The organism is Chitinophaga caseinilytica, from assembly GCF_038396765.1.
Classification (GTDB): domain Bacteria; phylum Bacteroidota; class Bacteroidia; order Chitinophagales; family Chitinophagaceae; genus Chitinophaga; species Chitinophaga caseinilytica.
In genome coordinates, this window is the sequence record NZ_CP150096.1 from 5412861 (window position 1) to 5643546 (window position 230686).

The 230686-nt window shown below is 54.2% G+C and carries 218 protein-coding genes, 4 tRNA genes and 1 pseudogene (2 of these 223 only partly in view); 101 read left to right on the forward strand and 122 right to left on the reverse strand.

Features of this window, described 5'->3' with window-relative positions; genetic code table 11:
- The 4 genes in view from WJU22_RS22250 to WJU22_RS22265 are tightly spaced (at most 30 nt apart) and all read right to left on the reverse strand, a layout consistent with a single transcriptional unit that may run on beyond the window.
- Positions 1-779, reverse strand: partial view of an SMP-30/gluconolactonase/LRE family protein gene (locus tag WJU22_RS22250; protein WP_341840377.1) — the 5' portion only. The gene continues 46 nt to the left of window position 1, outside the view; the window shows 779 of its 825 coding nt (coding positions 1-779); it begins with the start codon at positions 777-779; its stop codon lies off the left edge, out of view.
- Positions 776-2275 (reverse strand): M81 family metallopeptidase, encoded by a 1500-nt coding sequence (locus tag WJU22_RS22255; RefSeq protein WP_341840378.1) that lies wholly within the window; start codon positions 2273-2275, stop codon positions 776-778. Before WJU22_RS22255 ends, WJU22_RS22250 begins: the two co-directional genes overlap by 4 nt.
- A gap of 13 nt (positions 2276-2288) precedes the next feature.
- Positions 2289-3836, reverse strand: a complete 1548-nt coding sequence (locus tag WJU22_RS22260; RefSeq protein WP_341840379.1) for a RagB/SusD family nutrient uptake outer membrane protein — start codon at positions 3834-3836, stop codon at positions 2289-2291.
- 30 nt (positions 3837-3866) lie between these two features.
- Positions 3867-6971, reverse strand: coding sequence for a TonB-dependent receptor (locus WJU22_RS22265; RefSeq protein WP_341840380.1), 3105 nt, complete (start codon positions 6969-6971; stop codon positions 3867-3869).
- A 499-nt stretch (positions 6972-7470) separates the two neighbouring features.
- Here WJU22_RS22265 and WJU22_RS22270 point away from each other — a divergent pair, with 499 nt between their 5' ends.
- From WJU22_RS22270 to WJU22_RS22330, 13 genes are all read left to right on the forward strand, one after another.
- Positions 7471-8313, forward strand: coding sequence for a chromate resistance protein ChrB domain-containing protein (locus WJU22_RS22270; RefSeq protein WP_341840381.1), 843 nt, complete (start codon positions 7471-7473; stop codon positions 8311-8313).
- Between the two features lie 79 nt (positions 8314-8392).
- Positions 8393-8845, forward strand: coding sequence for a chromate resistance protein ChrB domain-containing protein (locus WJU22_RS22275; protein WP_341840382.1), 453 nt, complete (start codon positions 8393-8395; stop codon positions 8843-8845).
- Complete coding sequence (locus WJU22_RS22280; protein ID WP_341840383.1) at positions 8827-10020, forward strand: chromate transporter; 1194 nt, start codon at positions 8827-8829, stop codon at positions 10018-10020. The genes WJU22_RS22275 and WJU22_RS22280 overlap by 19 nt, the downstream gene beginning before the upstream one ends.
- Positions 10021-10031: 11 nt before the next feature.
- Entirely contained in the window at positions 10032-10751 is a 720-nt protein-coding gene (locus tag WJU22_RS22285; RefSeq protein ID WP_341840384.1) for a superoxide dismutase, read from the forward strand.
- 13 nt (positions 10752-10764) lie between these two features.
- On the forward strand, positions 10765-11136 hold the full coding sequence (locus WJU22_RS22290) for a hypothetical protein (RefSeq protein ID WP_341840385.1): 372 nt from the start codon (positions 10765-10767) through the stop codon (positions 11134-11136).
- A gap of 239 nt (positions 11137-11375) precedes the next feature.
- On the forward strand, positions 11376-11837 hold the full coding sequence (locus WJU22_RS22295; protein ID WP_341840386.1) for an ester cyclase: 462 nt from the start codon (positions 11376-11378) through the stop codon (positions 11835-11837).
- A 209-nt stretch (positions 11838-12046) separates the two neighbouring features.
- Positions 12047-12397: an alpha/beta hydrolase gene (locus WJU22_RS22300; protein ID WP_341840387.1), complete on the forward strand. Its 351-nt coding sequence runs from the start codon at positions 12047-12049 to the stop codon at positions 12395-12397.
- 19 nt (positions 12398-12416) lie between these two features.
- A complete protein-coding gene (locus WJU22_RS22305; protein WP_341840388.1) occupies positions 12417-13457 on the forward strand; it encodes an alpha/beta hydrolase in 1041 nt (346 codons plus the stop codon).
- Between the two features lie 228 nt (positions 13458-13685).
- Positions 13686-14015, forward strand: coding sequence for a metalloregulator ArsR/SmtB family transcription factor (locus WJU22_RS22310; protein ID WP_341839752.1), 330 nt, complete (start codon positions 13686-13688; stop codon positions 14013-14015).
- A gap of 55 nt (positions 14016-14070) precedes the next feature.
- Positions 14071-14913, forward strand: coding sequence for an arsenite methyltransferase (locus WJU22_RS22315; RefSeq protein ID WP_341840389.1), 843 nt, complete (start codon positions 14071-14073; stop codon positions 14911-14913).
- A 35-nt stretch (positions 14914-14948) separates the two neighbouring features.
- Complete coding sequence (arsB, locus tag WJU22_RS22320; RefSeq protein ID WP_341840390.1) at positions 14949-16037, forward strand: ACR3 family arsenite efflux transporter; 1089 nt, start codon at positions 14949-14951, stop codon at positions 16035-16037.
- A 21-nt stretch (positions 16038-16058) separates the two neighbouring features.
- Complete coding sequence (locus tag WJU22_RS22325) at positions 16059-16487, forward strand: arsenate reductase ArsC (protein WP_341840391.1); 429 nt, start codon at positions 16059-16061, stop codon at positions 16485-16487.
- Positions 16488-16541: 54 nt separating this feature from the next.
- A complete protein-coding gene (locus tag WJU22_RS22330) occupies positions 16542-16799 on the forward strand; it encodes a metallophosphoesterase family protein (protein ID WP_341840392.1) in 258 nt (85 codons plus the stop codon).
- 105 nt (positions 16800-16904) lie between these two features.
- Here the strand turns inward: WJU22_RS22330 and WJU22_RS22335 are convergent, their stop codons facing one another.
- Positions 16905-21779 carry an FG-GAP-like repeat-containing protein gene (locus WJU22_RS22335; protein WP_341840393.1) on the reverse strand — a complete coding sequence of 1625 codons (4875 nt, stop codon included), beginning with the start codon at positions 21777-21779 and terminating at the stop codon, positions 16905-16907.
- A 144-nt stretch (positions 21780-21923) separates the two neighbouring features.
- On the opposite strand from WJU22_RS22335, the gene WJU22_RS22340 reads away from it, so the two are divergent.
- The 3 genes from WJU22_RS22340 (at position 21924) to WJU22_RS22350 (ending at position 23942) form a co-directional block, all read left to right on the forward strand.
- Positions 21924-22100 carry a hypothetical protein gene (locus WJU22_RS22340; RefSeq protein WP_341840394.1) on the forward strand — a complete coding sequence of 59 codons (177 nt, stop codon included), beginning with the start codon at positions 21924-21926 and terminating at the stop codon, positions 22098-22100.
- Between the two features lie 314 nt (positions 22101-22414).
- Positions 22415-23170, forward strand: a complete 756-nt coding sequence (locus WJU22_RS22345; RefSeq protein WP_341840395.1) for an ABC transporter ATP-binding protein — start codon at positions 22415-22417, stop codon at positions 23168-23170.
- A gap of 4 nt (positions 23171-23174) precedes the next feature.
- Positions 23175-23942: an ABC transporter permease gene (locus tag WJU22_RS22350; RefSeq protein WP_341840396.1), complete on the forward strand. Its 768-nt coding sequence runs from the start codon at positions 23175-23177 to the stop codon at positions 23940-23942.
- Between the two features lie 406 nt (positions 23943-24348).
- Here WJU22_RS22350 and WJU22_RS22355 read toward each other — a convergent pair whose 3' ends face one another.
- Both WJU22_RS22355 and WJU22_RS22360 read right to left on the reverse strand, forming a co-directional pair.
- The gene (locus WJU22_RS22355; protein ID WP_341840397.1) at positions 24349-24786 is read right to left on the reverse strand and encodes an antitoxin Xre/MbcA/ParS toxin-binding domain-containing protein; all 438 of its coding nucleotides are present in this window, start codon (positions 24784-24786) and stop codon (positions 24349-24351) included.
- Between the two features lie 36 nt (positions 24787-24822).
- Positions 24823-25086, reverse strand: a complete 264-nt coding sequence (locus tag WJU22_RS22360) for a hypothetical protein (RefSeq protein ID WP_341840398.1) — start codon at positions 25084-25086, stop codon at positions 24823-24825.
- 135 nt (positions 25087-25221) lie between these two features.
- On the opposite strand from WJU22_RS22360, the gene WJU22_RS22365 reads away from it, so the two are divergent.
- Complete coding sequence (locus WJU22_RS22365) at positions 25222-25545, forward strand: helix-turn-helix transcriptional regulator (protein WP_341840399.1); 324 nt, start codon at positions 25222-25224, stop codon at positions 25543-25545.
- Between the two features lie 128 nt (positions 25546-25673).
- On the opposite strand, the gene WJU22_RS22370 is transcribed toward WJU22_RS22365, so the two are convergent.
- On the reverse strand, positions 25674-25883 hold the full coding sequence (locus tag WJU22_RS22370; RefSeq protein WP_341840400.1) for a hypothetical protein: 210 nt from the start codon (positions 25881-25883) through the stop codon (positions 25674-25676).
- 186 nt (positions 25884-26069) lie between these two features.
- Between WJU22_RS22370 and WJU22_RS22375 the strand changes: the two genes are divergently transcribed.
- Together WJU22_RS22375 and WJU22_RS22380 are read left to right on the forward strand one after the other, a co-directional pair.
- Positions 26070-26828, forward strand: a complete 759-nt coding sequence (locus WJU22_RS22375; RefSeq protein ID WP_341840401.1) for a hypothetical protein — start codon at positions 26070-26072, stop codon at positions 26826-26828.
- A gap of 38 nt (positions 26829-26866) precedes the next feature.
- Positions 26867-27079: a hypothetical protein gene (locus tag WJU22_RS22380; protein WP_341840402.1), complete on the forward strand. Its 213-nt coding sequence runs from the start codon at positions 26867-26869 to the stop codon at positions 27077-27079.
- A 52-nt stretch (positions 27080-27131) separates the two neighbouring features.
- Here the strand turns inward: WJU22_RS22380 and WJU22_RS22385 are convergent, their stop codons facing one another.
- From WJU22_RS22385 to WJU22_RS22395, 3 genes are all read right to left on the reverse strand, one after another.
- Complete coding sequence (locus WJU22_RS22385) at positions 27132-27752, reverse strand: hypothetical protein (RefSeq protein WP_341840403.1); 621 nt, start codon at positions 27750-27752, stop codon at positions 27132-27134.
- On the reverse strand, positions 27736-28275 hold the full coding sequence (locus WJU22_RS22390; RefSeq protein WP_341840404.1) for a hypothetical protein: 540 nt from the start codon (positions 28273-28275) through the stop codon (positions 27736-27738). The genes WJU22_RS22385 and WJU22_RS22390 overlap by 17 nt, the downstream gene beginning before the upstream one ends.
- Before the next feature lie 247 nt (positions 28276-28522).
- Complete coding sequence (locus WJU22_RS22395; protein WP_341840405.1) at positions 28523-29167, reverse strand: Crp/Fnr family transcriptional regulator; 645 nt, start codon at positions 29165-29167, stop codon at positions 28523-28525.
- Positions 29168-29644: 477 nt separating this feature from the next.
- On the opposite strand from WJU22_RS22395, the gene WJU22_RS27315 reads away from it, so the two are divergent.
- From WJU22_RS27315 to WJU22_RS22405, 3 genes are all read left to right on the forward strand, one after another.
- Complete coding sequence (locus WJU22_RS27315; protein ID WP_425165375.1) at positions 29645-29959, forward strand: DUF3892 domain-containing protein; 315 nt, start codon at positions 29645-29647, stop codon at positions 29957-29959.
- Positions 29960-30102: 143 nt separating this feature from the next.
- On the forward strand, positions 30103-31653 hold the full coding sequence (locus WJU22_RS22400; RefSeq protein WP_341840406.1) for an HNH endonuclease family protein: 1551 nt from the start codon (positions 30103-30105) through the stop codon (positions 31651-31653).
- Positions 31654-31778: 125 nt separating this feature from the next.
- Positions 31779-33482 carry a GmrSD restriction endonuclease domain-containing protein gene (locus WJU22_RS22405; RefSeq protein ID WP_341840407.1) on the forward strand — a complete coding sequence of 568 codons (1704 nt, stop codon included), beginning with the start codon at positions 31779-31781 and terminating at the stop codon, positions 33480-33482.
- Positions 33483-33533: 51 nt separating this feature from the next.
- Here the strand turns inward: WJU22_RS22405 and WJU22_RS22410 are convergent, their stop codons facing one another.
- The 5 genes from WJU22_RS22410 to WJU22_RS22430 form a co-directional block, all read right to left on the reverse strand.
- Complete coding sequence (locus tag WJU22_RS22410; RefSeq protein WP_341840408.1) at positions 33534-34328, reverse strand: Fic family protein; 795 nt, start codon at positions 34326-34328, stop codon at positions 33534-33536.
- Between the two features lie 79 nt (positions 34329-34407).
- Positions 34408-34480, reverse strand: a tRNA-Lys gene (locus WJU22_RS22415).
- Between the two features lie 99 nt (positions 34481-34579).
- Positions 34580-36994 carry a penicillin acylase family protein gene (locus tag WJU22_RS22420; protein WP_341840409.1) on the reverse strand — a complete coding sequence of 805 codons (2415 nt, stop codon included), beginning with the start codon at positions 36992-36994 and terminating at the stop codon, positions 34580-34582.
- A gap of 5 nt (positions 36995-36999) precedes the next feature.
- The gene (locus WJU22_RS22425) at positions 37000-37485 is read right to left on the reverse strand and encodes a hypothetical protein (RefSeq protein WP_341840410.1); all 486 of its coding nucleotides are present in this window, start codon (positions 37483-37485) and stop codon (positions 37000-37002) included.
- 47 nt (positions 37486-37532) lie between these two features.
- Complete coding sequence (locus WJU22_RS22430; RefSeq protein WP_341840411.1) at positions 37533-38636, reverse strand: 8-amino-7-oxononanoate synthase; 1104 nt, start codon at positions 38634-38636, stop codon at positions 37533-37535.
- A 55-nt stretch (positions 38637-38691) separates the two neighbouring features.
- On the opposite strand from WJU22_RS22430, the gene WJU22_RS22435 reads away from it, so the two are divergent.
- Positions 38692-39291 (forward strand): tRNA-(ms[2]io[6]A)-hydroxylase, encoded by a 600-nt coding sequence (locus WJU22_RS22435; RefSeq protein WP_126246109.1) that lies wholly within the window; start codon positions 38692-38694, stop codon positions 39289-39291.
- A gap of 62 nt (positions 39292-39353) precedes the next feature.
- Here WJU22_RS22435 and WJU22_RS22440 read toward each other — a convergent pair whose 3' ends face one another.
- The 3 genes from WJU22_RS22440 to WJU22_RS22450 all read right to left on the reverse strand — a co-directional run bounded on the left by WJU22_RS22440 (position 39354) and on the right by WJU22_RS22450 (position 42848).
- Positions 39354-39827, reverse strand: a complete 474-nt coding sequence (locus WJU22_RS22440; protein WP_341840412.1) for a hypothetical protein — start codon at positions 39825-39827, stop codon at positions 39354-39356.
- Between the two features lie 31 nt (positions 39828-39858).
- Positions 39859-40212, reverse strand: a complete 354-nt coding sequence (locus WJU22_RS22445; protein ID WP_341840413.1) for a hypothetical protein — start codon at positions 40210-40212, stop codon at positions 39859-39861.
- A gap of 413 nt (positions 40213-40625) precedes the next feature.
- Positions 40626-42848 carry a patatin-like phospholipase family protein gene (locus WJU22_RS22450; protein ID WP_341840414.1) on the reverse strand — a complete coding sequence of 741 codons (2223 nt, stop codon included), beginning with the start codon at positions 42846-42848 and terminating at the stop codon, positions 40626-40628.
- A gap of 113 nt (positions 42849-42961) precedes the next feature.
- Here WJU22_RS22450 and WJU22_RS22455 point away from each other — a divergent pair.
- Positions 42962-44457, forward strand: a pseudogene (locus WJU22_RS22455) (MFS transporter).
- A 134-nt stretch (positions 44458-44591) separates the two neighbouring features.
- Here the strand turns inward: WJU22_RS22455 and WJU22_RS22460 are convergent.
- From WJU22_RS22460 to WJU22_RS22515, 12 genes are all read right to left on the reverse strand, one after another.
- The gene (locus tag WJU22_RS22460; protein WP_341840415.1) at positions 44592-44930 is read right to left on the reverse strand and encodes a hypothetical protein; all 339 of its coding nucleotides are present in this window, start codon (positions 44928-44930) and stop codon (positions 44592-44594) included.
- Positions 44931-44985: 55 nt separating this feature from the next.
- A complete protein-coding gene (locus tag WJU22_RS22465; protein ID WP_341840416.1) occupies positions 44986-45456 on the reverse strand; it encodes a hypothetical protein in 471 nt (156 codons plus the stop codon).
- A 145-nt stretch (positions 45457-45601) separates the two neighbouring features.
- Positions 45602-46576 (reverse strand): GSCFA domain-containing protein, encoded by a 975-nt coding sequence (locus WJU22_RS22470; RefSeq protein ID WP_341840417.1) that lies wholly within the window; start codon positions 46574-46576, stop codon positions 45602-45604.
- 25 nt (positions 46577-46601) lie between these two features.
- Positions 46602-47447, reverse strand: coding sequence for a hydroxymethylglutaryl-CoA lyase (locus tag WJU22_RS22475; protein WP_341840418.1), 846 nt, complete (start codon positions 47445-47447; stop codon positions 46602-46604).
- 32 nt (positions 47448-47479) lie between these two features.
- Entirely contained in the window at positions 47480-48253 is a 774-nt protein-coding gene (gene rlmB, locus WJU22_RS22480; RefSeq protein WP_341840419.1) for a 23S rRNA (guanosine(2251)-2'-O)-methyltransferase RlmB, read from the reverse strand.
- Between the two features lie 19 nt (positions 48254-48272).
- Positions 48273-48830 (reverse strand): NUDIX hydrolase, encoded by a 558-nt coding sequence (locus tag WJU22_RS22485; RefSeq protein ID WP_341840420.1) that lies wholly within the window; start codon positions 48828-48830, stop codon positions 48273-48275.
- A gap of 87 nt (positions 48831-48917) precedes the next feature.
- Positions 48918-49358, reverse strand: a complete 441-nt coding sequence (locus WJU22_RS22490) for a GNAT family N-acetyltransferase (RefSeq protein WP_341840421.1) — start codon at positions 49356-49358, stop codon at positions 48918-48920.
- Positions 49345-50280, reverse strand: coding sequence for a GNAT family N-acetyltransferase (locus WJU22_RS22495; protein ID WP_341840422.1), 936 nt, complete (start codon positions 50278-50280; stop codon positions 49345-49347). Before WJU22_RS22495 ends, WJU22_RS22490 begins: the two co-directional genes overlap by 14 nt.
- Positions 50264-51178 (reverse strand): EamA family transporter, encoded by a 915-nt coding sequence (locus WJU22_RS22500; RefSeq protein ID WP_341840423.1) that lies wholly within the window; start codon positions 51176-51178, stop codon positions 50264-50266. Before WJU22_RS22500 ends, WJU22_RS22495 begins: the two co-directional genes overlap by 17 nt.
- An 82-nt stretch (positions 51179-51260) precedes the next feature.
- Positions 51261-52688, reverse strand: a complete 1428-nt coding sequence (locus tag WJU22_RS22505; RefSeq protein WP_341840424.1) for a pyridoxal phosphate-dependent decarboxylase family protein — start codon at positions 52686-52688, stop codon at positions 51261-51263.
- Positions 52689-52872: 184 nt separating this feature from the next.
- Positions 52873-53400 carry a methylated-DNA--[protein]-cysteine S-methyltransferase gene (locus WJU22_RS22510; RefSeq protein WP_341840425.1) on the reverse strand — a complete coding sequence of 176 codons (528 nt, stop codon included), beginning with the start codon at positions 53398-53400 and terminating at the stop codon, positions 52873-52875.
- Entirely contained in the window at positions 53397-53867 is a 471-nt protein-coding gene (locus WJU22_RS22515) for a DinB family protein (protein ID WP_341840426.1), read from the reverse strand. The genes WJU22_RS22510 and WJU22_RS22515 overlap by 4 nt, the downstream gene beginning before the upstream one ends.
- Before the next feature lie 90 nt (positions 53868-53957).
- Between WJU22_RS22515 and WJU22_RS22520 the strand changes: the two genes are divergently transcribed.
- Positions 53958-55370 carry a PLP-dependent aminotransferase family protein gene (locus tag WJU22_RS22520; protein WP_341840427.1) on the forward strand — a complete coding sequence of 471 codons (1413 nt, stop codon included), beginning with the start codon at positions 53958-53960 and terminating at the stop codon, positions 55368-55370.
- 100 nt (positions 55371-55470) lie between these two features.
- Here WJU22_RS22520 and WJU22_RS22525 read toward each other — a convergent pair whose 3' ends face one another.
- The 19 genes from WJU22_RS22525 to WJU22_RS22615 form a co-directional block, all read right to left on the reverse strand.
- Positions 55471-57849 (reverse strand): ABC transporter permease, encoded by a 2379-nt coding sequence (locus WJU22_RS22525; RefSeq protein ID WP_341840428.1) that lies wholly within the window; start codon positions 57847-57849, stop codon positions 55471-55473.
- 221 nt (positions 57850-58070) lie between these two features.
- Positions 58071-59186 (reverse strand): ABC transporter permease, encoded by a 1116-nt coding sequence (locus WJU22_RS22530; RefSeq protein WP_341840429.1) that lies wholly within the window; start codon positions 59184-59186, stop codon positions 58071-58073.
- Entirely contained in the window at positions 59186-60292 is a 1107-nt protein-coding gene (locus WJU22_RS22535; protein ID WP_341840430.1) for an ABC transporter permease, read from the reverse strand. The genes WJU22_RS22530 and WJU22_RS22535 overlap by 1 nt, the downstream gene beginning before the upstream one ends.
- Before the next feature lie 3 nt (positions 60293-60295).
- Positions 60296-61027 (reverse strand): ABC transporter ATP-binding protein, encoded by a 732-nt coding sequence (locus WJU22_RS22540; RefSeq protein WP_341840431.1) that lies wholly within the window; start codon positions 61025-61027, stop codon positions 60296-60298.
- Positions 61024-61938: an ABC transporter ATP-binding protein gene (locus tag WJU22_RS22545; RefSeq protein ID WP_341840432.1), complete on the reverse strand. Its 915-nt coding sequence runs from the start codon at positions 61936-61938 to the stop codon at positions 61024-61026. Before WJU22_RS22545 ends, WJU22_RS22540 begins: the two co-directional genes overlap by 4 nt.
- Positions 61939-61943: 5 nt before the next feature.
- Positions 61944-62840, reverse strand: coding sequence for an HlyD family secretion protein (locus tag WJU22_RS22550; protein WP_341840433.1), 897 nt, complete (start codon positions 62838-62840; stop codon positions 61944-61946).
- 1 nt (position 62841) lies between these two features.
- Entirely contained in the window at positions 62842-64095 is a 1254-nt protein-coding gene (locus tag WJU22_RS22555; RefSeq protein ID WP_341840434.1) for a TolC family protein, read from the reverse strand.
- A gap of 77 nt (positions 64096-64172) precedes the next feature.
- Complete coding sequence (locus tag WJU22_RS22560; protein WP_341840435.1) at positions 64173-64781, reverse strand: TetR/AcrR family transcriptional regulator; 609 nt, start codon at positions 64779-64781, stop codon at positions 64173-64175.
- A gap of 172 nt (positions 64782-64953) precedes the next feature.
- Positions 64954-65439, reverse strand: coding sequence for an acyl-CoA thioesterase (locus tag WJU22_RS22565; RefSeq protein ID WP_341840436.1), 486 nt, complete (start codon positions 65437-65439; stop codon positions 64954-64956).
- 134 nt (positions 65440-65573) lie between these two features.
- On the reverse strand, positions 65574-66332 hold the full coding sequence (locus tag WJU22_RS22570; RefSeq protein WP_341840437.1) for a glucose 1-dehydrogenase: 759 nt from the start codon (positions 66330-66332) through the stop codon (positions 65574-65576).
- A 74-nt stretch (positions 66333-66406) separates the two neighbouring features.
- Positions 66407-66676 (reverse strand): metalloregulator ArsR/SmtB family transcription factor, encoded by a 270-nt coding sequence (locus WJU22_RS22575; RefSeq protein WP_341840438.1) that lies wholly within the window; start codon positions 66674-66676, stop codon positions 66407-66409.
- A 61-nt stretch (positions 66677-66737) separates the two neighbouring features.
- The gene (gene cls, locus WJU22_RS22580) at positions 66738-68210 is read right to left on the reverse strand and encodes a cardiolipin synthase (RefSeq protein WP_341840439.1); all 1473 of its coding nucleotides are present in this window, start codon (positions 68208-68210) and stop codon (positions 66738-66740) included.
- 123 nt (positions 68211-68333) lie between these two features.
- Positions 68334-68729 (reverse strand): hypothetical protein, encoded by a 396-nt coding sequence (locus WJU22_RS22585; RefSeq protein WP_341840440.1) that lies wholly within the window; start codon positions 68727-68729, stop codon positions 68334-68336.
- Positions 68730-68755: 26 nt separating this feature from the next.
- Complete coding sequence (locus tag WJU22_RS22590; RefSeq protein WP_341840441.1) at positions 68756-69283, reverse strand: Spy/CpxP family protein refolding chaperone; 528 nt, start codon at positions 69281-69283, stop codon at positions 68756-68758.
- Positions 69280-69624 carry a hypothetical protein gene (locus WJU22_RS22595; RefSeq protein ID WP_341840442.1) on the reverse strand — a complete coding sequence of 115 codons (345 nt, stop codon included), beginning with the start codon at positions 69622-69624 and terminating at the stop codon, positions 69280-69282. The genes WJU22_RS22590 and WJU22_RS22595 overlap by 4 nt, the downstream gene beginning before the upstream one ends.
- A gap of 46 nt (positions 69625-69670) precedes the next feature.
- A complete protein-coding gene (locus WJU22_RS22600) occupies positions 69671-70216 on the reverse strand; it encodes an RNA polymerase sigma factor (RefSeq protein WP_341840443.1) in 546 nt (181 codons plus the stop codon).
- Positions 70217-70287: 71 nt separating this feature from the next.
- Positions 70288-73200 carry an outer membrane beta-barrel protein gene (locus WJU22_RS22605; RefSeq protein WP_341840444.1) on the reverse strand — a complete coding sequence of 971 codons (2913 nt, stop codon included), beginning with the start codon at positions 73198-73200 and terminating at the stop codon, positions 70288-70290.
- 120 nt (positions 73201-73320) lie between these two features.
- Positions 73321-75723 (reverse strand): S9 family peptidase, encoded by a 2403-nt coding sequence (locus tag WJU22_RS22610; protein ID WP_341840445.1) that lies wholly within the window; start codon positions 75721-75723, stop codon positions 73321-73323.
- Between the two features lie 50 nt (positions 75724-75773).
- Positions 75774-76160, reverse strand: a complete 387-nt coding sequence (locus WJU22_RS22615) for a helix-turn-helix domain-containing protein (RefSeq protein ID WP_341840446.1) — start codon at positions 76158-76160, stop codon at positions 75774-75776.
- Positions 76161-76267: 107 nt separating this feature from the next.
- On the opposite strand from WJU22_RS22615, the gene WJU22_RS22620 reads away from it, so the two are divergent.
- Positions 76268-77218 carry a zinc-binding alcohol dehydrogenase family protein gene (locus WJU22_RS22620; RefSeq protein WP_341840447.1) on the forward strand — a complete coding sequence of 317 codons (951 nt, stop codon included), beginning with the start codon at positions 76268-76270 and terminating at the stop codon, positions 77216-77218.
- A 152-nt stretch (positions 77219-77370) separates the two neighbouring features.
- On the opposite strand, the gene WJU22_RS22625 is transcribed toward WJU22_RS22620, so the two are convergent.
- The 4 genes from WJU22_RS22625 to WJU22_RS22640 are packed head-to-tail and all read right to left on the reverse strand — an operon-like array spanning position 77371 to position 80077.
- The gene (locus WJU22_RS22625) at positions 77371-78039 is read right to left on the reverse strand and encodes a response regulator transcription factor (protein ID WP_341840448.1); all 669 of its coding nucleotides are present in this window, start codon (positions 78037-78039) and stop codon (positions 77371-77373) included.
- Between the two features lie 59 nt (positions 78040-78098).
- Positions 78099-78839: a sensor histidine kinase gene (locus tag WJU22_RS22630; RefSeq protein WP_341840449.1), complete on the reverse strand. Its 741-nt coding sequence runs from the start codon at positions 78837-78839 to the stop codon at positions 78099-78101.
- Between the two features lie 10 nt (positions 78840-78849).
- The gene (locus tag WJU22_RS22635; protein ID WP_341840450.1) at positions 78850-79515 is read right to left on the reverse strand and encodes a hypothetical protein; all 666 of its coding nucleotides are present in this window, start codon (positions 79513-79515) and stop codon (positions 78850-78852) included.
- Positions 79516-79540: 25 nt separating this feature from the next.
- The gene (locus WJU22_RS22640; protein WP_341840451.1) at positions 79541-80077 is read right to left on the reverse strand and encodes a hypothetical protein; all 537 of its coding nucleotides are present in this window, start codon (positions 80075-80077) and stop codon (positions 79541-79543) included.
- Between the two features lie 171 nt (positions 80078-80248).
- Between WJU22_RS22640 and WJU22_RS22645 the strand changes: the two genes are divergently transcribed.
- Positions 80249-80851 carry a YdeI/OmpD-associated family protein gene (locus tag WJU22_RS22645; RefSeq protein WP_341840452.1) on the forward strand — a complete coding sequence of 201 codons (603 nt, stop codon included), beginning with the start codon at positions 80249-80251 and terminating at the stop codon, positions 80849-80851.
- A gap of 66 nt (positions 80852-80917) precedes the next feature.
- On the opposite strand, the gene folE is transcribed toward WJU22_RS22645, so the two are convergent.
- Both folE and WJU22_RS22655 read right to left on the reverse strand, forming a co-directional pair.
- Entirely contained in the window at positions 80918-81538 is a 621-nt protein-coding gene (folE, locus tag WJU22_RS22650; protein WP_341840453.1) for a GTP cyclohydrolase I FolE, read from the reverse strand.
- Between the two features lie 2 nt (positions 81539-81540).
- Positions 81541-81915 (reverse strand): hypothetical protein, encoded by a 375-nt coding sequence (locus tag WJU22_RS22655; RefSeq protein WP_341840454.1) that lies wholly within the window; start codon positions 81913-81915, stop codon positions 81541-81543.
- A 123-nt stretch (positions 81916-82038) separates the two neighbouring features.
- Between WJU22_RS22655 and WJU22_RS22660 the strand changes: the two genes are divergently transcribed.
- A complete protein-coding gene (locus tag WJU22_RS22660; RefSeq protein WP_341840455.1) occupies positions 82039-82686 on the forward strand; it encodes a sigma-70 family RNA polymerase sigma factor in 648 nt (215 codons plus the stop codon).
- Between the two features lie 2 nt (positions 82687-82688).
- On the opposite strand, the gene WJU22_RS22665 is transcribed toward WJU22_RS22660, so the two are convergent.
- A complete protein-coding gene (locus tag WJU22_RS22665) occupies positions 82689-85154 on the reverse strand; it encodes a phosphocholine-specific phospholipase C (RefSeq protein WP_341840456.1) in 2466 nt (821 codons plus the stop codon).
- Between the two features lie 183 nt (positions 85155-85337).
- Here WJU22_RS22665 and WJU22_RS22670 point away from each other — a divergent pair, with 183 nt between their 5' ends.
- The 3 genes from WJU22_RS22670 to WJU22_RS22680 all read left to right on the forward strand — a co-directional run bounded on the left by WJU22_RS22670 (position 85338) and on the right by WJU22_RS22680 (position 87529).
- Positions 85338-85817: a hypothetical protein gene (locus tag WJU22_RS22670; RefSeq protein WP_341840457.1), complete on the forward strand. Its 480-nt coding sequence runs from the start codon at positions 85338-85340 to the stop codon at positions 85815-85817.
- A 248-nt stretch (positions 85818-86065) separates the two neighbouring features.
- The gene (locus tag WJU22_RS22675; RefSeq protein WP_341840458.1) at positions 86066-86500 is read left to right on the forward strand and encodes an FKBP-type peptidyl-prolyl cis-trans isomerase; all 435 of its coding nucleotides are present in this window, start codon (positions 86066-86068) and stop codon (positions 86498-86500) included.
- Positions 86501-86569: 69 nt separating this feature from the next.
- The gene (locus WJU22_RS22680; protein ID WP_341840459.1) at positions 86570-87529 is read left to right on the forward strand and encodes a hypothetical protein; all 960 of its coding nucleotides are present in this window, start codon (positions 86570-86572) and stop codon (positions 87527-87529) included.
- Here WJU22_RS22680 and WJU22_RS22685 read toward each other — a convergent pair.
- On the reverse strand, positions 87526-87993 hold the full coding sequence (locus WJU22_RS22685) for a GNAT family N-acetyltransferase (protein ID WP_341840460.1): 468 nt from the start codon (positions 87991-87993) through the stop codon (positions 87526-87528). The two genes, WJU22_RS22680 and WJU22_RS22685, sit on opposite strands and share 4 nt — an antisense overlap.
- 68 nt (positions 87994-88061) lie before the next feature.
- Here WJU22_RS22685 and WJU22_RS22690 point away from each other — a divergent pair, with 68 nt between their 5' ends.
- On the forward strand, positions 88062-88769 hold the full coding sequence (locus WJU22_RS22690) for a DNA alkylation repair protein (protein ID WP_341840461.1): 708 nt from the start codon (positions 88062-88064) through the stop codon (positions 88767-88769).
- On the opposite strand, the gene WJU22_RS22695 is transcribed toward WJU22_RS22690, so the two are convergent.
- The gene (locus WJU22_RS22695; RefSeq protein ID WP_341840462.1) at positions 88770-89240 is read right to left on the reverse strand and encodes a GNAT family N-acetyltransferase; all 471 of its coding nucleotides are present in this window, start codon (positions 89238-89240) and stop codon (positions 88770-88772) included.
- A 136-nt stretch (positions 89241-89376) separates the two neighbouring features.
- Between WJU22_RS22695 and WJU22_RS22700 the strand changes: the two genes are divergently transcribed.
- From WJU22_RS22700 to WJU22_RS22730, 7 genes are all read left to right on the forward strand, one after another.
- On the forward strand, positions 89377-89706 hold the full coding sequence (locus WJU22_RS22700) for a DMT family transporter (RefSeq protein WP_341840463.1): 330 nt from the start codon (positions 89377-89379) through the stop codon (positions 89704-89706).
- A 99-nt stretch (positions 89707-89805) separates the two neighbouring features.
- The gene (locus tag WJU22_RS22705; protein ID WP_341840464.1) at positions 89806-90894 is read left to right on the forward strand and encodes a sensor histidine kinase; all 1089 of its coding nucleotides are present in this window, start codon (positions 89806-89808) and stop codon (positions 90892-90894) included.
- Positions 90881-91639: a response regulator transcription factor gene (locus WJU22_RS22710; RefSeq protein WP_341840465.1), complete on the forward strand. Its 759-nt coding sequence runs from the start codon at positions 90881-90883 to the stop codon at positions 91637-91639. Before WJU22_RS22705 ends, WJU22_RS22710 begins: the two co-directional genes overlap by 14 nt.
- A gap of 129 nt (positions 91640-91768) precedes the next feature.
- A complete protein-coding gene (locus WJU22_RS22715; protein WP_341840466.1) occupies positions 91769-92233 on the forward strand; it encodes a cupin domain-containing protein in 465 nt (154 codons plus the stop codon).
- A 17-nt stretch (positions 92234-92250) separates the two neighbouring features.
- Positions 92251-92856, forward strand: coding sequence for a YceI family protein (locus WJU22_RS22720; RefSeq protein ID WP_341840467.1), 606 nt, complete (start codon positions 92251-92253; stop codon positions 92854-92856).
- 177 nt (positions 92857-93033) lie between these two features.
- Complete coding sequence (locus WJU22_RS22725) at positions 93034-93252, forward strand: hypothetical protein (RefSeq protein ID WP_341840468.1); 219 nt, start codon at positions 93034-93036, stop codon at positions 93250-93252.
- Between the two features lie 15 nt (positions 93253-93267).
- A complete protein-coding gene (locus WJU22_RS22730; protein ID WP_341840469.1) occupies positions 93268-93570 on the forward strand; it encodes an antibiotic biosynthesis monooxygenase in 303 nt (100 codons plus the stop codon).
- Between the two features lie 56 nt (positions 93571-93626).
- On the opposite strand, the gene WJU22_RS22735 is transcribed toward WJU22_RS22730, so the two are convergent.
- From WJU22_RS22735 to WJU22_RS22750, 4 genes are all read right to left on the reverse strand, one after another.
- Positions 93627-94166, reverse strand: a complete 540-nt coding sequence (locus tag WJU22_RS22735; RefSeq protein WP_341840470.1) for a cupin domain-containing protein — start codon at positions 94164-94166, stop codon at positions 93627-93629.
- 12 nt (positions 94167-94178) lie between these two features.
- Entirely contained in the window at positions 94179-95450 is a 1272-nt protein-coding gene (locus WJU22_RS22740; protein ID WP_341840471.1) for a hypothetical protein, read from the reverse strand.
- Positions 95451-95697: 247 nt separating this feature from the next.
- Positions 95698-96207 (reverse strand): GNAT family N-acetyltransferase, encoded by a 510-nt coding sequence (locus WJU22_RS22745; RefSeq protein WP_341840472.1) that lies wholly within the window; start codon positions 96205-96207, stop codon positions 95698-95700.
- A gap of 90 nt (positions 96208-96297) precedes the next feature.
- Positions 96298-97758 (reverse strand): alpha/beta hydrolase-fold protein, encoded by a 1461-nt coding sequence (locus tag WJU22_RS22750; protein ID WP_341840473.1) that lies wholly within the window; start codon positions 97756-97758, stop codon positions 96298-96300.
- 257 nt (positions 97759-98015) lie between these two features.
- Between WJU22_RS22750 and WJU22_RS22755 the strand changes: the two genes are divergently transcribed.
- The 7 genes from WJU22_RS22755 to WJU22_RS22785 all read left to right on the forward strand — a co-directional run bounded on the left by WJU22_RS22755 (position 98016) and on the right by WJU22_RS22785 (position 105601).
- On the forward strand, positions 98016-98444 hold the full coding sequence (locus WJU22_RS22755; protein ID WP_341840474.1) for a hypothetical protein: 429 nt from the start codon (positions 98016-98018) through the stop codon (positions 98442-98444).
- Between the two features lie 85 nt (positions 98445-98529).
- The gene (locus WJU22_RS22760) at positions 98530-99912 is read left to right on the forward strand and encodes a TolC family protein (protein WP_341840475.1); all 1383 of its coding nucleotides are present in this window, start codon (positions 98530-98532) and stop codon (positions 99910-99912) included.
- A 12-nt stretch (positions 99913-99924) separates the two neighbouring features.
- Positions 99925-102939, forward strand: coding sequence for an efflux RND transporter permease subunit (locus tag WJU22_RS22765; protein WP_341840476.1), 3015 nt, complete (start codon positions 99925-99927; stop codon positions 102937-102939).
- Positions 102940-103077: 138 nt separating this feature from the next.
- Entirely contained in the window at positions 103078-104193 is a 1116-nt protein-coding gene (locus WJU22_RS22770; RefSeq protein ID WP_341840477.1) for an efflux RND transporter periplasmic adaptor subunit, read from the forward strand.
- 260 nt (positions 104194-104453) lie between these two features.
- A tRNA-Ser gene (locus WJU22_RS22775) sits at positions 104454-104538 on the forward strand.
- Positions 104539-104670: 132 nt separating this feature from the next.
- The gene (locus tag WJU22_RS22780) at positions 104671-105399 is read left to right on the forward strand and encodes a hypothetical protein (RefSeq protein WP_341840478.1); all 729 of its coding nucleotides are present in this window, start codon (positions 104671-104673) and stop codon (positions 105397-105399) included.
- 114 nt (positions 105400-105513) lie between these two features.
- Positions 105514-105601, forward strand: a tRNA-Ser gene (locus WJU22_RS22785).
- Between the two features lie 55 nt (positions 105602-105656).
- On the opposite strand, the gene WJU22_RS22790 is transcribed toward WJU22_RS22785, so the two are convergent.
- Positions 105657-106169, reverse strand: a complete 513-nt coding sequence (locus WJU22_RS22790) for a helix-turn-helix domain-containing protein (protein ID WP_341840479.1) — start codon at positions 106167-106169, stop codon at positions 105657-105659.
- Positions 106170-106273: 104 nt separating this feature from the next.
- On the opposite strand from WJU22_RS22790, the gene WJU22_RS22795 reads away from it, so the two are divergent.
- Positions 106274-107773, forward strand: a complete 1500-nt coding sequence (locus tag WJU22_RS22795; protein ID WP_341840480.1) for a serine hydrolase domain-containing protein — start codon at positions 106274-106276, stop codon at positions 107771-107773.
- A 63-nt stretch (positions 107774-107836) separates the two neighbouring features.
- Here WJU22_RS22795 and WJU22_RS22800 read toward each other — a convergent pair whose 3' ends face one another.
- The 3 genes from WJU22_RS22800 to WJU22_RS22810 form a co-directional block, all read right to left on the reverse strand.
- Entirely contained in the window at positions 107837-110278 is a 2442-nt protein-coding gene (locus WJU22_RS22800) for an alpha/beta hydrolase-fold protein (RefSeq protein ID WP_341840481.1), read from the reverse strand.
- An 84-nt stretch (positions 110279-110362) separates the two neighbouring features.
- Complete coding sequence (locus WJU22_RS22805) at positions 110363-111730, reverse strand: HAMP domain-containing sensor histidine kinase (protein WP_341840482.1); 1368 nt, start codon at positions 111728-111730, stop codon at positions 110363-110365.
- On the reverse strand, positions 111717-112424 hold the full coding sequence (locus WJU22_RS22810; protein ID WP_341840483.1) for a response regulator transcription factor: 708 nt from the start codon (positions 112422-112424) through the stop codon (positions 111717-111719). The genes WJU22_RS22805 and WJU22_RS22810 overlap by 14 nt, the downstream gene beginning before the upstream one ends.
- A gap of 185 nt (positions 112425-112609) precedes the next feature.
- Here WJU22_RS22810 and WJU22_RS22815 point away from each other — a divergent pair, with 185 nt between their 5' ends.
- Both WJU22_RS22815 and WJU22_RS22820 read left to right on the forward strand, forming a co-directional pair.
- Positions 112610-113092: a hypothetical protein gene (locus WJU22_RS22815; RefSeq protein WP_341840484.1), complete on the forward strand. Its 483-nt coding sequence runs from the start codon at positions 112610-112612 to the stop codon at positions 113090-113092.
- 20 nt (positions 113093-113112) lie between these two features.
- Complete coding sequence (locus WJU22_RS22820; RefSeq protein ID WP_341840485.1) at positions 113113-114036, forward strand: bestrophin family protein; 924 nt, start codon at positions 113113-113115, stop codon at positions 114034-114036.
- Between the two features lie 635 nt (positions 114037-114671).
- Here the strand turns inward: WJU22_RS22820 and WJU22_RS22825 are convergent.
- The 5 genes from WJU22_RS22825 to WJU22_RS22845 form a co-directional block, all read right to left on the reverse strand.
- Positions 114672-116078, reverse strand: coding sequence for an efflux transporter outer membrane subunit (locus WJU22_RS22825; RefSeq protein ID WP_341840486.1), 1407 nt, complete (start codon positions 116076-116078; stop codon positions 114672-114674).
- A gap of 17 nt (positions 116079-116095) precedes the next feature.
- The gene (locus tag WJU22_RS22830) at positions 116096-119269 is read right to left on the reverse strand and encodes an efflux RND transporter permease subunit (RefSeq protein WP_341840487.1); all 3174 of its coding nucleotides are present in this window, start codon (positions 119267-119269) and stop codon (positions 116096-116098) included.
- Between the two features lie 77 nt (positions 119270-119346).
- Complete coding sequence (locus tag WJU22_RS22835) at positions 119347-120528, reverse strand: efflux RND transporter periplasmic adaptor subunit (protein ID WP_341840488.1); 1182 nt, start codon at positions 120526-120528, stop codon at positions 119347-119349.
- 455 nt (positions 120529-120983) lie between these two features.
- A complete protein-coding gene (locus WJU22_RS22840) occupies positions 120984-121871 on the reverse strand; it encodes a helix-turn-helix domain-containing protein (RefSeq protein ID WP_341840489.1) in 888 nt (295 codons plus the stop codon).
- 76 nt (positions 121872-121947) lie between these two features.
- Complete coding sequence (locus WJU22_RS22845) at positions 121948-124053, reverse strand: endonuclease MutS2 (RefSeq protein ID WP_341840490.1); 2106 nt, start codon at positions 124051-124053, stop codon at positions 121948-121950.
- Between the two features lie 329 nt (positions 124054-124382).
- Between WJU22_RS22845 and msrA the strand changes: the two genes are divergently transcribed.
- Entirely contained in the window at positions 124383-124937 is a 555-nt protein-coding gene (msrA, locus tag WJU22_RS22850; RefSeq protein ID WP_341840491.1) for a peptide-methionine (S)-S-oxide reductase MsrA, read from the forward strand.
- 25 nt (positions 124938-124962) lie between these two features.
- Here msrA and WJU22_RS22855 read toward each other — a convergent pair whose 3' ends face one another.
- The 3 genes from WJU22_RS22855 to WJU22_RS22865 all read right to left on the reverse strand — a co-directional run bounded on the left by WJU22_RS22855 (position 124963) and on the right by WJU22_RS22865 (position 130161).
- Positions 124963-125163, reverse strand: a complete 201-nt coding sequence (locus WJU22_RS22855) for a hypothetical protein (protein WP_341840492.1) — start codon at positions 125161-125163, stop codon at positions 124963-124965.
- Positions 125164-125391: 228 nt separating this feature from the next.
- Positions 125392-128799: a DUF1080 domain-containing protein gene (locus WJU22_RS22860; RefSeq protein WP_341840493.1), complete on the reverse strand. Its 3408-nt coding sequence runs from the start codon at positions 128797-128799 to the stop codon at positions 125392-125394.
- Positions 128800-128826: 27 nt separating this feature from the next.
- A complete protein-coding gene (locus tag WJU22_RS22865; protein ID WP_341840494.1) occupies positions 128827-130161 on the reverse strand; it encodes a Gfo/Idh/MocA family oxidoreductase in 1335 nt (444 codons plus the stop codon).
- 104 nt (positions 130162-130265) lie between these two features.
- On the opposite strand from WJU22_RS22865, the gene WJU22_RS22870 reads away from it, so the two are divergent.
- The gene (locus WJU22_RS22870; RefSeq protein WP_341840495.1) at positions 130266-131060 is read left to right on the forward strand and encodes a helix-turn-helix domain-containing protein; all 795 of its coding nucleotides are present in this window, start codon (positions 130266-130268) and stop codon (positions 131058-131060) included.
- 64 nt (positions 131061-131124) lie between these two features.
- The gene (locus tag WJU22_RS22875) at positions 131125-131505 is read left to right on the forward strand and encodes a VOC family protein (RefSeq protein WP_341840496.1); all 381 of its coding nucleotides are present in this window, start codon (positions 131125-131127) and stop codon (positions 131503-131505) included.
- Here the strand turns inward: WJU22_RS22875 and WJU22_RS22880 are convergent.
- The gene (locus WJU22_RS22880) at positions 131496-132239 is read right to left on the reverse strand and encodes a lysophospholipid acyltransferase family protein (RefSeq protein ID WP_341840497.1); all 744 of its coding nucleotides are present in this window, start codon (positions 132237-132239) and stop codon (positions 131496-131498) included. The two genes, WJU22_RS22875 and WJU22_RS22880, sit on opposite strands and share 10 nt — an antisense overlap.
- A 26-nt stretch (positions 132240-132265) precedes the next feature.
- Positions 132266-132937, reverse strand: coding sequence for a uracil-DNA glycosylase (gene ung, locus WJU22_RS22885; RefSeq protein ID WP_341840498.1), 672 nt, complete (start codon positions 132935-132937; stop codon positions 132266-132268).
- A gap of 90 nt (positions 132938-133027) precedes the next feature.
- Between ung and WJU22_RS22890 the strand changes: the two genes are divergently transcribed.
- Positions 133028-133101, forward strand: a tRNA-Arg gene (locus WJU22_RS22890).
- Between the two features lie 160 nt (positions 133102-133261).
- A complete protein-coding gene (locus WJU22_RS22895; RefSeq protein WP_341840499.1) occupies positions 133262-133900 on the forward strand; it encodes a hypothetical protein in 639 nt (212 codons plus the stop codon).
- A 10-nt stretch (positions 133901-133910) separates the two neighbouring features.
- On the opposite strand, the gene WJU22_RS22900 is transcribed toward WJU22_RS22895, so the two are convergent.
- Entirely contained in the window at positions 133911-134924 is a 1014-nt protein-coding gene (locus tag WJU22_RS22900; RefSeq protein WP_341840500.1) for a hypothetical protein, read from the reverse strand.
- Positions 134925-134941: 17 nt separating this feature from the next.
- Positions 134942-135901, reverse strand: coding sequence for a hypothetical protein (locus tag WJU22_RS22905; RefSeq protein WP_341840501.1), 960 nt, complete (start codon positions 135899-135901; stop codon positions 134942-134944).
- Positions 135902-136053: 152 nt separating this feature from the next.
- On the opposite strand from WJU22_RS22905, the gene WJU22_RS22910 reads away from it, so the two are divergent.
- The gene (locus WJU22_RS22910; protein ID WP_341840502.1) at positions 136054-136794 is read left to right on the forward strand and encodes a glycosyltransferase family 2 protein; all 741 of its coding nucleotides are present in this window, start codon (positions 136054-136056) and stop codon (positions 136792-136794) included.
- Between the two features lie 17 nt (positions 136795-136811).
- On the opposite strand, the gene WJU22_RS22915 is transcribed toward WJU22_RS22910, so the two are convergent.
- Positions 136812-137090: a helix-turn-helix transcriptional regulator gene (locus WJU22_RS22915; RefSeq protein ID WP_341840503.1), complete on the reverse strand. Its 279-nt coding sequence runs from the start codon at positions 137088-137090 to the stop codon at positions 136812-136814.
- A 105-nt stretch (positions 137091-137195) separates the two neighbouring features.
- On the opposite strand from WJU22_RS22915, the gene WJU22_RS22920 reads away from it, so the two are divergent.
- Both WJU22_RS22920 and WJU22_RS22925 read left to right on the forward strand, forming a co-directional pair.
- Complete coding sequence (locus WJU22_RS22920) at positions 137196-137429, forward strand: hypothetical protein (protein WP_341840504.1); 234 nt, start codon at positions 137196-137198, stop codon at positions 137427-137429.
- Positions 137430-137577: 148 nt separating this feature from the next.
- Positions 137578-138162, forward strand: coding sequence for a hypothetical protein (locus WJU22_RS22925; protein WP_341840505.1), 585 nt, complete (start codon positions 137578-137580; stop codon positions 138160-138162).
- 81 nt (positions 138163-138243) lie between these two features.
- On the opposite strand, the gene WJU22_RS22930 is transcribed toward WJU22_RS22925, so the two are convergent.
- Complete coding sequence (locus WJU22_RS22930) at positions 138244-140937, reverse strand: putative LPS assembly protein LptD (RefSeq protein WP_341840506.1); 2694 nt, start codon at positions 140935-140937, stop codon at positions 138244-138246.
- 323 nt (positions 140938-141260) lie between these two features.
- On the opposite strand from WJU22_RS22930, the gene WJU22_RS22935 reads away from it, so the two are divergent.
- The 14 genes from WJU22_RS22935 to WJU22_RS23000 all read left to right on the forward strand — a co-directional run bounded on the left by WJU22_RS22935 (position 141261) and on the right by WJU22_RS23000 (position 156056).
- Complete coding sequence (locus WJU22_RS22935) at positions 141261-142448, forward strand: N-acetylmuramoyl-L-alanine amidase (RefSeq protein WP_341840507.1); 1188 nt, start codon at positions 141261-141263, stop codon at positions 142446-142448.
- A gap of 107 nt (positions 142449-142555) precedes the next feature.
- Positions 142556-143551 (forward strand): MlaD family protein, encoded by a 996-nt coding sequence (locus tag WJU22_RS22940; RefSeq protein ID WP_341840508.1) that lies wholly within the window; start codon positions 142556-142558, stop codon positions 143549-143551.
- Positions 143548-145194, forward strand: a complete 1647-nt coding sequence (locus tag WJU22_RS22945; RefSeq protein ID WP_341840509.1) for an OstA-like protein — start codon at positions 143548-143550, stop codon at positions 145192-145194. Before WJU22_RS22940 ends, WJU22_RS22945 begins: the two co-directional genes overlap by 4 nt.
- Before the next feature lie 21 nt (positions 145195-145215).
- Complete coding sequence (nhaA, locus tag WJU22_RS22950; protein ID WP_341840510.1) at positions 145216-146403, forward strand: Na+/H+ antiporter NhaA; 1188 nt, start codon at positions 145216-145218, stop codon at positions 146401-146403.
- 86 nt (positions 146404-146489) lie between these two features.
- Positions 146490-146960: a hypothetical protein gene (locus tag WJU22_RS22955; protein WP_341840511.1), complete on the forward strand. Its 471-nt coding sequence runs from the start codon at positions 146490-146492 to the stop codon at positions 146958-146960.
- Positions 146961-146997: 37 nt separating this feature from the next.
- A complete protein-coding gene (locus WJU22_RS22960) occupies positions 146998-147534 on the forward strand; it encodes a hypothetical protein (protein ID WP_341840512.1) in 537 nt (178 codons plus the stop codon).
- A 74-nt stretch (positions 147535-147608) separates the two neighbouring features.
- Complete coding sequence (locus WJU22_RS22965) at positions 147609-149120, forward strand: NAD(P)H-hydrate dehydratase (protein WP_341840513.1); 1512 nt, start codon at positions 147609-147611, stop codon at positions 149118-149120.
- 123 nt (positions 149121-149243) lie between these two features.
- Complete coding sequence (locus WJU22_RS22970) at positions 149244-151469, forward strand: sodium-translocating pyrophosphatase (RefSeq protein WP_341840514.1); 2226 nt, start codon at positions 149244-149246, stop codon at positions 151467-151469.
- Positions 151470-151670: 201 nt separating this feature from the next.
- Entirely contained in the window at positions 151671-152657 is a 987-nt protein-coding gene (locus tag WJU22_RS22975; RefSeq protein ID WP_341840515.1) for a hypothetical protein, read from the forward strand.
- 75 nt (positions 152658-152732) lie between these two features.
- A complete protein-coding gene (locus WJU22_RS22980) occupies positions 152733-153947 on the forward strand; it encodes a glycosyltransferase family 4 protein (protein ID WP_341840516.1) in 1215 nt (404 codons plus the stop codon).
- Positions 153931-154080: a hypothetical protein gene (locus WJU22_RS22985; RefSeq protein ID WP_341840517.1), complete on the forward strand. Its 150-nt coding sequence runs from the start codon at positions 153931-153933 to the stop codon at positions 154078-154080. The genes WJU22_RS22980 and WJU22_RS22985 overlap by 17 nt, the downstream gene beginning before the upstream one ends.
- Positions 154077-154616, forward strand: coding sequence for an adenylyl-sulfate kinase (locus WJU22_RS22990; RefSeq protein ID WP_341840518.1), 540 nt, complete (start codon positions 154077-154079; stop codon positions 154614-154616). Before WJU22_RS22985 ends, WJU22_RS22990 begins: the two co-directional genes overlap by 4 nt.
- 115 nt (positions 154617-154731) lie before the next feature.
- On the forward strand, positions 154732-155142 hold the full coding sequence (locus tag WJU22_RS22995; RefSeq protein ID WP_341840519.1) for an Rrf2 family transcriptional regulator: 411 nt from the start codon (positions 154732-154734) through the stop codon (positions 155140-155142).
- Positions 155143-155195: 53 nt separating this feature from the next.
- Positions 155196-156056: an NmrA family NAD(P)-binding protein gene (locus WJU22_RS23000; RefSeq protein WP_341840520.1), complete on the forward strand. Its 861-nt coding sequence runs from the start codon at positions 155196-155198 to the stop codon at positions 156054-156056.
- Positions 156057-156125: 69 nt separating this feature from the next.
- Here the strand turns inward: WJU22_RS23000 and WJU22_RS23005 are convergent, their stop codons facing one another.
- Positions 156126-157118, reverse strand: coding sequence for an AraC family transcriptional regulator (locus WJU22_RS23005; protein WP_341840521.1), 993 nt, complete (start codon positions 157116-157118; stop codon positions 156126-156128).
- 95 nt (positions 157119-157213) lie between these two features.
- Here WJU22_RS23005 and WJU22_RS23010 point away from each other — a divergent pair, with 95 nt between their 5' ends.
- From WJU22_RS23010 to WJU22_RS23080, 15 genes are all read left to right on the forward strand, one after another.
- On the forward strand, positions 157214-157423 hold the full coding sequence (locus WJU22_RS23010) for a hypothetical protein (RefSeq protein ID WP_341840522.1): 210 nt from the start codon (positions 157214-157216) through the stop codon (positions 157421-157423).
- Positions 157424-157732: 309 nt separating this feature from the next.
- Entirely contained in the window at positions 157733-160105 is a 2373-nt protein-coding gene (locus tag WJU22_RS23015; RefSeq protein ID WP_341840523.1) for a TonB-dependent receptor, read from the forward strand.
- Between the two features lie 18 nt (positions 160106-160123).
- The gene (locus tag WJU22_RS23020) at positions 160124-160996 is read left to right on the forward strand and encodes a DUF4249 domain-containing protein (RefSeq protein ID WP_341840524.1); all 873 of its coding nucleotides are present in this window, start codon (positions 160124-160126) and stop codon (positions 160994-160996) included.
- A 40-nt stretch (positions 160997-161036) separates the two neighbouring features.
- Positions 161037-161651 (forward strand): hypothetical protein, encoded by a 615-nt coding sequence (locus WJU22_RS23025; RefSeq protein ID WP_341840525.1) that lies wholly within the window; start codon positions 161037-161039, stop codon positions 161649-161651.
- Between the two features lie 123 nt (positions 161652-161774).
- Positions 161775-162677 carry a sterol desaturase family protein gene (locus tag WJU22_RS23030; RefSeq protein WP_341840526.1) on the forward strand — a complete coding sequence of 301 codons (903 nt, stop codon included), beginning with the start codon at positions 161775-161777 and terminating at the stop codon, positions 162675-162677.
- A gap of 73 nt (positions 162678-162750) precedes the next feature.
- Positions 162751-163152, forward strand: a complete 402-nt coding sequence (locus WJU22_RS23035; RefSeq protein ID WP_126248973.1) for a BlaI/MecI/CopY family transcriptional regulator — start codon at positions 162751-162753, stop codon at positions 163150-163152.
- Positions 163153-163159: 7 nt separating this feature from the next.
- Complete coding sequence (locus tag WJU22_RS23040; RefSeq protein WP_341840527.1) at positions 163160-165562, forward strand: M56 family metallopeptidase; 2403 nt, start codon at positions 163160-163162, stop codon at positions 165560-165562.
- A gap of 132 nt (positions 165563-165694) precedes the next feature.
- A complete protein-coding gene (locus tag WJU22_RS23045) occupies positions 165695-166186 on the forward strand; it encodes a YajQ family cyclic di-GMP-binding protein (RefSeq protein ID WP_341840528.1) in 492 nt (163 codons plus the stop codon).
- A 64-nt stretch (positions 166187-166250) separates the two neighbouring features.
- Positions 166251-166505, forward strand: a complete 255-nt coding sequence (locus tag WJU22_RS23050) for a type B 50S ribosomal protein L31 (protein WP_126248846.1) — start codon at positions 166251-166253, stop codon at positions 166503-166505.
- A 70-nt stretch (positions 166506-166575) separates the two neighbouring features.
- Positions 166576-167742, forward strand: a complete 1167-nt coding sequence (locus WJU22_RS23055) for a putative sugar nucleotidyl transferase (protein ID WP_341840529.1) — start codon at positions 166576-166578, stop codon at positions 167740-167742.
- Between the two features lie 42 nt (positions 167743-167784).
- Positions 167785-168543 (forward strand): triose-phosphate isomerase, encoded by a 759-nt coding sequence (gene tpiA, locus WJU22_RS23060; protein ID WP_341840530.1) that lies wholly within the window; start codon positions 167785-167787, stop codon positions 168541-168543.
- Positions 168544-168729: 186 nt separating this feature from the next.
- Complete coding sequence (locus WJU22_RS23065; protein ID WP_341840531.1) at positions 168730-169317, forward strand: 2'-5' RNA ligase family protein; 588 nt, start codon at positions 168730-168732, stop codon at positions 169315-169317.
- A gap of 957 nt (positions 169318-170274) precedes the next feature.
- Positions 170275-170571 carry a hypothetical protein gene (locus tag WJU22_RS23070; protein ID WP_341840532.1) on the forward strand — a complete coding sequence of 99 codons (297 nt, stop codon included), beginning with the start codon at positions 170275-170277 and terminating at the stop codon, positions 170569-170571.
- Positions 170572-170619: 48 nt separating this feature from the next.
- Positions 170620-170889 carry an acylphosphatase gene (locus WJU22_RS23075; protein ID WP_126248856.1) on the forward strand — a complete coding sequence of 90 codons (270 nt, stop codon included), beginning with the start codon at positions 170620-170622 and terminating at the stop codon, positions 170887-170889.
- Positions 170890-171045: 156 nt separating this feature from the next.
- Positions 171046-171276: a helix-turn-helix transcriptional regulator gene (locus WJU22_RS23080; protein ID WP_341840533.1), complete on the forward strand. Its 231-nt coding sequence runs from the start codon at positions 171046-171048 to the stop codon at positions 171274-171276.
- A gap of 55 nt (positions 171277-171331) precedes the next feature.
- On the opposite strand, the gene WJU22_RS23085 is transcribed toward WJU22_RS23080, so the two are convergent.
- The 10 genes from WJU22_RS23085 to WJU22_RS23130 all read right to left on the reverse strand — a co-directional run bounded on the left by WJU22_RS23085 (position 171332) and on the right by WJU22_RS23130 (position 181691).
- Positions 171332-172480, reverse strand: a complete 1149-nt coding sequence (locus WJU22_RS23085) for a C1 family peptidase (protein ID WP_341840534.1) — start codon at positions 172478-172480, stop codon at positions 171332-171334.
- 40 nt (positions 172481-172520) lie between these two features.
- Positions 172521-173243 carry a head GIN domain-containing protein gene (locus WJU22_RS23090; RefSeq protein WP_341840535.1) on the reverse strand — a complete coding sequence of 241 codons (723 nt, stop codon included), beginning with the start codon at positions 173241-173243 and terminating at the stop codon, positions 172521-172523.
- 35 nt (positions 173244-173278) lie between these two features.
- Positions 173279-174346: a hypothetical protein gene (locus tag WJU22_RS23095; protein WP_341840536.1), complete on the reverse strand. Its 1068-nt coding sequence runs from the start codon at positions 174344-174346 to the stop codon at positions 173279-173281.
- A complete protein-coding gene (locus WJU22_RS23100; RefSeq protein WP_341840537.1) occupies positions 174336-174878 on the reverse strand; it encodes a hypothetical protein in 543 nt (180 codons plus the stop codon). The genes WJU22_RS23095 and WJU22_RS23100 overlap by 11 nt, the downstream gene beginning before the upstream one ends.
- Positions 174875-175411 carry an RNA polymerase sigma factor gene (locus WJU22_RS23105; RefSeq protein WP_341840538.1) on the reverse strand — a complete coding sequence of 179 codons (537 nt, stop codon included), beginning with the start codon at positions 175409-175411 and terminating at the stop codon, positions 174875-174877. Before WJU22_RS23105 ends, WJU22_RS23100 begins: the two co-directional genes overlap by 4 nt.
- A 187-nt stretch (positions 175412-175598) precedes the next feature.
- Entirely contained in the window at positions 175599-178064 is a 2466-nt protein-coding gene (locus tag WJU22_RS23110) for a TonB-dependent receptor domain-containing protein (RefSeq protein ID WP_341840539.1), read from the reverse strand.
- Between the two features lie 314 nt (positions 178065-178378).
- A complete protein-coding gene (locus WJU22_RS23115) occupies positions 178379-179377 on the reverse strand; it encodes a DUF2167 domain-containing protein (protein WP_341840540.1) in 999 nt (332 codons plus the stop codon).
- Between the two features lie 31 nt (positions 179378-179408).
- Complete coding sequence (locus WJU22_RS23120) at positions 179409-179849, reverse strand: hemerythrin domain-containing protein (RefSeq protein ID WP_341840541.1); 441 nt, start codon at positions 179847-179849, stop codon at positions 179409-179411.
- Positions 179849-181135, reverse strand: coding sequence for a prolipoprotein diacylglyceryl transferase (locus WJU22_RS23125; RefSeq protein WP_341840542.1), 1287 nt, complete (start codon positions 181133-181135; stop codon positions 179849-179851). The genes WJU22_RS23120 and WJU22_RS23125 overlap by 1 nt, the downstream gene beginning before the upstream one ends.
- A 142-nt stretch (positions 181136-181277) precedes the next feature.
- Positions 181278-181691 carry a BrxA/BrxB family bacilliredoxin gene (locus tag WJU22_RS23130; RefSeq protein WP_126248878.1) on the reverse strand — a complete coding sequence of 138 codons (414 nt, stop codon included), beginning with the start codon at positions 181689-181691 and terminating at the stop codon, positions 181278-181280.
- Between the two features lie 221 nt (positions 181692-181912).
- Here WJU22_RS23130 and WJU22_RS23135 point away from each other — a divergent pair, with 221 nt between their 5' ends.
- Both WJU22_RS23135 and WJU22_RS23140 read left to right on the forward strand, forming a co-directional pair.
- Positions 181913-182353, forward strand: a complete 441-nt coding sequence (locus WJU22_RS23135) for an Hsp20/alpha crystallin family protein (RefSeq protein WP_341840543.1) — start codon at positions 181913-181915, stop codon at positions 182351-182353.
- 187 nt (positions 182354-182540) lie between these two features.
- Positions 182541-183374 carry a hypothetical protein gene (locus WJU22_RS23140; RefSeq protein WP_341840544.1) on the forward strand — a complete coding sequence of 278 codons (834 nt, stop codon included), beginning with the start codon at positions 182541-182543 and terminating at the stop codon, positions 183372-183374.
- On the opposite strand, the gene WJU22_RS23145 is transcribed toward WJU22_RS23140, so the two are convergent.
- The 3 genes from WJU22_RS23145 to WJU22_RS23155 all read right to left on the reverse strand — a co-directional run bounded on the left by WJU22_RS23145 (position 183375) and on the right by WJU22_RS23155 (position 186671).
- A complete protein-coding gene (locus tag WJU22_RS23145) occupies positions 183375-183863 on the reverse strand; it encodes a nuclear transport factor 2 family protein (RefSeq protein WP_341840545.1) in 489 nt (162 codons plus the stop codon).
- A 461-nt stretch (positions 183864-184324) separates the two neighbouring features.
- Positions 184325-185725 carry an arginine decarboxylase gene (locus tag WJU22_RS23150; RefSeq protein ID WP_341840546.1) on the reverse strand — a complete coding sequence of 467 codons (1401 nt, stop codon included), beginning with the start codon at positions 185723-185725 and terminating at the stop codon, positions 184325-184327.
- Between the two features lie 316 nt (positions 185726-186041).
- Entirely contained in the window at positions 186042-186671 is a 630-nt protein-coding gene (locus WJU22_RS23155) for a WbqC family protein (RefSeq protein ID WP_341840547.1), read from the reverse strand.
- A 329-nt stretch (positions 186672-187000) separates the two neighbouring features.
- Between WJU22_RS23155 and WJU22_RS23160 the strand changes: the two genes are divergently transcribed.
- The gene (locus WJU22_RS23160; RefSeq protein ID WP_341840548.1) at positions 187001-187456 is read left to right on the forward strand and encodes an LEA type 2 family protein; all 456 of its coding nucleotides are present in this window, start codon (positions 187001-187003) and stop codon (positions 187454-187456) included.
- Positions 187457-188392: 936 nt separating this feature from the next.
- On the opposite strand, the gene WJU22_RS23165 is transcribed toward WJU22_RS23160, so the two are convergent.
- Both WJU22_RS23165 and pyrE read right to left on the reverse strand, forming a co-directional pair.
- On the reverse strand, positions 188393-188767 hold the full coding sequence (locus WJU22_RS23165; protein ID WP_341840549.1) for a heavy-metal-associated domain-containing protein: 375 nt from the start codon (positions 188765-188767) through the stop codon (positions 188393-188395).
- A 54-nt stretch (positions 188768-188821) separates the two neighbouring features.
- Entirely contained in the window at positions 188822-189457 is a 636-nt protein-coding gene (pyrE, locus tag WJU22_RS23170) for an orotate phosphoribosyltransferase (protein ID WP_341840550.1), read from the reverse strand.
- A 47-nt stretch (positions 189458-189504) separates the two neighbouring features.
- Between pyrE and WJU22_RS23175 the strand changes: the two genes are divergently transcribed.
- Together WJU22_RS23175 and WJU22_RS23180 are read left to right on the forward strand one after the other, a co-directional pair.
- Positions 189505-190140 carry an NUDIX hydrolase gene (locus WJU22_RS23175; protein ID WP_341840551.1) on the forward strand — a complete coding sequence of 212 codons (636 nt, stop codon included), beginning with the start codon at positions 189505-189507 and terminating at the stop codon, positions 190138-190140.
- Positions 190137-190856, forward strand: a complete 720-nt coding sequence (locus tag WJU22_RS23180) for a class I SAM-dependent methyltransferase (protein WP_341840552.1) — start codon at positions 190137-190139, stop codon at positions 190854-190856. The genes WJU22_RS23175 and WJU22_RS23180 overlap by 4 nt, the downstream gene beginning before the upstream one ends.
- A 1-nt stretch (position 190857) precedes the next feature.
- Here the strand turns inward: WJU22_RS23180 and WJU22_RS23185 are convergent, their stop codons facing one another.
- Genes WJU22_RS23185 through WJU22_RS23200 form a run of 4 tightly spaced genes read right to left on the reverse strand, consistent with a single transcriptional unit; the run spans position 190858 to position 193255 of the window.
- Positions 190858-191298: a hotdog fold thioesterase gene (locus WJU22_RS23185; protein WP_341840553.1), complete on the reverse strand. Its 441-nt coding sequence runs from the start codon at positions 191296-191298 to the stop codon at positions 190858-190860.
- Positions 191299-191311: 13 nt separating this feature from the next.
- Positions 191312-191794 (reverse strand): pantetheine-phosphate adenylyltransferase, encoded by a 483-nt coding sequence (coaD, locus tag WJU22_RS23190; RefSeq protein ID WP_341840554.1) that lies wholly within the window; start codon positions 191792-191794, stop codon positions 191312-191314.
- Between the two features lie 10 nt (positions 191795-191804).
- On the reverse strand, positions 191805-192368 hold the full coding sequence (locus WJU22_RS23195) for an RsmD family RNA methyltransferase (protein WP_341840555.1): 564 nt from the start codon (positions 192366-192368) through the stop codon (positions 191805-191807).
- On the reverse strand, positions 192359-193255 hold the full coding sequence (locus WJU22_RS23200) for a DUF3822 family protein (protein ID WP_341840556.1): 897 nt from the start codon (positions 193253-193255) through the stop codon (positions 192359-192361). Before WJU22_RS23200 ends, WJU22_RS23195 begins: the two co-directional genes overlap by 10 nt.
- A 145-nt stretch (positions 193256-193400) precedes the next feature.
- Here WJU22_RS23200 and WJU22_RS23205 point away from each other — a divergent pair, with 145 nt between their 5' ends.
- Positions 193401-194735: an MATE family efflux transporter gene (locus WJU22_RS23205; protein ID WP_341840557.1), complete on the forward strand. Its 1335-nt coding sequence runs from the start codon at positions 193401-193403 to the stop codon at positions 194733-194735.
- A 5-nt stretch (positions 194736-194740) separates the two neighbouring features.
- On the opposite strand, the gene WJU22_RS23210 is transcribed toward WJU22_RS23205, so the two are convergent.
- The 5 genes from WJU22_RS23210 to WJU22_RS23230 form a co-directional block, all read right to left on the reverse strand.
- Positions 194741-195496 (reverse strand): hypothetical protein, encoded by a 756-nt coding sequence (locus tag WJU22_RS23210; RefSeq protein WP_341840558.1) that lies wholly within the window; start codon positions 195494-195496, stop codon positions 194741-194743.
- A 108-nt stretch (positions 195497-195604) separates the two neighbouring features.
- Positions 195605-195955 carry a dihydroneopterin aldolase gene (gene folB / locus WJU22_RS23215; RefSeq protein ID WP_341840559.1) on the reverse strand — a complete coding sequence of 117 codons (351 nt, stop codon included), beginning with the start codon at positions 195953-195955 and terminating at the stop codon, positions 195605-195607.
- Positions 195956-196011: 56 nt separating this feature from the next.
- Positions 196012-196959 carry a thioredoxin-disulfide reductase gene (gene trxB / locus WJU22_RS23220; RefSeq protein WP_341840560.1) on the reverse strand — a complete coding sequence of 316 codons (948 nt, stop codon included), beginning with the start codon at positions 196957-196959 and terminating at the stop codon, positions 196012-196014.
- 73 nt (positions 196960-197032) lie between these two features.
- The gene (locus WJU22_RS23225; protein ID WP_341840561.1) at positions 197033-197836 is read right to left on the reverse strand and encodes a hypothetical protein; all 804 of its coding nucleotides are present in this window, start codon (positions 197834-197836) and stop codon (positions 197033-197035) included.
- 162 nt (positions 197837-197998) lie between these two features.
- Positions 197999-198856, reverse strand: coding sequence for a sigma-70 family RNA polymerase sigma factor (locus WJU22_RS23230; RefSeq protein WP_109698810.1), 858 nt, complete (start codon positions 198854-198856; stop codon positions 197999-198001).
- Positions 198857-199248: 392 nt separating this feature from the next.
- On the opposite strand from WJU22_RS23230, the gene WJU22_RS23235 reads away from it, so the two are divergent.
- Entirely contained in the window at positions 199249-200265 is a 1017-nt protein-coding gene (locus WJU22_RS23235) for a GntG family PLP-dependent aldolase (protein ID WP_341840562.1), read from the forward strand.
- A 71-nt stretch (positions 200266-200336) separates the two neighbouring features.
- Here the strand turns inward: WJU22_RS23235 and WJU22_RS23240 are convergent, their stop codons facing one another.
- Complete coding sequence (locus WJU22_RS23240) at positions 200337-200873, reverse strand: hypothetical protein (RefSeq protein WP_341840563.1); 537 nt, start codon at positions 200871-200873, stop codon at positions 200337-200339.
- Here WJU22_RS23240 and WJU22_RS23245 point away from each other — a divergent pair.
- Positions 200872-201102, forward strand: a complete 231-nt coding sequence (locus WJU22_RS23245) for a hypothetical protein (protein ID WP_341840564.1) — start codon at positions 200872-200874, stop codon at positions 201100-201102. The two genes, WJU22_RS23240 and WJU22_RS23245, sit on opposite strands and share 2 nt — an antisense overlap.
- A gap of 2 nt (positions 201103-201104) precedes the next feature.
- On the opposite strand, the gene WJU22_RS23250 is transcribed toward WJU22_RS23245, so the two are convergent.
- From WJU22_RS23250 to WJU22_RS23280, 7 genes are all read right to left on the reverse strand, one after another.
- The gene (locus WJU22_RS23250) at positions 201105-202466 is read right to left on the reverse strand and encodes a TlpA disulfide reductase family protein (RefSeq protein ID WP_341840565.1); all 1362 of its coding nucleotides are present in this window, start codon (positions 202464-202466) and stop codon (positions 201105-201107) included.
- An 80-nt stretch (positions 202467-202546) separates the two neighbouring features.
- On the reverse strand, positions 202547-204061 hold the full coding sequence (locus WJU22_RS23255) for a PKD-like family lipoprotein (RefSeq protein WP_341840566.1): 1515 nt from the start codon (positions 204059-204061) through the stop codon (positions 202547-202549).
- A gap of 9 nt (positions 204062-204070) precedes the next feature.
- Positions 204071-204835 carry a DUF4843 domain-containing protein gene (locus WJU22_RS23260; RefSeq protein WP_341840567.1) on the reverse strand — a complete coding sequence of 255 codons (765 nt, stop codon included), beginning with the start codon at positions 204833-204835 and terminating at the stop codon, positions 204071-204073.
- A 19-nt stretch (positions 204836-204854) separates the two neighbouring features.
- Positions 204855-206348, reverse strand: a complete 1494-nt coding sequence (locus tag WJU22_RS23265) for a RagB/SusD family nutrient uptake outer membrane protein (RefSeq protein ID WP_341840568.1) — start codon at positions 206346-206348, stop codon at positions 204855-204857.
- Positions 206349-206369: 21 nt separating this feature from the next.
- Positions 206370-209678, reverse strand: a complete 3309-nt coding sequence (locus tag WJU22_RS23270) for a SusC/RagA family TonB-linked outer membrane protein (RefSeq protein WP_341840569.1) — start codon at positions 209676-209678, stop codon at positions 206370-206372.
- A gap of 238 nt (positions 209679-209916) precedes the next feature.
- On the reverse strand, positions 209917-211050 hold the full coding sequence (locus WJU22_RS23275; RefSeq protein ID WP_341840570.1) for a FecR family protein: 1134 nt from the start codon (positions 211048-211050) through the stop codon (positions 209917-209919).
- Positions 211051-211109: 59 nt separating this feature from the next.
- A complete protein-coding gene (locus WJU22_RS23280; RefSeq protein ID WP_341840571.1) occupies positions 211110-211688 on the reverse strand; it encodes an RNA polymerase sigma-70 factor in 579 nt (192 codons plus the stop codon).
- A gap of 213 nt (positions 211689-211901) precedes the next feature.
- On the opposite strand from WJU22_RS23280, the gene WJU22_RS23285 reads away from it, so the two are divergent.
- Positions 211902-214517 (forward strand): valine--tRNA ligase, encoded by a 2616-nt coding sequence (locus tag WJU22_RS23285; protein ID WP_341840572.1) that lies wholly within the window; start codon positions 211902-211904, stop codon positions 214515-214517.
- Between the two features lie 51 nt (positions 214518-214568).
- Entirely contained in the window at positions 214569-215066 is a 498-nt protein-coding gene (locus tag WJU22_RS23290; protein WP_341840573.1) for a hypothetical protein, read from the forward strand.
- Here the strand turns inward: WJU22_RS23290 and WJU22_RS23295 are convergent.
- Positions 215063-216115: an AI-2E family transporter gene (locus WJU22_RS23295; RefSeq protein WP_341840574.1), complete on the reverse strand. Its 1053-nt coding sequence runs from the start codon at positions 216113-216115 to the stop codon at positions 215063-215065. The genes WJU22_RS23290 and WJU22_RS23295 overlap by 4 nt on opposite strands.
- 10 nt (positions 216116-216125) lie before the next feature.
- Positions 216126-218951 carry a hypothetical protein gene (locus WJU22_RS23300; RefSeq protein WP_341840575.1) on the reverse strand — a complete coding sequence of 942 codons (2826 nt, stop codon included), beginning with the start codon at positions 218949-218951 and terminating at the stop codon, positions 216126-216128.
- Between the two features lie 132 nt (positions 218952-219083).
- On the opposite strand from WJU22_RS23300, the gene WJU22_RS23305 reads away from it, so the two are divergent.
- Positions 219084-219428: a HesB/IscA family protein gene (locus tag WJU22_RS23305; protein WP_126248927.1), complete on the forward strand. Its 345-nt coding sequence runs from the start codon at positions 219084-219086 to the stop codon at positions 219426-219428.
- Positions 219429-219879: 451 nt separating this feature from the next.
- Here WJU22_RS23305 and secDF read toward each other — a convergent pair whose 3' ends face one another.
- Positions 219880-222972, reverse strand: a complete 3093-nt coding sequence (gene secDF, locus WJU22_RS23310; RefSeq protein WP_341840576.1) for a protein translocase subunit SecDF — start codon at positions 222970-222972, stop codon at positions 219880-219882.
- A gap of 278 nt (positions 222973-223250) precedes the next feature.
- On the opposite strand from secDF, the gene WJU22_RS23315 reads away from it, so the two are divergent.
- The 3 genes from WJU22_RS23315 to WJU22_RS23325 all read left to right on the forward strand — a co-directional run bounded on the left by WJU22_RS23315 (position 223251) and on the right by WJU22_RS23325 (position 226517).
- The gene (locus WJU22_RS23315) at positions 223251-224465 is read left to right on the forward strand and encodes a serine hydrolase (RefSeq protein WP_341840577.1); all 1215 of its coding nucleotides are present in this window, start codon (positions 223251-223253) and stop codon (positions 224463-224465) included.
- Positions 224466-224472: 7 nt separating this feature from the next.
- The gene (locus WJU22_RS23320) at positions 224473-225204 is read left to right on the forward strand and encodes a DUF4397 domain-containing protein (RefSeq protein ID WP_341840578.1); all 732 of its coding nucleotides are present in this window, start codon (positions 224473-224475) and stop codon (positions 225202-225204) included.
- A gap of 122 nt (positions 225205-225326) precedes the next feature.
- Positions 225327-226517, forward strand: a complete 1191-nt coding sequence (locus WJU22_RS23325; protein ID WP_341840579.1) for a pyridoxal phosphate-dependent aminotransferase — start codon at positions 225327-225329, stop codon at positions 226515-226517.
- A 163-nt stretch (positions 226518-226680) separates the two neighbouring features.
- On the opposite strand, the gene WJU22_RS23330 is transcribed toward WJU22_RS23325, so the two are convergent.
- Complete coding sequence (locus WJU22_RS23330) at positions 226681-227346, reverse strand: LytTR family DNA-binding domain-containing protein (RefSeq protein WP_341840580.1); 666 nt, start codon at positions 227344-227346, stop codon at positions 226681-226683.
- Positions 227347-227393: 47 nt separating this feature from the next.
- A complete protein-coding gene (locus tag WJU22_RS23335) occupies positions 227394-228416 on the reverse strand; it encodes a sensor histidine kinase (RefSeq protein WP_341840581.1) in 1023 nt (340 codons plus the stop codon).
- Positions 228417-228615: 199 nt separating this feature from the next.
- Between WJU22_RS23335 and WJU22_RS23340 the strand changes: the two genes are divergently transcribed.
- Positions 228616-229080, forward strand: coding sequence for a hypothetical protein (locus tag WJU22_RS23340; RefSeq protein WP_341840582.1), 465 nt, complete (start codon positions 228616-228618; stop codon positions 229078-229080).
- Positions 229081-229121: 41 nt separating this feature from the next.
- Here the strand turns inward: WJU22_RS23340 and WJU22_RS23345 are convergent, their stop codons facing one another.
- From WJU22_RS23345 to yajC, 3 genes are all read right to left on the reverse strand, one after another.
- On the reverse strand, positions 229122-229784 hold the full coding sequence (locus WJU22_RS23345; protein WP_341840583.1) for a hypothetical protein: 663 nt from the start codon (positions 229782-229784) through the stop codon (positions 229122-229124).
- 24 nt (positions 229785-229808) lie between these two features.
- Complete coding sequence (gene coaE, locus WJU22_RS23350) at positions 229809-230396, reverse strand: dephospho-CoA kinase (protein ID WP_341840584.1); 588 nt, start codon at positions 230394-230396, stop codon at positions 229809-229811.
- Positions 230397-230467: 71 nt separating this feature from the next.
- A protein-coding gene (gene yajC / locus WJU22_RS23355; protein WP_341840585.1) for a preprotein translocase subunit YajC crosses the window boundary here: on the reverse strand, positions 230468-230686 show its 3' portion. The gene runs 75 nt beyond the window's last position; the window shows 219 of its 294 coding nt (coding positions 76-294); its start codon lies off the right edge, out of view; its stop codon occupies positions 230468-230470.

Sequence of the window (230686 nt, forward strand, 5' to 3'; positions counted from 1 at the left end):
CCGCCCGTCACGATCATCTCTCCTTCCAGCAGGCAGAGGTTGCTGGTGAGCGGGTACCCCGTCCGCACCGTATCCACCAACATCCCATCTTCATCCAACATCTGCACCGCCTGCATGCCGTAATGCGCTACGTACAACAAGCCATCCTTTCCCATACGGACGCCATCCGGCAGGTTCTGGACGATGTCTCCCGACGGGTGTTCCGGTAGCCGCGCCCACTCTTCCCACTTCCCGTCGGGCAGTCCCGGTCCGCGAAGGGCGCAAGTCAGGATCCGGTTGCGGTAGCTTTCGGCTACGAACAAGCGTTTGCCATCCGCGCTCAGTGCAATGCCGTTGGGAAAATCGAAACCCTTGCCCACGATGCGCTGCGATCCGTCTGTTCCGAAATAGCACACCATCCCCGATTCCCGCACGGAATCGGTAAAGTACATCCCGCCATCCGCGTCGGCCGTCAAGTCGTTGGGCGCACGCAGCGTCTGGCCGTCGCAGGTGTCTTTGATGGCATAGCCTTTACGCTCGCCGTCTGGCCCGAAGCGGGCAATGCCCGCCTGCCCGCTGTCGCAGATGAGGTGGTCGCCATTGGGGTGGATGTACTGGCCGTTGGGACATTTCGCGTAGGCCCAGTGCGACAACTTTCCTTCCGTGTCCATTTTGAAAATGATGCCACCGGTCAATGTGGTAAAAAACAGGTTACCCTGTGCATCCATGGCCGGGCCTTCCGTGTACCACGGCAGCTCCGCCAGCCGTTCAACGATGGTGACCGATATCATCTTGTTCATTTTATATCCTGTTCAAATGGAAACAATGGTTGGCGGCGATGGCGGTAAGTGAACCGCGTCATATCGGCCTGTGTAACGCCGGGCGTGTTCACCTGTACGATCGTGGGGCACACCGGACCGTACGCCGCGATCGGCGCATTCACGCCTTTGGCCACTACCGCGTTGAATTGTTGCGGATGAATGCCGAAAGCCGTCAGTTGCCGCAGGCTGAAAGGCGGCACGCGCAAGGATGTGAGCATGATCACGTTCCCGCCGCCGGTTTGCACGATGGCGATTTTCCCCATATCGAAATTTACTTGTCCGCCGTGCCGGGGACTATCTTCCGAAAACTTCCCGTCTGCTTCCATGAGGAGGCGCACGGGAATGGTGAATGCCGTTTCTCCCTGCATATATCCCCCCTCCGCATTGCCGGGCGAAAGGGAAAAGGTTTCGCCGGGCTGGTGTTTCAACGCTTCGGCGACGGATGCAGGATCGTAGATGCAGATAAAGCAACCAGACATCTTGTACGCTTCCGCTGCGGCGAGCAGAAAGGCGCTGTTGCCCGGGGAGCCGCCGCCCACATTATCGCCCATATCCAGCAGCAATACCGGTTTGGCCCACTCCTGCATCTTTGGCAGCAGCGTGGCGATATCGTGTTTCACTGCCACGAAATCAGCACGGCGATCGATCAGTCTGTCTTTCAATTCCATCCCAATGCGATCGCATAATTGCGGTTTGTTATCGGTGACAACAATGAATGCGCTCCCCATTTCCGGCACATCGGCATATGGAAAACCGAGCAAGATGCTGATGGAAAGAACGCCCGGTTGCCCGGCCGCTTCCCGCGCCTGGTCATATAATCCTTTGCAGGGCTCCGCTGCAGTAAATTGCTGCTCGATGCTGATGGCGACCGGCGTTTGTACGAGTTGCTGTACGGGCCGTATGTTGCCTTTCAGCGTTTCCACCATCAGCGTGGCCGCCTTTTTACCGGTTTCACGCTGGTCGATGTGGGGATTGGTGCTGTAGGCGATCAATGCGTTAGTGGCTGCGGTCATCGCCGGGCTCACATTGGCGTGGGGGTCCAGCGTTCCGATGATGGGCATATCGGGGCCCAGGCGCTGCCGGAGCAGGGTCAGCCAATGGCCGTCCATATCCGGATGCTTTTCGGAAACTCCCGCCCCATGCGGTACCACGAGGCAGCCGTCGATGGGCAATACTGCATCCAGCCCGCGCATCATTTCTTCCAGCAGCGTTTCGTAGGTTCCGGCGCTGACCGTTCCGCCGGGCGTGGCTTCGGCGTACATGACGGGTACTGCCGTGATCGTATTTTCTTCCAGCACTTCCAGCATCCCACCGATTTCGTGGAAGGCATGGCGGTACTCCCGCGCAATGGCGTCTCCCTTCAGCCAGTGGCTGTTTTGGAAATCGTCGAGCGTAGTGGGCTTGTTGATGAAGGTGTTGGATTCGTGGTAAATACCCAGAATGGCTATGCGCAGCCGTTTGCCGTCAAAACTCATGTCTGTATCGTTTTTATTGAGGGTAGCCGGGATTTTGCGGCTTGAGGTTCGGGTTGTTCTGCATTTCCAGCCTCGGGAGCGGGAAGAGCAGATGCCTGGCCTGCAAAGGCTGGTTGGAATTCAGGTTCACGTGCCCTACGAAATCATCGAACCCTTTGTTGGTTTCGTTGTAGACTTTCCGCAACCGGACCATATCGAACCAGGTGATGCCTTCGTAGCAGAGCTCATGCCAGCGCTCGCGCCATACCGCTTCGCGGAACGACTGCTGCGTGAAAGTGCCCATGCCCGCGGTGGTCAGCTCTGCCCTGTCGCGGATTTTTTTCAGGGCATTATATGCCGCGGGGTTGATGCCGCCACTTTCATTCTGGGCTTCCGCGTACATCAGCAGCACCTCCGCGTAGCGGATCTGCATCAGGTTGAGATCATCCTGCCCCGTGCCAGTTTTGCCGGCCGTTCCGAAAGCTATCGTGTTGAAGAATTTGAAGATGTACGGCGCGCCCAGCTGAAAGAGGGCGCCGCTGCCGTTCGTGTAATAGCTGGTATAGAAGAAGCCTTCGCGGTCTTTCGCGCGGAGGTCCCCGGTTTCATACGTCGCGTAGAATGAGCGGGTGGGCACGGTGGTGCCGGTCCAGCCGCCGAAAACCGTCACCGGTTTGTTGTTGGGCAGCATGTGCAACATGGGGTTGGCTTCCACGTCGGCCAGGTATTGGATACTGAAAAGCAATTCCAGCTTATTTTCTTCCGCTACGCTGTGCAGCGCGCCGTAATTCGGGAAAAGATCGATCTGCGCGGGATTCGCATCTGCATAGTCGATGATTTCCTTCGACTTATCGGCCGCCAGTTTGTAATAAGCCGCCCCCTTGTTCAGCGGTTGCCCCGCCATGGTCAGGTATACCCTCGCCAGCTGGGCCTTCACCGCGGCGAGCGACACCCGGCCGGAAGCATCCATCCAGGGCAGTCCGGCCGCTTCGGCCGCCAGCAGATCTTCCACGACCAGGTCGTACACCTTTTCCTGCCCTGTTCTCACCGGCATGAAATCTTCCGACGATGCCGTCTGGGGTTTGGTGATGAGGGGAACATCTCCCCACAGCCTCACCGCATAAAAATAAGCCCATGCCCGCAGGAAGCGCGCTTCTCCCAGGATGCGCTGCTTCTGCGCATCGTTCATAGGGTTAATGCCCGGTACTTTATCGATCACCTGGTTGGCCTGCGCGATCACGCGGTAGAGGCCGTTCCACCATTGCGCCACGTGGAGATTATTGCCGTCGTACGAAAGTGCGTACAGGTTATTGAGGTTCGTATTCTCAGTGGCTTCCGCCGTGGATGTTCCCGTAACCGCTTCCAGCATCTGCCAGTTGCCGGAAAAGATGGCGGCGGCATTGCCGATGAACCGTGTTTCCGCGTACACCGCCGCAATGGCGGCTTCCGCATGTTCGGGGATCGTATAAAAACTTTCGGATGTAAGGCTGGAAGGATTGTTTTCCTCCAGGAACTTGCTGCAGCCTGTACCCAGCATCAACACGCCTGCCAGCAACCATTTACCTGCTATATTCGTCTTCATCGGAAAAAGCTTTTGAATTGAAGAATGTGATTACAGGGCGGCCTGAATGCCCAGCATGAAAGTGGTGGATTTGGGATAGGCGTGATACATCATCCCCTGCGAAAACACTTTCGTATTTTCCCCGCCGATCAGCCCGATCGTTTCCGGGTCCCCGTTCACTTCCCTGCTGGTCAGCAAAAAGAAATTCTGCACCGACCCAAACACCCGCAGCCTGCTGAAACGAATGCGCTTCAACGTTTCGGGCGATAAACTGTACCCCAGCAGCAGGTTCCTGCCGCGGAGGAACGATCCATCTTTCAGCCAGTGCGTATCTTCGTTGATCACATATCCCGCGCGGGTATCGCGGATCTCGGGGATCATGGTGTTCTGGTTATCGGGCCGCCAGGCGTTCAATACCGACTTGTAACTGTTCGCCAGCGCCACCCTGTCTTCACTGGAGCCCGTACTCAATTCGAACACATCGTTGCCGTAAGAATATTGCAGCTCCAGCGACAGGTCGAACCGGCGGTAGCGGAACGTATTCGTAAACGCGCCCCAGGCTTTGGGACTGCCGTTACCGATGATCATCCGGTCGGCATCGTTGATGGTATAATCGCCGTTAACGTCTTTATATTTAATATCCCCGGGCAAAATGGGCAATCCGCCGCGGTAGCTGACGAACTTTGCGGCCTCCGTCCTTTCCGATTCGCTCCAGATACCCTCCCGCACCAGGCCGTAAAACGCGCCTACGGGCTCGCCGATCCGGATGATGTTGGTAGGACTGATGAATACCAGTCCTCCCACGCCATAAATATCCGAAGGCGTTGCCAGCGACAGCACCTTGTTGCGGTTCATGGAAACGTTGAACATGCTGTTCCAGGAGAAATCCCGCCGTTCGATGTTGACGGTGTTGAGAGAAATCTCCAGTCCTTTGTTTTCCATCGAGCCTACGTTTTTGCGGATGATCGCGTATCCGCTCGTTTGCGGCACCGGGGCATCCAGCAGCATGTCGGTCGTTTTGCGGTAGTACACATCGGCTTCCAGGGAAATGCGCCCTTTGAACAGGCCGATCTCAATACCCGCGTCCGTTTGCGCTGTTTTTTCCCACCGCAGGTCGGGGTTCGAGAGCAACCCGAGACCGGTGCCGCCAACGCGCTGGTTATTGATAATAGCCGCGTAACCGGAGCTCAGGAGCGGCAGCGAAGTATAGGGCGGGATCTCGGAGTTTCCCGTAACGCCGTAGCTGGTGCGCAGTTTAAGGTTCGAGATCACGGGATGATCTTTCAGGAAATCTTCGCCGGATACGCGCCAGGCCAGTGCCGCGGAAGGGAAAAACGCGAACTTGTTGTTCTCCCCGAATTTGGAGGAACCGTCGATACGGCCCGTTACGGTCAGCAGGTATTTATCGAGATACCCGTAATTGACCCTTCCGAAATACGAATTGAACGCAAAGCGCGAGCGGTTGGTGCCGTAGCCGGGATTGGTGCTGCCCGCGCCCAGGTTATTGAACTGGAAGAAATCACTGGAAAAATTCTGGATGCTGGCATACAAACCGAAAGCATTGGTTTCCTGCCAGGCCACGCCCAGCATGCCGGTAAAGGCGTGTTTGTCGGCGATGCGCTTGTTGTAAGTGAGGTAATTCTCCAGCGACCAGAAATTCTCCCGCCCGTTGCTGGACGAGGCGATGCCTTTCTGGCTGATCGACAGCGTGCGGCCGGTATAGGTGTTGGTGCCTTGGGAAAGGATGTTCACACCCAGCACGGTCCGCATTTCCAGCCCTTTCGCGAGGCTGAGGTTGGTGTAGAAGCTGCCGATGGTGGTTTGTGTGTTCAGTATGTATTTCCGGTCGTATAAATAATGGAGGGGGCTGAACGACTGTTCGGCATTGGGATAATGGCGGTTATCTGCCCAGGTGCCGTCGGCGTACTTCACCGGCAGGAAGGGCAATGCTTCAGCGATCATGCGCATGGGCAGGTAGTCGAAATCCACGAGGTTTTCTTCCTGGTTGTTGTAGCTGAGGGTGCCGCCTACTTTGAGCCAGGGTTTTACCTGGTCGTCGAACGTAAAGCGGGCGGAATATCTTTTGAGGTAAGATGTTTTGATGAGGCCCTGATCGTTGCGGTACCCGAGCGAAGCGGCATAGCTGCTTTTCTCGTTACCGTTGGAGAAACCCAGCTGGTGGTTCTGGGAGATACGGTGCTGGGTGGCTTCCTTCAGCCAGTCGGTATCGTACAGCGGGTTGCCGTTGCCGTCGAATATCCGGGGATCGGTACGTGCCAGCGCGGGGTTGCGGCCGGTGTATTTTCCGGCCGCCCAACCGGCGGGGTCGTATTTCTCCATGTTTTTATAGGCAAGGTCTTCCACAGCCAGGAATTCCTTTGCGTTGAGGAACTTCGGGAAGTTGGGCCCAACGGTAGGCACGCTGTAATCGCCGTTGTACGTTACTTCTCCCCCGCCTGCTTTGCCTCTTTTGGTGGTGATGAGCACTACGCCGTTGGCGCCGCGCGCACCGTAGATCGCGGTGGCCGAGGCGTCTTTCAGTATCTCTACCGATACCACATCGTTCGGATTGATATAATCGATCGGCTGGCTGCCCACGGCCTGGGTGGAAATGGGCATCATCACGCCGTCTATTACGTACAGCGGGTTGTTGGATGAGTTGATGGAGCTGAAACCCCGGATGCGCATTTCGGTTTTGCCGCCGGGCCTGCCGGAGTTGGCGTTCACCTGAACGCCGGCCACTTTCCCCGCCAGCGCCTGGTTCAGGGACGATGCCGGGCGTTCCTGCAGGCGTGCGGCCTGAACGGAGCCTACGGCGCCGGTGAGGTCCGATTTACGTTGGGTGCCATACCCGATCACCACTACTTCGTTGAGTGATTCCTTGCTGGTTTGCAGGATGATGTTCAGGGTGGTCTGGCTGCCTACGGATACCTCCTGCGTTTCCATGCCGGAATAGCTGAACACGAGCACCGAAGCCGCGCCGGGGACTGCAATGCGGAAGGTCCCGTCTGCCCCCGTAACCGCGCCTTTATTGGTGCCTTTGATGCGGATGGTGACGCCCGGCAGGGCTTCGCCTTTCTCATCTTTTACGGTGCCGGAAACTACCACCTCGTCTACCACCGTGGTACGGTGCGCGGAGGGAAGCGCGTTCCCCATGGCAGGAAGGCCGGATAATAACAGTATAACACCGCAGGTGTGGAACCACGGCCGGCATAACAGCCGGGTAGCGTGCCTAACAATTGCCCCATTCATGTTGGATAAGTTGAAACGGTTCAATGATAATGGTTGCGGAAGCTTCCCGCAGGCTCACAGGCTGGCGGAGCGGCTTCCTTATGCCACCAAAGTAGAGCGAATTACTTAACCAAAATGTTCTGTACTTACCCCGATTTGTAACATGTTTAACCTATCACATTATGGATATACACCATTTCAACTATCCTTTCAACAGCCGTGCAAACTTGCCATCTTCGGCTATCCACGATGCAGGGGTATATTGCCGGTTTTCCGGAGATCGGGATACACGCATCTTACGTGCCGCCGTTTGTTTGCCTGTTTTGCATTTTGGGATATGCCATCTGGCATCAACGTAAACAGGTAATGGTATCAGGTTTACCGTAGGCAAACCCAACCATCAAATTATCTATCTTGCATAAATATGAAATGGATCACCCGCGAACGCCCTAAAATCGACCGCCTCGCCTGCCCCTGGCTCATCCGCCGGTTCATAGACCCGGAGGCGGAGATCATTTACGTGCCCTTCGACCAGGTGATCCCCCAGGCCGAGGCCCTCGGTGCCATCCCCTTCGACCTTCCCGGCGTGGAATACACGCACCATGAGGATAAATGCACCTTCGACTACCTCATCGAAAAACACAACGTTACCGATCCGGCGGTGCACGTCATGGCGCCCATCGTACGCGGCGCCGATACCGACCGCCACGACCTGGCTACTCAAGCTTCCGGCCTTTGGGCGATCTCCGCCGGCCTCGCCTACAACGAGCCCGACGATCAGCGCCTGCTGGAAAAAGGAATGCTCCTGTACGATGCGCTCTACAGCTGGGCCAAACACCTCCAGCACGTCAGCCACACACAGCAGCCTTTTGAAAACCTCCTGCTGGAAGTGTTCAAAAAATTCCTCAGCCAGCAAAAAGCCGAAGGCAAAAAGGTGCCGGAATGGGCAAAGGAGCTGCGCGACCTCATCCAGGACCAGATCGACACCAACCTCAGCCTGAGCCTCAAAGGCCTTTCCGAAACGCTCCAGGTGCATCCCTCCTACCTTTCCCGGGAGTTCTCCAAATACTTCGACAACCTCACTTTCGGCGACTACATCCGTAAGCTACGCATCGAAAAAGCCATCCAGCTGCTGGCATCCAGCCATAGCCTGACGGAGATCGCCTACCTCACCGGGTTCTCCGACCAAAGCCATTTTACCCGGATTTTCAAGAAGCACACCGGCAAAAGCCCCTCCGATTTCCGGAAAAATCTTCCGAAAAAGTAAAATCCGTACCAACCCGGTTATTTCCGTTCTATTTTTTGGCTGCGGGCCTGGCGAACTTGCAGGTATAAAACCGCTGACCATGAAGTGGATCACCCGTGAGCGGCCCAAAATCGACCGCATCGCCTGTCCCTGGCTGATCGCCCGGTTCATCGACCCGGACGCGGAGATCATCTACGTGCCCGCCCCGGAAGTGATCGCGCGCGCCGCGGAGCTGCAAGCCGTTCCCTTCGACGTGCCGGACGTGGAATATACCCACTACGGCGACGAATGCACCTTTGATTACTTCCTCCGCAAGCACCGGCTGAACGACCCCGCGCTGCGGCAACTGGCCCTGATCGTCCGCGCAGCCGATACCCACCGCTTCGGTCTGGTTCCACAGGCGGCGGGCCTCTGGGCTATCTCCGCCGGGCTTTCCCATAACCACGCCAACGACTACGAAATGCTGGAGATCGGTAAAAAGGTGTACGACGCGCTGTATAGCTGGGCCCGTTTCCGGCAGGAAGAGAAACACACATGGCAGCACAAACAATGACCGACATGGATAAAACCACACCCGGATACTCGCTCCGGGACATCGTTCTCTACTTTTTGAAGCTCGGCACCTGGGGCTTCGGCGGCCCCGTGGCGCTGGCGGGCTACATGCACCGCGACCTGGTGGAGCGCAAAGGCTGGATCAGCGAGGAAGACTACAAGGAAGGGCTGGCCCTCGCCCAACTGGCTCCCGGTCCGCTGGCCGCTCAGCTGGGCATCTACATCGGCTATGTCCATTACAAAATCCCCGGCGCTACACTGACCGGACTGGCCTTCGTGTTGCCGTCGTTCCTTATGGTACTGGCGCTGGGCTTCATATACACCCTATACGAAGGCATCCCCTGGATGCAGGCGGTATTTTATGGCGTGGGCGCCGCGGTAATCGGTATTATCGCCATGAGCGCGTATAAACTCACGAAGAAATCCATCGGGACGGATAAATGGCTGATCGGCATCTACCTGCTGTCTGCCGTGTTTACGGTGGTGTATGAAACGGAGAACGTATGGCTGTTCCTGGGCGCGGGTGTTTTGTACTGGCTCATAAAATCGCCCCCGAAACGATTATGGCTCCCGGGGCGAGACGCGGCGCCGTCGCTGCTGGCGGTTCCCTTGTTCCAGGCGGCGGGTTCGGCAACATCCGGCGGAACGCTCTGGAAGATCGCGCTGTATTTCACCAAGGCCGGGGCGTTCGTGTTCGGAAGCGGCCTGGCGATCGTACCGTTCCTGTATGGCGGCGTGGTAAAGGAATACGCATGGCTGAACGAACAGCAGTTCATGGATGCGGTGGCCGTAGCGATGATCACGCCCGGCCCGGTGGTGATCACCGTGGGATTTATCGGGTACCTGGTATCAGGGTTCCCCGGCGCTTGTGTGGCCGCCTTCGCAACTTTCTTCCCCTGCTACCTGTTTACGATTTTACCCGCTCCCTACTTCCGGAAATACGGAAAGCACCCCGGCATCAAAGCCTTCGTGGACGGCGTAACGGCCGCAGCCATCGGGGCCATCTCCGGCGCGGTGATCGTACTGGGCAAACGTTCCCTCACCGACGCCTGGACCATCGGACTGGCCGCTGTCACTATTTTGGTGCTCTACCGCTTCAAGAAGATCCCCGAGCCCCTGATCATCCTGCTGGCCGCAATCGCCGGCATCCTGTTAAAAACGATCGTTACACCATAAACCACCACATCATGAACCGGAAAGAATTTCTGAAAGGCGGATTACTCCTCGGCGGCGCGGGCCTCATCCGGCCCGACGAAGCATTCGCTGCCAGTACCGACGGCGCACTACCCGACAAGCTCGTGGACGCCAACGGACAATTCGCCCTGAACCCGCTTCCGTACAACGAAACATTCCTGGAGCCGTACATGGATGCCGAAACGCTGCACCTCCATCACCAGTTCCACCACGGTGGCGCCGCAAAAGCCGCCAACAAAGACATCCAGCAAATTCAAAAGGCCGTAGCCGAAGGGAACTTTGAAACGGTCGATTACTGGACGAAAAAGCTATCCTACCATTTCAGCAGCCACCTGCTGCACACCATCTTCTGGACGAACCTCACCAATAAAAAAAGCGAGCCCACGGGTGAACTATTGAAAAAGATCGGGCAGCAGTTCGGCAGCTACGACAAACTGAAGGGCTACATCGCCGCCACCGCCAAGAACATCGACGGCAACGGCTGGGGCGTGCTGGCTTATCAGCCATATGCCGACACCCTCACCGTGATCCAGTGCGAGAACCACGAAAAGCTCCAGCAATGGGGCGCCATACCGATCCTGGTGATCGACGTTTGGGAGCACGCGTATTATCTGAAATACAAAAACAAACGGCAGGATTTCGTCGATACCCTGTTCAACATCATCAATTGGGATAACGTGGCCGACCGGCTGAACATCGCCAGGAAGAAATAACCAACCATCACATATGAAACATCTCACATCTCTTATTCCCGTCCTGCTGACGGGCCAGATTCTTTTTGCCCAAACTTCCGACACCACCCGCCACCGCCGCCCCCTTTCCGTAGGTCTGGAAGGCATGGCCGGCGTTTCCTTCGGCGACAAGACCGTAGCGTTCAATGTCGGCGGCCCTCATCTCAAACTGAAGCTCGGGTCTTCCTGGAGCGTAGCCCTTGCGGCGTTCCCTTCATTACTGATCGTGGACCGCAAGGCGGAGCCCCGACTGGGCATCGGCCCCCGGCTGGATTACCGCAACCTGGTGCTGATCGTGCCTGCGTTTTTTCATAACAAGACAGACAGATGGATTTGGACCGCTGGTATCGGGTACAAGTTTCACTGAAGTTGAATTACACAGGTTGGAAAGCATGATTTCCAACAAATCATAGTAAAAAAGTATTTCCCCACCTTAAACCGGAACAGCCGATTTCAATTAAAAACAGACAATCCGAATCTTGCTTTTATTTGAAAATCTGAAAGAAAATCAACTACGCAAGAAACGGATTGAACACGATAAACCACCGCCCTACTTTTGATTTATCAAACAGGTAAAATTCTTCACTCATTCTAAAATTTCAAACCATGGAAAATCAAAAAACAAAAGAAGAGCTGAACAAAGAAGTAGTGGTACGCTGGTTTACGCATTTCTGGGGAGAAACGGTTGATCTCTCCATCGTAGATGAAATCGCATCGCCCGGCATGCTGCTGAAATACTCGCTGCATGAGCCCCGCAACGGCCGTGAAGATATCAAGGCATTCATGATGGATTTCCGCGCGGCATTCCCGGACTTGAATTTCTGGGGCACGGCAGATCTGATCGCGGAAGGCGATTATGTAGTAGGCCAATGGGAAGGCGGCGGCACGCACACGGGCGGCGCTTTCAGTGACTTCCTGGCAGGCTCACTGCCTGCATCCACCGGAAAGAAAATGCATTTCACCGGCACCACCGTGCTGAAAGTAGTGGATGGAAAAATCGTTGAGGAAATCGGGCTCGATGATGGTGTTACGGCTTTAACGCAACTGGGTTTATTGAAAACCATTTAACGTGGAAGTTAAATGCTAATTGAGCGAAAGCCGCGCGGGCCAATTGAGCCGCGCGGCTTTTCATTTTGGGTAAATGGTGAAGTAAAGCCTTTTATGAAATCGCGCTTTCCCATTTCCTCCTGCCCTTCGCGCATCCGGATGGCCGCGTCTGCATCGTAGGCAACCCCAACACCTGGCCGGAAGACGATATCGCCGCCACCAGGAGGTTATTGCAGCCGCAGGGCCCCGTTATTCTCGTTGGGCATTCCTATGGCGGTGCAATTATTTCTGTTGACGGAAACGCAGGAAATGTTGCCGGCCTCATGTACATAGGCGCATTCCCACCGGAAAAAGGTGAATCTTTGGGAGGCTTGCTGAGCAAATATCCGCTCGAAATCTGGGGATCCTGTCGCCCACCGAAGACCACTCGTTGCCCACGGCAACGCTTCTTCGCGAAACGGGCCAACAGGAAAGCCACCGGGCGCAAAGGCAGCCACGCTATTTTCATCTCGCAGCCCAAAGCCGTGGCAGATGTGATAGAGGCCGCGGCAAAGGGTTCCGCGAAAAAATCGCAACGTTGATAAACTAAACTGCTGCATAATGGCAACAACAAGAAGATACAGTCGCCGCAATTTCCTGTTGAGCGCTTCGGAACTGGCGATGTTCAGCCTGGCGAGCTCCGCATTCGCCCTACCCTTGCCGGACAATTCGCCGGTAACACTTCCGGCACCGGGTGCTTCGTTCGGCCCCATCAAGCAAATCAATGCCGGTGTGTTGAACATCGGCTACGCCGAATCCGGGCCGGGAAACGGCCGCGTGGTAATCCTGATCCATGGCTGGCCCTACGACATTCATACCTACGCAGCCGTTGCGCCTATATTGGCTGCCAAAGGCTACCGGGTGATTGTGCCCTATCTGCGGGGATACGGATCTACGCGCTTCCTTTCCGCAGATACCCCGCGCAATGGCCAGCAATCGGCCATCGCGGCGGATATCATCGCGCTGATGGATGCGCTCGGGATCAAAAAGGCGATCGTCGGCGGTTGCGACTGGGGCGCCAGAACGGCCAATATCCTCGCGGCGTTGTGGCCGGAGCGGGTGAAAGCCATGGTTTCGGTGAGCGGCTACCTGATCGGCAACCAGAAAGCCGGCCAGGTGCCGCTGGAACCTGCCGCGGAATTACAATGGTGGTATCAATATTACTTTTCGACGGAACGTGGCAGGGCCGGGTATGAAAAATACACCGCAGCGTTCGCCAAACTCATCTGGCAGATCGCTTCGCCGCAATGGAAATTCTCCGACGCCACTTTCCAGCAAAGCGCGACATCGTTCGATAATCCGGACCATGTCAGCATCGTGATCCACAACTATCGCTGGCGGCTGGGACTGGCCGAAGGAGAGCCGCAATTCGACGAACTGGAGAAGAAGCTGGCGGAAGCCCCTCCCATCACCGTTCCCAGCATTACGATGGAAGGCGATGCCAACGGCGCGCCCCATCCGCCGGAAAAAGCATATGCGAATAAATTCACGGGCAAATACCGGCACATCGCGCTGACCGGCGGGATCGGGCACAACCTGCCGCAGGAAGCGCCGCAGGCTTTCGCCGACGCGATCATCGAGGTAGACGCCTATCCGGCCTGATTTCCTCCGGTTGAGGTTATTCCAATTCCAGGGCTTCTATCTTTTTTTATAGATACTGAAATTGGGATTTGTCGCTACATCAACAGTTAAGCTATTGATATTCTGTAACTAATGAATATATAATTATCATACCAAAATTAGCATTCCCGCAAAGGGACTATTCGATTTCAAAAAATAATGCTAAAAATGTTTGCCGGCAATTCAAATCCATCGTAATATTGCAATATTATGGGAGCTACCAAGACCGATCTATTCACCAAACAGCAAAACGACATCGCCAACATGGCAAAAGCACTGGCGCACCCCGCCCGCATCGCCATTTTGCAGCATCTCGTGAAGATCAACGCCTGCATCGGCGGCGATCTGGTAGAAGAGCTCGGCCTCGCACAGGCAACGATCTCCCAGCACCTCAAAGAGCTGAAAGCCGTAGGGCTGATCCAGGGCACCGTGGAAGGTACCTCCATCTGCTACTGCATCAACCCGAAAACCTGGATGCAATACCGTAACCTTTTCGACAAATTCTTCGATAGCAGCATTTCCGAGGGCAGTTGCTGCTAATATTTTTTTGCCCTTATATATCGCAATATTGCAATTATACGAACAACTTATTACAATGCCTACAGATCAAGAACTGAAAGACCTCGTCCGCGAGAAATACGGCAACATTGCCCTGCAGGATAAAGATACCAACGCCTCCTCCTGCTGCGGCGCTTCCTGCTGCTCCGACGAAATATATAACATCATGAGCGAAGACTACACCCAGCTCGAAGGCTATAACGCAGACGCCGACCTCGGCCTCGGTTGTGGCCTCCCCACGCAATTCGCAAAGATCCAACCCGGCAACGTGGTGATCGACCTGGGCTCCGGCGCCGGCAACGACGCTTTCATCGCCCGCGCAGAAACCGGCGAAACCGGCAAGGTGATCGGGATCGACTTCACCGACGCCATGATCGCCAAAGCCCGCCATAATGCGGAAGTCCGCGGCTTCCACAACGTCGAGTTCCGCCAGGGCGACATCGAGCAGATGCCCGTGAGCGACAACGTGGCCGACGTCATCGTGAGCAACTGCGTGCTGAACCTGGTGCCCAACAAAAACGGCGTCTTCTCTGAAATCTTCCGCGTCCTGAAGCCCGGCGGCCACTTCAGCATCTCCGACGTGGTGCTCACCGGCAACCTCCCCGCTTCCCTGAAAGAAGCCGCTGAAATGTACGCAGGCTGCGTATCCGGCGCCAGCCCGAAAGAAGTATACCTCGAGCTGATCGCGCAGAACGGCTTCCAGCACATCACCATCCAGAAGGAAAAAGCCATCATCATCCCTGACGATATTCTCGAAAAATACCTCACTCCGGAAGAACTGGCCGGTTTCAAGTCACAACAGGCAGGCATATTCAGCATTACCGTTTACGCGGAAAAACCGGCGGAGAGCTGCTGCACACCTGGTTCCGGATGTTGCTAATTCACCCATTCATCAACGACAAGTATTAGATCCATATGTCTGCAAATGATTGCACGCCGGCAGCTGGCCGCAAACGCCTGGGGTTCCTCGACCGTTACCTCACCCTTTGGATTTTCCTCGCTATGGCGGCAGGCGTCGGCATCGGGTATTTCATCCCGTCCAGCGCCGGCTTCATCAATTCCTTCTCGACCGGTACCACCAACATCCCGCTGGCGATCGGCCTCATCCTCATGATGTACCCGCCGCTGGCAAAGGTGAACTACGGTAAAATGGGCGAAGTGTTCCGCAATACGAAGATCCTCGGCGCATCGCTGCTGCTCAACTGGGTGATCGGCCCTGTGCTGATGTTCGGCCTGGCGGTGCTCTTCCTGCACGGCTATCCGGAATACATGATCGGGCTGATCCTCATCGGGCTGGCCCGCTGCATCGCCATGGTGATCGTGTGGAACGAGCTGGCGGAAGGCAACCGCGAATACGCCGCCGGGCTCGTGGCCCTGAACAGCGTGTTCCAGGTGCTGCTGTACAGCGTATACGCGTGGTTCTTCATTACCGTGTTACCACCGGTATTCGGCATGAAAGGGCTGGAAGTAAATATCACCATCGGCCAGATTGCGGAAAGCGTAGCCATTTACCTGGGTATTCCGTTCGCCGCCGGCATCATTAGCCGCTTCGCGCTGATCCGCTGGAAAGGGGAAAAATGGTTCCAGGAGAAGTTCGTACCCGTGATTTCCCCGATCACCCTCATCGCGCTGCTGTTCACCATCGTGGTGATGTTCAGCCTGAAGGGCGAACTGATCGTACAGATCCCGATGGACGTGGTACGCATCGCCATCCCGCTTGCCATTTACTTCGTCATCATGTTCCTCGTGAGCATGTTCATAGGTAAATCCCTCGGCGCTGACTACTCGAAAAACGCCTCCATCGCCTTTACGGCGGCGGGTAACAACTTCGAGTTGGCGATCGCCGTAGCCATCGGTGTGTTCGGCATCAACAGCGGACAGGCATTTGCCGGCGTGATCGGCCCGTTGGTGGAAGTCCCAGCTCTGATTGCCCTGGTGAACGTGGCGTTCTGGCTGCGGAAACGCTGGTACGGCAATCCGGAAGAAAAAGCATTGCAAGTATAAACTCAAAACCTACTATTCCAAATGAAGAAGATCCTGGTCCTTTGCACCGGCAACAGCTGCCGCAGCCAGATAGCAGAAGGCTATCTCCGCCACTTCGCGGGCGACGCAGCAGAAGTATATAGCGCAGGCGTGGAAACGCACGGCGTCAATCCCCGCGCCATCGCCACCATGGCGGAAGACGGCATCGATATCTCCGGCCACACATCCAACAATATCTCTGAATACACCGGCATCGATTTCGACTATGTGGTGACCGTTTGCGACCATGCGAAGGAACGCTGCCCTGTATTCCCTTCGCGCGCGCAGCAATTCCATGAGAATTTCCCCGACCCGGCGAAAGCCACGGGCACGGAAGAAGAAGTTACGGAGCAGTTCCGCGAGGTACGGCAGATCATCCGCAACTATTTTGAACAATTCGTCAATAAGTACGTCAAAACTGGAACTGCCTAAACCGCAACCGATGAAAATTGCGCTATTCTTGAATATTCACGCGAACCTGAAGCCTTGTTTGCCGACCTGGACAAGCGCAAACCCCACGCCGTTTACTGCCTCGGCGACCTGGTGGGCTACAATATCTGGCTTTACGAAGTGATCCGGGCGATCTGCAAGCTCAGTATCCCGACCATCGCCGGTAACAATGACCAGGGCATCGGCCCGATGAGCCATGAATGCTGCGGCGCCTCCATCTGGAGGCGCCGCAGCGACGCGTCAAACGCCTTGAAAACACCGAATCCAAGGAAATCCCAACGGAACCCGCCATGAAATCGAAAATATCTTAATCAAAAAGCATTACGAGGATACCCCAACTTTCGACGGTATCTATTCCTGTTTTGAATTTCAATTTTCATGTATTGATGTAAACGATGCTTACCGCAATTTCAATATCTTAAAAGACCTCGTTTTGCCCGACTTTCTTTTCGTTTCTACAACATATGCACCACCAGGCAGGGCCGACACATCGATTTGGATCTTTTCCTGTCTGCCGGTATTATTGATCACCAATAACCTGTTGCCTGAATGGCTATAGACAATAATCGTCCAAACCGGGTCCGCCCTGTCTTCGTCCTGAACGTATAACGTTGAGCTCACCGGATTGGGATACCAATTGTAACCCGCATCAACTGCCGCAACATCGGGCGTAGCGGTAATTACACTATTCCTGATGTCGATTGCATTGCTTGTTGCCGTGCAACCTGCAGAAGAGCTGCACACACACCTTATCTTATTGCGGGTTGCCGTTGGCGTATAAATTATGTTATCGCTGACTGCTCCATTGATGTTCTGCCAGGAGTGGAAATTAGTGCTATCCTGCCATTGATATTGCAGGTCCGTGCCTGAATAAGTAACGGTAGCAGTGTACAAACCTTTAGCGCCAGGTTCAACTACTATATCGCCGGAAATTCTGATGTCAGGTACCGGCTTTGCCGTAATGACGACAGGCGTGCTCTCGCGGCTAATGGGGTTGGCGCAAGCAGCGCTACTCAGAAGCAAAACGGAGACAGTTGTGTTGTCCGTAAGTCCATTGATGGTATAGTCAGGAGAATTACTTCCTGTTATTACACCGTTGCTTTTCCATTGATAAAAGGGCGCATCGCCCGGGTTTATAGCAATTGCTGAAATAACAACCGTACCTCCTATGCATATGGCAGTATCACGGATCGACAGCGACACGGAAGGAACGATGTTACTTTTAACACTCATGGTAATGATGCCGCTGTTTGCCTGAGTCTGAAGGCGACAGGCAGAAGGGCTGGTAAGCATACACTGAACCTTGTCATTATCTTGCAGCGTTGAGGTGTTGAATGTGTTTGCGTTTGTACCTGCTGCAACACCGTTCACCGTCCACTGATAACTTGATTCCAAACCGGCATTCCGTGGAAATGCTGTAAACATCACATTCGCTCCGGTACATACAGTAGTAGTTGCCGTTGTAATGCTGACAGACAGTGCACCGGTATCTAAAACCGCCATTGTAAGCACATTACTCTGGGAAGGGTTGGGATATGCACAGGTGGCAGCGCTTTTCATAAATACCTGAACCATGTCATTCTTTTTGAGGGCTGAACTGGTAAATACCGGTTTGTTGATACCCTGCGACACATCATTTACCCTCCAGTCATATTCAGGCAGGTTACCTGGATTAGTTGGCGTTGCCGTAAATGTAACAGGAGTTCCCATACAGGCCGCGAGGTTTGAAGCACTTATTTGCACAGCAGCAGTAGCGCCGTTTACATGCACGGTTATAGCATCACTGGTATCTCTGCGCTCAACGTTACAGATATCGTTATAGATGAGAATTACCCGCACCTGATCAAGATCCTGCAGCGTATTTATTGAAAGCGAACTGGTGTAGTAACCAACATCCTTTCCATTAACCTGCCATTGAGTTGCATAATAGTTCTTGTTGCCGCTGGAGTCGGTGGCAGTAAAAGTTACATCCTTACCAAGACAGAAAGTAGTGTCAGAGGCTGAAATGAATATACCGGGACTGGGCGTATAATTTAGTTGCAATACAAAAGTGCTGCTATAACGTCCATCCACAATGCACCGATATTTATAACCATTCCACGATACAGGCATATTGATGAAATGAAGTGCATTCGTAGTTGCGCCAGACACGATGGTATTGTTAACAACATTGGTAAAACCGCCCCCGGTATCCTGTTGCCATTGATACGTTTTACCGCTTATATCAGACTCCATTTTGTAACCATACGGATTACTTGTACACATCGGCGTAATTACCGGAACATTGACCGAATTTTTATACACTATTATAATTCTGTCATCATAACCGGTTGACGCAGCAATATCAGTTTTACCATCCCCATCGAAATCCGCCCCTGCTACTGCCTGGGGAAAGATGCGGGTGGAGCTGGCGCCGGGCCCGTAAATCAGGCTGTCCAGCTTGGGAGTGCCGGGCAGGGAACTATTCTTTTCTAACCTGATTTGGCGAGTTGTTCCGGAATGGGCCCAAACTACATCAGGTCTTATAGTGCCGCTGAAGTTGGATACAGATCCTCCCCTGCCACTTACATAATTACTGAAATGCAGCCGCATAACAACAGGTGGCAAAAAGGAAAAGTTCCCTACCGTACTGTTGCTTCGCAATACACAAATAGCCTGGTCATTACAAATAACAATATCAGTTTGGCCATCCATATCGAAGTCGACAATCGAAACATAATTGCCTGAAAAACTAATGCCAGGTACGCTTATTCTAACAAATGGGGCGAGAGAAATATTTCCCCGGGTGCTCGTATTCCGAAACAAAAAAATACTGCCTTCGCTGGTATTGGAGGTTGAAGGGTAGGCGATAACGTCTTTTAATCCGTCGCCGTCAAGATCGCCAGCGGCGATGCCCACAAGCGGCTCTAATCTCGGAGTATTGAAGTCTTGCGTGGCGCCAAAAGACAGGGAGCCCGGCACACTGGTATTCCTCATCACACATACACGATAATCTGAAAATGAACTAATCGCAATATCATTTTTCCCGTCATTGTCCAGGTCCGTAATAACCACTCCCTGAGTGCCTTCCCCGGCGGGGAGCAGGTATTCCTTTTCGAACGAAACAATGCCCGGACTGCTTGTATTCCGGAACGCCTTCACCACCCCCCGATTGGTTGATAACGCCAGGTCGGGGCGACCGTCGCCGTCGAGGTCGTTTATTGCAAAAAAGCCTCTTGCGGCAGAGTGATTATTGCCGACATTTACTTTCGGTGCAAAGGAAAGCCGTCCCCCTGTTGTTGTATTTCGGAGTACCGCAATCGAATCGCCCGGATATCCGTAAATAATTGAAATGATGTCAGGTTTTCCATCGCCGTCAATGTCTTTTCCCTGCAATTCACCTGGAATTCCCATGCCTTTGTTTACGATAAGGCCATCAGTAAAGGAATTTGGGGTAAAATTCATAGTGCTGTCAGCAAACGGTACATGAAAAGGTGATGGGGATTCGCCCAAAAGGCCATTGTCTTTATTAAGCACCTGGATAGTACCCAGGCTTGCGCCCACAGGTACAGTACATACCAACTGCCCCGAAGAAGCCGATTGCAGCTTCGCCGGAACGGTTCCAAAATAAACACTGTTCTGTGAAGGTGTGTTACTAAATCCATTGCCGGTGATCGTTACTGTAGCACCCACTATACCCGCAGCGGGGCTAACGGCCTGGATTACCGGAGGCTGCGCAGTTGGTGGTGGATTATAGGTGAATGCACCAACCGGAACGGTGCCATAGAACTGTTTTAAAGTAATGCTGCCTGTAGTGCCGCCGGCAACAACAGCCGTGAGCACCGTATCTGACAATACCGTAAAGGAAGCCGCGGGCATACCACCAAACGAAACACCCGATACGTTGGTGAATCTTGAACCGGTTATGGTTACGAATGTGCCTGTACTGCCCGATTTTGGGTAATAAGAGTGGGCTTCTGCAATGCCGCCTGCGTAAAACTGTGGGTATTTTGTGAGGGTATCCGAAATTCCGCCGGCAGTAACGACCAACTGTATTGTATCTGTGCTTCTGACGATCTCATGTGTATAGGTGGCGTTATAACTTGTGCTTACTAATGACCCATTCACCAGCCATTGGTACTGGTATCCTGTTTTTGAAAAATTCACCAACTTAACGGTGCCGGCCATATACATTCCCGTGGTATCTGTTTTAAAATAAGCCGCCGGTATGGGAGCTCCGCCGTTTGATGTCATTTCCAGGAATCCATGATCGCCGCCTGCCCATAGCTGGGTTGCGGATAAACACTGCAGGTCATTGTGCGTATAACCCAGGTAGGTGAAATCAGTTTCCCTTGCGAGCGGTTCCCAGGTTACGCCGCTGTTTGTTGTTTTATACACCCGGTAAGGAGCTACCAGGGCATAACCGGTATTAACGTCGCTGAACCACATTTTGTCACAATTGAAGGGAGTGGCATCACGGTCGTTCATAAGGGTCCATTGCTGGCCACCGTTCGTTGTTTTATAAAAGTACTCGTAGGGTGAATCGTACATACATAACCACCCAATATTGCCGGTCAGGAAATATGCATTGGTGGGGGTTCCCGTTTTCGGCAATGTCATATTCAGCCACGTCGCCCCGCCATCGGCGGTCTTTAATATGCTGGCTGTATTAATACCGGAAGCCGTCGCAAATGCGTAATTGTCGTCAACCGCATCTATATGGTCAAAAAAATAGCCGGGCCTTATTGCCTGCACATCCCAGGTGAGCCCTTTGTTCGTAGTCTTCAGAATACGGTCTGCATCAACTGCATAACCAATATTACTATTTTGGAGAAAATCGATGTCTTTTATCCCGGTACTCAGTTGCATAGAATTATACTGAGAATGGTATACCAGCTTAAATGAATTTCCACCGTCTGTTGAATACAAAATAGCAGGCACCAGTCCATAATCTCCATAAACGATAAGTATATTTTTATCGAAGGCCTTCACTCCCTCGATACCAAACCCAAAGGTTAGATTGATGTTCGTATAGCTGCCGTAATTGACGTTACTGAGGGTGATGTATTTCTTTGTAAAGGTCCTGCCGCTGTCAGTGGTATAGCCGATCCATTTGCTAAAAGCAACATAACCCTCGCTTGGCGAATAAAAACTCATTTTATAGATATGGTTGTCAGGATCAGTATCCTTGTACATCTGACGCATTTGCGCCATTGCAGGCGAAAGGGAAAAAATATAAACAGTTAGTAGGGATAAGCATCCTTTAAAGGCTGTTTTCAGGCAGGAAAGGGACATGTAGGAAATTTAGGGCAATTTAGGATAATTTTAATCGCCATCAGGCGCGATTTTTGAGCGTATAAATCTGGCGCCCGGAGGGTTGCAGGCCCCTGTGGAACCTTCAGTTACCGGCCGACCTAACCACCTAAATACCAGCCTGATATGACAAATATGGAAATAGGGATCATTATCATTGCCGCGCTGGCAGGGCTGGCGCTGATAATATTCCTCATCAAACGCAACCGCGACGACCGGAAGAAACTCCTTCCCCCGGAAGCTACAGACGACATAGTCGAACAAAACCGGACAGACCAGCTAAGACACGAAGATCAGCTCTAAAGCAACGCTATTCGGGTCTCACTTTACCTTGATCCCACATCCGGAAAAATCACCTTAAAACCACTCCTTTTTTTCCAATACAACTAAATGTTGTCGGGAAAACAACGGTTCGATGTTGCATCACAACTAAAAGGAACACGCTTTATAGCGATTGAACGAGAATCCCGGAATACATTTGCAATATCCCGACGTCAGGATTCAATGTTCAAAGAAGAAGGAACTCCATCGCTCTGAAAAGATGAAACCTGACGGTCACGGCACTCAACGGCAGCGGCGCACATCATCTTATGGCGTTCGCTTTTAAAAGTAAAATTATGCAACATTCAATTTCAGTAACTGGGCTCAAAAAGTCCTACAGGCAACTCCATGTCCTGAAAGGAGTAGATTTTGAAGTGGAAAAAGGCAGCATTTTCGCCCTGCTGGGCTCCAACGGTTCCGGCAAAACGACGATCATCAAAATCCTCACCACATTGTTGAAACAGGACGGCGGCCGTGCCTCCATCAATGGATTCGACGTGACCGCGCAACCCGGCAATGTGCGGGCCTCCATCAGCCTTACCGGTCAATTCGCCGCCCTGGACGACATTCTCACCGGCCGGGAAAACCTGGTGATGATTGCGAAGCTGCGGCATGTAAAGCATCCGCGCCAAGTGGCCAACGATCTCCTGGAACGGTTCGGTTTAACGGAAGCGGCAGACCGCAAGGCGGCCACTTACTCCGGCGGCATGCGGCGGCGGCTAGACATCGCGATGAGCCTTGTCGGCGATTCGCCGCTGATCTTCCTCGACGAGCCCACGACCGGCCTGGACCCCGAAGCCCGCATCGAAGTCTGGAAAATCGTGAAAGCGCTTGCCGGCAATGGCACGACCGTATTCCTCACCACGCAGTACCTGGAGGAAGCGGAGCAACTGGCGGATAAAATCGCCATCCTCCACGGCGGCCAGATCATCGTAAGCGGTACGTTGGCGGAGCTGAAACAGCTGTTCCCTCCCGCTACAGTAGAATACATTGAAAAACAGCCGACGCTGGAGGAAATCTTCCTGTCGATCATCGGTAAAACAAACGGATAACCTTATGGAAACGTTAAAGAACCATTACTTCTCGGATATGCGCGTCATGCTCGGCCGTAGCTTGCGCCATGTTTTCCGCAGCCTCGACACCATTATTACCGTCACCATCATGCCCATTGCGATGATGCTGCTGTTTGTCTACGTGTTAGGCGGCGCTATCAAGACCGGCGCAGATAACTATGTCGATTACCTGCTGCCCGGCATCTTGCTGATCGCGGTGGCGAACAGCATCGGGTACGTGTCGTACCGTTTGTTCCTCGACAAACAACGGGGCATCTTCGAACGGTTCAATTCCATGCCCATCGCGCGATCGGCTGCGCTGTGGGGGCATGTATTAACTTCCCTGGTATCGAACTTCCTTTCGCTGAGCGTTATCGTGATCGTGGCGCTGATAATGGGTTTCCGTTCTTCCGCGGGCGTTCTATCATGGTTGGCGGTTGTCGGAATTATTGCGCTGTTTACGCTGGCGCTGACATGGGTGGCCGCCATTGCAGGTTTATCGGCAAAATCTGTGGATGGCGCAGGTGTGATCGCTTATCCGATCCATTTCCTTCCATTAATCAGTTCGGCTTTCGTGCCCACAGCAACTATGCCTGGCCCCGTCCGGGCTTTTGCGGAAAATCAGCCTGTGACCCCGATCGCAGAAGCGATCCGGGCCTTGCTTGCGGGCCAGCCTGTAGGCAATGGGATATGGGTGGCCCTGGCCTGGTGTGTCGGGATCATGATCGTTGCGTGTATCATTGCGAGCAGGGTATTCAGGAATCGGGGGTAACCGCCTTCCCGCGCAGGCGCCGGGGATTCAGGGTTTCAGGTTTTAACATCGATACAGGTGGCGATTGTGTCCAATCATCCCAAAAACAATGTACGGGTACGGGCTCGACCTGGAATCAGGGAGCTTCAAGGTCCATGCGTTCCGGCAGCCCATCAACTCTCTCCTTCCTGCAACCGGCGGGATTTATACAAGATGGTGCTGGTTTCGGTGGATTTGAGTGAGATAATGCTTGAGTGATGATGTGTGAACAAACCCGGGGCGCTCCCTTATGTGGGGACCGTTACGCGGTGTTTGTAGTATCTGAACGATTAAAGCCGTGCAGATCGAATGATCGGCCCGGCTTTAATCGTTCCTACTGGTCCTGCGCAATTACAACGCAAGATTCCCTGATTTTTTCCCGTTGAAGTTATTGCAATTCCAGGGTTTCCATCCTTTTTAAAGCTTGTAACAGTTCACGGAGACCAAACTCATCACTGATCAACGCCATGGGTGGAATCATACCGAGGCGCATGCTGGGCTCCTGCATCCAGCTGTTGAATTTTTTCCTTCGGCCAAACTGGCTATATCCATATGCGTAAATCTCCACCAGCTGCATAATGATATTGCTGATCGGCTTTGGGAATACGCCTCTGTCCCGCCAGGCTCTGAACCCGCTGCCGGTAGCGTTGAGGGCGAAGCATAGATCGGAGACGCTGAGGTCTGTTACATCCATAAATCCTTCTACTATTTCAAAAGGCAACCCATCCCCTACAATGGCCGCAGCCTCTTCTTCGGTAAGCGGATGCAGCAAACGGAGCAGTTCGAAAGATTGCAGATTGTGTGCGGAAATTGAATCTAATTTCATGCTAACTAATTAAAAAATGAATGATAGAATTCGTTGTTAATTATGTTGCACACTTTCATCATGGGGATGTATTTGGGGCGGACGGGATGCGAGGTAGCGGATCTGCGCTGCGATGATTTTGTTGATCTTTTGCCGGGATGCAGCCGGGATGCGATCGCTATGCGTAAAATAATAACGGTAAGTATCGTCATCCCATCCGCATTCCATGCAAATGCGGGCGTAAACGGCATCGCTCAGGAGGTTGAGGACGGAAATGACTTGCGGAAGCTGGGCGTAAACAATGGATTCGTTTGATTTCATGGTGGTTTGGTTTAGATTTTTCGATGCTTCTATCGTTTTACAAAGATAAGGGAAATATATTTTTAACGCATAATTATAGGTCATTTTTATAGCGATTTTCTTCCAACTTTCAGGGTTTGAACAAATCGCCGACAGATGAAGCCATTGGAACTGGAAGAAAAGACGGAAATAAAATTGCGATATGCAACTGCCTTGCACAAGGCATTTAAAGCGAGCGGACTCAAAAGCTTTCGAAAAATTGCCAGTCTTGCTGGTATGGAGCCCTCCCACATCCAAAGGATCGCTACCGGTAAAAATGATGTGACGTTGACAACGAATGTTGCCATTTCAAAGGCATTGGGAATTTCTTACGGTGAATTTGCCCAGTACTACGATGAAGTTACTCCCGGCGATATTAAAGAATTCGTCGAATACCTGGAAGCACAAAAGAAAGGTACTTCGAAGGCAAAAAAGGCCTAACCTATCTCCCACTTCATAATTTGTTATCAAATTCATTTACTACGGTTACAGTACGGTATCAGTACTGTATCCCTACTATATCCCTACTGTATCTATACTGTAAACCTATTTTAGGACGTGACCGCCCCTCAATCCCTCCCGATAAAAATCCTCACCTGCTCCTCGGTTAACCCGCTTGCCGCGCAAAACTCTTCCACGGAAATAAACTGTCCCCGCTCCTTCTGGAAGATCTTCCGCAGCCGGCTCATGTACTTCCTGGCCGACCGGGCGCTTTTGCCCAGTATGTTTTCGATGTCTTGCGTGTAAATAATCAGCCTGTCCGGCACCTTTTTTACCATGATGAAAGTTTACGTGATAAGACCCAAAACGGCCAAAATGTACCGTTTTGCCACCCCTGGCTTTTTTGCCCTTTTGCCCGCATTTACCTTCGCCATGTAATTACACCCCACGCTGATCACGTGAAGAGCCCAACCGGGCATGGCTACGGAAATGCCCCATTCTTTTACCTTTTAAAGCTTTTAATCATGGCTAAACAAGATGGTTTATTACAGTTTAATGGTGCCATCGGCAACCTCTCTTTTTACAAAACCCGGAATGGTGGCTTCGCCGTTCGCCAGAAAACGGGGGTTAGCCCCCAGCGGATCGCTACCGATCCCAAATTCGCAATGCTCCGGGCCAACGGCATCGAGTTCGGCCAGGCCGGGCGTGCCGGCAAGCTCATCCGCGCGGCGTTCGGGGTGGCAATGAAGAACATCGCAGACAGGGGCGTCAGCAACCGGCTTACTGCCCTCTGCAAGTCCATCATCAAATCCGATGCGCTGAACGAGGCCGGGAAGCGCCAGCTGCTCGAAGGAGAAATGGCCAAACTGGAAAAGTTCGAGTTCAATGCACAAAGCCCGCTCGATACCTCGTTCCTCGCGCAGTTCACGCATACGTTCGACCGGGTGGCCGGGTCCGCAGGGATCACTATCCCGGTATTTAACCCGGCGGAAATGGTGATCCCGCCCGGTAATGCCACCCATTTCAGGATGCGGGCTTCTGCTGCAGCGCTGAACTTCGGCGAGTTCAAATTCGTTTCCGGACAGATCGCCACGGAACCGCTCCCGCTGGACGGGAACACCGCGCCTATCGACCTTTCCGTACCGCTGCCTCCTAACTCGGCCGATGTGCTGATGCTGGCCATCAGCATCGAGTTTATCAAGGAAGACGGTACCCACCAGGCCGATGTGCTGAACAGCGCGTACAACGCTATGCGGCTGGTTGCGGTGAACATGGCGCCTTAAGGGAACATTCATTTTCTAACATTTAAAATCCTTTAAATATGGAATTGCTCAACCGTTTAACCGCTCCCACGCCTCCTTTCTTTCAGAAGGTGCGTAACCTGGGCTTGTTGCTGACCGCTGTTGCTTCGGCGGTGATAGGCCTTCCGCTGGAGCTGGAGCTACCCCTTACGGTGCTCGAGATCGCAGGCGGGTTGGCTGTTGCCGGCTCCATGATGGCTGGCTTGGGACAAGCGGCCGTTAAAAGCGAGTAAGCTCGCGCATCGATTCTTGTTGTATCGCCCCGGCGCTTCGCCGGGGCTTTTTTCATACACGTTTGTCTGCACTGTTCGCACTGAAAGCCACCAGGTTAAACATCTCCCGCATCCGGCTCCGTACCTGTTTACCGTACCGCTTTTCCAATGATGCGGCGTCGAGGCTGGTGATCACATGGGTGAGCATATTATGCGGGCGGGCCAGGTCTCCCCGCGATAGCAGGATCTCTCCCATCACGTTGCAGGTTTGTCCGTAGTACTGCATGTCGCTTTCCGCACCGAGGCCATCGAAGCAATAGACGACGGGCAGATGGGTTTCTTTATCGAACGCCAGATCGCTGTATTTGCGGATCACTTCATGCCCCAGCCTGCCGTATTCCATGGCCACCTGTCGGGTACTTACAATCCTCGGAACGAAGGCGCCTCCGCTCATGGCGGTAAATATCTGCATCAGGGCTGTTTTCCCGCATCCTACCGGGCCGCTGAGCATTAACCCCTTTCCGAGAAAAATCCGCTCCTCTTTCGCCCTGGCCTGGTCTTGCAGGAAGTAAGCGATCATTCGTTGAATACAGGGTTGATCTACGGTGTGGATGCTGTAGCGGCGGCCGTATAGCGCCTGCCCCTTCTCCTCAACCATTCGCTGATAATCGGCGTAGTTATAGTGGGGCTCCATAGTCCTGGGGGTTATCCAGTTCATTCTTCCTTTGCCAGCCGCGACGCTTTGCTGTGTGTTTATCCAGCATCCACTTGCTGGCCTTTGCCTTCCAGTTCACGATGGGCGTATGCCCGCCCTGCATCCAGCCCGTGGATTCGTAGTAGTTGAAGAACTTCCGGGCTTCCCTTTCCGCATGGCCTCCGGCTTCGAAGCAGGCCAACACTTCATCGAATTGCGGGGGAGTATTTTCTTTTCTGTTTATTGTTTGTATTGTTTTATTAATGTGTCCCGGTTTCGGGACCGGTTTCGGCTCATTTTCCGGCTCAACATCTGCCAAATTGCAGTCCGCATCCACCGGCAAGGATAGCTGCTGCTCGATCAGGGTGAGGTTCTTCATCGATACCTTGGCCTGGTCGCGCGGGTGCTCGGCCGGATGGTATTCCAGGAAGCCCCAGGCGTGGAGCTCTTTCAGCGTGCGGTGGTAACAGTCTTTGGAGCCGATCTTGCTGACCAGCATCAGCTGCAGCCTGCTAACGGTCATGGTTACGCAAAATTTCAGGGAGTTCCACTGCCGGAACAGTGCCAGATACAAACTTACATGCGAAGGGCGCATGCGGCTATGCCTTTCCAGGCGGAAGAAAAAACAGGATAACTGGTGAATGTAATTGATGTGCATACTCAACTAGATTGGTTTTACAGAATGTGGTTAAAAACGTTGCATGGTAATTGGTGGCCAACAATACTTCAAAACTAGGGCATACCCATCTATCAAAAATGTGACATATGTCTCATCCTGCAATTTCTTCTCTCAATATTCTGTTCAGATGCTCGCGGGATACGCCCAGGAACGAGGCGAGCGCCACTCGGGTTACCCGTTGGATCAGTGTTGGGTAGTGGGCTTTCAGCATCTGGTACTTCCCTCTGGCATCTTTACGCAGCCATTTCGTGCGGTTAAAGGTTTGCTGGTAGTAGTACCTGGTCAGCATCAACTCGAGGAAAGCGAAGGATGGGTGTTTCTCGCGCAGCATGTTCAAGTCATCCACGTGGAGTGCGATGCACTCCGTGTTGGCGAGCGTCACCAATCGCTCTCTGCTCCGGTGCTGCATGAAGAAGCTGTCAATAGCAATGATCACATCGCCGTCGGACATGAACCAGCAGTTGAATTCCTTTCCGTCTTCCTTTTCGAGAGATGTCACCAGGCCATTGATGGCGAAATAGACGTATTCGCAGATCTCGCCGTAATCCAGGATAATTTCATTGGGCTTGAATAGCACGTGGATGCAGTGGGTGGCGATGTCGCTCATGACAGCTTCCGTGAGCTCGGGGTTGAATTTCTGAAGGCCGGCGAAAAGGGTCTCGAATGCTGAGGCAGACGTGGTGTCTGTAAAGGGGTAATCGAATGGGAGGATCTTGCCACGGGTGGATTTTCGCATACAGGTTTGTTTTGGTTGATAGGTTAACCTGGGGCAAAGGGGTTTGTGGTATTGGGAGGGGACGTGCGAATATATGCAAAAATTCCATACGATAAACTAGGCAAAATTTTAAGCTCAAATTACTTTAACCAACGATTAACCTAAAAGTGGTAAGACAATATGTACATTTAACAACCTTTGCAGAATATATTCAACATATTTGATTTCCTGATTAAATAAATTTTCAACCTGCTCCAAGCGAAATCTGCATTTTTTAGCTAAAATAGGGTGACCCGGAAAAAGGAATTCGAACTCCCTCCAAATAAAACTGAAATTTGTCGGGAGTCCATCCAAATAATCTTCTTTGGCCGTTATTGCTTGACGAAGAACCTTTGAAATAATGTGGAATAGCCATCCGATCCATCGAAATTTTTTACACCAGGTAAATAAGTTATTAATTAAACTAAAGTATTTTTCACCATCGACATCTTTAAATACATGCCTATATACTATATATCTGGAATTTGGAAGAATAGCAACGAAGTAATTACTCACTATGCTTTACACATAGCGAATACCAATTCGATTAATAGAGCAGAAAAAGTAACAAAGGCACAAGCGATTATTATCGTCAGTAATCCCGCAAATAAGGTCATTACGTGGATATGGAATTATAAACATTCTTTCTGGGAATCGGGGGAATCTGTACATATTGTAAATGGTTCATCAGGCAAATATTTGAGATCAGACCCAGATAGCAAACTGACTGACAATTTAGCCCACTTGATTGATTACGACTGGATCTTTTCATAAAAAAACCCCCAGTAAGTTAAATCTATTGATAAATATCTTTCAAAATAAAAGCTATACACATTATCCATCCGTGAGGCTTAATTATATAAATCACTACGTAGATAGTGGTTTCTCCTTCCCATTTAAAACTAAGAGTCCAAAAAATGGCAAAGATTAATCTTGATGCATTAATTCAAAGAGAAGACTTTGAGGTACAAGACACCATTAACCCAGGAAAAAAGAAAGAAACGATTTCCATTGAAGATTTAAAACCGGATTCTTTCTTCTTTTCAAATATTAGAAAGCCAGATTTCCAACGTGAAACAAATGAGTGGGATGGTAAAAAGATTGCCGATTTTATTGAGAGTTTTCTAGATGGCGATCTAATACCAGCATTAATTTTATGGCGAAGCCCTTCAGGATATGTTTTCGTAATTGACGGATCACATCGGCTAAGTTCATTATATGCATGGATTAATGATGATTTCGGCGATGGATCCATCTCTAAAATGTTTTATGAGGGAATAATTCCGGAAGATCAAATTCATTTAGCTGACGAAGCTAAAAAATTAATTAGGAAGCGAATTGGATCATACGATGACTTTAAACTGGCCTTAAAAAATCCTGAGAAAGTTAATCCAAAAATTATCAAAAGAGCGAAAAACTTAAGTGCACTTGCCATACAGCTACAGTGGGTTGAAGGCGACGCAAATAAAGCCGAAAGTTCCTTTTTTAAGATAAATCAACAAGCAGCACCCATCAACAAAACTGAACTAGTTCTACTTGAATCAAGAAAAAAACCGAACTGTATAGCAGCTAGAGCGATTATCAGAAGCGGGAAAGGACACAAATACTGGTCTTGTTTCACTGAAGAAAATCAAACGCAAGTACAAGACCTAGCAAAAGAAATAAACCAAATTCTATTTACCCCTCCACTGCAAACACCAATTAAAACACTTGACTTACCCATTGGTGGAAAAGTGTATTCTACCCAAACACTCCCCTTGATTTTAGATTTCGTTAACATTGTTAACAATATTGGGGCCGATTTCAAAAAAAATCTTCCTAATGATTTAACAGGTGATGTAACTATACTGTATTTAAAAAGTTGTAGAAAAATTGCGTATAGAATAAACAGCAATCACCCTTCCTCATTAGGTCTACATCCGATAATATATTTCTTCTCACAGGACGGAAGGCACAAGGTCGCTTCATTTTTTGCAACAGTTTCTTTTATAATGGAACTAGAAAGAAAAAATTCATATTCAGAATTTGTCCTGGTCCGCAAAATATTTGAAGAATTCATTTTAAAATATGACTATATAATACAGCAAATTGTTCGCAAGTACAGGAGTGCTTTAGCGAGCTACCCACATATTACCGATTTTTATTTCTCCGTTATTGAAGAATTAAAAAAGGGAAACAATTTGGAAACGACAGCGGAAGCCCTACTCAAAACAGACAAATACAACTATCTGTCATTGCTTTCAGAACTAACTCCAGTTACTTCTAAGGAATTTAAAGATGAAAGAAAATCCGCTATTTATATTAAAGAAACAATTAACTCGGCTCCTAAATGTAATATTTGCCATGGATATATTCATCGAAACTCTATAACTATTGATCACACAACTAGGAAACAAGACGGAGGATTGGGTACAATTGATAACGGACAAATCTCACATCCATACTGCAATACCACGCATAAGAACTAATAATATATGGAAACCTAATAGAAAATTGGAAGAGATACAGTAAAATAATCCCCAAATTAAAAAAATCATAAATTAGTGGTTTGTCCTTTGCTAGCACTCAAATTTTAACAACCCAAAAAATAGTTATGGCAGTTTGGAAAGCATACCGAATAACGGAAATACTCAATGACATCGAAGACGGGAAATATGTATTACCAGTTATACAAAGAAGACTTGTATGGGAAGAAGACAAAATGATTCAATTATTCGACACTCTTCTGAAAGGAGATTCATTTGGAGGAATTATGGTAATACAGGAAGAAAAAGGGAAATCTCCATTATTCAATTTTCGACCTTTCACCAAGGATGGATCACGCATAGACTCTAGGGAGATAAAAACCCTTAATCAAACTCAGTATTTTGTCATAGATGGACAGCAAAGGCTTCAATCCTTTTACATCGGCCTTAAGGGCACTTTGAATGGAAAGGTTCTATATTTCGACCTGTTCAGCAATTATAAAAAGCAATTTGAATTTTGTTTTGAAGTTGACAGTAAAAAATTGGCAATACAACCCAAAGACACTAGTGAAAGAACTATCTCTGAGCACAATTGGCATTTAGTTGAAACCCTTTTGACCAGACTGAAAGACACCAATGACGAGGACGAAGTAGCTGCCGAAATTATCGAAGACCAAAGTATCACAGATGAATACCACAAAGAACATATAAAAAGAAATGTAAAAGCCTTCTATAAAAATGTGGTGACATCTGAGGCGATAGGTATATCAAAGGTATCCCTTAATAAGGAATTAGATAATAAAGGAAACAAACAACGGATTGTAGAATTGTTTAGAAGACTTAATGATGGCGGAACTCGACTTTCAGCTTTTGACTTGGTTGCTTCAATACTAAAAGGATTTAACTGGAAAATGGAAGAATTCTTGGAAAGCACCTTAGAGGATTATAAAGACCTCGGCTTAACACAGGACAACCTTATAAAACTCATTTTCCTTTTGCGAGATAATCCAGTCAAAGAAATGACTGATATTGAGGAAGATGATGCAACATTTGCTATTGACAATCATGAAAGAATTACTTCTGTATTAGTTGCGACTAGGAAATTCCTTATTGAATCCGGGCTTCATAACTACTACAAAGATGGCAATCGTTCATTTATACCATTATACTTTATTGCTTACCATCTATACCATAAATCAATTGATAATGCCGCATTGCAGAATTACTTTAACAATCACGATGCAAGTAATACGGATTTCCCACTGATGAAAAAGTGGATGTATTACTCATTACTCAATGGCGTTTTTAGAAGTCGCGGTGCAGGGTGGATCGCATACAGTACCGGCGTAAAGAAGATATTGAATGTAATAAAATCACATAAAGGCCAGGTATTTCCTCTGCAAGTACTATTCTCTGTTTATTACAACCATGGTATTACGTTTACAGAAGATATTGAAGTTTCAAAAATCGAATCATTCGAAAGCCAGTTTCTTTATTACCTAATGTATGATAGAAGACAGGTTATTCGAATTCAAGACACGGACCACATCATGCCGAAAAATATCCTAGAGGGAAAATATGAATGGAATGAAATTAATAGTATCGCAAACTTTCAGTTGATTGATTATGGAACTAATAGAGGGGAAAAGAATGGAAAGCCATTTCAGGAGTGGATTCAAAATTTCGTACAGGACAAAGCGAACTACATTACAAAACACCTAATTCCAGTAGATGAATCCACTTGGAAAGAGTCCCAATTTGAAATATTCTCTAAAGAAAGAGCGAATTTAATTTTTGAAAAAATTGAAAAATATGTAATAAAGAATAATTGATTGAAAATTTTCGCATTCTAAAATCTTGTTCAAACCGCAAACAAAAGTCGCTTAGGATTTAAAGCCGTTAGCTATCACCGCCGAAGCCAACATACCAATAAAGGGCAAAGCCCTCGAATAATCCAATTCCTCATATTCAAGCCCTAATACCCGGATGTTATCATAATATTCCTTATGATGTTCATAGTAGTACTTCTCCGACTGAACGAACCAGGCTTTTTTACCCAGCTTCACAGCCAGGAACCATTTTTCAAGCAACCGCGCACTTCTCCCATTTCCATCCGCCCATGGGTGGATTTTAACAAACACAAGGTGAATCAGGCTGGCAAAGAAGAATACTTCGGAGATAGTCAGCGGAGCATCCTGTAAAATGGATATATCTGCATACAGCTTTTCCATTTCCGAGGTTACCAGGTAAGGAGATGCCGCCACATATTCAATGCGGCCGTCGGGAGTGGTAACATACATGTTCTTTTTCCGGAAGGTACCCTGTGAATCTACAGGCAGAATGTGATGGGTTAGCAGCTTATGCGCTTCAGCAAATGTTTTGCGATCAAACGGGGCGTCTTTCACGAATTGATAGGTCGCGTATAGATCATCGACCTTCCGCGTGTAATCCGGCTGAAATTGAATGCCGAAACGCTTATGCTTGATGTAGGAATCCAGCTCAATGTCGACCCCTTCGATTTTGCTGGAATAAACAGATGCAACAGAGGTATAAAAACTGAATCTGTCAGTAGAAAGTTCCGCATCTACCAAAGCGGCAAAGGCGACCGACAAGTTATCTTCGCTTATTGCTGTCTTGAAAGCGGCAAGCAAATCCGTGGGTATGATTTGGAGTTTCACTGTCTAAATTTAAACAAACGAAACTACACTGAATAAAAATTAAAAAACCTCACATTCCTGTGAGGTTTTTTCTCTTCTGTGATCCCGCTGGGACTCGAACCCAGGGCCCATACATTAAAAGTGTATTGCTCTACCAACTGAGCTACGGAATCATCCCGTTTCGTTTGGGATTGCAAAGATAGGAATTAAATATTTCCTGCCAAATATTTCATGAATTAATTTCATCATGTCGCCCGAAACCAGCCACCACCCTACTTCCCGGGAACAAAAAATATTTTCCGCACGTTTGCGCCCGCCGATTTGCGTTCGTCATATACGTGCAACGAATAATATTTTCCGGCCACCCAATCATCTACCATGTTATCATAAAATTTGCTGCCGGGGTTGCCGCTTTGCCCGCCGGGATATATCCCCCACCCCTTCGTTTCCTTCCCTAATTCTACCACCATCCGCCACGACGGGCCATGCGTTTTCTTCGTCGCATTCACGATATGCGCACCACCGCCTGTATGCAAGCCCATCCGGCTGAATGCAGGGATGCTCCTGCTCAGGTGACGGATATCCGTACCACGGTCGTTCCCGATCGCCAGATCGCCGCGGGAAGAAATCGCTGCCGCCGTATCCGCCGCTTCCTGTAAAGCTCCGGTAACCAGCTCCGTAAGCGTTTCGCGGACCGGCGTGCGGATGTTGTCTACGAAGTGCATCGCGCTGTCGCGCATCAGCCAATACAGCGTGGCTTCCGCATTGGGAACGTGCCAGGCAAGACTATCTTTCACCGGCATCTCATCGCGCCAGAGCCGGGAATTCAGGTTCTCCCACCAGAGATTGAACAGCGTCGCGGCTTTGCTGTCCGGCGACGCCACACCATCCCACCCGAACAGCATTTCCCAATACGGGCGTTGTGCGGCGGTGAGGGCGGCCGGCGCCACAAAATCCGCCAGGAAAGGCATGGCGCTCACGGCCAGGCGGTTCGTGTTATCGTTTTGCAGGCGCATCAGGTCTTCCGGCGTGATGTTTTGCATCGCGGTCAGGCGCTCCTGTATCTGCAACCCGCGATAGATCGAATAATAACCGAACATGCGGTACGGGAAAGCACTATCCGTAGGGTGCTGGTTGGCCGACTGCACGAATCCCTGCGCAGGATTCTGCACATGCGGGTTCTCGCTCATCGGGATGTATCCCTGCCATGCAAACGTGCTGTCTGCACCCGGCATCACGAATTTCCCCTGGTCTTTCCAGCGGAGGGGATGCTTCCCATTGTTCCAGATGGCAATGCCATCCTCTTTGCTGGCGAAAATAAAGTTCTGCGCGGGGCAGCTCCAGATCTGCAGCGCATTCGTATAATCGACGTAATTCTTCGCGCGGTTGAGGCGGTATAGGCTCAGCAGCTCGTTGGAGGGGTCGTGGGCCGTCCAGCGCATGGCCAAGTACCCATTGCCGAAACCATCGCCGCCAAATGTCGGGTCGTAGATCACAGGGCCCCAAACGGTATAAGCCACCGTGTCGCGGAAGGGCTCGCGGCCTTTGATGCGGATCTCTTCCACCCGCATATCCGCTTTCCGCCACTGGCCGTTGAAGCGATATTCGCTCTTCCCGTTCCGGAAATCCATCGTATAATAATCCAGCACGTCCATATACCCGTTCGTCAGCCCCCAGCCGATATGATCGTTGAAACCGATGATAACGCCGGGCGCGCCGGGAATGGAAACCCCATACACGTTCACTTCGGGCGTATGGATCTGCATTTCATAAAATATCGAGGGAAGGGATAACGTAAGATGCGGATCGTTGGCCAGGATGGGCGCGCCGTTCTTCGTTTTGGACGCCGCCACGGCCCAGTTGTTGGAACCGTTGTCAGGATCGGGGCGCGATCCGGGATCGAAAGCGCCGATCCCTGCCGTTACGATACTGTCTGGCGGCGCCACGGCTTTTTTCGTTGCCGCAGCGAAAGGCGTACCCACCGGAACGATGGGCGCAATCACATCCGGCCAGTCGGGATACAACTGGTTGAAAATATCCTTCCCGTAACGTTTGCGGGCGTTGGAATAGGCGATATCGTCGCCGGTAGACGCCAGGTCGAACGCCATGTATTTGATGAGGAGGGCGGATTTGAGTTTGGTCCAGGGTTCCGGCGCGTAGCCCAGCAGCTTGTATTCCAGCGGGTAATCGCGTTCGCGGAGGGTTTGGATGTATGCGTTCACACCGTCTGTATAGGCGTCTGTGATCAGTTTGGAGACCGGATCGGCGTCCATGGCCTTCACAGCCTGTTCAGCGCCGTATGCGAGCCCTTCCCGGCGTTTCTGGCGGTCGTATTGCAGGAGCCCTTCGCCCAGTATCTCGCAGAGGCGGCCGGCGGCGGCATGGGTCTGCAATTCCATTTGCCAGAGGCGGTTGGTGGCGTGCAGGTAACCCTGGATGTAATAGGCGTCGTAATCGTTCCGCGCGAAAACGTGCGCAACCATGCGCTCGTCGAACCACACGCTGGCAGAGTCTTTCAGGGCCGGCAGCGAGATGTGGGAATCGGACGAAGCGGGGCCCGCAGGCTCTGCATGCACCCAGAATCCATGCTGTGGACTAAACAGCATCCCGAAGGCAGGCTTATTGGCAAAACGATGATTGAGCGCCCAGACGAGGGCGATGGTGAGCAGTAAAGGAAGGATTCTCATAGCGATTACATGGTAGCCGGTTCGGCGAGGAAGATATCGATTACTTTGTTCCCAATGTCTTCGTACATGCCGAAGATCTGTTTCAGCGCTGCGTACAGCTCCTTGTAGTTGGTGAAAACCGGCATCGGGATGGCAGGCCCTTCATAACCCACCTGTGCGGGAATCAGGGAGAACTTGCCCCCCACACGGGTGTCGTGGTCCAGGTCGAACGCCACATCCACTTCGATTTTGCCTTCTTTCAGGGAAATACTCAGGCCGGAGCCGAGGCCTTTGACAGACCGTGTATCGTCCACACCTTCTACCATGTAGAGGGAATTTGCGGGATCATAGACGGTTTTGCGGAACCCAAATTCCATGATCATATCCTGTGCTTCGGTAACGCTGTGGTCGGTAAAGGGAGGCGTGGTTTGGAATTGCGCAGCGAAAGCATGGTACCAGGATACAAATTCGACCTCTTCTAATACTTTTTTCCAGACGGGATGCATCTCCATAAAATAGTTTTAGAAGGTTAGGAAATCTACAGTTAATATACGCCTTTTCAGGAATATGACAAGACAGTGGCCGCCAGGTTTTCCACTTCCTCCGGTGTATTAAAGCTATGCAACACCACCCGCAGCCGCTCCTGCCCTTTCGGGACGGTCGGGTGTAGAATGGCCCGCACGTCCATGCCCTTGCCCTGCAAATGCTGCGCCAATCCGCGCGCCTGCTCGTTTCCCGGGGCCATCACCACCTGGATGGGCGTTTCGCTGGCCCCGCCCAGGCGCGATTTGAACAGCCGTATGAGCCCCATCAGGTGCTGCCGTTCTTCGTTCAGGTCCGGGAAAATATCGTACGCGGCCAGGATTACGGCCACGGCCTGCGGCGGCAAAGCAGTGGTATAGATGAAAGCCCGGCAGAAATTGATGAGGTAATCACGGAGGATGGGCGATCCGAGCACGATGGCCCCGTGGCAGCCCACGGCCTTCCCGAATGTATGGATTCTCGCGAAACAGCGGTTTTGCAGGCCCAGCGTCTGCACCAGCCCCTCGCCTTTCTCGCCGACTACGCCCGTGGCGTGGGCTTCGTCTACCACCAAGAGCGCATGGTGCCGGCCGCAAAGGGCGGCGATTTCAACGAGGGGCGCAATGTCGCCGTCCATGCTGTACACGGACTCCACGGCCACAAATACGCGTCCGTCGGCGTTAGCGAGCTTCTTCTCGAGGTCGTTCAGATCGTTGTGGAGGAAAGAAAACGTCTGCGCCGCCGAGAGCCGCATGCCGTCGCGGATAGAGGCGTGGATGAGCTGGTCGTAAATAATGACGTCTCCCTTTTGCGGAACGCTGGCAAAAAAGCCCAGGTTGGCGTCGTACCCGGAGTTGAAGATGAGCCCGGTGGGGGCATCATGAAAAGTTGCGATCAGTTTTTCGGCTTCTTCCACCAGTTCGTAATTCCCGGCCAGCAACCGGCTTCCGCCGCTGCCATGCACTTGCGGGAGCTGCCGGCTGATCTGGTGCGCCGCTTCCTGGACGCGCTCGCTGCGCGCGAGGCCGAGGTAGTCGTTGGAACAGAAGTCCACCAGCTGGCCGCTGGTCCGCAGTTGGCGGAAGGCGTGCTGCTCGCGGCGTTTATCGAGGGCGGTGCGGAGAAAGTCTTCGTGTTGCATGCTTCAAAACTAATTATCTTATCTGTAACTTTGCTGCTTCAATTAACAACAGCGTATGAGCAGTAAAGTTTCGATCCTTGGCCTGAAATTACCTACAGACCCGCGCTGGGTAGACCTGGCGGCTATTTCTCTCGAAGAAATCCTCACAGACCATGCTTTCTGCGAGCAAAAGGCGGCCACGTCGGCCATCTCGCTCATACAACGATATCCAGACCGGGCGCGGCTGGTAGATGAATTGGCGCCCATCGTGACGGAGGAATGGGGGCACTTCCGCCAGGTGCTCGCTGAAATGAAGAAGCGTGGTTTTGCGCTGGGAAAGCAACGGAAAGACCTATATGTGAATGAACTGATGAATTTCCAGCAGAAAGGCGGCGCGCCGGATGTGGTGCTGCTCGACCGGCTGTTGCAGTTCGCACTCATCGAGGCGCGGAGCGCGGAGCGGTTCAGGTTATTGAGCGAGGGGCTGGAAGATGCCTACCTCCGTGAGTTCTACCGCAAGTTCATGATCTCCGAAGCCGGGCATTACCGCCTGTTCATCGATCTGGCGAACGAATATATTCCGGAAGAGAAAGTCCGCCGCCGGTGGACGGAATGGCTGGCCTTTGAGGCGGATATGATAGCGAAGCTCCCGGTAAGAGGGGACCGGATGCATTGATATCGCCTTCTGCATAACAACAAGCAGGAATAGGACGCACTACAGCAAAATGTGACATCCACTCATCGCATATCGAAGAATTGCTGCCGGCGCTCGTTGTACCCGCGCACTTCATCGTCTGTCTTCCCGACCATCGCTGCCGCTTTAGACACCCAATCTTTCGGGAAATGCTGCTTGCAGTAATAAAGAATGATGTCGTACGTCCCGGGATGCTCGAAATCCTCCTCCTTAAATCCCAAATCCAGATCAGCCATCCCTGTATACATCTTCCGCCATTTATTGTACATGTATAAATAGTGGACGACAATCGAGATGGATATGCGCTGCAAATCGCCTTCGACCAGTTTTTGCTGCGCCGCATTCCGGTAATACTGCGTTACCATTTCGAAATTCCGGGTGAGGATGTCCGTCACTTCTTCCACCGACTGATGTTCCAGCAGCGCATTATTCTCTTCACAAAGCAACCTGATAGCCGTCCCCTTCGTTTGAAGCGTAACCTTCAATTCCCCGAGCAATATTTCTTGCTGATTGTTCATTGACTTGAAATATTCAAAATTTCATTTCCAATTAATCATTGAATATATCGTGTAAAAACTCGTTATCACCGTCGTTTAGCAAAACTGATTTGCCGTTATGATCATTTTTGTACCAAAGTTCCAGTCTACCCTTCTCTGTTCCATCTTCAATGGCTCTCACCCCGTCCAGCACGCAGAAGAAACCAAACAACGTACTATGCACCGCTTCTTGTACGATGTCTTTTACGAACGCTTTTTCATTTTCCCCAAGCCCATTGTAAAATACCGCAGCTTTTTCCATATCAGGATTGTGCTTACTGATGTAATCCAATTCACTCGTGGATTCTATAGCCGCCGGCCTGCCAACCACCATTTTCACAATGGCTACAAATTGTTCTGCGTTCATGATTTATCATAGATTAAAATAAGAAAACTTAATTAGCTATTTCCATCGCTTAAAGCGATGCAGCTTGCCATTCACAGTATACCTGTACGATAAATTCTGCTTCGTCAGCCCCGTGATCTCATAACAGCTCCCATCGTTCAACCGAATGAACTCCAATGTCCGGTCGGGCCCTTTGTAGTAGCTCGTATCGCAGGATTGATGGCTCCAGGTGTATGTTCCCGAGGCTACCGTATCCTTATTATAGAACCAGCAATACGACGTTTCCCGGAACTCGATTTTGAAATGACTGTCATCCAGATTAACCCATTTGCCCCGCAGTAATGCTTTTTGCTGAATATGATTTCCCAACTGAAAAATCAATACCAAATGGAACAAAATGGTATACATAGGTTCGGATTTTTGTCGGTCTCAAGCTAAAAATGGAACCCTAAATTCACATAAGCCTTCAGAATCTGCGCCTGGTCGCTGTACATGAGCGTGGCTTCCATGGGGCCCAGTTTGGTGCTGTAGGCCAGCGTAAGGCCATAGCCGGTCACATATCGGTACTTGGGCTCCACGTTGCCGATGAAGTCATACACCGCGCTCGATACCCGAGGGATGGCGAACACATTGCGGAGGGCTTCGTATTGCCAGCCCAGCTGCAACGCACCTACGCTGGCGGTATTCACCTCCCCGTCGTACAACCCCACGAAAGGGATCTGGTTCCGGCTGAAATCCGTCACCCCTCCGATCCGGAAATCGTTGATGAGCAACTGGTTGTAATTGAAATTGAAGCCTGCATAGGCCCCCATCAGCAGCGACGATTTCCGGCCCATGGGCACGTAATAATTCGATTTGAAAGAAACGCGGGTATAGTTGTTAAACCTGAAATCGATGCTATCGAGGGGTAGATCGTGCCCGTTTTGCCGCACATACATATCCGGGTTCTGGCTGTGCACCGCCCCTGCTTCAAAGTTGATGGTGGCGCCGCGGGTCGGGTATTGTTGGCGGTTGAGGGTGTTCAACCCGAAGAAAACGAAAGAATTCAGTTGATTGGTATTGCCGTCGATCTGGATGGAAGGCGAGATTTTAGGCTTCACCCGAATGTACTCCCAGCGCGAGCCGATGCCCACCGCCATCACGCGGTTCAGCATGAATTGCAAAGAACCGCTCACATTGGCGTATTTGGTGCGGTACTCCAGGAATTTCCGGAAATCCAGGTAATAACTCAGCGGGTTGTTCTCGTAATAGGCGCCCAATCCAAAGCCCACGTTCCGCTTGCGGCCGAGGTACTTGAAAAATTCTGCCCGGAGGCGCGGGTTTTCGCTGATGGCCGCCGATACCAGGGCACGGCTGTTCGGCACGATGAAATTGCGCTGCGTGATGTTCACGATGGCGCTCACGCTCGTGTAGGTATTGTAATGCAGGGCGAATTTGACGTAGGTGAGCGGGGTCTCCTCCGCCTGGATCTCCAGCTCGCTGCGGCCATACCCCAGCGGACGAAGATGATAGGTAATCTGCTTGTAAAACCGCGTGCCGTAGATGTTCAGGATCGCTTCGCGGATCATGTCGGGCGTATAGCAGCCCCCGGCTTCGAGGCCCAGCCTTCCCCGGAAGAACTTCTCGTCGGAATGGACGAGCCCCGCCACCGATATCTTCGTGATCTCGATATCGGGCACCACCGGCAGCCGGGTCTTCGGCTGCGCTGCCAGGGGATGGATCGCGTTCAGGGAATCGGCCATGCGTTTGAAAATGGGGTACATTTCCCGCCCTGCCCGCTTGCCGATCTCGATGATGGAATCCACACTGCCGAAGCTCGCGGCGGAATAACCTTTCAGTTCCGGCTCGATGTACACGTCTGCCAGCTTCCGGGCCTCCACGAAATCTGCCGCGTCTTTATAAAAACCAAGCTGGTAAAGGATATCAATAGGTGTATTCAGCTCTTCGGCAGTACGGAGCCCCCCGCTCACATTGCTGCCGATGATGATGTCGGCGCCCATTTCTTTGGCGGTCACCGTCGGGAAATTCCTCACCACGCCCCCGTCTACCAGCTTGCGCCCGTCGATCTTCACGGTCGTAAACACGGAAGGGATGGCCATGCTCGCCCGGATCGATTCTACGATCTCGCCTTTGTCGAGCGTCACAACGTCGCCGGTGGCCACATCGGTGGCGATACATTTGAAGGGGATGTTGAATTTCGAGAAATCCTTCACATCGCGGACCGGCCAGCACATTTTCGCCAGCTCCAGCCACAGCTGTTCCCCGGAAATCACGCCCGAGTTCAGCTTGGGTTTCCCGTATTCGAACGGGATCTCGATCATGTACCGGTTATATTCGTTCCTTTCTTCGTAACTGATGTCCGACATAACGGGCTGGTTGGAAAAGAGCCCGCTCCAGTCGAGCTTCCGGGCCATCACCTCGATGGAGTCGCCCGAATACCCGATGGCGTAGAGGGAGCCTACGATGCTGCCCATGCTCGTGCCCGTGAGCACGTCTACCCGGAGCCCTGCGCTGTCGATCGCCTGGAGGATGCCGATGTGCGCCAGCCCTTTGGCGCCGCCCCCGCTCAGCGTAAGACCTACTTTGGGCCGCTGGGCCGAAAGCGAAATAGGATATAGTCCCCCAAGAATCAGTAAAAAAACGAGAATCCGCAGCATTAGGTATTTCCGAAGGTAGTTTCTTAAAGTTAACGGTAAAAACAATGCAAACATCCGGAAGGTTGGAAACATTCAGCTAATTTTCTATCTTTTCCGGATAACAATTTCACTTTATGAATGCATCGAACCCGAAGCAGAATATCTGGCAGGTCATATTCGCTTCTTCCGCGGGAACCCTTATCGAATGGTACGACTTTTACATTTTCGGTAGCCTCTCCCTCATCCTGGCAGAAAAATTCTTCCCGGACACCAATCCTACCCTCGCCTATATCGCCACCCTCGCCACTTTTGCCATTGGTTTCGTGGTGCGGCCCTTCGGCGCCATCGTATTCGGCCGCCTGGGCGATATGGTAGGCCGTAAATACACATTTCTCCTCACGCTCCTCATCATGGGCGGCAGCACCTTCGCCATCGGCCTCATTCCCAGTTATGCCACCATTGGCGTTTTCGCGCCCATTCTCGTGCTCATCCTCCGGCTGGCCCAGGGCCTGGCGCTCGGCGGCGAATACGGCGGCGCGGCCACGTACGTAGCGGAACACTCCCCGCCAACCGACGCGGATACTTCACCAGCTTCATCCAAACCACCGCCACGCTGGGGCTTTTCGTTTCCCTCGGCGTGATCCTCGCCACCAGGCTCCTCATGACCCCGGAATCGTTCAACGACTGGGGCTGGCGTATCCCCTTCTGGCTGAGCATCTTTTTGGTGATGATGAGCTACTATATCCGCATCAAACTCCATGAATCCCCCCTGTTTACCAAGCTGAAAGCCGAAGGTAAAACCTCCACCAACCCGCTGAAGGAAAGCTTCGGCAAGAAGGAAAACCTGAAACTCGTGCTCCTCGCCCTCTTCGGCGCCACCATGGGCCAGGGCGTGGTTTGGTATACCGGCCAGTTCTATGCCCTCTCCTTCCTGCAAAACACCATGAAGATCGAGTTCATACAGTCCAACATCATCATCGCCACGGCACTGCTTTTCGGCACGCCGCTCTTTATCTTATTCGGGCACCTGTCCGACAAGATCGGGCGCAAGAAGATCATGATGGTGGGCATGTTGATCGCCGCTATCAGCTACTTCCCTATCTATCATGCCATGGATACCACGGTAGACCTGTCCCGCAAACAAGAGGTCACGGAGCGCTACCGCATCGAAAGCACCCTCACGCCGCATAACGGCACCCTCGTGGAAACCACGCGCAAAACCCGCGAGTTTACCGACGGCACCCTTGTCACGGAAATCACCAGCCCCGACAAGAAAGCCGCCGTGAAAGAAGTGAAGCTTGGCCAGTCGCAAACCATCTGGATCATTTTCCTGGTATTTGTGCAGGTCGTGTTCGTTACCATGGTATACGGCCCCATCGCCGCATTCCTGGTGGAGCTTTTCCCCACGCGCATCCGGTACACGTCCATGTCGCTGCCCTATCACATCGGCAACGGCGTGTTCGGCGGGATGCTCCCGGCTATCGCTACCTTGCTCGTACAGAAATACAATAACCACCTGGCAGGGCTCATTTACCCGGTAGCCATTGCTATCGTATGTATGGTGATCGGCGTCGTGTTCATCAAAGAAAGAAAGACTGCAGACGGGTTCGAGGAAGACGCGGAAGTGTAAGAAAGGGTTATCTCAAAATGATATAAAAACAGTCTGCAGGGTTGCGATCCGACAGACTGTTTTGTTTTTGTGGTCTGCCATCGATGTTTTTGGGGAGGAACAAAACTTGACCTCACAATCTTAGAAATGGCCTTCTAATTCGTTGAAACAGGTTTCTGGCTACCATCTTGCCGGTTTAACAATCTGAGAATTTGGGCAACATGCTGTTCGATCTGAAATAATCGACTTTTAATCTCCTGATGCTGGCTCTCATGCCTGAAGTCATTCATCTCAATACCAAACAAACGGTTGTTAGTCAACTGTACGCTTTGTTCAATCCTACTCGTACGTTCACTCGCATTTTTTACACGAATCTCATTCAACTCCAAACGATTGTCGATAACTCTATGAAGATTGCCTAGTTCTGCCTTCATCTGCGAAAGCATGCCGTTATTATTCTCGCTAGTTCCGATCACTTTGTTTTCATGTACCATGTTGTAACGCTTGTTTTGTTGCCTGCTATTTCGGCAATTTTTTAACGATAATTGATTACTTAACAACTCGAAGTTCAGCAATAGATATATGCTGCTCCTTTACTGTTTCCCCCAACACTTCCAATCGGCGATTGGTTTCAGCTTGCGCAGATTCCAGGTTATTCAAACGATTGTTAACTTCTGCCTGATTGCATTCCAAATTATCAATCCGACAAAGTATGCGCTCAAAATAAGCTTTGAATTCTTGATACGCGACACCCTGCTTGTACTGGTGCATATTAAAATTTGTCAGCAGGGCCACGAAATTCTCCTCCAAGGCTATCATTCGGCCGCTAAGACTTCCGAATTCTGACTCAATTCGATCAAAGTGTTCTTTCATTTCGAGCTTTACGGTCTCTAGTCCCGTTCTTACATGTTGAAGTTCGCTCTTTACTTCTCCATTGGATGCTGTCAATTCCGATTGGAACTGAACAGACAAATCTTTAATTTTCTCAAAAATTGTGATCAATAATTCCTGGTTTTCCATAAATGGTAATTTATTTTTCACAAAGTTAGAAGGCCAAACAATTCCAGCCAAAATATGCATCTCCGAAAATCGGATATTGAAAGTGATAAAAACAAAAGCCGCCCTTAAAAAAGGCGGCTTCGATATCTTACAATACGCTACAGTACTACGTTTCAAAATAGCGCAACAAATCTCCGAAATCCAGAGAAGGATTTTGTTCCTGCAACGCGCGCGCCTTCTTCGCCATCGCCTGCAGAAACTGTTTGTGCGCAGGGCTTTCAGGATTGAATGGCTTATGGCCTTTCGCACGCAGCAACTCCACCACCTGTCGCGCCACCTCCTGCGACGAAGGCTGCACGCAAGCCTTCAAAAAATGCTCCCACACATACTGCAACGCCTGCTCGTTCGGATGCACCATGTCTTCCTTGAAGAAACGGTAATCCCGCAGATCATCCATCACCAACTCATATGCCGGGAAATAAAACAGCCGGTCGAATTTATGCACCAAATGATGCACCGCCTGCAACAATACCGCCTTGCTCAGATTATTTTCCACCACCCCGTCGCGCACATACCGCACAGGACTCACCGTAAACAGGATGTTCACCTTCCGGTTCACGAAAAACAGCCGGTGCATCATGTTGTCCAGCGCCGAGATGATCTCATCCAGCGGCACCAGCTTTTTCGTGAACGATGCATCCGGCACTTTGTGGCAATTGCCCACCAGGCGGCCGTCTTCCTTCAGGTACCAGGCGTGCGCCGTGCCCAGCGTGATCACCAGCCAGTCTGCCTCCTTCAATCGCGCCGCGGCAGCCGCCTGCGAATCGTTGATGCGCTGCAACACCGCGTTGCGGTCGGTCCCGGAGAAACGGGAATGATGGTCCCAGCTATGCCAGATATCTTCGTGTAAAAACAGCTCATCGGCCGTATAGCGCTTATCGTCCAGGTAGGAAGTCATGCTCCGGGCGATGCTCAGCGGGTTGAACAGGATGCCGTTGGGATTGAGCAACACGTCGAACCTGTGCTGCTCCAGCCGTGAACCGATCTCTTCAGCGAAACAGGAGCCCGACAGCAGTACTTTGTCGGAATGGTGTATGGAAGGCCCCAGCGGCTCCACCGGGAAAGTGAGGCGAAAATTCATGCTGCAAAAGTATCAAAATTTCGGGCTAATGACCGAACACGCTATCGGCTTGTACCATCGCTTCCGCAAAAGCCTTTGCATCCAGCCCGGTATCGATCCCCCGCTGCTGGCAGAACCACAGCAGGTTTTCCGTGGCAATATTCCCCACCAGATCATCCTGCGCCATGGGGCAACCACCGATGCCGCGGATCGCACTATCGAACCGCCGGCACCCGTTATCCCATGCCGCCGCGATCTTCTCCTCCCAGGCCTGCGGCGTGGAATGGAAATGCGCCCCGAACTCCACCTCCGGGTAAGCCGGCACCAGCTTCGAGAACAGTGCCGAAATACCCTCCGGCTTCGCCACGCCTACCGTATCTGCGAGGGAAATGATGGGAATGTGCAGGGCCGCGAACCGGTCTGCCCATTCCAGGGCTACTTCCGGACTGTACGGATCGCCGTACGGATTACCGAAGCCCATGGAAATATAGATCACCAGCTGCTTTTCGTTCTTGATGCAAAGCTCCTGGATGGTTTGCACCTGCTCCAGCGACTCGGCGATCGTTTTGTTGGCGTTCCGCAGCTGGAACGTCTCTGAAATGGAAAAAGGGAACCCCAGGTAATGGACCCGCTCATGCCCCACCGCATCTTCCGCCCCGCGGACGTTCGCCACGATCGCCAGCAGCTTCGTGGCCGATTCGTCCAGCCCCGCCAGCACCTCCGCCGTGTCCGCCATCTGGGGAATGGCTTTGGGAGACACGAAGCTGCCGAAGTCCAGCGTATCGAAACCTACGCGCAGCAAGGCGTTGAGGTAGGCGGTCTTCTCCTGGGCAGGGATCTGGCGCGGCCAGCCCTGCATGGCGTCTCGCGGGCATTCGATGATTTTGAGCATACGCTAAAATAACGAATTCCCCCGTTCATCCATCAGGCGTCCAACCGCTGTTTCATGGCTTCGTAGAGGATGATCCCCGCGGCAACGGACACGTTGAACGATTCGAAATTATTCTGCATGGGGATGTGGAACTGCTCGTCGGCCGCTTTCAACAGCGCCGGGTACACGCCCTTGTCTTCCGAGCCCATGATCACCGCCACCGGCTCGCGCCAGGGCAGGTCCTGCAGCTTCGATTTGGCCTCCATCTCGCTGGCCACCACTTTGATGCCGTTGAGATGCAGCTCGTCGATGGCTTTTAGCAGGCTGTTCACCCGGCAGATCGCGATGCGTTCCAGCGCGCCGGCGGAAGATTTGAGGGCTTCCTCGTTCAGCGCGGCGATGCCCCGGTCGGGGATGATGATGGCCTGCGCCCCGCAGCAGACCGCGCTCCGGGCGATGGCGCCGATATTGCGGACGTCGGTAATGCCGTCGAGGATGAGGAAAAGGGGCGTTTCGCCTTTTTCGACCGTATGGGAGATCACGTCCTGGAGGTCGAGATAGGCCACGGAAGCCGCCAGGGCTACCACGCCCTGGTGGTTGGCCTGGGTGAGGCTATTGAGTTTTTCCACCGGTACGTAGTTGATGGGGATACGCAGTTCGGTGGCCTGGTTGCGGATTTGCGGTATAATATCGCCGGAGGCGGTTTTGAGCATGTAGATGCGCTCGATGGCCTTTCCGTTCTTCATGGCTTCCAGCAGGGGCTGGCGGCCGATGATGAGGGAAGACTGTTTGGGCTTGGGAGCCTGTGGTTTGAAACGGTGGTTCATCGGCGCAAAGATACGGGATTCAAAGCTCCCCTTCCAGCATCATGAGCCTTATCTTTTGGATCGCGGCCACGGAAAGGGAGTCCGTGATCCCGAAATCCTTCACCATCTGGTAGGCTTCCTCGAAGGGAACGCGGCGAACGGCCAGCTGTTCCGTCTCCTCCGGCTCCGCCTCCCCCATCTCCAGCCCCTGCGCCAGGAACACGATCCCGGACTCGTCGGATACCGAGTTGGAAAGGTGCATCTTCACGACCGGCCGCCAATGCCGTGCCCGGAGCCCTGTTTCCTCCAGCAGCTCGCGCTGCGCGGCGATGAGCGGGTCTTCGCCATGGGGCCCGCCGCCCTCGGGGATTTCCCAGCTCCAGGCCTCCAGCGGCACGCGGTATTGCCCCACCAGCCAGATGTGCTGCTCCTCGTCCATCGCCACCACACCGATGGCCACGTTCTTGAAATGGACGGTCCCGTAAATGCCCGGATTGCCGGCCGGGTTCAGGCCGCGGCGCTCCGTGACCCTGATCCAGGGGTTTTCGTAAGGAATACTGGCAGACTCGAAGCGCCAGGGGTTTTGATGCTGTTCCATCCGGCAAATAAACGCAATTCGCCCCGAAACGAAAAAAAGCGGGCCGACGCCCGCTTCGTACATAGGTTCTTGTAACTGTATTTCTGTCTATAAGGAGAGGTAGTAATACGCGAATTCTTCGTCCAGCTTCCAGCCCGTACTTTCATACAGCGCCCGCGCCTTTTCATTGTCGAAATGGGTCTGGAGCATCAGGTAACGGCTGCCCGTTTCCTGCCCCAGCTCCCGGGCTTTGGCCAGCAGCTCCCGCGCCGCGCCTTTCCGGCGGGCGGCCGGGGCCACGAACAGATCGTTCAAAATCCAGGCTTTCTTCATGCCGATCGAGGAAAAAACGGGATACAGCTGCGTAAAGCCGATTACTTCGTTTTCGTCGACGGCGAGGTAAATGACGCTGTCCTGCTGCCGGAGGCGCTCGCGCAGGAACGCCTCGGCGCCTGCAACGTCAGGTGCCTGTTCATAATGTTGCCGGTAGGCGTCGAACAACGCGGCGAGGGCGTTCAGCCGGTCTTCCGTGGCTTTAATAATTTGCATGTACGGGGAATATTTGATGGAGGTGATGTTGTAAGTGACGAAGGTAATCGTTGGCCCAGAATTCCAGTGTAGCCGGCGGGTTCTGGCCGATCACGAGCACGTTCCCCAACGCTTCGGCCGGAATGAGCGGCAGCAGGCGAACGATGTGCAGGTTCACGCTTTTCCATATCTGCACCAGCTCGCGCCAGTCTTCCCGCATATATTGCCGCGCTTCCACCCAGAAATCCTGGTCGTAGCCGGGCGCTTCCAGTAAAGCGGTCTGCTGCGCGCGGATGAAGCGCGGGTAATTGTTGAGGGCCGAATCGGTGAGATGGCCGAGGATCTCCTTTTTGCTCCATTTTTCGGGGGAAGGACGGGCAGATGCCTCTTCATCGGTGAACTGCAAAAGCCGGAGCTCCGTTTGCAGCACTTCTTCCTTCAATGCCCTCGACAGTGCCGCCAGCGGCGGTTCCCGGAGGGATATTTCCATCTTGATGTCGCATCTTTCGTATACCCCGTTTTCCACTTCCACTTCTTCGAACCCCAGTTTATGGTACATGGTGATGGCCGGGGTGAGCTGGCGGCTGGAGTACAATACCATCTTCGCGAAGCCTTTTTCCGCCGCTCTTTCGATGATGGCCTTGCCCAGCGCCCAGCCGAGCTTGCGGCCCTGGAAGCTTTCGTCCACGGCCATTTTCGTCATTTCCACCGTATCGTCCGACTTCAGCCGGTAAGCCACCGTGCCCACCACCTGGTTGCCGATGGATACGAAGATGATGTCGCCGCCCGGGGCGATGATATGTTCGTGCGGATGTTCCAGCACGGCGATGTCTACCGGTTCGAGCCGGAAGAATTTGCTGATCCAGGCCTTGTTCAGCCTTTCGAAATGCGGCTGGTAGTCTGGGTGCCAGCTCAGGATGCGGATATCATTTGCTGCGTTCATAACTTTTTTGCTTGTTGAATGCCTTGTTGACGAGGTACACGCCCAGGAGGGTCACCATGCACGAGAGCCCCATGAGCCAGTTCAGTTTTTCCTGGAGGATGAGCCACCCGAGGATCACGGCAACGATGGGATTGATGTAGGCATATATGGATACCAGCGAAGGCGGTAAATTGTTCAGGGCGAAAACGTAAGCGGAGTAACTTAACAATGATCCGATAAAAACGAGGTACAGTAAGCTGCCCCATAATTCTCCGGTGAACGATGAAAAATGCAGGTGCTGCCCCATGAACCCCGCGATAACGAGCATCACTACCCCGCTGAACAGCATCTGGAACCCGGCGCCATACAGGTAATTGACGCCCAGCGCCCACTTGGCCGTGAGCACCGACCCCAGCGCCCAGAACACGCAGGCCAGGGTGATCAGCATCACCCCGAAACGGTATTCCTCATTCATCAGCTGGGCCAGGTTGTCGTAAAAGATGCCCCCGATCCCCAACAGCCCGATCAGCATCCCGACCACCAACTGCACGGTAATTTTCGTTTTCTGCACGAGGAAATAACTGAAGATCGTGATCCAGATGGGAACGGTGGCCGCAATGATGGCGCCCAGCCCGCTGGGGATGTACTGCATGGCCCAGGTCATGAGCCCGTTGCTGCCGCAAAGCATGATGGTGCCGATCACGAATAATTTGGATAGCACGGGAAACTGCGGCAGTTTATACCCCTTCATGAGGAAAAACGCCACGAGGATAACGCCGGCGCTCGTTTGCCGGAGGCCCGCCAGCATCATGCCGTGCATGTGCTGCACGCCGATCCGGGCCGCCAGGTAGGTGGTCCCCCAAAAGATACTTACGATGACAAGCGCCACGTAAGCGTTGGTATGGTTCCGCTGTTGCATATTCATCAGGTTAAATCGGGGAGGATGTTAGCAAGCGATGGGTAGAAACCCATCGCCAATAATACTAATATCAACCTCTAAATCAATTATTTTCAAGAATGGCCGACACGCCCTGGATGGCCGCTGCCACTGCTTCCAGCTCCTGCACCGCCAGTTCGATGTCTTTATCCGTCGTGCGCCAGTTCACCAGCGCCGCCCGCATCGCCGGAAGGCCGGCGTATTGCGTGGGGGTCACGTACACTACGCCCCGCTTGTTGAGCGCCTGTAAAAAGACGCGGATATGTTCGGCCAGTTTTCTGTCTTCCATATTGAACGTAAAGCAGGCCACGCACATCTTCACGGGCGCCAGCAGGCGGAAGTGCCCGCTTTTCTCCAGCATTTCACCGAAACGCTGGGCCTGGTTTACGTTTTGCTCCACGATGTCGCGGTACCCTTCCGCACCATAGGCGCGAAGGGAGAACCAGGCAGGCAAAGCCCGCAGCCGGCGCGAGTTTTCGGGAGCGTAGTTAATGTAGTTGAAGTTTTGCGCCGGGTCGCCCAGGTACGCCGCGCCCGCATTCTGGAACACTTCCAGTTGCAGCCCCGGGTGGCGGCTGAACAGCATCGCGCAGTCGTAGGGCACGTTCAGCCATTTATGCGCATCGATGGTAATACTGTCTGCCTGGTCCCAGCCATTAAGAAAGTGCCGGAAACGGGGGCTGACGGCCGCGAACCCTCCGAAGGCCGCGTCTATATGCAGCCAGAACGGATGTTTATGTTTGAGCGCCGCGATGGCGGCGATATCGTCGAAATCCACGGTATTCACGGTGCCGGCGGAAGCCACGTAAATGAAAGGCGTATCCGGGTTATAGGCGATCCATTGCTCCAGGGCCCGCACGTCTACCGCTTCGCGCCCCGGAAGGGTGGACAGCGTCACCAGGCTGTTGCGGCCCAGGCCGAGCATCGACAAAGCCTTTACCACGCTGGAATGCGGCGTGGCGGCCAGTACTTTTATATCGGGAAGCGCGCCCACGCCCTGCGCGGCCACGTTCACCCCGTATTGCTCGCCCAGCCATTGCCGCGCGGCCGCCAGTCCCGTAAAGTTGGACATGGTAGCGCCCGTCACGAAAACACCTTCATAAGCTTCCGGCAGGGAAAACAACTGGCGGAGCAACTGCAACGTTTCTTTCTCCAGGGTAAATGCGAGCGAAGATTTGTCGGCCGCGTTCATATCCACCGCGCTGGCCAGCCAGTCGCCCGAAAGCGCCGCCGGCGTAACGCCGCCCGTCACGAAGCCGAAATACCTGGGGCCCGCGCAGGCGGTGAGGTAGGCGCCGAACCGGTTGTCGAACAGCTCCAAAGCCCCCTGGCCGCCGATCCCTTTTTCAGGCAAACCGGGCACCGGGATGGCGGGCATTTCCATACTCACCGGCAGTTCGTTGATGCAGCCGAGGAAATCGCCGGCGTAATCTGCGGTCTGTTGCAAAAGTTCATCGAATCGGGAAAGGTCCTCGCGGAAAATTGCATTCATATGGTGGCGTATTAACGTTGAAATGACGCTCCAAAATTCCAGCTATTCCCGCATAAAAAACAGATTCAGTTTTGAGTTTTTTGACCAGATCAGATGACAGTATGAACCATAAAAGTCCATGACGAACGCCATTCGTCAACCGTACGGACCGAAATATGTAAGTACTTACAGAGCGGAAAGGAAATCAGAAGAGCAGGCCGCCCTTTTCGAGGTCGAGGAGGAACTGTTTGCGCCAGATGCCGCCGGCATAGCCGGTGAGGGCGCCGCCGGAGCCGATAACGCGGTGGCAGGGCACGATGATGGCGATGTTGTTCCGGCCGTTGGCGGTACCGGCCGCGCGGATGCTTTTCACATTGCCGAGGCGCTTGGCGAGGGCGAGATAGGTTATGGTTTCGCCGAAGGGAATGGTCAGCAGGTTTTGCCAGACGAGTTGCTGGAACGGGGAGCCTTCCTGCCGGAGCGGAAGGTCGAACGCGCGGAGGTCTTTCCGGAAATATGCGTCCAGCTGGGCGGCGCATTCGCGGAGCAGCGGCGTGGGCGTTTCATCGGGAAAGGCTTGCTGGATGGCGGATTCGTGGTGCAAGGGTATAGCCGCTTCCGTAGGGATCGAGGGCGCGGGTTCTTTATCTATGAAAGAAACCTTCGAAATATATCCCTCCGTTTCCGCGATCATGATGCGCCCCAGCGGGGAATCCATGTACAACACGCTCATTTCCCGAAATTAAGGAGTTTGAAGATGGTGAACAGGTGATGCGATTCGTGGAGGACGAACATCTCGATGAGCTGCGCCGCGGAAACGGTGCCATACGCCTGGTGGCGGCCCTGCCGCCGGAAATCCCCGGCCTTCAGCCCCTCCACGAAACGGACGAACGCCTCCCGGTCGTGCCGGTATTGGACCAGCAGCTCGCGGTTCGACAATTTCCTGTATTCCGCGAACAGCGCATCTTCCTGCCAGACATACGGCTCGAAAAGCGGCGTTTCCTCGTCGGCCACGCGCTGCAGCCGCCGCTGGAATATGGGATGGAACACGGCCAGGTGGGCGATGTTATCGATGGCCGACCATTTACCGGGGTGAACTTCCTGCCGGAGCACATCGTCGGCCACGCCGCCGGTCATTTCCCCGATCGAAAGATGCTGCGTGCGCAGGCGTAAATCCACACTGAAAGGCAGGTGTTGCATGGCAAATCCGTTTTATCATGGAAAGATATGTTTTTTTAATTGGAACAGATTCCATTTTCGTACTTTTGACCATATCAGATTTGCAAAACCATGGAACATCTGTATCTCCAGGTGGCCGACCGCATCCAGGCCATGATCGAAAAGGAAGTGATCCGCATCGGCGACAAGCTGCCGTCTGTCCGCTCGCTCAGCAAGGAGCAGGGCATCAGCATGAGCACCGTCTTCCAGGCGTATTACCACCTGGAAAGCAAGGGCTTCATCGAACCACGGCCCAAATCGGGCTACTACGTGCGGTTCTCGCCCCGGCGGCTGCCGGAGCTCCCCAGCGCCACGCGCCCCGTCAAACGGGCGACAGACGTGAACGTCAGCGAAATGATCACGGAAGTGTTTTCCCACCACGGGCCAGATCTGTTGCGGTTTTCCACCGCTTCTCCGTCTGAACCGCTCCTCCCCTCCGCCAAACTCGCCAAAAGCATGATCGCGGCGCTGCGGGAGAACAATGGCGGCCTCATTTACGAGAACCTCCAGGGCAACCTGCCCCTCCGCCGCCAGATCGCGCGGATGAGCATCCAGTGGGGCGGCAGCATTACGGAACACGATGTGGTCACTACTACCGGCTGTATGGACGCCCTCACCCTCTGCCTGTCGGCCACCACCCAGCCCGGCGACGTCATCGCCCTGGAAAGCCCCGCCTACAGCGGCACCTTCCAGCTCGCGGAAAGCCTCGGCCTCAAGGTGCTGGAAGTGCCCACCAACCCCATTTGCGGGCCAGACCTGGAGTACCTCGACAAAGCCATCCCCAAATTCAAGATCAAGGCCTGCGTTTTCGTGACCAACTTCTCCAACCCCATCGGCTCCTGCATGCCCGATAAAAACAAGCGGGAACTGGTGCGGCTCATGAACAAATACGACATCCCCCTTATCGAAGACGATATCTACGCCGATCTCTATTTCGGTAAACTCCGGCCCAGCAGCTGCAAGCAATACGACCGCAACGGCAATGTGCTCCTCTGCAATTCCTTCAGCAAATCCCTCGCGCCGGGGTACCGTGTGGGCTGGACCGTTCCCGGAAAGTACAAGGAACGCGTGCTCCGCCTCAAACTGAACCATACCATTTCCAGCGCCACGCTGCCGCAGGCCGCTATCGGGCATTTCCTCGAAAACGGCCGCTACGAGCACCATATGCGCAACCTCCGCAAAATGCTCCACACCCAATGCCTGCGCTACCAGCAGGCCGTGGCCGACTATTTCCCGGAAGATACCTGCGTAACCCGCCCGCAAGGCGGCTATGTGCTATGGCTGGAGCTGAACGAGAACATCAATACCATCGAACTGTACGAACAGGCCCTGCGGCGCAAGATCTCCTTTGCACCGGGGCGCATTTTCACGCTGCAAGACCGCTATACGAACTGCATGCGCATCAGCTATTCCAACCCCTGGAGCAAAGCGGTGGACGACGGGCTCAAAACCCTCGGCAAACTGGCGCACCAGCTCATGAAATAAAAAACCGGGGCAGGAATGCCCCGGCATAAATACGAATGAACAATTGAAAAAATCCGGTCCCGCGGAGTTGCGGATTGCGGGCCGGTATAAGTTGAATAATTTACTCCACTTTCAGATTACGGACAGGGTTGGCCAGCGCCGCCTTAACGGATTGGAAACTCACCGTCAGCAAAGCGATCAGCACAGACACGCAACCTGCCAGCGCGAACGACTGCCAGCCGACAGACACGCGGTAGGAAAAGTCCATCAACCATTGCGAAACGCCCCAGTACGCCAACGGCGCCGCCAACACGAAGGCAATGGCCACCAATGCCACAAAATCCCTGGACAGCAACACCGTGATATTCAATACCGATGCGCCCAGCACTTTCCTGATCCCGATCTCCCTGATCCTCGTTTCGGCCATATACATGGCCAGGCCCAGCAGCCCCAGGCAGGATATGAAGATCGTAAGCCCGGCAAACAGGGCGGAAAGGGTGCCCAAACGCTGTACGCTGTCGAATTTCCGGGCGTATTCCTCGTCTACGAACTTGTATTCGAAAGGGAATTCGGGATTGTATTTATGGAAGATAGTTTCCGCTTTTTGAAGATTGACGGCTACGTCGTTTTTATCGTTCAGCTTGATCTGCATGACGTTCAACCCGAGGAAACTGCTTTTGGCGCCGCAGATGAGGATCGGGCGGGCGGATTCGTAAGGGTTCTTCAGCACCACGTCTTTTATCACGCCGATCACATGCCAATCCGTCCCCAGATCGCTCACGATCTGACCGATCGGTTGTTTGAAGTGCATCACTTTCAGCGCCGCTTCGTTGATGATGAGCCCCAGCGAATCGGTAGGGAATTTCTGCAGGTCGAAATCGCGGCCCTCGATGAATTGCAGGCCGGCAGTAACACCGAGGCCTTCATCGGTAGCGTACCGGTCGAAAGAAGTGTTATCGTTAGGATCTTTCCCCTGCCAGTTCTGCCCCCATCCACCGCTCCACCTTTCCGTGAGCGGCGCGTTCGTTTTGGCGACCGACGTGGCAACGCCCGACTGGATCAGCTCATTTTTGATGAGCGCATAGTTCCTGGAAATATCGTCTGTCAGAAAGTGATAAATGAGGTGATCCCGCTCGTAGCCTACTTCCCTGGCCTGTACATGGTTGATCTGCCGCTTTACGATGATAGTGCAGATGATGAGGAAAATAGCGATGGTAAACTGGAATATTACCAATACTTTCCGGGGCGTCACCAGCGCGTTGCTCCGTTTGAACGTGCCTTTCAGTACGCTCAGGGGCTTGTAGGCCGACAGGAAAAACGCGGGATAACTCCCCGCCAGTAAGCCCGTGAACAGCACGAACCCGCCGAGGGCGAGCCATGTATAGACATTGGTAAAGTCCAGGAACAGGTCTTTTTCCGTCAATTGGTTGAAAGCAGGCATGCACCCCATTACGATCACAACAGCCATGATCCCCGCCAGCAGCGCCGTACAAACCGATTCTCCCACAAACTGGAAAACAAGCGCGCTTTTCCTGGCGCCCGACACTTTGCGGATACCTACTTCCTTCGCCCGCTTTTCGCTGCGGGCGGTGGTCATGTTCATAAAATTGATGCAGGCGATCAGGAGAATGAAACCGGCGATGACAGCAAACAGCCGGATCAGCGCAATGCGCCCGCCACCGTCTTCCACCCCATTGGTGAAGCTCGAATACATGCGCCAGCGCGCCATCGGGTAAGCGAAGAACTCCCATTTGAGGGTTTTGGCTTCGCCATCGTACCGCTGCTTGAGGTCCTTTAACTTCCCCGACATCACGGCGAAATCGGCGTTTTCTTTCAACAGTAGAAAGGTGTTGGTGCCATTGTCGTTCCAGCCAAACTCGCTGCCATTCGGGTTCTCCTGGGCAGCCCAGGGCACGAGGTAATCGAAACTGAAATACGAATTTCGCGGGGGATCTTTAACGATTCCGGTTACCGTGAAAAGTTCACCATTGTCGATTTTCACTAATTTCCCCAGTGCGTTCCCGTCTCCGAAAAAGGTCTTGGCGGATTTCTCGGTCAGCACCACGGAATGTTTGTCGCGGAGCGCCGTGGCAAGGTTCCCCGTCAGCATGGGAAAAGTGAACATTTGCAGAAAACCTTCGTCCACCAACAACCCGGATTGATTCACTTTCTTTTCTCCCACTGTAAAAAGCAGGCTGCCGTTTGCTTTCACGCGAACGGCCTTTTCCACTTCCGGCAGATCGTTTTCGAGAACGGGGCCTGTGAGCGCCGATACGCCGCTCCAACTGGAAAGCTTCCCTTCCGACGCCACGCGGTTCCAGACTTCGTAAATCCTGTCTTTCTTCTCATGAAAATTGTCGTAACTCCTTTCGTCCTGGATCCACAACAAGATCAGGATGGCCGATGCCATACCGATGGCCAGCCCGGCGATATTGATAAAGGAAAAACCTTTGCTGTTCAGCATGTGCCGCCCGGCGATTTTCAGGAAGTTTCTAACCATACAGGAATGCTTTGAAGTTGATGGATCGGTTGCGGCAGGGTCGTCCAATAAAATGCCAATATCCTATCCAATTGATTTACAATAATATATAAACCTTTCATGTGATGAAATTGGGCTATTTTGATACAGCTACTGTCCGATTCCGGACATTGTACGAAAAAAAACCGGGGCATGAATGCCCCGGTGTCCGTTACCTACAACTGTTACACTGTTAAAAAAATTTATACGGTTTTCCGGTAATTCCAGATCGCCACCGCGTTCAGGCCCACGGCAAATACCACCATGATGCCCAGGTCCATACGAATATCTTCCCACCCACTCCCCTTCAGCATCACCATCCGCATCACCTTCACGAAATACGCGACAGGATTGAACTGCGTGATACGCTGCGCCCATCCCGGCATGCTTTCTATGGGCGTGAACAGCCCGCTCATGAGGATGCAGATGATGAGGAAAAACCAGGTCACGAACATCGACTGCTGCTGCGTTTCCGTGAACGTGGAAATCAACAGCCCCAACCCCAGCATCACCACCAGGTAAACGGCCGCGAAGAGGAACACCCAGCCGATGCTCCCCTCGAAAGGCAGGCTGAACACGAGCTTGCCGACCAATAACCCGAATGCCAGCTCGAACAGCGCGATGATCCAGAACGGGAGCAGCTTCCCGATGATGAAATGATGCTTGCGGATAGGCGTTACGTTGAGCTGCTCGATCGTCCCGATCTCCTTTTCCTTTACGATGTTCATGCCCGATAAAAACGCGCCAATCAGCGTCACCAGCACCACCAAAATCCCCGGCACCATGAAGTGCTTGTAATTCAGACGGGGATTGAACCAGTAACGGAAACTCATGTCGAAATGCGACGGCGCATCGTCTTCGTCGAGCGCGAGCCAGTCCAGCCGGATGCGGCGGTTGAAATCCCCGATGATGCTTTGGGCGTACCCCGCCGCCAGGCCGGCTTTGCTGCCGTTGATGGCGTTCACGAGCAATTGCACTTTGGCGTCCCCGTCGCGGACAAGGTCCCGCTCGAAATGCCGGGGAATGGTGAGGATGAGGTCGGCCTTGTTGGTCTCCAGGTCGTCGAACGCGGCCTCATCGCCCGTTTGGGCGTGGAGTTGGAAATAGCCCGAGGAAAGGAGTTTTCCTTTCAGCTGCTGGCTCCAGTTGCCACCGTCGTGGTCTACGATATCGATGGAAAGATTGCGGATTTCGTAGTTGGCGGCGAAGGCGAGCACGAGCAGCTGTACCACCGGCACCACGAAGATGATGGGCAGCATCGATTTATTGCGGAAAATCTGCAAAAACTCCTTCTGCAATATGAAAAATATGGTACGCATCAGCTTAAACGGATATTGAATTTGCGAAGGCTCACCACGAGGAAAAACAGCGTCATCCCGCTCAGAACGCCCATCGGCAGGGCAATCTGGCGTAGTCCGCTACCTTTCAGCATTATATCTTTCAGAATGATGATGAACCATTTTGCGGGAATGATATTGCTCAGTACGCGCAGGGGCAGCGGCATGCTTTCGATGGGGAACACGAAGCCGCTGAGCAGGATCGTGGGCAGCAACAGCCCCATCATCGACATCATCATGGCCGTTTGCTGCGAATTCGTTACGCTGGAAATGAGGATCCCCAGCGAAAGGGCCGTGAGGCAAAACAACCCGCAGGCCAGCAGCAGCAAAGCGAGGCTCCCTTTCAACGGCATCCCGAAAATGCCCGCACCGAGCGCCAGGATGATGTTGGCGATCACGAAAGACAACAAAATATACGGCACCACTTTCCCCGCGATGATCATCAGCGGCCGCAACGGCGATACCAGGAGGATTTCCATCGTTCCCAGCTCCTTTTCCCGCGTGATGGTGATCGACGTCATCATCGCGCAAACCAGCATGAGGATGAGGGTCATCACGCCCGGCACGAACAGGAAAACGCTTTTCAGGGTGGGATTATATACCATCCGCACCTCGGGTTGGATCGTGAGCGGCAGGTGCTTCAAGCCCGTTTCCTCCTGCTGGTACTGCATGAGGATGGCGTTGGCGTAATTGATGAGCGTAGTGGCGGTATTGGGGTCAGACGCGTCGGTGAGCAACTGCACGGCCGCTTTCCGCTCCCGGATGAAATTGCGCTGAAAACCGCCGGGGATCACGATCACCATCCGGATATCGCCCTTTTTGAAAGCCGGCATGATGTCTTTCTCGCTGCGGAGGTTTTCGGCCAGGTCGAAGTACGTGGAAGCCGTGATCTTGCGGACGAGCCCATGGCTCAGGGGATCCTGCGACTGGTCCAGCACCGCGATGCGCGCGTGGCGGATCTCGTTGGTGATGGCGAACCCGAACAGCACGATCAGCACCACCGGCATCCCGAACAGGATCAGGAGGGTGCGCCGGTCGCGGAAAATATGGAAGCATTCTTTTTTGACGAACTCGAAAAACTGTTTCATGATTCAGGATTTGGCCCTTGCGAGCTGCAGGAAAACATCGTTCATCGTGGCGGCGCCGAACTGTTGCTTGAGCGCCGAAGGCGTGTCCAGCGCACGGATCTTCCCGTCTACCATGATAGAAATGCGGTTGCAATATTCCGCTTCGTCCATATAGTGCGTGGTCACGAATATGGTGACGCCCTTGTCGGCCGATTCGTAGATCAAATCCCAGAACTGCCGGCGGGTGATGGGGTCTACCCCGCCCGTGGGCTCGTCTAGGAACACGATAGACGGGTCGTGGATGACGGCAATGGAGAACGACAGCTTCTGTTTCCAGCCCAGCGGCAGGGCGCTCACGAGCATGTTGGCTTCTTTTTCCATCTCCAGTTTCCCGAGCAGGGCGGCCGTTTTCTCTTTGATCTCGCGGCGGCTGAGCCCGTAAATACCGCCATAGAAGCGGATATTCTCTTTCACGGTGAGGTCTTCGTAGAGCGAGAATTTCTGGCTCATGTACCCGATCCGTTGTTTGATCTTTTCCGTTTGGGTGTAGATATCGAACCCCGCCACGCGGGCTTCTCCGCTGCTGGGTTTCAGGAGCCCGCAAAGCATGCGCATGGCGGTGGTTTTGCCGGCCCCGTTGGCGCCGAGGAACCCGAATATCTCGCCCTGCGCCACTTCAAACGTGATGGCGTTGGTGGCGATGAAATCGCCGAAACGCTTGGTGAGCGCGTTGGTGATGATGGCCGGTTGGGTCATGGTACTTCGGTTTGCGCCCGCATGAGGGCCATGAAAACATCTTCGATACCGGCATTCGCGGGCTGGTACACCACGTCTGTATGCCCCGCCGCCAGCAAATCCTGCTTCACCTTTTCCGGACCGGCGTTCATCACCACATGCAGGAACTCCCCGAACGCGAAGCACGACTCCACGCCCGGGTACGCCCGCAGGTCGCGGATGAGGCGCCAGGTATCGGAAGCGCGGAAAGCCCAGACTTTCGTCGTGAACTGCTCCACGATGGCCGTGGGCGTGTCTATCCGCATCAGCGCGCCGTTCTGGATGAGGGCTACCCGGTCGCAAAGCGTGGCCTCGTCCATGTAAGGCGTGGATACGAGGATGGGAATCCCGCGCTGGCGGAGCCTTTGCAGCATCTCCCAAAACTCCTTGCGGGAAACGGGGTCTACGCCGGTGGTGGGCTCATCGAGGAACAGGACGGATGGCCGGTGCACGAGCGCGCAACTCAATGCCAGCTTCTGCTTCATACCGCCAGATAATTTGCCTGCCGGGCGGTCTTTAAACGGCGCGATCTGTTCGTAGATGTCGCGGATCATGTCGTAATTGGCGGCTACCGTCGTATTGAAAATGGTGGCGAAGAACCGGAGGTTCTCTTCCACCGTCAAATCCTGGTACAGCGAAAAGCGGCCCGGCATGTAGCCAACTTCGCGGCGGATGGCGCGGTAATCCTTCACCACGTCTTTCCCGTTCACGAACGCCTGCCCCTTATCCGCCAGCACGAGCGTGGCCAGGATGCGGAACAGCGTGCTTTTGCCGGCGCCGTCCGGGCCGATGAGGCCGAACAGCTCGCCCGGCTCCACGGTGAAGCTGACGTCGCGCAGGGCGCTCACCTTGCCGTACGATTTGCTGATATGTTGAACAACGATGGGTTGCATGTCGCTTATTTGGTGATCCGCATTTCTCCCGGCATCCCGATTTTCAGGCTGCCGTCGTTTTGCACGCGCACTTTCAGCGCATATACCTGCCGCACGCGCTCATCGCGCGTTTGCACCGTTTTCGGCGTGAATTCCGCTTCCGGCGATATCCAGCTGATCTCGCCCTTGAGCTGCTTGACGGAGCCATCCGGCTGATCGATGCCTACGTTCACCTGTTGCCCCGTTTTCACGGCAGATAGTTGGTCGCCGCCGATGTATGCGCGCAGGTACATGGTGCGGAGGTCGGCGAGTTTGTAGAGCGGTTTGCCGTAGTTCACCACTTCGCCCGTTTCCACGTATTTCACCAGCACCGTACCGTTCACGGGATTGAGGACGCGCGTTTGCGCGAGCTGGTCTTTCACCTGCTCCACCTGGAACTCCAGCGGCTGGGTTTCCGTGCTGAGGCCGGTTACTTGTGTGTTAAGCGTCGAAGCGGTGGACGAATACTGCTTTTCGAGCAGGGCGATGGCGCCGTTGATATCGTCCAGCTGCTTGGGCGTGGCGGCGTTGGCTTTGAGGAGGTTTTCGATGCGGGCTTTTTCCTTCTGCTGGGTGGCGATCTGTTGGCGGATCACGGCCAATTGCGGATTAACTTCCGGCACGCGGCTTTTCACCGCTTTGATATTGGCGCCCAGCTGGGCTTTGCGGAGATGCAGCTGCGTGGAGTCGATCCCTCCCACAACGGTATTTTCTGCCAGCACCTGCCCTTCTTCGACGTCGAACCGGAGGAGGCGGCCGGTCGCTTCCGCGGAAACGATCACTTCGGTGGATTCGAAATTGCCGTATGCGTCTGCCCCGTTTTCTTTCGAAGAACAGGCGGCGAGGAAAGCGAGGCTCAAAACGGCTGCGATGGTTGTTTTCATGTCAATAACCTTTTATAACCTGGTACTGGATGGTGGCGTAAACGAACTGGATCTCGCGGGTTTTTCCGGCGATGATGGCCGAAGTTTCCGCGTAAAGATCGGAGAGGTAATCATGGACGGTCATCACGCCGTTATCGAGCTGCGCGGCGGATACGGCTTTCACTTTCCCGCGGAGGCTCACGATCTCACGGTCTTTTGCCATGGCGGATTGCAGTGTATTGATCTCCGCCTGTTGCTGGACGAGCCTGGCGCGGGTCTGGAGGTCGAACGCGTCTGCCTGCGCCTGGATGCCCGTTTCCTGTTCGCGGAGCGCGGCGCGCTCGGTGTGTTGGTAGCGCCAGTTCCAGAGGGTCCATTGCAGGCGGAGGCCGCCCATGTAATAGAAATCGAATTTATCGGACAGCATGTTCAGCCCGGGGCGGCCGTAGCCTCCCTGCACGAATGCGCTGAGCTTAGGGCGTGTGGCCGTTTCCGTGAGTTTGGCCTGCGATCCCAGCACGTCTTGCTGGAAGCGGAACAGCGCCAGTTCGGGGCGTTGGATGGGCGCGTTGCCCGTGGATGCGGGTTGGGGCAGCTCGAGGGGTTCCATGTCGGCCGGAGACTTCCCGGTGAGCAGGGCCAAAGTGGCCAGGGCGGCCTGTTTCCCGTTGACGGCCTCTTCCAGCTGCTGTTCGGCTTTGAGGGCTTCGGCCTGGAGCATGTCTACCTGGCTGGCGAGCACGGTGCCGTTGTCTACCCCTGCCTGGAGCCTTTCGCGGCGCTGTTTCACTTCGGCGATCATCTCTTTGCGGGCGGCGATGTGCGCGTCCCAGATGAGGGCGTTGAAATATACCTGCGATACCTGCTGGCGGAGCTGGTGCAAATCCACTTCCACGCGCTGGCGCTCGGTTTGCGCGCGGGCGAGGGCCAGATCGCGCTGGCCGCCGGTGGCGCCGCCGTCGTAAATGAGCTGGCGCACGTCGAGGGTAAGGTTGTACTGGTCTTTGGGGATGGACGGAATGCTGACGTTGGGCAGCTTGATGGGGATGGCCACCACGTCTGACTGGTACGTCGCTTTCCCGTTGATTTCCGCCTGCGGGAGGTATCCGGTGCGGATATTGCGGAGCTGGAGGGCCGTGGCGCGGTCGGTGGCTTCCTGCTGCCGGAGCAGCGGGTAATGCCTGCGGGCGGCGGCCCAGGCAGAATCCAGGGGGAAGCCCTGTGCCAGGGCGCTCCCGGAAAGCAGCAGCAGCGCCGGCATGAGGAATCTGAACATCGTTAACTCTTTTATTTAACTAACTGGTTAATTGCTGGACAAAAAAATAGCCGGGTCCAAACCGCCCGAGATGGCGGCTACGGCCTTAACGCATTGAGAACAAACTCCGTCACAAAAACCTTTCTTTCCTCCATGAACCCGAGAAACGCCGGGTCGTCGATCGTAAACACGGCCTGCAGCAGCGGTTTGGCCAAAAACGGGAAAATGCACATGGAAATGATGCTAATCATCAACTGCACGGGGTCCACTTTTCTCAACGTTCCTTTTTCCATTCCTTCCAGCAATTGCTGCGCGAAACCGCGAATGTTGGGAAAATTCGGTGCAGACAGGAACCGCTCCGCGATCCGGTGCGGGTTCTGATTGATTTCGTTGAGCACAAACAACGGCAGGAAAGGGTTTTCGCTGATACCGGTGATGTAGTTGTCTACCGCCGAGCGAATCTTCTCCGGCAGCTCCAGATCGCCCGAAAAAACGGCGTTCAACCGGCTCAGCATCTGGTCTACCGCTTCGGTCAGCACAATGTCGAACAACTTGTCTTTGCTCCGGTAATAATAATGCAGCATCGCCTTGTTGATCCCCGCCTCGTCGGCGATATCCTGCATCCTGGCGCCGGTTAAGCCCCTGTGCATGAATATCTTGCGCGCCGCTTCGATGATCTGTTGTTCGGTAGTATTGGTCGTCTGCATGTGTTCAACTGAAGTGTTTAACCATTTGGTTAACGACATAAAGGTAGGGATATTTCCGATTCCTCCAAATAAAAAATCCCAAATATGAGCTGGCATGAAAAAGCCGGGGCAGGAATGCCCCGGCGGCTGTTACCTACAACTGTTTACTAATCGCTAAGTTAGGTTTGGGGTGTCACAGCTGGATGGAAGGCGCCTGCAGCCTCGCGGCCAGACGCTGTTCAAAAGTTTCGTCGGGGTTATGGTCTACACGGATGTTGGTCAGCAATTGCACGAGCCCCTCATCATGATCGGCCCGCTTGCCGGTCTTGAGGTCTACATGCGCGAAGCGGGTCATGAGGAAGGCTTTCACCTTATGCTGCTGCTCGTCGGTCATCCACATTTCCACCGAAATATGCTGGTGCGAGAAATCGGTGACGCGGGTGAAGATGTATACTTTTTCTGCTACCACAGCGGGTTTCAGGTAGGCGACCCGGTGCTCGGCCACCACCCATCCCCTGCCCCTGGCGGCAAAATCCTTCAGGCGCAACTGGTAATGTTCTGCAAGATGGTCTTCGCGGGCGTTCATGAAATAATTGAGATACGCCGCGTTGTTGAGATGCCCGAACGGGTCGCAATCGTTAAACCGGATGATATACATGCTGCCTGGTTCCTTGGTCATAATAGTCAGGTTTTACCGCTAAGTTCCGTAAAAAGCCGGAGCGGTGCGAAACCGCCCCGGCATTAATATGTCAATTTGAAGTACGCATCAGGGTTTTCAAACGATTATGCAAGTTTGCAGTCTTACTATCTTTCTTATCCCACCAACTTGTGGACGGTCAGTCCACCGTCGATGTTATATTCCGCACCGGTGATAAAAGAAGCGTCGCTGGAGGCGAGGAACGCCACGAGCTTGGCCACTTCTGCGGATTCACCGGCGCGATTGAGCGGTATCCGCTCCGCGAATTTTTGACGGAAAGCAGTGATGCTGTTATCGTCCAGGCCGGCCTTGGCCAGGATGGGGGTAATGATCGGCCCGGGGTTCACCGTGTTCACCCGAATGCCCCGCGTAGCCAGTTCTGCGCTCAAAGTGCGGCCCAACGCATTCAAGGCAGCTTTGCTGGCGGAGTATACGCTCGATCCCGGCATGCCGGTAAAGGCGTTCACGGAAGACAGCAGGATGATCGACCCGCCGTCGTTCAGCACGGGTAAAAACTTCTGTACGGTGAAATATGCCCCTTTGAAGTTCGTGTTCATAATGGCATCGAAGTCAGCTTCGGTGACATCGGCCACGGGTGCGAAGGCACCGATACCGGCGTTGACGAACAGCACGTCAATCTTCCCGTAACGTTCCTTTACTTCCGCCACCAATTTGTCTGCATCCGCGAGGCTCGACTGGTCGGCGGTCACGCCCAGTGTACCGCTGCCCAGTTTTTCCGCCGCGGCGTTCACCGCATAGGCATTTCTGCCCGTGATGACAACTTTTGCGCCCCTGGCCACGAATTCTTCGGCCGTCGCGAGCCCGATGCCGCTGTTACCTCCGGTAACGACGGCTACTTTATTCTGCAAGCTCATATCGTAGTGTGTGTATGTGTGTTATATCGATTTATTTAAAAATATCGATACATTGGGTGAAAAAAATCAGCTTTTTAACTCAGCTGAAGAAAGAACATTGACAGGTGTTTCATCATCTCCTTATTGATGGTAAGCGTTACATTCCGGCCCTCCTTCATGCTGATGAGCACGCCGCTATCCACCAAAATCTTGATGTGATGGGATACAGTAGGTTGAGAAAGGCAAATCATGTCCTGGATTTCGCCACAGCAACAGTTCTCCTGCCTGGCCAACTTCAACAGTATAGCCATCCGGTTTTTATCCGCCAGAGCATTTGCCGCCTTCTCGATCATCGCTGCGTCCATGATGCAAATATAGGTACTTTTTTGAAATATCGAAATTCATCGATAGATTTTTTTGACAGGGTCACAGCAGCGGACTGAACAGCCGTACCACCGCCTCGCACAACCGTATCCACCGGCCCCTCGCCCGCCAGTCGCCCAGCTCCAGCTGCTCGGTATACAGGCAATCCTGCAGGAACGCTTCGGAAAGCTTCCAGTTCATCTCCCGGCTGTAGACGAAAGCATTCACCTCGAAATTGAAATCGAAGCTCCGGATATCCATGTTGGCCGTGCCCACCACGCTCAGGTTATCATCCACCACCATCGTTTTCGCATGCACGAACCCTTTCTGGTAACGGAAGATCTTCACGCCGCAGGCCAGCAAATCCTCGTAAAACGATTCCGCCGCCAGGTTCACGAGCCGGCTGTCGCTCACGCCGGGCACCAGCAGCCGCACGTCTACCCCCGACAATGCCGCCTGTTGCAGCGCGTTGTAAATGGCTTCGTTGGGGATGAAATACGGGGTGGTAATATATACGGAACGCTCGGCCTGGTTGATGGCTGCGAGATACGACAGCATGATGGAAGAGCGCTCCGAATCCGGCCCGCTCGCCGCGATCTGCACCAGATCTTTCCCCGCAACGGGGATATCGGGGAAGAATTCGTGGGTGATGGGCAGGTCCGTTTCCGCGCAGAAGTTCCAGTCGCCCATAAAGAGGAACTGCAGCGTATGCACGCCCTGGCCTTTGATGCAGAGGTGCGTATCGCGCCAGTACGGCCAGTTCTTATGCTTGATGCGATACTTCGGGTCGTTGATGTACCGGTCTGCCACATTGATCCCGCCGATGAAGCCCGTATGCCCGTCGATCACGACGATCTTGCGGTGGTTGCGATAGTTCAGGCGGTTGGCGAGGAGGCGCACCCGGTAAAAGGGGAACACTTCCACCCCGGCTTTCCGCATTTCGCGGAGGAAGCGGCGGTTGATATCGCTGCTGCCGAAATCATCGTAAATGAAGCGCACTTCCACGCCTTCGGCCGCTTTGGCTTTGAGCACATCCATCACTTCGCGGCCGATGCCGGTGTCTTCGAAGATGTAATATTCGAGATGGATGTGGTGCTTTGCGGAACGGAGGGCATCGAGCATGGCGGGGAATTTCTCTTCCCCGTTCAGCAGGAGCACGGTTTGGTTATCGGGCGTGAGGGGCGACAAAGAATCGCGGAAGAGCAGCCGGGCGATGCCGGTTTTATTGGTAACGAGGTCTGAATGTTCGAGGAGGGTTTGGCGGTTCTCGCGCTGGAGGTAATCCTGGAGGCGCTCGCTGAGGCGGACGTTGCTCATCCATTTGCGGCTGTATATGCGGTTGATGCGGCGGTTCACGCCGATGGCGAGGTACACGAGCACACCGATACCCGGGAGGAAGAAAAGGAGGAGCAGGTAGGCCAGTGTTTTTCCGGTAGACCGGGTTTCCAGCAGCGCCTTGATGGCTACCAGGAAAGTGATGCCGTAGAGGATAACGATCCCGATAGACTGCCAGTGATCTTTGAGGAAATTCAGCATGGACGGATTATCTGCCGCAATAATACGACAAATCCGCAAGGGCATGAAAAAGCCGTACCTCCCAGCGTGCATTCTTCATGGTTATACGCTGCGTGGTACGGCCCGGGCTCATGACATCAGATGCTAGCGCTGGCCGCCGCCTCCGCGGGGTCCGCCCCCACGCTGGCGCATGGCTTCCTGCTGCTCTTTGTACTTTTTGAATTGCTCTTCGGAAAGAATGGCCTTCACTTTTTCGTCGCGGTCATTGTTCAGCTTCATGAATGCGTCGCGGTCGGGGCGGTTGCCAGAAGCTTGCGCGTCTTCGCGCATTTTCTGCATTTCCTTGTAGCTGCGGGTGAACACGGTGTCGAGTTTAACGACCTGGTCTTGCGAGAGTTTCAGTTCGGTGGTGAGTCTTTCGAGGGTGGCTTTCACGCGTTCTTCAACGGTGCGGCGCTGGCCTCCGCCGCCTTGCTGGGCGTAGGCTCCCAGGCCCATCGTGAGTACGAGGGCCACTGTCAACAGAAATCTTTGTTTCATGTGGTGCGTATTTGAGGGTTTCGTGTTTAGCGGTCGGGCGCGGGCTGCCGGCGGGCGCTATCGTCTTTCGGGGGGCCTTTGCGCCAGGGGCCGTTCATCTTCTTCAGCACCAGCTGCACAACGGAATCGAACCGTGGCTGCTGCTCGGGCGTGCAAAGGGCGCGCACCTGCTGGAAGTGCCGGAATGTCTGGAGATCTATCTGTTTTTGCCGCGCCGCGATCGTATCCGCCATCGCATTCACGACGGAGTCGGGTACGGACGACAGGCTCAGCAGTTTATAAAATTCGTCTTTGGCGTTCCGCATGCCGGTGAACGAGGGCTTCATCCGGTCCCAATGCTGCTCTTTTAGCTGGCGGTACGATTCGAGCTGATCCTTGCTGAACCCTACTTCCTTTTCCAGTAGCTGCATGACCTCGCCGCGGGAAGGATGGTTCCCCCTGCCGGGAGGTTCGGGTTTCTTCAGTACGATGAAAAACACCAGGAACAGGTTCGTCAGCAGCAACAGGATCACCAGTACGCTTAAAACTTTATGCTTAGCGAAGGTTTCCCTCATTGCGGATCATTTTTTTCAATATCATAAAAAGTGTTGATTCCCAAGGCATATTCGTCTGCAAACGCCTGCTGCAGCGAGGCCTGCTCCGTGCGTTCGGCAGGCTTCCATTGCATGAAGGCCAGCGTCCCGTTCAGCCCCAAAATCAGCGCGATGGCGGTAATCGCGATGGCCGGGCGGGAAATGACGGCGATAATACGCTCCCAGGCGTCTGCCGGCTGTACACGCTGCATTCTTGCCCTGAGACGGGTAAAAAAGAACTGATCCGGCTGCGCGCGCTCCGTACCGTCGAGGCTGGAGAGCGTCCGTTCAATTTCCTGTTCTATGTCTCTTCGCTTGTTCATGATCGCTTATTTTAGTTAGACGACGTTTCTTTAAAAACCTTTCATGTTATTCCCCTTCCCGGTAATATTTTTCCAATTGTTGCCGCAAATTCTGCCGCGCCCGGTGCAGGAGCCCTTCCACGGCCGACACGCTCGCGTCCATCACACCGGCTATCTCCTTGCTGCTCAGGCCTTCCAGCTTGTGGAGCACGAAAGCCGCCTTCTGACTGTCGGGCAGCCGGCCGATGGCTTTAAAAAGGAGCTGCGAGCGTTCCTTATTGGCCAGTTCCACGCCGGGATGGTGAAAATCGGGCGGATCTACCAGCAATTCCTGGTTCTCCCCGAAAATGCTCATCACTTTCCCCCACCGCTTCTTCCGCGTTTTTTTGCGGAGGAAGTCCAGGCACTTGGTGACCGTGATCCGGTACAGCCAGGTGGATATTTTTGCTTCGCCCTTGAACGAACCGATAGACTCATACGCCTGCATGAACACCTCCTGCGATACGTCTTCCGCGTCGGCCGTGTTTTGCAGCATGCCGAGCGCGGTGTTGTACACCATGCCCTGCCACTGCTCCACCAGCTCCTTGAAAGCCACTTCGCTCCCCTGCTTCAAATTTGCGATGTTGTCCGTCAATTGGCGGTATTATAGTTTGGTTAAATCGGAACTACGGAATATGGAATAGGTTAAAAGTCGCCGCCGGGCCTGCCTCTCATGCCTCCGCCGCCGGGAGGACCGTATTCGCCGGGCCCGCGCTCGAACCTGCGGCGCTCTCCGCCTTCAGGCTGCTTCGCCTTACCGAAATTCCGCAGCCGGTAAGTAAATGTAAGCATAAAATATTGGGTGAGCACCTGGTTCTGGGAGTCGATCGTCTCTAAACCATTGATACTGCGGTTGATGCTCCGGTTCTGTTTCAGCAGGTCGAACACCGAAGCCCGCAGTTCCCCGCGCTGGTTTTTGAGGAATTTCTTGCCTACGCTGGCGTTCCAGAGCCAGAAACGCTGATCGAACCCTTCGCCCAGGCCTTTCGTAAAGGTGTGGTTGATCTCGTTCTGCAACACCCATCCGGATTTGCTGAGCAGGTTCACGGACGCGCGTGCGTTGTGGGTGGAATAGTTCGCATTGGCCGTAGGTTCAATGGTATTCTTGATGACGTTGAACACCGCGTCGTAAGACACCGTGAAATCAATGTACTCGCTGATATTGCTGCTCACCACGGCGCCCAGGTTGTAGTTGTAATTGTGCGTAAAGCCTTTCACCTGGTTCGTGATGCCGGGGGTTTTCGTATAACCGCCACCCACGTTCATGTTGAAGTTGGATTTGATGAACTTCAGGGGAACGCCGTAAGTAAAGAACGAATTCGCGCTGAAATACCCGTCCATATTCTCGGCTTTAGACAGGCGGCCGCCACGCTTCAGTGTATCCGTCGGCGTGAGGAGCGAATCCGCCCGCGTTGCCGTATAGATCGCATTGGCGATGTAATCCTGGCGGGTATTTACGAACACGTTGGCGAAGAAGTTGTTCCCGTTTTTCGTATTGGTATAGTTGTACCGGCCGGCCAGCTGGTGCCCGTACATCTGCTTGAGGTCCGGGTTACCGATAGACACGTTCGTGAGGCCGGAATAGATGTATACGTCCTGCAGCTGGTCGATATTCGGCTGTTGGGTAGACGAGCGGTAGAACAGCCTGATCCGCCCGTATTCGCCCGCTTTGGCCTGCAACATGAGGTTGGGCAATACGTTGGCGAAATGCTGTTTCACGGCTGCCGTTGTGGGATAGGTGCGCTCGCTTTGCATTTCGGCGTACTGGTAATTGGCGCCCACGCTCAGCATGCGGTCGCGGTTACCGATGCGGTAACTGAGGCCGGCGGATTGGGTGTTGTACTGGTTGTTGAACATGTTCGACTGTGTGGGGTCGAGGATGGTGTAGTCCTTACCCGTATAATCGAACTGGTATGCCCTGCGGTCGGCGTCGTTGTGCGACCAGCTGGGGTTGTAGCTCAGCTGCAACTGTCCCATTTTACCTACAGGCTCGGTGTAGGACACGTTCATGTTGAGCGATTTACCGCTGGAAAGCGGGCGTACGCGCTGGCGCAGGGAGTCGTTGTTCGAGGGGTCCTGCGGGTAGTCGAGATCGCTGTTCGTGAAGTTGGTGCCGCGGCGGTTGTTGGTACTGCCGCCTATGCCGAAACTGATGGTCCTGCCGCGTTTCGCGAAAGCATGGCGGTAGGTCAGGTTGCCGTTGAAGTTATATCCGGAGTTGGTATTGTCGGTATTGCGGAGGTTGGTGCTCAGCAGTTTCTCCTGGAATTTCGTGAGGCCGAAGTTGTTGGACCAGGAATCGTTGTTCTGGAAACTCACGCTGGGCGTGAAGATGATGGAGTTGTTGGAGTCGATGTTATACTCCAGCCGCATATTTACCCGGTGGTTATAGTTGCGGCTCCCTGTGTACGCGGTGTCATTTTCTTCCTGTATGCCTTCGGGCAGCTGGGTGCGCGAGCGGGTGATTTCCAGGTTGCTGCTATTGCTGTTATTGAAGAAGTAGCTGGCGTTGAAATTGACTTTCTTGCCCCATTGGTCGTTGTAGTTGATCCCGATGGAGTTGGTCTTGTTCAGGCCGTTTTGTCCGCCCACGAGGAAATTGCTTCCCCCGCCGCCGAAACCTCCGCCACCACGGCCGCCGCCGCCACCGCGACCGCCCCTTCCTCCTCCGCCGCCACGGCCGCCGCCGGCGTTCTGCACGCCCAGGAGGTCTTGCGAGGAGAAGTTCTGCTGGTTCACGTTATTGGTCATCCCGATGATGGAGATGCGTTTGTTTTCCTTGAAAAGGTTCACGTTGCCGCCGGCGGAATACCGGCCTTCGGTGCCGTATCCGGCGAAAAGCTTACCGAACTGGCCCTGGCGCATTTCGGCGCGGGTCACGATGTTGATGGCTTTGGAGGTGTTGCCGTCGTCGAACCCGGTGAACCGGGCCTGGTCGCTCATCCGGTCGAACACTTCTATTTTGGAGATGACTTCCGCGGGGAGGTTCCGGAGCGCCAGGGTGGCGTCTTCCCCGAAAAATTCCTTCCCGTCTACCGTCACTTTTTTCACTTCTTCGCCGCCGGCTTTCACGGTACCGTTTTCCACGGTGATGCCGGGCATTTTGCGGATGAGGTCTTCACCGCTTGCGTCGGGGTTTACTTTATAGGCATCGGCATTATACTGGAGTGTGTCTCCCTTCATTTGCGAAGGGGGTACCTGGCCTTTGATGACTACTTCCTGCAGTTCGCGGGAAGATTTGGGGAGGAAGATGGTCCCAAGGTCCTGCGTTTCCGCCTGCAGCAGGATAGCCCGTTGCAGTTCGCCGTAGCCTACGTACGAGATGGTCAGCAGGTAAGGCTTTTGCGAAAGGCCGGTGATTTCGAAGGCGCCCGTGGGGCCGGTCAGCGCCTGTTTGCGGAAGTTCGCGTCTTCCGGGCTGCTCACCCTTATGGTGGCGTTTTTCAGCACGGTACTATCGCTCTTATCTTTCAACACACCTTTCAGTACCAGGGTCTGCGCTTTTGTTAACTGTGCGCAGGTCAGCATTATTAATGTAAAGATCAGTGCATGCCGCATAATTCGGTGGTTATTCTGCAATGTTGGACGCCAATCCGGCCCAAAACATCTGCCGCTCATCACAAAAAAACGGGGCGCCAACCTGTTGGCGCCCCGTTCCGGGTAATATCATATCAGTCATTATTTCGCGTCGCGGACGTATCGATCGAGCCATTGCGTTTGTTCCCAAAGCATATGCAGGATGTTTTCGCGGGCGGAATAGCCGTGGCTTTCGTAAGGCAGTTGCACAAAGCGCACCGTTCCCCCGTGCCCTTTCACCGCGTTGTACAGCCGTTCGCTCTGGATGGGGAAAGTACCGGGATTATTGTCCATTTCGCCATGAATGAGCAGCAGCGGCGTTTTGATCGAGCTGGCGAAGCTGAAGGGGCTCATATTGTAATACACTTCCGGCGCCTCCCAGTACGTGCGCTCCTCCGCCTGGAAGCCGAACGGCGTCAGCGTACGGTTGTAGGCCCCGCTCCGCGCGATCCCCGCCTTGAACAACTTCGTGTGCGCGAGGAGGTTAGCTGTCATGAATGCGCCGTAGCTATGCCCGCCCACGGCCACACGGTTGCTATCTCCCACCCCCATTTTCGACAGCGCCTGGATCGCCGCGTGGGCATTGAGGTACAGCTGCGGGATGAAATTATCGTTGGGCTCCCTGTTGCCTTCGCCTACGATGGGCATTTCGGCATTGTCGAGGATGGCGTAGCCCTGGGTGACCCAAAAGAGCGGGCCGCCATAGCCTACACGGGTGAAGGTATACTTCGAGCCCCGCACCTGTGCTGCATCTGCGGCAGATTTGTACTCCCGCGGGTATGCCCAGATGAACACGGGCAGCCGGCCGTCTTTCCCCGGATCGTAACCTTTGGGCAGGTAAAGATCGCCGGTGAGCTGGATGCCGTCGGCACGTTTATAGGTGATCTTTTGTTTGGAGACGCCTTCCATGGCTTTGTAGGGATTCTCGAAGCTGGTCACTTTCGTGCCAACGAGCGAGCGTTTGCGGAGGTCACGGATGTAATAATTGGGCACTTCGGTATTGCTTTCGCGGGAAGTGAGCACCACCAGTTTCTCCGGATCGATCACTTCCACCACGCTTTCGAAGAACGGGGCCTGGCAGCGCCAGAGGATGTTCTTTTTGCCGGTTTTCAGGTCGAGGGTTTGTACCAACGGCATATCGCCCTCCGGCGAGGAGCCCTGCGAGCGGAACGTCAATTCGTTTTTCCGGCCGGTAAAAAGTACGGGGCGGTTGAATGCGTTGCGGGTGGTGAAAGGCGTGCCCAGATCGCTGTAAGCATCGTTGCTGCTGCGTTCGTAGAGCGAATCGAGGCGGCCGGCCTGCTGATTGAGGATGCTGATGCGCTCCTTCCGGTCGGCGAACATGGATTCGTAGACGAGCGCCAATTCCTGCGTTCCCCAGATCACGTCTTCGAAACGGCGGCGGGTGCGGAACAGTTCTTTGGGCGCGTCGGCCGACGTTACGTCCTGCACATACAGCGCATCGCGGAATTCGGCTTTCTGTTTACCGAGGCCGCCGTCGAGGGCTTTTACGAACGTGACGGTATGCGCTTCATCGTCTTTCCAGCCGAAATCGCGCGGGGTGGTCACAACATCGTCGAACCCGATGGGCGCGCCTTCGGAGGAGGGGTTCTTTACCAGTGTCTTCACCAGTTTGCCGGTTTTGCCATACACTTCCCAAACATGCGGGAATCCGTAAGCGGGCACCAGGTAGCTGAAAGGCTTTTCGATGCGGCGGGTGAGCAGGAACTGCTTATCGGGCGATACGTTCACCGAGGCGTAAATCCCCGGCTCGCCGACCGGCGTTTCCTTTTTACCGGTAACCAATACGATCTGTGAAGTGGCCATGTATGCGAAAAGCGCTTCGTCGTAGGGCGTTTTGATGAGGTCCTGATAAGTGCGGGACGCGGCGCTGCGGCCCTTGCTTTCCTGCACTACCGGGCCGGTTGGCGCTGCGGGCGCTTTCGGCAGGGCGCCCCGGCCCGCGGGAACCGCCCGGTACACGAGCGTTTCATTGCCCAACCAGGCGTAAGGATTGCCCATGGTGGCGTTCAGGGGTTGCTGATTGACCTGCACGGCCTGCTTTGCGTCTATGTCGAAAACATACAGGTCGATGCGCTCCGCGCCCGATTGCAGGAAAGCCACCTGCCGGCCATCGGGGCTCCAGGATACACCGGAGATGCGCGCCGGCTCGGGGATGCCTTTAATATCGAATTCGGTATTGCTTTTCAGGTGCTTCAACCGGAGGCTGGCATTGCTCACCCCACGGCTCTGGCCGAAGTTGCGCGGATTAAGCCGCAGGCCTGCGATGCGCAGTTCCGGTTCGGCCAGCTCTTCCACAGACGGGAACGGGTTGCGCTGGGCCAGGAGCATCCATTCGCCGGTTTTGGAAATAGATACGGTGGGCGTAGGCTTGGCCAGCAGCAATTCCTCGATCACGGCAGGCGGGCGCTGATAGGTGCCGTTATCCTGCGCGAAAGCGGTGCTTCCGGCCAGGAGGGCCACCAGGAATATGGATTTTCTCATAGCGGTTCAGATGATAAGTTGGGAACAATATAGGGAAAGCGCTCAAACCGTCATAGGGGTATTACATGGGCGTTATCAGCTTTCATCCCCGCTTTTACGGAGCGCCGGTGCTCGAGCCCGAAGCCGACGAGCGCGTCCACGAGCGGCCAGAGGTGCCGTGCGTGCGGGGTGAGGGAATAGGTGACGGTGACCGGCCGGGTGGGGTTTACCTGGCGGTTTACGAGGAGATGCGCTTCGAGGGATTTCAGATCGCTGGCGAGCACTTTCGGCCAGATGCCGGGCAGCCGGGTTTCGAGATCGGAGAAGCGGAGATCTCCGTTTTGCAAGGCGCATAAGATGAAAATGCGCCATTTGCCGCCCAGCGCCTGGATGGTGTCTTGCAGCGCCAGCCTGCGTTCGCGGCAATTGCGCTCCGCTGTTCCTGTGATCGTTGACATATCCTAAATATACGCATTACCGCGATGGAACGAACTTCCCTGCAGGTAACCCACAGCCGGCGTACCTCCATCCCACCCCATCTTTGCCAGACAAAATATCCAATGCTATGAAAGCTATCGTTCAAACGGGTACCGGCGGACCGGAAGTGCTCTCCCTCCGCGACATGCCCCTACCGCAGCCCAAATCCGGCGAATTGCTCGTGAAAGTTTCCGCCATTGCCGTCAACCACGCCAACAAGCTCCTGCGCAACGGCGTCTTCCCCGCTCCCTCGCCGTTCCCGCATGTCATGCTTGGCGAAGTGGAAGGATACATTGTGGCGGTGGGCCCCGACGTAGAAACGTTCCGCCCCGGCCAGCGCGTAACGGGCGTTTCGATGGAGGGCTTCGCGGAATATGCCGTGGTACATGCATCCCAGGCATACCTGCTGCCGGAAGGGCTTGCTGTGGCGGAGGGGCTGTTGTCCGGCGGGTTCACTGCGCACCATTTGCTGGACCAGGCGCCGGAGCCTATTCATTCCGTACTGATCACCGGTGCCGCGGGCGTTATCGGTTCATTCGCCGTACAGCTGGCGCAACTGCGGGGCGTTCCGGTTATCGGGGCGGTGGCCGGCGGAGCGGAAAAACTGGATTATCTGCGGGACATGGGCGCCACCGTGGCCGTATCCCACCAAACCGAAAATTGGCTGCAAACGCTGCAAAGCGCCGCCCCGGAAGGCTATTCCCTCCTGCTCGAGGCCGGCGGCGGCCCCATTGCCACGCAGTTGCTGCCGTTACTGGCGCCTGGCGGCACGGCGGTTTTATACGGCAACATGTCTGCCCAACCGGTGGAAACCGACGGCAACCTGCTGGCATTCCGATCGCTGAAGATCTTTGGCGCATCGGTGTTCGCGGCCGCAGCGGCCGACAAGCAGCGCTGGCACGAAGAAATGGTGGAAGCAGTGATAAACGGCAAATTGTGCATCCCATCCACCGGGTATGAATTCGAAGATTACGCCGCCGCTTTCGCCGCGCTGGAAAGCAGGCAGGTACCGGGAAGGATCGTTTTGCGGATGGAATAACTGGATCGTACAAAGTCTGTTATGTGCCGTAATGCAGGATGGCAGCGGGGAGGATCCTTTTGCGGATGAGCATCGAAGAAGCGGCACGGATTACAATTGAAAACAGGGCTACCCGTAACGTTCGATCCGCTAAAATGCAGCAAGAATACGGGTTACACCAGGTCTTCTTCCCGGATAAGATTATGCTTCAGCGCATACATCACCACGCCCGCCGTATTGCGGACGTTCATCTTTTCGAGGATGCGGGTGCGGTACCCTTCTACCGTGCGCTTGCTGAGGAAAATGCGGTCGCCGATCTGCTGGGCCGTTTGTTGCAGACAGATAAGTTTGATGATCTCCTGCTCGCGGTCGGTGAAGGTGACCGCTTCCTTTTGCCGGTAGGGATTGAATTTGCTCCGGGCGATCATCCCGGCGAGTTTCGCGGAAGTACTTTTGCAATAGTAAGTATGGTCTTCATACACATGCTCGATGGCTTCGAGGATTTCCTGTTTGTCGGCGTTCTTCAACAGGTACCCTTTCGCGCCCGCCTCCAGCATTTCCACGATCAAACCTTCTTCATCGAACATCGACAGGGCGATCACCCTGATGCCGGGCAATTCCTGCACCAGCTGGCGCGTGGCGGCGATCCCGTCCATTTTCGGCATTTTGATATCCGTCATCACCACATCCGGCTTTTCGCGGTGCACCAGATCGAGCAGCTCGCGCCCGTCGGCCGCGCGGCCCACGAGGGTGATGTGCTCCTGGCGCGACAGCATCAGGGCCAGCCCGTCCAGGAAAATTTCATGATCGTCGGCAACGGCGAGGCGGATATCGTACTTCATTGAAATTGAGGTTACACGCCGCAGGTTGATACGGCATGTCTCAAATATACCCAAATAAATCAAGTACGGGGGATGCGGATGTAGTAGCGGGTACCTTCGCCCACGGCGGAACGGATGTGGATGGAGCCTTTCAGGATGTCGGTCCGCGTTTCGAGGCTCTTGAGGCCCAGGCCGCGCGAGTGTTCCCGCGCTTTTTCCACGCTGAAGCCTTGCCCGTTGTCTTGCACGAGCAGCAGCAATTCGTTTGCCTCCTGCCGGAAGCCGATATCGAGCCGGGAGGCGTTGGCGTGCTTCAGCGTATTGTGGATGATTTCCTGGAGGATGCGGTACAGGTGGATATCTTGCTCGGGATGCGGATTTACATCATTCATCGTGTACACGCTTACTTCCAGCTGCTCTTCGCGCCCGAGGTGCCGCACGAAGTCGCGGACGGCTTCTATGAGCCCTTTGCGCTCCAGGGCGATGGGCAGCAGGTCGTACGAAATCTGCCGCATGCTGGAGATGATCTCATCGATATGTTTGGCGGACTGCTGGATGACTTTCCGGTCTTCCGCATCGGGCACTTCCACGCTGCTGATCTTGAGTTTTACGGAGCTGAGGAGCGGCCCCAGGCTGTCGTGCAGATCGCCGGCAATGCGTTTCCTTTCGTTTTCCAGCAACCTCACTTCCGCCGTGATCCTTTCGCGCTGCATACGCACATAGCGGCGGTGATAGCGGATGATGGACGTGATGAAAAACGCGATGATCACCCCCAGCAATGAGGAAAGAAATACGGTAATGTAAAAAATCCTTTCTTCCATAAGCGGCCGGTCAGGCTTTGAATCTGCGGGAAAAATAGTAATCGTCCCTGACGGGAATGAAGTACACGGCGATCGCGTAAATGAGGTTCACGAAGGCGTTGGTAAATGAAAAGATATTGAAAATCCGCCATTCCACGACCGCATTTTTCGGATCGATGAGCATCGTGCCTTCGGTGATGAGGCTGTAAATGCTGATGATCATCAGCCCCAGGCAAATGAGGAACTGCGCGTTACGGAACAGGTGGCCGCTGAATGATGCGATGAGGGCGTTGATCTCGTTGATGCAGAGGAATACCACGATGAGGCTGTTGAGGAATACCGTGGCGGAACAGAAATTGGTTTCCAGCCGTCCGTAAGCGATGTTTTCGATCACCCAGGCAATGAAACTGACCGCTGCCAGCATGATGAGCAGGGCCTTCCGCCGGCGGAGGAATCCCCAGGCATGGAACTGCCACAGGATCACGCCGAATTCCAGCAAGGTGTAAATGTTGCTGATGGCGGTGTTTTCGCGGGTGAGGCGCAGGCTGATCTCGCTGGCCACCTCCGTGGTAAACGCCAGCAATAACAGCACCATGAAGGGAAAGTAGCTGGTACGGACCTTATGGATCCGTACCAGCGCCACCACCAGCGGGATGGCAATCGTAAAGCTTAAGAGCGCCGAAGCGAGGTAGGTCATGTATTACAGGATGAAATTTTCAGGCTCAGGGGTACAGGTCGCTTCCGGAGGGGCAAATCGAAGGGCAGCGGTGCCCTTTCTCGGCGGCCTCATCTTCTACCGGCGGCAGCGCGTAGGCAGCGGAAATACCGGGGATCCAGGCGGTGGCGGGCTTTTCGTTAACGATGCGGCCCCGCATGTCGTTGCCTTTTTCGTCAACCGGTACCATCACGAAACAAACTTCCTTCTTTTCATTCAGCCCCAGGTAGATACGGATACCTTCGGCACCCTTGGCGTCGAGCAGGGCGGCGAAGATGTCGCGGTTGAACATTTCAGCAGCGGGCAGGTTGAAATTGCGGTCGAGATACCCGGAGTCCTGCAACTGGCGCTGGAGCTCCGCTTTGGCCCCGCGGTACGATTTAACATACTCGATGGCCGAGGTAAAAGGGATCACATGCTCCTTTGCGGCCTCGCGGTTGTAAGGGATTTCATCGACCGGGCCATGACGGAAGAACCATGCCCAGATCAGCAGGACCAGCAGGACCAGAACAAGGAACCATGGCAAAAAGGATGTTCTTTTCATAACAATTGTTGGTTTGATGTGATAGGATGCAAATTAATACAGGGGCGGAACGGCTGGCACCGTACATCTTCCCGAAATAGTCGCGTATAAATACGGTAGGTAATTACCGGAATGAACATGGGGCGGGGTAAAAGTGTTTAACAAGATAGCTTTTTTCCATAATATTATACGATGGACAAGTTAGACGCCTATATCGCCCAATCGGCCCCTTTCGCCCAACCCATTCTCCGGCATATCCGGGAAATGGTGCATGAGGCCTGTCCGCACGTGGAAGAAACCCTCAAATGGGGCATGCCCTATTTCATGACCCATGGAGATAACCTCTGCCACATGGCCGCCTTCCGGCAGCATTGCGCCCTGGGGTTCTGGAAAGCCGCCGTCATGCAGGATCCGAAAGGCATTCTCACGCTCATGGAGAAAGCCGCCATGGGGCATCTGGGGAAGATCGCGTCGCTCAAAGACCTCCCGGCCGACAAAACCCTCATCGCATACATCCGCGAAGCCGACCGCCTGAACCGCGAGGGCATCAAACTGCCCGCCAGGCCCGTTTCGGAGAAAACCGAACTGGAAGTGCCCGCCGCACTGGCCGCCGCGCTGAAAAAGAACAAACCGGCCGAAAAGCAATTCCAGGCCTTCAGCTATTCCCACCGGAAAGAATACATCGAATGGATCAACGAAGCGAAAACCGACCCCACGCGCGATAAACGCATCGCACAGGCCGTGGAATGGATGGCCGAAGGGAAAGGCCGCAACTGGAAATACGCGAAAAAATAAGCCGCCGTAAAATAAAAAAGCCGGGGACCCGCCGCAACAGGTCCCCGGCTTTTTCATTATCCTACTTCAGACCGCCAGCAGCGCATGGAGCTCCCGGCTACGGGGCTCGGTCAGGAACTGGCCGTGGTAACTGCTTGTGACCGTGGCACAACCGGTATGGTTCACCCCGCGCGACGCCACGCACAAATGCTCCGCCTTGATGATCACCGCCACATCGGCTATGCCCATCACCTTTTTCAGGTATTCCGCGATCTGAATCGTCAGCCTTTCCTGCACCTGCGGCCGTTTCGCAAAGTAATGCGTGATCCTGTTCAGTTTCGACAGCCCGATCACTTTCCCCTGCGAAACATACGCCACATGCACCTTTCCGATGATGGGCACAAAATGGTGCTCGCAATAGGAATACAGCGGGATGTCCCTTTCCAGCACGATCTCGTTGTACCGGAAATTGTTTTCGAACAGAGTGACGGCCGGCTCGCTGGCAGGGTCGAGCCCTGAAAACGCTTCGTTCACAAACATTTTTGCAACCCGTGCGGGCGTGTCTTTCAGGCTGTCGTCTTCCAGATCGAGCCCCAGCGCCAGCATGATTTCGCGGAAATGGTGCCGTATCGTTTCGATCTTTTCCGCTTTGGTTAGTTCTTTCCTGCCGCGCGCCAGCACGGAAGCGATGGATTCCTCTGTCTGCATGCTTATTGCGCGTTTGAAGGTTGCATTTTTGACAATTGCGCCAACGTCCAGGCGCCGATGGCCATCACGATATCGCGCACGGCCACATCGAAGTAATGCCCGCTCACCACGAGCTGCGCGGCGATGCAAAGCAGCCAGGCCATCACGACGTATGCGCCTGCGCGCGGTTTCGCCAGCACCAGGATGCCCGCGATGATCTCGATGATCCCCACCGCTTTCATGAACATCGCGGGGTCGAAAGGGATCAGCCGCGCGTTGGTGCCGAGATAATCGGACCATTGCGCGAGGAGATTGGTAAATTTGTCGAGCCCCGCTACGATGGGTACAAGACCGTAAGTAAGGCGTAAAGTAGCCTGGAGTTGCCGGATCGTGGCCATGTTGTTAAGATTTTGATATAACCGTTAGATCGGTGAGCCCGGGAAAGGTTACAGAAATTTAGGGAATTTTGTAACCTCATCCCCCAAAATCCATCCAATAGTCAAACAGTTCCATCTTTTGTCATGACAGTTACCACTTCCATCCTACCCGCACCCATAGAAGACGCCCCGATCATTGAACGGATCTTAGCGGGGGAAAAGCGGCTTTTCGAACTGCTGGTCCGCAAATACAACCAGCGGCTGTACCGGATCGGCATGTCGGTGCTCGACGATGAAGCCGAAGCGCAGGACGCGATGCAGACGGCTTACATCAAGGCATACGAGCACCTTTCCGGCTTCGAAAACCGGTCGCAATTCAGCACCTGGCTCACGCGCATCATGCTGAACCAATGCCTGGAACAAAAACGGAAAGCCGGTTACCGGCTCACGGGAATGGAACACCCCCTCAATCCAATACACATGAAAACGCCAGCGAACGAATTGGCTAACAAGGAATTGAACGCGATACTGGAAAGGGCCATCGCACAGCTCCCGGAAAAGTACCGGCTGGTGTTTATGCTGCGCGAAATTGAAGACCTGTCTGTCCGGGAAACGGCCGAAACGCTGACCATCGGGGAAACGAACGTGAAAGTGCGGCTCAACCGGGCGAAAACGATGCTCCGCCGCAGCCTGGAGGGATATATGAAAGACCACGTGTACACCTTTCATTTGTCGAAATGCGATACCGTGGTCTTTCATGTAATGCAACAACTGGGTATTGCGAATAGCTGAATTTACATCAGTCCACCCATGATCGGGTCGCTGATGGTGGATTTACCGGTCTCGAGGTGCCCGGCGAAGCGGTATTCCGCCGCCGTACCGTTTACCGACACGGTTACATCGTACCAGCCCTGGGCTTTGAGCAAGGGCATTACCAATGTAGTGCGGCTGCCGGGTTTCACGGTGATCACTTTTTTATCTGCCTGTCCGTAGGCGTCTTTCATCTGCAGTTTCACGTCTTTCTTACCGGCATTGTGCCAGCTGAAAAACAGCTCGTTTCCTTTAGACGGTTGCTGTTCGAAAGTGAACCCATGCGGCAGTTTGCCCGCCTGCCCGCGGAATCCGCGCAGGAAACCGTTGGGGCCGTACACGGTAATATCGATATCGCCGCCGGGGAACAGGTCTCCTTTCCAGACGTCTTCCACTTTACCGCCCGGCGTTACGGCATAAGAGCGGTTGTACATATCTTTTCCGTAAACATTGAACGCGCCGCCGGCCGATTTTTTACCGAACCTTTTGTTGCCGGCTTCGAGCGCGAGTTGAACGGAACCGTCGGCCGAAGGGACCAGTTTCGCATATAGCTCGTACGGGATCGCGCAGGCGGGGCGTGTCCCTTTTTCCTGCAGCGGCAAATGTTTCTGCGGATCTTTCACCTCACCCTTCAACACTGTAAAATTAGCCGGCGCGGCTTTGAATTTCGCGTTGTGGATGGTTTCGACGAAAGCTTCCCGCTCGATGGATTTTGGTGCGGGGATTTTTTCGCCGTTGTAAGGACGGAACACGGAAGTGAGGTCCCCACACACCGCGCGCCGCCAGTTGGTAATGTTTTCGCAGGTCATAGGCTTTTTATGCCGGTGCTCCAGCCACTTTTCGAGGAACTGGATGTTGGAGGTATGGTCGAACACCTGTGAATTCACGAATCCGCCTCTCGACCAGGGCGAAGCGATCACGAGCGGAACGCGGTATCCCAGGCCGATGGAGCATTCGCGGATATCGTCGGGCCAGTTGCGCTGTGCGGCGCGGCTCACCCATTCGTGCGAGGTATCAATACCCGCCGAGGTTTTCCCGGTTTCCGGCCGCGAAGGATCGGGCGCCGTGAAGGGAGGAACGTGGTCGAAATAACCGTCGTTTTCGTCGTACGTCAGCACGAAAATGGTTTTCTTCCAGACTTCGGGATTGCTGGTGAGGATGTCCATCACTTCAGACAGGTACCAGGCGCCATACCAGGGCGCGCCGGGGTGGTCGGAGAAGTTTTCCGGCGCAACTATCCACGATACGGCGGGCAGCTGGCCGCTCTTCACGTCTTGCCGGAACTGGTGGAGCACATCACCTTTGGGCAACTGCATTTTCCGTTCCGTTTCCCCGTCTTTGTACTGCAAATCGGACAGCTGGTGGTAATCCGGATCGCCGACGTTGGTGGTGAATGCTTTTTTATGCAGTTGCTGCTCCCTTTCCGGCAATGCGCTGAAAGGCGTGGCGGCTACTTTATCGAGGATGGTTTTTATTTTTTCCTGTTGGTTGCGGGCGCTTTTGATGCGTTTCTCGAGGTTCGCGCGGTCTTTGGAATCGGCGGCCAGTGCTGCCAGCTGTTTTTCCATATCGGAAATTTTGCCGGGCAGTTCGTCCGCTACTTTTCGGATATAGCGCAGGTGCGGTTCATGGTAATGCACATGGTATTGGCTGAACCATTCGATGGGATTGTCGGTGAAATTGGAGAGCCAGGCATCGCCTTCGCCTTCCAGGCCTACGCCTACGCTGATTTCGTTCTGGTATATTTTCCAGGGAATGCCGTTTTCTTCCAGCACTTCGGGGTAAGTTTTCCAGTGGGCTTCTTCGCCGTAGTCGACGTCGGAGTTCCAGACGTTGGCTTTGGCGTCTCCGCTCATTTTTTCGCGGATGGTGCCGGTCCAGAGGTAGAGGCGGTTGGGCGTGGTGCCGGTGAGGGAGGAGCAGAAATGCTGGTCGCACACGGTGAAAGCGTCTGCCAGGGCGTAATAGAAGGGAATGTCTTCGCGGTTATAGTAGCCCATTGTCATGGGGACTTTCCCGTATTCCCTGTTGCCGGAGCGTTTTACGGGTACCCAGCGGTCGTATTTGCCGCCGTTGCGGGCGTCTACCTGGTCGCTCCAGCCGTGCGGCAGGGCGCTCATCCAGGTGGCTTTGGTGTCTTTAATGTCCATCCGGAACGGGGGCACGAGGTTTCCGTCTTTATCCGGCTGGAAGAGGACGTTGGTGCCGTTGGGGGTTTTCACGGCCCGGGGGTCGTTGAAACCGCGAACGCCTTTGAGGGTGCCGAAGCAGTGATCGAAGGAGCGGTTTTCCTGCATGAGGAAAACGACGTGCTCTGCGTCCAGGAAAGTGCTGCCGGGTGCGGGATCGATGGCCATTGCCCGCTGGATGGTTTCGGGAAGGATGTTGGCCAACCCGCCCGCTCCGCTGAGCAGTGCGGCCTTCCTGAGAAATTCTCTTCTTGAGTCCATAAGGATTGTTCTAAGGTTTAATGCCGATGCGCCAAAATAGGAATATTTCCCGTCCGGCAAAGTCAAATTAATATGAATGGCGATGCACAGGAAGGACACAGGAATTGCCATTTCCCCCCAAAAAACGTATTTCTTTCACCCCCTTTCGTGAAAAAGTGATCTAATCAGCACAGCATCGTACGCATGGAAGCAAAACCCAATCCCATACAAATCGGCAGCGTCACCTTCGAGCACCACTTTGTTCGTTGGGGAAACTATTCGCTCGACAGTAACGGTATCCTGTATGTCAGCGTGCGCACGTTTCCGTTCGGCAAAATTTTCGGGGCGATCGGATATGCCACCACTTACATCCATTATGATATCGGGTTAACCTGGGTGCCGGGCGCTACCCCGATGGAAAATACCATCATCAGCCTCTGCGTATGCTGCAAAACGATGATATGCTTTTTTATAGGCAAATATGTGAAACGGTGGATCACCCATGTGGTGATCGTTACGGTTGCCGGAAACCGGATCAGGCTGCCGACCGAAACACGGAAAACCAGCATGGAGATCTATGACAGGGTCCGCAACATCATCGCAGACAATAAAAAACGGGCCGGGGCCGATCGCCGGATATACATCAACAGCCAGCATATCGAATCCTGCAACATTTCTCATTAAAACCCCATATCGCACATGGACCGGATGTATGTACACAGCACCCATTACGAAAACAACATCATAGTGACTCACCATGCCCCCGCAACGCCGCCTCCTGCACGGCCAGGGGCTGCCTTCTGGGATATCGTCCTGAAAATATTATCGGCCCTCAATCCGTTGCAGTTGCTGAAGATGTTCTTCATCCCTTAAATCCGACGGGCATCCTCCGTTTTATCGTACCTTTGCCCGACATCAAAAAATATCCGGATATGGGCATAGCAGACAAACTCTTCAACATGAAAAACGAAAAATCAGCCGCCAACCTGAAGGCCGGGCAGGACTTTCTTGCCGCCAACAAGGAAAAGCCCGGTATCACGGCGCTTCCCAGCGGTTTACAATACGAAATCCTTACGGAAGGCTCCGGCCCCAAACCTTCGGCTACCAGCAAAGTGACCTGCCATTACCACGGCACCCTCATCGACGGTACCGTGTTCGACAGCTCGGTACAACGCGGCCAGCCGGCCACGTTCCCCCTAAACATGGTGATCAAAGGCTGGACGGAAGGCCTCCAGCTCATGCCCCAGGGCAGCAAATGGCGCTTCTTCATCCCGGCAGACCTCGCTTACGGCGACCGCCAGGTGAGCGCGCAGATCGGTGCCAACAGCACGCTGATCTTCGATGTGGAGCTGCTCGGTATCAGCTAAGCCATTCGAAAATCCGCCTGGCATGCCCAGGCGGATTTCTTTATTCATTCCATACCAACTCCCTCCCCTATGAACCGCAACACGCTTTCGTTCCTGCTCTCCCTTTTTGCGCCCGTCGTTTTCGGCACCCTCATGCTTTACATTTTCGAAGCATTCGACGGTTGGCACCTGTCGGATGTGATGAGCATCGCATTCCTGTTTTTCGTTCCTTTTGCCATGGGCGTGCTCAACACCTGGCTGGCCAGCTACGCGCAATCGCAGCGGCGCGATGTTTCCATCTGTCTCCCCTGGGCTTCCATGGCCCTTTTCCTCTTGATTTCCATGGGGCTGGGAATGGAAGGATGGGCTTGCTGGGTGATGATTTTTCCACTGTTCATGGTGGCCGGTACGCTGGGCGGCCTCACGGGCCGCTGGATGCGCCGCCGGCAAAAGCACGGCAAAACATACGTTTCCGTCCTGCTGCTCCTCCCCTTGTTCATCAGCCCCGTCGAGCAATGGATGGGTAAAATTCCCGGCCGGTACAAAGCCTATACGTATATCGACATCCAGGCGCCTAAAAACCGCATCTGGCCCCTGGTGACGCGCGTTTCCAACATCAGCGCCGAAGAGAACAGGGCCGGCATCACGCGCTGGCTGCTATTCCCGCAACCGGTAAGGGCAGAACTGGATAAAGAAGGGACGGGCGGTTTCCGGAAGGCGATTTTTACGGGAGGACTGGTGTTCGACGAAACCGTGGAGGCTTACCGGCACGAGGAATTCATGCGGTTCACGATAAAAGCCAACCCGTACGACATTCCCTCCACTACCATGGACGAGCACATCGTCATCGGCGGCCAATTCTTCGACGTGCTCAACGGCACCTACGAACTGGAGCAATTGAACGAATCCACCTGCCGGCTACATTTATACAGCCACTTCAAACTGTCGACCACGTTTAACTGGTACGCCAGCATTTGGGCAGGCTGGATCATGGAAGACATTCAGGACAACATCCTCCAGGTGATCCGCCGGAGGGCGGAAGGGCGTTAGGGTTTCGTCATGGCGAAGTTGGGGATCACGATGCCGTTGCGGACGGGAAACCGCGCTTCCGTGACCGAGAATCCGTGTTTTTCGAAGAATGGCCGGGCCGTCCGGCTGACATGGGCGGTTACCGGGCCGGTGGTTTGGGACAGCAGCCGGTGCAGCAACCTGGCGGCAACGCCCATCCCCTGAAAATCTTTCCCTGCATACATCATTTCAATATGCGAAGGCCGCTCCAGCGCCGCGAACCCGGCCAGCCGGCCATCGCCCGCCACGGCAACGATCAGTTCCGTGGTGTCCAGCAGCTTTTGCCAACGTGCGGGATCATCGGCGCTGGAAGCCCATGCCTGCAACTGGCTGGCGTCGTAGTCGCCGGCGCAAACCTGCATGACCGTCGACCTGAAAAGCGACCTTATTCCAGGAAGATCCGCATCCACGGCGGGCCGCAACATAATATCCGGGGTATTTCCCATACTGCGCGAAGATACGTCAACCGGCAAACATCCTCCCACGCAGACCGATGGAACGTTTATATTTGCGCATGACCCCGCTCATCCTACAATTAAGGCAGGAACTCCAGGCGGCCGGCACCCCGGCCGGGCAGGACTCCGCGCGCAGGTTTTTCAAGGAAGACATTCAAACGCACGGCGTGAAATCCGCTACGGTAAAGGCGATCGCCAGGCCGTACATGAAGGCGCTCCGGTCCGAAACGAAGGAAACGGTATTTTCGATTTGCGAAGATTTGTGGAAAGACGGGATGATGGAGGAAACCCTCATCGCCTGCGACCTTTCCTGGTCGCGGCGGAAGGAATTTGTGCCGGCCGACCTCCAACTGTTCGAAAAATGGCTGCACACCTACGTGACCAACTGGGCCGCCTGCGATACGTTCTGCAACCATACGGTGGGGGAATTCCTCATCCGGTATCCGGACCGGTTGCCGGTGCTGGAAAAATGGGCGAAATCGAAAAACCGGTGGGTGCGCCGGGGAGCGGCCGTATCGCTGATCGTTCCGGCCAGGAAGGGATGGATGCTGGAGGAATCGCTTCGCATCGCCACCCTGCTGCTGCACGATGAAGACGACATGGTGCGCAAAGGATACGGATGGCTGCTGAAATCGGCCGCGGAAAAGCATGAGGACGCGGTTTTCCGGTTCGTGATGCGCCACAAAACCGACATGCCCCGCACGGCGCTGCGATACGCCATCGAGAAAATGCCCGCCGACCGGAAAGCCCGGGCGATGGAGAAATGATCAGGCGCCAAAGAGCATATCGTACCGGTGCATCCCTTCCCCATAGCCGTTCTCCGTATATTTCACCACGGCGAAGCCATATTTTTCGAAGAAAGGGCGCGAATGCTGCGTGGTATCCAGTTTGATGCTGCAGGTGGTGCAATTGCGGCGGATGTAATCGATCCGGTAGAGGAGGAACTTCCGGCCGATGCCCTGCCGGTGCAGCCGGTTATCGACCATCCCCCACACCATGCCGGCGATATTGTTCCCCAATTCCATGAAAACGCCGCCACAGGCCACCAGCAGGTCGTCTTCCTCCACTACGAAATACGCCTCCACGCCATCCGGTTTGAAGGGAATCCCTTTTTCGTAGTTCTTCAGCCAACTGGAATAATCGTCCAGCTCTTCGGGCAGGAAAAACTTCGGCATATTGCTTTTGAAGGCGGCGATGCAGGCATCGAAATCGGAGGGCTCGTAGGGGCGGATGGTCATGTCTTTCAGCTTTGTTAAAAAACGAATGTCCTTAAAAAACGCGACATTCCCATGGCGGGCAAGCCTGTTTCCCGGCGGGATAAAAAATTTTTATTTCCGGTTGGCAGCGATATTTTTACCCTATCAAACAAGGTCTATGAAATATGTCCTGCTGGCCGTCGCCATCGTTTCCGAAGTGATCGCTACTTCCGCGCTGAAAGCGTCTGAAGGCTTTTCCAGAACCGGGCCTTCGCTGATCGTCATCGCGGGGTACGGCATTGCGTTCTATTGCCTGAGCCTGACGCTGAAGTCCATCCCCGTGGGCATCGCCTATGCGATCTGGTCGGGCCTGGGCATCGTACTGGTATCTGCCGCAGGCTGGATTTTGTATAAGCAGAAGCTGGATGCGGGCGCTATTATCGGGATGCTGCTGATCGTGGCCGGGGTGATCGTCGTGAACGTATTTTCGAAGAGCACGGAGCATTAAAGCCACCGTTCGTCGATAATTCGGGTTGTCCGTCGATCCGGAAGCCGTATATTGGGTACCGTGCGCCGCGGCTGTTATCAAGTGCGCTAAGTTTGTACCATGAAATCAGCATCTTCCTACCTGAAAAACGGGCGGTTTTTAACGCATCTCCTCTTCTGGGCTTTCGCGTTTTTGCTGCTTACCTATATCTACAGCACTGCTTTCGGCAGTTACCGGCTGGGCACGGTAGTGGTGCTTATGCTGCTGCCCGTTCATATGCTTTACTATTACCTCCTCATCCACCAGGTGCTTCCCAGCTTTTTCAAGGGGCGGTATCTGCGGACGGTTATTGCCGGCCTGGCGGTGATGGTTTTGATGGCCGTTTTGTACCGGCTGGCGGAGATTTTTGTCACCGATCCCTACATCTACGATTTTTACATCCGGGACGATCCGGATTTTACCTGGGGCAAGCTGGCCAAATCGCGGTGGCAGCAGTTCGTCAGCCCCGGGGATTTCGTGAACGCCGTGGAAAGAAGCAACGTGGTGGTCTGGATCGGCCTCACGTCGAAGCTGTTCATGATGTGGCACGAACGGAAAAACGCCATCCTGCAGGCGGAGCTCAGTTCCCTGAAAGGGCAGCTCCATCCCCATTTCCTGTTCAATTCCCTCAACAATATTTACGCCCTTTCGCTGGACAATGCGCCGCAAACGCCGGGCGTGGTGCTGGGGCTGTCGAACATCCTCCGGTATGTGATTTATGAATGCGCGGCCGACCGGGTTTCGCTGGAGCGCGACATCGAGATCATGAACGACTATATCCGGCTGGAGCAGTTGCGGTACGAAGACCGGCTGGACCTGAACGTGCGCATCGAAGGCGAGCCGCCCGGCCGGTACCGGATCGCACCGCTGCTGATGCTCCCCTTGCTGGAAAACGCTTTCAAACACGGTGTCGGCGAAACGGTCGAAGGCGCCTGGATCAATATGGAACTGCTGGTGCGCGACGGCGCCCTGCACCTGAAGATCAGCAACAGCAAGCCCGAACAGCCCGTGCCGGGCAGAACGGAGCAAAGCGGCGGGATCGGCCTGTCGAACGTAAAAAACCGCCTGCGGCTGCTGTACCCGGAAGCGCATTCGCTGGCCTGGTACGACGAAGAAGAATGCTTCATCATCGAATTAATGGTTAAATTATCCGCCCATGACGCAGCCTGATACGCAAATACGGACCCTGATCGTGGACGACGAGCCCCACGCCCTGCAGATCATCCGGAAATACGCCGCGAACGTCCCGGAACTGGAAGTGATCGGCACCTGCAGCAACGCCATGCAGGCAGCGCAGGTACTGCGGCAGCAGGCGGTAGACCTGCTTTTCATCGATATCAAAATGCCCGGCCTGCTGGGCACCGACCTCGTCAGAAGCCTGAAAAACCCGCCCAAGATCGTGTTCACCACCGCTTACCATGAGTACGCGGTAGAAGGGTTCAACCTCGATGCGGTAGATTATCTCGTAAAACCCATCCCGCTGAACCGGTTCCTGCGGGCGGTAGACAAAGTGATGCACGCCCTCCGGGGAGACCGTGCCCCCGCCGTATACGCCCAGCCCCGGGAAACGCCCGTTCAGCCGGCCGCGCGGCATTACCTGTACCTGCGGATCGACCGGCAATCGATCAAAGTCGATACCGCAGACATCCACTGGATCGAAAGCGTGCGGGATTACATCCGGGTGGTGACGAAAGATAAAACCTACATGACCAAACAGAAGATCAGCGTAGCCGAAAAACTCCTGCCCATGGGGCGCTTCCTGCGCGTACACCGGTCTTTCATCATCCCGGTAGACAGTGTGGAAGGATACAATCCCAATTACGTGATCGTTGCCGGCAAGAAGGTACCCATCGGCCGCAACTACAAACAGGCCTGCCAGGAGCAGTTCGGCCCCGGCGGGGAAACTGCGGAATAAAGGCATCCATTCGTCGAACATCCATCTACCAACCCCTCCTTCCGGCGACCAAACCCCGCGCCGGTCGATCTTAGTTGCACCCGCCCCGGATATGTCCGAACCTTGCATTCCCAAAAACAGGAATTCAATATGGAATTAACAGCTACGTCCGGCTTCCGGCGCTACCAGGGAGGCTTTTACAGGACGCTCATCCACCCCGAACAAACGAACGGCGACATCGCGCTGCTGGAATTTACCTTGCCCGCCGGCGGTGAGCCGCCATTACACGTGCATTATGAGGAAGACGAAAGCTTCGTTGTCCTGGAAGGCCGCATCCGCCTGCAGGTCGGCGATGTGATCACCGAGCTTGGCCCCGGGGATGCCGCTTTCGCCCCGAGAAAAACCCCTCACGCGTTCAACATCCTCACGCCTGCGGCTAAACTCCTCAATCTGATCACGCCCGGCAAGCTGAGCGGGTTCTTCGAGGAATTCAGCACGCCACTGGAAGGCGAGCCTGCCATCGCACCGCCACAGGCGCCCGACATGGAAGCCATCGGGAAGATGCTGCAGACCATCACCCAACGATACAACGTACATTTTCTGGAAACCAAATAAAAAAAATCATTCGCGCAATGAAACGCCATCACTATCTCTTCTCCGCCATGCTTCTCGTATTGGCGGCCTGTTCCAACAAAGACAAAGGCATCGCTCCCAGCTTCAAGGTAGATGAAAATGCTTCGGTGATCACTTGGATCGGCAAAGCCCCTACCCATTTCCATAAAGGCAGCTTCAAGGTGACTGGCAGCCTGCTCACCAATGGAAACGACCGGGTTACGGGCGGCGATTTTACCATCCCCATCGCCAGTATCGACAACGAAGACCTGTCCGGTCCGCCGAAACTGCAACTGCTCAACCATTTGAAAAGCGATACTTTTTTCAACGTTCCCATGTATCCCGAAGCAAAGTTCCACGTCACGAAAGTGGAAGACTTCAAGGAAGCCTCCGTACCTGGCATCAATGCAAAAATCTCCGGTGAATTCACGATGATCGGGCAAACGCACCCGCTCAGCTTCCCTGCCGCCATCCAGGTTACGAAAGACAAGATCTCCGCGACCGGCAGCCTCAAACTGCCCCGGCTCGACTGGGGGATGAACGCCTACAGCGATCCCACGGGGCCGTTGTACATCCTGCCCGAAATCGAGATTACGATCGATATCAAGGGAACGCCGGCAAAATAACTCCATCTATCCCCAAGAAAGGGAAAACAGGACGTCTCAGCACAACGAGGCGTCCTTTTTCCGTTAGAGGCCACAGTGCCGGCGGCATGCTTCTGTCCCTGAAAAAAATCCTGCCCGTTTGTCCAATCCTGCTTTATCTGCGCATTATTATTTCAAACAGACCAATACATACAAACTATGGCAAACGATCAAACACACAACAAACACCTGGCGCCGGTCCTGATCTGGCTGGCGATATATCCCCTGATCACTTTATTACTGTTCGTTCTGGGCGGGCATATCGAACATTTCCTCCTGCCGCTGAAAACCGGCATTCTTACCATCATAGCCGTGCAGATCGTCTATTACGTCATCCTGCCGTTCTATTACCATGTCATCAATCGTTTCAAAAAATAAATAAAATCAACAATCATGATAACCGTAAAAGTTACTTACACCGTTCAACCGGCATTCGCGCAGCAAAACCTGGAAAACATCCGCCGTTTCATGAAAGATTTCAGGGAGATGGAAGGCTTTCAGTACGCCGTATACACTTCCGCCGACGGCAATACTTTCACTCATATTTCCCATCACAACGATGCGGCGGTCCAGCAGCGGGTACTGGCGGTCCCTTCCTTCCTGGCGTTCCAGCAACAGCGCGACGCCAGCGGACTGACCGGCGAGCCGCAGATCGAAGTGCTGCACCTGGCGGATGTTGTCCGGCCGATCATCTGAACGAAAAAGCGGCGGCCCCGACATTGGGACCGCCGCTTTTTTTGCCTGCAAACGAACTATTGGCAATACTTGCTCAACAGGCGTTTTTCCGTGCCGCTGATGCGGGAGATGAGCCCCAGCAGCTTGAAAACCGGCAGGAACAGCATGGCGGCGCCGGCCGGGTGCATATCGCTCATATCCGAGATAGCGGCTAAGATCAGCGGGTTGCGGGGCATTCCCTTGTTATCGGTGATGCCGTCTTCCGCGAGGCCGTACAGGATGCGCAGGGCGTTCTCGAACCCCGTGGAGCCGGGCTCCACGATGGTGGTGAAGAGCACGGGCTCGTTGGTTTCGTTCGAAAAGCGGTGCGATACGCCTTTTTCAACGGTGAAATGCCCGCCGGGCGCCAGGCGCACGAAGCGGTCGTTCATGGTGACGGTCAGCACGCCTTCACTTACCACGAAGGTTTCCGAGAAATTGCGGTGGTAATGCATGGGTGTTCCGCCGCCCGGCATGAGCGTCACTTCCAGCCGGGAAATGCGCCCGCCGGTGGATGCGGAGGTTTCGGTGAAGGTGACCTGGTCTTTGATGATGGGGTTGACGATGGTTGCTTTCATGATGGGGGAAGATTAAAGCTTTCTGATGATCCTGAATTTACCGGTCACTTTTTTAGACCTGAGATTACAGCCGGAGCCCGGCACATACACGGTGGCGGTCACAGTTCCCGTGATTGCTTCGCCGATTCTGCCGAATTTTTCGATATTCATCGAACCGGCACCGTACATTACTTTGCCGTTACAGTTAAAAATCGTGGATTGGTAAATGGTATAGGTGCCTTGCGGAAAACCCAACTGCACATGGATTTTTTTGTCTTCCTGGAGGCTCCCCGTCACATATTTCCCTTCCCCTTTCTCAGCGTTCGCCGTGATGTTCAACCCTCCCAGAAGACCGGTGCCAATAAGCGTAATATTGTTACCTACCCTTGTTCCATCCGTTGAATTTGCGAAATACATCGTCCCATCCACTTCCCAAACGAAATATTCGGCGGGCAACAGGGTTATCGGCACCTGTACGATCACCAGTCCTGTATTGCCCGGCCTGTCCGGATTGCGCCGGTTCACGAGGTTCCGGATGCGTACGCCAACAGCGATCTCCTCGGTTTTAGGGATACTGGCGGGGGCCTTGTAGTTAACTTTATGATGTTTTGTATTGTCGAACGTGCCCGGGCCCGTCGCGAACCACGTTTCAATGTTCTTGTCGGGCACCCAAACACCCTGAATGATCTGATTCGTTCCTTTTTTCACGTCCTGATATTGCACCAATAACATCGCCTGCTCATTGGCTTCGAGGACACGATCGCTGCTGGCGATCTCGACGCGGAACACCCGCTCGATGGTCCAGTCGCTAAAATGGCGCGTTTGGGCCGTGAGTTTTTTGTTCGCTTTGTCGATGCCGGTCATGATCTCGCGGTTCCAGTAACCTTGTGCGTCCTGGTATGCCAGATAAAGATCGTCTTCATTGGTACCGATGAGGTTGGAATCCGTATACCGCAATGTAATTTTCACATCTTTCTGGAACTGGACATTTTCGGGCAACAGGCGATAAGACGGGCCGGTGGCGGCTTCAAGCGTCGGGGTCACGGTCTGGATGGAGAAATTGGTGGCGGCGGAAACGGCGCCGGCGGGGATGTCGACAGCGATATTTCCATCGGCCGACTGGATGCTACCGCCAGCAGGGCCGATAGATTTAACGACCGGCGTGCCTTGCGGGGTACCGTGTTCTTCCACTTTTGGTTCAGGGAGTTTTTGGGGGATGCCTTCGTCGCCGTTGTTCTTTTTGCAAGATACAACTGCAGCGAGCAGGAGCACGAAGAAAAAGCTCCGCTTCATTTTTCTGATCATAGCATGATTTTTTAAATTCAGGTTTCTTATGAACGGCAAAATTGGTGCACGCGCGCGGGAGGATAAAATAAAGTCGACGGATACACGAAATCATAGATAGAAACCGCTCCGGGCCGGTATTTTGATGCACATCCGGAAAAAGCGAAAGCGCCGCAGCTCTTTCGAACCGCAACGCTTTCTTCGTTCTCGCCAGAACTTGTCCGTTAACTATTTACCGTTTGCTTTTTCCCATAAGCATGCGCAACCATTATCTGATATCGTGTTGAACCGGCCGCTCCTGCGGTTTTCCGGCTAACGCGAGGTGCATCACCGCGAGGTTCCTTCCACCGGTTTCCAATCGTTCCATCACATCCCACCCGAGCCGGGTATACAACCGTTCTGCCGAGTCGGTAAAAAGGTATAGGGCCCCGATCCCTTTCTCCTTGCTCAAATCCTGCAGGTAACGGCACAAATGCGCGCCATATCCCTTTTTCCTGAACATGGGAACGGTATACACCATCGCCAGCCAGTGGCGGTACTGCTGGAAACGGGGCACCCGGTCGCACAGCCCTACATGATGGTAAACGCCACCCGTGGCCACGGGCCGGCCGCCTACGGTCAGCACCGCCTGGAATTGGGATTCACCGGAGCAAACAGACAGCAGGTTCTCGCGGGTTTTCTGCAGTGGCAGGTTCCATTCTTCGTTGTACCATTCAGCCACGAGGCCGATCATTTCGGTATCGCCGGGCCCGAGGGCCCGCAACCTTATATTTTCCATGGGGTTCATTGCTTGTTCAAAATTAACGGATCGGGATGGATGTAAAACATCCGATCGACCGAAGCGGCGTCTGGTCGATATAAAACCGGGTCAATCCCCGATGAGCGCATCGATTTCCGCCTGCAGGGCCTTCGCCCAGGCTTCGTTCCGCAGCGTGAAATGATCTGCCCCCGGCACCAGCACCACCCGGATGTCTGCCCCTGCCGCTTCCGCTTTCCGGCCGAAAGCCGCCACAGATTCGTTCAGCAGGAAATTATCTTCCGTTCCCGCATACACCGTGATCTTCCCGACGCCGGCTTTTTTGATCTTTTGCCAGTTGTTTTGTACGTAAAGGGCGAGGTCGTAGGGTTTCCATTCCTGCACTACCGATTTGCGGATGTCGCCGGTTTGGGGATCGAAGAGCTCTTTCGGGCGACCGTCTTTTCCCGCCACCCCGAATTCCGCTTCGAAGGATTGCTGCTGCCCGCCGTCGCCGGCAAACAGTTCGGCCATCCTGGCATCGCGCTGGGATTGCTGGAAAGCCCCGTTCATGCGGAGGAAGCCCCGTTCCTTACCGGCTTCGTCGCGGTAATAATTTTTGGCCGAATAGAGGTCTACGCCCGTGAAGGAAGAAAAATCCAGCGGGTCGGGCGCGGTGGCCCAGCAGCCGGCGAAACTGGCGGGGTAATGAAGGGCGAGCCAAACGGCGCCGTATCCGCCGGAGCTTTGGCCGGTGATGAAGATCTGTTTGGGATCTTTCCTGATCCGGAACCGTTGTTGAAGATAAGGCAGCAGTTCGGTCACGAGGGCTTTGCCCCAGGGGCCGTTCACCCGCGAATCCACGAAGGCATGGAGGCCCCAGGGGGTTTGGGTTTCGGGGTTGAGGTAGACGTAGATCTTGTCTTTCCCCTGCCCCATCCCAAACACGCGCTGGTTACCGGGAATGGCGCCATGGTAATGCGTTCCGCCCCATCCGGGGATGATGAGCACTACCGGGTATTGCCGCGACGTGTCTTTCGCATACGATTCCGGCAATATGACGGCGGCTTTGATGAAAATGTCTTCTTTCCTGAAATCGCTCAGCAGGGCCGATCGCATTTTTACTTCCTTCGCCAGCTCCGTTTCCCGGAAAGGGCGTTCGGGGAAGGCCATATTGAGGGTAACGGCGCCTTCGCCCCTGCCTTTTTCAGCGATATGCAGCAGGCCTTCCTGCCGGCTGAAGAGGTTCCCCGGGGCGGTGTTGCCTCTTTCCTTCGTATTGGTGTCGAGGATGGCGACGATCTTGTAAACCCCGGGATCGAGGGTTTCGAGGGCGTTGTGCGAGGGGCGGCTTCCTTTTTCGAAGCTGATGCTTTCACCCGGCTGCCAATTGGCGACGGGCAGGTAGAAGGCCGGTTCTTCGGCCATGGTGCGGTCGGTGAACCGGGCGGCGGTGTCTTTAAGGGTGTATACGAAAAGGCGGCCGGTATAGGGGCCTTTCAGCGACGCGTCCAGCTGCACGTTCAATTTGACCTGCGCGATGGCGCCGAGGCTGCAGAGGGAAAATAACAGGGGTAATACGATTCGTTTCATGTTGTAGATGGATGTTTCTGATAGGGAGACGATCCGTACATCCAAAAGTTGCGGAAAAACCGGGCAATGGGGCGATTTATCGACGAACGGCGGGGTATGTCGACGAACGTTGGAAAATGCGGATAAAAGCGGATGGCGGCAAGCAGGCAGCGCGTGGCGGATTTGCGATGCTTCTCCGTTTATCCGCCGGATGTAACGCTTTACCAAAACTATGTAAACATGGTAACGGGGTATTTCTCTACCTTTGCCCGCAACAGATGAAGAAAATATTCGTCATATTCCTTTCCGTGCTGTACGTGGTGCTGGCTTCCGGCTTCACCCGGTACGCGCACGTATGCAAAAGGATGGCGATACAAACCTTCAGCCTGACGGATTCCGGGCAGCAGGATACCGACAGGCCCTGCCCCATCTGCGCCAGCAAGGAAAAAGATCTCATAAAGAAAAAGAAAGGATGTTGCCAGCACGAAGCCAAGCTGGTGAAGGTGGACGAGGGCATTAAAAAATATGCCGGCTCTGATCTTTCCGTAAAATTCTGGGGAGGCGCCGTTCCCAATAAAACGCTGGGGACCGTATTCGATCTTACTTCCGTCACCGGAACATCCCAATCATCTTTCCCCCACCCCTTATCTCAATTCCCCGCCCGGGGCAATCCCCTTTACATACTGCACTGCACTTACAGGATTTGATGTAGCCTGTTGTATTGAAACGGGTAGTCCGGCCATTCCGGTACTTCCCTGATCCCACATGTCTATACATCAAATTTTACTTGCAATGAAGCTAAAAATCATTGCATCTGTCAGCCTCGTTTGGATGCTCGGCACCACCGGTTATGCCCAAATCCTCAGGCTCGAAGATGCACTACAATATTCCGCAGATCGGTATGACAAGATCAAATCGAAGCAACAGCTGGTTGCTGCGGCGGAACAGCAAACCGCTTACCAGAAACAACAATATCTCCCGGATGTTACCCTGGCCGCACAGCAGAGCTTCGGCACGGTCAACATGCTGCACGGGCCCATGTACGCCTATGGCGGCATGGCGTCTGGGGCCACTTCCATGCCGCTGGCCGAACAAAACTGGAACGCGGCCTTCGGCTCGCTCTATTTCGCCAATGTGAACTGGAACGTGTTCACTTTCGGAAAGATCAAAAACCAGGTTATCCTGGGCATTAAAAAGGAACATACGGCGAAAGCGGACCTCGCGCAGGAAATCTTCCAGCACCAGGTGAAAGTAAGCGCCGCCTATCTCAACCTGCTGGCGAGCCAGCGCATCCGGTACGTCCAGGAAAAAAATCTGGCCCGGGCGCAGGTATTTTATGAGATGACGGACGCCCGGGCCCGGAGTGGACTGATCGCCGAAGTAGACGCCCAACTCGCCAGGGCCGAGGTCTCCAACGCGAAATCCCTTCAGATTAAATCCCACGACAGGGAACTGGAATTCTCCAAACAACTGGCCGTTCTGCTCGACGAACCATTTCAAACCTACCGGCTGGATAGCCTCTACAGCACCTCCATCCCCCGGAAAACGACCACCGGTGCCGATATTCAACAGCATCCGTTGTTGCAGCACCAGCAAAGAAAAATCGACGAAGGCCAGCAAAAGGGAATGCTGCTGCAGGTGAACCGGCTGCCGTCCGTATCCGCGTTCGGCGTGCTTCAGGGCCGCGGGTCCGGGTTTTCGCCGAACTATGCGCAGGATATTTCCGCTTACTCGGCCGGCTACTTCAAAGGCGTCGGCATCCAACGCAGCAACTATCTGCTCGGGTTTTCCCTTAGCTGGAACCTCACCAACGTGCTCCGCTTCAACACCAGCATCCGGGAACAAAAATTCCTGACACGGTCGCTGCAAAAGGAATTCGACGGGTATAAAAAAGAGTTGCAGGCACAAGCAGAACTCGCTTCCTCGCAGATCATCAATGCATACGACAACTTCGGGGAAACACAGGTGCAACTGACGGCCGCCGAAATGGCCTACCGGCAGCACACTTCCCTGTACGAAAACGGGCTAACGACGCTGGTAGACTATACCCAGGCACTGTACAGCCTCAACAGGGCGGAGATCGAATACGAGATCGCGCAGAACAACGTTTGGCAGGCCCTGCTGTTGCTGGCCTCGGCCAAAGGGGACCTGGGCATTTTCATTCAACACAACTAATTCGGACTATAGATGAACATGATAAAATTTGCGCTCCGGAAACCTGTATCCATCATGGTTTTGGTGCTGGGGCTGGTGTTCTTCGGCGTGCGCGCGGCCAAAGAGATCCAGGTAGACATTCTGCCCGAGATGAACCTGCCCGTGGTATACGTTGCCCACACCTTCAACGGCTACACACCGCAGCAGATGGAAGGTTACTTCACGAAGATGTACGTGAACATGATGCTGTTCGCCAACGGCATCAAAAGCATCGAATCAAAAAACACGCAGGGCCTGACGCTCATGAAAGTGAACTTTTATGAGGGAACGGACATGGGCGAAGCCATCGCCCAACTGAACGCGCTCTCGAACCGCTCGCAGGTATTCCTCCCACCGGGCGCGCCGCCGCCGTTCATCATCCGGTTCGATGCGTCATCCCAACCGGTCGGGCAGTTGGTCTTCCGCAGTCCTACCAAGACCAACAACCAATTGCAGGACATCGCCAACTTCACGGCGCGCCCGTTCCTGATCGCCATTCCCGGGCTCACTACCGCTCCCCCGTTCGGCGGCAGCCCTCGCACCATCGAGATCAATGTAGACCCGAACAAGCTGCGGGCGCATCAGCTGTCGCCCGACCAGATCGTGGAGGCCATCAGCCGCCAGAACGTGACCTCGCCCGCGGGGAACGTGTATATCGGCGATATCAATTACCTCACGCCCACCAACAACACCCTCAAAACCGTCGAGGAGTTCGGCGATATCCCCATCTTCAAGGGCCAGGTCGAAAACGTGTACATCCGCGATGTGGCCACCGTGAAAGACGGCGCCGATATTACCACGGGGTACGCCCTCATCGACGGGAAGCGTTCCGTTTACATCAATGTCGCGAAATCAGGACAGGCTTCCACTTACGACGTGGTGCAAAACCTGAAAAAAACCATCCCCACCATCCAGCGGAACCTGCCGGACGATGTCACTGTTTCCTACGAATTCGATCAGTCGGTATACGTGAGCAATGCCGTGAAAAGCCTCATCATCGAAGGTATCCTCGGTGCGCTGCTGACGGGCCTCATGGTAGTGCTGTTCCTGCGCGACAGAAGGGCCGCCCTGATCGTGATACTGACTATCCCCATCTCGATCATTTCCGGCGTGCTGTTCCTCCAGATGTTCGGCCAGACCATCAATATCATGACCTTGTCTGGCCTGGCCCTGGCGATCGGTATTCTCGTGGATGAAAGCACGGTGACGATCGAAAACATCCACCAGCATTTCGCTATGAAAAAATCGAAAGCGCAGGCCATCCTGGACGCATGCCGCGAGATCGCATTCCCGAAGCTGCTTATCCTGCTGTGCGTATTGGCGGTATTTGCGCCGGCCTTCATGATGTCGGGCATTCCCGGATCGCTGTTCATGCCGCTGGCGCTGGCGATCGGTTTTTCGATGATCGTTTCGTTCATCATGTCGCAAACATTCGTTCCCGTCATGGCGAACTGGATCATGAAAAACAAACATCATGGGGAAGAACAAAGGGAATCCCGCTTCGACCGGTTCAAAAACCGCGTGATCGCCCGGTTACAGCAATGGATGGGCAACAGGAAGATCATCGCTGCCGGAAGTCTCGCCGTTGCGCTGGCAGCCATCACGGTACTGGCCATGTTCACCGGGAAAGACGTGCTCCCTACCGTCAACTCCAGCCAGTTCCAGGTAAGGATCACCGCGCCGGAAGGCACACGGATCGAGAAAACGGAAGAAAAAGTAAAAGCGTTCCTGAAAGAACTGGACGGATTGATCGGGAAAGACAATATCGCCATTACCTCCGTATATGTGGGCCAGCACCCGTCCACCTTCGCCGTAAGCCCGATCTACCTCTACAATGCCGGGCCGCACGAAGCCCTCATGCAGGTGGCCATGAAAAAATTCAACGGTAACGCCGATGAATTGAAAGACCGCATCCGGCAACATATCAAAACGAAAATGCCGGAACTGAAACTGTCTTTCGAACCGATCGACCTCACGGAGAAAATCCTGAGCCAGGGCGCCAATACCCCCGTGGAGATCCGCATTTCGGGAATGATGAAGAAAATGAATATGATGACGGCGAACAAGTTGCTGGCGAAACTGAAATCGCTGGATTATCTGCGCGACCAGCAAATCCCCCAGTCGATGAACTACCCCGCCCTCGAAATAAACATCGACCGCGTACGGGCGGCCCAATTGGGACTGGATGCGCAGGACATCGCAAAATCCATGGTAGCCAGTACTGCATCTTCGAGATATACCAGCAAGAACATGTGGGTCGGCGGCATGATGGGCATCGCTTACGACGTACAGGTACAAATGCCCCAAAACGTGCTCAACAGCAAAGACGAGCTGGCCAACATCCCCCTGTCCAAAAACGCCGACCGGCCTGTACTGGGCGATGTAGCCACGATCATGCCCGCCAAATCCCTGGGTGAAAGCTACAACCTGGGCACGATGGGCTATACCACCGTAACCGCCAACGTCCACAAATCCGACCTCCGCAGGGCGCAGAAAGACATCGAAGCCGCCATCGCTTCCCTCGGCGATTTGCCGAAAGGCGTCAATATTCAGGTAGCAGGCATGACGCCCGTGCTGGACGATACGATGAAAAACCTCGCCAACGGCCTGCTGGTGGCCATCGTGGTCATCTTCCTCATGCTGGCGGCGAATTACCAATCATTCCGGGTATCTGTCGTTGTACTGTTTACCGTGCCCTTCGTGATCCTCGGCGCACTGGCCATGCTAAAACTGACGGGGTCTACGCTGAACCTGCAATCCTATATGGGCATCATCATGGCCGTGGGCGTATCCATCGCCAACGCGGTACTGCTGATCAGTAACGCAGAAACCCTCCGGCGCAGGAACGGCAACGCCGCCCTGTCTGCCATCGAGGCCGCAAACCTGCGCATCCGCCCCATCATCATGACCACACTGGCCATGACGGCCGGGATGTTGCCCATGGCCATCGGTTTCGGCGAAGGCGGCGACCAGGTATCTCCCTGGGCAGGGCCGTTATCGGCGGCCTGATCGCCTCCACATTCGCAGTACTGATTTTGCTGCCCCTCGTATTTGCATGGATCCAAAACAAGGCCGGCATTCAATCCCCGTCCCTGGACCCCGAAGACGAAAACAGCACCTTATACATTCACTCCAACAACCAACACCATGAACATTAAACCGATCTTCATACTGACCGCCGCTATTGCGCTGGCAGCCTGCAACAACGATAAAAAACCGGCATCGCCCGACGCGAAAAATGAAAAAGGAATGTCCGGTATGGGCATGATGATGAACCCCATGGAAACCGTCGTCATCGCTAAATCCAATCCTATGGTGATGCTGAAACTCGCCGGAGAACTGAAGCCCGACCAGCATACCGAAATGTTCGCGAAAGTGAACAGTTACGTAAAACACATACAGGTCGATATCGGTGATCGCGTACAGGCCGGTCAAACGCTGGTGTTGCTGGAAGCGCCGGAGATCCAATCGCAGGTAGCCAATGCCAAAGCCAAACTGGAAGCGCAGGAAGCCATCTTTCTTTCAACCAAGGCTACGTTCGACAGGATGATGAAAGCTAACGAAACCAAAGGCGCTATAGCCCGGGATGCGCTCGACCAGATCCAGGCGCGCAAGTTATCGGACGAAGCCAACCTCCATGCGGCCCGGTCGGCTTACAACGAAATCCGTGATGTGAATAATTACCTGGTCATCAAGGCGCCGTTCAGCGGCACGATCACCAGCCGGAACGTGGACCTGGGCGCCTATGTAGGGCCGATGAACAAGGAACCGCTCCTGGTGATCGAAAACAACCAACGGCTGCGGCTGAACCTGTCCGTTCCCGAGGCGAATACGCCCTACATCAAAATAGGCGATACCATCCGCTTCCATGTACGCTCGCGCCCGCAGGAAAAATACCTGGCCATTGTGAGCCGGAAGTCGGAAAGCCTCGATCTGAAGCTGCGTTCCGAGAAAATAGAGGCCGATTTCATCAATGAAGGCCATGCGCTGAAACCGTATATGATCGCGGAAACCACAATCCCGCTGCAGCATTCCGTACCAACGTTTTTCGTTCCGAAATCGGCCGTGGTGGAAAGCGGGACCGGCATTTACGTGATACGGGCAGAAAACGGGAAAGCGAAACATGTGCCCGTCAGCAAAGGGCGTGTAATGCCGGATAAAACGGAAGTATTCGGCGCCCTGAACGATGGAGACGCCATCCTGAAAATGGGGTCCGAAGAAATTCAGGAAGGAACGGCGATTCCGGAAGGGGGTAAAAAGTAACCCGTTCCATCGCCGGAAAGCCCGGAAGTGCAACGCTTCCGGGCTTTTTCATTGTGCTCCGGATATGCCTGAAAGTTACCCGCGATGGCGCAAAGTAGACTTCTCCAATTAAAAGAATAGCTGCGGCGCGAAGAGAACGATCGCCCTACATCCTTTACCATGGCCAATTACAGAAACTGCCACTAAATTTACGCACCGAAAATTACCGGCTTTGCAAAAAAAGTTTTTGTTTAATTCATCCGGAGTTTTACTTTTGCGGCGGAGGAATGGCAGAGCGGTCGATTGCGGCAGTCTTGAAAACTGTTGACTGTAACAGGTCCGGGGGTTCGAATCCCTCTTCCTCCGCTGAATTTTTCCCGGTCTTCGATCGGGAATTTTTGTTTTGGGGAAGTAGCGATGGAAGCACGTTTAAACCTTTCCGCATCTTGCATACTGCATCATCGCACGCTATCTTTATCTCACAATTATCCCGCACCCATGAAAACACTCCTCTTCATTTCGATCTCCACATTGATCCTGACAGGCGTAGGTGTGTTGTGGTACAAACTCAGCCGATCAAAACGGGATATTCCACCCGAAATATCCATGCGCCCCCACAACACTGCCATCATCCGCAAATCGGAACTCAACGGTAAAATGATCGTGGATTCATTGGACGCCATGGGCTATTTCCGGTTCACTCACCCCTCAGTCCTGGATTCCCTGAAAAAAGAAATCGAAACCGCATACGATGAATACGGAATTTTATCGTCGACCTACGACGAGCAAACTACCTTCCGCCCACATTGCAACCGGCTCTACAGTTGCGACGGCGAAACCCTTTACGAAACCGGCGGACTGGAAGAAATGCTGAAAGACGTCAAACCGACCTTCGATCAACTCCATGTACCCCTGCAATGGGCCGACGAATATTGGGCAGACGACGCCACCCTACATACGATCGTGCTCAACGGCAAAAAATACGAAGCATTCAAAGGAGATCCGCAAGATTCCTACTGCTGGGGATACGCCACCCGGAACTTCGTCAACATCCTCAACGATCAATTGGCGCTGCACAACGCCGAAGACCGCGTCTACCCGATCATGTACGGAAACGACGGCCGCATTGTTTTCCTCACACCATCGCAGTTCGATTTCATCCAACGGCATTTTCGCGCCGAAATGCCACGAACAGTGGAAAGCTGGTGGAACGAGGGTACGCGCTGATTACAGCGACATTCCTGTAAAAAAGATTTGTTATGTCCGCCGGGATTTTTACATTTGCGCCCGGATGTGTGGAATTCCAGCGAAAGCAGGATTTCACGAAAACCGCAACCACACGGAGAGATGTCAGAGCTGGTTGAATGTACCTGACTCGAAATCAGGTGTACTTGAAAGAGTACCGGGGGTTCGAATCCCTCTCTCTCCGCATCAAAAAAGCGCTGATTTTCAGCGCTTTTTGTATTTAGGATCGAAATAGCCCACTATTTGCCGCCAGCCGCCTTCAACCGGTCTGCCTGTTGCGCGGAATCCAACTTATACAGCTCCTTCGCTTCCTCCCGGGCCGCCTGCCCGGAAATCGCAGCCTGCGTGGCCTGGTAATACCGCGCCAAAAACACCCCGGCGATCACGATGCACAAACCCGCCAGCAAATAGATGTTTTTTGATCTCCTGGCAGGCCGCACAGCAGGCGCTTCCCCCATCCTCCCATGAAAACAATACCCGCTTTTGGGGATCGTTTCGATGATTTTCTTCTGGTCGTCTTCCAATAACTTCCGCAGTCCGGATATGGCCTGGTTCAACCCGTCGTCCGCGCCCGGGTAGTCGTTCCATATCTCCCGGATGATCAACTCCCGTTTCACCAGCTGACCGGGATGCTCCGCCAGCAAACACAACAACTTCATCAAACGGGGCTCCAGTCTGACCGTTTTTCCGGTCAACTTATCCGTCACTTCACCTCGGGTGGCATTTACCAGGAACCGGTCGTTTATGATCATAAGAAAGCTTTGACATCCTAAAAATAAGGCTTTCCAAAGGTTTTCTAAAGCTTTTCCATAGCCGGCAACTACGCGTTACCCATTAGTTTTGGGGAAATTACAATATGCAAAAATTCATCATCCTTGTACTCTGCTATTTACCGGTCACTTTCGATGCATTTTCCCAGCAAAAACGCATTTCAACGAGGATCGATAGTTTGTTCGACATGATAGCAGCCTACAAACTGCTCAACGGTGCCGTTCAAATAACAACCAACAATCATACGATTTATAAGTCCGCCTTCGGATACGCGGATTTTGCAGACCGTAAACCCAACACAGACACCACCACTTTTGCTTTAGGCTCCGTGTCGAAAATATTCACGTCCATCGCTGTATTGCAGCTGCGGGACCGCGGCAGGTGCGGGCTGGACGACCCTTTCGCCCGATACTTCCCGGAATTCCCCTACGAACGGATCACCATCCGGCAACTCCTGTCCCATACCTCCGGTTTGCCCGATTACGGGATCTTCGAAGCCGCCATTGCCCGGCAGCCGGAAAAGGTTTTTACGAACGCGGACATCATCCCGCTGCTGCAAAAGCTGCAACCGCCAACCGCATTCCAGCCAGGCGAAAAATGGCAGTACTGCAACCTCAACTTCTGTCTGCTGGCCTTATTGGTCGAAAAGTTGTCGGGCATGCCGTTTGAAAAATATCTGACAGCGAAGATTTTTAAGCCCGCCGGGATGGCGGACACCTATTTCCATGTCGGCAAACAGGTGAAACCGGCCCGTCAGGCCCTCCATCACGATTATCCCCTGTTTATCCAAACGCAGCCCGTCAACGCAGACAGCATCAAAAAAACGAGGTGGCGGACGTTTAACCTGAACGGATTGGTTGGCCAGGGGAATATTTTCAGCACCACGGCGGATATGGCCCGATTCGACCAGGCGCTGTACGGAAACAGGCTGTTACAACCTGCCAGCCTCGACGAAGCCATGCGCACCGGCCGGCCGAATGTCACCGAAAGCGCCCTGGGGCCGGCGGGTTATGGATTGGGATGGTTTGTACTGCAGGATTCCACACATGGCCGGATCGTTTTTCATACCGGCGGCGTTCCCGGCGCCATCTGCGCTTTTGTAAGGGACATCAGCCGCAGGCAAAGCTTTGTGCTGTTCGACAATGCCTTCAGCCCCAACGTTTTCGCGATTTCAAGGAACATCCTGAAAATCTGGGACCATGAACCGGCCGATCCCCTTAAAAAAAGCCTGACCCGCGATTATGTGACGGCACTATCCCAAAAGGGCGTCGATGCCGCTTTCGTAAAACTGACCCAGCTCCGGTCAGATTCGCTCCATTATTTTTTAAGCGAACATGAAATGAACGAACTGGGCCTGCAATTGCTGTACGCCGGCAAAACAGCCAGCCATACCGCCGACGCGCTGGAAGTGCTAAAACTGAATACGCTCCTGTTCCCGCTGAGTTTCAATACTTATGATAGTTATGGAGAAGCGCTGGCGGTGGCGGGAAAGAAGGAGGAAGCGATCTGGATGTATAAAAAATCGCTGGAAATAAACCCGCAAAGCAAAGGCGGCCAGGAAGCGTTGGCGCAATTGCTGAAATGATAGCGCCCCCCAATCCCGGGCTGCGCCTGGGATTGGGGGGCCTAAATTGATAATATCGGAGAATCAGTCTGCCGTTTCCATACCAGCATCCGTCAATCGCCATGCATGATCGAAGAAACCCGCCATTTTAACGCCTTTCGCACCGGAAAGGAGCATACCGGCATCATAGATCATGTAATCGGGAAACCCGCTCGCACCGGCGAAATACTGGTTCGCATACGCCGCCTTCATCCCCATGATACCCGTGCCGCCGATCACCGCTACCGACGCCCTTTCCGATCCCGGCAGCGGCCACACGAAGCTGGCGCTCATGCCGAGGCCCGTCCAGGTTTTGCCGCCGGCTGTGATGCTGTTGCGCTGCACTTGTATCGGCGCGCCCGACAGCAGGGTATTCCAGGCTTTATTGGTGGTTTGGTTGCCGTAAATGATCACACCCCGGTCTGTATATTTTTCCAGATCATATTCCTTGTCCGCAATAATGTCTATAGCGCCATTGCCGCGATAGTACCAGGTTTCGGCATCGTAACGGGCTTTATTGAAGCTCCATTCGTTCTCTTCCGGGGTGCCCCCGGTGCTGTATACGAATACCATCCGGTGGTTGAAAGCATCCTTCAGCGTGCCGTAGCGGTGAGGCCCTTTTTCCGTTTTCGAAGGCTCGGGCGCTGACTGCCAGCCGGTTTCCGTTTGCAGGAGGAATAAGGGCTGCGCGGATGCGGTGTGTTGCAGTTCCGATCCGTCCAGCTTCAGGGTGAGTTTTTTACCGGCGAATTCGGAAAGGTCGAGGCGAAGGAGGCGGACGTTCTCCGTTTGGCCTTCGATGATACCCGCGGCCCGGTCGCGCTTCAGACGGATGCGGCTGTAATGCAGCGCCTGCTTTTGCTGGTAGATCGCTGCCCAGCGGTACGCTTCGGAAATCCCGGGATTGGCCGTGGTAAAGTCGATGACGTTAACGGCGGAATCCACGGGGCGGCGGCGCCAATGGAAGAAATCGAAGATCGGCTGCCAGTCTACGCTGATATCCCCGAACCAATGTTCCCCGCCGGGATATTCGCAGTAACTGAAATCGGGATGGAATTCGGCCAGCACTTCGCGCATCTGGCGGGCATACGTCACGGGCACAACCCTATCCGCATCTCCATGAAAAACATACACGCCCAATGGCTTGTAATTCTCCGCCAGCCGGATCACGTCGCTCTGGTTGCCGGCGCGCAGCAGCATTTTCTCCATGGGGTCGTTGCTGCCATCGGGCACGAGCCCGTCTGCCGAACCATATCCTTTCAGCGTGGGATATCCCGCGCTCGGCGCGATGGCAGCCCATTTGGCGGGATAGGTAGCTCCCAGGAACCAGGCGCCGTGGCCACCCATGGAGTGCCCGGTCAGGTAGATCCGCTGCGGATCGGGCTCGAACGAGCGGCGGGCCAGTGCCAGCACTTCCAGCGCATCGATCCTCCCCCAGTCTTCCCAGTTGAAACCCCTCGGCCGGCGGTTCGTTGCGGCCACGAGCGTTCCCCAATCCTTCGACTGGTAAGCCCTCGCCTGCCCGATCGCTTCCACGCCCGCGCCGTGAACAGACAGGAACAGCGCCGATCCCTTCCGGAAACCGCCCGCCTGTGGCGCCACGGCGTAATATTGCAGGCTGCCGTCAATGGCGCTGATGAATGTATTACTATATTTTTCCGCCGGGGAAACGGCCTCTATCGTCACCTTGGCTTCGTCGAGCAGGCGGTCGCCCTCCAGCAGGGAAACCGTGCATTCCACCTTCCCGGGAGCGGTCACGCCCGCAGGGTCGAAGGTAAACGGCACTTTTCGCGAGGAATATTTCGGAACGGCGGGCACGTCGGTCAGCGTCTCCCGTCCGCCAATAACGGCTTTCAGCCGCAGTTTCCGCTTTTCCGCCGGCGCGCTGTTGATCACTACCAGCGCACCTTGCAATTGCGCATCGCCCCGCCCCGTCACGATAGACGGCAACGTGGCGTCTGCGGCCTGCAACTGCACCGGATTTCCGGGGAAACTGAGGCTGGCGGTGATCATCGTTCCGCGGACGTACAATTCGTTCAAACCCTTCTTCAATTGCACCGGAATGTAGAGCCATCCGGAATTGTAGGGATCGCCGGTATGCGGTTCGCCGTTGATGTACAGCCCGCTGTTGCCGCGGATGTTCAGCAGCGCCGTTTGCGCCTTTTCAGATCCATATGTCAGGTAAAAATATCCGCCCCGCCCGAAGCTGCCCCTTCCACCGCCACGCCGGAACAGGCGCTGGGCAGAATCCGCCGTAACGGCGCGCCAGGTAAGGGTATCGCTGAAAACATCGCCGGCTTTCGGCGGTTTCAGATCGTTGGCATAGAGCCGGTATGCGAGGGCGTCGGAATAAATGGCTTCGCGGCCATACCGCTGCGGACTGGCCACAAACAGGGCATCGCGGAAGGTGTACGTGTCCTGCGCAAGGGCAGGAACGAGCACCAGCAGCAGGGCACCCTGCAAAAGGAATTTGTAGATACGCGTCATCGGGAGCTATTTCATTGTTCGAAAACAATATACGCATCGCCCGATAAAAGCGGAACTCATTTTGATGAAAGGCGGAAAGCGCCGTCAGGTCACGGAAGGCAATACCACCCTGATTTCCGTGCCTTCGTTCATCCGGCTTTCCACGATGATCTCACCCTTGTGCATCCGGATGATGGTATTAGTGAGCGGCAGCCCGATCCCGTAGCCTTCGAAACTGCTCGTGTTGCTGGCGCGGAAAAACGGCGAAAAAATGTAAGGCAGGTCTTGCGCGGGAATGCCGATCCCGTTGTCTTTCACGATCACAATATTCTTCGTGTCTGTTGCCGCCAGCGCCAGTGAAACGGGCTGGTTGCTGGAATATTTGATGGCATTGGTGACAATGTTGGTAATGGCCAGTTCCAGCAGCTGGAAGTTGCCGGTGATGCTCATTTTGTCTTCCTCTTCGGGGAACAGACTGTAGTCGATGGACACGTGGTTGCCGGGGCTCAGCCTGTCTGTCATCTGTTTGACGGCGAACAGGAGCTCGTCTGTCCGGATGAGCTCCCAGTGCTGCTTTTTGCCGTCGAACCCCGTTTGGGCCAGTTGCAGGAGGCTGCGGGTGATGTGGTTGAGGCGCTCGGCTTCGGTGAGCATGCGGGAGATGGACGCCCGCAGGCTGTCTGCGTCCCGGTTGCCGCGCAGGGCCAGTTCCGCTTCGCCGATAATGGCCGTGAGCGGGGTTCCCAGCTCGTGAGATGCGTTGCTTACGAAATTGTTCTGCGTTTCGAAAGCCGTTTCCAGCCGGTCGAGCATATTATTGAAAGTGCCTGCCAGCTCCCCCACTTCATCTTCGCCGGATTCGGTGCTGACGCGGAGGTGAAGGTTGTTGGAACTGATGTTTTTTACCTGGTGCATGATGCGGTGTACCGGCGCCAGGATGTATTGCGAGAAGAAAACGCCTGCTCCCACGATGAGCGCGGTGGCAACCAGGAAACAGATGACGAGGATTTTCCGCAGTTCGGCCATGTATTGGCTGCGGTATTCGTTGACGGCCGAAACCACCACCACGCTTCGCCCGCCACTGTGGGAGATGAGGATGCCGGCATAAAAGCGTTCGTTGTAGCGATAGGTGTTCTGGCCCTGGCGCACTACTTCGTCGTAGAAAGCGTAAGGAAGATTGGGTTTCGCGGGCCTTACGAACCGCCCGGCCGCATACGCGACGGGGATGATGTATTCCTCTTCGGAAGGCAATTTTTCGAGGTGGCGGTCGCGGATGATGTTGTAGGCCGTAGTGTCTGTCCCGTTCGGCGGATAGGCGGCGTTGGCGGTGACGTAGGCGCGGATTTCGAGGCGTTTGTAGAAGTCGCCGAAAGAATACCGGTTGGCCAGGTAATACACGAAAAAGCTCATCAGCAGGATGATGGAAAAAGTCAGCACCGAAAAGAGGAGCATGATTTTGTTACTGATCTTCATCGGCGAGGGTTTCTTTTAACATATATCCATGGCCTACGATGGTGTGGATCATTTCCGGTTCGGATTCCTTATTGATTTTTTTCCGGAGATAGTTGATGTATACGTCCACCACCTTGGTATTCATATTGAAATCGATGCCCCAAACGTGTTCGAGGATTTCCGCCCGGGATAAGACTTTCCGCGGATTGGAAAGCAGATATTCGAGCAGGCGGTATTCGGTGGCGGTGAGGGTGAAGATGCGGTTGTTGCGGCTGGCCTGGCGGGTGTCTGTGTTAAGCGCGAGGTCGCCGAGGCGGAGGATGTTGGAGGGCCTGACGGCCGGGGAAACGTTGCCGTTCTGCCGCCTTACGAGGGAGCGGATGCGGGCTTCCAGCTCCTGGAATTTGTAGGGCTTGGTAAGGTAATCGTCTGCCCCGGAATCGAGCCCCATCACTACGTTATCGATCGTGGAAAGGGCGGTGAGCATGAGAATGGGCGTCCCGTTCTTTTCCGCACGGATCTGCCGGCACACTTCGATACCATTCATCCCCGGCAACATCACGTCGAGGATAATAAGCACGAATTCGCCACTGCGCGACATCTCCAGCCCCAGGAGCCCGTCTGGCGCCACGCTCACCTCATACCCCGACTCCGTCAATCCCCGCGAAATCACCGACACTACCGCCGGCTCGTCTTCTACCAACAAAATTCTCATACTGCATCCATCTTGATCCTTTCAAAAATAAGGGCTGACAGCCGGAAAACCCGCGGTCCGCAGATATTCTTACCGGATTCTTACTTCCTGCTCAACACATTCTTACAGGTTTGCATCCACATCCTTATCCGGAATTTACCGGTCCCTAACCCCGCCCCGGTAGCTTTGCATTCAAAACGAACCGTATGCAACATGTCATGATTCCTACCGATCTCAGCATCCGCTCGCTGGGCTATCTTCATCACCTGGCTTCCCAAACCGAAAGCCCCGTCCGCATCACCCTCATGCACGCGCTCCGCCTCCCGGATTCCCTGCTCGACTGCTGGCCTTTCAGCCGCAGCCACCGCTACGTGCATGTGCCCGACGATTTCCGGGAAGCCTGCGAAGTGATGAAAAACCGCTATGCCCAGGTATTCTCCCATATCGGCGTGGAATTCTTCTACGGCACCACCGCGCCGGCGCTGCGCAATTTCGTCCGGGCGCACGACATCCACCGTATCGCCGTTCCCGACCAATTGCATTACCGCAACGCCGGCGAAAACAGCTATAACCCGGAAAGCCTGTTCCGGCATATGAAACTGCCCGTTTCCTCCCTGAAAATGACGGCCCCCAGGCAAGTGGTCACCGCCCCGGCGTCCATTTCCGCCCTGCTCGGCGTGCAGGTTTGACTCACTTAAAAAACTCGCGTATGTTACTGAAGAAAGGCATTCCGTTGGGGTACATCTTCGGAAAGATCAAATACGAAATCCTCGCCGTTACCGTGTACACGCTTATCATCAATATGCTGTACTATCAATACGGACTGAAGGAAATTTCCATTCCGCTGGCGGTACCGATGGTACTGGGCACCGTATTGTCGCTGTTGCTCGCCTTCCGCTCCAACCAGGCGTACGACCGCTGGTGGGAAGCCCGCACGATCTGGGGCGCCATCGTCAACGATTCCCGGTCGCTGGCCCGGCAGATGATGTCTATCGTAGATGGCGACGATTCGGAAGAATTCCGCCATTTCCGGCAGCACTTCATCAAAAGGCAGATCGCCTGGAATTATGCACTGGGACAAAGCCTCCGCAGGAAAGACCCCCTGCGTGGACTGGAAAGGCTCCTCTCCCGCCGGGAACTGAACCTGCTGTCGCGGTACGACAATGTACCGGCCGGCATTCTCCAGCTGCATAGCCGCGATATCAAATATGCCCTTCAGCAGGAATGGCTCAATCCCTATCAGCAGATCGAGCTGGACAGGACCCTCACGCGCCTGTGCGACGCCATGGGCAAATGCGAGCGTATCAAGAACACCGTTTTTCCCGCCACTTATTCGCTGTATACCCATTTCGCCGTCATCTTCTTCATCCTCCTGCTGCCGTTCGCGCTCATCGATTCGCTGGGCATCGTGGAAGTGCCGCTCGTGGGCGCTATTTCCGCCTCTTTCCTCCTGATCGAAAAAATGGCCATCAACCTACAGGACCCTTTCGAAAACAAGCCGACGGATACGCCGATGACCACCATCGCCCGGAAAGTGGAGCGCGACCTGCTGCAGATCGCCGAAGAAGATATCATACCGGTAGACACGGAAGTGGCGCCGCAGGAAGAAACGGCGGATTACTACATCCTCTAAGCATGCAGTCATATACAGCAAAGCCCGGCGGGCATCTGCCTGCCGGTTCCCATCGCAGTTTTTCATCCAAAAGCCGGGCAATTCCCGACAGGACGTGTTTTATAGGTTAGATAGATGTACGCAAGGAAAGTAGAAACAAAATCCGGCAGGCTTCGGCCTGCCGGTACTATTTGATCCGGACCGAAATACTTTCAGCTATACAGAACCGATGAATGGACCCCATGCAAAAAAAACCGGCAGGATTTCTCCTGCCGGTACAACCTGATGTTCATGAAGAGCGATAATCGCGGACAGAAGTCAACTGCCTTGTGCATTACTTCCTTACAACCTGTCTGTTGATTTGAGTAAGACAACTATCGACTGTCCGCAACTACCTATTGAGTTCAACTTTCAACTTTCCTTTATCATCTGTTTGTTTCCTGGAATTAGATAACCGCAGACAGTTGACAATCGCGATGTGCATTACTTCCTTTACCTGTCTGTTGAGTCGAATAATCATCAACCATCCGCAGCTATCTTCTATATGGTCAACTGAGCGATAACCACTGACAGATGACAGTTGCCGGTGCATTACTTCCTTCCAACCTGTCTGTTGATTTGAATTCAACAACTATCATCTGTCTGCGGGATCGCCGTTATTGGTAGCCGCCGCCGAGCGACCGGTACAGGTCTACCATGGCGGTGAGGCGTTGGCGTTTTACGTCTGCCTGGGTCAGTTCTGCCTGGAGGCTGGTGCCTTGTGCGTTGATGACTTCCAGGTAATTGGCCAGGCCGCTGCGGAACAGCAGGCGGGCGTTGTTCACGGCCTGCTGGGTGGTTTGGAAGCGGGAACCGGCGATGGTTTGCTGTTGCTGGAGTTTATCCAGCTGCACCAGCGCGTCGGTCACTTCCCGAACGGCAACGGTCACTGATTGTTTGAACCGGATAGCGGCCTGGTCGCGGTCGTTCTTCGCGATTTCCAGCTGGGTTTTCAGCCGGCGTTGCTGGAAGATCGGCTGCGCGATGTTGCCTGCCACCGTTCCGAAGAGCGAATGCCCCTGGAACCATTTCCCGATTTCGTAGGCGTTCAGGCCACCGTTGGCCGTGAGGCTGAGCGTGGGGTACATGGCCCCCTGTGCGGCGCCTACGTTGGCGTTGGCAGCTTTGAGCCCCATTTCGGAGGCTTTCACGTCGGGCCGGTTGGCGATCACCTTGGCGGGAACGCCGGTCTGGAGGCTGTCCCACACCTGATAGCCGTACAGCGAAGCGCTTCTGTTCACGGTGCCGGGCAGTTCGCCCATGAGGATGCGGATGGCGTTTTCCTGGATGGTGGCGGCCTGTTCCAGCTGCGGGATGAGCAGTTCTGCCAGTTGCTGTTGCGCTACGGCTTGCTGAACGGCCAGTTCGGTCACTTCGCCGGCCGTTTTCTGCATGCGGATCATTTGCACGATGGTGTCGCTCAAAGCGGCGTTGCGTTTGGCGATATCGAGCTGCGCGTCGAGCATGAGGAGGTTAAAGTAGCTGTTGGCTACCTGGGCCACGATGCCGGTTTGCACGGCGCGGGCGGCCTCGAATGTCTGGAGGTACTGCGCCAGTGCGGCTTCCTTCTGCCGGCGGATCTTGCCCCATACATCGATTTCCCAGGAAAGGCCGACGCCGAGGGTGTAATCCTCGATATGGTCGGTTTTCAGGAAGTTGTTGAGGCTAAGCCCGTTGAGGCTGTTTTTGGAAGGGAACGACGTGTTGGCCGCTGCGTTGGCGTTGATGGAAGGCAGCATGGCTGCTTTCGCCTGTTTCACGTAGGAAGAGGCGGCTTCGATCCGTTTGAGCGCCAGCTGGAGGTCGAAGTTGCTGTTGAGCGCGGTGCCGATCAGCTCCTGGAGGGCGGGATCGGGGAAGAACTGCTTCCAGGGCGCCGCTCCGACTGAACTGTCTGCCGCGGCCGTATTGCCGAACTGCGCGGGCAGCGGGGTCTCCGGCCGCTGGTAGTCTTTGCCCACCTTGCAGGCGGCCAAAGATGCGGCAGAAAGTATAGCTATTAAGTATTTTGAATATTGCGTCATAATTGCCTTGATTTTACTTATACGGTTGCTTCTTCCATTTCCATCTCCATCTCTTCTTCATAAACTCTTAAGCCGGGGCGGCCGGTTATTTTTTCCTGTAAGAACTGGAATATCACATACAGCACAGGAATGATAAATACACCCAGGATCACACCGGTCAACATACCGCCGATAGCGCTATAACCAATGGAGTGGTTACCAACCGCGGAACCTTTGGACACAAATACCAGGGGTATCAGACCTACGATAAAGGCGAATGAAGTCATCAGGATGGGACGCAGCCTGGCTCTTGCCCCGGCCAGCGCCGATTCGAGCAAGCCCATGCCGTTGCGCCGCCGCTGCAATGCAAATTCTACTATCAGGATGGCGTTCTTCGCCAGCAAACCTATCAACATGATCATACCAATCTGTACGTAGATGTTATTGTCCAGACCGGCAAAACCGATGAAGGCAAATACACCCAGGATACCTGTCGGGATGGTCAGGATAACTGCGAGCGGCAATACATAACTTTCGTATTGAGCTGCCAGCAGGAAGTATACGAACAGGATGCTGAGCAGGAAGATGTAGATCTGCTGGTCGCCGGCGGAGATCTCTTCGCGTGTCGCACCTGTCCATTCGTAACCATATCCTTGCGGCAACGCCGTTTTAGCGGTCTCTTCAATAGCTTTGATCGCATCACCAGTACTGTAACCCGGCTTGGGCGTACCGTTGATGGTAACGGCATTGAACATGTTGTTGCGGGTCACTGTTTCAGGACCGTACACACGCTTGAGCGACACCATTGATTTTACCGGTACCATCTCGCCCAGGCTGTTCTTCACGTAAATACCATCCAGAGAGTTGACGTCGGTACGATACGGTACATCGGCCTGCGCTACAACACGATAGTACTTTCCGAAACGGTTAAAGTCAGAAACATAGCTGCTACCGTAATATATCTGCATGGTCTGCATCAGATCGGTAACGGATACGCCTAATTGTTTGGCCTTGAAATTATCCACTTCTACCTTATACTGGGGGTTACCCGCGGAGAAGGTGGTGAAGGCCGCGCCAATTTCCGGTCTTTGCATCAATGCTCCGATAAAGGCCCAGGCGTTGTTACCCAGCTGGTCCAGCGGGCGCCCCTGTTTATCCTGCAGCATGAACTCAAAACCGCTCACGTTACCAAAACCCTGCACCGTAGGGAAGTTGAAGAAGAAGGCACCGGCATCTTTCAGCTCGCTTGCAGGTCCATACATCATACCGGTGATCTGGTCGATGTTATCTACTTCACCCCTTTCACCTTTGTCTTTCAGACGTACAAACCCTGCGGCATAAGGAGATGCGGCGGCATTGCTGATGAAGTTAAAACCGTCCACCGTCCAGGTATGTTTCACAGACGGGAACTGGCGAAGCTTTTCGTCTATTTTAGACGTTGACTTATGCGTTCTGTCCAGTGAGCTGCCCGGAGGCGTGTTCAGCGCATATAATACGAAGCCCTGATCTTCCGTAGGAATAAATCCTGTAGGTGTCTTCCGGACCAGTATAAAAGATGCGATGGCTACGATCACCAGCAGACCAATGGCAATTGCTTTCCGCTTGATCAGGAAATTAAGGCTCTTGATATACCGGTTCGTCATGGAACGGAAACCGGCGTTAAAGGCATTAAAGAAGCGGCTTCCAAAGCCCGTTTTCTGTCCATGCTCGCCGTGTTCAGGTTTTAAGAACAAGGCGCACAGCGCGGGGCTCAGGGTCAATGCATTGATCGCGGAGATCATGATAGCGATCGCCAGCGTAAATGCAAACTGCCTGTAGAACACACCTGCGGGACCCTCCATAAAACCAACGGGTATAAATACCGCCATCATCACCAGGGTAATGGAAATCACCGCGCCTGATATTTCATCCATCGACTTCAGGGTAGCTTTTCTTGCGGGCCATCGCGTTTGTTCCATCTTGGCGTGCACCGCTTCCACAACGACTATCGCATCATCCACCACGATACCGATTGCCAGTACCAGGGCGAACAGGGTGAGCAGGTTAATGCTGAAACCAAATAGCTGCAGGAAGAAGAATGTGCCTAAAATGGCCACGGGTACTGCAATAGCAGGGATCAACGTAGAACGGAAATCCTGCAGGAAGAGGTATACCACGAGGAATACCAGCAAAAATGCGATGATGAGCGTTTCACGAACCTGGTGTATAGACGCGTCCAGGAAGTCCTTGGCGTTGTACATCACCACCGTCTTCACACCGGTAGGAAGCGTGGCTTTAAAATCCACCAGCAGATGCTCGATGTTATCAAGGATCTCATTGGCGTTGGATCCGGCAGTTTGAATAATAGCAAAACCTGCCGCAGGTTTGCCATCCAGCAGGTTGTTCGCTCCGTAGTTGAGCGCCCCGAATTCGATACGGGCCACGTCTTTCAAACGAAGCATGGAACCATCGCTGTTGGCCTTGATAACAATATTCTCGTAGTCTTCGTTCAGGCTCAGCTTGCCTTTGTATTTCAATACGAACTCAAAGGTTTCCGTGCTGTTTTCGCCCAAACGGCCGGGGGCGGATTCAATGTTCTGATCCCTGATCGCGTTCAACACGTCCTGCGGGGCCAGGTTATTGGCTGCAAGGCGGTCGGGCTTTAACCAGATACGCATGGAATAGTCCTTGGCGCCGAAGATCTGCGCCTGGGCTACGCCGGGCACACGTTGGATCTGGGGGATCAGGTTGATCTTGATATAGTTTTGCAGGAACTTCTCATCGTATTCCTTAGGGTTTTCGCTATACAACCCCATGAACATGATGAAACCGTTCTGCACCTTCTGCGTGCTGATGCCCGCGCTCACCACTTCTGCGGGTAACTGGCTTGTGGCTTTGGACACCCTGTTCTGCACGTTCACCGCAGCGATATCAGGATCGGTCCCCTGTTTGAAATAGACGGTCAACACCATGCTGCCGTCGTTATTGGAGTTGGAGGTCATGTAGGTCATGTTCTCCACCCCGTTCACCGATTCCTCTATCGGGTTGGCCACGGAACGGGCCACTACTTCGGCGTTGGCGCCGGGATAGACGGCCGTCACGGTCACACTGGGCGGCGCGATGTCGGGAAACAACGTAACCGGCAGGGCAAAGTAGGAGATAATCCCCAATAATAGCAGGATTATGGACACTACCGTTGAAAGCACCGGCCTTAATATAAATGTTCTTAACATGATAAATTCACTTTTAGATCGTAAGTAAAATTTGATGCTTGCATGTCATACTTTACAGGTAAAGTATGGCCTGTTACTTACAATGTTTTTGATTTAAGCACACTGTCTGCCGATACCGGCTGCGGTGCGATGACTGCCCCGTCCTTTAAATTGCCGGTTCCGGACAGCACGATCTTCTCGCCTGCTTTCAACCCGTCGCTTACAAAATAAAGGTTGGCTGTCTTTCCGGAAATCCTGATAGGCCTGCTGGCCACTTTGTTGCTGTCTGCCACGGTGTATACCAGCACTTTGTCCTGGATCTCGAACGTAGCTTCCTGCGGAATGGTGATAGCAGCGGGAACTTCCTGTGCAAACCTTACTTTGCCCGTGTTGCCCGTACGCAGTACGCCATCGGGGTTGGGGAAAGTGGCGCGGAAAGTGATGGCGCCGGTGGTCTTATTGAACTGCCCGTCTATCGTCCCTAATTTTCCTTTCTCAGTGAACGTGCTGTTATCTGCCAGTATCAGTTCAACCGGAGGTGCATTCTTCAGTTTTTCTTCCAGCGTTTTGCCGGGGAAGTTGTTCTTGAATGTGATGAAGTCCGCTTCGCTCATTGAAAAGTAAGCGTACATTTCGCGCACTTCGGAAAGCACCGTAAGGGGCTGGGCATCGATGTTGCTTACGAGGGCGCCCACCTTATAGGGGATCCTTCCGATGTAACCGCTTACCGACGCGGTGACCAGGGTATAGCCTACATTGATCCGCGCGCTGCCTGCTGCTGCCTTGGCCTGGGCCAAAGCGGCTTTTGCTGCCTCATAGTTTGCTTTCGCCGTTTTCAGCTGTACCTCAGAGATCACGTTGCTGGCAACCAGAGGGGTCAGGCGGTCCACTTCAACCTGCGCCTTTTCAACGTTAGCCTGCGCAGCAAGCTGGTTAGAAGTGGCGCTGTTCAATTGCTCGGCGTATACCTTCGGATCTATTTTAAACAAAGGCTGCCCTGCTTTTACATAAGCGCCTTCATCTACAAATATTTTTTCGAGGTAGCCGGATACCTGCGGGCGCACGTCTACATTCACCTTTCCTTCCAGCGAAGCGGGAAACTCCAGGTAAGTGGTAGCCGGGGCCGATGTAACCACCATCACGGGCAACTGCGGGGGACCCTGCTGGGGAGGACCAGCCTGGGGAGATGAGCAGCTATATAAAAATACAGCCAACATCAGGATGCCTGACAAGTAACCGAGTGGCTTGTGTGTGGTCATTTTTTTGAGCGATAGTTCCATGTGTTATTAGTGTTATAGTATTTAACGTGAGTCCGGTTTAATCGGCAAGACAGGCCCGTGTTGAACATGTTACCGTTAACAGACCCATGCCTTGGTTTGCTGTATTTCAGATGTTTTTTTGTTCGCCATTAATTGTTTCAATACCGTCCGGCCTTATGCACGCGGCATAAGCATTGCTTTTTTTGTAAAAAAGCAATAGACATTACGGAAGATCCAGACATGGGCGTGCCTGACTATTCAAAACATGGTGTGAAAAAAGGAAAGACTACATACTGCCTGGGCCGCAGTAAAGCTGTAACGATCAGGGTCTTCAGCGCAAGTTGCTGACCATGCGCTATCGGATACTGTTACAGTTAGGTTACTTAACTTTCATGATCGTAAGAAATTGATGCGTTGCAATTGACACTGCAAATCTATAAAAAGTCACATTTGCTTGTACATTCCTAATCACGGGATTAATTGTACTTTTCGCGGATGCTTTTTTGAAACAAAGCGGGCGTTTGCCCCGTATGTTTCTTGAAGAACCTGGAGAAGTACGCGTCGTCGTCGAAGTTCAGCTCCCCCGCTATCTGTTTCACGGAGTGTTTTTGCCAGAACAACAGCCGCTTGGCTTCCATGATCCGCTTGGCGTCGATCACCTGCTTGGCGCTCCGCCCGATGGTATTTTTTACCGTATCGTTGAGATGGCCGGGCGTCACATGCAGCATTTCCGCATATTCGCTCACCTGCACCTTATCCCGGAAATGCACGTCTACCAGCACCTTGAACTGCACGCCCAGCGAGTTGCCGCCGTAATGCTCCGTCCGGTACTCCATCCTGTCGGGCCGCGCAATGCGCCCGCAGGCGATGATGAAGGCAGACAGTACGTTGCGGATGATGGGCTCCTTCCGGGGCCGGTCTCCCCGGTACTCATGCAGCAGGATCCTCGCAAACGACAACAGCTCCTGCAACTGGTGGTCTTCCAGGTGGAGGATGCTGTCCTTGAATATGCACTGCCAGCAACTGAGCACGCCGAGCGTTTCCGTGATGAGGAAATCCCGGGTGAAGTACATGGCCAGCACTTCCGCGTCCGCGCTTCTGTCGTGCTGGTGGATCTGGTCCGGTTCCAGCATGATCAGCGCGGGCGCCTGTATCGTATGTTTTTCGAAATCAATGTATTGCGTGACACTTCCCTTGAGGAGGATGTCAATGGTATATCCATCGTGCCGGTGCGGGGATGCGATCCCTTCCCAGTCGATCTCCTTCAAGTTGGCCAGGTGGATCATGAACTGCGATCCTTCTTCCGCAAGCGGAGAATCCTGCACGCTCACCAGGGGTATATGGTTGTACTTTGTCAGTTGCATGGGTCGTGTGTTTTAAGGTCATCATTCCCGTGCCGACGGTTTTCAATAAGCATAATTTCCGGCTGTAAAGATAAGGCTATTCCACCTTCTGGCGTTCCTGGACCAGTACAAGGTCAGACAGTTTGACCTGTATCGGTATGTTCCCGACCTGTACCACGGCGGCTTTGGCGCGTAATTCGAGCACTTTGCCCACCTGGTTGTTGGTCCGGATCTTCACCCGGTCGCCCACCTTTACATCTCCTTTTATCTCTTCGAACTTGTTGTCTATCTTCTGCTGTATCTTTTCGTTGGCCGCTTTGGCGCGTTTATGGAAGAGCAGCTCTTCCGCCTGGCGGATCACCTTATTCTTATCGTCTGTCCGCTTCCACTCGATCACGATCTGTTTGAGCTTGCGCTCCATGTCTTTCAGATACTGTATTTCCTCTTCACGGATCTTGTTCTGGAGCTTCTGGAGGGTATATTCATGCTGTTTTCGTTCCTTGTCCGACAGCACTTCGTATTCTTTCTTGAGTTTCTCGTTTTCTTTCAGCAGTTTAAGGAGGTCTTTCTCCTTGCTTTCCACCTTCTGCATATCCTGCTCCGCTTTGTTGAGGAGCTTATCGAGCCGGAAATGCCCTTCGTCCACCAGTTTCCGCGCGCGGTTGATCAGTGCAGGATCGAGGCCGATGCGCTGCGCGATGGAAAACGTGTAGGAGCTGCCCGGTTTCCCTACGATGAGGCGGTACATGGGGGCAAGATTTTCCTCGTCGAAGCCCATGGCCGCGTTCACGATCCCTTTTACCTTTCCGGCCATGACCTTGAGGTTGAGATAGTGGGTGGTTACGATGCCGAAGGCATGTTTGCGGGCCAGCTCTTCCATGATCACTTCCGCGAAAGCCCCGCCCAGGTTGGGATCGGAACCGGAGCCCAGTTCGTCGATGAAGAAGAGCGTTCTCCCGTTCGCGCTTTCCATGAAGTGTTTCATGTTCTTGAGATGGGAGCTGTAGGTCGACAGTTCGAACTCCAGGCTTTGCGTATCGCCGATATGGATCATGACCTGCCGGAAGATCCCCAGTTGGCTGGTGGGGTGCACCGGCACCAGGAGCCCCGCCTGCAGCATGAGCTGGATGAGGCCTACGGTTTTGAGCGTTACGGTTTTGCCACCCGCGTTCGGCCCGCTGATCACGAGGATGTGGTTATCCTTGTCGAGCGTGAGGTTCACCGGGATGGTGGGTTTCCCCTGTTTGCGGTTGTACAGCAGCAACAGGGGGTGGTATGCTTCCACCAGGTGCACCTGGGCGTGGGGTACCAGCATGGGGAAATTCCCGTTGATATCCAGCGCCAGCCGCGATTTTGCGCGGATGAAATCGTAAATCCCCAGGATGTCGTGGTAGCCGCTCAGCAGGTCGTGGTGTTTGGCCAGGTCTGAAGTGAGGGTGCGGAGGATGCGGTACACCTCTTTTTCCTCCTCCCTTTCCAGGGAAAACACCTCGTTATTAAGCTGGATGGTTTCCTCCGGTTCGAGGAACGCCGTTTTCCGGGTGTCCGACTCGCCGTGAAGGATCCCCTTCACCATGCGCTTCTGTTCCGCGAAAATGGCCACTACCCGGCGCCCGTTGAGGAAGCTTTCCTCGATGTCTGCCAGGTACCCCTGCTTCTGGAGTTTCGACAGGATGCGCTCGAATACCCGCCGCAGCTCCGTCCGTTTCCGGTAGAGGTTCATGCGGATTTTGGCGAGGTCGGGCGTGGCATTGTCCATCACCTGACCCGTTTCGTCGAGCACCTCGTCGATCATCGCCACGATCTTCTTTTCGTAATGCGTCCGTTCGATGACACCATACAGGGCGGAATAGGTTACCCGCCTGTCGGAGTCGAAGAACCGGAATATGCTGCCCATGCTTTCGGTCAGCTTGCGGATGAGCATAAATTGCTCCCCGGTGAGCACGGCCCCCTGGATTTCGAGGAGGCGGAGCTCCTTTTTCAGGTTGAGAACGTAATCGTTCGGGAAATGCTGCTGCAAAAGCACCAGCTGCTTGTATTCATGCGCCTGCTGTAAGGCAGTTCTCACGAAATCGATATGCGTATGCAGGCGCAGCTCGGCGGCCATCGTTTTGCCCAATTCCGTCTTGCAATGCTCCTGCAGCAAATTTTTTACCTTGTCAAATTCGAGCTGTAAGAGCGCCGAATCCGGAAATAATTTCACTTTTTTGTCAATTTTAATACTGGCTGCCGGCCCAGAGCAGCCTTTCCTTTTTTCGTTCCGCAAAGTTGGCCTATACCCGGCAATTGCTCAAAACTGATTGATCAACAACCGGCAACGAATGACAAATGCGGTTCATCACCCGTCCGTTCTCAAAAGAATGTTAAAGTTACTTAACTTGTCGATCCAATGCGCCCCCGATATCGTTAATTTGAGGACAATACTTCCAAATGAACTTACTGAAACATAGCCTGATCGTACTGTCGCTGCTGGGTTCCAGCCTGGCATCCTGCGGCAGGCAGACGGCTGAAAAAAATCAAGAACCAGGAGACATGACAATTCCAAAAGACACAAAAACCGCACAGGCCACCTTCGGAACGGGGTGTTTCTGGTGCACGGAGGCCCAGTTCCAGCAGCTGGAAGGGGTATTGCGGGTCGAATCCGGGTATTCCGGCGGCGCAAAGCCCAATCCCACCTACGAAGAGGTTTGCACCGGCAATACCGGCCATGCCGAGGTGGTGCAGATCACCTACGATCCGGCTAAAATCAGCTTCGCGGAACTGCTGGAAGCATTTTTCCTCGCCCACGACCCTACTCAGCTCAACCGCCAGGGCAACGACGTAGGCACGCAGTACCGCTCGGTAATCTTCTACCACGATGCCGAACAGCAAAAAGAGGCGGAGTTTTACAGGAAGAAAGTGAATGAGTCCGGGGCGTACAACAAGCCCATCGTCACCGAAATATCGCCTTTTACGGCGTTTTACAAGGCGGAGAACTATCACCAGGACTATTACAACCAGAACGGTTCACAGCCCTACTGTTATTACGTGGTGAAGCCGAAGCTGGAGAAATTCAAGAAGGCATTCGCCAACAAGCTAAAAAAATAGACGCCCTGGAGCGTCTATTTTTATTTTAAAGCAGTTCGATGTTTTTCGAGCCCTGGTATAGCCAGGACAGCAAAAAATAAGCAACTGCCGTGATAATGAGCACATATCCTGCAAACCCCAGGGCCATGGCCGTTCCGGTTTGCATCCAGCTGTTAATTTCCGCGAAATAGGCCAAAATCGCCAGGATCACTCCCGTGATTCCGCCAATGAAGGTTACCGTTCTCATTTTAGGTTATTCTTTAAGGGTTAAACGTTCGAACTGTCAGTTTTCTACATCCTATAACGTGCCATCCCCGGCAAAGTTTACAGGCGTGGATAAAGTTAGTCCCTGCCCCCAAAAATGTGGATAACCTGCCACGGAACGTACCCCATAACCGGGGAAATCCGGCACAAAAAAAGGGGACCGCCCGGAAGGCGGTCCCCATATTCATGCGATGCCTTTGCAGGCTCCGGCTTATTTCTTCTTCTTTTTGCCTTTGCTTTCGGCTTTGGGTGCCTCGGCAGTGAGGTCTTTCACGCGGATGTTGCGGAATTTCACGACTGAACCGTGGCCCAGGAACCCGATGTGCCCGGTGGTCCTTTTCAGGCCGGGGTGGTTCTTGTGGTCGATGGAACCGTTGTCGCGCGCTTCAGCGATATCGCCGTCGAGGATCACGGTGCCGTTCAGCTCCACGGTGATGCGGGTGCCTTTCACAGTCACCTGCTCGTAGTTCCACTCGCCTACCGGCTTCAGGAACCCGCGTTTTGCGGCGATCACGCCGTACACGGAACCGTGGTACTGGTACACCTGGAGGTTTTTATAGATTTCGGCTTCGTTATCGAGGATCTGGAGCTCCATCCCTTCGTACGCTGCGTCGCCGTCGAGGGGGGCGCGGATGCCCAGGCCGTTGTTGGCACCGGGGGTCAGCTGGAACTCGAAACGGTACACGAAATCGGCATACTCGTCTTTGGTGTAGAGGTTACCGCCGCCATGGCCGCCGGGGCGGCATACGATAGCGCCGTCTTCCATCACGTAGCTGGTGGTGTTACCGGTCCACTCGTGCATGTTGGTACCGTCGAACAGGATCTTGTACCCTTCTTTCTTTTCGTCGGCGCTCAGCTCGAAAGGTTTCGGCTGTTCGAACTCGCGAACGTACAGGTTGCGGTAGTACACGTTGGTACCGTGCGCCTGCAGTTCAAGTTGCTCGGAAGCGAAGATGGGCAGCTTGCGGTCCCAGTAGTTTTCCAGGATCACGTTATCTACCACCAGTTCACCATTCAGGTATACCGTAACGCGGTCGCCCTTCATGATGATGCGGAAGTTATTCCATTCGTTGATGGCATTGTCTGCCAGTTTCAGCGGTTTGGAAGCGTTTTTCTGGTTGTTGTACAGGCCACCGGAACCTACTTCAGCGCCTACGTCGCGGCGGGTAGTGTCCCAGATCTGAACTTGCGGGGTGCCACGAAGGTAAATGCCTGCGTCGCCGTTCGGCTCGATCTTCCAGTCAACGAACATCTCGAAATCACCGTATTTCTTTTCGGTGCAGAGGTTGTCGCCATGACCGTTGAACCACAGTACGCCGTCTTTCACGCTCCATCCTTCGCGCATTTTGGCGTCGGCTTTCTCCTGTTCTTTTTTCAGGGTAGCTGCGTCCATTTTGCTGCGTTTGATGGGGTCGGCCACGAGGCCTTTCCAGCCGCTGAGGTCTTTGCCATTGAACATGGACACGAACCCTTCGCCGGCGGGCATTTCGGAGAGGTATTTACGGATCGCTTCGCGCTGGTAGCCGGCATCGCCGCCTTTGAGCACGGAGGAAGTTTTTTCGAGGAGGCTTTTTACGATGTTGCCGCTGTAGCTTTTATCTGCCAGGGCGATGTTCATCACGGCCTGGGCCGCTTCCTGCTGGGCATCGTTATCGTCCAGGAACTGGCCGGCGAAAACGAGGGCGGGGAAGGTTTTGCATTGTTCTGCTTGCTGCAGGATGGCTTTCTTCAGGCCAGCGTCTTTGGTAAGCTGCATGGCGTCTTCCAGGTACAGCAGGCGTTGCTCGGCGCGGGTTTCGGCTTTGGCGAGACGAACGTAGCCTTTCAGGGCTTCGTTGCGGGCGCCGGCGTCTTTCCGGGCGATGTCGAGCAGTGCCGGCATGGCGGAAGCGTCTTTCCAGGCGCTGAGGGCGGCCACGGCAGCCTGTTTCTGCGCTGCGTCGCCTTTATCGGCCGCTTCTTTCACCATAGCGAGGGAAGAAGCGCCGCCGATGCCGCCGAGCACGGTGAAGTAACGGCCGCGTTTGTCTGCCGGCGCGCTTTTCATGGAAGCGATCACGGTTGCGGCGTCTCCTGCGCCTGCGGCAGCGATCACGGCATCCTGGATGCCGCTCACTTCCTGTGCGCCGGCGCTGTTCAGCAGCTGGAGCAGGGTGGCGAGGTTAGCGGAGCTGGCTACGTCTTTCAGGGAAGCGAAAGCCGCTTTGCGAACGTTTTCGTTGGGAGATTTGGTGAGGGGCAGCACCTGTGCGAAAGCACCGTCTGCCTGGCGGGTAGCCAGTACGTCGAGCAGGGCTACCTGTGCGCCGGCGGGAACGCCGGAAAGGGCCGCGGCCGACTGCGTAGCTACTTCATTGCCTTTGATGGTTTTGAGGGCAGACTGTACCGCTTCCACTTCTGCGCCGTTGCCTTTGGAAAGCACCTGCAGCAGGGCGGGAACGGCCTGAGCGCCGCCGATCTGGCCGGCAGCGGTGATAGCGGCGAGGCGAACGCCTGCGTCTTTGTCGCCCAGGAGGCGGTAAGCGGCAGGCAGCGCGATGGCTACTTTATTATTGCCCAGCATTTCGATGATATCGGCTTTGGCACCGGGAGACGCTGCTTTCAGCGCGTTCAGCCAGCCTGCGATGCTCACGGCGTTAAGGTGTTTGCCGGCCAGTTTGAGGGCGGCTACACGATACGCGTCATTTTCATGATAGGCAGCCAGCAGTCTTTTCTGGTTCTGATCGCCCTGGAGCTCGTCGAGCAGCGACAGTGCGGCGATGCGCACGTGGTTCTGGGCGGGGTCCTTGGCGGTGGTCAGCAGTTTCTCGGCCAAACCTGCGGCTTCCGCTTTTTTACCGGCGGCAGCGAGGTTCTGGATGTAAGCGAGGTACGCGGTGGTGGCGTTGGTTTCGTCGTATTTGTAACCGGCGCGCTTGGCGAAGCCTTCCAGCACGGGGGCCGAAGTGGGCGCTGCGATGTACGACAGTGCGTACAGTGCGGTTTTGGCCAGCATTTTGTCGGTAGACGAAGCCAGGGGCACCAGTACGGTGGCGGCTTCGGGCACGCGGGCGTCGCCGATGGCGAGCACGAGGCTTTGCTTGTTGCGGCCCTGTGCTTTATTGATACCGTCGAGCAGTGCCTTGCGGGATGCGGCGGAGTTGATCTGCACGAGGGTGCGGGCGGCGATGCCGGACAGGCGCTCGTCTGCCAGGTAACCGGCCAGTGCGGGAACGGCGTCATCGTTGCCGATGGCTTCGAGGCGGCGGATGAAGAATTCCTTCACCTCTTTATCCTGCACTTTTTCGAGTGCTTTCACGTAAGATTTAACGGCGGCAGCTTTGAGGCTTTCCTTGCCGGGTTGGGTCACGTAAAACGCGTAACCGGTGAGGGCGTATTCGGCGGCGGTGTTGTCGCCTTTGCCGGGAGCGGCCATCATGGAAGCGATGCCGAGCACGCCTTCTTCGCCCATTTCGGCGAGGGCCTTCATATTGGCTTCGAGGGCGGCGTTGTTATTGGCAGGTTGCTGTTGCAGCAAATCCGCCACTTTCGTATGTGCAGCACGGTTATCTGGCTTCGGTTGGGCGAAAACGGCCAACTGAGCGAGGCAACAGGCTGCGATCAGTAATGTTTTTTTCATCTGTGATGCTGTTGGAAAGGTGAAGGGCTAGATGGTCCAGGGTCCGCGCATGGCCGGGAAGATGAGGCGGTTGGCGCCTTCGTCGTTCACGAATTCCTGCTTCACGGGGTCGAACTCGAGGTTGCGGCCCAGTTGCAGGGCGATTTTGCCCATGTTGACGATGGTGGCGGAACGATGGCCGTTTTCTTCGTTGAGCGCGAACTTCTTGCGGTTCTTCACGGCATCCACGAAATCGGTCACCTGCGGCGCCGGGTCGGGGAATGCGGCCAGTTTCTTTTCCAGGTCGGGGATCGTGGATTTGAACCCGGGGTACAGTTTACCATTGGGCCCTTCGATATAGGCGGCGCCTGTTTCGGTGCCGGCACCGTCGAGCACGATCTGGCAGCCGTCGGCATATGTATAGGTGATCTTCCTCCAGGTCCCCACTGCATCGCAGTGCTGCTGGGGAGCGTCGATCTCCACTTTCACGGGGCTGGTATCATCTTTGCCGAGGAAATACTGGATGGGGTCCAGGTAGTGCTGGCCCATGTCGCCCAATCCACCGCCATCATAATCCCAGTATCCGCGGAACGTACCGTGTACGCGGTGCGGGTGGTAGGGTTTGTACGGGGCGGGGCCGAGCCACATGTCGTAGTCCAGTTCCTTGGGAACGGCCTGGGGCTCGAGGTTGGTTTTACCCACCCAGAAGAACTTCCAGTCGAACCCGGTGTGGCGGCTAACGGTCACTTTCAGCGGCCATCCGAGGAGCCCGCTTTCCACGAGCTTCTTGATGGGTTGAACGGTGGTGCCCATTCCGTAGAAACGGTCTGCGAAACGGAACCAGGTGTTGAGGCGGAAGATGCGGCCATGTTGCTGCACGGCTTCCACCAGGCGCTTGCCCTCCCCGATCGTGGCGGTCATGGGCTTTTCGCACCATACATCCTTTCCGGCCCGGGCCGCGTCTGCAGCGATGATGCCGTGCCAATGCGGCGGCGTGGCAACGTGTACGATATCTACTTCGGGGAGCTGGATGAGCTCACGGTAATCCGTAAACGTTTTCACTCCCTTGTCGCCCAGCTGGTTCATGGCCTGCTGGATATGACCTTTATCGACGTCGCAGATCGCCACTACGCGGGTGCCCGCATAACCGAAGTGACCGCGGCCCATGCCGCCGGTGCCCACTACGCCCTTCGTCAGCGTATCGCTCGGGGCAAGATAGCCGCGGCCGAGAACGTGACGGGGAACGATGGTAAAGGCCGCTAACGCTCCCAGGGAATTACGGACAAATGACCGCCTGGAAGGATGATTGACTTTTTTCCCATGATCTTTGTAAAAAAGGTAAAACGTGAATTTGGTGGGACAAAATACAAATTCAACATTCATATTCTAATACTATTCCACAAAAAGATGATGAACTTTATACCAGTATTTATCGAACGAAGGGACTTTAATAAAGATTTTATAGAAGTTTAATTAACTTTAAAGAAATGTTCGCCACTTTTCCGCCGCCGCCGCAACTTTCCGGGTACGTCCGGATGTTTTGGGTCTTCGAGCACGAGGTGCCCGCAGGCGAGGCGTATGTGTACCGGTCGATGGCCGACGGGTGTGCGGAATTGATATTTCATTACCGGAACCGTTTTGCGCCGCTCACGGGCACTGAGGGCGCGGGGTTTTCGCATCTTCACGCCCAGACCAGCCGGCATTCGCGGTTCCTCACGCACGGGAGCTTCGGGATTTTCGGCGCATACCTCTACCCTACGGCCGTTCCCGCGCTGTTCGGCCACAGTTCGGCCATCGTCGCCAACTGCATGCCCGATCTGCAAAGCATCATGGGCCGCAGCGGCATCGATCTGGAAGAACGCATCATCACCGCCCGCTATCATCATCAACGGGTAGAAATCCTTTCCGAATACCTCATTTCCCTCCTCCGGCAACGCAAACAGGAAGCCTCCGCCGTGCAGATCGCCGTGCGGTCGATCCTCGCGGCAGACGGGATGGTCAATATCAGCGAGCTTGCATCGTCCGTCAGCCTGTCTACCCGCCAGTTCGAGCGCAACTTCAAATCGGCAGCGGGTTTCACGCCGAAATTATTCACGCGTATCATCCGCTTCCACCGCGCGCTGAACGCTTACGGCGCGTTCGACGGCAATCTTGCGGGCCTCGCTTACGAATGCGGTTATTATGACCAGTCGCATTTTATCCATGATTTCCGGGAGTTTTCCGGTTACCTGCCGCGCGAATATTTCATGGGGCGGCCGGAAGGCATCGAGTACAGGGAGTAACCATGTCGCTTTTCTCCTATTTTCCCGCTACCGGTGCTTTTAACTTTGATAAAAATCATTTGTTATGACTACTGTGAACAAACCCGCGGGCAGCAACACCGTCAGCCCCTACTTCATCGTCAACGACGGCGAAAAATTCCTCGGATTCCTGAAAGATGTGCTGGGCGCCACGGAAAACGGCGTGTATCGCAGCGACGACGGGCAGATTATCCATGCGCAATTGCGGATGGGCGACGATGGCGGCATCATGTTCGGTGTGGCGAAGCCGGAATGGCCTGCGGAGACGGGCAGTGTTTTCGTGTATGTCGGCGATACCGACGGTATTTACAAAAAGGCACTTGCGCAGGGTAGCGAGTCGCGGCAGGCGCCGGAAGACAAAGACTACGGCCGGGCGGCGGGCTTCCGCGACCCATTCGGCAATACCTGGTGGATCACTCAGGTGTGAGCGGTGTAATAATCCCACATGATGCGGAACACTTTTTCCTTTAGGGCGGGCGTATCGTCGCGCGTGAGGCCTGTCGTTTCTATAGGTTCCAGGAAATGGTAGTCGATGCGATGTGGCCAGGCGTAGAGGAACTTCCCGGGCACCTGGATTTTCCGGGTGTGAAAGAGAAGTGATGGCATGATGGGGGTTTGCGTATCGATGGCGAGGTTGAAAGCCCCATCGTAGAATTCTTTGAGCGGCTGGCCGGTGCGGTTGCGGGTCCCTTCCGGGAAGAGGACCATGTGCATGCCCATGGCCAGCGCTTCTTTCATTTTCACGACGCTTTCGCGGCGGGAGGCTTCGCTGCTGCGGTCTACCATGATGCCACCGATGTGGTACATCATGCCGAACAGCGGGATTTTGCCCATAGACGATTTGGCGAGTGTTTTATTGACGCCGGGAACGCCGGGCGTGGTCACGGGCACGTCTATCAGTGAATTATGGTTGCAGACCACTACATATTGACGGCCTTTTTCGAAGAATTGGAGCCCTTTGCGGAAAACGGGGCATCCGATCATGGGCATGTAGAACTTCATCCAAACGCGGCCGATACCCAGAAAATAGCGGGTTTTGCGGGGATCAGGCAGGAAAGAGATGATCCAGATAGGGATAAGGACGATGAGCAGGGTAGCCGCGAAGAGCAGCAAACCGTAAACGGCATAAATTCGTCCAACGATATTTTTAAGCCAATTCATCAGTGTGCAAAATAGGTATTCGGATATTATAATTGCCAGTTGACGGGCTCCTGGCCTTGTTTGACGAGCAATTCGTTCGCTTTCGAGAAATGCCGGCAGCCGAAAAATCCTTTGTCGGCGCTGAATGGCGAAGGATGGGCGGCTTTGAGGACGTGGTGCTTGGTGGCGTCGATCAGCACCTGTTTATCCTGGGCAAAGCGGCCCCAGAGCATGAAGATGACGCCTTCCTTTTCGTTGGAGATTTTGCGGATGACGGCATCCGTAAAGTTTTCCCAGCCGATTTTGCTGTGCGAAGCGGGCTCGCCGTCGCGCACGGTGAGGAAAGCGTTGAGGAGGAGCACGCCGCTTTCGGCCCAGGGGGTGAGGTCTCCGGTGTCGGGGATGGCCATGCCGAGGTCCTTGTTCATTTCCTTGTAGATATTGACGAGGGAGGGCGGTGGTTTCACGCCTTTTTGAACGGAGAAGCATAAACCATGCGCCTGGCCGGGCCCGTGGTACGGGTCTTGCCCGAGGATGACCACTTTCACCTGGGAGAAGGGGGTTTTCTCGAACGCGTTAAAAATCTGGCTTCCATTTGGATAGATCGTTTTCCCGAGGGCTTTTTCGTGCTTGAGGAACATCACTATCTGCTCGAAATACGACTTCTGGAACTCTTCTTTCAGCGCATCTTTCCAACTGCTTTCAATCTTTACGTCCATTGCTGTAACTTTGTTTCAGAGGATAAATTTGATTTATTGACGGAAAATTATATAAATTTGCACTCCCAATAAAAAATTTATTGTGAATCCGGACCGGTAGCTCAGCTGGATAGAGCAGCTGCCTTCTAAGCAGCAGGTCATTGGTTCGAATCCAATCCGGTTCACTTTTCAGCCAAATCAGCTCAAACTGGTTTGGCTTTTTTTATGGGATTCTCCGCTATCCCAGGCACTTCCCATCCAATACATTCCCTTTTACATTCGGTCTAATTCGTCCCAATCCAATTTATAGATTATCACGTATTTGTATGCTAAAAAAGTTTTTCAATGGAAATTTCACAAATCATCGATTTTTTGGAGGCACCGGGTACTCGTTGGGGATCCAGATCCCATGAAAGGGTAATAAACAATTTTGACATCCAACCTTATGAATTTTTACGGTTTGCAGAACAAGATCTTGCCGCAGAATATGACCACAAATTAATTAACGCGTTGTCCAATGCCAAGCGTGCATTGGATAGTCAAGTCGATACTCTCCTTATTGGATTTGATTTTTACCAACAAGCAAAAAATAAAACGTGGAGCTTCCCTAAAAAGCTGGAAATCATTCAAAAACTAGGCATTTTGGCACCCAGGGTTTTGAGAAAAATCAATACTACCAGAAACTTGATGGAACATGATTTTGTAAAACCTCAGATCGACAAGGTGGAAGATTTCGTAGATATTACCTCCCTCTTTCTTGCATCCACGGATAAATATATCATGAACTTACCCGGAGAATGTGAATTTGAAAACGACGACCACAAAGATTATTGGTTGAGAATGAACTTGGACATCGAAGCCCCCAAACTATCAGTAATGGTTGTCAGCAAAGTGGCTGAAAATTTCGAAATAGACTTTAACAGTAATCATCCCGATTATCTCACTTTGCTAAAAGGTTACCTTCGGATTGGTAACGCCTATTAGTCCTAATTAGTTATTTTCTTCCTTTCATCGTCTCCATCAACTCCGCATTCGCCACTTTCATGATAAAATAAGGGTGCTCCGCTCCTTTCCGGCTCACCATCACGAGGAACGGCTCATCGAAATACAGGTGCTTCACCGGCAACACGTCATCTATGACTGTCGCGGCGCTATCCATGATAACCGCTTCACTTTCGACGATCACGCCTTTTTCATCCAGCTCGAAAGCGGTGCGCTGTTCCGCTACCTTTATTTGAAGCATCTGGCCGCGGACCGCCACGAGTTGGTCTATCAATTCCGAAAAAACCGTGGACAAATTAAACCGCACCACCGGGATTTTGACCACGTCCTCCTCCCCGATGAAATATTTCCAGAGATGCTTCCCCTTCGCCTTTTCCTTTTGCCCTTTGGCGATCGCGGCATCCACACGGCTGCGCATATTGGAAAGCTTTTCGCCCTCGGCAAACCCTTTCGCCAGGATCATCTCATCCTGCTCCGGGCCCGGCGTGAGCCGGATGACGAATTTATCGTCGCCCTCATAATACAGCACCCCGATCTGCCCTGCCATTGCAGCGTTGAAGACAGGCATGCCGAAGGCTTTCACGGTCGATTTCTTCCCGAAAACCATCCCACCTTCCACTGGATCGAAAGGCACCGCAAAAGGCAAATTGCGCTGGAAGGCCGCCGTTACTTTTATATCATCGCCCATTACTTCCACTGTTGCCTGGTAATCTCCCGGCAACAGGGATTTTTCCTCCTTCCGCGACGCATTCAACCGGCGGATCAGCGGCAACGTGCTTTCCTGGTCGCCGCCCATGAATCCGCAAAGACTGTCCCAGGCCATCGCGAAGCTCGCCGCATAAATGATATTATCTCCCGGCTCACCGGGGTGGTTGGGCACGGGCACGAAAGCCGTCCGCATAGACGAATCGATGCGCCTGGCACCGGTTTCGCCGCCGCGCGCGCCGTGCTGCTGGCAACCGGCCACAATCAACAGTAAAATGGGGAAAATGAGGGTACGGTGCATAGGATGTAATCAGGTATTCAAAGATCCTTCTTTCCTTCGAAAGTGCGTTTATACCACCGCACGAGGCGCTTCCCGGGCTTCATATATTCCCGCCAGCGCGCGTCTAGATGATGTTCCTTCCGCAGAAACGCGGCATCCGCCTCGGTTTGCGGCACTATCGACGCCGGATGAACGATCGGCATGGGCATTTCCACGATGGGCATGAACGCGAACGGATCGGGCTTATCCGCATGCGTATGCGTGGACCCCGTCCCGAACCCGATGTTGGTGATCAGGTTCACATTCGGCGCAATGCTGAGCCCGCCTTCAAAGAAAGCGAGGAAGTTGAACTGGTAATCCCAGGTATCGATCTCGCCGGATTTGAGTTTCCGGAAAATGTACAGCCAGTCGCTCACGAGGAAGCGGTCTTTCATCACTTTTTTCAACGCAGCTTCGGCACTTTCATCGGTATAACGCTCGAGATTGCGGTCGTATTGCCGCCAAACCCTCCTCCAGCTGGCCCATCCCCAGACATTGAGGTAACCGGAGAAATAATAGCTCCCCTCGCCCCATTGCCTCCCGAATTGCTTATTGGTACCCGCGATATGGAAAACCTGGTCGGTGTGCCGGTAACGTTTCAGCATCTGGTCGCAAAAGGCGAAAAAACTCGTGGCGGGCAGGCAATCGTCTTCCAAAACGATCCCTTCTTCTTCGTTGTCGAAAAACCAGGTGATGCCATCGGAAACGGCGATTTTACAGCCTTTGTTGACTTCGCTGAAAAGGGTTTTCACTTCGCAGTCCCAATCCACGTTCTGCACGATGCGGCGCACTTCCGCGCAACCGGCGTCGTCGTCTGGCCTGCCAGCCCGGGGGCCGTCGGCCGCGATATACAGTCTGGACGGTTTGACCGCACGGATGCGGTCGAAAACTTGTTGTGTAGTGCCTGGCCGGTTGAAAACGATGAACAACACGGGCGATTGTACCTTATATTCTGTCATGTCCCAAAGCAAACGGATCGCAGCGCCGATATGTTACAAAAGGCCCTGCTTGCCTGATCTTCGTTCAAATGTAATAAATTTCTGATAGGAATGAGGCGGTGGATGCGGCCTCAAAATCCTACATTTGCCCTCCTAAAGCAATTCCAAAAAGCATGAACGCCGTCCCGAAGGTTTCCATCGTCATCGCCACATTCAACGCCATGGTGCATCTGCCCGAATGCCTCGCGTCTATCCAGCGGCTGGGGCGGACAGACCTGGAGATCGTTATCGTGGACGGAGGGAGTACCGACGGCACCGTGGAGTACGTGCGCTCGCTGGAATGGCCGCACCTGCGCTGGGTGAGCGAAAAAGACAAAGGCATCTACGACGCGCTGAACAAAGGCGCGCGCATGGCGAAAGGCACCTGGGTGCAGTTCCTGGGGTCAGACGACCGGTTGCTGGAAGGCTTCTCCAGGCTGGCAGACCAGCTCAGTGATCCCGATACCATTTATTATGCGAACAGCGAGGAATGGTATTATGGCGACACGAAGCCCGACTACATCCTGCTCGGCGGCAAATTCAGCAATTACCGTATCGCCAAATACCCGGTGAACCACCAGGCGATCGTTTACCCCACAAAAATCTTCGCCACCCATTCCTACAACCTCAAATACCGGATCTTCGCCGACTACGCCCTCAACATCCAGCTGTGGGGCAACCGGCAATATAAAAAACGCTACGTTCCCCTCTACATCGCGAGCTACAACATGAACGGCTTCTCCTCTACCATGCGCGATATGGAATTCCGGGCAGACAAGCCCGCGCTGGTGCGGCAGCACCTCGGCTGGCTGGTGTATTGGCGGCTGGAGTTGAAGCGATGGAAAAAGAAACGGGAAGGCGATCTCGACTGGTAAGCCGGGTTCATGACAGGTCAGGAAGGAAAGGAATTACCGTTGATATGCGGGGAATGGTTACTTTCTGCCGGCACCACGGAGAAAAATGAGTGGGGATGCACGCGCAGGGCTTCTGCCAGCTCCAGGAGCGTAGACAGCTGCGGATCGATGTCGGCCCGCTCGATCTTGGAGATGCTGGCATGGTCTACCCGGCACATAGCAGCCAGCCTCCGGAGGCTGAGCCCCGCAGATTGCCTGATCTTTCTGATGTTCTGACCAATGGCTTTCCGTTCTATATGCTGGTTGCCGTTCGCCATGCGATTGCGGCAGCCAAATTGACTTTTTCTTTCCAAAAGTTGTTGGGCCATGGCCCAACAAGGCAAAATTTCCTTAACTTCCCATTGACAAATTCATCCACATCCATGACCGACCACCCCCTTCACGAAAAGATCCTTCGCTTCCTGGAACGTTTGCAGCACCTGGGCCCCACGTTCGTACACATCCGGCTTACCGGCAACGAAACCCATTACCTGCACAACCAGCCCATCCGCTACGTTTCGGTGGATGGCGAACCCTACACTTCCCAACACTATTTCCCGGCTTCCCCCGTTTCATCCAGCGTCATTATCCTCGCAAAAGATATTCACCCCCGGTGAATTTTTAATACATTATGGACATCATACCAACCGGGCATTCCTGCCCGGTTTTTTTATCTTGATAAGCCACCCCGCTTTCAATTGTAAAATCAGGGCCTTATATTTATACATATTTAATTTTCTTTAATCCCTTACACTACACACCCACATGAAAAAACTGCTATTGCTGTTTGGCGTATGCCTGTCTTCCACCTGTGCCTTTTCCCAATCTTTCATGCACGGAGCCGGCGTTTCGGCGTTTTTCGAGAAGTATAAGGACGTAGACATGAGCACCGCCGTCGGTTTCACCTACTCCCCGCGCCTCAATTTCGTGGAAACCGAAAGCATGTCCGTTTCCGTCGGCATTCCCATCAGCCTGGCCTTCTCCGGCAGCGGCCAGTACAATTCCCGCGAAGGGGCTACAGACGATTTCAAGCTGGGCATCCTCATCAACGCCCCCGTGATCGTGAACCTCAACTTCGGCGCAGGTTCCACACCCGATAACGAAAGCCGCCTCGGTGGCTTCATCGGCGGCGGCGGCGGCTTCCATTGGGGCGCTTCCACCGATCAGCTGGACCAGAACGGCAACGTGAAAAACGTAGGCGGCACCACTTTCGGGTACACCGGTAACGCCGGCGTTCGGTTCGCCATAGGAGACATGGGCAACACCCTGGAAATCAAGGCCTCCTACTTCAAAGGCGTCAACGAAAACAAATTGGACCTCATCGGCATCGCGGGCATCTTCAACTTCTGATCCCCCCGGCCATCCACCCAAATAAAAAGGCTGACCGCTTTGGTCAGCCTTTTTATTTGTCCGGGAAACACCGCTCCCCCGCTACAATTCCAGGAACTGCCGCGTTCGGTTAATGCGAAGATCGCGGAGGATGCCCGCTTTCGGGTTGATGGTGATACTGAACTGGCGGTAACTGCCGAACGGCACCAGGTTGATGCTCATCTGCCAGCAGTGCAGATCGCGCGAAATCGTCAGCGTGGTATAGGCAACCTGCTTGTTCACAAAGTCGAAACCACTGTTCAGCAGGATCTTCCACTTGGGCGTCAGGCTGAAATCACCGTTGACGTTCAGGTACTGCGTGAACTGCGTGGAATCGCGGGACCGGTCTATCGAACGGATGCGGCTATAGTTAAAGCTGTAAGACAGGTCTACGCGCCAGGGAATGTCGAAATCGACATATTCTCCCGGGTTGGCACGCATCAGTTCCAGCTGCCGCCGCTGTTCTTCCAGCTGCGCTTCCGGCAGTACCCCGTCTTCCTCCATTTCCTCCTTCTTCTTTTCCTTCTCCTTCGATTTGGCGTCCTGGCTCTGGAACGATGTACTGAACGCGATGTTGGCGTTCGTCAAACGGCCCAGGCTGAATTTATCGCCGTTCCACGCATATTTATCTATCCGGTAACCGAACTGGTTCACCTGGTAAGGGCTCACCGTCGCGCTCGCCGATACGTTCAGCTTGTCAAACAAGTTTGTACGTGCGTTCAGCGCGAAGTCAGACAATTTAAAGCTGTCTGCGACGAGGTTATAGCTCGAGCTGATCCCGAAACCGTCGAGCAGCTTCACTTTCCGGAAACCGGAAGTGTCCTTGTCCGACCGCACCTTCATTTCCAGGTTGTTATCGATGCCGAACGTAAGACCGGCGAAGGTTTCCCTCGACGATCCGCCGAAAGCCGAACCGGCGTAGTGGGAATACCAATCATACCTACCGTCACGGTCCATCTGGATGTATTCCCATTCGTTTTTTGCCAGGTTGGGAGAATAATTGACCCCGAAGTTGGGGCGCATCACGTGGCGGATGGCCTGCACGCGCGATTTCTTGTTCCTGAAACCATACATACCGTATAGCGCCGTGCTCAGCGAAGCGCCGGTAGACATGGCGCTGGTGCGGTAAAACCCGTCTTCGTAGGTGGTATCGAGCAAACTTGCTTTATTGGGATTGTACGTCAGCGTCTGGCGGCGAACGTACCATTTCTCCGTGTAGTTCACGCTGGGCGTCATGATGATGTTCCGGGTGACGGGGATAGACAGCGTGATGGGGATCTGGTGCTGCATGCCGGCCTGGAGGTTATCGAACATCGCGGGCTTGCCGAAAGTGGAATCCGCAAAACGGACGCTATTGCGCAGCAATGCATTATAGCTGACGCCGATCTTTTCGTACCATTTCGGGTTGCCGACCATTTCCTGCCGCTGGAACGGGTAAATGGTATTGACGTTGAACGAACCGTCGGGCAGGCTGATGTCATATTGCCGGGTTTCGTTATTCTGGGAGTGCCGGGCCGCGAGCGTCATGTTGTAAGGCTTGCCCACCCAGCTTTTTGAATAGTTGATGGAAGAGCCGATGTTATTATTGAGGCGCCGCCGGGCGTCGTACACGTTATTCCTGTTGAAGCTGGCCGTTCTGAAATCCACGCTGGCGCCGAAGTTCGTTCCCGGCCGCGCCTTGCCGTCCTGGCTGTGGCTCCAGGTCACGCTGAAGTCTTTCGAACGGGTAAAGTTATCCTTGACCTCGGGGTCGCCGATGCGGGTGAGCGAGTAGGCGAAGTTGAAACCGCCATTATATTTATATCGCTTGCGGTAGGTAGGACTGAAGATCGTTCCCCAACTGCCGTAGGAATAGATGTTGGCGCGGACGGTAAGGTCGAGGTACTCCCCCAGCCCGAAATAGTACCCGCCGTTTTCCAGGCCAAGCCCTTTTTGCAGGTTCACCACGTATTGCGGCGGCAGCAGACCGGTCCGCTGGCCGGAGCTGATCGGGAAAATCGCGAAGGGGATGAACAGCGGCGTCGGGATACCTTCGATCTCGAGGTTCGCCGGGCCGGACACGATCAGTTTATTCGGAATTACCTTGATTTTTTTAGCGCGGAACGCGAAGTGCGGCGTATCCAGGTTACAGGTGGTGTAACCGTTGCGGAAACCGAAAATGGTATTGTCGGGCTGCTTCTTCACTTTCTGGCTGGCCACGAAACCTTCGCCGTATTGCGCGCGGGTTTGGTAGATCATGGCTTTGCCGGTATTGAAGTTGTACTGCACGGAGTCCATCTCTGAACTGGTGGCCCCGTCGTTCAGCACGGCTTTATCTTTGGGTTTGCCGGCCGTATCGATCCCCATCCTGGAGGTGAGGATGCCGGTGGCCTGGTTGAAATCCATCGTGCTCCCCGTCAGTTGGGTGTTCTCATATTTCACATCGGCCTTATTATATAGGCGGAACTCCTTTTTCTTTACGTACATGACGATGGAGTCTTCCGCTTTATAGTTCACGGGCGCGGTGAGGCTGTCTTTGGAAAGCTTGATGCCCACGGTGTCTGTCGCTACCCTGGACGAGTCCAGGTTGGCGGAGTCGGCGACGGCTGGTGGAACGGAATCGCGCGCGGGCACGGGGCGCGGGCGCGAGGTATCGCGGGAAAGGGAATCCCTGTTCGGGAAAGTCACCGCGTGGGGCCGGGGAACGGTGTCTGTGAAAATTTTGTTAAAGTGGATCGGCTGAAACGCAGCAGCGAAGCCTATTTCGTCTTTCAGCAAGGACCAGCCCGCGAATAAAAGTACCGTCAGCGGCAGGAACCGCCGCCTTAAAAAGTTTTTTAAATTATTTTTGCAGAAAGGGTCCATGTGTTAAGCGGGCACAAACCTACATGATTTTGCACAATTTATTAAATAGATCGTAAATAGAAAATGTAGGCAAGTGCAGCGGCAGGGAATGGACCCGTGACGAACGAATCGGACACAACCCATTAAAATACAGTATTGACATGCGCTGGAAAAGAGTTTTATTTTCAGGATTAGGCATAGGAATGCTCTATACCTTTTTCATTCAAGCAAAAATTACACCGGATTCCCGAAGTCCCGTGCAGGAAAAACCCATCCGCACCATCGTGGTGGACGCCGGCCACGGCGGTACCGACCATGGCGCCCGCGGGGGATATTCCAGTGAAAAGGACGTAACGCTCGCCGTTTCCCTCAAACTGGGCAAAGTACTCGAAGAAATGTTCCCGGACGTAAAGATCGTGTATACGCGGAAGGTGGACCGGTTCGACGATGTGAACCGCAAGGCCGCCATCGCCAACGAAGCCAAGGGCGACCTTTTTATTTCGATCCATTGCAATGCCGCGCCTGACATCAAGCGGGTAACAGGATACAAGACCCAGACTTACCGCGACAAAAAGAAGCGCAAGCGTACGCGCCAGGTGCCTATCTATCAATCGTACCCCAATCCTGCCAAGGGAACGGAAACGTATATCTGGGCCACGAGCAAGAATAATGCGAAGTCGGAATCGCTCCGCAACAACTCCGTGATCGTGTTCGACGCCAATTCGGAGGAAACGCAGCAGTTGATGGATACCAAGGACCCGGAGACCATTATCATGCTCAATACCCTCCGCAACGCGTTTTTCGACCAGAGCCTCCGGCTGTCGAACCTCGTGGAAGATGAGTTCACCAACGCCGGGCGGATTTCCCGCGGGGCGCGCCAGCGGAACGAAAAGGGGATCCTGGTACTGCATGCCACCGCCATGCCCAGCGTGCTGGTGGAACTGGGCTTTATCAGCAACCCCGAAGAAGAGAACTACCTGAATTCCGCCGACGGCCAGAATGAAATGGCCCACTGCATCGCCAGGGCGGTAAAGAAATACAAGGAAGAACTGGAAAGGACGCATAAAGCCGGTGGCTCCGCCCGCCCGGCAGAAACACCCGCGCCCGCCCAACAGCATCCCGAACCGCTCCCGCCTGCAAAGGTGAACCCGGCCCAGGAGCCCCCCGCAGCATCTGCAGGGGCCTCCGCCGCTGCGGGCACCGATTTCCGGGTGCAGCTGCTCACCACCGAAAAAGTTTATACCTCCCGGTCCAGCCTCTTCAAAAACCTGAAAGGCGGCGTAGACCGCGAAACGCTCCGCCAGAAAGGGAAATCCATCAATAAATACATCTGGGGCAACTTCCGCACCGAAGCGGAAGCCAATGCCGCCCTCTACAAAGCCCGCAAAAACGGGTTCAAAGACGCCTTCGTGCTCACGTACAGGAACGGCGAACGAATCGACTGACCCCCTGTTTCCCCTACCCGGCTGGCCCGCCTTTTGCATTAATTCTGTTACCTACGACTGACGCACCATTGTTTTAACTATTTTTGCAAACGAACTAATTCTACCCGATGCTGAAAGTTAATAATGAAACGAAAGTAGGTATTCTGACCGTGATCGCCATCGTGCTGCTAGTGCTGGGGTTCAACATCCTGAAAGGCAGAAGCCTCTTCTCCACTAAAAAAACCATCTACGCCGTATATACGCAGGTGAATGGCCTGCAACCCTCCAATGCCGTTATGGTCAACGGCCTGGGGATCGGCACCGTCCAAAGCCTCGAAGTGATGGACAAACGCGCCGGCCGTATCCTGGTTACCCTGCAGATCAGTAAAAACATCGAAATCCCCAGGAATTCCGTGGCCCGCATCAGCGCAGACCTGCTCGGCACCCGGAAAGTAGAGATCGATTTCGGGAACACCGACGAATTCCTCAAAAACAAAGACACCATTTACGCAGCTGTAGACGGCTCCATCACCGATGCCCTCAAGGAACAGCTCAGCCCCCTCGTCAAGAAACTGGAAAGCACCCTCGGCGCCGTAGACACCCTGCTGCTCACCGTCAACTCCGTGTTCGACACCGCCACCAAACAAAACATCCGCCAGGCCGTAGCCGGCCTCAACGGCACCCTCGCCAACCTCAACAACGCTACCCGTAACATCAACGGCATGCTGGCAGACGGTGGCAAAATCGCCGGCACGTTCGATAACTTCAACGCCGTGTCCGCCAACCTGAAAAACAATAACGACAAGATATCCAACATACTCACCAACTTCGATAAAGCCTCCGGCGCCTTCGCCAACGGCCAGATCGATTCCACCCTCCACAACCTCCAGAGCACCATCGGCAGGCTGAACGAAGTGGCAGGCAAAATCAGCAGCACCGATGGTTCGCTGGGGCTGCTCATGAACGACCGGAAAGTCTATAACAACCTGCAGCATTCCCTCGGCAGCCTCAACAAACTGCTGGAAGACCTGCGGTACAACCCCTGGAGATACGTGCACCTGAGCGTTTTCGGAAGAAAGAACAAGGTAGTGACCATCCCCTCCGACACCGCAACCGTACAATGATTACCGCAACAATGTTCAAATATTCCATATACGGCCTCGTTCTGATCGGCGGAATAGGCGCTGCCGGCGCCTTGTCTGCCGGAAGCAACGCAATGCCCGCCCGGTCCCGCAACCCTTTCCAGGAAGATACCACCAAGGTCATCCGCCTCCATAACGCGGAACGGATGATCATCATCCAGACAGATTCCGCCGCCGAACAACGATTCGTAGGGAAAGTGGAGTTCCAACAGGGCACCAGCCGGCTGTATTGCGACAGCGCCATGCTCGATAAGAACAAGAACATCGTTTTCGCCTGGGGAAATGTACACATCAACCAGGCAGACAGCGTCCACACCTATTCCGACGCGCTCACCTATTTCGGGAACGACCGCAAAGCCATCCTCACCGGCAACGCGAAACTGACCGACAACAAGATCGTGCTCACTTCCCCCACCCTTCATTACGACCTCGCCACCAAAATCGGGACGTACGACAAGGGCGGCAAACTCGTGAACGAAACCACCGAGCTCACCAGCCGCGAGGGTATCTATTACGGTAGCACGAAAGACGTGTATTTCAAGAAGGAAGTAGTGGTGATCGACCCGGAATTCACGCTGGGAACGGATACCCTCATGTATAATACCGAAACGAAGATCGCGACGATCATGGCGCCGACCACCATCAACGACGGCAAAATGACCATGTACGTGACCGACGGATATTATAATACCGACCGCGGGTACGGCCAGTTCGGCCAGCGCCCCGTGATCGAAGACAGCACCAACACCTTCACCGCCAACGAGATACAGACCGACAAACAAACCGGTATCTCCATCGCCACGGGCAACATGATCTGGCGCGACACCGCCCAGAAAATCGCCGTGCTGGCCAATTACGGCATCATCAACCAGCAACAGAAATCGGTACTGGCCACGCAAAAGCCCGTTACCCTCATCGAAGGCAAAACGGACACCCTGTTCGTAGCAGGCGATACCCTGTTTTCCGGCGTACTGCCGCGGTTGGTAGACAGCAGCATCGTATTGCAGGATAAAAAAGCGAATGGGAATGACAGCCTCGCGGCGAAGCAGGACACCACGGAAAAGCGATTCATCATCGCCTACCATCACGTCCGCATCTTCTCCGATTCGCTGCAAGGCGTGGCCGACAGCCTGTATTATTCCGGCGCGGACTCCATTTTCCGCCTCTACCGCGACCCCGTGTTGTGGGCCAACAGCAACCAGCTCATCGGCGATACCATCTTCCTGTTCACTAAAAACCGGAAGGCAGACCGCCTCCTGCTCGATCAGAACGCCATGATCATCAACGAAGTGGGGCCCGATATGTTCAACCAGATCAAAGGGAATACCATCCTGGGGTATTTCGGGGAAGAGAAACTGGATTCCATGTACGTGAACGGCAACTCGGAAAATGTATATTACGTGCAGGACGACGACAGCGCATTCATATCCGTGAATAAACTCCAGACCGCCAACACCCGCGTGTATTTCGAGAAAGGCGAACTGGAAAGGATCGTGTTCGTGAAACAACCGGAAGGGACGATGTACCCCCTTTCCAAAATCCCCGCGGAAGAGAAAAAACTCAAAGGATTCCGCTGGGAGATCGGCCGCAGGCCGAAAACCAAGTACGAACTGCTCGGGCAGTAATTCCTCACCTAAAAAATTATCATGCAGCTTTTCTCCATCAAAGAACGCTTACTATCTCCTATCTGGCAATTTCTGCACGACAGTCGCGCCGTCGGCATCGTGCTCATTATCTGCACAGTATTGTCCATGATCGTAGCGAACTCCGGATGGGGCCCTGCATACATCGATTTCTTCACCCACCTGTTCCAGCCGCAGGGCGGGCATCATATGGAATGGAACGGGCTGCACCTCCCCAATTCCTGGCTGCTCTGGATCAACGACGGGTTCATGGTGCTGTTCTTCTTCCTGGTGGGGATGGAAATCAAAAGGGAACTGACGACGGGCGAGCTGGCTTCCATCCGCAAATCGATGCTGCCGGTACTGGCCGCCGTTGGCGGGATGGTGGTGCCCGCGCTCATTTATGTCCTCTTCAACGCCAACACCGATTATCATCAAGGATGGGGCATCCCCATGGCTACGGACATCGCGTTTTCGCTCGGGGTGCTTTCCCTGCTGGGGAGCCGCGTACCGCTGCCGCTGAAGATCTTCCTCACCGCCCTCGCCATCATCGACGACCTCGGCGCCATCCTGACCATCGCTATTTTTTATACGGCGGAACTGCAAACAAATTATTTGCTCGGCGGCGCCGGTATCATCGTATTACTGGTGATTTTCAACCTGCTGAAAGTGAAGCCAACGATCTTTTACTTCATTCCCGGCATCGTGCTGTGGTATTGCATCTTCAACTCCGGCATCCATGCTACCATTGCCGGCGTGCTGCTGGCCTTCTGCATCCCGTTAAGCAAAATCCCGAAGCTGGAACACGCGCTCCACGACCCGGTGAATTTCCTCATCATGCCGCTGTTTGCGCTGGCCAATACCGCGATCGTTTTCCCGGCCGATCTGCTGGGCGCTTTTTCGCATCCGGTGAGTTACGGCATCATGGCGGGGCTGGTACTGGGCAAGCCGCTCGGCATTTTCGGGATGAGCTTCCTGGCCGTGAAGCTCCGCATCGCCAGCCTGCCCGACCAAACCAACTGGAAGCAGCTCTGGGGCGTGGGCATGATCGCCGGGATCGGTTTCACGATGAGTATTTTCATCGCTTCGCTGGCGTTCAAGGAAATCGACATCCAGGTAGTGTCTATCATGTCAGTGATCTTCGCATCGCTGCTCGCATCCATCGCCGGTTTCATTTTTTTACGCGCTTTGAGCAACACACAAAATAAATAGCGACGGCAGCCGTTTATTGGCTACCTGTGTCACCTGTTTCCCGCATCTGTCCCCCTTTGGCATTGTTATTGCAAATGATTCATCGCATGAACAAACGATTCATCTATGCCATTATGTTGCTATGCCTGGCCGGCAGCGCCAGCGCACAGCAGTCGTTGAAAGGTCAAAAGGAAGCCGGCGTACGGCTGGGGCTTCCGCTGGGCGTTACCGGGCGGTATTTCTTCACAGACCGGTCGGCCGCGGAAGGGATCGTAGGATTGTATAACCGCACTTTCACCGTAACGGCATTATGTCAGTATCATTTCGACCTGTCTGCCCTCACCATTCCCGGATTCGGATGGTATGCGGGCGGCGGCGCGCATCTCGGCACCAGAGATATAGACGGCTCCTACCGCTTCCTGGGCGGCGTAGATGGTGTAGCGGGGCTGAATTACAATTTCAGCAATATTCCCCTCAACCTCAGCCTCGACTGGAAGCCTGCCGTTCATTTCGGCAATTCGTCTGACCTGGCGGATTTCGGCGTGTCGGCCCGGTACATATTCGGCAGCAAAAAGTAAATCATCCAAAAACCACCGTTTAATCTAAAATGCACATATGAAAAGGATTCTGTTGCTCTTCGGAGTACTTTCACTGATGATGACCACTTTCGAGGCTAATGCACAACGCAGAAGCGGCGGAGGCGGCAATCCGGCCGATTACAACACCGCGCTGGGCGTGCGTCTCAACCCCTGGCTCGTAGGCTTCACCGTGAAACACTTCATTCAAGGGCCGCATGCCATCGAAGGCCTCGTTACCCACTATTTCAACGGCAACGACGAGCCCACCAACGTTACCTTCACCGGTCTCTACGAGTACCACTGGAGCGTGTTCGGTAAATCCGAATGGAACATGTACGCGGGCGGCGGCGCCCACCTCGGCCTCTGGCGCGACTGGGATTGGGACAACGGCCGCAGGTACGACAAGAAAACCAAAGCCGTGGCTGGTCTCGACGGTATCATCGGTGTGGAGTACACGTTCAAAAAGATCCCGCTGAACCTCAGTGCCGACCTGAAACCGTATTTCAACTTTAACGGTTACAACGACTTCATCGGCGAGCAAATCGGCGGCGTGTCTGCCCGTTACGCTTTCTAAAGCGCATATTCTCAAATCTGTTTGCGGCTGTTCCCGGCAAGGGAGCAGCCGCTTTTTTTGTTATATTGGGGGATATGAAAATCTTGTCCGCCCGGCAAATCCGTGAAGCAGACGCTTATACGATCGCGCATGAGCCTGTAGACAGCCTCCGGCTCATGGAGCGCGCGGCAGCCGCATGCGCGCAATGGCTGATGGATACGTATCGCGGAACCGCCCGCCCCTTCTACATTTTCTGCGGACCGGGGAACAACGGCGGAGATGGTTTGGTCATTGCACGGTTACTGGCAGACAAGGGCTTCAACGTGCAGGCGTGGCTCGTGGCGAAGGGCACCCCTTCGCCCGACAATCTCGCCAACCAGGCACGCGTCCCTTTCCTGCAAACGATTCATGAGCCCGGGGAATTCCCGCCGATGGAAACGCCCGGCGTGATCGTTGACGCGCTTTTCGGGACAGGGCTGAACCGCCCCCTGGAAGGATGGACCGCTGCGATCATCCACCAGATCAACGGCCAGCGCGGGCGGCACGATATTGTTTCCATAGACATGCCTTCCGGGCTGATGGCAGACAAAAGCACGAAAGGGAATCCGTGTATACATGCACGTTATACGCTCACATTCGAATACTGGAAACTGGCGTTGCTGCTGCCGGAGAACGGTGAGTTCGCGGGAGAAACGGTGTTGGTCCCCATTGGCCTGCATCCCGCGTATACGGCGGCGGTGCAGACGGAATACCATCTTACGGATATGGAGATGATCCGGACGATCTACCGGCCCCGCGATCCCTTCGCGCACAAAGGCACTTACGGGCATGCGCTGCTGGTGGCGGGAAGTTACGGGAAGATGGGCGCGGCGGTGCTTTCGGCGAAAGCCGTGATGCGCGCCGGCGCGGGCTTGCTGACGGTGCATGTACCGGGGTGCGGGTACGAAATCATGCAGACCGCTTTCCCCGAAGCGATGTGCGAAACCGAAGAACAGGCCACGTTTTCCGCGCATTTCGACGAGCCCTTCCGCCTGCGGCGCGCCCCGGAATACGATGTGATCGGGATCGGGCCGGGCACCGGCACGGAACCCGCTACCGCCAAAGCCCTGGAACGCTTGCTGGGCCTCTGGCAGGGGCCGATGGTGCTGGACGCCGACGCGCTCAACATCTTGTCGAAATGGCCGTCGCTCCTGCAACTGTTGCCCAAACACTGCATCCTGACGCCCCACCCTAAAGAGTTCGAGCGGCTTTTCGGGGCCACGGGCAATCATTTCGAGCGGCTGGAATTGCTAAGGTCAAAGGCTGCGGAGCTGGAACAATACATCCTGCTGAAGGGGCGGTTCACGGCCATGGCGTGCCCGGACGGGTCGGTGTTCTTCAATCCCACCGGCAACCCCGGCATGGCAACGGCCGGCAGCGGCGATGTGCTCACCGGGATATTAACGGGGCTCCTGGCGCAGGGGTACGCCCCCAAAGCGGCGCTCATCCTCGGCACGTGGCTCCATGGCAAGGCCGGCGATCTGGCCGCCGCCGTGTCCCCCGAAGCCATGATCGCTTCCGACATCATCGGCCACCTCGCCAACGCATATGCCGAAATACAGCAGTAGCGTCCATATTACACTTAAACTAAATATAAGAGACTACTAGTAAAATAAATTCTAATACTTTATCTTCGTCAACCTTGAAAATCATAATCTAAAGCCTTGAAATTTTAAACGGATTAAAAGAGTATGAGTATAGCTTACATTATTCCACTGTTCGGACTGATTGCACTATTATTTACCGCGGTACAGAGCGCCTGGGTTTCCAAACAGGATGCAGGGAACGAGCGGATGCAGGAAATTGCCAGGCATATTGCTGAAGGCGCTATGGCCTTTCTCAAGGCAGAGTACAAGATCCTCACCTATTTTGTGATCATCGCAGCCCTCTTGCTGGGCTACATGGGGTTCTCCCACGAGAATTCCGACTGGACCATCGCGCTGGCCTTTGTTATCGGCGCGGTATTCTCCGCCACGGCGGGTTTCATCGGCATGCGCATTGCCACTAAAGCCAACGTTCGCACCGCACAGGCGGCGCGTACTTCGCTCTCCAAAGCCCTGAAGGTTTCCTTCACCGGCGGCTCTGTAATGGGCATGGGCGTAGCGGGGCTGGCCGTGCTCGGGCTTGGTGGCCTGTTCATCCTCCTCAAAGCCTATTTCGGAGCGGCTCCCAACACCGCCGAAATGGTTAAAACCATTGAAGTGCTCACCGGCTTCTCGCTCGGTGCGGAAAGCATCGCACTGTTCGCACGCGTGGGAGGCGGTATTTATACCAAAGCGGCCGACGTAGGGGCCGACCTCGTAGGTAAAGTGGAACAGGGGATTCCTGAAGACGATCCCCGCAACCCCGCTACCATCGCCGATAACGTGGGCGATAACGTGGGAGACGTGGCAGGTATGGGCGCCGACCTCTTCGGTTCTTACGTAGCCACCGTGCTCGCCACCATGGTACTGGGCAGTGAAGCCCGCGCCATAGACAATTTCGGCGGCCTCTCCCCGATCCTGCTGCCCATGGTGATCGCCGCCAGCGGCATCATCTTCAGCATTCTCGCTACCTTCTTCGTGCGTATCAGCGACAGCGCCGGTCTCAGCACCGGTCCTGTTCAGAAAGCACTGAACATGGGCAACTGGGGCTCCATCGTGCTCACGGCGATCGCCTGCGTAGGCCTCGTGTACTGGATCCTCCCCGCTGAGGCCTTCTACCTGCAGCGCGACTTCATCGGCGGCGACGCACTCCGCGAAGGCGCTAAAGCCATTACGCAAAATGGTGTCATCGGCGCCATCTTCGTTGGGCTCGCCGTAGGTACCCTCATGAGCATTATCACGGAATATTATACCGCTATGGGCAAACGCCCGGTGATGTCCATCATCCGCCAGTCTTCCACCGGCCACGCAACGAACGTAATCGGCGGTCTGGCCGTAGGGATGGAATCCACGCTGTTCCCGACCATCGTACTGGCAGCCGGCATCTACGGCTCTTACGCCTGCGCAGGCCTTTATGGCGTAGCCATCGCGGCAGCGGGCATGATGGCCACTACGGCCATGCAGCTGGCGATCGACGCATTCGGCCCCATCGCCGACAACGCCGGCGGTATCGCTGAAATGAGCGAACTGCCCAAAGACGTGCGCGAAAAAACCGATATCCTCGACGCGGTAGGCAACACCACCGCTGCAACCGGTAAAGGTTTCGCGATCGCTTCCGCAGCCTTGACCGCCCTGGCGCTCTTTGCCGCATTCGTAGGCGTGGCGGGCATTTCCGGGATCGATATTTATAAAGCCGACGTGCTGGCCGGCCTGTTCATCGGCGCCATGATCCCCTTCATCTTCTCCTCCCTCGCCATCCGCGCGGTGGGCGAAGCTGCCATGTCGATGGTGGAAGAAGTGCGCCGCCAGTTCCGCACCATTCCCGGTATCATGGAAGGCACCGGCAAACCGGAATACGACAAATGCGTGGCCATTTCCACCGAAGCATCTATCCGTAAAATGATGCTGCCCGGCGCCATCGCACTGGTTTCGCCCCTGCTGATCGGCTTTATCTTCGGCCCCGAAGTGCTCGGCGGCTTCCTCGCAGGCGCTACCGTGAGCGGTGTGCTCATGGGCATGTTCCAGAACAATGCCGGCGGTGCGTGGGACAATGCCAAGAAATCTTTCGAGAAAGGTGTTGAGATCAACGGCGAAACCTATTATAAGAAATCAGAGCCCCACAAGGCTTCCGTTACCGGCGACACCGTTGGCGATCCTTTCAAAGACACCTCCGGCCCGTCTATGAACATCCTCATCAAACTGATGTCCATCGTATCGCTGGTAATTGCGCCCACCCTCGCTGAAATCCACATCCACAAACAGGAGCCGCCGGTTGCCAAACAGCAGCCCGCACCCGAAGCTCCCGCTAAAGAAGTGGCAGCCGTGAAGTTGTAAAATCACATCATTGCATATCGAAAGCCGGTCTCTTCCAGGGACCGGCTTTTTTTATTCCCGCAAACGGTATTGTTGTTCCCACCCGAAAAACCACCTTTCGAAAAGCCGATTACAGCCTCACCTAAAATATTGAAAGGCAGGAACTTTGAGCCTCGATCAGCCAGAACCGTCATCCTTTTGTTAAACCTAAACTCCTCTCTCATGCAAACCACAAAACAAATCCAGTTGACAGACATAGAACCACATATGGCTGTCCTCCAGGGCTGGCTCCGCGGTAACATCGTGGGCATGTACGCAGGCCTCAAAATGAAAAACGGCAAAGAAACCGATCAGTGTGCCGTTGTGCTGCACGTGGAATACAAAAAATCACCCGACAGGCTGGCGATGGACGGAGATACGCCCATTCCCCCGTTTTTCGAACTGCCTTTTCCGCAATCCGGCGGCGGGCATGTGATGGTGAATGTTCCGACAGACGTGCAGGAGATCGGCCCCATCGAAGTCAAATATCCTGTTCTGGAACGGAAGGTCGGCGACTCCAGTGATTTTGAGCGCCCCTGTCCCGGCGGCTACCAGATCCAGGCCGGCGGGCTTCCGTCGTACGGCACGCTCGGCGCCAACATCAAATACAACAACAAGTACCGGATGATTTCCTGCAACCACGTCATTTCCTGTAACGGGATGTATGAAGATGTGTACCAGCCGGATATGACTGAACAATACTATTACCTGACCAAGGTCACAGATTACATCAAACTCACGACATACCCTACCAAAGACCAGGAGGACCCCTATTACAACACGGTAGACTTTGCCTGGTGCAACATCGCTGCCACGAATGGCTCCCCTGAGATCCAGGACATAGGCGTACCCACGGGTTTCGCCGCTCCGGCCGTGGGTATGGAAGTGAGCTACTTCGGCGCCAGCACGAACGAGGTAACCAAAACATCCATCAAATCAACTACCTACCAGGGTATCATCAATGTGTTCGGCGACCGGTACGCCTGGTTCAAAAACATGATCAACTTAACGGATAGCTACGCCGTTCCCGGAGATTCCGGCGCGGTGCTCGTCAACAACAATATGGAAATCGTGGGCATGCTCCAGTCTATCACGCTTTTGCGCACATTGGCATGCACCATTCCCGATAGTAATGAAGTTTTCGCAGAACGGGAAAATCAAACAGTTTAGAAACTCAGACAGCATACAGATGAATGCGGCGGCGGGGTTCTCCCTGCCGCCAGATTTTACCCCACAGCACACCGTATGAAACTCTTATTGATAGGACAATTCGCTCAACAGACCGGCATGGCGCGCATCACGCAACTGCTCGCGGCCGGCCTCGCCGCCCGGCACGAAATTCATGTGTTCGGGACGGATATATTCCAGAAAGAACCCTTCAAAGGCACATTCCATTTACACTACAATCCGCACCCGGCCGATGTTTTCGGGGAAGGAACGCTCCCCGGGCTCATCGATTCCCTGCAGCCGGATGTGATACTCCTGTATTGCGATATCTGGTTCGCAGAAAGGCATATGTCCGCCATCAGGAAGGCGGCGCACCATTGTCCGGTAACAGGGTACATCCCGGTGGACGGACAGCTCAATCACCCGGAGTTCGCTAAGGGACTGGCGCAGCTCAGTTCTGTGGTGGCTTTCACGGCTTTCGGGAAACGGGTGTTGAAAGATTGCGCCACGCAATTGGGGATAGCGCGCCAGCCGCCGTTCCGCCGCATGGCTGTGATCCCTCATCCGCTGGATGGCGGCCGGTTCCACCCTTTAAGCGGCAGCACGGCCGGCCGGCGCATCGCTGCGCGGGAAGCCTTGTTTCCGGGGAAAGACGAACTGCGCCGGGGCTTTTGGGTGCTCAACGCCAACAAAAACCAGCACCGCAAACGAATCGATCTCACATTGCGCGGATTCGCGGAATTTGCCCGCAACAAGCCGGATAACGTGCGGCTATGCCTGCACATGGCCACCAAAGGCCAGCAAACCGATGTGGAGCAGGAAGCGCGGATACTGGGGATTTTTGACCGGCTCGTGCTAACAGACCCCGGCAGCAAGCATCCCCATTGGCCCGCAGAAAAGCTCAATCTCCTCTACAACGCCTGCGATGTCGGGCTCAATACCGCCATGGGCGAAGGTTGGGGCCTGGTGAGCATGGAGCACGCCGCCACCGGGGCACCGCAGGTATTGCCCGACCATACGGCCTGTACGGAAATCTGGAAAGGCGCCGCCGCCTTCCTGCCCGCCAAACCCCAGGTGTACGGGAATGGCTGGCTCACCGGTGGACTGGTGGAGCCCGCCGCCATCGCGGAGCAACTGGAACGGTTGTACGAAGACAACGGGCATTATCATTCCCTCCTGCAGGCGGGCTTGCGCAATGCTACGCAGGTGGCCTGGTCGCAGGGGGGCGTGGTACGGATGTGGGAACAACATTTCGAACAAATCCTTCTCAGCGATCATGCTAAAATCCAATAATCCATCTGGCGACCCAACCCATTCCACCGCAGGCAGCAACTTCTACCGTTCCGGCCCGTTGATAATGGTCAGCGAAGTGCTGCTGCCCGATGCGGCTAACGGACACAACACCGAAACACCTTACGCATTATGATCGTACAGCTTTGCGGCATGTCTGGCGCCGGAAAATCAGCCCTGGCAAAGTTCGCGGAACACAAACTCCTCGAAAACGGGTATCCCGTGGAAGTGCTCGACGAAAACGACCACCGGCATCATCTTTTTAAAGAATTGGGCATGAGCCTGGAAGACCAGGCGAAAAACATCCGGCGGATGGCATGGCTGGCGAACCGCTTCTCCAGGCACGGCATTTTTACCATCCTTTGTGCCATCAACCCGCTCGATCGCGTCCGGCTCGAAATCCAGTACCAGTACCGTATTGCTGCCACCATCGAGATCGATTGCGCGCTGGAGGAACTGATCCGGCGAGACACGAAAGGGCTGTACAAACGCGCTTACCTCCCCGAGGGGCATCCAGACAAGATTTCCGGTCTTTCCGGCGTAAACGGCGTTTTCGAACATCCCCTCAAGCCAGACCTGATCATCCGCACCCACCAGGAAACAGAATCCGAGTCTGGCCAGCGGCTCTATGAATTTCTCCTGCCCCTGGCGCTGGGAGCGGCGATCAGGTGACAGTTCGCAACGTTCCGACCCAGCCTCCCATCCACCTATTCCCTCCCTTCGAAAATATTTTTGGAGGAAATAAAAATTGCGCTACATTTGTACTGTAATTATAAATATTACAGAATTGATCCGCAGTAAATTCGCCATACACGTTCACATCCTTTCGCTCATGGGCAAATTCCAGGGCGAATGGCTCACCTCCGATTTCATCGCGGGGTCGCTGAACAGTAATGCCGCGCTCGTCCGCAAGGAACTGAGCGAGCTGCGCAACGCCGGGCTCATCGAAAGCAAGGAAGGGAAAAAAGGCGGCTGCCGGCTCGCCAGACCCATGAAAGACATCCTGCTTTCAGATGTTTTCGCCGTCGTGAAGGATGACCATATTTTCGGATATGCTCCCAACCATCCCAACCCCCTCTGCCCTGTGGGCCGCAATATCAATAACGCGCTCGACACGATGTTTACCGGTCTCGATCAAACGATCACCCGCGAGCTATCGAAAATCAGCCTGGCCGATTTCATTTCAAAACTTCTTTAATTTTTTTGATTATAACTGTAACTATTTTACTTACAATTTAAACCACAAATCATATGACACACACTATTCTCGTACTCGGCGCAACAGGATTCGCAGGCAGGCAAGTCGTAAAAGCAGTTGCCGGAAAACCAGGCGTACAGGTGAAAGCCGCTACCCGCTTCCCCGAAAAATATACTGCCCCCTCAGCCAACGTAACCCCGGTACATCTCGTCCAGGAAAACGCCGAAACCTTCGCCCCCGCCCTTTCCGGCGTCGATCTCGTGTTTCTTTCCGCCGTTCCGCTGGACCTGGAAGCCCCCTCCAAACTGCGCCCGTTCATCGACGAAGCGAAAAAGGCCGGCGTGAAGAAAATCGTGTTCCTTTCCGCCATGGGCGTGGAACATGCGCCCGAATCGCCCCTGGGCCAGATCGAGCAGCACCTCATCGCTTCCGGCATTGCCTACAACATCGTGCGGCCCAACTTCTTCATGGAAGTATTTACCGAAAGCCATTTCAGCCCCACCATCCGCGAGCTGGGAAAAATCCTCATCCCCGCGGCCGACGGGAAATGGTCGCTCATCGCCGCTTCAGACATCGCCGCCGTGGCTGCCGAGCTCCTGCTCAACGAAGCACACAACGGCAAAGCGCTGACGCTCACCGGCCCCAAAGCCATCGACAACCACGAAGTGGCCGCCATCATTGCAAAAGCGAGCGGGAAGGACGTTACTTACGAAAACATCCCCGAATCGGCCATGGTAGCGGGAATAATCGCCTCCGGAGCACCGGAAAGCGCCGCCGGGTTTATGTCTTTCCTCATGTCTGGAGTAAGGGACGGGCATTTCGCCCCGGTATCCACCGCCGTGAAAGACATCACGGGCAGTGAGGCCCTGTCGTTCGAATCCTTCGCGGAAGCCAACAAAACCTTCTTCTCCTGAATGGGTCAATAAACCGGAAAGGCCGCACTGCATTGCAGTACGGCCTTTTTTAATGTCTTGTTCGTTAGGTTATCTGGCTTGAAAATCCCTCGGGCTGCAACCGTACTTTTTCCGGAATGCATGACTGAAATGCTGCAGCGACGAATACCCCAGATCGTCGGCGATCTCCGTAAAACTCCGGTTCCCGGAACGGATGAGGCGCTGCGCCTCTTCTAACCGGTGCTCGCTGAGGTAACCGAACACGGTATTGTTGAAAACCTTGCGGAACCCGCTTTTCAGCTTGAACTCGTTCAGCCCTGCCTGCCGGGAAAGGTCGGCCAGCGACAACGGTTCCTGTGCATTGGCCAGGAGCAGATCGCGCGCGTAGCGGATCTTTTCCTCGTCAGACCGGCCGAAAACCGGCTTCTGCTGAAGGCTGCCGTCGTACAATTCGATCTGCTCGCACTGGAGCGCCAGCAGCTCGATAGCTTTGGACTGGAGGAAGAGCTTTTTGAGCCCGCCGGTGAAATGGCAGTTCTTCACTTCATCGATTACCTGCAGCATCCGGTGGGTCATCTGGTAAGCGTGATCGGGGAAAACCGGCCGGTCGAGCTCCACGCTTTCTCCGTACCGCTCCAGCACCGGGCCGTTGTGATAGGCGAGCTCGATGAATCGTTCTTTGAGGAAAGTGAGCGCGAATACATTGATTTCCGGTTGTTTTTCGACGCTCACCTGCTCTTCGGGCTCGGGGCTGTAGACGAGATTATGTTCGTGCTGGCGGGTATGGAAGGTTTTCCGCACGCTTCTGATCTTCGCCGTTACTTCGCCCTTGAGCATGAAATGCATGCCTACGCGCTTGAGGGTGTCGTGGCTTTCCACTTCCAGCTTTTCGCGGATAGACGCCCTTCCGAAACCCATCAGCACCCCGTCGAAACATATCTCGCTGAATTCGGCGTTGCCGGCCTTGAGGTCGAGCTTGTGATGGCGCTCCGTGAGATCACGGCCCTGGTAATATTCGGGGCACATCACGGTTTCATCGTGAAACAAGACTTCTTTGCGTTCGTTTTTGACGGTAAATGGCATAGAAAATCCGTTTTATATAAATTTTAATCCGTTTAATGCAAGCCTGCCAACTTACGAGGTGCGAATTTTGAGGCAAATTAATTCAAAATCGGACCATGATCGGCATCTTCAAAACAAATATCAATACCCAAAAGGAAAAAAACCGGGTGATCCGCGCCTTATCCGGCGAGTTTTCCGCCACCATGTGCACCCTCGACCTCGAGGACTGCGACAAGGTGTTACGGGTGGATTGCCCGCAAATGCAGGAGCACCAGGTGATCTCCTTCGTGCGCGACCTGGGGTACCAGTGCGCCGTTTTGGAATAATGAATCGTACGCGATGATGAAATTCCGCCCTTTCGGCCGGAAAAAACATGATTTCCATCAGATTCCGCCTTCCATAAACGACCATCCCGCCCGTTTCATTTCTTTCCCCCGGGGAAATTTTCACATACACTACTTATTTCCGCCGCCGGCTACTGGAACCAGTAAGGCCTGCGGCGGTTTTCTTTTGTTATGCAGAATTAATTTCCCATCCATAGGGGTATGTTCTATTTTGCACGTCATATGATCGGAAAACAACGGGAATCACCATCCGGAAACGTCTTCCGCCATCACTATAAACTGAAAACCAATATGAAAGCAACAGCCCGACTGCTGAGCACCCTCCTACTTATCTTGTTTGCGACCACTGCAGCGTTGGCGCAACAGCAACGGTATACCATCAGCGGTTACGTTAAAGACGAAAAGTCCGGCGAATCCCTCATCGGCATTTCCATCGGCAAACCCGGCACTTCCATAGGCACCGTTACCAACGAGTACGGTTTTTATTCCCTCACCCTGCCGGCGGGTAAGCACGACATCCAGTTCTCCTATATCGGCTATCAACCCCAGAAATTCACCCTCGACCTTACCGCCAACAAGCGGATGGACATCCGTTTGGGCCAGGCAGACCGCCAGCTGAGCGAAGTGGTGATTTCCGGCAAGCAACAGGAGAAGAACATCAATACCCTCAATACCAGCCTGAATAAGCTCGATATCGCGGAGATCAAGAAACTGCCCACTTTCATGGGTGAGGTAGACGTGATCCGCACGATCCAGACATTGCCCGGTGTTAATACCGTGGGCGAAGGCGCCGCCAGCTTCAACGTGCGCGGCGGCAACGGCGATGAAAACCTCATCATGCTCGACGAAGCGCCCGTTTACAACTCCACCCACATGCTTGGTTTCTTCTCCGTTTTCAACCCGGACGCGGTAAAGAACATTAACCTCATCAAAGGCGGGTTCCCCGCGGAATACGGCGGCAGAACGGCTTCCGTGCTCGATATCAGGATGAAGGACGGTAACAACCAGAAATTCGGCATGACGGGCGGCATCGGGAATATCTTTAGTCGCCTGGCGCTGGAAGGGCCCATCCAGAAAGACAAATCCTCCTTCATCATCGCCGGCCGCAGATCGTATATGGACGTGCTCATGAAGCCTTTCCTCAAGGGCGACATGAAAGATACCAAGCTCTATTTCTACGACCTCACGGCCAAAGTGAACTTCCAGCTGGATAAGAACAACAGTCTTTTCGTGAGCGGGTATTTCGGCCGCGACGTGTTCGGTTTCGGGAAAGAAGCCAACATGAACTGGGGCAACAACACCGCATCGCTGCGCTGGAACCACATCTTCAACAACCGCCTGTTCATGAACCTCACCACTTACTATACGAAATACGATTATAGCCTGCGGTTCACCAGCGACGAGAAATCCACCACCGACCAGGAGTTCAGCTGGAAATCGAACATCATCAATTACGGCGTGAAACCTGCCTTTACTTACTACCTGAATTCCAGCAACACGCTGCATTTCGGGGTACAGGGCACTTATTATACCTTCAAGCCCGGCAGTACGCTTTCCCGCCAGGATGCGGATGAGCACCGGATCGTGCTCAAAGACAAGAACGCCCTGGAAGGCGCGCTCTATCTCGATCACGAATGGAAAGCCGGCAACAAGTTCGGCATTCAATATGGCTTGCGGCTCTCCGGGTTCCAATACATGGGCAAAGGCACGGCGTATTATTATGCAGACACGGTAGCGGGTACACGTAAACGCTTCATCGGTTCGCAGGATTACGAAAGCGGCAAGAAGATCGCGGATTACTATTTCCTCGAGCCCCGCCTTTCCGCGCGCTACGCCGTTAACTCCACTTCAGCCATCAAAGCGGCTTTCAGCCGTTCCGCACAATACATGCACCAGCTGAGCAATACCGCTTCCCCGACGCCGGTAGACATCTGGACACCTGTTTCCAACAACGTGAAACCGCAGTTGACAGACCAGGTTACGGCCGGGTATTTCTATAACGCCCCCGGCGATAAATTCGAACTGTCGGCCGAGGTGTTTTATAAATCCATGAAAGACCAGCTGGACTTCATCGATAACGCCGACCTGAACCTCAACGAGTTCATCGAAGCCGACCTCCTCAACGCGAAAGGCCGCGCTTACGGGCTGGAGCTGTATGTGAAAAAAGACATCGGCAATACCACAGGCTGGATCAGCTATACCCTGAGCCGTTCCGAGCGCAAAACGCCGGGCCTGAGCATGAACGAATGGTTCATCAACCGGTACGATCGTACCCACAACCTGAACATCGTGGCCAGCCACGAATTCACGAAGCGCGCGAGCATGAGCGCCAACTGGATGTTCGCATCCGGTACACCGGCTACTTTTGCAGACAGCCGCCTCGAGTTCCAGGACTGGGATATCCCCTACAATACCACCGAAAAGCGCAACAACTACCGCCTCAAGCCCTTCCACCGTCTCGATCTTTCGTTCACGTACAAGGGCCGCCAGCTGAAACGCTGGAAAGGCGAATGGGTGTTCAGCCTTTACAATGTGTATGCCCGGAGAAACGCCTATACCGTGTATTTCCGGCAGAACCCGGACGATCCTTCCAAGAAGGAGGCCGTTCGCCTGAGCATCATCGGGTCCATCATCCCCGGTATCACTTATAACTTCAAATTCTAATCTCCAAGCATGTATCATATGAAAAGGAACCTCACCGCCATCGCCCTTCTGTTCGCCGCCGCCGGATTCACCGCCTGCGAAGACACGATCGATCTCGACGTACCGAACGGAAAGACCTTCACCGTAGTGGACGGCTGGATCACGGACGTGCCGGGGAAACAGCAGATCCGCCTGACCACCACCGTCCCTTACACCAGCCAGGGCACCGCCCCTGCCGTGAGCGACGCGAAGATCACGGTAACGGACATCACCGCTAACAAGACTTACAACTTTACATATGCCGACGGCGTGTATAGCTACGACCCCGGCGCCGGCCAGAAGATCGGCGAAGTGGGCCACGTGTACAAGATGCGGCTGGAACTGAAGGAAGGCATTTTCGAAGCGATGGACACCCTGAAACGCGTGCCCGTCATCGATTCCATCGCCGCCGATTTCAAAACGAAAGAAGAAGCGATTTCCGGGAAGGAAGGCTTTTTCGCCCGGTTCTACGCCAAAGATCTCGCAGGTGCGACCGACTGGTACTGGGTGCGCAGCTACCGTAATTCGCTGCAAAGCCGCGTGGAAGACATTTTTACCATCGACGGTTCCTACGCCGAAGATGTGGCTGACGGGCTGAACTTCATCCAGCCCATTGCGGAGGGGATCACCGATTACGACAAGCCCTTCCTGGAAGGCGAGAAAGTGATCGTCCGCATCGCATCCGTCACCAAGCGGAGCCACGCTTTCCTCGACCAGGTGCAGCAGCAGATCGACAACGGCGGGCTGTTCGCCAAAATCCTGGAAAACGTGCCTACCAACGTGCTGAACACCGACAAAAACGCGAAGGGACGTGTGCTCGGATGGTTCGGGACTTCGGCGGTATCGTTCAAGGAAAAGACCATGCATAAATAACGATTATCAACCTACAGTTCACCCCGTAAAAACAACAAACATGAAAAGATCAGGTAAGCGCCTGCTGCTTGCCCTGGCCGTGCTTTGCACTATGCCGGCACTCGCGCAGGAAAAAATCGAAAGTCTTTCCCGCGGCGGAAAGGTAAGAGTGGGCGGCTTCGGCGCCCCTACCATCAAATTCACGACGTTCGACGATCAGATGGGCGTGCTCCTCGGCGGTTACGCCGGCGTGATGCTCAATAGCCGGCTCATGCTGGGAGCGGGCGCCTACGCGCTGGTCAACAACATCGAAGCGCCCCGCCCCGATCCCGCGGGTCCGGCATTATACTGGAACATGTGGTATACGGGTTTTGTGCCGGAGTATACCATCAAGGGCAACAAACTCGTTCACCTCGCCGTGGGCGCCCTCGTGGGCGGCGGCGGCGTCATGAAGAACGAAAGGTATAAAAGCTGGGACGAATTCGAATCCATCGGCTACAGCAGCTTCTTCGTGGGCGAGCCCCACGTGAACCTGGAGCTCAATATCACTTCCTACCTGCGGCTCGGCATCGGCGGATCGTACCGGTTCGTCCGCGGCTCCGGAACGGAAGGCATTACCGACGAGAAGCTGAGCGGCCCCTCCGCCCACTTCACCATCAAGGCCGGCCGCTTCTAAGGCCCGGTCACTGGCGGATCATCTTTTACGGCGGGAACGGCCTGCACGGGAATTTTTATTAACTTTTGGCAAAAGGAATAAACCGCGCACACTTCCCTTACCGTTAAAGATGATCCGTTTTTTATGGAGTTGATACATTTCGCCATACCTGGTTTTATCCTGCTCATCACCGCGGAAGTCATATTTTCGGCGGTCGAAAAGCGGGACCTCTACGAAACGAAAGACGCCGCCAGCAGCATCGCCATGGGCCTGGGGAACGTCATCATCGGGCTGTTCACCAAAGCCGTCATCTATCTCATTTACAGTTTCGCCTACGAATTCCGTTTTTTTACCCTCGACGCCACGGTTTGGTGGGTCTGGATCGTTTGTTTCTTTGCCGACGACCTCACCTATTACTGGTTCCACCGCTGCAGCCACGAGATCCGGTATTTCTGGGCTTCGCATGTGGTGCACCATTCCAGCCGCCGCTACAATCTGGCCACTGCGCTCCGCCAAACGTGGACGGGCAACCTGAGCGGGGCTTTCCTCTTCTGGATATGGATGCCCCTGGCCGGTTTCCACCCCGCCATGATCATGGCCATGCAATCCATCAGCCTGCTGTACCAGTTCTGGATCCATACCGAAGCCATCTGGAAGCTCCCCCGGCCGCTGGAGCTCATTTTGAACACCCCGTCGCACCACCGCGTGCACCATTCCTCCGAGATCAAATACCTCGATCGCAACCATGGCGGCGTCCTTATTATATGGGACCGGCTGTTCGGCACCTTCCAGCCCGAGGAAGAAAGGCCGGTGTATGGTTTGACGGTCAATATCAATACCTATAATCCCCTCCGCATCGCCACGCACGAATGGGCGGCCATCGGGCGCGACCTCCGCCGGGCCCGCACCTGGAAGGAAGCATGGATGTACGTTTTCGGGGCGCCGGGATGGGATGTGGACGGAAACGGGAAAACGGCCAGGGCCCTCCGCCGGTCACTCGATACTTCCTCCCATCCTGCCCAAAACCTGCCGCTCATCCAAAAATGATCATGGATATTTTGCATTTACGAAAACTATCGTACATTTGATTACGAAGAAATTCGTACAAAGGAGAGATATCATGGAAAACAAGGCTAATAACAAGAATGTACGTCCAACCGAAAGCGAGCTGGAAATCCTTACGATCCTCTGGGAGCGCGGGGCCAGCACGGTGAGGGAAGTGCATGAGATCCTGGAGAAGCAGAAGGAAGCGGGTTACACCACTACCCTGAAGCTGATGCAGATCATGCACGACAAGGGCTTGCTGCAGCGGGATGCAAGCGCGAAGACGCACATTTATGAAGCTGCCATTCCCAAGGAAGAAACACAGGCGCAGTTGCTGAAAAAGATGATCGACACGGTTTTTTCCGGTTCTGCGTCACAACTCGTTATGCAGGCCCTCGGTGGCCATCGCTCCTCGCAGGAGGAACTCGACCGCATTCGTGAATATTTGAACGAAATCGATCAAAAACAGTCGAAATAATTGTTTTATGCACTCGTTACTTCCTTTTACCGACCTTATCCAGGCCTTCGGCTGGACGATCCTGCACTCGTTCTGGCAGGGTTGCTGTGTCTTTCTCAGCCTGCGCATCGTGCTGTGGCTCTGGCCACAGGCCGGCCCGTCTATCAAATACCATCTCTCCTTTTTGTCATTGACAGGTATCGCAGGATGGTTCGGCGCCACGTTTGCCACGCAGTTGGGATCGATCCGGGAAGCTTCCGAAACGATGGTAGCGGTGAACGGCGGGATGAGTGCCCTGCCGGCCAACGTACCCATGGCTTTCGCCAGCGCACCGGCGCCCGCTGAAGGCCTGAAAGCCGCGCTCCCGGGAATGGAAGCGTACTTTCCCCTCCTGGTCGGCATTTACGTGGTGGGAGTAACGGTGATGACCATACGCCTCTGCATCGACCTGGCACAGCTGAAAACGCTGCGCCGCCAGGGGTTGACGCAACTCGGCCCCGTTTGGGAAGAACATCTCGCTGCCCTCGCCCGCAAGATGGGCATCGGGAAAAAGGTTGGGCTCTTCATTTCCAGGCATCTGCAGGTGCCGGTGATGATCGGGTTCCTGAAACCGGTGATCCTCCTCCCCACGGCCATGGTCAACAATCTGAGCCCCGAGCAGCTGGAAGCCATCCTCCTGCATGAGCTCGCCCACATCAAACGCAACGATTATCTCCTGAATATCTTCCAATCCATTGTAGAAACGATCCTTTTCTTCAACCCGTTCGTATGGTGGATTTCCCGCAACATCCGCCTGGAACGCGAACATTGCTGCGACGACCTCGTGCTCGCCAGCACCGTTCAGCCCATGCACTACGCCAAAGCCCTGGTGGCACTGGAAGAATTCCGCCTTACCGTGAACCCGATGGCAATGGCTGCCGCGCATGACCGGCAACATTTATTTCATCGCATCAAACGCATCATGGAAATGAAAACAAAACATCTCAACTATAGCCAGCGATTCCTGGCGCTCCTGATCATCGTCACCGGCCTGGTCTCCATCGCCTGGCTGACGCCCGACAGCAAGCGCAGCAAAAAGGAAAAGAAGGCGGAAACCACCGCCCTCGCCGCTCCTGCTCCCAAACCTGCGATCACTTCAGCGCCTTCATCTTCGCCCGCTCCGGCCGCCGTTAGCGACCTTTGCGCCACAGACACGATCGTGCCCGATTTCATCACGGAACCGGAACTGCCCGTTCCTCCCGTTCCGCCCGCCCCTCCTTCCGCCCCCATTCCGCCCGCATCCACACCCGCACCCCTGGCATTCGCCGGCCCGGTACCTCCCGTTCCGCCCATGCCACCCACTCCCGCCATGCCGCCCACTCCTCCCACACCGATGTTCTACTCATCCGGTGGCAACGGGATCGTGTTCGACAGGCGCGGTGGACAGGTGACCTTTTATTCCCCCGGCGACACCGTTGTCCCCGGTGGGCGTATCAAGATCATCGACAAAAACGGCAACCAGAAAACCTATAACTCGATAGACGATATGTCTGCCGAAGAACGGAAACAGTTCGAGGAAAGCTACATCCAGCTGCAGAACCGGAACTTCAACTACAAATACAATGAGGATTTCAAATTCGACAAGCATTTCAAGTTCGATTCCAGCTTCCGCTTCAACGACGCCGATATAAAGCTCATGCAGGTCAACGCCCTCAAGACGCTCCAAAACCTCGATTTGTCCAAACTCCAGGTCAACCTCGACGCGTTGTCGGATATGAAATGGGAAAACCTCGACGAGAATGTGCGCAAAAACCTGAAAAAGGAAGACTGGGAAAAGATTATCAAAGACACGCAAAAGAATTTGAAGAAGATCGACTGGAAAAAGCAGCAGCAGGAAATCAACAAGGCTATCGAGCAGCTGAAAAAAGAAGAACTGAAATACCACAAGGAAGTACAGAAATACCGGAACGACCAAACCCGTTTCAAAGCCGAACAGTTGAAATATCAACGCGATGTGGCCCGCTACCAGGGCGAAGCCCGGGCAGAATCCGACCGTGCGCTCGCGGAGCATCATAAAATCGTCAGGGACCAGCGTTTTGCCGCCGAAGCAGCCGTGCGCGACCAGCAACGCGCCGTCCGCGAGCACGAGCGCGCCGTCAAAACCCACGAGCGCGCCGTTGCCAGAGCCGAAGAAGCCCGTGAACTGACCGAGAAAAACAGGGCTACCACCCGCGTGTACAACGATCTGCTGAAAGCCATGGAGTCCGATAAGCTCATCGACCGGGAATCCGGATACAACATCGAAAAGAAGGGGGAAGATCTCTTCATCAATGGTAAAAAACAGTCAGACGACATAAAAAACAAATACAAGCAATATCTCAAAAACGATAACGTTACTATTAAAGGGGATAAAACGAACCTCCAGATCCATGCGCGGGATAACGAAAATTAAGCGCAGGGAGGCTCTTTACCCACTCATGTAACCATTCTCCGCCATTCTAATGCAAATTCCCGCTGCCGGTTCCGGTGGCGGTTTTTTCTTATATTTGCCCCTCGTTTATTCATTATTCAAAAACCCGCAGATATGCCGTCTTTCGATATCGTGAGCAAAGTTGACCTCCAGACGCTGGACAACGCCATCAATACCGTTAAAAAGGAAATCAACAACCGGTACGATTTTAAGGGCTCGCCGGTGGAAATCGACCTGGACAAGAAGGAAATGACCTTGAAGCTGGAAGTGGAAACCGATATGAAACTCTCCCAGGTGGTAGACGTGCTGATCAGCCGGAGCATGCGCCAGGGCCTCGCCGCCGAGATTTACGACCTCAGCAAGGAACATTACGTGAGCGGAAAGGTGGTGAAGAAGGAAGTGCCCGTCCGCAACGGCATCAAACAGGACGATGCCAAGAAAATCGTGAAACTGATCAAGGATTCCGGGCTGAAGGTACAGGCCGCCATCATGGACGACATCGTTCGCGTAACCGGCAAGAAAATCGATGATTTACAGGACGTTATCCAGAAAATGCGCGAATCCAATCTGGGTATCCCCCTCCAGTACGTGAATATGAAAAGCTAAATTTTTCTTTGCTTATTTAAAATATTGCGCTACCTTTGCGCTCTGTATTTATTAACTTATTGATATGAAACAGGGAATTCATCCGGAAAATTATAGATTCGTAGTGTTTAAAGACATGTCCAACGGGGACAGCTTTCTGAGCAAATCCACTACTCCCACCCGCGAAACCATCACCTGGGAAGACGGGAACGAGTATCCGCTGATCAAGCTGGAGATCTCCAACACTTCTCACCCGTTCTATACCGGTAAGAACGTGCTGGTGGATACTGCAGGCCGTATCGACAAATTCAACAAACGTTACAAGAAAGACGCCAAATAAGGCTATTTCAGCATATTTTTACTGGTCCCGCCGAGAGCATTCGGCGGGATTTTTTTATTTTAGCCGGTATATGGACCGTCATTACATCCTGTTTGATACGCCCGAGCGTGACGAACTCTACCCCTTCACCCACACCCGGCCCGTCGCGGACATCCGCACGGGCATCCTCACCATTCGGGAAAAGTGGGAAAAATGGCTCGAAACCGGGCCGCTCAGCAGTTTTACCGCTGAATACCTCCAGGCGAAGTTCCCCCTGCAGAAAGCCCCGCCAGGCACGGTTACCGTCCTGTTGAACGGGCACCTCCTCCCATCCGCCGACCTTGTCGGCACCATTTCGGCCATGGAGCCGGGGCAGGAACTGTACAAGAACGGCAGATTGCTGGCCAAGCTCATCAGCGGCGACGATTTCTTTGCGCCCGCTACGCTGGTGCGGCTCGAATTCGAGGGAGACATCCGGCGGGTAGACCGGCCCTGGGACATTGTGCAGCATAACGACGCCGCCCTGCGCGACGATTTCGCGCTGCTGACGAAGGGCCGGAAATCGGCCCCGGTTTCCCCGACCAACCAGGTGGTGAACCCGGAGCAGATTTTTCTGGAACCCGGCGCCAGGGTGGAATGCAGCGTGCTGAACGCTGCTACCGGGCCCATTTATATCGGCAAAAACGCCGAGGTCATGGAAGGGAACCTCGTGCGGGGGCCTTTCGCCATGGGCGAAGGCGCCGTACTGAAGATGGGGAGCCGTATTTACGGGGCTACTACGCTGGGGCCGCGGTGCGTGGCCGGCGGGGAGATCAAGAATACCGTGTTTTTCGCCCATTCGAACAAGGGGCACGACGGCTACCTGGGCGATGCGGTGATCGGCGAATGGTGCAACCTGGGCGCTAATACGAGCTGTTCCAACATGAAGAACAATGCCCGTGAAGTGCGGATATGGATGGAAGCGAAGCAGGAATATTGGTCTGCGGGCACGAAATGCGGTGTGCTGATGGGCGATTTCAGCAGATGCGGAATTAATACCATGTTCAATACCGGGACCGTCGTGGGTGTGAGCTGCAACGTGTTCGGCGGGAATTTTCCGCCGAAATACCTCCCCTCCTTCAGCTGGGGCGGTGCGGGGTTGACGGACAGGTACCGGCTGGAAGAGGCGCTCCGCGACGCGGATGCCTGGATGCGGTTGAAGGGTGCCGGGCTGCAGGAGGCCGACCGGGAAATTCTGACCCGAATATTTCGGGGATAAATGCGTATTTTTCGCGCCACTTATCAAAAGCATCGTAAAATCATGAGAAAGAAGATCGTAGCAGGCAACTGGAAGATGAACCTGACCCTCGCGGAAGGCGAGCAACTGGTGAACGACATCCTGGCCGCCGGCATCAACTTACCCGAAGACCAGGCAGTGGTGATTGCCCCGCCTTTTCCGTATGTACAGAAGGTGAAACAGCTCACCCGTAACTATCCCGGCATTTTCGTGGCCGCGCAGAACTGCGCCAGCGAGAAATCGGGCGCATATACCGGCGAGGTGTCTGCAGCCATGCTGGCTTCCGTAGGTATCGACTACGTGATCCTCGGCCATTCCGAGCGCCGGGAATATTTCAATGAAACGAACGCGCAGCTGGCGAAAAAGATCGACCAGGTACTGGCGAACAGGCTGAAGCCCATCTTCTGCTGCGGCGAGCCGCTGGAAGTGCGCCAGGCCGAAACGCAGAACGCATATGTGGCGAAGCAGCTGGAGGAAAGCCTGTATCACCTGGATGCGGAAGCGTTGAAGAACATCGTGATCGCGTATGAGCCGATCTGGGCCATTGGCACGGGTTTAACGGCCAGCGCGCAGCAGGCGCAAGACATGCACGCGTTCATCCGCGCGCAGATCGCCGCGAAATACGGACGGGAAGCGGCTTTGGGGCTGTCGATCCTGTACGGCGGCAGTGCGAAGCCTTCCAATGCGGCGGAGCTGTTTGCTTCTCCCGACGTGGATGGCGGCCTGATCGGCGGTGCGTCGCTGGTGGCGGCAGACTTTACTGCGATCATCAAGAGCCTGTAATAAATTATAAGATATGGTGGCTGAGGGGGTTATGCCTTTCAGCCATTTTTTTTAGTATTTTTTGCTAACTTTTTTAGTATTTGCCATTTTTCTTCCTATATTTGTATTGTGAAAGGAGGAGCTGTTATCACGCTGCTGTACATGATAACGGTTATTTCGAATTGATGATTGCAAAATCATAATGACATGGAACAGGAACAGGAAGTATTACATGATTACATGCTGGTGGTGCATCCGGACGCTCAAACGGTCCAGGATGTGAGCATGTACAAGCATTTGATCGCGGAGGAATTGGGATCGGCTCCCGGTTCATTTACGCAGGCGCACATTGCGCTTTTCAGGTCGGAATTTCCGGAGCGTTACGAGCAGGTGTTCGTGACGATGCTGGAGGGGCTGGTGGCGAATCAATCAGCCTTTACGGTGTATACCTCCCGGATCGACCATGCCCGTCAATCGAACGGCCGGCATATGTTTTATGTGAACGTGGCGAATCCGAAGCCGCTGGAGGATTTGCACAAAAAAGTGCTGACCGCCTTCGAGCTGGAGCCGGCGTCTTACCGTCCGCATATTGCGCTGGCGCGGTCGTTGCCGCCGCATCAGTTCACGCAGTTGTCGCCCTATCTGTCGGGTAAGGTGTTTGTCCGCAGTTTTCATTGCCACAGTTTCAGTTTGATGAAACGTGCGGCGGGTAGCGACCGGTACGAACTGGTACGCGAGTTCACGTTCGGCAAAGAGGTCCCTTCGAGCAATCCGCTGTTTCACCGTGCTGCCTGATGTCTTTCCGCAGGTATTGCGAAGAATATGATCGATATGATCGCGCAATTGCTGGTAATGAGAAAACATTTCCGAACGACTGTCAAACGACTATAAATAGCTGAAAGACAACCGGTAATAACCGGGATACAACTGAAACAACTAAGAAACAAAAGGGGCTCGCCTTACAGGCGTTCCTTCAAAATATTGCTGTAGAAGGTGTTACTGCGGAAAATATTGCTGTTAAAGATATTTTTTAGAGTCAGTATCATTTAGTTACGGGTCGGGCGTTTATCACCCGGCCCCTTCTACCCTACGCATCTACTTACGACCCATCCGATTCAGGAAACGAACCCTTGCATTCGCATGCTATTGGCATGCACCGGTAATATATGGAAAATGGGATCATCGGCTGATATGCCTGGTGCCAGTACGTCGTCGTCAACGCGATGTGCCGGTTGCCGGAGGCATCTGGCGGGATTCGTGGGGCTGTGTGCCTGGGGCGCGCCTGGCCCCCAAGTTCGCCATAGGCGCCCGTGGTACCAAAGGCATTCAGACATGCCCTGGATTCCCCGGTACGGCTGGTTTCTGGGCTTGCATGGGTGCTTGCGAGACCAAAGGCCCTCAGACATGCTTTTGGTGTTTGCATGGGTGCTTGCGAGACCAAAGGCCTTCAGACATGCTTTTGGTTTGCCTAATTACCTGGTTTGCCCGGAACGGCTGATCTCCAGGACTGTCCGGGCATGCCCGGGTACCTGTAGTACCGCCAGCCACCCAGGCAGACACAAAATACGCCAGATAGCCGGCCCCACGGCGCCGCGCCGCTGAAATCCTGCCGGAAGGCAGCTTTCCGCGGCTCCGCCCGGCAACCCGGGCGCCCGTACGTCCGTAAACGAAACAGTATCAATCAGGATATTTCCGGCCGTTGGGTTAAAACCCCACAGTTGGATCATTTGTCCCGTGTAAATTTATTATCTCATGGAATGGGTACCGATCAAACCGACTTACAGACCACCAGGCCATCTGCCTTCATCCGCAGAGCAAACCGTCTTTTCCTGGCTCAGCCGCGCCGGCTTCCAGCTGGAAATGCTCCGCAGAAGCGTAGAACCGCCTGTCACCGAATACTTTTACTTTCATCCATCCAAATACATACAGATCCACATGGTAGAAGATCCTGAAACCGGCCTGGCCCGTTTCTTTATCTTCTACCCCGGCGGACGGACCCTCGCAGCCTCCGGCATCCCGGAGCTGAAAGCCACCATCGCCGCCGGGTAAACCACCCCGCAAACGAAATTGTTATTTTATAAAATCGATCCCGTAGTTATGTTGCACAAAGAAATCGTAGTCAAAGGAATGGTACAGGGCGTTTATTTCAGGGCCACCACCCGATCCGTTGCCGTAGGCATGGGCCTCACCGGCGCAGTCAAAAACCTGCCCGACGGCCATGTATGGATCGTTGCGGAAGGGCCCAAAGACGCGATGGACGAATTTATCAGCTGGTGCCGCATCGGCCCCTCAGGCGCCAAAGTCACCGGGCTCGACATCATCGACGGCCCCTTGCAGCACTTTAAAGACTTCAGTATCCTGCATTGATTTTTTCGTATTGCTTCCTCATTCACATTCTCTACAACTCTTCACCCGCAAGAGTTACAGCAACCTGTCGAAATGTTTTTTGCTCCCGTTGGGCCACTGCCCAGCGGAAAAAAGAAATAATTCGATGATCTTGAACCTTTAGGAAGCAAACTAAAAATGTCAACCCAGGCCCCGGATATATTGCGCCTTTTCGGCACCAACCTCCGCCGGATCAGAAAGGAAAGAGGCTTTAGCCAACGCGAGCTCTCTGCACGTTGCAACGTCGACAATGCAGATATTTCCCGTATGGAAAACGGCGAGATCAACGTCACCCTTCGCACACTGTCGCAATTGGCAGACGCGCTCGAAGTAGCGATCCTCGAACTGCTGGCCGACCGCAAAACATAAAAAAAGCAGGACGACCGTCCTGCTTTCCATTTTTAAAATGTATGATACACCCCAATCAGAGTATATGTAATTTCTTCATCAGTTCCTTATCCAGCGCAGCTTTCGGAACAATCACATTGATCGTGTTCACCGCAAAGTAAGGCTCGGAAACATACAGGTAACCATCGAATTTGGACCCCGTTCCCCAGGAATTCTTCACGATGAAAAAGCGTTTATCGCCTTTCCCTTTCCCGATCCCCGTGATGTGCATCAGGTGATCGTCTTGCGTAACCAGCTTCTCGAACAGCTCCTGGCGGTATTCCGGCGTAACGTCTACTTCCGGAATGGCCGGGTTGGGCTGCTTGCGGTCCATCAGGCTATCGTACTTCGGGCTTAGGGCGTAACCGCCGTTATGCGCGAACCCACGATTGCTCACATCCGCATCCCACATCACCGTATATCCTTTCTGCACGGCATTCCAGGTAGCGCCGATCAATTCGTTGAGGGCCACATTGTAGAAGCTGCCGTTGGCATGGTTATCAGGTAGCTCCAGCACGAAGGAAGTATAGTAAGGATGATGCGTGAACGAGGTGAGGCTCACATAATCAGACGGACTGAACTTCACCACTTTCGTCGCGTATTCCTGCGGCGTGTATGTTTTACCGTTATACTCGAATTTCGCGGGCGGCGCCTGGCCCATGTAATGGTCCATCAGCGCGGTGAAGCTCTGCTCCCACTTCGGATCTATCGGCCGGCGGGCCAGCAGCGTGTCCAGGAACTGTTTCAGGGTATCGGCCATCTTGCTGTGGTTCAGCTCGTTCTGACCGGGCAGTTTCCCGCTGTACACGGATTCCGGCATCAGGCCGTAGGTCCCGGCGGCGATGAGCACATCGTGGCCCAGGCCCCCTTCCCCGAACTGCGCGGCGCCCTGGCGCTTCACATAGTTACGGGCCTTCATCAGGTATACATTCCGTACCACGAACATTTCAGACAGATCGGGCCTGGCGTCGGCACCAGCTTTCATGCACTGGCTTTCGATGAGCGATACCGTGCTGAAACACCAGCAGGTACCCGTCATGCCCTGGCTCTTCACGGCCGTGGCGGCGTTGTTCTTAATCACGGTCAGCTCCTGTGCGGGCGGATTGGCGATACTCCGGGGCGTTTCCTGTGCGGCGGCGGCCAATCCTGCTACCAGCGCAACACCCGTCAAAATTTGTAGTCTCATAAGCAGCATGGGTATTTAACGCTAAAATACGAAAGCCGGATCAGTTTTCATGAGAAACGCGCCCGCTGCCGGAAACCGACTGCTCTACGATCGCATTACCCTTGTACCGCACGCTTCCGCTACCGGAAATGGCGATCTCGAGTTTTTTGCTCACGTTCACAAAAGCTTTGCCCGAACCGGAAATGGCGATTTCCGCTTCCTGGGCCGTCATCCCCGGGGCATCCACGTCGGCGGACCCGGAAATCGCTACTTCGGTTTTGTCTGCCTTGCCGGCCAGCCTTACTTTACCGTTGCCGCTCATGGCTACTTCGAGCTTTTCGTAATCGAGGTCGAGATCGGCTTCGCCGATGCCGCTCAGCGCCACTTCCAGCTTGTCGCCTTTCAGTTTGCCGTCCGATTTGAAGGTCACTTTACCGCTACCGGCCAGTTCGGCGATCTCGGGATTGGTGATCCATACGTTCACCTGCTTGCTGGGCCGCACGTCGGTATGCTGCTTGTAGCGGATCTGGAGCTCGTTCGATTTGAATTCCAGTTCGATCAGCGGCAGGATATTCTCGTCTGCCTCGATTTCGATGGAAGCCTTGCTGCCCTGGCGTATCTGCACATTGAACTGTCCGGAAACGCCAAGCTCGGTGTACGATTGGGAAACGGTACGGGTTTCTTTTTTCATGTTGCCGTTACCGGTAACTTTGGAGCGTTGGGCCGTTGCGGTAAGGGCAAAGGTCAGGAGGGCCGCTCCGAAGAGCGCGACAAATTTTTTCATTTGGGTCATGATTTTGTGTTGATGGACAAATTGGATTAATCCTCTTCAACTTTGACGTCGCAATGTTTACCGTTCACGGAAATGAGCGGAGATGCTTCGCCGGCGTTGGATGTTATGGCGGAATAGGAGAGGTTTCCTTTGTTACGGTTTTCGCTGACATGCTTGAACACAAAGCCGTCGGCACTGAAATTCCCGTTCTTGATCTCGGCCCGCACGCGGAACGGTGTGCCCGATTGCATGCCCAGCTTTAGATCCGTGTAATTGATATCGGCATTCAGGGATTTGAAGTTCTTGTCGACCTTCCTGATCTTGACATTGCCGTAGTTGGCGCTGATGATGGCACTGGATCCCAGCCCTTCCATCTTCACATCGGTATAATTCGTCCGGAGCACCACGGTGCCGATGTTTTTGAATTTAATCTCGTCGTAATTCGACTGCACTTTCATTTCGCTCACATTGCCGAAACTGTGACTGCTATAGTTCGAAGTGATATTCACTTCGCTGGCACTCTCGCAGTTCAGCGATGAATAGTTCGACTGCACGGTCAGCACGTCCGTTTTACCGATTCGGGCTTTGTTGGTGTAGTTGATGCTGAGAAACAGGTTCCCCGCTTCGGCCACGTCGATGAAGCCGTAATTCACTTTCAGGTTGGAAGGGAAAGGCAGCTTCCGGGCGATCACGTCCCCGAAATTGCTGTCGATGTTCATCGCTTTCAGTTTCGACGGCACATACACATCGATGTCGATATTGACGTAATCCTTATTGTCTTTCTTGTTGCTGAACCAGCGGGAACCCGGGTTGGACGAGGCCGTGATATTGACGCTGTTCCCCGACTCCATGGCTCTCACATCGATCGTTTCGGTCATCCGCTGCGCCTGCTCCTTGTCTTTCCCGAAGCCGGTAACGGTAATGGTGGTTTTGCAGACGGGCTTGTCCCAGATATACACCGTCACCTTACCGTATTTGGTGTTGACGTTGACGCTGGAGTTGGCGCTTACGTTGAATTCCTTGACGATGACGACTTTATGTTCCTCATCGCCTTTCGCGGCGAATGCGAAAATGGGACAGAGTAAAAGAAAAAGTATGGTAGATTTAGAGAACATGTTTTTCAGTTGAAGTTGAAGTAGAATCGTTTGCGTATTTGTTCTGCTCTTCGAGGATCTTGTCCAGGAGCTCGAGCTTCATCTGGTAGTACCGGATCATGGCCGCGCGAACGCGTTCGTTCCCGGGATTGGCGGCCAGTTCCTTTTCCAGCATTTTATAGGTATCGTTGCGCAGTTCGAGCTCTTTCATGGTCAGGCTGTCGAGCCCCGTTTCCGCGGCGGGGAGCTGTTTGAGCGTTTCCAGTTTCTGTTCGATGCGCGCAGAATAATACGTTTCCATTTCCCTGATCTCCGGGATCACGACCGCTACCGGTTGCCGGGTGTTCAAATACTTCACCAGCAGGCCGGCGTTCGCGATCAAAGCCACGAGTATGGCGGCTTTCCACCAATGCCGGGCCATCATGGCCACTACCCTGCCCCGCTCCTTTCTCGGCTGCGGCAGCTGTTTTTCCAGCGCGGCCCAGACGTCCGGTCCCGGCCCATCTTCCTCAAATCCGCTCCTGTTCTGCCGGATAAACTCTTCCAGGTTCATATCTGCTTCGATTTAAGTTTCACGATCTGGCGGACTTTTTCCTTCGCCCGCATATATTGCGTTTTGACGGTCGATTCCGAGATATTCAGTAATCCGGCGATTTCGCGGTGACTGTAATCCTCGAAAATATACAGGTTCAGCACCGTTCTGTACCCCGCCGGCAGTTGGCCGATGGCGTCTTTCACGGCGGCTACCGTCAACGTATGCTCGGTTTCGTCTACCCCCTCTTCCTGCTTCCATTCCTGGTCTTCCACTTCCTCGAAATACACTTTCTTTTTCCGGAGGTAGCTGAGGCAGTGGTTGACGACGATCCTTTTGATCCAGGCGGTAAGACTGGTGTCTGAAGCCAGGTTGTCCAAATTTTTAAAGATCTGTACGAATGCCTCCTGCAGCACGTCTTCCGCATCGGCCTGGTGGCCCGTCATCCGGAGGCAAATATTATACATCGCCCTTGAATATGCATGATACAGGTCATGGAACGCACGGGAGTCTCCCTTGCGGCATCTGGCCATGAGCTGGTCTGTTACAGGCATTTGTTCCAAGCGTTTCGAGTGTAAATTCATATAAAAGACGGTGAGTCGTCAGGAAGGTTGCACGGGGCCGGGATCTTTTTTTCAATATACTGAAAACCACGCGGATATAAAAGCGAACGCGACCCAGAAGGGCCGCGTTCTTTCCATCCTTATATACCTAAAACATGATTAGGTCGGAGTTGATTGCCTACTTCACCCGGTTGAGCTCGTCTTCGAGGCCGGTTTTGCGGTTCCGGGCCTCTTTTACATTGCTGTTGCCGAATCGGTAGGAGAAATTGAGGCGCACCTGGCGGCTGTCCCAGCCGGTCTTGAGCGCGATGTCGCGGTTCGTGACATGGTAATTGCCGCGGAAGCGCTGCGTCTGGAAAACATCTTGCACGTTCAGTTTGATAGTGCCCTTCTTTTTGAGGATCTGCTTCTGAAAGCCCAGGTTCAGCGCATACATCGGTTCCATCTCGAAGAGCCCTTCGCCGGCCACCTGGCGGGAATTGTACCAGAAGATCGCTTCCGTCGTATAACCCTTGCCCAGGGTGAAAGTGTGTTGCGTCTGACCGAAGAAGCCACCGGAACTGCGGTCCAGCACCTCACCCTTCACCTCGGTCTGGAAACGGTTGTAGAAAACCGAAACCGTGTTGAACGTTTTCCACCATTTGGTGATCTCGTAAGGGGCAGACAGGTTCAGATTGACGTTGTCTTTCTTGGCCACGTTCATATATTTATATGTAACGATCGTGGTATCGCCCGTGGCTTCGTCTACCGAAGGTTCCAGGATGCGCGACAGCATATCTTTCGTATGGCTGTAGCCCACAGCCGCGGTCAGGAACGATTTGAAAGTATACGTAAGGTCGAAGTTGTTGGAGAACTGCGGCCGGAGGTTCGGGTTGCCCGCGCCTTTCGTGTACCGGTCGATGTAGAACTCGAAAGGGTTCAGGTCATCGTAGCTCGGGCGCTGGAGGCGGCGGCTGTAAGACACGCCCCACTGGTGGTCTTTGCTGGCGTTGTAGCTGAAAAACACGCTCGGGAAGAAGTTGAGATACGTGATGTCGTTCACTTTCTTGATGGTGACAGACGTGCCGGTGACGTTCGATTGCTCGGCACGGAGCCCCGCCTGCACGCCGAGTTTCTTGAACTGGCGGCTGTAATTGATATACGCGGCGTTTACGTTTTCCTTGTATATGAAGTAGTTGGAACGATTGGCATCGTATTCCCAACCGCTTTTGCGAAGGGAGTCGAAGCGGGAATTGTTATCGGAATCCACCCAGCTGAACTTCACCCCTGCCTCGAACTTGTCGTTATGGCGCAGCGGATGCGTATAGTCGAGTTTGAAGGTTTTGATATTGATGATAGACGGCTGATGGGCACGGGTCACATCCTGGCGCAGCATGGCTTCGCCCACTGCATCTTTATAGTTGGAATACAAGACGTTATCGCTCCTTTCCGTATTGCGGGAATAGTCGAGGTCGATGTTGAGCTCTTTGCCGGCGGTGTCGAGCTTGCCTTTATAGTTGAAGTTGTAGGACTGGCGTTTCCAGCGCTGATCGTTGTCGGAAGTGGTGTTGAGGATAGAATCCAGTTTAACGCCGTTGCCGATGTTGGTGTTCGAGATCCCGTCGCCGGCCCACTTGTTATCGCCCATGTCGAACATGACGCCTACGGTGTGGTTCTTGTTCAGGAAATAATCGAGCCCTACTTTGGCGCCGTGGTAGCGGGATTTCTTGTCGATATTGGAGATCTGGTCGAAAACCGTCCGGCCAGACGCTTCATTATTATCACGGTAGATTTTCAGGAATTCGAAATTGCGGTTGAAGTTATAGTTGTACGAACCGTAAACGTTTACCTTTTTGCTGCGATAGTTGAGGTTGAGGCCTCCGTTGGCCTTGGGCAGTGTGCCCTGGGCGTAACCCAGGTTCACACTGCCGTTGGTGCCATAGTTGCTGTTTTTCTTCAGCTTGATATTAATGATCCCGGCATTGCCCGCTGCATCGTATTTGGCGGAAGGATTGGCGATCAGTTCCAACTGGTCGATGTTGGAGCTGGGCATGTTTTTGAGCAACATGGCAATATCCTGGGGAGACATGTTCGATACTTTACCGTCGATCATAATGATGACGCCGTTTTTGCCGCGCATGGAGATGTTATCGTCCTTATCCACCTGGATGCCGGGCGACTGCTGGAGCACTTCGAGCGCGGTGCCGCCTGCGGCCACGATGGAGTTTTCGACGTTCACGACCATTTTATCGGCTTTCTGCTCGATGAAAGGCCGTTTGCCGGTTACGTCCACCGCTTTGAGGTTGCGGGCGTCTTCTCCCAGCACGATGGCGGGGAGGTTAACGGGGGAACCATTGAGGGTGAAAGGTTGGGAAAATCCTTTCTTCAGCCCCATGTTGGCTGCCGCCACTATGTACCGGCCGCCGGGCACACCTTCGAAGGCATATTTGCCGGCGATGTCGGCCAGCACGCCTTTAACGAGTACGGAGTCTTTAGCACGGAGAAGGGTTACGGTGGCAAATTCAACTGGAGCGTTCGTGGTACGGGTCACTTTACCGGCGATCTCCCCTTTCGAAGTAGCGCCGTTTTGGGATTGGGCATGGACGGAAGTGATGGTTCCGGCGACAATGCCACTGAGGATCAACACTTTGTAAAACGATTTCATATAAGGCGGATTATAGATGGATTTAGAACTGTAGATTGATTAGAACCTTTGTTTGAGTAGTTCCTTTCTTTATCAACTACAGTGCTAAGGTAGGTAGTATGTTTTGCATAGTACATAATTATACATAAGTGGTCATTAGAAAGTGATGATTGGTAAAATCGGTGGAAACAGTTTGGGAAACCTGCAAACTGGTTTGCTGTTACTATGAGAAAGACGACCCGCAATGGGATTGGTTACAAACATTTTTGAAAAAAGCGCGGCGCCGGGGAATCCCCGGCGCCGCGCGCTACATTATATATTACGTACCTCCCTGATCAGGATTTCTGCTCTTCTTCTCCCTGCGGTTGCTCCGCCAATTCCGGCGCCGCTTCCGTTGCCACTTCTTCTTCCTTCCTGCGGCGGCCCGTGATCCATTTCCATAAACCGGCACCAGCGGCAATCAGCCCCATCACGATCAGTTTCCCGAATTTAGCCAGGATGGCGAAGAACCCGACCTTGGCCAGCACCTTTCCTGCTACCAGGCTGCCCACCGTCCAGGCGGCCACTTCGTCCACCTTCGGATCGAAGTCCGCATAGGCATGGCCGCTTTCAAATGTGGCGGATTTCAAAATCCCGGGGATGTTTTTCTTGATCTCCGGCAGCTGGTCCATCGTTCCGATGGCGCTCATCACCAGCACGCCCTTACGCCCCAAAACGCGCAAATGGTAGTTGAGCGTACGCTTCTCCGCGTCGCTCCCCTGCAGCTCCATGGCCCAATGCAGCGTTTTCGTATTCGAATCGTAGAAAGGCGCCGCCGCCCATCCGATGGTACTGATCGTTTGCAAACCCTGCTCCTTGCGCAGCTTGTTAGACGCTTCGTCGTCTTCCTTCATGCCTTTGAGCACATCGTCATAGTCCATCTTGTCGGCATCCTCATCTTTCACATATCCCATCCCGTCGAAACTGATATCGAACGCCCAGGAAGCATCGTCCAGCGGGCCATATTGCTCGGGGAAGATCATGCCCATGGTTTCGCCTTCGAGGTTGCCCCAAAGCTCTTCGAGCACGCGGTGGCTTTGCGGCGCATCCAGGTACTTGAAGCCTTTCGGCACTTCGATGGTAACACCGTGCGACAGGGTGATTTTACCAGTTTGGTATTTGAAGGTTTTGTGGACGGAATCGCGGTATTGCTGCACGGCGGCGGCAATTTCCGCTTCGGAGGCTTCGTCCGTTTGCTCCTGCGGTCCGCCGGCGCGTGGACCGCTCGTGTCCAGCTGTGCGAATACAGTCGAGAAAGTGGCCATACATGCGGCCACCAGGGTAACAGTTCTCATGGTATGAGGGATTTTGATTTAGTTTTTGATCTTATTCTTCCTTCCCTTCGTCTAACCGCAGGTTCGCGATGACGTCGGGCAATAGTTCCTGCATTTTTTCGAACACGAGCCGTTCTTCTTTACGGATATGCGCTTCCAGCGCCCTGGCCAGCTGGTCCATCCCTTCCACCACATCGCTGCTGTCTACCAACGCACTGTACATCCCGGAAATGATGCGGTGGTCTTCGGCCAGTTCATCGATCATCACGTCCAGCTCCGGCACGAATCCGCGGCATTGCTCGAACAGGTGATCCTCTTTCTGGATATGCGGCACCATCGTTTCCTGGAACACTTTGACCATATATTTCATCTTCGACGCAGCATCGAGCGGGAACCCTTCGTACGGCGCCGCATCTTTCTTGAGATAGCGGCACACGAAAAGGAGTGTTTTATGCTCGTGCGACAGCGGTATGAGTTTCGGATGGCGTTGCATTATGCAGGATTTTTGACTGTGGGCGCGGTTTTACGGGCGTACCAGATCAGTGCGGCACCGCCGATCACCAGCAAGCTGGAAATCAGCTCCGCCTGTGTGGGATGGAAGCCGAAAATGTCGTATTTGGTGTTGACACGGATCTTTTCCACGAAAAATCTTTCCAATCCGTTGAGAATGAGATAGATACCGAAGATGACGCCGGGCGTGGTCACCTTCCTGCGGATGCCCATGAGCACGAGGAAGAACGCACCGCAGACGATGATCTCGTATAACGGTGTCGGGAACACGCCAACCGGCAGCGCGCTGCAATACTCCCCTTCGCAACCGGGCAGGCGAACGCCGTCGTTCACGACGTTGTGGGGATAATTATAGGCCACGAACCAGTCGGGCAGGAAGCCCAGTGCCGCGGGTTTCGGATAATATTTGTGGGGCACGTGCTCGATGGAGCCGAAGTGCCGGCTGAAGTATTCGGTTTCGCGCTCCATCACCTGCTGGTATTGCGCGGGCGCTACCTGTTCGATCTGGCCGGCGGCATTGGTAATGTAGGCGCTGTTGTTGATGCCCCAGTCGCCGTCGCCGGAAAACTGGCAACCCATCCGCCCGATCGCGTAGGCGAGCATGAGGGCGGGCCCGGCACTGTCTACCAGGTGTTTCCAGTTGATCTGTTTTTTAGCAGCGTAGCGGATGATGACATAGGCAGCCACGATGAGCCCCCCGTAAAAGGTGAGCCCGCTGGCGGAAAACAACGATCCCCAGGGATCGGCGGCGAATTCGCTCCAGTTTTCCAGGTTGTGGAAGATCTTGGCGCCGATGAGGCCGGCCACCGCCGCCTGGATGGTGAAGTCGGGCACGCGCTGGTGCGGCCAGACTTTCACTTTTACCTGCCGCGGCGTGGGCAGGGCCTTTTTCTTTTTCGTATAATATTTATAATACGCCATCCCGGCGGCTACGAGAAGCCCCCCGATGAGGCTGCCCTGGGCAGACAGCAGGTACTCCCTGAAATCGCCGATCTTGCCGAAAGCGCCGAAAAATTTGAAACCGATGATGAAACCGATGACTGCACTTACGAGCAGATCGGCCACGGAAGCGGGCTTGCCTTCGGTGACGGTTTCGTCTACCGGATGCAGCAACCCGAGCTTTTCACGGCGGCGCAATTCCGACGTAAGCACCCAGGCGGCGGCCAGGAAGGCCAGCGCCACGAAGAAACCAAAGGTCTGAACGATTTTAAGGTTGGGCAGCTCTACCCCAAAAAGATCCCTGAACGCGTAATATAAGTTAGGATACATAGGCGAAAAAAATGGTGATCTGAGTTTTCCTATGAACAAAGCCGAATCAGTCAGTCGGAAAATCAAACCACCAAGTTACATTGCAAATATGAATTTCCCATTAACCGGCTTAAAAAACCATGTAACGGGAAGCAACAAACGATTAGCAGTACTCGTCAAAAGCAGCCACCAGGTTGGTTGCGATCATTTGGGCGGAACGGCCCTCGATCATGTGGCGCTCAATGAAGTGTACGAGCTGACCGTCTTTGAAAAGCGCGATGGAAGGCGAAGACGGGGGATAAGGCAGCAGGTGCGTGCGGATCTGCTGAACGGCAGCACTGTCGAACCCGGCGAAGGAAGTCGTCAGTCTATCCGGCTTCTTCTCGCTGGCGGCAACGGCCATCAGTACACCCGGACGGGCGGTACCGGCGGAACACCCGCAAACGGAATTGATCACCACCAGGGTGGTACCTTCCTGTTTCAACGTTTCTTCCACTTTCTCGGGAGAAAGCATTTCCTGAAATCCATTATCTGTTAATTCTGCCTTCATCGGCATCACGAGTTCCGCAGGGTACATATATTTTAGTTTTGTACAAAGGTAATATTATATCGAGATACTTCAATTAGTTCATGATTTTTGTCATTTTGTCTGGAAACAACAATACAAATTGACATTTTGTCCGACACATCCGCCAAAAACTGGCTTTTTAACCGATTTCCGGCATTGGTATCCCATTTGATCTGTAGGAAGCGTAACCGTAAAACAAAAAATGGTTTAACGCATAAAAGATAATAAGTATGACACTCGTAAAATTCAATCAGCCCGCTAAAACCTTCCATGGTCTCGTAGACGAACTGTTTAATGGTAAATTCCTGAACAGGGACTTCGCTACCTCCGATTTCTACGGCGCATCTTACGCCCCGGTGAACATCTCCGAAACGAAAGATGGTTATGCTTTGGAAATCGTAGCGCCCGGCTTCGCCAAGGAAGATTTGAAAATCAAGGTCGACGGCCCTACGCTGACGATCAGTGCCGAAAAGAAAGCCGAAACCAAAGACGAAAACGAGAAACACCTTCGCCGCGAGTTCAGCTTCCGCTCCTTCTCCCGCTCCTTTACGCTGGACGAAAAAGTGGACGCTTCCAAAATCAACGCGAAATACGATAACGGCGTCCTGCATCTGACCCTGCCTAAAAAAGAGGCCGCACAGGAAACCGTAAAAGAAATTATAGTTGCATAAGGGTTAGGAATAGTTGCGATTTGTTGTGATTTGAATTCATAATACAAATACAACAGTAAAGAGGGCCGCCTTGTCTAAGGCGGCCCTTCGTTTTTATAGGTCCCGAAACTCCCACAAAAGTTCCATTCCCGGGCACAGAAATCCTACTACCTTGTGTATGAGCTATTTATTGGAATATCCCCTTTTTATGTCAGCAAATAAGAGCAGCAAACCAACTTTGTATACTGCCATTTACAACGCTGTGTGCGGAATGGTCACGGGAAAGCTTATACGCAAATCGGCCTGCGCCTGGGAACATGCGCGCATCTCGATGGTTTTCGACTACATTTTCTTCTACACCCTGATGCTGCTGCCCATTACGGCGGCACTGGTGTTCCTGCAAGACATACCCAATCTCATCATCACCACCTCTTTCCTGCTCGCGTTCCTGTTCTGCGGATGGCTCATGTATTCCGGGGCGCCGTATACGATGGTGGGCATCATGGCGGCTTTGAGCACCCTGCTCATCCCCATGGCCTGCTCGTTCATGAACGATATGGACCTATCCCCCATTTATGCTATCCCCTGGCTCATGGCCTGCATGCTCGGGTATTTCATTCTGCCCCTGCGCGCATCGCTGTCGATCATGGCGGTACTTTTCGCTTACTTGGGCGTAGTGGCGTGGATGAAGCTGGAAAATTTCCGTGTCGGCTTCCCGCCTACCTATTCGGCGCTGGACCGCTACATCGCCACACCGTTCCTCATGCTGGGGTACCTGCTGATCATCCTGCGGGTGTGGGGCGTGTATTTCCGGAATATTTTCCGCCTGGAGCGGGAGCAGACGCTGCAGAAGCAACAGGAGTTCTCGGCGCTGGTGAACCAGAACCTCATTAAACAGTTCCTCCTTGTTAAAGGACTGAGCCGCTCGGGGAAGATCGATTTCATGGAAGGGAATACCGATCTGATAGACGCCCGTTTCAGCGAGATCGAAAAACAATGCGAATCCGCCATTCAGTACCTCGACCAGCAGCCGGAAGCCTGATCAGGGACAGTTTTCTTTCCGGCGGGTATCTACCAGGTAAAGGACTTTCCATCCATCGGCGGATTTATACAGCTGGAAGCTGTTCACCCCGCAATGACTGAACTTTTCGCCCAGGTAAAACTTGTAGGGCGTCCAGACGCTGGCCATCGGCCCATCCACCAATACCTGCCCAAACTCGATCCGCTCATCCCACACGTCCGTGTGAGGCTTGCCTACAGCTGTTATGAAGTCCTGCGCGGGCATTGTATGCACCTTTATCTCCCCCGTTTTGGACGTCGCAACAGACTGCAAGACGGCAGTTTGATGAAACACAGCCTTTACCAACGCGCTGTCGCCCCGCTTCATCCCTTCAAACAGTTGCCTGACAACGCTTTTTACGGCTTCAGCGTCTGAATCCTGCGCCGAGCCTCGATAAGAACACATTAACAAAATTACCAAGGGGATAATTCGCCGAAACGGCATGGGGTTGTTTTTTGATAGTTGACACATGTATTTTGAGGTTTTGAAAACGGCTGTAACGAAAAAATTGTAAAAAAGTTGTTAAAAGATACAACTAAGTGGTATTTGCGGCAGAAAGAACGGTCCCTATTTTTGATAATAATAAATCCATCGTAACCTATTGCCTCTATACTGAAATGTTCCAATTCCCACATACCTTGAAATGTCCCTTTTACCTTATGCCATGAATATTCCATTTCATCCCTAACGCTATGAATGTTGGATCAATCTATCCTATGAAATTATAGGCTCTCCTGCTGGAGAGCCTATTTTTATGGTGTTATCCGTTTTAACGAAAGGCGGAAAGAGCGGCTATCGGTCACTTAAATTACGAACCGGATATGGCTTGGCCGGGCCCAAAATGGACGAGCGGTCGAATTCCGGGGAGGGTATAAAAAACGAAACCCCTCGGAGAACCGAGGGGTTTTTAAGTGGATTACTAACCCATATTTTTAATAACCCAAAATTTTCAGCATGCTTTGAGCGGTTTGCTCTTTCGCGTATAGCCAATCTTTTAATTGTCCGTTTTTGTCGTGCCCAACGATCACGTGCTTGGGCGACGGGATGAGGCAGTGTTTGATGCCGCCGTACCCGCTCAGCTGGTCCTGGTACGCCCCGGTATGGAAGAAACCGATGTATAGTGGTTCCTGTTCGCCGGTCAGCTTCGGGAGGAACACGGCGTTGATGTGCTCTTCCGAGGTGTAGAAATCGTACCCATCGCAGGTGAGCCCACCGAGATGCACTTCCTGGTACTCCTGGTCCCATTTGTTAATGGGCAGCATGAGGAACTTCTCCCCGATGCCCCAGGTGTCTGGCAGGGTCGTAATGAAAGAGCTGTCGATCATGTACCAGGCTTCACGGTCGTTCTGCATTTTTTCGCCGAGCACGGAGTAGATCACTGCCCCGCTTTCGCCTACCGTGAAGGAACCGAATTCTGTATAGATGTCCGGCACCGGTACTTTGTTCTTTTTGCAAACGCTCTTGATGTTGGCTACGATCTCGTTTACGATGTAAGCGTAATCATAGTCGAACCCGAGGGAGTGCTTGATCGGGAAGCCGCCGCCGAGGTTGATGCTTTCCAGTTCTGGGCAGATCTTCTTCAGCTGGCAATAGAGGTTCAACACTTTGTTGAACTGGCTCCAATAAAATATATCGTCTTTGATGCCCTTGTTCATAAAGAAGTGGAGCATCTTCAGTTCGAACTTCGGATTTCCTTTCAGCTTGTCCACGTAATATTCGAGGATGTCGCTTTTGGCGATGCCGAGGCGGGAGGTGTAAAAATCAAAGGTGGGCTCTTCCTCGGCGGCGATACGGATACCCAGTTTAACGGGATCTTTGGTCCGCACGAATTTGGAATAATCCTCCAGTTCCTCCTTGTTGTCGAGCACCGGGATCACGTTTTTGAAACCGGAGTTGATCAGCTTGGCGATGGCCCGGGTATAGGTCTTTGTTTTATACCCGTTGCAGATCACGAAGGTTTCCTTGTTGATCTTCTTACGTTCATAGAGCTTGTTAATAATGTCTATGTCGTAAGCGAACGACGTTTCGATGTGGACGTTCTGCCGGAGCACCTCGTCCATGATGAACGAAAAGTGAGAACTTTTGGTACAGTAGCAATAGTAATAATTGCCATCATACTTGTTCTTCTTGATCGCATCCTGGAACATCTTTTTCGCCCTGCTTACCTGCATCCCGATCTTGGGAAGATAGGTCAGTTTGAAGGGGGTGCCGTATTTGTCGATCAGCGCCCGCATGTCCAGCCCGTTGAAAAACAGGTTATTCTCCTTCACATCGAATCCTTCCTGCGGGAACTCGAAGGTCTGGTTAACCAGGTCCGTGTAGGTGTTGTTCATTTAATTCTGTGAATGAATTTCTAAGGTCAAAAAATTAATACACAATAAATGAGCTGGAAACTTCTGGTTTTAAGTTGAAACAAGTCACAACACACCTACGTAAGTCGTTCCCCAGCAAAATCGGATGCAAATCTACTATTTTGTTCCAATGGATTCCCAAAAAATTTCGATCTTTTTTACGAATGGGGAATAACATTGTTATTACACTGTATCACAACCACTTACACTATATTACATAAAGCGTTTAATTAGCTGAAAGGAGCTTTTCCGGCGCAGGAGGCCCCGGGTTGACATTCCTTTTACAATCCCTTCATAATCATTTCAGTAACTCCAAACCCCTTTTCCCTTCACAGAATAACAGATCGAGGATGCTAAGGTTCGGCAAAAAGCCGGTCCTTTCCCCAAAAACCTGCGTGTATTCGACGGGGTTTTCCGGGACCTGGCCGGGTACCATTTTGTCGCGCAGGTCGAGGATGGTGGTATCATTATTATAGTCCTTCTCGAAAGTGTCCGTCATTTCCACGTGGGGCGCAAACCCGAGGGCGCGGTTGGCGAACTCGAAGCAGGCCATGTTCCAGTCGAGCAGATATTCAAATTCCTTCTCATATAACATTTCCAGTTCCGGCTCGAAATATTCGAACCAGGGGGAACGGCGGTAAGCGGAGGTGAGGGTTTTCCAGTGGAGTTGCTGCCAGGGTTCGAGGTTGGAAATGCGAACGTCTTTCATGACAGTCCGCTGGTTTTTTCCTTTCACGAGCGGAACGCTCAAAAGTATCATTCCGTTGGGCCCGGCGATGTAGCAACGATTGCGAAAACTGACCTTCTGGTAGTGCTCCATGCGCTCAAAGCGCACTTTTTCGCCTTCAATTAAAGTTTTATAGAAGCTGATAGGCGGAAAATATTGACTTTCAATGAGTAATATTTCGTTTTTCTGCTGTTCTGCCATACTGTCCATTTTAGTTTTCCGGTGATGTAAATCAACGTGAAATGGGTGATTACAATTAAATAAAAAGCTTTTGTTAATGCACTTCAACTTCTTGATTAACAGCCCATAGAATTTTAATAAATATGCTATTAATATTAGCAATCGCCCATTTCACGTAAAATGTTAAAAGTCAACAAAAATACTAAAGATATTAGTCTAAAAAATCGTTGATTTTTGAGCGTTTTTATTTAAAGTAAAATTTCAAGTAGACGGGTCGCTCCCAGCCCGGTTTTTAACTTAATTTTTGGAGGGATTTGTCGTAGGTTTGGTGGAAATTTTCAAACGCCGTCATGAAGCAGGTAACCTGGTATTTTATGATCCTTCTCGTTTGGGGTGGGGTCAGCGCATGTGGAAAAATGAAGGACCTGGAGTTTATCCGGGTCGCGAGTTTCGATATGGAAAATCTGAGCTTTTCAAAAAGCACGGTCAAAATCGAACTGGCCTATTACAACCCGAACAATTTTTCGCTCCGGTTGAAAGATGCCGAATTCGACGTTTTTCTGGACGACACGAAAGTTGGGCATTCTTTCCAGGACACCTTAATTGACATCCCGGCGCGCGATACTTTTTATTTTCCGGTGAAGCTCCAGGTCGAAATGGGGAATGTTTTCAAGAACATGCTCGGCGTTTTGGCGAACAAGGAGGTAACTATTAAAGCCGCCGGAAATTGCAAAGTCGGCAAAAAAGGGGTCTATCTTCCCTTCCCGATCCACTGCGAAACGAAACAGAAACTCGACTTTTTCTGATGGAACAACTGACTTTTTGGGATCAACTGATGTCGTTTTTTACGTCGGCCATTCAATTTATCGCGACGTGGTTTTTCGGATTTTGATGCGTTTTTTCAAATTCCGGCATCCTGAACCCAGCGCATTTTACACCTGATTTTATATTTCGACGATTCGAATTACAATAATTAAAGCCATCCTTTCCGGATGGCTTTTTTGTTTTCGCGCGTGATTTTATGACATCGCTGATGCTTTTTGGGGAACCCTGGCTGCCGGATTTTGTGGTTGATTTTGCCGGTTAAGGCGCCAGGAAAATCGGACTATCCCACCCTAAAACACCACAATTTTGCACCTAAAAATGGGGGCACCCAATGCCCAAAACGAGTTTTACAACGCCCTTTTTCTTCTCAGATTTACCCGGTTTTCCGTTTTTCGACGTCGCTTAGACAGTCGAAATCACCTCGAAAATCCTGTCTTTTTTGTTGGGATTTCGGATCGATCGGCTGTCTAAAACTCATCTGCCCAACTTCAAAACTTGTCGGAGATCGTTGATTTGAGGTGCTGTTTTGAGGAAGGGAAAATTGTACTTTTTGAGGATCGGGGTATTTTGAAGGCTGCTCTTCCCCTATCGATCGGGTTCACTTTTTTTGCACAGGAATTGAGGTGCAGGGGGATTTGTGCCAAACAAATTGCTACTGATTTTCCACATTTCTCACATGGATTTGAAGGAAAATCAAATGGTTTCTAACGGTAATTCCTCCAGAAAACTCTCCTCGATATACTGGATCGAGGGCAATTGTTCTCTTAATTTGTTCGGAAAATCAGTTGTTAATTGGTACGCTGCAACCCCAATCGGCCTGTTCATTTCAAGCTGATAAACGTGGGTTAACGCAAGTTTTGGGCACAAAAAAACCGCCCCGGCAAGCCGGAGCGGTCGAATTCGATATAATAATATAACTAGTGTTTCTTCTGAACAGGGCCTCCACCGTCTTCCGGTTTCTTGCAGCACTTGGGCAGGTCGTTATAAGAATCCGCATTGGCGGTTACATCGTCTGCATCGTACCCAACGTTCGCAATGGCGGTTTTGATGTTCTCGATATTGGTGCGGTCGGTAAAATACTTCACCGTCGCTTCCTTCTTCTTCACGTCCACCACCATGGATTTTACCCCCTCTTCTTTCAGGAAATACCGCTGGATCGCGTCTTTGCACATATTGCACTGAACGGAAGGCACCTTGATCTTCGCCGTTACAAGCGTTCCTTTCTTCGCCTGGGCCATCGCAGAACCTGTAACAGCCAGCAGCAGCACCAGCATCATTTTAATGATACGCATAGGATGAATAGTTTTTAATCTCTCACAATATACGATTTCATCACAATATATCGGCTATTTCCCCCACACATCGGGAGCCGTACGCCAGGCTTGCAATGTAGCCTGTTCGTCGGGCCCCACCTGGCCTTTTTCCACCGCCAGTTCGATCAGGGCGGCGTAGTTGCTCAGGGAACGGAAGGGAACACTTGCCGATTCGAAAGCCTTCACGGCGATATCGAACCCGTAATTGAAGATAGACACCATCCCGATCACTTCGCCTCCCGCTGCGCGGATCGCCTGCACAGCTTCCAGGCTGCTCTTGCCGGTGGAAATCAGGTCTTCCACCACCACAACCGGCTGGCCCGGCTGCAACACCCCTTCGATCTGATTGCCCATCCCATGCTCCTTCGGCTTGGAACGCACATAGATGAACGGCAGCTTCAGCTGATCGGCCACCATGGCGCCATGCGGGATGCCCGCCGTTGCCACGCCCGCAATCACCGCGGCTTCCGGCCATGTCTCGAACACCACGTTGCAAAGCTCGGACTTAATGTAATCCCGGACATACGGATAAGACAATACTTTGCGGTTGTCGCAATAAATCGGGGATTTCCAGCCCGAAGCCCAGGTGAAAGGCTGGGCAGGACTCAGTTTTACGGCTTGTATCTGTAACAGTTTCTCTGCTACCTGTTTTTCGCTGATATTGTTCATAACGGCGCAAAAGTACGATGAATAATGCAAAGGATTATTTTTGCGGCATGGAAACACCGATACACATATATATTAATGAGCGCCCGCTCCTGATCGCCGGCCTCCATACACCGCTCCCCGCCGAATTCACAGGCGCCACCACCCTTTTCAATCCGCCCGCGGCCGAGGTGGCCCAAACCATCGCCCTGCTGGAAAAGAACCAGCTCCCGGCCGTCGTGTTCCGCACCGGCGAAGCCGATGCCCTCCTCGAACAAGTCAAAAGCCATTTTACGGTACTCGTGGCAGCGGGTGGCCTGGTCACCAACGAAGCGGGAGACATCCTCCTCATGTTCCGCCGCGGCAAGTGGGACCTTCCCAAAGGTAAACAGGACGACGGCGAAACCCTCGAAGCCTGCGCCCTTCGCGAAGTCCAGGAAGAAACCGGGCTTTCGAACGTGACCCTCGGCCGCCTCATCACCGAAACTTACCACTATTATTCCCTCAAAGGAAAAAACATACTCAAGCACAGCTACTGGTACCGCATGCACTTCTTCGGCACGGAGCTCACCGTTCCCCAGATCGAGGAAGACATCATGGACATCCAGTGGATCAAGCCCGAGCACATCGCCCGGTACATGCCCTACTCTTACCAAAACATCGTAGACGTGCTCACCAAAGCCGGCTACACCGCCCAACCCTCATGAACGCCCAATCCCACTACGAAAACCACCTCGCCGCATTCTACGCCTGGATGTCGGGGAATTTCGAAACGAAGCAACAGGAGCAGCAGGACTGGTTTTCCGGCCACGGCGTGCTCCCGCGCGGCAACAAGGTAGCCATCGACCTGGGGGCCGGCCACGGCCTGCAGTCGGTTTCCCTGGCCAGGCTGGGGTTCTCGGTGTTTGCCGTCGATTTTAACCAGCACCTGCTGTCTGAACTGAACGCCCGGGCCAAAGGGCTCCCCATCCGCACCGTGCTGGCCGACCTGAAAAATGTGCCGCAATACGCCACGGAGGCCGAGCTCATCACCTGTATGGGTGATACGCTCACGCACCTGGACAGTATCGAAACCGTCCGGAATCTTATCCAGCAATGGTCTGCACTGTTGCCGGCCGGCGGGCGCATCGCCCTGTCGTTCCGCGACCTCACGGAAGAGCTCTTCGGCGAACAGCGGTTCATTCCCATTAAGGCAGACGATCAGCGGATCCATACCTGCTTCCTGGAATACGGACCGGGATTTGTGCGGGTGTACGACCAATTGCTGGAAAAACAGAACGGGGAATGGGTACAGAAAGTGAGCAGTTACCGGAAACTGCGAATGGGAGCGGATTTGGTGAAGGAAATGCTCGCGGATGCGGGATTCCGCGTCGTGCAGCACGACGTCATCGCCAGGATGCAGTACCTGCTGGCGGAAAAATAATTTACCCTTCTTTTCTTTTGGCCAGCACGGCTACGGTCAGCCGGCTTACGCAGACCAGCTTGTGATGGTCGTCGGTAATGCGTATGTCCCACACATGCGTGGCGGAGCCGATATGCAGCGGCGTGGCGATGGCATGCACATATCCTTCGCGGACACCGCGGACGTGGTTGGCATTGATCTCCAGGCCTACGCAAATCTGTTTTTCGGGATCGATGATCAGCGCGGAAGCCACGCTGCCCACCGTTTCCGCGAGCGCGGCCGATGCCCCGCCGTGCAGCAGCCCGTAAGGTTGCACCGTGCGATGGTCTACCGGCATCATAGCACGCAGGTAATTCGAGCCGATCTCGGTAAACTCCATCCCTACCCAGGCGCCCATGGTATTGCGACCGTTCTCGTTCAGTTGGTCCAGGGAAATGTCCAGCGAAAACCAGATGGGTTTCATAGCCAAAGTTTTATTAAGAAAGTTTGGAATATTGGAGGGAAGCCGACACTTCTTTCGGCAGGAACTGTGCCGCATCGCCGCCGTTCCGGATCACGTCGCGCACGAGGGTGCTGGCGATGGTCGAGAATTCGGGGGAGCAGGTCAGGAAGATGGTTTCCACTTCGTGGTCCATTTTGCGGTTGATGTCTGCGATCGCTTTTTCGTATTCGAAATCAGCTACGTACCGGATGCCGCGGAGGATAAACCGGGCGCCGATCTGTTTGCAGAAGTTCACGGTAAGCCCTTCGTACGACGTCACTTCCACCGTTGGCTGGTCTTTATAAATCTCGCGCAGCCATTCCACGCGCTGTTCCACCGAAAACATGGGCACTTTGCCGGAATTGACGCCGATGCCGATCACGAGTTTATCGAAAACGGGCAGGGCGCGGTCGATGATATCGGTATGGCCGAGCGTTACGGGATCGAAGGTACCGGGGAAAAGACAGATTCTTTGCATATGGTTTACGTTATTCGCCGGAAGGGGTTTTCAGTTCCTCCCGATTGATGAAAATAGTAAAGATCGTGGTGCCATAGTGCCGTTCCGCACGGAAATAGGGATAATGACGGAAATCGTTCCTGCGGGTATGTTCCAGCACGAACCATCCTTCTTCCTTCAGCAAGCCTTTTTCGAAAACGAGCGTCGGGAGTGCTTCCATGTTGCCCAGTTCGTAGGGCGGGTCGGCGAAAATGAAATCGAACGGGGCGCCGCCCTGCTGGAGGAATTTGAAAGCGTCCATCTTCACGATTTGCGTGCTTACGTCCAGCTGACCGGCTGTTTTGGCGATGAAACCCGCCATGGTATTGTCTTTCTCCACCACCGTCAGGTTCGTGGCCCCGCGGGAGGCCAGTTCGAACGTGATGCTGCCCGTGCCGCCGAAAAGTTCGAGGCAGCGCAGTTCGGGGATGTCGAGATTGTTTTCGATGATATTGAAAAGGCCGCCCTTCGCGATGTCGGTAGTGGGCCGTGTATGCGGCATGTTGGCAGGCGGATGAATGCGGCGCCCGCCCAGTGCGCCACCGATTATACGCATAACGCCAGGGCGTAAAGATTAAAGAATTGATGAGACGGCATGTCTACCATCTTCGGAATGTAGAGGAACCCGTCGGGCCGGTAAACCCACTCGATGCGCGGCAGGAACCGGCTGAGCTCGATGAAAACCTGTGAATCTTTCGTAAGCGCCCCGCCGATCTTGATGCGCGACTTCAGCTCGCTGAGGCCCAGCTGCCGGAGGCTGTTCACGGTGTAATATACGATATCGAGGCCGCCGCGATGGGCGTATTGGTGCTGCATGAGCAATTGTCCGCCCGCGAAAACGGTCAAAGTAAACTGCTGCGCCTGCACTTCGGCATAGGCGATGCCTTCCGGCGCGGTGTGGTCCGCATCCTGGCGGTACGCTTTCAACAGGGCGGTGTTGGCATGCGCCACATCGTCTGTCGAAAATTCCTTGCGCAGGAACCCCAGCATATCCTTATCCACCGAAAAAACGTTCACCAGGCCCATATCCGCCAGTTCATCGGCCAGTACGGCGTCCTGCGTTTTGTGGGGCAGCGCGGCCTGGAGATAATCTTTCCGCAGCTGCTGCTGGTAAAACTCCCGCGGCACGAGGGTGTTCTCGGCCGAGGAGAAAGCGAGCAGCACTTTCTTGAAAGCGGTGAAAAGTAGCCTGTCGGCGTCGAAGATCTGTTCGATCATTTCGAGATCGGCCATGGCAACGGTCCTGGGCTGGTAGCTGTAGCTCTTCAGGGCCAGGAACTTGCGCTGCAGGGGCGCGAGCACGGCATAGCTGAATGTGCCGGAACCGATCATCACCAGCAGGGTGCAGGTGGTGAGGTCTGTTTCCAGCAACGTCGCGTCGTCTATCGCGTAGGTGGGTTGTATGGTATATGCCACGGGCATGATCTGTCTGTTATTCCGCACAATAATAGTTAAAAATGTTGAGAACCACGGCCGCCGGGGCCTGCAAGATGACCGGCGGAGGCCCCGGAGGAATCGTTTTCGTCATTAATTCCTTGCCGCCGCATCCCAAACCGTTATTTTTGCCGGGTTTTTACGGTTTAACTATATGCAAGTCGAAGTAACGAACAGGCAGATCATCAAGATCGCCGGCCCCATATGTCTTTCCCTGATCCTCCCTCAGATCAATCACCTCACCAATGCCGCCTTCCTGGGGCACCTGGGCGAGTTCCCGATCGCAGTGAACGGCATCGCGGGGATTTATACGCTGGTCATTTACATGATCTCCTACGGGATCACGAACGGGATGCAGGTGATGTTTGCGCGGCGGACGGGCGAACAGAACATCGCCGGCATGGGGCCTATTTTCAGCAATGGGCTGGTCCTGTCCATGGGCATGTCGCTCCTCGGTATCCTCATCACCGAAACCCTCGCCCCCGCGTTCTTCCGCGCTTCCCTGCACGACCCGCACATTATCGAAGCGGCGTCGGAGTTCACGCGCATCCGGATCTGGGGGCTCCCCTTCCTCATGCTCATGCGGCTTTGCACCTCCTTATATATCGGTACCGGCAACACGAAGCTGCTGGTGATCATTTCCCTTTTCCAGGAAGTCACCAATATCGTGTTCGACTACGGGCTGATCTTCGGTAAACTGGGCCTCCCCGCACTGGGGCTCAATGGTGCGGCCTACGCCTCCATCCTGGCGGAGATCGCGGGTTTCGCCGCGGCCTGGGTGCTGCTCCTCATCGGTAAATTCAATGTCAAATACGAGCTGTTCGCCCGCCTGCGCCCCACCTGGAGCGGTTGCCGGAGCATCCTGGTGATTTCCGCGCCGCTGGTCGTGCAATACCTGTTCAGCATCGGCAGCTGGCTGATCTTCTTCATATTCATCGAACACCTCGGGCAGCGCCCCCTGGCCATTTCCAATATGATGCGGAGTATTTTCGGGCTGTTCGGGATTTTCACCTGGGCGTTCGGCTCCACCTGCAACACCATGGTTTCCAACCTGATCGGCCAGGGCCGGGAAAACGAGGTCATGACCATGGTCAAAAAGATCACGAAGCTGTCTGTCCTCTGTTCCATCGCCATCTGCCTCATCATCAGTATTTTCCCCACGCTTTGGCTGCGGATCTATACGACAGACGTATCCCTCATGACCGAGGCCCTTCCGTCTATGTACGTATGCATGGTGGTGATGATCCTCGCGTCGGTGACCGCCGTGGTATTCAACGGCGTAACGGGAACGGGCGATACGCGGATCAACCTCGGCATCGAGATCATCGCCGTGATCGCATACCTCACGTATTGCGTGGTGGTAATTGAAAGGATGCACAGCCAGCTGCACTGGGCCTGGTTTGCGGAGTTCGTCTACTGGACGTCGATGGGCTCGCTGGCCTGGCTGTACCTGAAAAGCGGCCGGTGGAAAGGTAAAAAGCTGGCGTAAGGCCGTTATTGCATACTGTCGAGGAGCTTTTTGCACTCGGCTTTGTAACCGGGATCGTCCTGGTAAATGGGCCGGAGGCGCATGGCTTTGTTGAGGATTTCCATGGCCTGGGTTTCCTGGTTGTTCTGCCGGAATGCGATAGCCAGGTCAAGATAGTTGAGGATAAAGGACGGCGTAAGCTGCCGGCATTTCTCGTAATTGGCGATCGCGTCTTCCAGCGTAGCGGCCGGCATTCCGCCGAAAAGCACCTTGGCGGCGGCTTTTTCGATGGAACTGAGGTTATAGATATCGAAATTCCATTTGCCGAGCAGATGGAAGGCTTCGCCGTAGTCGGGTTTGAACTTGATGGCCAGGTCTACGTACTTCTTCACTTCCCTGGCGGCGGCCACTTTCTCCTTGGCGCCGGAAATCTGCGCGATGCGGGCCCAGGCAAGGGCCATGGCGTAGTTGGATTCGGGGTTTTCTACATCCACCTTCATGGCTTCGTAAGCGAATATCTTCGCGTTGTTGAACCATTCCATTTTGGCGGATTTATCTTTCTGGCGGGCGCCTTCACGGCTGCAGATGAGGCTGCTCTGGTTGAGGGCGGTCACGTTGCCGGGGTCTGCCTGGAGGATGTCTTTATATTGTTGCAGCGCCTCGGTCTCCTTCATTTGCAGGGTGAGCTGTTTGGCCTGGGCGAGCGATTCCTCGACCGTTTGGCTGAACGAAGCGAGCGCCAGCAGGGAGGCGCAACACAGTAAAAAGGTTTTCTTAAGCATAGGAACGAATTGAATTTAACAGGTTCCCAAAAATAAGGATTTTCCCAGCCCGGCCGCATGGTGGACATGGTTTCTACACGGACGGCCGGAAATATAACGTTGCCGGCCTCAGTATTGTTTTTCCAAAGCCACGCAGGAGTAAGCCAGGTCTCCTCCGAACGGGGGCGCCTGCTTCCGCAGCGTCACCTTCGAATAGCTGATGACCGGAAAACGCGCCTTCACTTTCTCGGAAATATCGTGCACCACCTGTTCCAGCAACTGCTGCGGCACTTCCATCACTGCCTTCGAAATGGAAAACAGCGCTTCATAGTTCACGGATTCCCCCAGTTGCGAAGGGTGTTCCGGCTCGGGCAACTGCACGAGCACGTCCAGTACGAAATGATTGCCGATGATGCGTTCCTGTTCGTAAAACCCGTGATGGGCGAAGAAACGGACGCTTTCCAACGCAATGGTCAGCATATGAAAAGATTAAAAGGAAAGGGCCGACGTTCCATCGGCCCTTTCGTATGTAAGATTTAGTGTCCTTTAGCGGAAAGGTAACGCTCGGCGTCGAGCGCGGCCATACAACCGCTGCCGGCGGCCGTTACGGCCTGGCGGTAGTTCTTGTCCTGCACGTCTCCGCAAGCGAAAACGCCTTCCACGCTGGTTTTGGTGGTGCCGGGGATGGTTTTGATGTATCCCTGCTCGTCCATGTCCAGCTGGCCGTTGAAGATGCCGGAGTTCGGCTGGTGGCCGATGGCCACGAAGAACGCGCTCACGGGGATCGTTTTCTCTTCTTTGGTCTGGGTATTGAGGATGCGAACGCCTTCCACTTTGTTTTCCCCTACTACTTCCAGGGTTTCTGAGTTCCAGTATACCATGATGTTGGAGGTTTTGAGGACGCGGTCCTGCATTACCTTCGACGCTCTCATTTCATGACGGCGCACGAGCATATGTACGTTGGAGCAGATTTTGGAAAGATAGAGGGCTTCTTCGGCGGCGGTGTCTCCCGCGCCAACGATAGCCGCTTCCTTGCCGCGGAAGAAGAACCCGTCACACACGGCGCAGGCGGAAACGCCGCTGCCGTTGAGGCGTTGTTCGGAGGGCAGGCCCAGCCATTTGGCGGAGGCGCCGGTGGCTATAATGATCGCATCGGCGGTGATGGTCTTTTCTTCATCGATGACAACCTTGAAGGGCTGCGACGAAAAATCTACGGAAGTGGCCATGCCATAGCGGATATCGGCTCCCATGCGGGCGGCCTGTTTTTCGAAGTCCACCATCATTTCCGGACCCTGGATGCCTTCGGGGTAACCGGGATAGTTTTCCACTTCCGTGGTGATGGTGAGCTGGCCTCCGGGCTGGATGCCCTGGTAGAGGACGGGCTTCAGGTTCGCTCTGGCGGCATAGATGGCTGCGGTGTACCCTGCGGGGCCGGAGCCGATGATCAGGACATGTGCATGTTCCTGGTTAGTGTTGTTTTCCATGCTGTTGTTTTCTGCTTGTTGGTTTGGTTTGGTTTTGATTTCGATTATTTAGGGATAATGATCCTTTCATATGTTACGCTGTAGCCACCCCAGTACCCTTTGGCGTTGGAGACGTTACCCTTTGCGCGGGTCGCCGGCCCGAGGGGTCTGCCCCTTTCGCCCAGGCGGTGCCTGCGCTGCGCCAGAAGTCGTACGTATTGTGGTCTACGTTACAGAATTTCAGCCACACGGTGTCCCCTTTCGCCAGGGCGCCCTGCGGGGCGCCGCTCCTGTTCATCCCTTCTCCCAGCTGCACTTCGATGGTGCCTTTGCCGAGGGTTTCGGAAGACAGCGGGTGCATACCCGGCAGGTAATCCCCTCCGTTGCGGGCGGTGAAGTACCGGGCGTACCCGGTGGCGCTGCCGGTGAGGCGAACCTTCAGTCCTGCCGGCCCCCACCATGCCGAATCGAGCCGGAGGCGGTTGGCGGGGATGGTGGTCATGGCGCTGAGGGTTTTCCCTTCCGAACGGATCGTCAAGGTATAACTTTTACCGTTTTCCCCGCGAAAAGCGTGTTGCAATTGCGCAGTGTCTACGGTATATACCCAGAACGGCCGGCCGGCGGCATCCGTCAACCGGTATTCCCGCAGTATTTGCGACTGCGGGCCGTTGGAGACGGAGATCACGGCGCCATGCACCCATTCCCCGGCGTTGCCGGCGGCCAACGTTCCCGCGAAATAGGCGGGGTCGGCGCTGAGCATGACCATGGGGTACCCGTTTTCTTCGATGATGCCTTCCACGACGGGGAGGTTTTCTTCGGTTGACTGTCCTGTCTGTTCCTTTTCACAAGCCGATCCCATCAAATAGAGGAGGACCAGTGTAAAAGATGCCTTTCGCATAAGATTGCAAAAATAAAGGGTTGGGAGGAGAATTACGAATAGGGAAGGTATGAAAGGCGTCTATGGGCCTATAACCGTTCTCTATGGGGTATAAAAAAAGCATCCCGCCGTTTCATAGGCGGGATGCTTTTATCCCAGAATCAATTAATTAATAGGTGTCGATTATCCCAAGTAGGATTTCAGTGCGCCGCTGTAGCGGGCTTTTTGGAGGCGTTTGATGGCCCTTTCCTTGATTTGGCGGATACGTTCCTTCGTCAAATCATACTTCTGTCCTATTTGTTCGATCGTTGCGCCGTTTTCGCCATCCAGACCAAAGTACGCGTTCACGATTTCCGCTTCGCGGGGGCTCAGGGACTTGAGCACGCGGCGGATTTCTTCCCGGAGCGAATCCTGCATCACATCATCATCCGTCACGTCGCCACCTTCCAGGAGGTCGCCCATGGCTACGTCTTCCGCTTCGTGTACCGGAGCGTCGAGAGACATGTGGCGGGTATTGCTCTGGAAGATATTGTTGATCTCCGACTCAGACATTTCCAGGATTTCGGCGAGCTCTTCGGTAGAAGGTTCGCGTTCGTTTTCCTGTTCGAATGCCATGTAAGCTTTATTCGCTTTGTTGTAAGTGCCGATTTTATTCTGCGGCAGGCGGACCAGACGGCCTTGCTCTGCCAAAGCCTGCAGGATGGACTGGCGGATCCACCATACGGCGTAAGAGATGAATTTGAAACCCTTGGTTTCGTCGAACCGTTGTGCCGCTTTGATCAACCCTAAATTGCCTTCATTAATGAGGTCGCTAAGGCTTAAGCCCTGGTGCTGATATTGTTTGGCGACGGATACAACGAACCGGAGGTTCCCGGTCGTCAATCTTTCGAGAGCGCGCTGGTCCCCCATTTTAATACGTTGGGCCAGTATCGTCTCTTCCTCTGGAGTTAACAAAGGGATCTTCGAGATTTCCTGGAGGTATTTTTCTACCGCCTGCGAATCACGATTGGTGATCTGGGTGGCAATTTTAAGTTGCCTCATATGACTAAAAGTATTGGTTTACGAATATTATACTAACAAGCCGAAAGATAATTTTGTTGTAACATTTAAATGGTATATCTTACACGGTTGCGAAATTAGCCTGCAAAGATCGTGCTAATCCCCCACTCTTCCAAATATCACTGATATGGTTTTGATCTTGGGTTACGGACCGGGGTAAGATGCCTGTTACGCATTCATTGTCAATGATCGGGCACATTGTCATAACGGCATTTCTGCTTGTTCACTATAACAAAGTACATTGTATAAACGGATTTTAATAGCTTTTTAGTCGCTATTTTCAGGGCTTTATGCAAATTTTAACAATTGAAAAATATCTCAATTCAAATTAACATTCTCTCTAATTTATTCATCTTCTCATTGCAATTTTTTCAATGGATTTCAGAAGCGACACATTCACACAACCCACCCCTCCCATGCTGGAGGCCATGCTGAAAGCCCCCACGGGCGACGATGTTTTCGGAGAAGACCCTTCCGTCCGCGAACTGGAAGCCAGGATGTCAGCCCTTTTTGACATGGAGGCAGCTCTTTACTGCCCTTCCGGCACCATGAGCAACCAGATCGCCATCAAAGTGCACACCCGCCCCGGCGATGAAGTCATCTGCTCTTCCCTCGCACACGTCTATATCTACGAAGGCGGCGGCATTGCCTTCAACTCCGGTGCCCAGGCCCGCCCCATCGAAGGCGACCGCGGCATGATCTCCGCCGCCGATGTGGCAGCGGCCGTCAATCCGACAGACGATGACCACAAGGCCACCACCTCCCTCGTTTGCCTCGAAAACACCTCCAACCGCGGCGGCGGATGCTGCTACGATTGGGACGAGATCCTCCGCATCCGCGAAACCTGCAACGAGCACAATCTCCGACTTCACCTCGACGGCGCCCGCCTGTTCAACGCCCTCCTCGCCACCGGCCAACCGGCGGCGGATTACGGGCGTACGTTCGACAGTATCTCCGTTTGCCTCAACAAAGGCCTCGGCTGCCCCATCGGGTCTGTACTGCTCGGCTCCGCCGCATTCATCCGCGAAGCCAAACGCGTCCGCAAAAAACTCGGCGGCGGCATGCGGCAGGCCGGGTATATGGCCGCAACCGGCATCTATGCGCTCGATCATCATATCGACCGCCTCGCCGAAGACCACGCTCACGCCAAAACCATCGCGGCGGCATTGCTGGAACAGTCGTTCGTCGGGCATATGCTCCCCGTGGAAACGAACATCCTCATTTTCGCTGTGCATGGCGACTGGACGCCCGTCAAGTTCCGCGATTACCTCGCCAAACACGGCATCCGCGTCATGGCCATCTCTCCCACCCAGGTACGCATCGTCACCCACCTCGGCATCACCGCCGATATGGTAAAGCATACCGTGGAAGTGATCCGGTCTATGTCGTGATGCGCGAATAATAAGACAATCGGAACGGCCGGCCGGGTGAACCCTGGCCGGCCGTTCGTGTGTTAATTTTTTTATAACGCCGCGATGCCGTAATAGCGCAGCACTGCGGCATAATCGCTATAGTCGGCCAGGGGCGCCTGGCGCGCGTTCACCATCGTATTTGCGGGCACCACAAATATGCGCAGCTTCCTGAATTTCACCTGCGTCGCATATGCAGCGCCGGCCAGCGTCATGAGGCGGATGGCTACGGTATAGCGCGAGGGCGAGGTACCGGACTGATAGGTCAGGAACCGCGTTTCGTACAGCGAGCCGGAGCCAACGCCGGGCATGGGGTACCAGGCGGATTCCAGTTCCGTTTCCGGGTTATAGAACACCAATATCATGCTGGAATCCATTTTCCCGCGCGATACGTCGATCGTGAGGTTGATCGCGGAGGTGATGGTCTGCGGGCCGAAGTTGAACACCATAACGTTGGCGTTGCCGTCTTTCCCGTTGTCGCCCTTCGGGCCGGGGTCGCCTTTCTTCGAACAGGCGGAAACGAACAGGAGGAAGAGCATGGGAACGAGCGCACCGTACCGGCGCAACGTGCTTGTGAATTGTTTCTTCATGGGAAATATGCGGGATTTTGAATGTTTCGAGGTATTCGGGGCGGCACGGGTTCCGGAAAACGACGGCAAAATTAATCGCCTTTCCCGGCTTTCAAATACAAGAATGAAAACCGGCGCATTTCATCGTATTGGCGGGGCTGAAAACGAAATAGCCGGGGTAACGGGCCATAAAAAAAGCGGCGCCAAAATTAGCGCCGCCAGTTTATGTCATTTCAATCTTTCTAACTAAAACTATTTTGCGTTGGCCGTAGCCAGCAGTAACTGTTTGAGCTCGGGTGTCGAAGGGCGCGGCGCGTCTACCGTTACGATAGCGCCTTGTTTATCGAACACGAGGAACCGGGGGATGCCGGTGATCCTGTAATAATCGGTGAACTCTTTCCAGCCGCCGGCAAACAGTTGAATGCCGCCGAGCTGTTCCTTCTTCACGAAATCTTCCCATTTCTGCTTGTCCTTTTCCACATCCACCGAAATGCTCACGATCTGGATGTCGGTATTACCCTGCAGTTCTTCTTCGAGTTTTTTCAGATGCGGGATTTCCGCCTTGCAGGGGCCGCACCAGGTAGCCCAGGTGTCTATCAATACCACTTTGCCTTTCAGGCTTTCCATGGTCACGGTTTTACTGTTAATGTCGGGATAGGAGAAGTTGAAGGATTTGGCGCCTTTCGCAAAGGAGGCCAATCCCATTTCCGCACGCTTGTACCGCGCTTTCAGCGAGTCGGTAACCAGCAGGTGCTGATAAGGCTTCATGGCTTCGATGAGCGTAGACTGGTCGCGGTAACCGCCGAGGCCGTTTACGAGGAAAAATCCTTTCAGCGTATCGTTCTCCAGTCCTTTCATCATGTCATCCTTGCCTGGTTTTACGCCCGTTCCCATAAGGCGGTACATGGCGTAGGCGTTCATCCGGCGGAGGCCGTCGCCCAGCTGGAGCACGCGGGTATCCGCATATTTCCCGGGTTGAACGATCTGGCGGTAGTAGGCAGGATAATCTTCCTGTTTCGGATGTTTGGTGCGGGGCATGAAGAGGAAGTTGACCGCCGCTGCGTCTACGTCATTCACCACGAGGTAGCGCATCAGCTCATCGAACCGCTTGTTGCCGCTGCTTTTCATGGATTTGCGGAAAGCTTCGAACTTCGGGATGAAGGATTCGAAGACGGGGAAGAAATCTTCATAAGTGCCGCGGTACTGGATGCCGCTCCAGGATGGGATGGCGATATCGTCGTACACATTTTGCCAGGCCGCGAGGGCCTGATTTTCTTTGGAGCCCCCGCGCACGGCGGCTTTCGATCCTTTAATGTCCATCTCGATGGTGGACGCGCCTTTCAGGTAAATGCGATGACTGAGGTTGTTTACGTTCGCGTTGTCCGACACGTAATAAAACCCTTCTTCCGGATCGGCTACGGCGAAAGCGAAAGTTCCTGCGGCGGAGGTTTTCACGGTAGCCACCTGTGCCATGGCGCCGTCTTCCGCGCGGAAGAGGTACATGGTTTTAGGGTCTTTGGCGTCCGTAACGCCCTGGATGTAAGTAGTGGGCGGGATGGCGGCGAAGCTGTGCAGGGAAGCGGCCATCGCAGCCAGGAGGCATATTTTCTTCATGATCGTACTTTAAAAATGGTGCAGGCTTTGCGGCCTGCACCTTCGTGGATTTGATATGACTGGTTTCTGATGCTGCTGCATTACAGGTTGTTGGCGCGCGTCCTGAAGGCGATGCCCACCGGCTCGGCGAACCCGCCATGTGCGATGGTAGGCGTCACCTGGGGCGTGGCGCCCTGGTTGTTGGTCTTGAAGAACCGCAGGGTACCGCCGGTCTCAGGTTTCGCCGGGTTGAAAGTGGCCACCAGCAAGCTGCCGCGGTACGGCTGGTACATCGGTACTTTGTCTGTCACGTTTTCCGGGAAATACATGTACGTGATCCTTTCCCCGAAATCCTGTACCAGCTGTTCCCGGTTGGCATCGGGCAGGTACGCGTAGAGCTTGCTGCCGTTGCTGTAATAAAGGGTAGCGTGGGTGGGATCGGTGGCGATGTATTTCGCTGCTGCGAAATCGGCACCTACGTTCATCTTCTGGAAAATCGGCTGGTTGCCGGTTGCGATGTCGAACATGGAGTACCAGTATTCACCTGCGGCATTCTTGAACACCGCGAAGGTATTGCCGCCGTATGCGTTGCGGCTCATCCATACGAGGTCCATCTTCACATCGCTGAAGTCGAACTTCGCAGAAGAGGACGTAACGAGCAGGCTGGCGTAGTTTTCCTTGCCGGTAGACGTAATGCCGACGCGGGCGAAGCGGCGTTTCTGGGTGTCGAACATCAGCAGGTAGTCGGAATACAATGTTTTCACGAAGCTGAAATGCTTGCTGGGCTTGAAGGGGAAGGGCTCGTCCTTCACATGGTTCGACGGAGCGTTCAGGATAAACAGGGCAGTATTGGTATAGATGTAGATATCGTCGTTGAGGTACATCGCGTAGCTCCATTGCAACGACCAGAACGCCTCCGGCGCGAATTTCTCCGGCAGCTTGCCGAAGCAAAGGAAGGAAAGCGCCTTGTTGGCAGACCATTTCAGCGTATTCCGCTCCAGCGAGTTGGTGCCGGTCGTCGTAGAAATGAAGAACTGGTAATCAGAGACCTTGCTGGCGGTATGCATGCCCAGGGGCTTGCCGATGGGCCGGGGATAATCCGAATTGAAAGCAGTAAGCACATCGGCATACAGCTTCGTGGAATCGGGATTGGAGCCGTTGAACGCGAGGAGATCGAGGCGGGAGGAATCGCCCAGCGCGCCCAGCACGAAGAACCCTTCATAAGCGGCGGTGGTCACGGTCAGTTTGAACTTCTTCTCGAACCCGACCTTCGTCTGCTTATCCGTTACATACAACACCGCTTTGTAAACGCCTACGTTGAGATTGTCTACCGGTTTGTTGAAATCGCGCGTGGTGTTGATGGTCTGCACGTTCGTCGGCGACAGCTCCACCACCCATTTGTACGCATAGCGGGCGGTATCGGAACCATCGCCCGCGTCTTGCGTAAAATTGATTTCGGGCCGCAGTTTCAGCGTATCGCCGAGTTTGGTGAATACTTCTTCCGGCAGTGTGATCGCGGCTTCGTTGATCGATTTATAGTCGTAATTCCCTTTGTCTTTCATGCACGCGCTTCCCAGAACGGCAGCTGCGGCGGTAAGGAAAATATATTGCTTCATGTTGATGAATTACTGGTTAGCGATAAAGGATCCCATGGTCATTTTAGACCCGTCTTCCTCGAAAACAGGCGTTCCGGCGGCGTCCATGTCCTGCAGGTAGCGGTGCATGGCGTTGGCGCCCGACGTTACGAAGTTGATGCCGGAAGTGGGGCCGTACGGCGGGTTGAAATCCGCTTCGAAATTGAACCCGAACAGGTCGGTCATCAGTCTTGCCTTTTTCGCGGTGAACACCCCGAAATATGCGTCCAGCCATCTTACCGGCTGAATGGCGCGGGCGGTCACGAACACGCGAAAAACATGGAACGGGATGATCCGGTTGTCTACTTTCCGGCTGGCCATATCGGTCTGGAAATACTGGTTCGGCACCAGTTTCAGGCGCATCAGGAGGTTGTTCGCCTTCATATCTTCCGTGCGGAACAGTTTAACGAACAGCGTATCGTTGAGCGAGTTGGCCCGGATCACGGCGGATGCGATGCTCATATGTTTGCCGAATTCCGCGGTGGAACCGGTATCTGCGACAACATCGAACGCCCGGTCGATCGGTTGCGCCTTTCCCGCCACGCTTACCGGGATGGGCAGGATCACGGTATCGCCCTTCACGTACATGAACGTAAAGTTGATGGAGTCGAACGGCGCCGGTTCCCTACCGGTTGTTCCACGCGCGCTTTTGAAGTAAATGGTATTGCCTTCGTCGTAATGCACGAGCGGCGATTTCTCGCAGGCTGCCAGCATCGTGGCTACGGCCACCGGTAACAGGTATAATAATTTTTTCATTATGCTGATGGATTGAAGGTTATTGGTAATAGCTTTCACTTTCCGGCAGAGGCACCACGTACTGCGTGCGGGTCATCGTCTGGAGGTTGGCAGTGCCGGTCGATCCCGTGCCATTGGCTTTGAGGATGCGCGCGGTATTGGTGCGCTTGTAGAAGAAGAACAGTTGTCCTTCCCCATACATTTCTTTCGCATACTCCTTCTGGATTTCCGTCTGGCGATTGGTCGTCAGCGGATCTTCGGTAAGCCCCCGCGCACGGCGCACCGTGTTCAGCAGCTGGAAACCGGTAGCATCGTCGGGCGCGCATTCCGCAGCAATGTAATAGATCTCGCTTTTGCGCAGCATCGGCATCCGGAAACGGAACTGCACGTTCACGCCATCCACGTTATTGAATTTGCGAAGGGTTTTATACCCGAAAGTGGCGCCAGGAGGCACGTCCCACCAGCTGAAGTTCCGCAGCGTGGAAAACCGGTAGTCCGTCTGCACTTTACCTTCGTAGGTATTGTTGAGGCGGGTGGTATTGGGCGCCCACATCACGTCCGATTTCACATCGCCCCCATACAGCTTTCTCGACCAATCATATAGGTTCGGCACGTTCAGCGAAAAGATCACTTCCCGGCTGAAAGTCCTGTCGATGGGATTGGAGGCCGTATCTGCGTTCATCCAGGGGAATTCGCCGTCCATTTTGCCGATGAGCTCCGTAGCCACTTCATACGCCGCTGTTTTCGCGTTGCGGTACAGCAGGGCGCGGGCTTTGAGGGCTTTGGCGGCGTACCAGTTCATGCGCAGGTTGCGCATACGGGTGTAGTCGAGCCCATCGTTCAATATCTTGTCCTGTTTGCCGGTGGTCAGCACCGGGTCTGCGCCGAGGTGCGCGATGGCGCGGTCGATATCGGTCAGCACGCTGTCCATCACTTCATTAGCGGGCATGATGGGCTTTACGTTGGGCGTGGCGGTGGTATAATACGGAACGGAAAGCGCCGTGCTGTCTGTGAGGTATATGGGGCCGAAGACGCGCAGCATGTCGAACTGGATCATGGCGCGCAGCCCGTACAGTTCACCACGGTACAGCTTTTCTTCCGCCGCATCGAGCACGTTGGGATATTTTTCGAGATTGACGAGGAACATGTTGATGTTCAGTACCGTCCTGTATGCCTGGGTCCAGGCGTTCAGCATTTGTTCTTTCAGCGTCGGGTTGGCGTAGTCGTAATTTACGTAAGACAGCGCGGGCGTGCCGTTGGAAACGCCGGCCGGGCCGCCGCCGGTATTGAGGATGCTGCCGGAATACAGCTGCCCCAGCGCATCGATGGCCGTCATGGTCATGTATTCGCCGTAGAGCGATTTAGCGGCCACGTTGCTGTAGATACCATTGAGGGTGTTGCGGATGTTGTCGGGATTGGTGAACACCTTGTCTTCCAGCACGCGGTCGTTCGGCTCCACGTCTACCCACTTTTTGCAGGAGGAGAAGAGGGCCAGTGCGCCGAGTACGTATATGCTGATGAATGTTTTTTTCATGTTGATGTAGCTTTTTCTCGTTTAGAAACTGGCGTTAACAGAAAGTGAACCGGAGCGGGTGAAAGGGTATTCCGTACCTCTTTCGGCCCTGATGGTGGACCAGCGCACGAATTCGTTCATATAGGCGTTGACGCGGAGGTTTTTCAGGCCGAGTTTGCTGATCCATTTTGCCTGGCTGAATTCGTAGCCTACGCTGATGGATTCGCCGGTAAACGTATTCTCCTTCTGTACGAAGCGGGACGTTACGTACGTCTGGATCGTTGATCCGCCCAGTTCGCCGAAGCTGCGGAAATCTGCGATATCGCCGGCTTTCTGCCAGCGGTCGTACAGCGCGCGGCGGTCCTGGTTCAGGAACACGCCTTCCGCATCGATGTTTTCCACTTTATCGAACAGCGCGGTATTGATGGCCTGTCCGCCGAGGCGATAACGGAAGTTCACCGAGAAGCTGAACCCTTCGTACATGAAGCCCGTTCCTACCACACCTTCCACGGTGGGCCTGGAGGAGCCTACCTTGCGGAGGTCTTTCGCGTCATAGATAATGGTACGATCGCCATTGAGCTTCAGGAACACTTCCTTTCCGCTGCCGGGGTCGATGCCGATGGAGCGCACAGACCAGAGGTCGTATTGGCTGAACCCGTCCTGGTAGCGGCGGAACTGCGATTCGAGGAGGGAATCGCTGGCGAACTTGCTGTTTTCCTGCTCGAGGGAGTTCCCCAGGCCGGTGAACTTACTGTCTTGCCAGATGCCGTTCAGCGTCACGATCCAGGATGCGCGGTGTTTCACGTCAGACCAGGGCGTGATGCGCGCGGTCACTTCCACGCCGGAGTTGCGCAGGCCGCCCATATTGATGTTATAGGTTTTGTAACCGGTGGAGGGCGGCATGGTGAGCGGTACCACCATATCGTCCGTATACTTCTTGAAATAGTTCACCGTGGCGTTGATCCGCGATTTGAAGAGCGACAGGTCGAAGCCCATGTTGGTGTTGGTAGTGATGGGCCACATCAGGTCGGGGTTGCCCACGGTGCCCAGCTCGAGCGATTGCCCCATGGCCACGTTGTACAGCGCCGCGTAGGTATATACCGAAGTGGAGCCGAGGCCGGTGTAGCTTTGGTTACTGTTGGTACCCGCGTTGATGAAGAGTTTCAGGCGGTTGATGACGGGGATCGCACGCATGAAGGGCTCGTTGTGGAGGTTCCAGCCCGCACCCAGCGACCAGAACGCATGTTCCGACTGGTTGGAGCCGAACGAAGTGGAAGCGTCGTACCGGAACGATGCATCCGCCAGGAACCGGTTCTGCCAGGTATAGTTACCGGAAGCGATGCCGGAAGCCGAACGGAAAACGGCGTCTACGTACGTCGGCAGTTTTTTCTCGGTATCGTAGCTGGTGCCCGTGCCCGGATTGCCGTTGCTGCCGAAGGGGAAGCCCCGCACGATGGTGGTGAGCCCGTTCGTTTTGGACTCGGTAGCGTCTCCGCGAAGGTTGAGCGACACCTGGTGCCCGCCGCGGAGGATTTTACCGTAGTTCAGCGCGAGGTAGCTCTGCCAGGAGGTTTTGCTGGATTCCTTCGAGGTGAAACGGCCTTTCAGGTCGTTGACCATCTGCTCGAACTCCGCGTTCCTCGGGTCTTTGAAGCTTTCATCGTTGCTGTTGTCTACCGTAAAGCTCACACCGGCGATGGCCTGGAGCCCGTCTGCGAGGTTATACTGGATCGCCAGGTTGTCGGTAAAGATCTGCTGCTTACCCATGCTGTAGCTGCGCAGGGTAGCGTCGTACAGCGGGTTGCGGACGTTGTTGGTCGCCTTCCGCCCGTCTGACGTCATTTCCAGGAATTTGGAAACATTGCCCTTCTCGTCATACATTTTGTAGTACGGGTTGGTATGCGCGAAATCCTTGAAATTGTAGGGCGATTCGTCCGATTTCACACCGGTGAAGAACGCCTTGTTCGAGATATTGAATTTGCCTTTGCGGTAAATCAGGTCGAGGTTCACGCCGTAAGTGTTACGGCCGGAACCTTTCATCACGCCTTCGTTGCGGCGATAGTTGGCGCCGATGCCGTAGCGCACTACGTCGTCCCCACCGTCTGCATACACGGAATGGCGCTGGGAGAACGCGTTTTTCAACGGCGCTTTCAGCCAGTAGGTATTAACACCCTGCGCCACGAGGCCCATGCGGCGGTTGTACATACTGTCCAGCTCAAGCTGGGTGGGGTTGCCGAGGAAAGCCTTGTATCGGCCTGCGAGGCGTTCGAACTCCAGTTTCTCTGCCGCGTCCATGAGGTTGTAATCGCGCAGGTCGGGAGAATCGAAAGTAAGGTCGGAGGTATAGGAAAGGCGCATCTGGCCGGGCGTAGGCTTGCGGGATTCGATCACCACTACGCCGTTGGCGGCTTTGGCACCGTATATGGCGGTGGAAGCGGCGTCTTTCAGCAGGGTGATGCTGGCCACGCGGTTGATATCGAGGTCCACTACCTGTTGCAGCGTCACTTCGAAACCGTCGAGGATGAATAAAGGTTGGTTGGGATCGATGCCCAGTTGGGAGTTGAAGGAGGAGATACCGGTCTGGCCGCGTACTTCCACCTGCGGGCGGGCATTCGGGTTGGAGCCGAATGCGTTGTTGGGCACCACGTTGAACGAGGGGTCCAGCGTGCGGAGGGATTTCACCACATCCTGGTTACCGACGGATTTCAATTGTTCGCCGGTAAAAGTAGCGGTAGCGCCCGTAAAGCTTTCCTTTTTACGGTTGAACAGACCGGTGGTGATCACCACTTCTTCGATCTGCTGCGACATGCGTTCCAGCTGAATATTCAGCTTCGCGCCTTTCACCGCGATTTCCTTCTGTTTGAAGCCGATCATCCGGACGATGAGGAATCCGTCTTGCGGAACGTTCTTCAGGACGTAATTCCCTTTTTCGTCGGTGTACGTGGCGTTCTGCGTGCCTTTCACGACAACAACGGCGCCTTCCACGGGCTGGCCTTTATCGTCTGTCACGCGGCCGCTCACGTCGGTGTTTTGCGGCGCCTGGGCGGTAGCTTTGCGAATGGGCGCGGCTTTCACGACGATGTACTGCCCCTGGCGCGACCAGGTAAGGGGTTGATCTTCGAAACTGGCGTCCATCGCCTGTTCCAGCGGAGCATTGCTCACGTTCAGCGTTACCGGTTTTGCGGCCAGGAGTTCCGTTTTCGTGTACACGAAACTAATACCGGTCTGTTGCTGCACCTTTCGGAAAATCAGTTCCAGCGGTGCGTTTTTTTCCGCCAATGTGACGTTCTGCGCCATCAGCGCAACGCTCCCCTGCAAGCATAAAAGCAGGGTGATCCAAAATCCTTTCATGTGCGTTTTGAGTTGGTTGATTAAAAAGTTCCCCCGTGCGCCGCATCACACATGCAGCGCCCCGTCTCCCGTTTTCCGGAAGAAAAAATTTGTCCTTCTTGTTACATGAACCGGCTGATGCGGTTAGAAAAATGTTGTACCTGTTCCCCCTCTGCGATGCTATTGTCCCCGAATGTCTCTAAAGTCCTTGTTCTGTCTGAATAATGTGTATGTCGCTAGTCCGATTTTCCCGATTCAATTATGGCTTCACCGTCACGCGCTTTCCGTTGACCGTGAAATGCACGCGGTTGGTCATTTCCAGCAGCTTCAGAATGTCTTCCAGCTGCGCATCCCGCGGGATGTCTGCCACGAAGAGGTGCTGAATATCGCCCTGGTATTCTGTTTCTATATCGTACCAGCGTTCGAGCTGGCGCATAATGGTTTTGATATCTGTGCCATGGAAGCGGAAATAGCCGTCTTTCCACGCCGTGGCGGCTTCCAGGTCGGCATCGTGGATGGTCACGTTCCCGTCGTCCCCGGCTATGGCCTGTTGGGAAGGGCGCAGGATAACGGGGTTGCCGCCTGCGCTGAATTGCACCTTGCCGGAAACGAGGGTGGCTACGATGCGGGGGTCAGTTGTATAGGCGGATATGTTGAAAGCCGTGCCCAGCACGCGAATGGCGGCTTTGTCGTTCACGCTCACCACAAAAGGCTGCGCTTCGCTGGCTTTTACTTCGAAATAGGCTTCGCCGGATACGGTCACTTTTCTTTCGTTTTCCGTAAACCGGGCGGGGTAGCGGATGGAGGATGCGGCGTTCAGCCAGACTTTCGTACCGTCTGACAGGGTGAGGCGGAATTTGCCGCCTGCCGGGGTTTTGAGGGTGTTGTAGACGGGCTCTCCGCTGGCGGTGCCTTCGTCGTTATAGGTGAGCGCATCGCCTCCCGCCGCCAGCAATGCTCCGCCCTGGCTGGGTGGCAATGTACCGGCGGAATCGCCCAGTACTACCACTTGTCCGTTGGCGAGTGTGAGGGTAGCCACGTCTTTACCGGGCTGCGGTACGGGTTCCTGCTTCACGCGGGTGGCCAGCTGGGGCTTTTCGGGCTGGAGCATCCACCAGGCCGCACCGGAAAGTACGACCACAGCTGCCGCAGCGGCGGCGCGGCGCACCCAGAGGCGGCGGACCGGCGTGGTTTTCAGCGGTGCGATACCTGCGTTCTCCAATACCTTCGCCAGCATCTGCACGCGCATGGCTTCGTCTTCCTCCGCGTTGGGCACGGGGGCGGATTGCTGCTGCATACTGTTGTAATAGGCGTCCAGCAGGCGCTTTTCTGCGTCTGTGGCGGTGCCGTCCAGGTAGCGGTCGATCAGTGTGGCTAAGGTTTGCTTGTTCATCGCTATGTACTTTAGTACCACTCATGCGGCGGTACCCTACGGTTGATAAAAAAATTTTCTCAGGGGATGATGGCGAACATGGCGTCGCGGAGGCGGGAGCGAAGCACTTTCAGGGTGGCGGTCATTTTCTTTTCCACGGTTTTCACGGAAATCTCCATTTTCACGGCGATCTCGCGGTAAGGGAGCTTTTCTTCCCGGCTCAGGAGGAAAATCCGCCGCGCATCTGCCGGCAGCGAAGCCAGGATCTCGCGCACGAGCCCGTCCAGCTCCTTGAAAAGCAACGGCTGCTCGTCGAGCAGTTCGGAAGAGGTTTCCATCAAACGGTCGTAAAAACGCTCGTCGATCTTCTGGTCGCGGATGGCTTTGAAAACCTGGAAACGGATGGCCTGCTGCAGCCAGGCATTGGGATAGGCGATCTCCAGCTCGTGCCGGCGCACCCAGAGCTGGGTGAAAACGTCCTGCACCAGGTCGCGGCTCACATCGTCGCGGCGGAGAATATTCAGTGCGGTAAGGTAAAGGTTACGGTAATGACGGTTGAAGAGTGCGGTAAAAGCTGCCGCATCGTTGGCTTTGATGCCCAGCATCAAATCATGGTCGGTATTTTGCGCATAACTCGTCATTTCCAACAAAAACGCCACAAGTTACCTTGTTATTCGACGCGTAATGCGTATTATTTTGCAGATTTCCGGTATTTTTTTCACAAAATACGCGTTTCAACACCTATCTTGAAAAGAAAATCGGCGGATCCGGGCAAATATGCCCCTGAAATTCGGAATACATCCGATATTCAATATTTTTGCATGCCTAAAACGACATAGCCTGATAATCTGATGGAACTATCGAAGAATTATATGCCTGCTTCGGCAGAAGACAAATGGTACCAATATTGGATGGACAAACAGTATTTCCGTTCCGTACCGGACGGCCGTCCTCCCTTTACGATCGTGATCCCCCCGCCGAACGTGACCGGGGTGTTGCACATGGGCCATACCCTGAACGAAACCGTGCAGGACATTCTTACCCGCCACGCCCGCATGAGCGGCTTCAACGCCTGCTGGGTGCCGGGTTCCGACCACGCGTCCATCGCCACTGAAACCAAAGTGGTGAACATGCTGAAGGAAGAGAAAGGTATCGAGAAAAGCCAGCTCACCCGCCAGGAATTCCTCAAACACGCTTACGAGTGGAAGGAAAAATATGGCGGCATCATTTATCACCAGATCCGTAAACTGGGCTGTTCGGTAGACTGGGACCGGGTGACCTTCACCATGGACCAGCACTATTACGACGCGGTGATCAAGGTGTTCGTAGACCTTTACGGCAAAGGCCTCATCTACCGCGGCGCCCGCATGATCAACTGGGACCCCAAGGCAAAAACCGCCCTTTCCGACGAGGAAGTGGAATATAAAGAGATCAACGGCAAGCTGTACCACGTGAAATACGCCGTGGTGAACGCCGCCGGCGAAGCTACCGGAGAATTCATCACCATCGCCACCCAGCGCCCGGAAACCATTATGGGCGATACGGCGATCTGCGTAAACCCGGACGATGCGCGTTATGCCCATCTGAAAGGCCACTTCGCCGTGGTGCCCCTGGTTAACCGCAAAGTGCCCGTGATCTTCGACGAATACGTAGACAAGGATTTTGGTACCGGCGCCCTCAAAGTGACGCCCGCTCACGATATCAACGACTACAACCTCGGTCTGAAACATAACCTCGAAGTGGTGGATACCCTCAACGACGACGGTACCCTTTCCGCCGCGGCCCAGGTGTTCGTAGGCGAAGACCGCTTCCGTGCCCGCAAGAAAGTTGTGGCGGCGCTCCACGAACAAGGCCTCCTCGTAAAAGAACAGGAATACACCACCCGCCTGGGTTACAGCCAGCGCAACCCAGACACCGTTGTGGAACCGAAAATCTCCACGCAGTGGTTCGTGAAAATGTCTGAGCTCGCCAAACCCGCATTGGACGCGGTTGTTAGCGGAGAAGTGCGCATTCACCCTGGCGACCGCTTCCTCGCTACCTACAAATACTGGATGGAGAACGTGAAGGACTGGTGTATTTCCCGGCAGCTCTGGTGGGGCCAGCAAATCCCCGCCTGGTACGACGAGCAGGGCCAGTTCGTAGTAGCCGAAACGCTCGAAGCGGCGCTCGCAAAATACGAAACCACCTACGGCAATCGCCCCGCAACGCTGCGCCAGGACGAAGATTGCCTCGATACCTGGTTCTCTTCCTGGCTCTGGCCCATGGAAGTGTTCAACGGCATCAGCGATCCCGGGAACGACGACATCAACTACTACTACCCCACTTCCGTACTGGTAACGGGGCAGGATATCATTTTTTTCTGGGTAGCGCGCATGATCATGGCCGGCCTGGAATACAAACAGGAAAAACCCTTCTCCGACGTGTATTTCACGGGTATGGTGCGCGACAAGCTCGGGCGCAAAATGTCCAAATCACTGGGCAACTCACCCGATCTGCTCGATCTCATCGAACGCTTCGGGGCAGATGCCGTACGCTTCGGCATCATGATCGCTTCGCCGGCGGGGAACGACCTGCTGTTCGACGATTCCAGCTGCGAGCAGGGCCGCTTCTTCAACAACAAGATGTGGAACGCGCTGAAACTCGTGAAAATGTGGACGCCGTCGGATAACACCGGCGCGCCCGTTCCCGAATTCGCCGTGGAATGGATGGAAAGCCGGCTCAATGAAGCACATGCCGAAGTTGAAAGGCTCATCAAGGACTTCCGCCTGAGTGAAGCGCTGAAAGTATTGTACAGCCTCATCTGGGACGATTTCTGCTCCTGGTACCTCGAGTGGATCAAGCCCGGATTCGAACAGCCGATCGATAAAGGTGTGTACGACAAAACCATCGCGTACTTCGAGCAGCTCCTCCAGCTCCTCCACCCCTTTATGCCGTTCGTGACCGAAGAAATCTACCACCTGCTGCGCGACCGCTCCGCGGGCGACGATGTGGTGATCAAACAGTTCCAGGCCCCCGGCAGCGTGAACGCCGATCTGCTGAAAGAAGGCACCCTGGCGCAGGAGGTGATCACCACCATCCGCGACGCGCGCAACAAACAACAGCTGAAACCGAAGGATACGATCAAACTGTTCGTGGAAACGCAGGACAGAAAAGCTTTCCAGCGGATCGAAAGCATCCTCGCCAAACAGCTCAACGCAGATGAATTCGGTTACACGACCGAAGCCATCACCGGCGCAGCGGCCATCGTAGTGGGGACCGACAAGTTCTACATGGTAACGGAAAAAGAAGTGGACCCTGTAGCGCAGAAAGCCCAACTGCTCAAAGACCTCGCCTACCAGCAAGGTTTCCTCGTGGGTGTGGAGAAAAAACTGCAGAACGAAAAATTCGTGGCCAACGCCAAACCGGAAGCCGTGGAATCCGAGCGCAAAAAGCTCGCCGACTGCCAGGCCCGCATCCAGGCCATCGAAGAAAGTCTCAAACTGTTATAATATTCAGGATCGTCCGGCGTTTACATAGCCGGACGATCCTTTTTTTGCCCTATGACGAAGCAATTGCTGATCACGCTTGCACTGTTCACCGGAATCTCGGCCACCACGGCCGCGCAATCCAAACCGAAGCCGCCGGCCAAACCGGCGAAGCCCGCTGCTGCCACCACTTCGGCTGCCGATAAAAAACTGCGTTTCCGGACCACCTGGGGCATCTACCTCAGCGATTCCATCCCCCGCCCGGAAGTCCTGAAAATACTGGATTCCGCGCTCGTGGTGCGCGATCAGAAAAACAATAAATTCCCTGTCGTTTCTTTTGATTTTCTCTATGAAGCGAAAGAAGCGTATCTCAACGATACTACCAGCCAGGTCGCGTTTTACACGGAAACCACCGGCGATTCCTTTACGGGCGACCGCCTTTCCGACCTCTGGAGCAACCGCCTGAAAGAAACCGTCCAGAAAGGCGAATCCCTCATCTTCTCCAACATCGTTATCAAATACACGGAAGACAAATTCTACCGCGTACCCGAACTCCGCATCACCGTCCGCTAGTCTTCATTCCCCATAATCATGCCCCAGGGGCGCATGTTCGGGATTTTGTCGAACACCACTTTCAGCAATGCCATCGCCGGGATGGAAATGAACATCCCCGCGATCCCCCAGATCATGCTGCCGATAAACACGCCCAGCAGCGTCACCATGGCGTTGATAGACACCTTCGACCCCACGATCCTCGGCAGCAGCACGTTCGCGTCCAGCAAATGGATCCCGAACATGAGCGCCGCGGCCCAGAACGCCTGTCCAGCCGTGCCTGTCGTCAATGTCACCAACACCGTCACCAAAATCGTCAGCACCATCCCTACGTACGGGATGATGTTGAAAATAGCGCCCAAAGTGCCCAGCAGCACGGCGTATTTCACACCGAGGCACAGCAGCGCCACGATGTACAGGGTAGCCACCACGAGCATTTCGATGAACAATCCTACCACATAACTTTTCACCACCACGCGGCTGTGCGCGATCACTTCCCGCACTTCGCCGGCGAATTCCGCACGGAACAGGCGCAACAAAAACTGTACGAGCAGCCGGCGGTAATACAGGAGGAAAAAAGTGTACAGGGGAATGAATACGAGGAAGATGAGGACGGAAGAAACCGACGTCACGGCGTTCACCACGAGTTGCGACAGCGAAGCGATGCTCTTGGCGGCGTTTTCGTTGATCCAGGCGATCTGCTGGTCGGAATCCACCTTGAATTTATCGTCGACCCAGATGGTCAGATCGTTGGCCATCACCATGAGCCGTTTTTCAAGCATGGGCAGGTCGGAAACGAAGGTGGAAGTTTGCCAGGAAATGAAGTACAGCATCCCCGCCATGAAAAACACGAAAATGAGGACGGCCAGCCCGGCAGCCGCGCCCCTGGGCAGTTTCAGCTTCTCCAGCCCCTGCGCCAGCGGCAGCAGCAATATCGCGAAGAGGAAACCGAAAGCCACCGGCGCCAGGATGTCTTTCGTCGTCCGCAGGATCACGACGATAAGGACGAGGCTGAGCAAAACATGGCTCAGTTTCATGTAGAAAGGCGGCTTGACGAAAGGTTGACGCATGTACGTTTTTTTAGTATGAAAAGAGTTGCTGCAAGGGAACGATCAGCTCGAAACGCCCTTTCCGCGAAGGATCGCCGGGATTGTCGTTGAACAGTTGACTGTAACGCATCCCGAACGTGAAAGGCAGCACATTGCCGATCTTGGTATCGAAGTAAAGTTCCCCGCCGGCCGATGCATAAGTAACGTGGCGGCGGTTCCGAAAGTTGAATGCAGACATAAAGTCGTGGAAAACGTTGGCCCTGACCCGCGAAAAATACAGCAGGTTGGCGAATCCCCAATCCGGGTACACCAACGGGAAATGATAGTTCGACCCCACTTTGAAAACATGCTGGAAAAACGGCTTGCTGTACCCCCGCGCATAGCTGAAAGGATCGCTGAACGCGTACCGCAGGCTCGTGTCTTTCTGCAGATACGACAGCTGCACCACGATGTTGTGCGTATTCCGGAACCCGGGGAAATACAGATCGGCCCGCCCGAAAAACTGTTCGGCCGGGATGTTGTTCAGCGATTTGCTGTACCGCATGGCGAGCGTCTGCCCGAAATGCGAGTAGATCTGCTGCAGGGCCTTCATCCGCTGGTTCGAGAAGCTGAAGCCGAGATCGAGGTATTGGAGGTTGTTGTCGCGGAACTGGTACTTGCTGTTGCCGGCCCGGGTGCGCGTTACCTGGTGGAAATCCGCGCTGAGCGTGAGGCCGCGGTAGAATTTCCCGGAGCTGAGGCGCAGGGGCAGGCTCATGCCGCCGTACCAGTCCAGCTCGTTCCACCGCACCTGGACGGTATCGTTGATGTTGACGTACCGGTCGGATTTGTAATCGCCGCCGGCGCGAAGAACGGGGAACCACCCGGCCCAGGCCACCTGCCCGCCTACCGACGGACTGCTCTCATTGCGGTTATATCCGGCGCCGATGCGGGTCTGGAGCGTCCCGAGCACGTTTTCCCCCAGGAGGTACCATCCGTAGTCAGGATCGTCGATCACCGGGAGCCAGCTGTGAAAATTGAATAAACGGTGCCCTTTGGCGTATTTCCGGACGTTTCTCCCTTCATCCCTTACCTCAGCCAGCAAATTGCCGCCCTCCCCGAAATCGGGCTGTAACCAGGGTTTTTGGTGATTGGCCGCGGGGTCGATGGGTTCCCCGGCGTTGAGGGGCATGGAGAGGAGCTTGAAGCCGTTAGCGGTGAATTCGCTGAAGACGAACTTCCCGTCTGCCACCGCCAGGTGATGTACACCGTTGGCGCGGTGCGAATGCCGGCGGACGGTACCTCCGGCCAGGGGCACGCTGTAAATATCGTCGACGTCGGCAAAGGCGGCGGTAAAATATACCGTATCGCCCTGGACCACGGGTATCCCGATGGCTTTCATGGCAAAGGGAACGAGCGTTTCCGTGTTTCCGCCGGCCACGGGCTGCTTCACGATGGCCATCCGGCCGGTGCTGTCGCGCACGGCGGTGACGATCCACTGATCGTCGTCCGTGAATTTCGGGTAGGTGTAATACCAGTTTTCGGGGTTGGGGAGGCGTTGCAAGACCTGGCCCGTTCCGGCATCGAGGATTTCGAGGCTGTAACGCTGTTCCGGGGTAAGTGCGGCTACCACTACCGATTTCAGGTTATGTGAAAGGTCTGGCGAAAAGCAGCGGCGCTCATGTTGCAGGACACGCCGGTTGTTGAGGGAACCGGGTTTGTAAATCACCACTACCGAACGCTCGTCGGCCCCCCAGCGGGCGCTGTAGCGGCTTTCGGTCCAGAGCAGGTGCCCGCTGCGGTAGCTGAAGAAATTATCGAAACCCGTGCCGGGAGCCGTCATCCGGAACGCGCGGGGCCGGCTGCCCCCGTAGATATTGTAAAACGCAGGGATGGTTTGGTAGGAATTGTGGAGCACCACGAGCCCGCCTTTCCCGTCTGGATAAACATACCTGAAATTCTCCACCCCGTTGCTTTTGGTGAGATGCGTGACATTCACGTCGAGCGTATCCGCGGGCTCGGCCGGCGGGCTGTTCCAGTTTTGGCGGTAGTAATCGTAGGAAGCGTGGAAGAAAGCGGCCGCGTTCTTGCCGGTGCGGCGTTTGAGGCTTTGGGAGAAAGGATAAAATACCCCGCGGAAGCGGACCGCATCGTCCGTTACGTTTTTCCAGAAATCGCGCCCATGCTGCAAACGACCGTAGCTGGTCATGAGGTAACCCGTTTCATAGTGATCGGGCATGTAACGGCGGTAGGAACCATTCCGGATCTGCATGTAGCTGTAATCCTTCCCTGCCAGCTTCAACGCCCGGAAACCGTCGAAAAACGCCGGGAGGCGGCCCCTGCCCTGCTCGCTCATCGCCGTTTCGGCCACAACGGCATCGCCTTCCCAGAACCAGTTCGGCACGGCGATATTGGTAATTGCGGCCTGGCCGAGTTCCCCGAAAACATAATATCCTGCCTTGCTGATGCCTTTGCGGAAATTATTGTTCTGGATGACGTGGCGGTATTCGTGCAATGCCAGCTGATCGGCCCAGTTGAGCGAACCGAGGTCTGAGGAGTTGGGCGGCGGCGTGAGGTAAAACACGGAGCGGAAGGGCCCCAGCTGCACGAAACCATTGCTCTGCATCGTTTCATGCTGCAATACGATATTGATCTTCCTCACGACAGGCCCCAGCGTTCCGGTGTGCGACCGGGCGATACGGTGGATGACGTCGGCCACCCGCTTCCCCTGGGTTTCCAGGCCGGCGGGGAATATCACGCGGACCGTATCCGAATCTACCTGCCGCCATTTCAGGGAAGGCCGGTTGCCGCCGAACTGCTGTGCGCCCGCCGTGTGGGCAAGGGATATGGCCAGGGCCAGGCATAGAAAGTAACGCATATGTAAAAGCGGGTTGAACACCGCGCAACAAATTACATACAAATTTCAGATAATAGCGTTGCGGGGATGACTTCAACGTGACAACGCTTTTTAGCCATTTTTCCGTATTTTTGTATTCAAATTTTTCGATAAATGGACACAATCACACAAGCACCTATAAAATTGACCGGCGGGGCCGTAAAAGAATTGAAAAGGCTCATGGCCGAAGATGGATTTGATTCCGCGCAGTACCTGCGCGTGGGCGTGAAAGGCGGCGGATGTTCCGGCCTTTCGTACATCCTCGGCTTCGACGCCAAAATGGAAGGCGACGATACGTATGAGATCGAAGGTATCCCGGTGGTGATGAAGAAAGCCCATGGGCTGTACCTGCTCGGCATCGAGATCGATTTCGCGCATGGCCTCGAAGCGCGCGGGTTCACCTTCAACAACCCGAACGCCTCCTCCAGCTGCGGCTGCGGCACTTCCTTCGCCGTATAACCTGGTGCGGAACCTTTTTAACAGGTGATCAATGAAGCAAAGCTTCGTTGGTCACCTTTCTTTTTCCGGGGCCGCTCGTCCCCAACCATCCCTTCCCTGGAATCAGCATTCTCCTCAAAGGCCACATCGTAATCACTTATCTGCATTTTCTTACAAACCGTGTAAACTTATAGCAAGCCCACTGTAAACCGCAAGCAGGAATAAGTTGGTAGGTCGTAAATTAATATCAGTATTTTCTAACGCAAGGTGTAAACCCATAGCAGGACTAGACCCCGTACGCAAACCGTATAGATACAGTACAGCTACAGTAGGGATATAGTAGGGATATAGTAGGGATACCGTACTGTAACCGTACTAAATGAGTTCCAAAAAAGCTCGCTACCGTCCTAAAAACAAAAAGGGTGACCAGGAACCTGGTCACCCTTTTCGAGTATGTTGGATGTTATCCGGCTTATTTACCGCGCACTAACGGGGGCGCCTTCTCGATCACAACGGATTCACGCTCCTGGGAGAGGGTATTCTTCTTGTCGAAGTCTACCAGGATGGGGGCCGCTACGAAGATGGAAGAGTAGGTACCGGTCAGTACACCGATCAGCATCGCGAATGCGAAACCACGGGTCACCTCGCCACCGAAGATGAAGAGGATGAGGATGGTGAGGAATACCGTCACGGAAGTCATGATGGTACGGCTCAGGGTTTCGTTGATCGCGCGGTTGATCACGACCTTGGTTTCCAGGCCCTTCGTGTTACGGAAGGTTTCACGGATACGGTCGAACACGATCACGGTATCGTTCATCGAGAAGCCGATCACCGTAAGGATGGCCGCGATGAAGTGCTGGTCGATCTCCAGTGCGAAGGGCACGAAGCCACGGCAGAAGGAGAACACGGCCAGGGTCACGAGCACGTCGTGCAGCAGCGAGAAAATGGTACCGATAGAGTATTGCCATTTGCTGAAGCGCAGCAGGATGTACAGGAAGATCACCACGATGGAAAGCACGGTCGCTTTCACCGCACCCTGACGAAGGTCGTCGGAGATGGTCGGCGCCACGGTTTGGGAGCCCACGAGGTATTTAGACTCGAAAGAAGCCTGGTCGGGCTTGCTGTCGTAGAACGCCTGCAGGCCCTGGTGCAGCTTCGCCAGCGCGTCTTTCGCCGCTTCGTCGGAATTCTCCTCGATGCGGTAAGGCGTAGTGATGTTCAGCTGGTTGTTTTCACCAATAGTTTTTACGAAAGTCTCGGACTCGTATACTTTATTCAGTGCCTCGTGTACAGCGGTACGCTCGATCGGTTTATCGAAACGAACGGTATAGCTGCGGCCGCCGCTGAAGTCCACACCATGGTCGAAACCATTGATGAAGGAACCAACGCCCAGGATCATTACGATCGCGGAGATCACATAAGCGATCTTGCGTTTGCCAACGAAATCGAAGCTTGCGTGCTTGAAGATCCGGCGGCTGAGGGGGGTGAAGTATTCGAAGTGGCGTTTGCGCTTCATCCAGAAGTCTGTCACCATGCGGGATACGAGGATACCGCAGAACAGGGACAGGATCAGACCGATGATCTGGGTGGTGGCGAAGCCAAGTACGGGGCCCAGACCGAAGTAGAACAGGATGATCGCGGTGAGCAGCGAGGTCACGTGACCGTCGAGCACCGGTGCGTAGGAGCGTTTGTAACCGTCCTCAACCGCCTGTGCATAGGTTTTGCCCTTGCTCAGCTCATCCTTGATACGTTCGAATATAATTACGTTGGTGTCTACCGCCATACCGATCGTCAGTACCAGACCTGCGATACCCGGCATGGTCAGCGTTGCACCGAGCGACGCGAGGATACCGAAGGTAAACAGGAGGTTGAGGATCAGGGCGATGTTGGCTACCCATCCGCCGGTGTTGTAATACACGAGCATGAGGATGAAGATCACCGCGAAGGAGATGATGAAGGATTTGGCACCTGCCGCGATGGATTCCTGACCGAGGGTCGGGCCTACTACCTGCTCCTGCACGATTTTGGCGGGGGCGGGCATACGGCCGGAAACCAGGATGTTGGCAAGGTCCTGCGCTTCTTCCAGCGTGAAGCTGCCGCTGATAGAGGAGATACCGTTGGGGATCTCGGTGCGGATGGAAGGAGCGGTGTATACTACGTTATCGAGTACTACGGCTACGTAGTTGAGCGTTCTCGGATCGTCCGGGTTGGTGGGCTTCAGCGAGCGGGTCAGGTTGCGCCAGTCGCGGGTACCTACTGCGTCCATGGTCATGGATACTTCGGGAGCGTGGTTATCCTGTCCGAAATCGGCTTTGGCGGCAATCACCCTTTCACCCGTGATTTTCGCTTTCGGGTTGGAGGGGTTCACGCGAACACCATAAACCTGCAGCGGTTGGCTGCGGTCTTCTTTGTTTGCGGGACCGTAGAGGAAAACGAGGTCTTTCGGCAACGCGGCTTTCACGGCCGGCATTTCCAGGTATTTGCGGAAAATGGCGGTATCGGAAGCGGAGATGAAGCCGAGGGTAGAGCTGGGGATGATGCCATCCGTCTGCGTGGCATTGGGGCGGAACACCGCGAAGAGCGGGTTTTCCTTCATGGCCTGTTGCTGCAGGAGGGCGGCGGAGTCGTTACCGGCTTTGGCGACGTCTTTAGACAGCATGCTGCTCAGGGAAGCGGTGTCGCCAGCGGCGGGTTTCGCTGCGGCAACGGCTGTGGAGTCGGTCGCTTTGGTGGTATCTACTACCGGTGCATTGCCCTGGGCTTTGCGGATGGCCTCGTTCATGGGGGTCAGCACGGTCATGTAGAACTCTTCGCTGTTTTTGTAGGTTTCCCGGAACTCGAGGTTGGCGCTGGCCTGGAGGTATTGACGTACGCGGTCTGCATCGTCCACACCCGCCAGTTCCACGGAAATGATGCCGCGGTTCTCGTCGAGGTTGATGGTGGGAGATGCAACGCCGAATTTGTCGATACGGTTTTGCAGTACCTTATACGTATTCTTGATGGCTGCTTTGGCTTCCGTGCGGATTACGTTCAGCACTTCGTCGTTGCTGGAGTTGAACGTAACGTTTTTCAGCTGGGCGTTGGCGAACACGGCCGACAGTTTGCCGTTCGGGTTCTTTTCCTTGTACGCTTCGCCGAACAGGGTCACGAAATCGGACTGGCTGTTCTTCTTGCGCTCGCGGGCTGTGGCGATGGCTGCGTTGAGGGCAGGATCGTTGGGGTTGCCGGCCAGGGCGCGGACAACGTCTTCCACGCTCACTTCCAGTACCACGTTCATACCTCCTTGCAGGTCGAGGCCCAGGTTGAGCTGCTTTTCTTTAGCCTTGATGTAGCTGGTGTTCCAGGGGAATCCCGCAATCTGCTTGCCACTGGCGCTATCCAGCTTTTGATCCAGACGATCTTTGATCAGGTCGTTCAGCGTATCCCCGTAAAGAGCCTGAAGCTCTTTGCTACCGGGATATTTCGTTTCGGCGGAGGGATTTTGGCGGGCAACATCAGCTGCGGCCTCAGCCTTCATCTTCTTCTCAAAGTTCCGCACCACGAACGTGAAGGACAACTGATACAAAGAAATAAGGATCAGGGCGGCAGTAAAAAATCTAACCAGTCCTTTTAGTTGCATTTTCTTTTCGGATTATTAATACTAATTTTTAAAGAGTTGCAAAGATAGAATTTAAATTGATATATTAAAGCCCCGTCCAAAACAGCCATAAAATCACTATCTGGTTGGTTTTGAGCGGGATTTCGCATTTAAATTTAAACGCTATGCAGCAACGGATTTTGTTGGCGTCTGCAATATTGGTTTTTTTTGCGAACTGCCAAACTTACCGGGGAAGAAATTTCCATATGAGACATTCCAGCCCAGACAAATACCTGGATTCCCTGCTGGCGGCCAACTCGGCCCGCCTGGGGCCCGCTTTCGCCGATCCGGCCGCCTTCCGGGTAGAGATTTTCTATACGCGGATAGACCGGGACGCCCGGAACCGCCCCCATCTCACGGAGCACCACTGGCCCCAGGCCCCCTCCTCCTACTTCTACCCCGCCTCCACCGTAAAGCTCCCCGCCGCCCTCCTCACCCTGGAAACCCTCCACCGGCTGGGCATCCCCCGGGATGCGGACATGCTCACGGATTCCCTCCCGGGCATCTCAGGCGCCACCCTGACAGACACTTCCTCGCCCACCGGGAAGCCATCCGCCGAGCATTATATCAAAAAAATATTCCTCGTCAGCGATAACGACGCCTTCAACCGGCTTTACGAATTCCTCGGCCAGGAAGCCCTCAACGCCGGCCTCCACGAAAAAGGATACCCCGATTCCCGCATCATTCACCGCCTCAGCATGCCCCTCACGCCCGAAGCCAACCGCCAGACCAACGGCGCCCGCTTCCTCCAAAACGGGAAACTGCTGTACGCCCAGCCGCCGCGGAATTACGAAGGCCCCGTGCCGGGCCCCCCGCCCAGCGGGCCCGAACAGGCCGGGAATGCGCATTACGCGGGCGACAGCCTCGTGGCGGCGCCGTTCGACTTCTCGCAGAAGAACCGCCTGCGCCTGGGAGACCTCCATCACATCCTTCAAAGCATAATTTTTCCGGAAACTGTAACATCCCGCGAACGATTTCGTTTAACGGAGGACGACTACCGGTTTTTATACCGGTATATGTCGCGCCTCCCGACGGAAAGCGAAGGGAACGATCCGAAATTCGATACCAGGGAATTTCACCGTAATTATACCAAATACCTCATGGGCGGGGCCGATAGCAGCATACGGCTGCCGCCAGGGTTGCGGATATTCAATAAATCAGGCTGGGCTTATGGCTTTCTGACAGATGTCGCGTATTTTGCGGACTTTGCCAACAACATAGAATTCCTGCTGTCTGCCAGGGTGTATACGAATACGGACGGCATCATCGGAGACGATACTTACGATTACGAAACCATCGGCAAACCGTTCCTCCGCGAACTGGGCGCCATTATTTATGAAACGGAACTGAATCGGGAAAGAAAATACAAACCGGACCTGCAACGTTATCAAGAGGGAAAAACAAGACTTCATATACCGTAACAAATCAATGATCATAAAAACCAAAGAGCGCATGGTAACCAAAATGAGCCGTTTATGGACACTGGCGGCATTGACCGTAGCTGTAACAGGATTCACCTCCTGTCTGAAAAACTCGAACCCGGAACCGCAAAAGCCCGAGACCTTCATCGCTTTTGTGAATTCACTGGCCACTCCGTACGGGATGGACATCTTTATGGACGGTACTAAAATCACCAACGAAAAGATCGAATACGGGATCGCCACCGGCACCCGTTTCAATCCGAAAAACTACAAGTTCGATTTCAAGAAATTTGGTTCAGACAGCATGCTGACTACCGTAACCGCCGTTTTCGATACCTCCCAGTTCACTTCGCTTTTTGTTTACGGAACACAGGCTGCAGGCGCAGAAGTGCTCCGCATCCGGGAAGACTGGTCTAACCGCACCACCGAAAAAGCGAACATCCGCTTCTTCAACTTCGTACCCGAATCCGGCCAGGTCGATGTGTTCTTAGGTACCACCAAAGTATTCTCCAGCCGTAGCTATGAAGACTTCCTGTCTCCCTACAACACTACCTGGACGAATGCCGAACTGGGGCAGCATACCATCACCGTGAAAACGCCGGCCGGTGCAGAACTGGCGAAGCTGGACGCAGCCAACCTCAGCGCGCGCGGCGGGTTCTACAACATCTATTATCAGGGTGTGAAAGATTCCACCAGCGGCAATCTGAAGCCGAGAGTGAAATTCACGCCGTATCAGTAATTAACTGATCCATACACGTTTTTTACAGCATTCCGGGACCTGGTTCCCGGAATGTTTTTTTATGCCTCCCCTCTCGTTTTTTTGCAGTAGGTTTGCCGCGGTCAACCCAAAAAATCGTACCCATGCAACTAGCAGAAAGATTAACGCGGATATCCGTTCCGCAAACCATCAGAATGGCCAAACTCAGCCGGGAACTGAAAGCCCAGGGCATTGACATTGTGGACCTCAGCATCGGGGAGCCCGATTTCGATACACCGGAACACATCCGCGAGGCCGCCAAAAAAGCCATCGACGAAGGGTATACCCACTATACCCCCGTAGCCGGTTACCTCGACCTCAAGCAGGCCGTGGCCCACAAGCTCCAGCGCGACAATGGCCTGGAATACACCGCAGAACAGATCGTGGTGTCTACCGGCGCCAAGCAATCCATCGCCAACGCCGTGCTCAGCATCGTGAACCCCGGCGATGAAGTGATCATCCCCACGCCTTACTGGGTCACCTATTCGGAACTGGTGAAGCTCTGCCAGGGCGTCGTGAAATTCGTGCCCTGCGGCATCGAGAACAATTACAAGATCACGCCGCAGCAGCTGGAAGCCGCCATCACGCCCAATACCAAACTGTTCATGTTCTCTTCCCCCTGCAACCCCACCGGCTCCGTGTACTCGCACGACGAACTGGCAGGCCTGGCGGAAGTATTCGAAAAGCATCCGCAGATCTTCATCATTTCAGACGAGATCTACGAATACATCAATTACGTGGCGCCGCATACCAGCATCGCTACTTTCGGCACGCTGAAAAACCGTACGGTGATCATCAACGGCCTCAGTAAAGGCTTTGCGATGACCGGCTGGCGCCTCGGCTACCTGGCCGCCCCCACCGAGATCGCCAAAGCGGCAGACATGGTACAGAGCCAGTTCACCTCCGCCACCTGCTCCATCACCCAACGCTGCGCCATCACGGCCCTCCGCGGCCCGCTCGATACGGCGCAGGAAATGGTGAAAGCCTTCGGCGAACGCCGGGCATTCATCTTCGACGCCCTCAAAAACATCCCCGGCCTGCACGTAAACCTTCCGGACGGTGCTTTCTACATGTTCCCCAACGTCAGCGGGTTCTTTGGGAAGCAATACGAAGGCGAGCGCATCGAGAACGCAGACGATCTCTGCATGTTCCTCCTCCACAAAGCCAACGTGTCGGTAGTTTCCGGCGCGGCTTTCGAACAGCCGCAATGCATCCGTATTTCGTACGCTACCAGCCTCGACCGTATCAAGGAAGGCATGAAGCGGATGAAAGAATGGCTGGCCAAACTGCAATAAATTTTTCCGGTAAGCTGAAAAAGGGCGACTCAAAAGTAACTGAGTCGCCCTTTTTTTGTTTTCAGTTCTGTGCTTGCGTCAATCAACAGTAGTATTTGAAATGTTCTTCGGGACGAATATGAAATGGCCCCGAGGCCTGAACCGGCTCAAATACGATTGCGTGTCATAATAACATTTTAGCAATCACGTCCGCCAGTTGATCCTTATATCCGGAACTGACAGGCAATTCCCTGCTGCCGAGGATAGCCCGCCCGTCCGTTATTTTATCGACATGATGGATATTAATGATGTATGAATTATGTATGCGGACAAAAAATGCGGGCAACTGGGCTTCCAATTGTTTCATCCGTTTGTAAATCATTGCGGTACCTTCCCTGTGTACCACCGTTACGTATTCCTTGAATGCCTCGAAATAAAGAATCTGGCTGTACTGCATTTTTAACAGGGCTTTGCCGGATTTAATAAAGATGATGCTTGCCTGATCTGCACTGTTTTCTGGCATTTCCGCGGTTTTTACCGGTAGCAGCAGCTCCCTCGCTTTTTCAGCTGCCTGCATGAACCGTTTGAACGTGATCGGCTTTAGCAGGTAATCCAGCGCATTGTAGTCATATCCTTCCAGCGCGTATGCGGAAAAAGCGGTGGTAAATATAATCCGCTGGGCTTTGGGCAGCATGGCGGCCAGTTCCATTCCCGATAGTTGCGGCATATGGATATCCAAAAAAATCAGGTCTACTTGCTGCGAATCCAGAAATGACATGACCTCAAACGCATCGTAACAGACCTGCCGCAATTCAAGGAAAGACACTTTCCGGATATGGTCTTCCAGCAATTTTACGGCATTGGGCTCGTCGTCGGCAATGAGGCAACTGATTTTATTCATAGTGGAATCATTAAATGTACTGAATAATAATCTCCCGTTTCCATGGCTGTGAGCCGGAAGCTGCTGCCATACAGCAATTGCAGCCTTGCCCGGAGGTTCTTCAGGCCGCTCCCGGCTCGATCGGGTAACCTTTCATTCATCAAACGGTTGCGCACGTTTATCTCCAGACTGGCGGGCAGTACCTGGATGTGCAATTCCAGGAGATTATTGTCGCTGCGTTTATTGATGCCATGTTTAAATACATTTTCTATCAATGGGACCATGAGCATGGGAGGGATTTTTATCTGTCCGGGTTCGCCATCAACCCGGATGTTGGTCCGGAGCGGCCGGTGCATCCGCATTTTCTCCAGGTCGATGTAATCGAGGATAAATTGAATATCCGTTTTCAACCTGATTGCCTTTTCATGCGCCTGATCCACGAAATAACGCATGATATTCGAAAGTTTCGCGAGCAGCTCGGCCGTTTCCGGCGATTGCCGCTGGGCCACGAAGTAAATATTATTGAGGGTGTTGAACAAAAAATGCGGTTGTACCTGGGCCTTCAGTAAGTCGAGTTCCACTTCCGCAGTGTACTGCCGCAGCCGTTCCTGTTCTTTCCTTACCGTAAAATAATCCATCGCGAGCCTGAAAATGACGCTGAAAAGATAGGTGGTGAGAGAAGAAACTGCGAAAAGCGTGTACAACTGGATGGGCGTACTCTGGTCCTTTGCATCGGGCACCAACAGGCGCAGCATATGATATCGGGCCGTAACCCTGATGAAACAAACCAGGGTCAGCAACGCCAGCACGGCAAGCGCATATGCCACCTTCCGCCCTTTATGCAACAGGCGGGGCATGAGCCAGGAGGCGTTCCCATAGATTATAGCCGCCGCGCAAAGGAGATTGATGCCGGCTGAATATGCCGCCCATACAGGATCGGCCGTCTGCAGATAGGAGCTGAAAGTCGCCAATGCAATGATCAGCCATACTGCCAGCTGTGCCTGCAGGAGCGTAATGTCCCTCCCGAATATTTTGATCATCTCGCCAAATTTAACAAGAAAGCGGCTTGGGTACGCGGCGGTTTCAACACATGGCCTGTTTTCGTCAACGGATGGATTGTTGAACCGCTTCCCCAAAGGGTTAAAAATATAGCGGCGCCGGTTGAATCAGCTTCCGGCGCGGATAGAAGTCATCTAATTTTCCGACGGAAACCAACATGTTCATCTCAAAATTTTGCAAATGATAAAAAACATTGTGAAAGCAAGCCTCCTCCTTGCAGCTATCACCGTTATGATGGGAGCGTGCTCCAAAGACGACAAGCCCGGAGATCCGCCAGTCCCGTCCGGCGGCAAGAGCATGAAGTTGACCATCACCACTACCGGTCTGCAGGCCGGCGATCATCTGACCATGAACGTGGCTGGCTCCACCATCTCCGGCACCGCTAAAACGCTGTACAAACTCAATAACATTACGCAGGAGAACCAGCCCGCCTTTAATGTAGATCAGGCAAAACTGGCGGCCGGCCCGGTGGTCATCGAATCGGTGGTCCCCTTGTTTCTTACGGCCGTTTCGTTGGGGGGATTCAGTGCCCCGGGGCATAGTTTCACCGTAAAAATAATACCTGTTATCGACGGAAAGGAGCAGGCGGCGGTCTCTAAGGCTTTTACGACCCAGGCTTCTTCACAAACCTATCGGTTTGAATAAGCCAGGCGTCGAAGCCGTTGCAGCGGGACCTTGCAGATCCGTCACTGGTGATGCTGGTGAAGGGTATCTTTCAGGTTTGATGCAGGTAATGTGTCTAGGTACTCTTTATATCGCCGCTTGACGTAAATCCCCAGTTCATACGCCGTTCCGTTGGTCAGAAGGTCTGCCGGCGGGCGCGTCCTGTCCACAAACTCGTCGAGACTGTCGCCCCGTAGCGGAATGAACCGCGCCACGGCTTCCGGGCTATAGTACTTCCGGAAAAAACCTTCCTGCTGCACCACGGTGATCCGCCGCCGGAAAGCCTCGTTGCGATTGTTCTTCCCGAACGATAGCAAGTCTGCCATCGCTCCAATATCGAGCCCTACGCCCGCCACCTGGTGCTTCCGCCCGTCGGCCCCTACAACCGTATTACCCGGCTTAGTCTTGTCGAACTGGAAAACATTGCCCAGCTTCGGTTGTTGCACCCCGCGCAACAGACGCTCCATTTCCAGCGAATCCTTCAGATAATTCGTCCCTCTTTTCGTGAACGTCTTCAGTTGGATGAGCCGCATGGAATCGGCGGTGCGCGCGGGCAACGTGTCCGTCAAACTTAATTGCGGACGTACATACCCGGTATACGGGAATGCCGGCTTTTTCGGTGCTTCCTGTGCGGAAACAGCGGTGCAGTACATGGCGCCGCAAAGCGTTATCAGGCGGGGATTCATGCCCCGAAGCTAACGGATGCCGTTCTAAGAAAAAGTTAAAAAAGTTTCGTGGAGCGCCAGCACCTGGGGGATAACCATTTGCTGTTCGTCGTTATACACCACGTAATCTGCCAGCTTTCGCTTGATCTGCTCGTCGAGCTGCTTGTGCATCCGGGCGATCACGGCGTTGCGGTCGGTACTGTCGCGCTGCATGACGCGCCTGATGCGGAGGGCTTCCGGGGCGTAAACGGTGATGACTTTATCGACGTGGTGGAAAGATTCGGTTTCGAACATGAGCGCGGCTTCCTTGATGACGTAGGGGGCGTTTTGCTGCCGGGCCCAGGTTTCGGAATCGCGGATGGTGGCGGGGTGGACGAGGGAGTTGAGGATATCGAGCTCTTCCTTGTCGTGGAACACGATGTCGGCGATGTGTTTGCGGTTGAGGGAGCCGTCGGGGAAATACGCCGCGTCGCCGAAATGGCGGCGGATCTGTTCGGCGAGTTGTTTATCGCGGACCATGATGTCTTTAGCGGCTTCGTCGGCATAAAAAACGGGGATGCCGAGAAGGGCGAAGATCTTCGCCACGGTGGTTTTTCCGGAGCCGATGCCGCCGGTGATTCCGATGATGCGCATGAAGGGCAAAATAATAAAAAAAGAGAAGGCGGGAAGCCTTCTCCTGTGATGTTTCCGTAAAGTCCGGAAAATTATTTGGCAGCGTCGGCAGGTTTGTTCTGCGCGTTGGTGTATTCCATGCTGATGGCGGAACGTTCCATGGTGAAGAAGGTGCCGGGGCTCACTTCTACCTGAAGGGTGCCGTTGTCGTTGATTTTCTTCACTTTACCGTGGATACCGGCGATGGAAACTATTTTATCGCCTTCACGGAGGCTGTCGATGAACGTTTTCTGCGCTTTTGCCTTTTTAGT

Bases quoted from the DNA above. Each gene is read 5' to 3' on its own strand.
- WJU22_RS22255 (WP_341840378.1), bottom strand. From the start codon at position 2,275: ATGAGTTTTGACGGCAAACGGCTGCGCATAGCCATTCTGGGTATTTAC.
- WJU22_RS22260 (WP_341840379.1), bottom strand. From the start codon at position 3,836: ATGAAGACGAATATAGCAGGTAAATGGTTGCTGGCAGGCGTGTTGATG.
- WJU22_RS22265 (WP_341840380.1), bottom strand. From the start codon at position 6,971: ATGGGGAACGCGCTTCCCTCCGCGCACCGTACCACGGTGGTAGACGAG.
- WJU22_RS22270 (WP_341840381.1), top strand. From the start codon at position 7,471: ATGAAATGGATCACCCGCGAACGCCCTAAAATCGACCGCCTCGCCTGC.
- WJU22_RS22275 (WP_341840382.1), top strand. From the start codon at position 8,393: ATGAAGTGGATCACCCGTGAGCGGCCCAAAATCGACCGCATCGCCTGT.
- WJU22_RS22280 (WP_341840383.1), top strand. From the start codon at position 8,827: ATGGCAGCACAAACAATGACCGACATGGATAAAACCACACCCGGATAC.
- WJU22_RS22285 (WP_341840384.1), top strand. From the start codon at position 10,032: ATGAACCGGAAAGAATTTCTGAAAGGCGGATTACTCCTCGGCGGCGCG.
- WJU22_RS22290 (WP_341840385.1), top strand. From the start codon at position 10,765: ATGAAACATCTCACATCTCTTATTCCCGTCCTGCTGACGGGCCAGATT.
- WJU22_RS22295 (WP_341840386.1), top strand. From the start codon at position 11,376: ATGGAAAATCAAAAAACAAAAGAAGAGCTGAACAAAGAAGTAGTGGTA.
- WJU22_RS22305 (WP_341840388.1), top strand. From the start codon at position 12,417: ATGGCAACAACAAGAAGATACAGTCGCCGCAATTTCCTGTTGAGCGCT.
- WJU22_RS22310 (WP_341839752.1), top strand. From the start codon at position 13,686: ATGGGAGCTACCAAGACCGATCTATTCACCAAACAGCAAAACGACATC.
- WJU22_RS22315 (WP_341840389.1), top strand. From the start codon at position 14,071: ATGCCTACAGATCAAGAACTGAAAGACCTCGTCCGCGAGAAATACGGC.
- arsB (WP_341840390.1), top strand. From the start codon at position 14,949: ATGTCTGCAAATGATTGCACGCCGGCAGCTGGCCGCAAACGCCTGGGG.
- WJU22_RS22325 (WP_341840391.1), top strand. From the start codon at position 16,059: ATGAAGAAGATCCTGGTCCTTTGCACCGGCAACAGCTGCCGCAGCCAG.
- WJU22_RS22335 (WP_341840393.1), bottom strand. From the start codon at position 21,779: ATGTCCCTTTCCTGCCTGAAAACAGCCTTTAAAGGATGCTTATCCCTA.
- WJU22_RS22340 (WP_341840394.1), top strand. From the start codon at position 21,924: ATGACAAATATGGAAATAGGGATCATTATCATTGCCGCGCTGGCAGGG.
- WJU22_RS22345 (WP_341840395.1), top strand. From the start codon at position 22,415: ATGCAACATTCAATTTCAGTAACTGGGCTCAAAAAGTCCTACAGGCAA.
- WJU22_RS22350 (WP_341840396.1), top strand. From the start codon at position 23,175: ATGGAAACGTTAAAGAACCATTACTTCTCGGATATGCGCGTCATGCTC.
- WJU22_RS22355 (WP_341840397.1), bottom strand. From the start codon at position 24,786: ATGAAATTAGATTCAATTTCCGCACACAATCTGCAATCTTTCGAACTG.
- WJU22_RS22360 (WP_341840398.1), bottom strand. From the start codon at position 25,086: ATGAAATCAAACGAATCCATTGTTTACGCCCAGCTTCCGCAAGTCATT.
- WJU22_RS22365 (WP_341840399.1), top strand. From the start codon at position 25,222: ATGAAGCCATTGGAACTGGAAGAAAAGACGGAAATAAAATTGCGATAT.
- WJU22_RS22370 (WP_341840400.1), bottom strand. From the start codon at position 25,883: ATGGTAAAAAAGGTGCCGGACAGGCTGATTATTTACACGCAAGACATC.
- WJU22_RS22375 (WP_341840401.1), top strand. From the start codon at position 26,070: ATGGCTAAACAAGATGGTTTATTACAGTTTAATGGTGCCATCGGCAAC.
- WJU22_RS22380 (WP_341840402.1), top strand. From the start codon at position 26,867: ATGGAATTGCTCAACCGTTTAACCGCTCCCACGCCTCCTTTCTTTCAG.
- WJU22_RS22385 (WP_341840403.1), bottom strand. From the start codon at position 27,752: ATGGAGCCCCACTATAACTACGCCGATTATCAGCGAATGGTTGAGGAG.
- WJU22_RS22390 (WP_341840404.1), bottom strand. From the start codon at position 28,275: ATGACCGTTAGCAGGCTGCAGCTGATGCTGGTCAGCAAGATCGGCTCC.
- WJU22_RS22395 (WP_341840405.1), bottom strand. From the start codon at position 29,167: ATGCGAAAATCCACCCGTGGCAAGATCCTCCCATTCGATTACCCCTTT.
- WJU22_RS27315 (WP_425165375.1), top strand. From the start codon at position 29,645: ATGCCTATATACTATATATCTGGAATTTGGAAGAATAGCAACGAAGTA.
- WJU22_RS22400 (WP_341840406.1), top strand. From the start codon at position 30,103: ATGGCAAAGATTAATCTTGATGCATTAATTCAAAGAGAAGACTTTGAG.
- WJU22_RS22405 (WP_341840407.1), top strand. From the start codon at position 31,779: ATGGCAGTTTGGAAAGCATACCGAATAACGGAAATACTCAATGACATC.
- WJU22_RS22420 (WP_341840409.1), bottom strand. From the start codon at position 36,994: ATGAGAATCCTTCCTTTACTGCTCACCATCGCCCTCGTCTGGGCGCTC.
- WJU22_RS22425 (WP_341840410.1), bottom strand. From the start codon at position 37,485: ATGGAGATGCATCCCGTCTGGAAAAAAGTATTAGAAGAGGTCGAATTT.
- WJU22_RS22430 (WP_341840411.1), bottom strand. From the start codon at position 38,636: ATGCAACACGAAGACTTTCTCCGCACCGCCCTCGATAAACGCCGCGAG.
- WJU22_RS22435 (WP_126246109.1), top strand. From the start codon at position 38,692: ATGAGCAGTAAAGTTTCGATCCTTGGCCTGAAATTACCTACAGACCCG.
- WJU22_RS22440 (WP_341840412.1), bottom strand. From the start codon at position 39,827: ATGAACAATCAGCAAGAAATATTGCTCGGGGAATTGAAGGTTACGCTT.
- WJU22_RS22445 (WP_341840413.1), bottom strand. From the start codon at position 40,212: ATGAACGCAGAACAATTTGTAGCCATTGTGAAAATGGTGGTTGGCAGG.
- WJU22_RS22450 (WP_341840414.1), bottom strand. From the start codon at position 42,848: ATGCTGCGGATTCTCGTTTTTTTACTGATTCTTGGGGGACTATATCCT.
- WJU22_RS22460 (WP_341840415.1), bottom strand. From the start codon at position 44,930: ATGGTACATGAAAACAAAGTGATCGGAACTAGCGAGAATAATAACGGC.
- WJU22_RS22465 (WP_341840416.1), bottom strand. From the start codon at position 45,456: ATGGAAAACCAGGAATTATTGATCACAATTTTTGAGAAAATTAAAGAT.
- WJU22_RS22470 (WP_341840417.1), bottom strand. From the start codon at position 46,576: ATGAATTTTCGCCTCACTTTCCCGGTGGAGCCGCTGGGGCCTTCCATA.
- WJU22_RS22475 (WP_341840418.1), bottom strand. From the start codon at position 47,447: ATGCTCAAAATCATCGAATGCCCGCGAGACGCCATGCAGGGCTGGCCG.
- rlmB (WP_341840419.1), bottom strand. From the start codon at position 48,253: ATGAACCACCGTTTCAAACCACAGGCTCCCAAGCCCAAACAGTCTTCC.
- WJU22_RS22485 (WP_341840420.1), bottom strand. From the start codon at position 48,830: ATGGAACAGCATCAAAACCCCTGGCGCTTCGAGTCTGCCAGTATTCCT.
- WJU22_RS22490 (WP_341840421.1), bottom strand. From the start codon at position 49,358: ATGCAAATTATTAAAGCCACGGAAGACCGGCTGAACGCCCTCGCCGCG.
- WJU22_RS22495 (WP_341840422.1), bottom strand. From the start codon at position 50,280: ATGAACGCAGCAAATGATATCCGCATCCTGAGCTGGCACCCAGACTAC.
- WJU22_RS22500 (WP_341840423.1), bottom strand. From the start codon at position 51,178: ATGCAACAGCGGAACCATACCAACGCTTACGTGGCGCTTGTCATCGTA.
- WJU22_RS22505 (WP_341840424.1), bottom strand. From the start codon at position 52,688: ATGAATGCAATTTTCCGCGAGGACCTTTCCCGATTCGATGAACTTTTG.
- WJU22_RS22510 (WP_341840425.1), bottom strand. From the start codon at position 53,400: ATGAGCGTGTTGTACATGGATTCCCCGCTGGGGCGCATCATGATCGCG.
- WJU22_RS22515 (WP_341840426.1), bottom strand. From the start codon at position 53,867: ATGCAACACCTGCCTTTCAGTGTGGATTTACGCCTGCGCACGCAGCAT.
- WJU22_RS22520 (WP_341840427.1), top strand. From the start codon at position 53,958: ATGGAACATCTGTATCTCCAGGTGGCCGACCGCATCCAGGCCATGATC.
- WJU22_RS22525 (WP_341840428.1), bottom strand. From the start codon at position 57,849: ATGGTTAGAAACTTCCTGAAAATCGCCGGGCGGCACATGCTGAACAGC.
- WJU22_RS22530 (WP_341840429.1), bottom strand. From the start codon at position 59,186: ATGCGTACCATATTTTTCATATTGCAGAAGGAGTTTTTGCAGATTTTC.
- WJU22_RS22535 (WP_341840430.1), bottom strand. From the start codon at position 60,292: ATGAAACAGTTTTTCGAGTTCGTCAAAAAAGAATGCTTCCATATTTTC.
- WJU22_RS22540 (WP_341840431.1), bottom strand. From the start codon at position 61,027: ATGACCCAACCGGCCATCATCACCAACGCGCTCACCAAGCGTTTCGGC.
- WJU22_RS22545 (WP_341840432.1), bottom strand. From the start codon at position 61,938: ATGCAACCCATCGTTGTTCAACATATCAGCAAATCGTACGGCAAGGTG.
- WJU22_RS22550 (WP_341840433.1), bottom strand. From the start codon at position 62,840: ATGAAAACAACCATCGCAGCCGTTTTGAGCCTCGCTTTCCTCGCCGCC.
- WJU22_RS22555 (WP_341840434.1), bottom strand. From the start codon at position 64,095: ATGTTCAGATTCCTCATGCCGGCGCTGCTGCTGCTTTCCGGGAGCGCC.
- WJU22_RS22560 (WP_341840435.1), bottom strand. From the start codon at position 64,781: ATGCAGACGACCAATACTACCGAACAACAGATCATCGAAGCGGCGCGC.
- WJU22_RS22565 (WP_341840436.1), bottom strand. From the start codon at position 65,439: ATGACCAAGGAACCAGGCAGCATGTATATCATCCGGTTTAACGATTGC.
- WJU22_RS22570 (WP_341840437.1), bottom strand. From the start codon at position 66,332: ATGAGCTTGCAGAATAAAGTAGCCGTCGTTACCGGAGGTAACAGCGGC.
- WJU22_RS22575 (WP_341840438.1), bottom strand. From the start codon at position 66,676: ATGGACGCAGCGATGATCGAGAAGGCGGCAAATGCTCTGGCGGATAAA.
- cls (WP_341840439.1), bottom strand. From the start codon at position 68,210: ATGCTGAATTTCCTCAAAGATCACTGGCAGTCTATCGGGATCGTTATC.
- WJU22_RS22585 (WP_341840440.1), bottom strand. From the start codon at position 68,729: ATGAAACAAAGATTTCTGTTGACAGTGGCCCTCGTACTCACGATGGGC.
- WJU22_RS22590 (WP_341840441.1), bottom strand. From the start codon at position 69,283: ATGAGGGAAACCTTCGCTAAGCATAAAGTTTTAAGCGTACTGGTGATC.
- WJU22_RS22595 (WP_341840442.1), bottom strand. From the start codon at position 69,624: ATGAACAAGCGAAGAGACATAGAACAGGAAATTGAACGGACGCTCTCC.
- WJU22_RS22605 (WP_341840444.1), bottom strand. From the start codon at position 73,200: ATGCGGCATGCACTGATCTTTACATTAATAATGCTGACCTGCGCACAG.
- WJU22_RS22610 (WP_341840445.1), bottom strand. From the start codon at position 75,723: ATGAGAAAATCCATATTCCTGGTGGCCCTCCTGGCCGGAAGCACCGCT.
- WJU22_RS22615 (WP_341840446.1), bottom strand. From the start codon at position 76,160: ATGTCAACGATCACAGGAACAGCGGAGCGCAATTGCCGCGAACGCAGG.
- WJU22_RS22620 (WP_341840447.1), top strand. From the start codon at position 76,268: ATGAAAGCTATCGTTCAAACGGGTACCGGCGGACCGGAAGTGCTCTCC.
- WJU22_RS22625 (WP_341840448.1), bottom strand. From the start codon at position 78,039: ATGAAGTACGATATCCGCCTCGCCGTTGCCGACGATCATGAAATTTTC.
- WJU22_RS22630 (WP_341840449.1), bottom strand. From the start codon at position 78,839: ATGGAAGAAAGGATTTTTTACATTACCGTATTTCTTTCCTCATTGCTG.
- WJU22_RS22635 (WP_341840450.1), bottom strand. From the start codon at position 79,515: ATGACCTACCTCGCTTCGGCGCTCTTAAGCTTTACGATTGCCATCCCG.
- WJU22_RS22640 (WP_341840451.1), bottom strand. From the start codon at position 80,077: ATGAAAAGAACATCCTTTTTGCCATGGTTCCTTGTTCTGGTCCTGCTG.
- WJU22_RS22645 (WP_341840452.1), top strand. From the start codon at position 80,249: ATGGACAAGTTAGACGCCTATATCGCCCAATCGGCCCCTTTCGCCCAA.
- folE (WP_341840453.1), bottom strand. From the start codon at position 81,538: ATGCAGACAGAGGAATCCATCGCTTCCGTGCTGGCGCGCGGCAGGAAA.
- WJU22_RS22655 (WP_341840454.1), bottom strand. From the start codon at position 81,915: ATGGCCACGATCCGGCAACTCCAGGCTACTTTACGCCTTACTTACGGT.
- WJU22_RS22660 (WP_341840455.1), top strand. From the start codon at position 82,039: ATGACAGTTACCACTTCCATCCTACCCGCACCCATAGAAGACGCCCCG.
- WJU22_RS22665 (WP_341840456.1), bottom strand. From the start codon at position 85,154: ATGGACTCAAGAAGAGAATTTCTCAGGAAGGCCGCACTGCTCAGCGGA.
- WJU22_RS22670 (WP_341840457.1), top strand. From the start codon at position 85,338: ATGGAAGCAAAACCCAATCCCATACAAATCGGCAGCGTCACCTTCGAG.
- WJU22_RS22675 (WP_341840458.1), top strand. From the start codon at position 86,066: ATGGGCATAGCAGACAAACTCTTCAACATGAAAAACGAAAAATCAGCC.
- WJU22_RS22680 (WP_341840459.1), top strand. From the start codon at position 86,570: ATGAACCGCAACACGCTTTCGTTCCTGCTCTCCCTTTTTGCGCCCGTC.
- WJU22_RS22685 (WP_341840460.1), bottom strand. From the start codon at position 87,993: ATGGGAAATACCCCGGATATTATGTTGCGGCCCGCCGTGGATGCGGAT.
- WJU22_RS22690 (WP_341840461.1), top strand. From the start codon at position 88,062: ATGACCCCGCTCATCCTACAATTAAGGCAGGAACTCCAGGCGGCCGGC.
- WJU22_RS22695 (WP_341840462.1), bottom strand. From the start codon at position 89,240: ATGACCATCCGCCCCTACGAGCCCTCCGATTTCGATGCCTGCATCGCC.
- WJU22_RS22700 (WP_341840463.1), top strand. From the start codon at position 89,377: ATGAAATATGTCCTGCTGGCCGTCGCCATCGTTTCCGAAGTGATCGCT.
- WJU22_RS22705 (WP_341840464.1), top strand. From the start codon at position 89,806: ATGAAATCAGCATCTTCCTACCTGAAAAACGGGCGGTTTTTAACGCAT.
- WJU22_RS22710 (WP_341840465.1), top strand. From the start codon at position 90,881: ATGACGCAGCCTGATACGCAAATACGGACCCTGATCGTGGACGACGAG.
- WJU22_RS22715 (WP_341840466.1), top strand. From the start codon at position 91,769: ATGGAATTAACAGCTACGTCCGGCTTCCGGCGCTACCAGGGAGGCTTT.
- WJU22_RS22720 (WP_341840467.1), top strand. From the start codon at position 92,251: ATGAAACGCCATCACTATCTCTTCTCCGCCATGCTTCTCGTATTGGCG.
- WJU22_RS22725 (WP_341840468.1), top strand. From the start codon at position 93,034: ATGGCAAACGATCAAACACACAACAAACACCTGGCGCCGGTCCTGATC.
- WJU22_RS22730 (WP_341840469.1), top strand. From the start codon at position 93,268: ATGATAACCGTAAAAGTTACTTACACCGTTCAACCGGCATTCGCGCAG.
- WJU22_RS22735 (WP_341840470.1), bottom strand. From the start codon at position 94,166: ATGAAAGCAACCATCGTCAACCCCATCATCAAAGACCAGGTCACCTTC.
- WJU22_RS22740 (WP_341840471.1), bottom strand. From the start codon at position 95,450: ATGATCAGAAAAATGAAGCGGAGCTTTTTCTTCGTGCTCCTGCTCGCT.
- WJU22_RS22745 (WP_341840472.1), bottom strand. From the start codon at position 96,207: ATGGAAAATATAAGGTTGCGGGCCCTCGGGCCCGGCGATACCGAAATG.
- WJU22_RS22750 (WP_341840473.1), bottom strand. From the start codon at position 97,758: ATGAAACGAATCGTATTACCCCTGTTATTTTCCCTCTGCAGCCTCGGC.
- WJU22_RS22755 (WP_341840474.1), top strand. From the start codon at position 98,016: ATGAAGAAAATATTCGTCATATTCCTTTCCGTGCTGTACGTGGTGCTG.
- WJU22_RS22760 (WP_341840475.1), top strand. From the start codon at position 98,530: ATGAAGCTAAAAATCATTGCATCTGTCAGCCTCGTTTGGATGCTCGGC.
- WJU22_RS22765 (WP_341840476.1), top strand. From the start codon at position 99,925: ATGAACATGATAAAATTTGCGCTCCGGAAACCTGTATCCATCATGGTT.
- WJU22_RS22770 (WP_341840477.1), top strand. From the start codon at position 103,078: ATGAACATTAAACCGATCTTCATACTGACCGCCGCTATTGCGCTGGCA.
- WJU22_RS22780 (WP_341840478.1), top strand. From the start codon at position 104,671: ATGAAAACACTCCTCTTCATTTCGATCTCCACATTGATCCTGACAGGC.
- WJU22_RS22790 (WP_341840479.1), bottom strand. From the start codon at position 106,169: ATGATCATAAACGACCGGTTCCTGGTAAATGCCACCCGAGGTGAAGTG.
- WJU22_RS22795 (WP_341840480.1), top strand. From the start codon at position 106,274: ATGCAAAAATTCATCATCCTTGTACTCTGCTATTTACCGGTCACTTTC.
- WJU22_RS22800 (WP_341840481.1), bottom strand. From the start codon at position 110,278: ATGACGCGTATCTACAAATTCCTTTTGCAGGGTGCCCTGCTGCTGGTG.
- WJU22_RS22805 (WP_341840482.1), bottom strand. From the start codon at position 111,730: ATGAAGATCAGTAACAAAATCATGCTCCTCTTTTCGGTGCTGACTTTT.
- WJU22_RS22810 (WP_341840483.1), bottom strand. From the start codon at position 112,424: ATGAGAATTTTGTTGGTAGAAGACGAGCCGGCGGTAGTGTCGGTGATT.
- WJU22_RS22815 (WP_341840484.1), top strand. From the start codon at position 112,610: ATGCAACATGTCATGATTCCTACCGATCTCAGCATCCGCTCGCTGGGC.
- WJU22_RS22820 (WP_341840485.1), top strand. From the start codon at position 113,113: ATGTTACTGAAGAAAGGCATTCCGTTGGGGTACATCTTCGGAAAGATC.
- WJU22_RS22825 (WP_341840486.1), bottom strand. From the start codon at position 116,078: ATGACGCAATATTCAAAATACTTAATAGCTATACTTTCTGCCGCATCT.
- WJU22_RS22830 (WP_341840487.1), bottom strand. From the start codon at position 119,269: ATGTTAAGAACATTTATATTAAGGCCGGTGCTTTCAACGGTAGTGTCC.
- WJU22_RS22835 (WP_341840488.1), bottom strand. From the start codon at position 120,528: ATGGAACTATCGCTCAAAAAAATGACCACACACAAGCCACTCGGTTAC.
- WJU22_RS22840 (WP_341840489.1), bottom strand. From the start codon at position 121,871: ATGCAACTGACAAAGTACAACCATATACCCCTGGTGAGCGTGCAGGAT.
- msrA (WP_341840491.1), top strand. From the start codon at position 124,383: ATGACAATTCCAAAAGACACAAAAACCGCACAGGCCACCTTCGGAACG.
- WJU22_RS22855 (WP_341840492.1), bottom strand. From the start codon at position 125,163: ATGAGAACGGTAACCTTCATTGGCGGAATCACGGGAGTGATCCTGGCG.
- WJU22_RS22860 (WP_341840493.1), bottom strand. From the start codon at position 128,799: ATGAAAAAAACATTACTGATCGCAGCCTGTTGCCTCGCTCAGTTGGCC.
- WJU22_RS22865 (WP_341840494.1), bottom strand. From the start codon at position 130,161: ATGAATGTTGAATTTGTATTTTGTCCCACCAAATTCACGTTTTACCTT.
- WJU22_RS22870 (WP_341840495.1), top strand. From the start codon at position 130,266: ATGTTCGCCACTTTTCCGCCGCCGCCGCAACTTTCCGGGTACGTCCGG.
- WJU22_RS22875 (WP_341840496.1), top strand. From the start codon at position 131,125: ATGACTACTGTGAACAAACCCGCGGGCAGCAACACCGTCAGCCCCTAC.
- WJU22_RS22880 (WP_341840497.1), bottom strand. From the start codon at position 132,239: ATGAATTGGCTTAAAAATATCGTTGGACGAATTTATGCCGTTTACGGT.
- ung (WP_341840498.1), bottom strand. From the start codon at position 132,937: ATGGACGTAAAGATTGAAAGCAGTTGGAAAGATGCGCTGAAAGAAGAG.
- WJU22_RS22895 (WP_341840499.1), top strand. From the start codon at position 133,262: ATGGAAATTTCACAAATCATCGATTTTTTGGAGGCACCGGGTACTCGT.
- WJU22_RS22900 (WP_341840500.1), bottom strand. From the start codon at position 134,924: ATGCACCGTACCCTCATTTTCCCCATTTTACTGTTGATTGTGGCCGGT.
- WJU22_RS22905 (WP_341840501.1), bottom strand. From the start codon at position 135,901: ATGACAGAATATAAGGTACAATCGCCCGTGTTGTTCATCGTTTTCAAC.
- WJU22_RS22910 (WP_341840502.1), top strand. From the start codon at position 136,054: ATGAACGCCGTCCCGAAGGTTTCCATCGTCATCGCCACATTCAACGCC.
- WJU22_RS22915 (WP_341840503.1), bottom strand. From the start codon at position 137,090: ATGGCGAACGGCAACCAGCATATAGAACGGAAAGCCATTGGTCAGAAC.
- WJU22_RS22920 (WP_341840504.1), top strand. From the start codon at position 137,196: ATGACCGACCACCCCCTTCACGAAAAGATCCTTCGCTTCCTGGAACGT.
- WJU22_RS22925 (WP_341840505.1), top strand. From the start codon at position 137,578: ATGAAAAAACTGCTATTGCTGTTTGGCGTATGCCTGTCTTCCACCTGT.
- WJU22_RS22940 (WP_341840508.1), top strand. From the start codon at position 142,556: ATGCTGAAAGTTAATAATGAAACGAAAGTAGGTATTCTGACCGTGATC.
- WJU22_RS22945 (WP_341840509.1), top strand. From the start codon at position 143,548: ATGATTACCGCAACAATGTTCAAATATTCCATATACGGCCTCGTTCTG.
- nhaA (WP_341840510.1), top strand. From the start codon at position 145,216: ATGCAGCTTTTCTCCATCAAAGAACGCTTACTATCTCCTATCTGGCAA.
- WJU22_RS22955 (WP_341840511.1), top strand. From the start codon at position 146,490: ATGAACAAACGATTCATCTATGCCATTATGTTGCTATGCCTGGCCGGC.
- WJU22_RS22960 (WP_341840512.1), top strand. From the start codon at position 146,998: ATGAAAAGGATTCTGTTGCTCTTCGGAGTACTTTCACTGATGATGACC.
- WJU22_RS22965 (WP_341840513.1), top strand. From the start codon at position 147,609: ATGAAAATCTTGTCCGCCCGGCAAATCCGTGAAGCAGACGCTTATACG.
- WJU22_RS22970 (WP_341840514.1), top strand. From the start codon at position 149,244: ATGAGTATAGCTTACATTATTCCACTGTTCGGACTGATTGCACTATTA.
- WJU22_RS22975 (WP_341840515.1), top strand. From the start codon at position 151,671: ATGCAAACCACAAAACAAATCCAGTTGACAGACATAGAACCACATATG.
- WJU22_RS22980 (WP_341840516.1), top strand. From the start codon at position 152,733: ATGAAACTCTTATTGATAGGACAATTCGCTCAACAGACCGGCATGGCG.
- WJU22_RS22985 (WP_341840517.1), top strand. From the start codon at position 153,931: ATGCTAAAATCCAATAATCCATCTGGCGACCCAACCCATTCCACCGCA.
- WJU22_RS22990 (WP_341840518.1), top strand. From the start codon at position 154,077: ATGATCGTACAGCTTTGCGGCATGTCTGGCGCCGGAAAATCAGCCCTG.
- WJU22_RS23000 (WP_341840520.1), top strand. From the start codon at position 155,196: ATGACACACACTATTCTCGTACTCGGCGCAACAGGATTCGCAGGCAGG.
- WJU22_RS23005 (WP_341840521.1), bottom strand. From the start codon at position 157,118: ATGCCATTTACCGTCAAAAACGAACGCAAAGAAGTCTTGTTTCACGAT.
- WJU22_RS23010 (WP_341840522.1), top strand. From the start codon at position 157,214: ATGATCGGCATCTTCAAAACAAATATCAATACCCAAAAGGAAAAAAAC.
- WJU22_RS23015 (WP_341840523.1), top strand. From the start codon at position 157,733: ATGAAAGCAACAGCCCGACTGCTGAGCACCCTCCTACTTATCTTGTTT.
- WJU22_RS23020 (WP_341840524.1), top strand. From the start codon at position 160,124: ATGAAAAGGAACCTCACCGCCATCGCCCTTCTGTTCGCCGCCGCCGGA.
- WJU22_RS23025 (WP_341840525.1), top strand. From the start codon at position 161,037: ATGAAAAGATCAGGTAAGCGCCTGCTGCTTGCCCTGGCCGTGCTTTGC.
- WJU22_RS23030 (WP_341840526.1), top strand. From the start codon at position 161,775: ATGGAGTTGATACATTTCGCCATACCTGGTTTTATCCTGCTCATCACC.
- WJU22_RS23035 (WP_126248973.1), top strand. From the start codon at position 162,751: ATGGAAAACAAGGCTAATAACAAGAATGTACGTCCAACCGAAAGCGAG.
- WJU22_RS23040 (WP_341840527.1), top strand. From the start codon at position 163,160: ATGCACTCGTTACTTCCTTTTACCGACCTTATCCAGGCCTTCGGCTGG.
- WJU22_RS23045 (WP_341840528.1), top strand. From the start codon at position 165,695: ATGCCGTCTTTCGATATCGTGAGCAAAGTTGACCTCCAGACGCTGGAC.
- WJU22_RS23050 (WP_126248846.1), top strand. From the start codon at position 166,251: ATGAAACAGGGAATTCATCCGGAAAATTATAGATTCGTAGTGTTTAAA.
- WJU22_RS23055 (WP_341840529.1), top strand. From the start codon at position 166,576: ATGGACCGTCATTACATCCTGTTTGATACGCCCGAGCGTGACGAACTC.
- tpiA (WP_341840530.1), top strand. From the start codon at position 167,785: ATGAGAAAGAAGATCGTAGCAGGCAACTGGAAGATGAACCTGACCCTC.
- WJU22_RS23065 (WP_341840531.1), top strand. From the start codon at position 168,730: ATGGAACAGGAACAGGAAGTATTACATGATTACATGCTGGTGGTGCAT.
- WJU22_RS23070 (WP_341840532.1), top strand. From the start codon at position 170,275: ATGGAATGGGTACCGATCAAACCGACTTACAGACCACCAGGCCATCTG.
- WJU22_RS23075 (WP_126248856.1), top strand. From the start codon at position 170,620: ATGTTGCACAAAGAAATCGTAGTCAAAGGAATGGTACAGGGCGTTTAT.
- WJU22_RS23080 (WP_341840533.1), top strand. From the start codon at position 171,046: ATGTCAACCCAGGCCCCGGATATATTGCGCCTTTTCGGCACCAACCTC.
- WJU22_RS23085 (WP_341840534.1), bottom strand. From the start codon at position 172,480: ATGAGACTACAAATTTTGACGGGTGTTGCGCTGGTAGCAGGATTGGCC.
- WJU22_RS23090 (WP_341840535.1), bottom strand. From the start codon at position 173,243: ATGAAAAAATTTGTCGCGCTCTTCGGAGCGGCCCTCCTGACCTTTGCC.
- WJU22_RS23095 (WP_341840536.1), bottom strand. From the start codon at position 174,346: ATGTTCTCTAAATCTACCATACTTTTTCTTTTACTCTGTCCCATTTTC.
- WJU22_RS23100 (WP_341840537.1), bottom strand. From the start codon at position 174,878: ATGAACCTGGAAGAGTTTATCCGGCAGAACAGGAGCGGATTTGAGGAA.
- WJU22_RS23105 (WP_341840538.1), bottom strand. From the start codon at position 175,411: ATGCCTGTAACAGACCAGCTCATGGCCAGATGCCGCAAGGGAGACTCC.
- WJU22_RS23110 (WP_341840539.1), bottom strand. From the start codon at position 178,064: ATGAAATCGTTTTACAAAGTGTTGATCCTCAGTGGCATTGTCGCCGGA.
- WJU22_RS23115 (WP_341840540.1), bottom strand. From the start codon at position 179,377: ATGAGAACTGTTACCCTGGTGGCCGCATGTATGGCCACTTTCTCGACT.
- WJU22_RS23120 (WP_341840541.1), bottom strand. From the start codon at position 179,849: ATGCAACGCCATCCGAAACTCATACCGCTGTCGCACGAGCATAAAACA.
- WJU22_RS23125 (WP_341840542.1), bottom strand. From the start codon at position 181,135: ATGTATCCTAACTTATATTACGCGTTCAGGGATCTTTTTGGGGTAGAG.
- WJU22_RS23130 (WP_126248878.1), bottom strand. From the start codon at position 181,691: ATGTACCCTGCGGAACTCGTGATGCCGATGAAGGCAGAATTAACAGAT.
- WJU22_RS23135 (WP_341840543.1), top strand. From the start codon at position 181,913: ATGACACTCGTAAAATTCAATCAGCCCGCTAAAACCTTCCATGGTCTC.
- WJU22_RS23140 (WP_341840544.1), top strand. From the start codon at position 182,541: ATGTCAGCAAATAAGAGCAGCAAACCAACTTTGTATACTGCCATTTAC.
- WJU22_RS23145 (WP_341840545.1), bottom strand. From the start codon at position 183,863: ATGTGTCAACTATCAAAAAACAACCCCATGCCGTTTCGGCGAATTATC.
- WJU22_RS23150 (WP_341840546.1), bottom strand. From the start codon at position 185,725: ATGAACAACACCTACACGGACCTGGTTAACCAGACCTTCGAGTTCCCG.
- WJU22_RS23155 (WP_341840547.1), bottom strand. From the start codon at position 186,671: ATGGCAGAACAGCAGAAAAACGAAATATTACTCATTGAAAGTCAATAT.
- WJU22_RS23160 (WP_341840548.1), top strand. From the start codon at position 187,001: ATGAAGCAGGTAACCTGGTATTTTATGATCCTTCTCGTTTGGGGTGGG.
- WJU22_RS23165 (WP_341840549.1), bottom strand. From the start codon at position 188,767: ATGCGTATCATTAAAATGATGCTGGTGCTGCTGCTGGCTGTTACAGGT.
- pyrE (WP_341840550.1), bottom strand. From the start codon at position 189,457: ATGAACAATATCAGCGAAAAACAGGTAGCAGAGAAACTGTTACAGATA.
- WJU22_RS23175 (WP_341840551.1), top strand. From the start codon at position 189,505: ATGGAAACACCGATACACATATATATTAATGAGCGCCCGCTCCTGATC.
- WJU22_RS23180 (WP_341840552.1), top strand. From the start codon at position 190,137: ATGAACGCCCAATCCCACTACGAAAACCACCTCGCCGCATTCTACGCC.
- WJU22_RS23185 (WP_341840553.1), bottom strand. From the start codon at position 191,298: ATGAAACCCATCTGGTTTTCGCTGGACATTTCCCTGGACCAACTGAAC.
- coaD (WP_341840554.1), bottom strand. From the start codon at position 191,794: ATGCAAAGAATCTGTCTTTTCCCCGGTACCTTCGATCCCGTAACGCTC.
- WJU22_RS23195 (WP_341840555.1), bottom strand. From the start codon at position 192,368: ATGCGTATAATCGGTGGCGCACTGGGCGGGCGCCGCATTCATCCGCCT.
- WJU22_RS23205 (WP_341840557.1), top strand. From the start codon at position 193,401: ATGCAAGTCGAAGTAACGAACAGGCAGATCATCAAGATCGCCGGCCCC.
- WJU22_RS23210 (WP_341840558.1), bottom strand. From the start codon at position 195,496: ATGCTTAAGAAAACCTTTTTACTGTGTTGCGCCTCCCTGCTGGCGCTC.
- folB (WP_341840559.1), bottom strand. From the start codon at position 195,955: ATGCTGACCATTGCGTTGGAAAGCGTCCGTTTCTTCGCCCATCACGGG.
- trxB (WP_341840560.1), bottom strand. From the start codon at position 196,959: ATGGAAAACAACACTAACCAGGAACATGCACATGTCCTGATCATCGGC.
- WJU22_RS23225 (WP_341840561.1), bottom strand. From the start codon at position 197,836: ATGCGAAAGGCATCTTTTACACTGGTCCTCCTCTATTTGATGGGATCG.
- WJU22_RS23230 (WP_109698810.1), bottom strand. From the start codon at position 198,856: ATGAGGCAACTTAAAATTGCCACCCAGATCACCAATCGTGATTCGCAG.
- WJU22_RS23235 (WP_341840562.1), top strand. From the start codon at position 199,249: ATGGATTTCAGAAGCGACACATTCACACAACCCACCCCTCCCATGCTG.
- WJU22_RS23245 (WP_341840564.1), top strand. From the start codon at position 200,872: ATGGGAAATATGCGGGATTTTGAATGTTTCGAGGTATTCGGGGCGGCA.
- WJU22_RS23240 (WP_341840563.1), bottom strand. From the start codon at position 200,873: ATGAAGAAACAATTCACAAGCACGTTGCGCCGGTACGGTGCGCTCGTT.
- WJU22_RS23250 (WP_341840565.1), bottom strand. From the start codon at position 202,466: ATGAAGAAAATATGCCTCCTGGCTGCGATGGCCGCTTCCCTGCACAGC.
- WJU22_RS23255 (WP_341840566.1), bottom strand. From the start codon at position 204,061: ATGAAGCAATATATTTTCCTTACCGCCGCAGCTGCCGTTCTGGGAAGC.
- WJU22_RS23260 (WP_341840567.1), bottom strand. From the start codon at position 204,835: ATGAAAAAATTATTATACCTGTTACCGGTGGCCGTAGCCACGATGCTG.
- WJU22_RS23265 (WP_341840568.1), bottom strand. From the start codon at position 206,348: ATGAAAAAAACATTCATCAGCATATACGTACTCGGCGCACTGGCCCTC.
- WJU22_RS23270 (WP_341840569.1), bottom strand. From the start codon at position 209,678: ATGAAAGGATTTTGGATCACCCTGCTTTTATGCTTGCAGGGGAGCGTT.
- WJU22_RS23275 (WP_341840570.1), bottom strand. From the start codon at position 211,050: ATGAACAAGCAAACCTTAGCCACACTGATCGACCGCTACCTGGACGGC.
- WJU22_RS23285 (WP_341840572.1), top strand. From the start codon at position 211,902: ATGCCTGCTTCGGCAGAAGACAAATGGTACCAATATTGGATGGACAAA.
- WJU22_RS23290 (WP_341840573.1), top strand. From the start codon at position 214,569: ATGACGAAGCAATTGCTGATCACGCTTGCACTGTTCACCGGAATCTCG.
- WJU22_RS23295 (WP_341840574.1), bottom strand. From the start codon at position 216,115: ATGCGTCAACCTTTCGTCAAGCCGCCTTTCTACATGAAACTGAGCCAT.
- WJU22_RS23300 (WP_341840575.1), bottom strand. From the start codon at position 218,951: ATGCGTTACTTTCTATGCCTGGCCCTGGCCATATCCCTTGCCCACACG.
- WJU22_RS23305 (WP_126248927.1), top strand. From the start codon at position 219,084: ATGGACACAATCACACAAGCACCTATAAAATTGACCGGCGGGGCCGTA.
- WJU22_RS23315 (WP_341840577.1), top strand. From the start codon at position 223,251: ATGAGACATTCCAGCCCAGACAAATACCTGGATTCCCTGCTGGCGGCC.
- WJU22_RS23320 (WP_341840578.1), top strand. From the start codon at position 224,473: ATGATCATAAAAACCAAAGAGCGCATGGTAACCAAAATGAGCCGTTTA.
- WJU22_RS23325 (WP_341840579.1), top strand. From the start codon at position 225,327: ATGCAACTAGCAGAAAGATTAACGCGGATATCCGTTCCGCAAACCATC.
- WJU22_RS23335 (WP_341840581.1), bottom strand. From the start codon at position 228,416: ATGATCAAAATATTCGGGAGGGACATTACGCTCCTGCAGGCACAGCTG.
- WJU22_RS23340 (WP_341840582.1), top strand. From the start codon at position 228,616: ATGATAAAAAACATTGTGAAAGCAAGCCTCCTCCTTGCAGCTATCACC.
- WJU22_RS23345 (WP_341840583.1), bottom strand. From the start codon at position 229,784: ATGAATCCCCGCCTGATAACGCTTTGCGGCGCCATGTACTGCACCGCT.
- coaE (WP_341840584.1), bottom strand. From the start codon at position 230,396: ATGCGCATCATCGGAATCACCGGCGGCATCGGCTCCGGAAAAACCACC.